Here is a 215344-nt window from a genome sequence, read left to right as displayed (position 1 = left end):
GACTGGAGTACGGCAGGGCGATCATCGAGGGCGCCGCCGAGGCCGGCGTCGAGTTCTCCTACGACACCGTCGTCCAGGACGTGCTCCAGGACGGCGACCGGGTCACGGGCGTGAAGGCCAACCGGAAGGGCGAGGGCCTCACCGTCGAGGCCGATATCACCATCGACGGGGCGGGCGCGCTGTCGATCCTCCAGGACAAGGCCGACCTCGCCGACACTACCTTCGACACGAACGTCACCTACTCGCAGTTCTGTTCCGCGTATCGGGAGATCGTCCACGTCGAGGAGGAGGTCGAGTGGAAGGACGCGCTGGTGTTCAAGCCGACCAAGCGCGCGGCGGGCTACCTCTGGTACTTCCCGCGGACCGGCACCGAGATCAATGCCGGCGTGGGCTTCCAGATGAACGAGGAGCCGATGAAACTGGTCGACGACCTCAAGCGCGACCTGGCGACCCGACCGGAGTTCGAGGGCGCCACCGTCGAGGACAAGCTCGGGGCCGCACTACCCACCCGCCGGCCCTACGACTCGGCGGTCGCGCCGGGCTTCATGGCCGTCGGCGACTCTGCTGGCCACGTCAACCCCACCACGGGTGGCGGGATCGCGGGGGCCGCGTACGCCGGCGAGTACGCGGGCGAGCAGGCGATCCGCGCGCTGGAGGCCGGCGACACGAGCGAGGCGATGCTCTGGGACTACAACGAGCGCGTGATGGACCACTACGGCGGGCGCTACGCCGCGCTCGACGTTTACAACATCATGGCGACCGCCGTCGACGTCTCGGACCTGACGAGCCTGCTTGTCGCGATGCCCGGCGAGAACCTCGCCGAGGCGCTCTACTCCGGCAGCACGGACTTCGGGCTGAAGCTCAAGCTCCAGGCCGCCGTCGGCAGCTTCGGTCACTGGGGGACGATCCTCGACTTCTACAGGACGAAGCGCGTCGCCGACGAGCTGCTCTCCCACTACGAGCGCTACCCCGACCGACCCTCGGCGCTCGCGGGCTGGCAGCGCGAGCGCGACGCGATCATGGACCGGGTCTACGAGACGACGGGCGCCGAGGCGAAGTACTGACCCACCGAACGCTGAGCAAAACCCCGCTCATGGGCCGATCGGCGTGCTCGCCGGGCGGACCTATTCGCCGGGCGTCATGCCGGCGTGTTCGTCGCTTTCATTTACCTCGCGGGCGGTCTCGCGGATCCCGTCGGGGAGCCCCGGCACCTCGACGTCGACCGTCTCACCCCCGTCGGAACCGATCGCGTCGGGCGACAGCGGGAACGTCCGCAGCTCGTGGTGGAGCGCGATGCCGGCCTTCGCGCCGTCGCCCATAGCGATCGGGGTCTGGTTGTGGCCGTGGGTGACGTCGCCGACTGCGTAGACCCCCTCGACCGAGGTGCGGCCGTGGTCGTCGACCTCGACGGCGCCGTCCTCGGCGAGCTCACAGCCGAGGGAGACGGCGAGCTCGTTGTTGTACGTCGAGCCGTACATCGCGAAGCCGCCGGTGTACTCCCGTACCGTTCCGTCCGCGAACTCGATCGCTCCGATTTCCGGTCTGGGCCCCTCGCTGTCGCGGGGATGGACCGCGACGGCCTCCTCCTCGCGGACCTCGAGCGGGTGGGCTCCGAGCTGCTTGCCGACCTCCTCGTTCCACTCGGGCTCCGCGCCGTTGAGCAGCAGCTCGACGTCGGCGGTGAAGTTGAGCAGCACCATCGCCGCGTGGGCCGCGCTCTCAGTGTGGCCGAAGACGAAGACTGGCTCGTCGATCAGCGAGTAGGCGTCACAGTGCAGGCAGTAATGGAGCCCGTGGCCGGTGTAGCGCGTCAGCTCCGGGAACGACGGCGGCGCGTCCTTGAAGCCGGTCGCGAGCACGACCCGATCGGCCAGCGCCTCGACGTCCCGCCCCCCGACGCGGAACCGCCGCCCCCCGTTCTCACCCTCGCCCCCGACGACGTCGATGTCGGCCACGGTGTCGTCGTAGCGGTCGGCGCCGTACTCCTCGAGCTGGGCGAACGCCAGCTCCGTGATCTCGCGGCCGGTCGTCTCCTCGGAGACCCCGATCAGGTTGTGGACGTGTTCGACCGCCGTGTATCGGCCCCCTTCCCGGTTGATTAGCGCCGTCTCGTGGCCGAGTCGCGTCGTGTAGAGGGCGGCCGTCAGGCCGCCCGGACCGCCGCCGACCACGACGACTTCGTACTCCGCGGGCATGGTCGTGACCACGAACGCCGGGCGGTTCAGTCGACGGCTTGCAGGAGAACCGTCAGTCGCCGTCGGCCGGGGCCCGCTTCGGCCGCTCGCTGGCCTCGCCGGCCGGGCCGCCCTCCCTGTACGTGATCCCCCAGCCGGTCAGCCCCATGACGAAGAGGATCGCCGGCGAGAGGAACCCGAGGAAGTAGTACGGTCCGTAGGAAAGCGGCGAGACCCCGAGGGTCGCGGTCATGAACGCGCCGCCGGCGTTCCACGGGATCAGCACGCTCGTGGTCGTGCCGGCGGCCTCGACGGCCCGCGAGAGGTTCCGGCTCTCGAGGTTGAACTCGTCGTAGACGCCCCGGAAGGTCATCGACGGGATGACGATGCTCATGTACTGCTGGCCCGCGAGCCCGTTCATCGCGAAGGCCGTGACCCCGGTGCTGATCGTCAGTCCCGCGACGCCGTGGATGAACTGCTCGATCCCATTGGCGAGCGCGGCCAGCACGCCGGTGCGTTCGAGCAGTCCGCCCAGCGAGAGCGCGACGGCGACGATCGAGATCGTCCAGGCCGAGCCGTCGAGGCCGTCGCTCGCGAGCAGCTCGTTCACCAGCTCCGTCCCCGTCGCGGGGTCGGTGCCCGTCTGGGCGACCGTCCACGCCTCGGCGAAGCCGGTCCCCTGGACGAGCAGCATCGTCGCGACGCCCGCGAAGACGCCGGCGACCAGCGCCGGCAGCGCGGGATAGCCCACGAGCGCGAGCCCGAAGGTGATCACGAGCGGGAGGAAGACGAGCGGGCTGATCTCGTAGCCCGCGAGCATCCCCGATTGGATCGTCTCGACCTGTCCCGCCGGGATCGATCCCGATATTCGCAGCCCGAGGTAGGCGTAGGCGACCAGCGCGATCGCCAGCGCGAGGCCGGTGCCGACGCGCATGGTGTTGACGTGCTCCATCAGGTCGGTCCCGGTGACCGCGGCCGCCAGGTTCGTGGTGTCCGAAAGCGGCGTAATCTTGTCGCCGGTGTAGGCGCCCGTCAGCACCGCGCCGGCGGTCATCGGCGCCGGCACCCCGAGCCCCTGGCCGATCCCCATGAGCGCGACGCCCAGCGTTGCGGCGGTGGTCCACGAGGATCCGATCGCGAACGCCGAGACGGTCGCGATCAGCGCCGTCGCCGGGAGGAAGACCTCTGGCGTGAGCAGCTCCAGCCCGTAGTAGATCAGCCCGGGGATCGTCCCGGAGCCGATCCAGACGGGGATGAGCATGTAGATCACGAAGAGGATCAACAGCGCCTGGATCCCCATCGTCAGCCCGGCCGAGATCCCCTCGAAGAGCTCGTCCCACGTGTAGCCGAGCCAGTACCGGCCCACCAGCCCGGTCAGCACACAGCCCCACAGCAGCGGCATGTGCGGGTCCAGCCCGAAGCCGATCGCCCCGACCGTGAGGAAGACGACCATCCCGACCACCGGGACGAGCGCCTGCCCGATCGAGGGCCGGTGCTCCTCGGGAATCTCCCCGTACGAACGCGGCGCGAAGCCCATCTCTGCCATCGCCCGGGCTATGCACTCGAGGAATATATACTCATTTGAGAATAAACGACGGTGATATTGGGGCGTGCGAACGGGGCACTGGGTGGCACGCTCTTATAAACACCGCGCCATTGCTACGCCGGCCGTTTCGTGGCTGGCAGCCGTAGGAAGAGCTGCTATGGACGCACTCATCGTCACTACCGACGGGTTCGAGGACAGCGAGCTCACCTATCCCTATTATCGCCTGCAGGAGGCGGGGATCGGCGTCGAGCTTGCCACGCCCGACGGCGAGTCGGTGACGGGCAAGATCGGCGAGGAGATGGACGCCGATCTGGCCATCAGCGAGGCCAGCGAGGACGAGTACGACCTGCTGGTCGTTCCGGGCGGCAACGCCCCCGAGGACCTCCGGATCGAGGCCGAGGAGGCCGTCACGCTCGTCGAGGAGTTCGACGAGAGCGGCAAGCCGATCGCGGCGGTCTGTCACGGCGCCCAGCTGCTGATCAGCGCGGACGTGCTGGAGGGCCGTGAGGCCACCGGCTTCTGGGCGATCCAGGTCGACATCGAGAACGCCGGCGCGACGTTCGTCGACGAGGAGTGCGTCGTCGACGAGAACCTGATCACCGCGCGCTACCCCGCCGACCTGCCCGCGTGGCTCTCGACGGTCCTCGAGCAGGTCGAGGCCCAGCCCGCCGCCGCCGACTGATCGGTTCCGGTTCCCGCGTCGTTTCCGCGCGCCTTTTTCCGCCAGCGTTTCGTGGGCACGCCGAAGGGCTAACTGCCTCGCCCCGAGAGTACGGACACATGTCACATCGAGTCGTCATCAGCGACGCGAAGGCCGACGAGTCGGACCTCGAGATCCACCGCGAGGCCCTCTCGGACGTCGACGCGGAGGTCGTCTCTCGGGAGCTCCGCGACGAGGAGGAGGTACGCGAGGCCGCACGCGAGTCCGCCGCGCTGATCGTCGACACGCGCACGCCCGTCACCGAGGGGGTCTTCGACTCCGACGAACTGCGGGTCGTCGGCCGCGCGGGGATCGGCGTCGACAACATCGCCATCGACGCCGCCGCGGATGCCGGTATCACGGTGGTGAACGCGCCGACCTACTGCCTGGACGAGGTCGCGACCCACGCGCTTTCGCTCTTGCTGGCCTGCTCGCGGAACCTCCCCGCCTACGACGAGGAAGTACGGGACGGCGGCTGGGACTGGCGGGTCGGCGAGCCGACCGTCCGCCTCCGGAACGCGACCCTGGGGCTCGCTGGCTTCGGGCGGATCCCCCGCCGGCTCGCGACGATGGTCCAGGGCTTCGGCTGCGAGATCGCGGTCCACGACCCCTACCTGCCCGACGGCGAGATCGAGTCCTACAACGCCGAGTCGGTCGGCTTCGAGGAGCTGCTCGAACGCTCCGACCTCCTCTCGATCCACCTCCCGCTGACCGACGAGACCGAGGGTACCTTCGACCGGGAGGCCTTCGAGGCGATGCTCGATCACGCCGTCCTCGCGAACACCGCCCGCGGCGGGATCGTCGACGAGGACGCGCTCGCCGAAGCCCTCGAGGACGGCGAGATCAAGGGCGCGGGGCTGGACGTCATGCGCGAGGAGCCCCCCGAGGACTCGCCGCTGCTCGGGCGCGATGACGTCCTCCTGAGCCCGCACGCGGGCTGGTACTCCGAGTCCGCACGCGAGGACCTCGCTCGCGAGGTCGCGGGCGACGTCGCGCGCGTGCTAAGCGGCGAGGAGCCAAGCAACCCGGTGACCGACGACTGGTAGCTCGGGGACCGGATCGGCGGCGATCAGATCGTTCGGAACACCCGTATGGTGTCCCGGGAGGTGGGCTCGCGGATCAGCTGGGCCAGCCCCCTGTCGGTGAACACCCGCTTCCAGTCGCGATGGTAGAGCGGGAACTCGTCGTCGACGTAGCTCACGGCGGCGTCCGTTCGTCCCCGATCGGGGCCGTTGCCCTCGTTCTCGGCGGTGATCAGGAGGTCCGAGCTGACCCGGGCGAGCTCGTCGAACACCCACTCGTCGTCCGGGTGGACGTGCTGGAGGGTCTCGACCGAGTAGACGACGTCGAACGCCCCGTCCTCGAACTCCGGGACGAGCTCCTCGAGGGCGCCGACGTGGAACGTCCCCGTTTCTGCGAGCCGCAGGTACTGTTCGGCCATCACGTCGAACGAGTCGTCGTTGATGTCGATCCCGGCGAGGTTCTCGAAGCCCTGCTCGCGCAGGTGCGCGAGGTGGCGCCCGGAGCCACAGCCCACCTCGAGGATCGCCGCCCCCTCGTCGACGTAGTGGGCGAGCACGCTGGCGAGGGTCTCGCTCACCTCGTTTGGCCCGATTCGAGCGTAGTACGCCGGCGAGAACCGCCCCGAGCGCTCGGCCCAGTCCCGGCGGACGTCGTCGGGGTCCATACCGGCTTGGAGGTGCGTGGGAACTATATACTGCGTGGAACGGCTCGGATACCGCTTCCTATTCGGGCTGGGTCGCGGCGATCTCCTCGATCGCCCGGCCCACCACGTCGATCCCGATGCCGATGCTCGCCTCGTCGACGTCGAACGTCGCGGTGTGGTGGCCGCCGGGGTGATCGGTGCCGATCCCGACGTAGGTAGCGTAGCCGCCGTTCTTCTGAACCTCTCTCATCAAATAGGTCGCGTCCTCGCTGCCGCCGAGCGAGTCGCGCTCGAGGACGCTTTCGACGCCCGGGCGGGTGCGCGCGACGCTCGAGACGACGTCGACGAGCTGCTGGTCGCTCCTCGCGCTGGGGGCCTCGCCCTTGGTCTCGACGTCGACCGTACAGCCGTGCATCTCGGCGGCACCCTGCAGCACGCGCTCGGCGCGCTCGCGCATGTACTCCATCAGCTCGGTGGTCTGGCCGCGGACCTCCCCCTCGATGTAGGCGTGCTCGGGGACGATGTTCGAGGCGGTGCCGCCGCCGACCTGCCCGGCGTTGACCCGGGTCGCTCCGTCCTTGTGCCGGGGGATCGCGTAGAGGTTCTGGATCGCGGCGGCCATCGCCTGGACGGCGTTCTCGCCGGCGTCGGGCTCGGCGCCCGCGTGGGCGGGCTCGCCCGAGAACTCCGCGTGGAGGTGCGAGACCGCGAGGAAGTCGTCGATCCCGGCGACGATCTCTCCTGTCGGGTGGTCGAGGCCGATGTGCAGCGCCAGCAGGTACTCGACGTCCGCGAGGTGTGGGCTCTTCGCCATCGCCTTCCCGCCCGCGATCATCTCCTCGCCGGGCTGGAAGAACACCTTCAGGGTGCCCTGGAAGTCGCTCTCCGTGATCGCTTCCAGAACGCCGAGGCCGATGGTCGCGTGGGCGTCGTGCCCGCAGGCGTGCATCGCGCCCTCGTTCTCGGAGCGAAAGCCCCCCGCGGCGGGCGCGTGCTCGTCGGCCCGGCTCTCCTCGCGGAGCAGCCCGTCGATGTCGACCCGCAGCCCGATCGTGGGACCCTCGCCGCGTTCCACGACGGCCACACAGCCCGTGTAGCCGCCGTCGAGCCGGTCGAGGACGTCCTCCTTCGCGCCGGCCTCGCGGGCCTGGTTGAACCACTCGACGAGCTCCGAGGAGTCGGGGACGGCCATGCGTTCGTCGGCGTCGATCGCGTCGCGCCCGACGTAGAGGTCGGTGACGCCGATGCGTTCGATCTCCTCGACGATGCGGCAGGTGGTGTAGAACTCGCGCCACGCGGGCTCGGGGTGGCGATGTAGGTCGCGTCTGATCTCGATCAGGTGGTCGACGCTCATGTCCCACCCGACGAGCGGGGGTCACTTAACCTAACTCGATCCGACCTGCCGGACCCGCTCGACCTCGACGCCGAGGTGGACGCCCGCGGGGCGTTCGCGATCCATCACCTGGCGCGCGACCGAGTCGTGGCCGACGATCTCGATGGTGCGCGTGTAGACCGTGTAGGACCACGAGCCGAAGCTGTCGCCGCCCGTCGTTCGTTTGTGCTGGGGCACCCGCAGCGTCTCGGGCGGGCTCGGGTGTGGTCCTTTCATCTCGGCGCCCTTTCGCTCGACGAACTCGGCGATCTCGTCGACGACCCGGTCGAGGACCGCCCGGTCCCCGCTCTGGAGCGTCAGTTTGGTGACGAAGGTCATGGCTGAATCTACGACTACTGTGGACGCCGGGGATCAAAAGTCGTCCGAATCGTCCCCCGTGGCTCCCGAGCCGAAATGCCGATCCGGACGGGCCGTCCGGCCGATTGAGCGGCCTCGCTCGACGTCGCCGCCGGATATCCCCACTCCGATATTCTCTTAACTGTCGGCGGGGTATAAACGGCAATGACGGTAGACGCGACAAGCGCCGGCGCGATCCTCTTCCGGGATACGCGCGGACGGCGCGAGTACCTCCTCCTCAAGAGCCGCCCGGGGGACTGGGAGTTCCCCAAGGGCGGCGTTGAGGGCGAGGAGGAGCTCCAACAGACCGCGATACGCGAAGTGAAAGAGGAGGCCGGCATCGCCGATTTCCGGCTCATCGACGGCTTCCGCGACGAGTACGACTACGTCTTCCAGGCGAACGGCAAGACGATCCACAAGACGGTCCACCTGTTCATCGCCGAGTCCTTCGAGGCCTCGGCCGAGCTCTCGACCGAGCATCGCGACCTCCAGTGGCGCGACTACGAACAGGCGATCAACACCATCACGCAGGACGGCCCCCGGGACATCCTCGAGGACGCCCACGAGTTCCTCGACGAGGAGGGCTACTGACCGGGGCTCGTCGTTCGGACTCGTCGAGCGGGCCCGGCATCGGAGTCCGGCCCCGACCAGCCCCCGGCTCGCGGGACGGACACTGAAACGTGCGGGCGCCGTAGGGTCCGTATGACACCTGCCCGGCGGGCGGTCCGATGACCGCCCGCACCGACCCCGGACCGACGTCCGCGATCACGGAACGAGCCCGCGGCTTCTGGGCGTACTACCGCCGATACACGACTACGGCGATCCACGCGGCGGCGACGGCGGCGCTGACGGCCTTCGGCCTGCTGCTGTTCATCGACCCCGCGTTCGCGTGGCTGGCGATCGCCGCCTACGTCCTCCCGCCCGTGATCCTCTACGCGACCGGGCGCGACGTCGGCGAGGATCCCGACGAGACCGAACGGCCCGAGAGCGGGGTCCGGTCCCGGAGCCCGGGGAACGGTAGCGATCGCGACGCGGACGGTTCGGATGCCGACGCCGACGGCGCTGACGCGGACCACGACGGCGTCGATCGGGACAGTGATGGGGACGATTTCGATGCGGACGGTCCGGACCGCGACCACGACGGCCCCGATCGGGACAGCGACGGCGATGGGATCGATCGAGACCACGATGGCCCGGATCGTGACCACGACGGCATCGACCGGGACGTCGACGGGACCGACTTCGATATCGACGGTCCGGATGGGGACGCCGACGCAGACCTCGACCGTGACGGGTAGTCCCGGTTCGAACGACTTAGGCCGGTCGCGGACGGAGCTCTCGTCGTATGACGCGCGAGCGGATCGACCACGAGTTCGGCTTCGAGCTCCGGGTCTGTCGGTGGGCCGAACGGAACTGGCCCCCCGAGAGCGACCCCGTTCCCGCGATCGTCTCGCGCCAACTCGGGACCCGCGGGCGGCGCTGGGACACGATCGTCCTCGAGGTCGATCCCGAAGGGCTTGCCCGCCGGGAGGCGTTCGGCCGCGAGCGTCTGGACTCGGACCTCCTCCATGTCGTCCGGAACGCGCCCGCCGAGTGGGCCTACTACCGCCACGCGCTGCCCCACCCGGGCTACCCGTGGCGCTACGTGCGCGAGTCGATCCACGAGGCCGATAGTAGGGAGATCCTCGACGTCAGGAAGCGGAGCAACCGGGTCGAGATCCGCCGCCGATTCGAGTACCCCGACTGGGTTTTGAGGATCGTCGCCATCGAGAACAAACCCGACCTCGACGCCAGCGCGGCGCGCGCGCTCGGCGATCAGCTGGAACGCGACGTCGCGCTCGGGCTCGCCGACGAGGTCTGGGTCGCGACCCGCGCGACGGGCGAGCGCGTCGAGCCCGCCCTGCTCGAGGACCTCCCCGTCGAGGTCGGGATCCTCGTCGTCTCGGGCGAGGGGGCGAGCGCCCGCTGGCACCCCCGCCGGCTCGCGCCCGACGAGCCAGGGACGCGGATCACCGAACGCCCCGCCGGAGGGGGTCACGACCGCTCGGCCGCGCGCTTCGAGTACGTCTCGCCCAACTGGAAGGCCGAAAAGCGCCTCGCGATCGCCGAGCGCGCCTACGAGCGAGGCTGGCGCTCCTACGTCGACACGATGCGTCCCGACTGCCGGCATTTCGAGGGCCGGATCGATTCGGGGGCCCTCGTGCCCCACTGCGGGGCGAAGGACCGGGAGCAGACCGCCGCCGAGTGCTCGGGTTCCTGTCCCGAGTTCGCGCCCGAGCCGCCCGCCTGGCGGACGAAGGGATGGCCGATCGAGGGCGGGCCCGGGAAGGGTATCAGAGAGCTGCTCGAACGCCGCCGGGAGCGCGCCCGGGCGCGCTCGGAGGCGGGAGCTACTCCTGGGTCTCGACGGTGACGTCCTCGCGGGGCGCGACCTTCCGGAAGGTCGGAACGGCACGGTACTCGACCTCGACCACCCCTTTGCGTTTCAGGCTCTGGAGCGCCGAGCGCACGTCGCCGACCTCGGGGTCGATGTCGAACTCCGCCCGGAGGTCCTGGAGCACCGAGACCACGCTCTGGGAGCGCTCCTCGGGACCCGCGAGCACCTCGAAGACCTGCCCCTGAAGCTCGGGCACCCGGATGACGGTGCCGTCCTCGCCCCCCTCGATCCCGGGGTCGACGTCGACGAGGTCGGCGGCGTCGGGCGTCGCGCGGATGAGGCTGTCCTCGTCGCGGTAGTAGTACTCCGAGAGCTCGTTTTCGAGGTACTGGTGGACCTCGCTGCCGCTCTCCATCCCCCACCGCTCCTGTAGTTCGGCGTTCTTGGTCGGCTGGTGCGAGACGACGTCCGCGAGGCGCTCCCTGGCCTCCTCCGAGAGGGTCATCGCCCGACGCTACGGGGAGGTGATACGTTATTTATTCGTTCTCGGCCGGCCGAACGCTTAGGACGCCGGGGATCGTCGTCCACGCCATGACGGAGAACGCCACGATCACCCGAGAGGGCGGCGTCGCCACGATCACGGTCGATCGGCCCGACAGCCTCAACGCGCTCAACACGAACACCTTGCGGGTGCTCGAGGAGCTCATCGAGGAGACCGAGGACGCCCGCGCGGTCGTCCTGACGGGCGCCGGCGAGGACGCCTTCGTCGCCGGCGCCGACATCGGCTACATGAAGGAGCTCTCGGTTTCCGAGGCCATGGAGTACGCCGAGCTCGGTCACCGGATCTGCGACCGGATCGAGACCCATTCGGCCCCGGTGATCGCCGCGATAAACGGCTACGCCTTCGGCGGGGGCTGTGAGCTCGCGCTGGCCTGCGACCTCCGGGTCGCCAGCGAGAACGCGGTGCTCGGCCAGACCGAGATCGACCTCGGGATCGTTCCCGGCTGGGGCGGGACCCAGCGCCTCTCGCGGCTGGTCGGCGACGCGGCGGCCAGGAGGATGGTCTTCCTCGGCGAGCGCCTCGACGCGGAGGCCGCCGCCGAGATCGGCCTCGTCGGCGAGGTCGTCCCCCCGGAGGAGCTCGACTCCGTCGTCGGGGAGATGGCCGCCCGGATGGCCGAGAAGCCCCGCTTCGCGCTCGCGGCCGCGAAGGAAGCGCTCAACCAGGTCCACGAGAGCCACCAGTCGGCGGGGCTGGCCTACGAAAAGCGCCTCTGGAGCGGGCTCTTTGGCACCGAGGACCAGCACGAGGGTATGGAAGCGTTCGTCGAGAACCGCGACCCCGAGTTCGAATGAGCTCGACGGTTCTCGTCACCGACGCCGACTTCCCGGACCTCGGGATCGAGCACGAGCTCGCCAGGGAGGCGGGCGTCGAGCTCGAGAGCGCGGACGCCGAATCGTCCGAGGAGGTGATCGAAGCCGCCCGCGAGGTCGGCGCCGACGCCCTGCTCGTCCAGTACGCACCGATCACCCGCGAGGTCTTCGAGGCGCTCGACCTCGCCGCGGTGGGTCGCTACGGCATCGGCGTCGACAGCGTCGACCTCGATGCGGCCTCGGATCACGGCGTCCCCGTCGTGAACGTTCCCGACTACTGCCAGGACGAGGTCGCCGAACACGCCCTCGCGCTGACCCTTTCGAGCGTGCGCGAGACCGCCCGGTTCGACGGGAGAGTGAAGAACGGCGAGTGGGATTGGACGGCCGGCAAGCCGATCAATCGCCTCCAGGGCGCGACGGTCGGCTTCGTCGGTTTCGGTTCGATCCCCGAACGCCTCGCCGAGAAGGCGTCCGGCTTCGGCTTCGAGTACCTCGCGTACGACCCCTATCGCTCGGAGGAGGAGCTCGCGGGGGCCGGCGTCGAGAAGGTCGGGTTGGAGGGGCTGCTCGCGAGGGCGAGGATCGTCTCGGTCCACGCGCCGCTGACCGAGGAGACCCGCGAGCTGCTCGACGCCGGGGCGTTCGAGACCATGCGCGAGGACGCGGTGCTCGTGAACACCGCCCGGGGCGGACTCGTCGACGTCGGGGCGCTCGCCGCGGCGATCGAGGACGACGAGATCGCGGGTGCCGGCCTCGACGTCCTACCCGAGGAGCCCCCGGAGGAGTCGCCGCTGTTCGATCTGGAGGAGGTGGTCCTGACGCCCCACGTCGCGTGGTACTCCGAGGAGTCGATCGCGGATCTACGCGAGACGGTCACCCGGGACGTCCTCTCGGTGCTGGCGGGCGGGGAGCCGACCAACCCCGTTCAGTCCTGAGCCGCGGGCCCCGAGCCCGCCCGGGGGCTCTCCCGGCCGACCGTTTCCTCGACCTGCGTGTAGACCAGGACCAGCCCGAGGACCGCGAGGGCCGCCCCGACGGCGAAGGGAACGACGAAGCCGAGCGAGACGAGAAAGCCCGCCGAGAGCGGGCCGATCGCGATCCCGAGGGTGAACGCCATCGTCAGCACCGAGAGCTTCGTCCCCGAGTCCCCGCCGGTCGCGAGGTCGCCCGCGAGCGCGAGCGCGGGGGCGAACACCATCGCGCCGGCGACCCCCTGGAGGAACCGCACCGCGAGCATGACCGCCGAGTCGAGTACGATCCCCTGGGCGAGCGTCGTGGGGACGAGCAACACCAGCCCGACGAGGATGAACGGCCGCCGCCCCCAGCGGTCGGTCGCCCGGCCGATCGGTACCTGGAGGAAGACCTGCGCGATGACGAAGGCGGCGAACTGGACCCCGAACCAGGTCGAGCCCTGGTCGAGGCGGGCGTTGACCTCGGGCTGGAGGGTCGCGAACAGCGCGATCCCCGTCGCCATGAAGAAGGAGGCGACCCCGAGGGTGAAGATCGGGTCGAGCCCGCCCTCGCCGTCGAGGACGTCGACCGAGAGGTCCCTCTCCGTGCGTTCGAGCTCCGCGGGGTCGTGGACCAGTACCGTGACCAGCAGGAAGCCCAGTGCCGCGGCCCCGGCCGCGAGATAGAAGGTCGCCTCGAACCCGCTCAGCTCGATCCCGAGGGGGCTGTAGGGCCCGGCGTTGACGAGCGCGCCGGCGGCGACCGGCCCCGAGCCGAAGCCCACCAGCCGGAAGGTGTTGTAGACGCCCATGTTGCCCCCGCGGGTGCCCGCGCCCGCCAGCTCGTTGACCAGCGCGACAGACGAGGGGATGATGAACGCGATCGAGATCCCCTGAAGGGCCCGCACCGCGACGAGCGTGACGTACGAGCCCGCGAACAGGTACAGCAGGTTCGCCGCCGTCAGTCCGCCCAGGCCCAGCAGGATATAGGACTTGCGTCGGCCCGTCCGATCCGATACGCGTCCGGCGAACGGCTGGCCGAGGCTGCTGACGAACCCTACCAGCGAGAGGACGATCCCGATGATCATCGACTCGGTCAGCCCGAAGGTCCGCCCCTCGACGACCCCGCTCGCGATGTAGAGGGGGAGGACGATGATGAGAAAGGAGTTACCGACGCCGTCGGCCATCCGGGCCATCGCGAGCGCCAGGATGCGCCGATCGGTTCCGAAGAGGGTACGGGCCACGCCGGCCGTACGGATCCGGGCGCCATCAGCCTGCTGTTCGGCGAAGCCATAAGACCTCCGCGGTTCTATCGATAACATGGCACGTGAAATCAAGATGAGCCAGCTCGAGGACACGCTCGACGAACTCTCCTACCCGATCGCGCGCGACGACGCCGCGATCGAGTTCGAGGACGTGACGGTGTTGCTCGCCGACGGCGAGGCGAACCTCGGCGAGTTGGTCTCGGAGACGGGAAGCGACTCGTTCACCAGCCGGGAGGACCTCGAGAGCGAGATCCAGAACGTCCTCCCCCGGGAGGCCGTCGGCGAACCCTACCAGTCCGAGGGCGAGGGATAGCGCGATTCGGGGCGCTTAATTGGTTCGGTACGATAGGCGAGGCATGGAATTCTGCGACGAGTGCGGCTCGATGATGATGGCCCAGGACGACGTCTGGGTCTGCAACAGCTGCGGGCACGAACAGCCCAAGGGCGACAGCGCCTCCTACACTACGACCGACGCCCAGGAGGAGAGCGAGGTCATCGAATCGGGCGCCGAGAACAGCGGGCTGCCCACCACGAGCGCGCAGTGTCCCGAGTGTGACAACGACCGCGCCTACTGGTACATGCAACAGATCCGGGCGGCCGACGAGAGCGAGACGCGGTTTTTCGTCTGCACCGAGTGCGAGCACAAGTGGCGCGAGGACGACCACTAGCTGCGCAAGGCCTTTTTACGTACCCGCGTAACCCATCCGCATGGGCCCCTTTCGCGGCGGACGGTCGTCGGCCACCGTCGAGTACGAGCCGGTGAGTGTCAAGGACCTGCTCGTCGAGATGAAGGACACCTCCGAGCTGCTGATCGACCTCTCGTACTCGGCGGTGTTGCTGAACAGCGAGAGCATCGCCGAGGAGGTCCTCCGGCTCGAGGAGCGCATGGACGTCCTCCAGCTTCGCGCGCGGATGAGCCTGCTGATGGCCGCGCGCAACCCCTCCGATGCCGAAGCGCTCGCGCCGGTCCTGGGGATCGTCAGCGGCGCCGAGAAGATCAGCGACGCGACCGGCGACATCGCGAAGGTGGTGCTCGAGGAGGTCGGGCTCCCGGGCGCGATGCGCACGGCGCTGCCCGAGGCCGTCGAGACGCTCGTGCGCGCGAGCGCGATCGAGGGTTCGGAGTACACCGGGCGCACGCTCGGCGACATCAACCTCGAGTCCGAGACGGGGGTCCGGGTCATCGCGATCCGCCGGGGCGAGGACTGGATCGTCAACCCGGGCCCGGGGACAGCGATCGAGGCCGGCGACGTGGCGCTGCTTCGCGGGCCCGACCACGGCATCGGCGAGGTCTACGAGACGCTCTCGGGCGAGGCCTACACCCCCACGGAGGTCGAGGACTCGAAGATCGAGGACCTCGACCGGGCGGTCGACTCGATCGTCCTGATGAAGAACCTGAGCGAGCTCGCGGTCGATCTGGCCTACGGCTCGATCCTCTTCGACAACGTCGAACTCGCGGAGGAGGTCCACAACCTCGAGGTCGAGGTCGACGCGCTGCGCTCGCGCTTCGAGGCCTGGACGCTGCGGGCCGCGGCCGACGCGCCCGACCCCGTCGCGCTCCGGGGCCTGCTCCACCTGGGGTTCAGCACCGAGGAGATCAGCGACGCCGCCCTCGAGATCACCGAGGGCGTCCTCCGGGAGATCGACGTCCACCCCGTCGTCGAGCTCGCGGTCCAGGAGAGCGACGAGATCATCGCCCGTGTGGCCCTCGACAGCGGGAGCCCGCTCGAGGGGACCTCCCTCGTCGGGGGCGTCCCCGAGTCCGACGTGAGCATGAACGTGCTCGCGGTCCGCCGGCCCGAGGAGGGCTGGATGCTCGTCCCGGACGCCGACACCGAACTGGAGGCCGGCGACGTCCTCATCGCGAAGGGGACGCGGACCTCGGGCGAGGCGTTCCGCGACCTCGCGACCGCCTGACACGGACGATGCGACCCCCCATTCGGGGCGACGTCGCCGTAATTATCCGCTCTAGTTAAGCTAATAGCAACTATTATCTAATCGCAAATTAAACACGCTGCAATCCCATCCGGTGACGGCGGCCCGTCACCGACCACGAACCACCATGAGCGTCTCCCAACACGACGAGCCGGCCCACCGCGTCGAGTACGAGGAAAGCGACGAGCTGTCGTTCGTCGTGGTGAGCGCCGTGGCCGCGGTGTCGTCCTCGTCGATCACCGAGATCGGGCCGATCAACGACATCGTCGACCCGGAGGCGCTCTGTGAGCTGTTCGCGACGCGGCCCGACGGGCAGGCGCGGGACGGCGGCAGGGTCTCCTTTCGTCTCGACGGCTACCCCATCGAGATCGATGCGGACAGCCGCGAGGTGCTGGTCTACGAGTGAGGGGTCTCGCCTCCCCGTTAGAACGCCACTCTAAATCGACTTGGTAAGCCATGCGGTGTAGCTATCCCCTTTCCTATCTAAATTCGATCCACTTGAGATACATGAATACACGGATGAAGAACAAGAATATATTGGCGATGAGGTGTGCGGGCTGGCAGCGGGACCGAACGGGATGACACAAGCAGTGGCGGTCCCAGTGGCGTGTGTCCCGTACGAGGAGGACGCGACTCTCGCGGTGATCGACGCGGTTTCGGCCGCTACCGACAGATCCCCGGCCGAGATCGGGCCGCTGAACGACGTGATCGACCCGGACGCGCTGAACGAGGTGTTCGGCCCGACGTGTGACGACCGTCGACGGACGGGCGGATGGGTCCGATTCCCGTTCGAGGGGTTCTCGGTCGTGGTCGACGGGGGACGCCAGGAGGTCCGTCTCTACGAGTGACCGGGGTCCCATCGGGTAGCGGCGCCGTATCCACGAACGACTACACGTTGCGCGCGAACACCAGATAGCCCGAGTGGCCCACCGGGCCCGTACTCGGACGCGTTCCCCTGGAATCGACGTCGAGCTCGCGCTGGATCGTCTCGACGGCCCGCACGTCCGAGAGGCTCTCGCGAGCCGCTTCGACGACCTCGCGGGTCGCCTCGACGAACGGCGAGTAGACCGCGAGAAACCCGCCGGGAACGAGCAGCTCGTCGGCCCGCGCGACCGCGTCGGGGGCGTCCTCGGTGTCGAGGGTGAGGACGTCGAACCCCGACAGGTCCTCGAGGTCGTCGGTCAGGTCGCCGGTCCGGACCTCGACGCGCTCGTCGACGCCCGCCAGCGCCATGTTCTCGCGGGCGACCTCGGCGAACTCCGGCTTTCGCTCGTAGGTCACGACGTCGGCGCCCAATCGTCCGAGGTGGCTCGCGAGCACGCCGGTGCCGGTGCCGGCGTCGAGCACCCGGTCGCCGGCGGCGAGGCCGGTCTCGCCGATCACGAGCCCGACGTCGCGGGGCAGCATCGGCGCGCCGGTGCGCTCGAGGTGGTTGAACAGGTCCGGTCCGCGCAGCTCGCGGACGCGGAACTCCTCGCCCAGATGGGTTTCGAGGACGTCGCCCGGCTCGGCGTCCGTGGGGATCTCGAGGACCCCCAGGTCGGTCTCCAACGTCTCGCCCGGCTCGCGGAGGTACTCGCGGTCGCCCCGGACCAGCAGGATCACTTGGGTTCCGACTCGAGCTTCTCGACCGCGTTCGCCAGGTCGCCGTCGGCCGCCTCGAGGGCCTCGCGGGCGTCCTCCTCGCTCGCGCCGGTGCGCATCGCGACGATCTCGACGTCGTCGGCGGGGATCTCCGCGTCCTCGATCGCGGCGTCCTCGCCGGCGCTCGAGCCCGCGTCGGCCTCGCGGCTCTCGGGCTCGCCGACGATCTGGTAGGTCTCCTGGCCCTGGGCCTGGATCACGGTGACCTCGGCGTCGGTGAACACCAGCTCCTCGTCGCCGGTGCGGATGACGATCTCCGTGGCGTCGATCTCCTCGGTGTCGATGCCCATCTGCTCCATCATCTGTTCCATCTTGCGCGGGTCGAGCCCGCCGCCGCCTCCTCCGAACATACCCGGTCAGTCGGGACACGGAGGGAAAAACGTGCCGAACGCCCCGTCAGTCCTCGCAGCCCTCGCGGACCTTCACGGCCATGCCGGTCGCGAAATCGAGCATCCCGTCGGCGGGCAGCTCCGCGCGCCCGACCGCCAGCAGCCCGCCGTCCTCGTGGACGACGCAGACCTCGTCGCCCGGGCGGATCTCGGGGTCCACCGTCGAAACGAACTTCGCGAAGACGTTCTTGCCCTCGCGGACGAACGGCTCGCTCTCGTCGCCGACGACCACCCGCCCCGTCGGCGCGGAAAGCGCCGCGAGCAGCCGCGTTCCGCCCTCGATGCCGAGCGTGAACCGGCCGTCGGCGCCCAGCGAGACCACCCGCCCCGTCGGGGCGTGGACCTGGCGGGGCCGGCCCGACTTCGAGCGTGCGACCCGCAGCTCCCCGTCGAACAGCGCCGTTCCGGCGCCGTGGCCGAACTGGTAGTCGGCGATCCGGCGCAGGCGGGGGCGTTCCTCGAACTCGTCCATGGCCCTGGGGTCGCAAGCGTCGCACAAGAGCTCACCGTTTCGCCTCCCGCGGCCACCCGGCCGTCGGTCGCTTTGGTGAGAATTATATAACCCTTCGGACCTACTGTCCCCCAATGGCTTCGGATCAGACCAAGAACGTCGCGGGCCTGGGCCTCCTCGTGGTGAGCGGGGCACTGTTGCTCGCTACCGGCATGCTCAACCTCCCGGTGCCGATCGCGCTCGCCGCGCTCGCCACGACCGGGCTCGCGGTCGGATCGCTGCTCGTCGGGACGACCGGCGAGGGCCCGGCGGTATAGTCACAACAGGAACGTCTCCTCGTGGTCGGTCATGTCGACGAAGGAGTCGGTCGCCTCGACCAGCTCGTCGGCCGTCGAGGGGCCGAGCGCCATCACCTCGACGCGCACGCCCTGGTGGCGTAGATGCGAACAGAGCCGCGAGAAGTCGCCGTCGCCGGTACAGAGCACGACGGTGTCGACGTGGGGCGCGAGCGTGACGGCGTCGAGGCTCATCCCGACGTCCCAGTCGGCCTTCTTCGAGCCGTCGCCGAACGTCTTGATCTCCTTGATCTTCGTCTCGAAGCCGATGTCGATCAGCGCCTCGAAGAAGCTCTCCTCCTCGGGGGAGTCCGCGCGGATCACGTAGGCGATCGCCCGGGTGAGCTCGCGACCCCGCACGGCCTCCTCGAGCAGCCCGGAGTAGTCGATGTTCCGGGAGTAGAGGCTGTGGGCGGAGTGATAGAGGTTCTGTGAGTCGACCAGCACGGCGACGCGCTGATTGGGGTGAACGACCGTCATACCCGTGCCTCTCGGCGCCGACGATAAAACGCTTCGTTCAGCGCCACCGGCTCGGCCCGAAGAGCCACGAACGCCGGGAGCCCCCCGCCTCGGCAACGCTCGCTCGGGTCGCAAGGGCTAAGTGGCGCGCCGACACGGATACGACCATGACGCGACTGGCACGATCGGCGCTCGGGTCCGACAGCGTGCCGGCCAGCGCTCTTTTCTGCGCGAAGAAACGCGCGTGAGGGTGGGCTCCCGGCGGGGGTAGCGACCCCGTCCGGGGCCCGAGCAGGAGCGGGGACCGCACGCACTACCGAACCCACGACTCACGAACGCACGAACCAATGACGGCACACGAACCCTACAGCGGCGTCCTCCCGGCGATGGTGACGCCCTTCCACGACGACGGCAGCATCGACTTCGACTCCCTCGCGGCCGACGCCCAGCGCCTCGAACGCGCGGGCGTCGACGGCCTCGTCCCGGTCGGCTCCACAGGTGAAAGCGCGACCCTGACCCACGACGAACACGTCCAGGTCGTCGAAACCGTAAGCGGCGCGGTCGAGGACGTCTCCGTGATCGCCGGCAGCGGGTCGAACAACACCGCCGAGGCCCTGGAGCTCTCCGAGCGCTCGGCGGAGGCCGGCGCCGACGGCCTGCTGCTGATCTCGCCGTATTACAACCGCCCCGAGCCCGAGGGGATGGAGCACCACTACCGTGAGATCGCAGACGCGGTCGACCTGCCCCAGGTCATCTACAACGTCCCCGGGCGCACGGGCCGGGACATCGCGGTCGAGACCGCCGTCTCGCTCGCCGATCACGAGAACGTCGTCGGCTACAAGGCCGCGAGCGGCGACCTCGGACGGATCAGCGAGGTCGTCGAGCGCACCCGCGACGCGGCGTTCAGCGTGCTCTCGGGCGACGACGGCATGACGCTTCCCACGCTGTCGGTCGGCGGGACCGGCGCGATCAGCGTCGTCGCGAACGTCGAGCCCGAGCGGACCTGCGCGATGGCCGGCGCGGCGCTGGCGGGCGACTACGAGCGCGCCCGGGCGCTGCACCACGAGCTCGGCCCGCTGATGCGGGCGCTGTTCGCGGAATCGAACCCCATCCCCGTGAAGGAGGCGATGGCGATCCGCGGTCACTGCGAGCCCCACCTGCGCTCGCCGCTCTCGCGGGCCTCCGAGGGGGTTCGCGAGGAGCTCGAGGGACTGCTCGACGAGCTCGACTCGTCGCCGGCCGTCGAGGTCGGGGTCGAGGCATGAGGGTCGCGGTGACCGGCGCGACGGGCCGGATGGGCCGGGAGGTCGTCGAGGCCGCCCGCGAGGCGGACCACGAGGTCGTCGCGGTGAGCCACAGCGCGACCGGCGAGATCGGCGGGGTCGAACTCGAGCCGGCGAGCGAGTTCGCGACGCTGCTTTCCGAACGCGAGCCCGACGCCGTCATCGACTTCACGCTGCCCGACCCGAGCGTCTCGTACGTACGCGACTGTGCGGAGGCCGGTGTTCCAGCAGTCGTCGGTACGACCGGGTTCTCGGCGGCCCAAGGGGAGGAGCTTCGCGAGGCGAGCGAGGAGACCCCGGTCCTGCAGGCGGCGAACTTCGCCCGCGGGGTCCAGGGGCTGTTGAGCGCCGTCCGCGAGGCCGTCGCCGCGTTGCCCGAGTACGACGTCGAGCTCACCGAGACCCACCACAACGGCAAGCGCGACGCCCCCAGCGGCACCGCGAACCGGGTGCTCGACGCGATCGACGAAACTCGGGGCGAATCCCCCCGCGTCCACGGCCGCGAGGGCGAGGCCCCGCGGGAGGAGGGCGAGATCGGCGTCCACGCCCGCCGCGCGGGCGACATCAGCGGGGCGCACGAGGTGCTGCTCGCGGGCAACCACGAGGAGCTCCGGCTAACCCACCGCGCGGGCAGCCGCGGCGTGTTCGCCGCGGGCGCGGTCGACGCCGCCGAGTGGCTCGCGGGGCGCTCGCCGGGATGGTACGACTTTTCCGACACCCTGCCCGATAGCCAGTCATGAGCCTCGAAACCGAGATCTCGAAGCTGTGGGAACGGTACGCCGCCGACGAGATCGACGCCGATAGCGCGACGACCGACCACCTCGACACGCTCGACGCCTTCCTCGCGGCCCTCGAGAGCGGCGAGGTCCGGTCCGCAGAGAAGCGTGCGGGCGAGTGGGAGTCGAACGAGTGGGTCAAGCGCGGCATCCTGCTCAACTTCGGGCTGCGCGAGACCCACCCGCGGAGCTACGGCGACGTCACCTACCACGACGTGCTGCCGCTTCGCGACACCGCCGACCTGGGCGAGCGGGGCACCCGAAACACACCGGATGGAACGGCGATCCGCCGGGGCGCCTACGTCGGCTCGGACTGCATCATGATGAGCCCGAGCTTCGTCAACGCCGGCGCGTACGTCGGCGACGGCACGCTGATCGACTCCTGTGACACCGTCGGCTCCTGTGCCCAGATCGGCGAGAACGTCAAGCTCGGCGCGAACACCCTCATCGGGGGCGTTCTCGAACCCGTCGAGGACGCGCCCGTGATCGTCGAGGACGGCGTCTCGCTGGGTGCGGGCTGTCGCGTCACCAGCGGGTTCGTCGTCGGCGAGGGCTCGATCGTCGGCGAGAACACGCTGCTCACCCCCCGGATCCCGGTCTACGACCTCGTCGAGGAGGAGGTGCTCTACGGCGAGCTCCCGCCCGAGCGCCGGGCCTTCACCCGCTACGTCGAGTCCTCGTTGGGCGATCACGACCTGTTCGAGGGCGGGGCGTACAAGCCCGCGGTCGTCGCGCTCGACGTCGAGGACCAGACCCTCGACGCCACCCGGCGGGAAGAGGCGCTTCGGGAATGAGCTCGGCGGTATGGCGGCTCGCCGACTGGGACGCCGGCCGATTAGCGGAGCTCGCGGATACCCATGGAACGCCGCTGTACGTCCAGGACCTCGAACGGGTCCGCGAGAACTACGCGCGGATGGCCGACGCCTTTCCCGAGAGCGAGGTCATGTACGCGGCGAAGGCCAACACAGCCGAGGCGGTGCTGACGACGCTCGTCGAGGCGGGTGCGGGTATCGAGTGTGCCTCCGCGGGCGAGGTCGAGCGCGCGCTCTCGGCGGGGGCTCCCCCCGAACGCGTGCAGTACACCGCCGTCAACCCTCCCGCTGACGACCTCGATTACGCGGTCAGGACTGCCCGCGAGCACCCCGAGCTGACGATCACCGCCGGAGCCCGGGACACGATCGACCGCCTCGCCGAGCGCGGGTTCTCGGGCCGGCTCTGCCTCCGCGTCAACCCCGGCGTCGGCGCGGGCCACCACGAGAAGGTCTCGACGGGAGCCAACGCGAAGTTCGGCGTCCCCATCGAGCGCGCGCCCGAACTGCTGGCGGAGGCTGACGAGCGCGGCTTCGACGTCGTCGGGATCCACGCCCACGCCGGCAGCGGCATCAGCGGCGAGGACCTCGCGGCCCACCGCGAGCTCGTCTCGCGGATGGGCGAGCTCGCTCGCGAAACGGCTCCCGATCTGGAGTTCGTCGATATCGGCGGCGGGTTCGGCGTGCCCTACCGCGAGGACGAGGAGCCCCTCGACCTGGCGGCGGTGGCCGACGCGACCCGCGAGGCGCTCGGCGAGGTCGACGCGACCCTCGTCGTCGAGCCCGGACGCTACCTCGTCGCGGACGCGGGCGTCCTGCTGACGCGGGTGAACACGGTCAAACCCGCCGGCGACGAGCGGGTCGTCGGGGTCGACGCCGGGATGACGCATCTCGCGCGGCCGGCGATGTACGACGCACACCACGCGATCCGATCGCTCGCCGACACGGGAGATCGCGGGATCGTCGAGGCGACCGTGACCGGCCCGATCTGCGAGAGCGGGGACGTCTTCGGGAGCTACGCGCTGCCCAACCCCGCCCGCGGCGACCTGCTGGCGATCGGCAACGCGGGGGCCTACGGGTACGAGATGGCGAGCCAGTACAACAGCCGCCCGCGGCCCGCAACGGTCGTCCTCGACGGCGAGGAGAGCGCGGTGGATCGCCGACGTGAGACGATCGAGGACGTGATGCGGCTCGACCGGGGGGCGCCATGGCTGTAGCCTTCGAGAAGTACCACGGGACGGGCAACGACTTCCTCGTCTGTGAGGCTGACGAACCGGTCGACGACTGGGGCGCGTTCGCCATCGAGCACTGCGACCGCGAGACGGGCGTCGAGGCCGGCGAGCGCCGCGGCGCCGACGGCGTACTGGTCCTCTCGATCGAGGATGGTCGAGTTCGGATGCGCCTCTATCAGCCCGACGGCGGCACCGCGGCGATGTGTGGCAACGGCGCGCGCTGTGCGGCACGGTGGGCAGCGAGGCGACTTCGTCGCCTCGATACGCGCGAGCGGCCGGAGGCCGCGAGCGGAGCGAGACGGCTCGGAGCGGACGCGTTCGCCATCGACACGCCGGCGGGCGAGCGTCGGGCCCGCGTGGACAAGGAGACGATCGAGATCGAGATGGGCGTCCCCTCCTTCGACCCCGGCGACGTCCCGCTCGCGCGAGAGGAGCCGTTGATCCGCGAGGACGTGGAGGGCTATGAAGTCACGGCGGTCAATACGGGGGTTCCTCACGCCGTCGTCTTCGTCGACGACGTTTCGACTACCGACCTCGAGACGATGGCCCCGCCCGTTCGCCACGCCGAGGTCTTCCCCGAGGGCGCGAACGTGAACCTCGCAGAGCGCACCGACGGCGGGTTCGAGGGACGGACCTTCGAGCGGGGCGTCGAGGGCGAGACCCGCTCGTGTGGTACCGGCGCGGTCGCCATCGCGGCGGTCGCCCGCAGGCTGGGACTCGTCGAGCGCGAACGGGTGTCGGTCTCGCCACCGGGAGGCGATCTCGAGGTGCGGGTGCCCGACGACGGGCCGGCCACCCTCTCGGGCCCCGTCGAGTTCGAAGGACGGGGCGAGGTGCCGACGCCGTGAGCTTCGACCCGATCGACTTTCTCGAGCGAGCAGTGGACATCCCCTCGAACGAGGGCGTCGGCGGGATGCGCGACTTTCTGTGTGAAACCCTCGCCGAGCACGGCGTCGAGCCCCGCGTCGATGAGGCCGGCAACGTGATCGCCTCGCGGGGCGAGGGTTCTCCCCACACCCTGCTGAACACCCACATCGACACCGTCTCGCCGCACGTCCCCTTCGAGCGCGACGGCGACGTGATACGCGGGCGAGGGTCCTGTGACGCGAAGGGCCCGCTCGCGGCGATGCTCGCGGCGTTTCTCGCTTGCGAGCCCGAGGGGCGGGTGACCCTCGCGGTCACGCCCGACGAGGAGACGCTTTCGAGGGGCGCGTACGCCCTCTCGCTCGGGTTCGACCGGTGTATCGTCGGCGAGCCGACAGGGTTGGATGTCTGTACCGCCGCGAAGGGCCGCTTCCAGGGCACCCTCTCCGTTCGCGGGGAGAACGCTCACGCCGCCGAGCCCGAGACGGGCCACAACGCCGTCTCCGACGCGGGGCGGGTGCTTCTCGCCCTCGAGGAGTTCGACGCCGACGCCGAGCCCCATCCCCAACTCGGGGGCCCGACGCTCACGCCGACGCTGATCGAGGGCGGGTCGGCGACCAACCAGGTGCCCGCCGACTGCCGGATCACCCTCGACCGACGGAGCGTCCCGCCCGAGACGGCGGCGGGGTTCGCCGAAGCCCTCGCCGCCCATCTCGAGGAACGGGTCCCCGACGTCGACGCCGACTTCCGCTTTACCGAGCGCGAGACGCCCTTTCTGGAGGCGTTCGAGACCGACCCCAGCGAGGCGGTCGTCGAGGCGCTGCGGGCCGCGGGCGCCGGCGAGGTCCGTCCGTTCACGGCCGCGACCGAGGCCTCGTACTTCGCGAGCGAGGCGCCCACCGTCGTCTTCGGCCCCGGCGTGCTCGCCGACGAGGCGGGTGCGGTCGCCCACGGCGATCGGGAGTACGTCCGGGTCGAGCGGGTTCGGCGGGCGGCCGAGGTCCTCGGGGACGCGCTCGCCCGGCTGCACTGACCTTCTCTTCGCTTCTTCGCGCTATCGGAGCGTCGCGACGTCCGCGGGCGGCTCGCCGAACTCCTCGGGATGACAGCAGGCCGCGAGCCGCTCGGCCGCCTCGACCAGCCGCGGGCTCCAGCGGTTGAGGTAGCTCGCGCCGTCCATGGCGTACGCCCGGCCGTTTCGGGCGGCCGACAGCTCGGCCCAGCCCTCGCGCTCGGTCAGCTCCCCGCTCCGGGTGAGGGTCACCTCGACGTCGAACCCGCAGGGCGCGGCGACGAGGACCTCGGGGTCGTACTCCCTGAGCTCGGCCCAGTCGACCTCGACGGTCCGATCGCCGGGCTCGGCCAGTCCGTACTTCCCGCCGGCGACCCCGACCAGTTCGGGCACCCAGTTGCCGGCGGCGATGGGCGGGTCGAGCCACTCGAGGATCGCCACCCGGGGGCGCTCCATCCCCTCCGTGCGCGCTTCGATTCCCGCGAGGCGCTCGCGGAGCTCGTCGTTCAGCTCCCCCGCCCGCTTTTCGCGCCCGACGGCCTCGCCGACCCGCTCGATGCAGGAGAAGAGGTCTTCCAACTGACTGGCGTGCAGCCCCACGACGTCGGGATCCGAATCGAGGTCCTCCAGCACCTCGTCGACGAGGGTCGTGTCCACCGCACAGACCCCACAGACCTCCTGGCTGAGGATCAGGTCGGGCTCGGCGTCGCGAAGGGTCTCGACGTCGAGCCGATACACCGTCCCCTCGGCGCTGACGGTCCGCACGCGGTCGTGGCGCTCGGCGCTCGACTCGCCGCGCACCCTGGAGAAATCGATCGAGGGGAGATCCGCCACTCGCGGCGGGTAGTCACAGGCGTGCGAGACGGCGACCGGGTCGACCCCGAGCGCACAGAGGATCTCCGTGCCCGAGGGCGAGGTCGAAACGACGTTCATACCTCTCGATGGCGCGGCCGGGTCTTATTACCCGAGGAAGCGCCCGGCGGGAACCCGAACGCCCCTTCTCGCCGTCAGTCCCAGAACCTCGGGATCGTCGCGTCGAACTGGTGGCCATCGCCCTGGTTGCTGTCGGAGACGAGCGTCCGCAGGTCGCCGTCCATCGAGAGCGGGCCCATGACGTTCGTGAGCAGGATGTCTCGCGTCTCGGTTCGAAGCAGCTCGTACCACTCGTCGCCGTCGACGCTCGCCAGGAGGACGGAGTCCTCGGCGGTGTCGTGCATCGGCGAGTAGCCGAAGGGCATCAGACAGAGCTCCCGGCCGTCGTCCTCTCGGACGTGCCAGCGCCGGCGGGCGTAGACCTCCATCGTGTCGTCATCGGGATCGAGCTGGATCTGGACGTGCACCCGCTCGAAGTCGCTCGCTCGGTCGGGCGTGTCCTCCGGAGACTCCCGCTCCCATCGCATGATCCCTTCGGGCGTTCCGTCCGTCCCGAGCACGACGCAGTCCTCGAAGGCGGCGACCTGCGTGACCATCGTGATCGCCCCCTGTTCGTCGATCTCCTCCCACGAATCCCCGTGGTCGTCGCTCCAGAAGAGCTGTGAGTTGCCGTGATCGCCGTGGGCGACCCAGATCCGCTCGGCATACGGGTCGTACTCGACGTCGTGGACGTGGTGGTTCGCCGCGTCCTCGGTTTCGAGCGGCACCTCGAGCACCTGCTCGAAGCTCCCGCCGCCGTCCGTCGAGAGGATCACCTCGTTCGGATGCCGGTCGTTCTCGAAATCCGACATCCCGTAACAGGAGATCACGACGACGTCCTCGTGGACGGCGTGGCCCATACTGTTGGAGACGCGGCCGTAATCGAACTGGTAGAGCAGCTCGTGGTCGTCGAGGTCGTCGGCGAGTCGGTAGACCCTCCCGCCGACGTCATCCCGCCCCCCGACCGCGACGATGACGTTCCCGCTGTCGGGGACGATCACCGTCTCGACTCGCCCTTCTTCGTCCCCGAAGGAGTAGAGGATCTCCGTCGTCTCCCACCAGTCGTCGCTGACGATCACGTCGAGGCCGTCGCGTCCGTACAGCCGCTCGTCCCGGTCGATCCACACCGGCTGCCCGTTCGCCCGCTCCTCGTGGACGTCGAGATCGTAGTGATAGAAGGGTTCCCCGTCGCCACCCTCCGGTTCGGGCTCGGATCCCTGCTCCTCTTCAGCCCCGTCGTCGGCGGGACCGCCGGACTCGCCCTCCGTACCTTCGACCCCCTCCGAACCCTCCTCGCCCGTACACCCCGCGAGCGCGACGCCCGAACAGGCTACTGCCGCCGATCGCCCGATGAACTGTCTGCGATCCATACTGTACCTTCCTACTCACGCCATACTATTCCTTTTGGAATACATTTCTAGCTTACTAATATAAATTAAGTAATTTTACTAGATAGGAAGCTAAAACGCATGCGTCGAAGCTGCTCTCGGAGGCGTGGCGTGACGGAGAACGCACCGTTCGGATCCAGTGCGTCGCTCACGCGGGTTTTTCTGCCTGTTCTATCGACCGAGGTCCTCGACCAGCTCGTCGGCCGTTCCGGTGTAGCTCGCGGGCGTCAGTGCCAGCAACTGTTCACGGGTCCGTTCGTCGACGTCGAGCTCCCGAAAGAGCGCCTTGAAATCGTCGAGGGAGGTCCGCCGCCCCCGCGTGAGCTCCTTTACCCGCTCGTAGGCGTCTGTGTGGCCCTCGCGCCTGAGGACCGTTTGCACTGCTTCGCCGATCACCTCGGGGTTCTCCTCGAGCTCCTCGCGCATGACCGCCTCGTTGGGCGTCACCTTCGAGAGCCCGGTCTCGCACTTCCCGTAGCCAATCAGACAGTGGGAGAGCGCCGCGCCGATGTTGCGCTTTACGGTCGAATCGGAGAGGTCCCGTTGCAGCCGCGAGGTGGTGACGTAGTCGGCGAGAAACGTCAGGTCGGAGTTGGCCTTCGAGAGGTTGCCCTCGCTGTTCTCGAAGTCGATCGGGTTGACTTTGTGGGGCATCGTCGAGGAGCCTGTCTCCCCCTCGACGGCGCGCTGGCCGAGATACCGGTCCGAGACGTAGAGCCACATGTCCCGGTCGAGGTCCAGCAGGACGTTGTTGGCGCCCCTGAGCGCGTCGAAGAGTTCGGCGAGGTCGTCACACGGGTTGACCTGCGTGGTGAGGGACGTGTGTTCGAGGCCGAGCCCCTCGACGAACTCCTCGGAGAAGCCCCGCCAGTCGACGTCGGGGTACGCAACGGTATGAGCGGCGTAGGTGCCCGAAGCGCCCGCGAGCTTGCCCGAAAGTCCGTCTGTGGCGCCCTCGATTCGTCCCAGCGATCTCCCTATCCGCGCGGCGTAGACGGCCATCTCCTTGCCGAAGGTCGTCGGCGTCGCGGGCTGGCCATGGGTCCGCGCGAGCATCGGCACGTCCCGGTTCTCGCGGGCGAGATCGACGAGCGAATCGCGGACCTCCCGGAGCGCGGGAACGAGCACCTCCTCGATCGCGGGTCCGACCAACAGCCGGTGTGCGAGGTTGTTCACGTCCTCGCTCGTGAGCCCGAAGTGGATCCACTGCTCCCCGACGCCGTCGGGAAGGCGCTCGCGCACGAAGTACTCGATCGCCTTCACGTCGTGGTTGGTGGCACTGTACTCGCCGTAGCCCTCCGTCTCGATGCGCTTGATCAGCCGGGCGTCCTCCGCATCGAACTCCCGGTAGCTCTCGCGGAGCGCCGCGCGTCCCCCCTCGTCGATCGAGAGCGGGGTGGCCTCGAGGTCCGCGAGCGCGATGAGGTACTCGACCTCGACGCGAACGCGGGCACGCATGAGCGCGGCCTCGCTCGCGTAGGGCGCGAGCGGCGCGGTCCGTCCCGCGTACCGGCCGTCGAGCGGCGAGACGGCGTAGAGGGGGTCCGAACGCTGGTCGTCGTCCATACGCCGGGCTACCGACGCCCGCGGCAAAACCGTGTCGGTGTCAGCCCATTACCGTGCATAGAATACCCGTTCTTGGTTCCCAGTTGTGGGTAGTATATCCACGAATACGCATACCCTCCTTCGTTGGATCGCAACGGTTTTTGAACTCGCGGTCGCCCCTTGGGACATGACACAGGTCGCAGGGCTGGCGAGCAATCGCGGCAGGAACCTCATGCGGATCGCCGACGGCGCGCCCGGCGGGGCGGAGCTCGCGGTGGTGCTGTCGAACCACGCCGACGCGCCCGTGCTGGACAAGGCCGAGGACCGCGGGATCCCCACGGCGGTCGTCGAACGGGAGGAGAGCGAGGCCCGGATCGAACACGAACGGCGGATCCTCGAGGCCCTCGAGGGCTACGACCTCGACCTGGTCTGTCTCGACGGCTACATGCGCGTACTGACCGACGAGTTCCTCGGGAGCGCGCCCCTGACGCTGAACGTCCATCCGAGCCTGCTCCCGTCGTTTCCGGGAACCGACGCCCACGAGCAGGTGCTCGAGGCGGGCGCGCGGGTCACGGGCTGCACGGTGCATATCGCCACCGAGGAGGTCGACGCCGGGCCGATCGTCACCCAGGAGCCCGTCCCGGTCTACGAGGACGACGACGCGGCGAGCCTGAAGGAGCGCGTGCTCCACGACGCGGAGTTTCGCGCGTATCCGCGGGCGGTGCGGTGGGTCGCCGAGGGGAAGGTCGAAGTGGAGGGCGACGAGGTCCGGATCGAGGGCGACGAGGACGAGGAGTTCCCAGCCCGTCGCCTCACCGGCGAGGACCGCTCGACGGCGCTTCGCTACGGCGAGAACCCCCATCAGGACGCGGCGCTCTACAGCGACGAAACCGAAGAGCGCGCGACGGTGGTCCACGCGGAACAACTGAACGAGGACGCGAAGGCGCTCTCCTACAACAACTACAACGACGCCGACGCGGCGCTCGGACTGGTCAAGGAGTTCGACGAGCCCGCCGCGGCGGTGATCAAACACACCAACCCCGCCGGATGCGCCACGGCCGACACTATCGAAAAGGCCTACGACCGCGCGCTCTCGACGGACCCGATGAGCGCCTTCGGGGGGATCGTCGCGCTGAACCGCGCGTGTGACGAGCCCACGGCGACCGCGATCGTCGACTCGTTCAAGGAGGTCGTCGTCGCGCCCGACTACACCGACGACGCGCTTTCGGTCCTCCGGGAAAAGGAGAACCTCCGGGTGCTCGATACGGGACCCTTCGGCGATCTGGAACCCCCGCTCCGGGAGAAGAAGCTCGCGGGCGGGCGGCTAGTTCAGGAGGCCGACGACCAGCACCTTGCGCGCGGGGACCTGGAGGTCGTCACCGAGCGCGAGCCGAGCGAGGAGGAGTTCGAATCGCTGCTGTTCGCCTGGCACACCATCAAGCACGTCAAGTCGAACGCGATCCTGTTCGCCGACGGTACCGAGACGGTCGGCGTCGGGATGGGGCAGGTCAGCCGGGTCGATGCCGTCCGGCTCGCGGCGATGAAGGCCGAGGAGCACGCCGAGGGGAAAGATTCGAAAGGAGCCGTGATGGCCTCGGACGCGTTCTTCCCGTTCCCGGACGGGATCACGGAGGCCGCCGAGGCCGGCATCGAGGCGGTGATCCAGCCCGGCGGGAGCGTGAACGACGAGGACGTGATCGAGGCCGCGGACGAACACGACATGGCGATGGTCTTCACCGGGAGCCGCGCGTTCCGCCACGACTGAGCCGGATCACCTGCGACGGGTCCGCCGGCACGGTCGACCCGCTATGCGGGCACTTCCTCGGGGTCGCGCTCCCAGTGGCGGTGCTGGGCGATGGCGTCGACGAACTCCTCGGCGAACGCCTCGAGATCGTCGCTCCGACAGGTGACGACCCCCGCGTCCGATACGAGCTCGCCCTCGTCGGCGATCTCGGTGTCGGGCAGGTCGACGTCCTCGAACAGCGCCGTCCCCTCGCCGAGCGCGGCAATCGGCTTGTAGTGTTTGAACGCCTCGGCGACGAAGTGCTTCGGATCGCCCTGGCCGCGCATCGTCTCGACGCTCTCCTCGCCGCCGGGGATCACGACCGCGTCGAACGAGACCGAGGCCGCCGCGACGTGGTGTTTGTCGGGCTCGACCGTCCCGCCGTCGGCGCCGGACTTCTCGCCGAGCACCTTCGAGACGACCTTGACCCGGGCGCCCTCCTCCTCGAGCGCCGACCGGAGTTTCGAGACGTGCTCGTCGTCGAACCCGTCGTCGATCAGCATCGCGATCTTGCGGGTCTCGATCGTGTCCGGGGTCCGGTTCTCCATGCTGAGGGAGGGGTCCTCCCGGTCGTGGGTCGGCATCTCGTCGCCGGGCTCCTCGGGGGGCTCGACGCCGATCCCCTCGGCGACGCGCTTTGCGAACTCGTGGTCGACGTTGTTGAACAGGTCGTAGACCATCCGCTCGCGGATCTCCATGCGCTCGACCTTCCCGAGCTCGAAGTGGGCGGCGTCGACGATGTTCTGTTTCTCCGGCTCGGACATGGAGTTCCAGAACAGCCGCGCCTGCGTGAAGTGGTCCTCGAAGCTGTCGCTTCGCTCGCGGATCTTCTTCCCGTCGATCTTCTCGGCGAAGTGCTCGTAGCCGCCCTCCTCGGCGGGCGCCTCCTGGGGGTCGTCGTCGCCGATCGAGTTGGGTTTGTACGAGACCTTCCCCTCGTTGATCTCCTGGCGCATGAAGCCGGCGCGCTGGTTGTTGTGACGCTCGGCGATCGGGCGGTTGATCGGGATCTCGTCCCAGTTGGCGCTCCCGAAGCGGTTGAGCTGGGTGTCCTGGTAGGAAAAGAGCCGACCCTGAAGCAGCGGGTCGTTCGAGAAGTCGATCCCGGGGACGACGTTCCCGGGGTGGAACGCGACCTGCTCCGTTTCGGCGAAGAAGTTGTCGGGCGTCTCGTTCAGGACCAGTTTCCCGATCGGCCGGACCGGGACCTCGGTCTCGGGGACGATCTTCGTCGGGTCGAGGACGTCGAAGTCGAACTCCTCGGCTTGCTCCTCGTCGAAGACCTGGATGCCCAGCTCCCACTCGGGGTCGTACCCTTCCTCGATGACGTCGTAGAGACCCTTGCGGTTGAAATCCGAGTCCTTGCCCCAGAGCTTCGTCGTCTCGTCCCAGACGAGCTGGTGGGTGCCGAGCTTGGGCGTCCAGTGGAACTTGACGAACACCGACTCGCCGTCCTCGTTGACCAGCCGGAAGGTGTGGACGCCGAAGCCCTGCATCATCCGGTAGGCTCGCGGCAGCGCCCGCCCCGAGAGCACCCACATGATCATGTGCGAGATCTCGGGTTTCAGCGAGGCGAAGTCCCAGAACGTGTCGTGGGCCGCCGAGGCCTGGGGCATCCCGTCGTCGGGTTCGGGCTTGATCGCGTGAACCAGGTCGGGGAACTTCATCGCGTCCTGGATGAAGAACGGAGGCATGTTGTTCCCCACGAGGTCCCAGTTGCCCTCCTCGGTGTAGAACTTCGTCGCGAACCCGCGGACGTCCCGCACGGTGTCCGAGGAGCCCCGCGAGCCGACGACCGTCGAGAACCGCGTAAATACGGGCGTCTTCTGGTCGGAATCGGTCAGCACCTTCGCCTTCGTCAGCTCCTCGAGGTCGTCGTACTCGTCGCCGAGGTCCGGATCCTCGTAGGGCTGATAGTAGCCGTGTGCGCCCGTCCCGCGGGCGTGGACGACCCGTTCGGGGATCGACTCGTGGTCGAACTGGGTCATCTTCTCCCGGAAGTGGAAGTCCTCCATGATCGTCGGACCCCGTTTGCCGGCCTTCAGGGAGCTGTCGGTGTCGCTTACCTTGACGCCGTGGTCGGTCGTCAGCTGTTCGCCCTCCGGGTTCTCGCGGACCTCGTCGAGCTGGTCGTGTTTGCTGTCCTCGTCGACCCCGTCAGCGTCGTCGCTCGTCCCCGGCTCCCCCTCCTCCGTTCGGTCCCGGGAGTCGGTCTCGTCGTCGAGCCCCTCGTCGGGTTCCGGTTCGCTCATACTTCCCCCGTTGCCCGTACGAGTCATAAGCGAACATCAATCACCTGCAGGCCACCTAAGTGTGATACGGGACCCGACCGGCGCACGAACGTTTATCGGCTCCAGCCACGACCCGACGGACATGATCAGGTCCTTCGAGGGGACGGTCCCGGAGATCGCGGAGTCGGCGTACGTCGACGAGAGCGCGGTCGTGATCGGCGATGTGGTGCTCGAAGAAGAGGCCAGCGTCTGGCCCGGTGCGGTGCTGCGGGGCGATCACGGAACCATCACCCTGCGCGAGGGTGCGAACGTCCAGGACAACGCGACCCTCCACGAGGAATGCGAACTCGGTTCTCACACCACCGTCGGCCACAACGCGATCGTCCACGCGGCCGAGACGGGCGAGCGAAGCATGGTCGGGATGGGAGCGATCGTGCTCGACGACGCGACTATCGGCGAGGAGGCGATCGTCGCGGCCAACAGCACCGTTACCGAGGGGACCGTGGTGCCCGCCCGGACCCTCGTCGCGGGCGCGCCCGCCGAGCCGGTCAAGGAGCTCGACGACGCCGGGTTCGCGGCCGCTGCCGACCGCTACGTCGAGAACGCGCGCCGGCATGGAGAGGGCTCGGAGGTACTCGAACGCGGGACGGTTCGACCCGGCGAGACGTTCGAATAGCGCCCTCCGACAGTCCTAAGCACGCCCCGTTTTTCCCTCCTACATGGAGTTTCACGACGCCGCGAACTTCCTCTTCGATCTGCGGCGCTTCCGTCCGAAGCCCGGCACGGAGTCGACGGCAGACCTCCTGGCCGCCCTCGATGACCCCCACGAGGGCCCCCGATACGTCCAGGTCGCCGGCTCCAACGGCAAGGGCAGCACGGCGAGGATGACCGAGTCGGTCCTCCGGGAGGCCGGGCTCACCGTCGGCCTCTACACCTCGCCACATTTCGACGACGTGCGCGAGCGGATCACCGTCGACGGCCGACCGATCACGAAGGCCGCCCTCACCGAGTTCGTCGAGCGGGTCAAACCCCGGATCGTCGAGCGCGCGGCCGAGGGGCAGGCCCCCACGTTCTTCGAGGTGATGACCACGATGGCGCTGTGGGAGTTCGGCCGCCGGGAGGTCGACGTCGCGATACTGGAGGTCGGGATCGGCGGGCGATACGACGCCACCAGCGTCGTCGATCCAGTCGCCAGCGCGGTCACGAGCGTCACCCTCGAACACACCGGGATCCTGGGCGACACCATCGAGGAGATCGCCCGCGACAAGGCCCACGTCGCGCCTCGCGAGGGGGCTCTGGTCACCGCCGCCGAGGGCGAGGCGCTCGCGGCCGTTCGCGAGCAGGCCAGCGACGTCCTCACGGTCGGTTCGGAGGGCGACGTGCGTGCCGAGTACGGCGGGCGGACGAACCACGTCGAGAGCGCCGTGTCGATCTCGGGGCCCGACTGGGGCGTCGAGGCGCGGCTCCCGCTTCTGGGCGAGTATCAGGCGCGGAACGCGGGCGTCGCGGCGGCGCTCGCCCGACAGGTGGCGGACGTCTCGGAAGCCGAACAGGCGACGGGCCTGCGAAACGCCCACTGGCCGGGGCGCTTCGAGGTGATGGACACGGATCCTCTCACCGTCCTCGACGGCGCGCACAACCCCGGGGCCTGCGAGGCGCTCGCGGAGACCCTCGCGGAGTTCGAGTACGACGACCTCTTCCTGGTGGTCGGCGCGATGCACGAGAAGGACCACGGCGGAATGGCCGCTGCGCTTCCCGACCCCGACCACGTCGTCTGTACCCAGCCCGATCTGGATCGCGCGGAGGACCGTGAGGTGCTCGCGCGCGTCTACGAGAACCGCGGCGTCGCGGACGTGAAAACCCGGGGGGCGGTCTCGGGGGCACTCTCGCGGGCGCTCTCGGAGGCGGGGCCCGACGACTGCGTGCTGGTGACCGGCTCGCTGTTCGCCGTCGCGGAGGCCCGCGAGCGCTGGACGCGCGCGGAGATCACCAAGCGCGTTCGGGACCTCGACGACGCCCGGGAGACCCTCGAAGGGACCCACGTCACCGGGCCGGGCGTCTGGCGGATGCGGGGGAAGGCCGTCCACCGCGTGGTCAAGACGCGCGTCCAGCGCCGCCAGGCCCAGTACCTCAAGGAGGAGATGCTCTCGCTCGGCGGGGAGTGTGCGCTCTCGGGGCTCAACGACCAGGACGACGAGAACATCGACGTCGTCCTCATGGGCACGCTCGCGCAGTTCAAACGCCTCTGTGAGAAGCTGGCGGAGCAGCCCTACGGGCTGTCGATCGTCGCCCGGGACGTCCGAGAGGCCCTCGATATCGGCGTCGAACCCGCCTCCCACGGGTATCCGTGGGAGGAACGAACGGCAGTAATGGGGATCCTCAACGTCACGCCCGATAGCTTCCACGACGGCGGGCGCTACGAGCGAGTCGAGGACGCGGTCGCCCGGGCGGAGCGAATGGCCGAAAACGGCGCCGACATCATCGACGTCGGCGGCGAGAGCACGCGACCGGGCGCGGAGGTGGTCCCCGCGGAGGAGGAGATCGACCGTATCGCCCCGGTGATCGAGCGGATCAGCGACCTCGACGCGATGATCTCCGTCGACACCCGCAAGGCTGCGGTCGCGCGGGCGGCCCTCGAAGCGGGCGCAGATATCCTGAACGACGTCTCGGGTCTCGAGGACCCCGAGATGCGGTTCGTCGCCGCCGAGTACGACGTCCCGCTGATCGTGATGCACAGCCTCGACACGCCGGTCGACCCCGATCGGGAGGTCGAGTACGACGACGTCGTCGAGGACGTGATCGCCGACCTCGCCGAACGGGTGTTGCTGGCCGAGAAGGCCGGGCTGGATCGCGAGAAGATCGTCGTCGATCCCGGGATCGGCTTCGCGAAGAGCGCCGCCGAGAGCTTCGAGGTCCTCGGGCGGACCGACGAGTTCCACGCGCTCGGCTGTCCCGTGCTGATCGGCCACTCCCACAAATCCATGTTCGGACGGGTCGGCCGCGGCTCCGGGAACCGGACGGCGGCAACTGTTGCCGGAACGACCATCGCCGCCGAGCGGGGCGCGGACGTCGTCCGGGTCCACGACGTCCCCGAGAACGTCGCCGCGGTCCGGGCGGTCGAGGCCGCCGACGGCGATCGGTAGCGGAGACGATTGCCTCTTCCAGGGGGAACCGACGTATCCGGCCGACGCCACAAGGCCCGATAGTGTGGGGGCCGTACGTCGAACCGTATGTCAGACTACGATACCGACGTGCTCGTCGACGCCGACTGGGTCGAGGACCACCTGGAGGAGTTCCAGAGCGACGACCCCGACTACCGGTTGCTCGAAGTGAACAACCCGACGGTCACGACGGACTCGGAGTACACGTCCTACGAGGAGGGCCACGCGCCCGGCGCGATCTTCTTCGACTGGGAGGAGGACTTCACTAACCAGCAGACCCGCGACATCCTCTCGAAGGACGCCTTCGAGGAGACGATGGGCGAGGCGGGCATCACCGAGGACAGTACGATAGTGTTCTACGGCGGCGGCCGGGTCCCCAACTGGTTCGCGCTCTTCGCCTACTGGCAGGCCAAATACTACGGCCACGAGGACGCGAAGGTGCTCGACGGCGGCAAGGGCTACTGGGTCGACAACGACTACCCGCTGACCGACGAGGTGCCCGAGTTCGACGCCCAGGAGTACGACGCCCGCGGTCCCTTCGAGTCGATCCGCGCGTACCGGGACGACGTCGACACCGCGATCGAGCAGGGGCTCCCGATGGTCGACGTTCGCTCGCCCGAGGAGTTCAGCGGCGAGGTCATCGCGCCCGAGGGGCTCAACGAGACGGCCCAGCGCGCGGGCCACATCCCCGGCGCGTCGAACGTTCCCATCGCGACCATCCTGAACGAGGACGGCACGTTCAAGAGTAGCGACGAGCTGCGCGAGATCTACGCCGAGGCCGGCGTCGACGGCGAGGAGTCGACCATCGCCTACTGCCGCGTCGGCGAGCGCTCCTCGATCGAGTGGTTCGCGCTGCGCGAGCTGCTGGGCTTCGAGGACGTCAGCAACTACGACGGCTCGTGGACCGAATGGGGCAGCATGATCCGCACCCCGATCGAGACCGGCGACGGCCAGTAGACGAGCGCCGCCCCGATCCTCTTCGACTTTTCGCGTTCTCGACCCGTTACTGCCCGGTGTAGCCGACGCCCGAGGTCCCCTCACCCCCGACGAACTGCAGCGTGTCGACGCCCTCGCTCACCTCGACCTCGGCGGCCAGCTCCCGGGCGTCCATGTCGACGATCGCCACCGTCCCGTCCGCGTCGGCGGTCGTGGCGAAGTAGCCCCCGCTCGCGACGCCCGCGCGGTACTCGCCCTCCGTCTCGCCCGTCTCGATCCGCTCGACTTCCTCGAAGCCCTCCAGGTCGAGCACCGAGACGTCCGGGGTCGTGGTGTTCGTCGTGAAGCCGTAGCGCCCGTCGTCGCCCTCGTGGTATCGGAGCGCGCCGGGCTCGCCCTCGAGCTCGATCGACGCGACGATCTCGCTCTCCTCGCTGGTCGCGTCGATGAAGTGGACGCCCTCCTCGTCGAGCAGGCCGAGCAGCTCCTCGTCGGGACTGAGGTACATCCCGCCCGAGAGCTCGAGGCGATCGACGACCTCGTCGGTCGCGGTGTCGATCACGTCGGTCCCGTCCGGCTCGCCGGCGCGCTGGAAGTACGCGAGCCCCGACTCGGGCGCGTAGGCCTTGTAGTGGGTGCCGCCCTCGCCCTCCAGGAGGAACTCCTCGACGCGCTCGCGTGCCTCGAGGTCGATCACGAGCCCGGCGGCGTCGTTGACGTTCATCGCGTAAGCCTTTGAGTCGAGGTCGGGATGCGAGAGGAGCTTGCCGTGGCCCTCGCTCTCCAGCCCGGCCTCGACGACGTCGACCACCTCCAGTTCCTCGGTATCGATGACGTAGAACGCGCCCTCGGCGTCAGAATGGCTCCAAACCTCCCCCTCGACGGGGTTGTAGATATGCGTCGGGTCGGGTCCGACGTCGACCTCGCTCGCCACCTTGCGGGCCTCGGTGTCGATCACGACGACCTGTGCCGCCGTCCCCTCGTTGACGAGGATCCGCGAACCGCCGCGCGTGATCCGCGGGTCGCCCCACTCGCCGCCCGCGTCGAGCTCGTCGACGACCTCGCCCGCCTCGGGGTCGATCAGCGCGGTCGTCTCGGGCGCGAACGCGTAGAGCAGCCCCTCGCTTCCGGGTTCGTCACCCTCCTCGTCCCCCTCGTCCTCGTCCTGCCCGTCGTGATCGCCGTGGTCGTCCTCGCCTTCCGCGTCGCCGTCGGTACAGCCCGCGAGCGCGACCACGAGCCCGCCGCCGGCGACCTGCACGAACCGCCTCCGCCTGATCGTGTCCATACCCGTACTTCCCACCCTGTATTAGTGTGGGTTATGGTACGGTCGTCGAAACCAATCACTGTTCGAACCGGGCCGTCTCGATCAGGACCGCGAGCGTCCCGAGCAGGCCGGTCGCGAGCGCGCCGATCCGCAGCCAGGCGGCGAAGGCCGTCCCCTCGCTCGCGTGGTCGTCGTGGGCGGGGTGGTCGGGCACGTTGAACAGCCGGAACCACTCGCTCTCGTAGCCGTCATCGACCTGGCCCGAGACCCGGACCTCCCAGCTGCCGACCGCGGGCAGGGTCTCGACCGTCGAGTAGACGCCCCCCTCGGTCTCCTCCAGATCGGTCGTGAGCGTGACGTCGGACTGGTCGTTTCGCAACAGCAGCGTCGGCTCCTCCGCGGGGACGGGCTCGCCGTCAGCGAGGAACCGCGCGTCGAGGACGATCGGTTCGTCCTCGTCGACCAACAGGGCGCTCCCGCCGTCCTCGGCGGGCAACACGGTGAGCTCGACGTTCCCGCTCTCGGCCGTCGCCTCGCTCGGCCCGTCGGCCCCGGCGACGGCGGCCGTCGGCGCGGCGGTGAGCAGCCCCGAGACCAGCACGACGGCCAGCAGGACGCCGCCCTCGATCCGCACCGCGCGGACGACGCTCCCGACGTCGGCCCGCCCGTCCTCGAGGCGGCGCAACAGGACGGCCCGCGTGAGCCCGCCGAGGCCCAGCGCCAGGACGACCAGCAGCGTCTTCGCCGAGAGGAGGGTCCCGTAGAGGGTGGTCCACAGCCCCTCGGGGTCGGGCGCGTGCCACGCCGCGAGCACGAGCCCGGTCGTCACCGCGAGCGTCACCCCCGTCAGCACCACGACCGAGAAGCGCCGGATCGCGGCGGCCGCGACCGCGCGCTCTGCCTCGGCGCGCCGCAGGACGGCCGGCAGGACGAGCCCGAGGGCGGGCAGCCCGCCGACCCAGAGCGCGGCCCCGCCGATGTGCGCGAAGTCCGTCGCCGTCCCCTGGAACCGGTCGATCAGGCTCGCCGAGTGGCTCGTCGCACTCACCGAGAGCTGGACGGCGAGTCCGCCCGCGACCGCACCGCCGAGCCAGTAGCGCCGCGCGAGGGGCCGGCGCCGAGCTACTAGGAGAACGCCGACGACCGCCCCGGCGACCACGAGCTGGGCGATCCAGAGCGCTCCCAGCGAGGTCCCGAGGAACCGCCCGACGGCGCTCGACGAAAGCGAGGGGGCGATCGACGCGCTGCGTGCGAGCCCCAGCCCGACGACGCCCGCGAGCATGGCCGCCCCCGACGCGAGCAGCACCGTCCGCGCGCGCTCCTCGGCGCGTCCGAGGGGGGCGCCGAACCGCCCCGCGAGCGGGTAGATCGCGATCCAGAGGCTGACGGGGACGCCGACGAGCCCGATCAACGAGAGCAGGACCAGCCCGTTGGCGGCCGCCTCGATCCCGGAGACGCCCTCCTCGTCGTCCTCGTGGAGCCCGATCACCTGCTCGCGGTCCGGCGGCCCGTCGCCGACCGAGAAGAGGAACGTCCCCGAGGTGGTGTGGCCGTCGTCGGCGAGCACCTCCCACTCGACGACGTAGATCCCCTCTCTCTCGCCCTCACCGGCCTCCTCGATCGGGGCGGCCACGAGCCGGGGGTCGTCGGGGTCCACATGGGCGGGGCCGCTCACGTCCTCCCCGTCGGGCCCGGTGACGCTCACTTCGGCGATCTGGACGCCGTCGCCGGAGAAGGAGAGGCCCACCTCCTCGGGAACCTCCTCGACCGCCTCGCCGTTGCCCGGCTCGCTCTCGTTCAGATAGGCGTGCGCGCCGGCGAGCGGGGCGCTTGCGAGCAGCGCACACAACACCAGCCCGATCAGTGCGACCCGGACCCACCGTGGGTCCGCCCGGCTCACGCCGACCCCCGAACGCGTCGTCGTCCCATCGTCCTTCATTACCCCTGCGTCACCCTCCCCGTTCTGGTACGGGCGTCGAAAGCTACTCCTCGAACAGGTCGTCGACAAGCCGCATGAACCGGTCGGCGAACCGATCGGGCAGCGAGTCGGTGGTCTCGGCCAGCAGTCTGGCGGTCCGGTCGGGATGCGAGACGCGAAGCGTCACCCGTTCGCGCCCGTCGCGCTCCTTGTGGACGATCCCCTGTTCGGCCAATCGGCCGAGATGCCACTCCAGCGTGCTGCGGGCGATCCCGAGCGCGTCGGCGACGTCCGCGGGCCTCGCCCCCTCGTGTTCGAGCAGGTGGACGAGCAGCTCGCGGGCGGTCTCGCGTCGGGCGAGCGCGAGCGTCCGGCGTTCCCAGGGGTCGTGGTCGGGCGGGTAGTAATGGGTTCGGCCGTAGAGCCGTTCCTCGGTCACCGCTCCGGCCTTCAGCAGCCGCCGGACGTGGTACTGGACCTGGCCGGGCGCGAACTCCGAGTCCCGGACCAGCGCGTTGAAGTGGATCCCCGGGCTGGCGCGGACGTGATCGCGGATCCGCTGCCGGGTATCGTTGCTCCTCATTGCGGTCGTCGTCGTCGCTTCGCCCTCGGTCGACATAGGTCGCGCGAAACGGCCCCGAGCGCAACGGATTTGTCGGCACCCGTCGAACGTCCGTCGAGTCTCCATGGAGCCGACCGGTATCGCGCTACAGGCGGGTCAGTGGCCCTCGGCCGAGCACACGCCGCTCCTGCTCGCCGTCATCCTGCTCGCGGCGCTCGGCACCGTCGCGCTGTTCCTGATCAGCCTCGTCGTCCTCGCCCGACGGCCGACGACCCGCTACCTGCTGGTGACGGTCGCGCTCGGCGCGCTCGTCTTCCGGACGCTCATCGGGCTGGGGACGGTCTTCGGCTACGTCCCGATGACGATCCACCACCTCGTCGAACACGGCCTCGACTTCCTGATCGCGACGCTGATCCTCTCGGCGGTCTATCTGAGCAACACGTCGGCGACCCCCGCCCCCGAGTGAGCGCGGCCGTCGCCGGCCCGCGATCCCCCTCCCGATCTACCGGCTGGCGACGAACACCGAGGACTCGGCCGTCGTCGTCGGGTCGGGGAGCCAGTCCTCGCGCTTGACGACGAACCCCAGGTCGGCAAGCCGGGTCCCGATCTCGTCGTTCTCGAACTCGACCAGCTCGTGGCCGTCGGCGAACCACGACTCCCCGTGAAGGACGACCGACTCCACGCGCACCTCCCGGCCGTCCGAGCGACGGAACTGCTCGAACAGCGCACAGCCGCTCCCAGCGGCCCCCTCTTTCTCCTCCTCTCCCGTTTCGATTCCGCTCGCGGTCCGGAGCGTCGGCGACTCCATGTCGGGGTACTCGCCCGTATCGAGGACCAGGGTCCCGTCCTCGCCCGCGCGGTCCGCGAGCGCCGCCAGTGCCGGCTCCAGCTCGTCGGCCGCGAGGCGGTTCACCGTCATGAAGGGCGCGAGCACGAGGTCGAACGCCCCGTCGACCGGCAGCTCCGGCAGCCCACCGACGTGAAACGTCGAATCCGACCGTTCGCGCGCGTGCTCGATCAGCGCCGGATACGGGTCGACGCCGACGGCCTCCACGCCCGCGGCCTCGAACCGCCGGACGTGCTCGCCGGTCCGACAGCCCACGACGAGCGCCCGGTCGGCCGCGGGGGCCCGCTCGAGGGCGAACCCCACCTCCTCCGCGTAGGGCTTCCGGGCGTACAGCGCGTCGTGAACCCCCGGATGGTCGTGGAGGTGTTGTTTCATGCACTACATATTAGACTGACAGGTAATAAACGCCTCGGCCGGGGTTCCGCGACCCGAACCCCTATGCGAATCCGGCGACAGGCCGCCACATGGCATACGAGTTCGAACGCTACCTCAACGTCCGAAGCGCCTACGGCGCCTCGTTCGGTCCCGACGGCGAGCGCCTCTCGTTCCTGATGAACACGACGGGCGTCCCGCAGGTCTGGTCGATCGACGCCCCGCGAGCGTGGCCCGAACAGCACACCTTTGACGACGAACGCGTCACCTTCGCCTCCTACTCCCCGGAACGCCCCGAACTCCTCTTCGGGATGGACGAGGGCGGCGACGAACGCCAGCAGCTCTTCCTGCTCGGCGACGATGGCACGATCGACCCGCTGACCGACGAACCGAGCGCAAAGCACAGGTTCGGCGGCTGGTCCTCGGACGGCGAGCGATTCGCCTTCGCCTCGAACCGCCGCGACGAGTCGGTCTTCGACGTCTACGTCCAGGGCCGCGACGAGCGCGGCGAGGAGGCCACGCTAGTCTTCGAGGGCGAGGGCTGGCTCACCGTCGGCGGGTGGAGCCCCGACGACGAGCGCCTGATCGTCACCGAGTCGCACTCGAGCTTCGACCAGGACGTCTACGCCCTCGAGCTCGAGACCGGCGAGCTGACCCACCTGACGCCCCACGAGGGTCCGGTCCGGTTCCAGAGCACGAGCTGGGGGCCCGACGGCGGGATCTACCTCGTGACCGACCGCGACAGCGACACGCTCTATCTCGCGCGTCTGGACCCCGAGACGGGCGAGCTCGCGGTCGTCGAAGAGGGGGGAGGGTGGAACGTCGACGGGGTCGCGGTCGACGAGGAGAGCGCTCGGGTCGTCTACTCGCGCAACGTCGACGGCTACACCGAGCTCACCGCGGGGGAGCTCTCCGGAAACGGGATCCAGGAGTTCCCCGCGCCCGACCTGCCCGAGGGGGTCGCCGGCGGCGTGAGCTTCGACTCCACGGCAGATCGCTTCGCGGTGAGCACGACCGGCGACACGCACAACACGAACGTCCACGTCGTCGAGTGCGAGACCGGCGAGGCCGAGCGCTGGACGGACGCCGCCACCGGCGGCATTCCGCGCGAGTGCTTCGCCCCCTCGGAGCTCGTGCGCTTCGAGTCGTTCGATGATCGGGAGATCCCCGCCTTCCTCTCGCTGCCCGCCGAGACGCCCGCGGAGGGGGCACCCGTCATCGTCGACATCCACGGCGGGCCCGAGAGCCAACGGCGGCCCTCCTTCAGCCCGGTCAAGCAGTACTTCCTCGATCGGGGCTACGCCTACTTCGAGCCCAACGTCCGCGGGTCATCGGGCTACGGCCGCGAGTACACCCATCTCGACGACGTCGAGAAACGCATGGACAGCGTCGCGGACATCAAGGCCGGTGTCGAGTGGCTGCACGCTCAGTCGGAAATCGATCCCGACAGGGTCGTCGCGTTCGGGGGTTCGTACGGCGGGTTCATGGTGCTCGCGAGCCTGACCGAGTACCCCGAGCTGTGGGCGGCGGGGATCGACATCGTCGGCATCGCGAACTTCGTGACGTTCCTCGAGAACACCGGCGAGTGGCGCCGCGAGCTCCGCGAGGCCGAGTACGGTTCCTTGGAGCACGACCGGGAGTTCCTCGAATCGGTCTCGCCGATCAACAACATCGACTCGATCGAGGCCCCGCTGTTCGTGCTCCACGGCGAGAACGACCCCCGCGTTCCGGTGGGGGAGGCAGAACAGATCGCGGCGGAGGCGAGCGAGCACGTCCCCGTCGAGACGCTGATCTTCCCCGACGAGGGCCACGGCTTCACCAAGCTGGAGAACCGGATCGAGGCCTACACGCGGATCGCGGAGTTCCTCGAGGAGTACGTCTAGAGCAGCTCGATCCGTCCCTCTACCTCGGGCGAGATGGTCCCTTCGGCCTCGATCGCGTCGATCACGACCGTCGAGAGCAGCGGCCCCTCGCCGGGCCCGTCGGCGAGTCCTTCGAACATCTCGTAGCCGTCGCCGCCCCCCGCGACGAAGTCGTTGGTCGCGAGCTCGTAGGTCCCGTCGGGATCGAGCGCCTCGCCGTTGACTTCGACCTCCCCGACCCGCTCGCCGGCGGGTGCGTCCGGGTCGTAGGCGAAGCTCATCCCGCTGACCTGCGGGAACCTGCCGTGGCCGGGCTCGCTCACGCCGTGTTCGAGCGCCGCGCGCAGGCTCTCGCCGTCGACATCGATCGTGACGAGTTCGTTCGGGAACGGAAGGACGTCGACCACCGTTCGGCGGGTGATGGGGCCGGGCCCGTAGACCTGATCGGAGCGAAGCCCGCCGCCGTTCATCAGCCCGACGTCCGCGCCCGTCTCCTCGCGCTTCACGTCGGCGACGTAGTTGCCGACGTTCGACTCGCCGTAGCGGATCGTCTCGCGGCGGACGTCGAGCTCGACGGTCGTCTCGCCGATCTCGACGTCGAGCTCCTCGTCGAGCTCGGCCTCGTAGCGCTCGACGACCTCGGTGACCGCGGACAGCGGCTCCACATCGGCCTCCGCGACCGTGTGCATCGTGAACTCGTAGTCGGCCACTTCGCCGTCGTTGACCGCGAGCTCGATCTCACCGACGAACTCGAACTCGTCGCCGACGAAGGAGAGGATCGCGTCGTTGATCTCCGCGGGCTCGTCGTAGACCTCCGAGTAGTGGTCACCGACCATCACGTCGATGTCGTCGACCGCGGCCGCGACCTCCTCGGCGACGGGGCTGGCCAAATGCGACAGCACGACGATCACGTCCGCGCCCGCCCTGCACATCTCGGTGGTGAGCGACTCCATCGCCTCGGCGGGATCAAGGAAGGCGACGTGCTCGCCGGGCGAGCTCACGTCGGGCGTATCCTCGGTACAGAGTCCCGTGAACCCGAGGGTGACGCCACCGGCCTCCCGGAGGACGTACCGCTCCGCGCCGTGTTCCGCGCCGAAGACGTCGCCGGTGCGCTCGTCGACGACGTTCGCGCTCACCCAGGGGAACTCGCTTCCCGCGACGCGTTCTGCGAGCACCTCGGGACCGAGGTCGAACTCGTGGTTGCCGTAGGTGTTGTAGTCGAGCCCGCTCGCGTTCAGCGCGTCGATCATGTGTTCGCCCTCGAACACCGACGAGTAGAGCGACGTGGCGATGTCGTCGCCGTTGCCGAGGACGAACGGGTTCTCGGCCGCCCTCGCGCGCTCGTCGATCAGCCCGAAGTAGCTCGCGATGTCGGCGTGGTCGTCCTCGAACAGCCCGTGGAAGTGCGTGTCATGAAACAGCGTGACCGTCTCGTGTCCCGTCCCGCTCGCTGACGCCCGCCCCATCGCTCCGAGCGCCCCGACCCCGGCAAGCCCCGTGAGGAGTTCACGCCGCCCTATCGAGTGTGCCTGTGTATCATTCACCATGTCCGCGAGTAAACTGCGTCCCCGCTGCCAAGTAAGTTTGTAATGTCGAACCCGAGGGCTACGGACGGCTCCCGACGGGTAGGGAGTGCCCGAGAATCCGGTCGCCTCAGCAGTCCTCGGGCTGGGTTCCCACTCCTTCGGGCCATCCGGTCGGCTGCGCCGCGGAGGGCTCGGCGTGCTCCCGTTTGAGCACCATTGGGGTACGCTCCAAGGAAAGTACCTTCTCGCCCGATTCGTTGTACGCCCGGAGCTCGGTCGTGACGATCCCGACGTGGTCCCGAGAGCTGCTCTCGCGTTTCTCCAGGACCTCGCTTTCCGCGAAGATCGTGTCGCCGTGGTAGACGGGCGCGTGGTGCCTGATGGAGTCGTAGCCGAGGTTCGCGGTGGCGTTCATCGAGACGTCGACGACGCTCATCCCCACCGCGAGGGCGATGACGAAGGTGCCGTCGACGAGGCGCTCGCCGAACTCCGTCTCGGCGGCGTAGGCCTCGTTGAAGTGCATCGGGTTGACGTTCATCGTGAGGTTGGTGAACCAGACGTTGTCGGTCTCGGTGACGGTACGCCCGTAGGGGTGTTTGTAGACGTCGCCGACCGCGAAGTCCTCGTAGTAGCGCCCCTCCCAGCCCGGGACGAGCCTGCGCTCGCGATCGCCGTCTCCGTCCGCTCGGTCGGTCATATCGGGCACTCGCCCGCCACCGTCATAGTCGCTCGCCCCGGCAGCGATCCGAAGGGGTTACCCCTCCCCTCGCTGTGGATAGGACCGATGGAGCTACGCGAATGGATCCGGGCGCTGAAGACGTCGGTCGCGGTCGGTCGCAAACAGCAGGTGACCGTGACGGCCGCCGGCCTGGGCTACTACGCGTTCAACTCGCTGATCCCCCTTCTCCTCCTGCTCGCGATCGGGGTCTCGATCGCCTACGACCCCGAGACCACCGCGAACGCCATCGAGTCGGCCACCGGGCTCCACGCCGCCGAGATCGAGCCGGTGATCGAGGAGGTCACCGACGACGGCGGCGGGCGCACCCGCGCAGGGCTGATCGCCGCCGGCATCTTCGCCTACAGCACCGCGACCATGTTCCAGGCGGTGAACATGGCCTTCAGCGAGGTCTACGGCACCCGGAAACGGCGATCCGGCCTCCGGAAGGTGACCGACTCGCTGCTGATCTTCGCCATCGTGATCGTCTCGCTTTCCCTGCTCGGGGGCGTCGGGGTCGCGCTCGTCCTGGTCGTCGACAGCGTCGCCGTCTCCGTCCTCAGCGTACCCCTACTGTTCGGCGCGTTCTTCCTCGCCTTCCTCCCGATGTACTACCGCTTCCCCGGCCGGTCGGTCACGCTCGGCGAGGCGATGCCCGGCGCGGCGTTCTCGGCGGTCGCCTGGACCCTCTCGGCGCTCTTTTTCCGGGTCTACGCCGCGACCTCCGACAGCGTCGCGCTCTACGGCGTCGCCGGCGCGGTTCTCCTCGTTCTCACCTGGCTCTATCTCGGCGGGCTGATCCTGCTGTTCGGCGCGATCCTCAACGCCGTTCTGGCGGGACGGGTCGACGCCGACGACGGCTGGCTCCCCACCGAGGAGGCCGAGACCGAGGCGAACGGGGAGAAGGGCAAAAGCGCGGGCTAACTCAGATCACGCCGGTGACGGTCGCGGCCTCGCGGGCCGCCCGATCGTTCATCCCGTTGCCCAGAATGGTGTAGCGATCGCGGATCTCGTGGGCGCTCGTCAGCGCGTCGAGCACCTCCTCCTCGTTGAGTCCGAGCTCGTCGGCCGTCGTCGGCGCCTCGATGCTCGCGAGCGCGTCGCGGATCGCGCTCCAGCGGCCGTTCTCGCCGCTGTGGAGGTACTCGACCATGATCGAGCCGACGCCGACCTGGTGGCCGTGGAGCGCTCTCCCGGGTGCGATCCGGTCGAGCTGGTGGCTGAAGAGGTGCTCGGCGCCCGAAGCCGGGCGCGAGGAGCCCGCGATCGACATCGCGACCCCCGAGGAGACCAGCGCCTTCGCGACGATCCACGAGGACTCCTCGAGCCCTCGCTTGATCGAGTCGGCGTTGCCCACGAGCATCTCGGCGGTCATCTCCGAGAGCGCCGCCGAGTACTCGGAGTACTCGACGTTCTGCAGGCGGTTCGCGAGCCGCCAGTCCTTCACGGCGGTGTAGTTCGAGATGATGTCCGCACAGCCCGCCGTCGTCAGCTCCCAGGGCGCGTTCGCGAGCACGGCCGTGTCGGCGATGACGGCAACCGGGGGGTCGGCCGCCACCGAGTGGCGGGTGTCGCCCTCCGGTACGGAGCCCCGACCGGAGACGATCCCGTCGTGGCTCGCTGCAGTAGGTATCGAGACGAAGCCCGAGCCGATCTCGTCGCTCGCCATCTTCGCGATGTCGATGGCCTTCCCGCCCCCGATCCCGATGAGGTAGCCCGCCTCCTCGCTCCGGGCGGCCTCGATCACCCCCTGGACGGCCTCGAAGCTCGCCTCCTCGACGACGACCACCGCCGGCTCGACCCCGCGATCCCCGAACTGGTCGATCACGCGGCCGGCGGCGATCTCCCGAGGGGTCGGGCTGGTGACGATCAGCGGGCGGCCCGTCAGGTGGAGCTCGTCGATCGCCTCGACGGCCCGATCGAGCACGCCATGGCCGATCAGTACGTTCCGCGGGAGGCGGATCCAGCTGGATTTCTCGAACATGGTTGGGGAAGACGCCCGCCCGCCAAACCGTTTGCTCTTGAAGGTCCTGCAGATTCAGGCACGGGACCGACGGTGCGGGGGCTCCGTGTTCCGACATGGACGAATCCGAGTTCTACGACCGCGTCGAGTCGCGAGCCGAGTTCGGAAGCGAGGACGAGGTGCTCTCGATCACCCACGCCACCCTCCGGACGCTCAGCGAGCGCATCAGCGAGGGCCAGGCCCGCGACATGGCCGACGGCCAGCCCCGACCGATCGCCGAGAGCCTGACCCATCACCACGGTAACCCCGCCGAGTTCTCCCGCGAGGAGTTCGCCGCGCGGATCGCCGTCGACGACGACGTCGACGCCGACCTCGAGGAGCGCGACGAGCGGATCCTGGCCGTCCTCGGCACGCTCGCGGACGCCGTCGGCGAGGAGTTCTCGGACATGCGCAACCAGCTCCCGGGCGAGTTCGAGGAGCTGTTCGTCGAGGCCGAGACCGAGCGCGAGATCGAGAACTAGAGCGTATCGAGCACGCCGAGCACCCGCTTTTCGGCATCGCGGCCGGGGTCGTGCTCGGCCCCATCGCGGTCGCTTTCCCGATGTTCCTCGACCGTACGGACCATCGCTTCCTTCACCCCCGTCGACTCCCAGCCCAGATCGGCGAGCTTCGCCGTCGAGAGGACGTGTGGGTAGTCGCGATAGAGCGGGAACCCCGTCGGGGAGAGCCCGCCCGCGGCGAGCTCGCGCTCGCCCGCTGCGACGACCTCGACCTCCGTTCCCGCGGCGTCGGCGATCGTTTCGAGGGTCTCCCTGATCGTGAGCAGCCGCCGGTCGCCGACGTTGTAGGCCTCGCCCGCGGTCCCCTTCTCGCCGATGATACGCAGCGCGCTCGCGACGTCCCCGACGTACGCGCGGTGCCAGAGGTGCTGGCCGTCGCCGGGGACGACGACCCGGTCGTGGTTCAGCACCCGGTCGATCCAGTAGTCGAGGCGCTCGGTGTAGTCGTGGGGGCCGTAGACGATGCAGGGCCGGAGCGCCATCGCCTCGACGCCCCGTTCCGCGGCCTCGAAGACCGCGCGGTCGCCCTCTGCCTTCCGCGCGCCGTACGTTTCGGCCGAGTCGTCGCTCGCCTGCTCGGGGCTGCAGGGCTCCAAGGGAGTCCCGTCCTCGCGTTTCGGGACGTGTTCCGCGCCATACGAGGAGCCGCTCGAGACGTAGACGTACCGCGAGTCGGCGAAGAGTTCGGTGGCGGTCCGGACCTCTTCGGGGTGGTAGGCCACGCAGTCGATCACGAGGTCGGGGTCGACCGAGACGGCCGCCGCCTCCAGCGCGGTCTCGTCCGTGCGGTCGCCCTCGACCCGATCGACGCCCTCCACGTCGGCGAAGGGGTTCGCGTGGGTGCCGCGGTTGAAGGTCGTGACCTCGTAGTCGTGATCGAGCAGCTCCTTGACCGCGTGGCGGCCGATGAATCGCGTCCCGCCGATGACGAGCGCCGTGTCCATGGCTACGGATCGAACGGCGAGAGGATAGTCCCGGCGGTTCCGGTCAGTCGCGGTAGTAGACGTTGCTGCCGACGACCACGCGGTCGGGCGAGCGGAACGCCCGCCGGAAGCGAACGCGGTCCGCGAGCCCGGTGAGCTTCCAGGTGAACGTCGACCACTTGCAGAGCCAGAAGCCGAAGGCGATCACCGCGAAGCCCGTGATGGTGGCTTCGGTGACGGGCTCGCCCAGCAGCGCCCAGCCGGCCGCGGTCGCGACGACGGGGCTCGCGTAGTTGACGAGGCTGGTCTCGATCGGGCCGACGCGCTCCTGGAGGTCGAAGTACGCGAGGTAGCCGATCGCGCTCGCGAACACCGCGAGGAACGCGATCGCCGCCAGCGCCTCGGGAGTCCAGCTGGCCGCCGAGAGCGACTCGCCGGGGTGCAGCGCGCTCGTGACGTGCAGGAAGACCGCGCCGGCGGCCATCATCCACGCCTGCAGCGAGACCAGCGAGAGGGTCGTGCGCATCCGTGCGGTCAACACCGCCCCGAGCGCGAAGCTCGCCGCGCTCAGCATGAGCAGCACGATCCCGTAGAGCTGGCCGCCTGCCAGCGCCTCGGGGCTCGGCTGGGCGATGATCCCGACCCCGAGCAGGCCGAAGGCAAGCCCCAGAACGCCGGTCACGCCCAGCCGCTCGTTCGGCAGGACCGCGAGCGCGAACACCGGCGTGACGATCGGCGAGATGCTCAGGACGATCGACGCGACCCCCCCGGTGACGTACTGCTGGCCGGTGAAGAGGAAGGCGAAGTGCGCCCCGATCAACAACAGCCCGCCGAGACCGATCAGTATCCAGTCGTCGATCGTGCTCGGCCGCCAGGCCAACCCCTTGATCGCGACGAACGCGAACACCAACACGGCCGCGACATCGTAGCGCAGCGCCGCGAAGAGGATCGGCGGCAGCGATTCGAGCCCGATGTTTATCGCAGGAAAGGACGCACCCCAGACCAGCGCGACGACCACGAACAACCCTACTTCTCTGAATTTAGATATATTTTCGAACTCCATTTACTGTTTCTTTGAATTGCCTCTATATCTGCCGTAGCAGTCTCGTGGACATGAATCTTGCCGAAGAAACGCTACCGTATCACACAGTGTCAGCGGATGAAAAATCGGGAACGTTACCGAAAATCGATAGGAACCTCAGTCGGCGCTGACGCCGCCGGCGGCGGTGGGGTCGGTCGACTCGGGACGGGCCGGCGGGGAGTCCCGGACGTCCTCGGCGCCCTGCTCGAGGACCTCGCTGTAGGCGTCGGGCATGACCTTCACGAACCGCCCGACGTACTCGTCCCACTCCTCGAGGATCTCGTTCGCGCGCTCGCTGTCGGTGTAGGCGGCGTGGTTCTCGACCAGTCGCCGGAGCATACGCTCGTCGCGCTCGCCGAGGTCGCGCGAGAGCGTCACCATGCCGGTGTTGGTGCGCTCCTCGAAGTTGCCGGGTTCATCGAGCACGTAGGCGACCCCGCCGCTCATCCCCGCGGCGAAGTTCTTGCCCGTCTCGCCCAGCACGGCGACGACGCCGCCGGTCATGTACTCACAACCGTGGTCGCCGACGCCCTCGACGACGGCCTTGACTCCAGAGTTCCGTACCCCGAAGCGCTCGCCGGCCTGGCCGTTGACGTAGAGCTCGCCGTCCGTCGCGCCGTAGAGCGCGACGTTGCCGACCGCGATGTTCTCCGCGGCCGCATAGCTGGCGTTCTCGGGGGTGTCGACGACGATCTTCCCGCCCGAGAGCCCCTTGCCGACGTAGTCGTTGGCGGTGCCGGTGAGATGCATCGAGATCCCCGACGCGAGGAAGGCCCCGAAGCTCTGGCCCGCGGTGCCCGAGAGGCCGACCGAGATGGTGTCGTCGGCCAGCCCCTCGCCGCCGTAGCTCTTCGAAACGCGGTTCGAGAGCATCGCGCCGACCGCCCGGTCGACGTTCGAGATGGCGGTGTCGATCGCGACGGGCTCCCGATCGGCGAGCGCGGGCTCGGCCGCGTCGATCAGCTCGTGGTCGAGCTGCTCGTCGATCTCGTGGGTCTGCTCCCTCGTCTTCGTGTACTCGTCGCCCGCGGGCTCTGCGAGCACGGTCGAGAGGTCGAGCTTGCGCGCCTTGGGCTGGCTGACGTCCTCGCGCTGTGTGAGGTGCTCGACCTTCCCGACCATCTCCTCGACGGTCTCGAAGCCCAGTTCCGCCATGATCTCCCGGAGCTCCTGGGCGATGAACGTCATGTAGTTGATCACGTGGTCGGGCTGGCCGGGGAAGCGCTCGCGCAGCTTCATCGCCTGGGTCGCGACGCCGACGGGGCAGGTGTTGTTGTGACACTGGCGGGCCATCACGCAGCCCGAGGTCACCAGCGAGGCGGTCCCGAAGATGTACTCCTCGGCGCCCAACAGCGCGGCGACTGCGACGTCCCTCCCCGTTTTCATCCCGCCGTCGGCCGAGACGCGGATCCGCGAGCGAAGCCCGGTCGCGTGGAGCATCTGGTTGGCCTCCGCGAGGCCGAGCTCCCACGGCAGGCCCGCGTGCTTGATCGAGGTCCGTGGCGAGGCGCCGGTCCCGCCCGAGTGGCCCGAGATGTGGACCACGTCGGCGTTGGCCTTCGCGACCCCCGCCGCGATGGTGCCGATGCCGGCCTCGCTGACGAGCTTGACGTTGATGTCGGCCTCCTCGTTCGCCGCTTTGAGGTCGTGGATCAGCTGTTTGAGGTCCTCGATCGAGTAGATGTCGTGCAGCGGCGGCGGGCTGATCAGCCCGACGCCCGGCGTGGCGTACCGGACGTCCGCGATCATCTCGTTGACCTTCTCGCCCGGCAGATTCCCTCCTTCACCGGGTTTGGACCCTTGGGCCATCTTGATCTGGAGCTCGTCGGCGCTCGATAGATACTCCGAGGTGACGCCGAAGCGCCCGGAGGCGACCTGCTTGACGTTACACTCCTTGTCGGTGCCGAATCGCTCCGGGGGCTCGCCGCCCTCGCCGGAGTTCGACTTCCCGCCGATGCGGTTCATCGCGATCGAGTTGTTCTCGTGAGCTTCGGGGGAGAGGCTCCCGAGGCTCATCGCCGCCGTCGAGAAGCGCGTGACGATCTCCTCGACGGGCTCGACCTCCTCGATCGGGATCGATTCCCTCCCGTTCGAATCGAACTCCAGGAGCCCTCGAAGGGTCTGGAGCTCCTCGTGCTGGTCGTTGATCAGCTCGGCGAACTCCCCGTAGCGCTCGTAGTCGCCCGCGCGGACCGCCTGCTGGAGCTTGCCGACCGTCTCGGGGTTCCACTGGTGGTGGATCCCCCCCGAGCGGTTCTCGAACTCGCCCTGGCGCTCGATGTCGGGGTCGTCGCCGAAGCCCACGGCGTGGCGCGCGAGCAGGTCCTCCTCGATCTCCTCGATGCCGATCCCCTCCGTGCGCGCCTCGGTGCCCTCGAAGTACTCCGCGACGAAGTCCGAGTCCAGTCCGACGGCCTCGAAGATCTGGGCGCCCTGGTAGCTTTCAACCGTCGAGATGCCCATCTTCGACATCACCTTCAGCAGGCCGTCCTCCAGCGCGCCGATGTAGCCCGCGACCGCCGCGGCCTCGCTCGCGCCGTCCGGGCCCGCGACGACGTCCGCGATCGTGCGGTATGCCAGGTAGGGGTTGACCGCGCCCGCGCCGTAGCCCACCAGCGTCGCGACCTGGTGTACCGTACGAGGATCGCCCGACTCGACGACGAGGCCGGCGTGGTTGCGAAGCCCGTTTCGCACGAGGTGGTGGTGAACCGCCCCCGTCGCCAGCAGGCTCGGGATCGCGACCCGGTCGGGACTCGTCGCCCGATCGGAGAGCACGAGGATCTCGGTGCCCGATTCGATCGCCTCGACCGCGTCGTCGCGCACTCTCTCGACCGCGCCCTCGAGCTCCTCGTCGGGGTCGTAGGTGACGTCGATCGTCGCGCTCGAGAGCCCGTCGCGCTCGAGGGCCTTGGCCTCCGCAGTCTGGCGGTCGGAGAGGATCGGCGAGTCGACGACGAGCTGGCGGGCGTGCGCGGGCGACTCGTCGAGCAGGTTGCGCTGGTAGCCCAGCCGGCTCTCCATCGAGGTGACCAGCTCCTCGCGGATGTAGTCGAGCGGCGGGTTGGTCACCTGCGCGAACAGCTGCTTGAAGTACGAAAAGAGCGGCCGGTTGAAATCGGAGAGCACCGACAGCGGGGTGTCGTCGCCCATCGAGCCCACGGGGTCCTTGCCCTTCTTCGCCATCGGCTCGAGCAGGTTGTCGAGCTCGTCGTGGGTGTAGCCGAAGGTGGCCTGCAGGCTCCGCAGGTCGCCGTCGAGCTCCGAGAGGCTCAGGTCGTCGGGACGGGGCAGCTCGTCGGTCGAGCCCTGGTTCACGAGGTCGTTCGAGAGCTCGTTGACGTTCACCTGGTTCTCGGCGACCCATTCCCCGTACTTCTCGTCGACGAGCCCGTCGAAGACCTCCGCGTCGGGGATGACCCGCCCCTCCTCGGGATCCGCGAGGAACAGCTGGCCGGGCTGGAGCCGGCCGCGCTCCTCGATCCGGCTCGGGTCGACGTCGACCGCGCCGGCCTCGCTGGCCATGTAGAGCGTGTTGTCGCTCGTGATGTCGTAGCGACACGGCCGGAAGCCGTTGCGGTCGAGCACCGCGCCGACCCGGTCGCCGTCCGTCGCGGCCACGAGCGCGGGGCCGTCCCACGGCTCGATCAGGTTCGCGTGGAAGTCGTACCACGCCTGGCGCTCCTCGGGGAGGTCGTTGGCCTCGTCGCGCCACGCCTCGGGGATCAGCATCCGCAGCGCGTGGGGCAGGTCGCGCCCGCCCTCCAGCAGCAGCTCGAGGGCGTTGTCCACGCTCGCGGTGTCTGACTGCTCGGGGTCGTCGATGATCGGCTTGATCGCCTCGGTCTCGAGCTCCTCGTGGGCGATGTCGGTTTCGCGGGCGCGCATCCAGTTGATGTTGCCCTGGATCGTGTTGATCTCGCCGTTGTGGATGATGTTCCTATATGGGTGGGCGAGATGCCACGCGCCCAGCGTGTTCGTCGAGAAGCGCTCGTGGACCATCACGAACGTCGACTTCACGCGCTCGTCGGTCAGATCGGGGTAGTACTGCGGTACTTGCTCGCCCTTCAGCAGGCCCTTGTAGACGACCGTCTTGCGGTCGAGCGAGCAGACGTAGAACCCCTCGCCGTCCTCGCGGGCGACGACGTCCCGGTGGGGTTCGTCCTCCTCGCTTTCTCCCTCCGCCGGCCGGCTGACGGCGTTCTCGATGGCCCGCCGACCCACGTACAGCGCGCGGTCGAATTCCTCCTCCGAGAGTCCCTCCGCCTCGACGAAACACTGCCGGACGTCGGGTTCGGCGTCGCGGGCGGTCCGTCCGATCTCGGTCGCGTCCGTCGGGACGTCGCGCCACGCGAAGACCTCCAGACCCTGGTCGGCGAGCGTCTCTACTACGAGCTCCTGGAGCGACTCGCGCGCGTCGTCGTCCTGCGGGAAGAACAGCGACCCGACCGCGTAGGTCTCGGGCAGCTCGTGGCCCAGTACCTCGGCGAAGAACTCGTCGGGCCGCTGGAGCAGTACCCCCGCCCCGTCGCCCGTCGCCTCCTCGGCGCCCGTCGTCCCCCGATGTTCGAGGTTGCTCAGCAGCTCCAGCCCGTCCGCGACGACCCCGTTGTCAGCCCCCCCATCGAGGTCCATCACGACCCCGACGCCGCAGTTCGATCGCTCGTCCGTCGGGTCCGCAAGCCCACGTTGGGTAGTCGTCCCGCTAGCGTGGTTGGTCATACGTTCCCACGGGAGTCTTCACTTAAGAACGTGTCCCTGAAGGGCTAAGGGTCTGTTAATGCCATATTATGATCCTTATGTCACTCATGAACAACCAGGATGTATTAACATCCGTACAGTGGAGCCCGAAGTAGTAGGGAGTTCCGGTATATCCTCCCGCGTCCATCATACGTTCGTCGGCATCAACGTCCGTATTCCCGATTCCTCCGTTCGGTCGCAGTACTGACGTTTCGCGGCCACGTTCCGGCGTCGGACGGCCGCGACGTGTCGGCGGGGCGTCCCAGGGCGGCTCGGAGCCCCCGTTCGACCCCGGCGTGTCCTCGCGCGCGGACGGATCGTGGGGGCGCTCGGGGCGTCGGGGCGCGGGCGCTCAGTAGGACTTCGCGAAGTAGGCCGTCTCCTCCGCACCCTCCCCACAGATCGCACATTCGCCGTCGGGATCGTCGCCCTCCATCGGAACCATCACGATCTCGGCGGCGATCTCGTCCTTGATCGCCGTCTCGCACTCCTCCTTGCCGCACCACGGCGCGCGGACGTAGCCGCCGAAGCGGCCGATCGTCCCGAGGATCTCCTCGCGGCTTTCCGCGTCCCGGACGTTCTCCTCGAGGTTCTCCTCGGCGGCCGCGTACAGCTTCGCGTAGACGGTGTCGAGGTGTTCCTGGACGCTCTCTGCGATCCCCTCGCGGTCCTCGACGCTCTTCTCGCCGTCGGGACGGTGGACGGCCGTCGCCTCGCCGTCCGCGACTTCGTTGGGGCCGATTTCGAGGCGCAGCGGGGTGCCGAGCAGCTCCCACTCGTTGAACTTGAAGCCCGGGTTGCGCTCGTCGCGGTCGTCGAACTCGACGCGAAAGCCCGCCTCCTCGAGCTCGGCGGCGATCCCCTCGCCGTACTCCAGCACTTCCTCGCGGTTCTCCTCCCCCCAGATCGGGACGATCACGACCTGTTCGGGGGCGACCGTCGGCGGGAGGACGAGCCCCTGGTCGTCCGAGTGGGTCATGATCAGCGCGCCGATCGCTCTCCATGAAAGGCCCCACGAGGTGGTGTGGGCGACGGTCTCCTCCTCGTCCTCGTCGACGAACGTGATGTCGAACGCCTCGGCGAACGACTGACCCAGGTGGTGGCTCGTCCCCCCCTGGACCGACTTGCCGTCGGGCATCAGCGCCTCCACAGTAGTAGTCGTGTCCGCGCCGGGGAACTTGTCGTGGTCGGGCTTTCTCCCGCGCATCACCGGGATCGCGAGCACGTCCTCGTAGACCTTCTCGTACTGTTCGAGGCGGGTCATCGTCTCGTCCCAGGCGTCGGCCTCGTCGCGGTGGGCGGTGTGGCCCTCCTGCCAGAGGAACTCCTTCGTGCGGAAGAACGGTTTCGTCTCGGTTGCCTCCCACCGAACCACGGAACACCACTGGTTCACTCGCAGGGGCAGGTCGCGGTGACTGCGGATCCACTGGCTCAGGAAGGGGGCGATGATCGACTCGCTGGTCGGGCGCACGGCGAGGCGCTCCTCTAACTCGTCGTGGCCGCCCTGGGTGACCCACGCGACCTCGGGGTCGAACCCCTCGACGACGTCCTTCTCGCGCTCGAGGTAGCTCTCGGGGATGAAAAGCGGGAAGTAGGCGTTCTGGACGCCCGTCTCCTTGAACCAGCCGTCCAGCCGGTCCTGGATCGCCTCCCACAGCGCGTAGCCCCGCGGGCGGGTGACGATGAACCCGCCCATGGGGGCGTAATCGGCGAGCTTCGCCTTGCGGACGACCTCGGCGTACCACTCGCCGGGGCTGTGCTCCTTGGACTCGGTGATGCCGAGCTCCTGGTCGTCGCTCATACTCCCTTCGTACCCGAGGATTCGCTTAAACCCGCGGTATTCGATCACGCCCGGGACCCCGTCCCACCCGCTCGCCCGTTCGGCGGCTCCGGTCCGGCCGGTTCCGCCGTCGGTAGCTATTCATGTACTGGATCCTACACCTGTCGTATGGTCGGAGTCGTCGGAGTGACGGGTGACGTGGAGCGGCAGGTGACCGATCCGATCGAGCCGCTCCGATGGAGCGGCGAGGAGGCCGTCGAGACGACCGCCGCCGAGGGGCTGTCGCTCCGGTCGGTCACACACGAGCCGACGGGAGAGCCCGTCCGGGTCGAGGGTGACGCGGTCTGGACGTTCGGCGACGTTCACGGCTTCGAGGACGGCGGCTACGAGAACCGCTACGCGGGCGAGTACACCGCCGCGGAGTACGTCGTCCGGCTCTACCGCTCGCACGGACTCGAATTCGCTCGGGGGATGAACGCTGCGGCGAGCGTCTTCGTCCACCAGCGCGACCGCGACCGGCTCGCGATCGTCACCGACCGTCTCGGCACCCACCCCGTCTACTACGCCGAGACGGACGCGGGGGTCGTCTTCTCGACGTCGATCCAGTCGGTGCTCGCCCACCCCGCCGTCGATCCCGAGCCCGACACCGAGGGGCTCTACTCCTATCTGGCGTTCAACTGCGTCCCCGGCGTCGGGACGCCCTTCGAAGGGGTGCGAAAGCTCCCGCCCGGATCCATCGCGACGATCGATCTCACGACCGGCGGGATCGAGGTCGAGCGCTACTGGCGCCTCGAGTACGATCCGGTCAACCGGTCCTTCTCGTACTTCGTCGATCGGTTCGTCGAGCTCCTCCAGCGCGTGTTCGAGGAACGTGCCGCCGACGACCGCCGGTACGGTCTCCTGCTGTCGGGCGGCAGCGACTCGCGGCTCCTGCTGGCGGCCGGCGAGCCCCCGGTCGCCTACCACCTCGCCGACTGGATGAGCCGCGAGGCCCGCACCGCCGAGCGCGTGGCGTTCATGGCCGACGCGGAGTTCCGACTGCTCGAGCGCCCCGACGACCACATCGAGCGGATGCTTGAGCACGTCCCGCCCCGCATGAACTTCAACGGCCGGTTCGACCAGGCCCACCTCAACGGCTTCGACGGCCGGATCCGCGAGGAGTGTGACGTCCTGGTCACCGGGCTCTACGGCGACTCGCTGTTCAAGGGCGGGATCGTCCCCGCCTTCGACCTCGATCTGGGGCCGGTCGGCTCGATCGCGACGCCGATCGAGCGGGAGGTCGACTCGCTCGCGGACTACCTCGCCACGCTGGACGGCTCGCTGCCGTCGTTCGTCGAGACCCCGCCCGACCTCGGGTCGGTGCTCCGCTCGAGTCTCGATGAACGCGACGGGTCGGTCGCGCTCGGCGGGGTCGAGTACGCATCGATCCGCGATCTGGTGCTGTTCAGTCCCTACTACCCGCTCTCGAACGACCGGGACTACCACTACTTCGGGCTGACCCAGATGGCCCCCCAGTAGGTGCCCTTTCTCGACAACCGTTTCATCGACCTCGCGTGCTCGATGCCGATCCGGTATCACCTCCGGCGTGACGTGATCAACGCCGCCCTCGACGCCCTCTCGCCGGAACTCGCGGGGATCAGGCATTCCGAGACGGGCGCCCGCCCGGCGAGCCGGTTCCCCGTCGATCAGGTCCGGAAGTACGGCTCGCTGTTCTGGCGCAAGCACGTCGACGACGAGCAGCTCCCCCGGCCGTACTACTCGCGGGGGCCCTGGCGCGACCGCGGGACGGTCCTGCGCGAACGGGGCTTCGGGCGGACGGTCCTCGAGCGAAACGACGACCTGCTCCGCGGCCTCCCCTTCCTCGACCGCGAGGCCGCCTACGACCGGTACGACGCCCACATGGCCGGCGAGGACCACACCGCGGAGCTGTACACCCTCTTCACGCTCCTCGGGACGCCGGTCTTCGAGGAGATCGCCCGCCCGTGACCGCTGCTAGCCTGGTATATAACCGTCCGGGACCCCAACGGTATCTACGGAGCAACTAACTGCACATTATGCGCCGTCCCGGCGAGGGACGGCGATGGGGGACGTCGACGTCCCATCCCCTTCGCGTGGCCGGCGCGGGGCGCATACCGGGCTCAGACGCGTTCCGCGACGAAGCAAATGACCGACGACAGCAACGCCGACCACGACGGTACCGACACGAGATCCATCGACGCCGGGAGCGACTGCCTGATCGCCGAGGTCAGGGTCCCGGCCGAGTCGTTCGTCCTCGGGTCGACGCTCGTGGAGCTCTCGGGCGTCGCGGTCGAGTTCGAGTTCATCGTCCCGACCGAGGGCGCGCCGATGCCCTTCCTCTGGGTCGACACCGACTCCACGGCGTTCGCGACGGCGGCGGCGGACGATCCCACCGTCGAAAACGCCCGCTGCATCACCAGGTTCGACGACAGCGCCCTCTATAGGATCGAGTGGGCCGAACCCGACTACGGCTTTCTGGGCTGGTTCCGCGACGGTCACGCGACGCTGCTCGAGGCCGACGGGGTGGAGGACGAGTGGCACCTCAAGCTCCGAGTCGAATCGCGCGAGGAGCTCGGGACGTTCCAGACCTACTGCGAGGAGCAGGACGTCCGGTTCGAGCTGCTCCGCCTCTACGGCCTGCGCAAGCCGAAGATGGGGCAGTTCAACGTCTCCGAGAAACAGTTCGAGGCGCTGACGACCGCCCAGGAGATGGGCTATTTCGAGATCCCGCGTGACGCGTCCCTCGACGAGCTCGCCGCGGAGCTCGGGGTGAGTCCGCGGGCGGCCTCCGAGCGACTGCGCCGGGGGCAGACGAACCTCATCCACAACTCGCTGATGATCGGGCGGGCCACCGCTCTCGGGCTGGACTGAGCGCGGCCCGGCGGCGGGCCGCGGAGGTACTTAAATAACCTCAATATATTGAGCCAGACGGTTATACCGGCTCTTCCGCTATCGAACACCGTGAGTGGGACGACGTCGGTAGTAGCTGATCGCGATACGGAACCGGACGACGAAGGACGACTCCCCGGCTCGGGGCTGCTCGATCCGGCCACGTACCGTCGCCGTCGGTACGCCGTCGACCGTCTCCGGGACCGGCCGGGGCCGATGACGCCGACCGACCTCGCCGACGAGGTCGCGGCGATGGAGAACGGGACGCCGCCCGCGGAGGTCCCGCCGCCGGAGGTCGAACGGGTCCACACGACGCTCTATCACTCGCACGTCCCCAAACTGGAGGCGGCGGGCATCGTCGAGTACCTGCAGGACGGGGAGCTGATCGAACTCGCCAACGGCGCCCACGGGGGTGAGCGGCGATGAACGCGACGTTCGGCGCGTCCGACGCGGCGGAGGAGTTCGATCGCGACCCGCCGACGGACGCGGACGGGGAGCTCGTCTGCGGGCGGGAGTGTAAGGACGGCTCTCGGTGTCTAGCGCCGGTCTCGCTGCCGTATCTGGCCTGTTACCAGCACGAGCGGTCGGCCTCCATCGTCCCCGGCGAAACGCCCGTCGCCAGCGACTGAACTACAGCCGTTCCAGCCGGTCGATCTCCTCCTCGGACCAGTCGTAGAACTGCCGGTCGGTTCCCTTGAGCGTCTCGACGCACTCGTTGTACCGGCGCCGGGCGTCGGCCACGTAGGGGTCCTCGGGGTTGTTCTCGACGAACTCCCGGAGGTCCGCGAGCGCCCGCGGCGAGTAGCTGTCGATCCGGTCCTGGCCTTCGAGCAGCTCGACCTTGCGGTCCTCCTGTCTGAGAGTGCGGATCAGCGCCCAGATCGCGACTCCCCAGAACGCGACGACGACGACCGCGATGGTCGCCCAGACCTCGCCGGTGAGCTGTAGCGGCACGGGGTCGACCATCGCCATCAGTCGTCACCCCCGGCGACGTCGGCGGTCTCCGGCGGTCGATCGCGCCCTTCGAGGTAGTGCATGACCCCGTAGCCGGCGACCGGGAACGTCACGAGCACGACCATCCCCCAGATCATCTCGGGCGTGCCGAACTCCTCGACGGCGAAGAAGCCCATGATGAACAGCATCACCGCGGGGATGACGAACTTCACGACGGGGTTCCACCAGCGCCCGATGTAGATGCCCGCGTTGTCGTTGACCGAGAGCACGCGCAGGCGCTCGGGACCGAGCTTCCAGCCGATGACGCCGATGATCGCGAGCGTCGCGAGCGGCAGCCCCCAGCTCCCGAAGACGAAGTCCGCGAAGTCGAGGAAGTCGGCCGACAGTGCGCTCGGGATCCCGAGCACCCAGATCAGCCCGCAGACCGCGAGGACGGTCTGGGTGCGCGAGAGGCGCGTCTCCTCGGAGACGGTCGTGACGCCGACCTCGGTGATGACGAGCCCCGAGGTGAACGCGGCGAGGAAGAAGCCGAGGAAGAACAGCATCCCCCAGAAGACCCCGCCGACGAGCTCGGGGAAGATCTGGACGAGCGAGACGAACGTCAGGCCCGCGCCCGCGGCGGGGTCGAGCCCGAACGCGAAGACGATCGGGAAGATCGCGAAGGCCGCGAGGATCCCGATCGAGGCCTCGCCGATCGCGGTGAACACCCCACCGCCCAACGGAACGTCGTCGTACTCCCGGAGGTAGCTTCCCACCGTGAGCGCGATCCCCCAGCCCAGCCCGGTCGAAAAGAGCGCCTGACCGAGCGCCTCGATCCACGTCGAGCTCATGAAGAGGAACTCCCACTGGATCCCGAAGGTGAAGGCGAGCCCCTCGCTCGCACCGTCGAGGGTCAGTCCGCGAATCGCGATCACCGCGAGCGAGACCACCAGCGCGGGCACCGCGACGACGACGACGCGCTCGACGCCCTGGCGGATACCCAACAGCAACACCCCCGCGATCCCCGCCATGACGATCGTGTGCATCGTCATGGTCAGGACGGGGTTCGCGAGAAAGCCGTCGAGGAACGCCTCGGCGCCGAAGCCCGCGCCGGTGAAGGTCCCGAGCAACGAGTGGATCGCGTAGTAGAGCGTCCAGCCGATCAGCGGCGCGTAGTACGACATCAGCGCGATGTTCACGAGCAGGACGACGACGCCCAGCCCGACGAGCCCGCCCCGCCCGGTCACGTCGCGAAAGGCCCCGATGACGCCCTTCCCGGTGTAGCGCCCGAGCGCGACCTCGGCCATCAGCCCCGGGACCGCGAGCACGAACAGCAACACGAGGAAGGCGATGATGAAGGCACCCCCACCGTTCTGGCCGGCGACGTACGGGAACCGCCAGATGTTCCCGACGCCGACCATGGCGCCGACCATCGCCATCAGGAAACCGAAGCGCGTCCCCCATTCGGCACGCGCAGTTTTCGCCTCGGATTCAGACATACGGTATCACTTGTCAGCCACTGCGGTGTCGATCGTCCTATATCTATCTCCTGTTTCCGCCCGTGATGAACGAAAAGAAATCGAAGGCGAGGGTGATGACCGCCGCGACGAGGACCGCGACGGTCGCGAGCAGCCAGAGGTTGTAGAGGGCGACGAGCGCCAGCGGCGCCCGCGGGTCGAGCGTCCCGATCGCCGCCGAGAGAGCGAGAACGCCGACGAGACCGGCGATCGTCAGCACGTAGAGCGTCCGCATCGGCGGCGCTACTCCCCCGACGGGTTTCAACCCCTCGCTACCGGCCCTCGATCAGCGTACCGGGAAGCCGTGAGTCGGGACCGGCCGATCGGTCGTGCCTGCCGCGACCGCTCCGGAACCGACCGCGTTCGCCTCACTTCTCCCCGCTCCCCTCGTTCTCGTTTTCGTTCCCGTCCCCTTCTTCGTCGTCCTCGCTCTCGCTGTCACCGTCGTCCTCCTCGTCTTCCGCTTCCCTCCGTTCCTCGTCGCTTCCGTCCTCTTCCCCATCGTCGCCTTCGCCTTCCTGCTCGTTCCCGCTTTCCTCGTCCTCGTCACCGTCGTCGTCTTCTCGGTCGTCCTCGTCGTCGCTGTCGCCGTCGTCCCGTTCTTCCTCGCTCTCCTCGTCATCGTCGTCTTCTTCCTCGCTCTCCTCGTCATCGTCGTCTTCTTCCTCGCCGTTCCCCTCCCCTTCGTTCTCCTGCTCCCGTTCCTCCCCGTCCTCGTCTTCATCGTCCTCGTCGCCTTCCTCCTCGATGTCTTCCTCCTCCTCGTCATCGGGACCGACCGGCTGAGGGACGAGAACGCCCGCCCTGATCAGCTCCCCCTCGCGTCCGGCGACGTCCTTCTGCTCCTCGTCGTCGTCCTCGACCAACACCGTCGCGAGGTCGTGGGAGACGCCGATGTCGCCGACGTCGCGGCTGCCGTTCCCGAACGCGCCGTCGACCTCCTCGCCGTTCTCGAACGGGTCCGGCGTCGAGGGGTCGTCGGGACAGTTGAACGTGCCCTCGTCGGTCGTGTTGTGGTGCGGGATGGCGATCATGACCTGGCTCTCCTCGAGCGGTCCCGCCTCCGCCGCCCCGAGCTCGACGGCGGGCGAGTCCGATCGGAACAGCGGCACCTCCAAGTCCTCGTGGACGCCGGGTTCGAGATACTCCGTGATGCCGATCAGCGACTCGCAGACGGGGTTTCCGAGCTCGTCGGGGACCGGGACGTCGTACTCCTCGGGGTCCTCGCCCTCGGCGAACTGGAAGCGGCTGTACTGGTGTATCGACTGATAGCCCCCCTCGTTGATCTCGAGGCGGTCGACCGTCACGGTCGGCCCGGAGCCGTCGTTCGCGACGGTCTGATCCGGGAAGCTGACGTCCGCGCTCGGGTCCCCGCCCCGGTCGTCCTCCTCGTCGGCCGCGGCGTTACCGACCCCGCCCAGCGCGGCCAGCCCCGCCATCCCGCGAATGATCGTCCGCCGCGATACGTCCGTGGTGGTCCGCTGTGTTCGATCCACACTGCAGCGAGCGCTGATCACGGAAAAGTATCTACTGGTAGATAATTCGGCCCCACGAAGGGGTTCGTCTATGACACGAGCCGGTCCGTGGTTGGATCGTTCACTCCGAGCCGGAAATCCGAGTGACAGGAACGATCCCCGTCGGCGGTTCGCATCGAAAGGGGCCGACGGAACCGATCCCCCGTCGTGTGGCCTCCAGGTGGTGCTCGCCGGACTTCGAGTACATGACGAACGAACGACCTCTCAATGGCTCGGGTCATCGTGGCTACCGGTCGCCGTCCCTCGCTCACCTCTCGTCCCGGTGACGTGAATCCGGCTCGACATCGAAGGGGCTCGCCGACTCGGTCCAGTCCCAGCCGGGCAGTCGCGTCTGGACGCCCGCGGCGAGCGCGGCGTCGAGGTCATCGCGGCCGGCGGGCTCGTCGGTGTGGTGGTGGACGTCGGCGTAGTGGAAGGTCGCCTCCGCGAGCAGCCGCAGGGGCTGGTCGCCGGCGATCATCGCCGCGAGCTCCCGGCCGAGCAGCTCGTCGACGACGAACCCGGGGTAGTCGCCCTCGACGTCGAGCTCGCGAAGGAGCGCGACGAGTGCGGCGACGTTGACCGCCCGATCCCCGTCCTCCCCCACCAGATCGATCGTCGCGTGGTACTCCTCGGGAGCGATCGGGTCGACCTCGGTGTCGAAGGCCGCCCCGAGCTCCCCTCGGACGTCGTTGACGAGCGCGACGACGGTCGAATCGCGCCCGTGGAGCCAGTCGAACTGTTCGGCGACGGCCGCCGGCGTGAGTCGCATGGCGGCCGTTGGGCCGAAGGGATTTTATAACACCGGCCTCATACCGTCGAGCAAGCGGGTTTTCCTCGGCAGTGTCCGGGGCCCAGACCGGTTTCACCACTGGTAGCTGTATCGCGTCCACTCACGATGTCTCCAACGCCACGTCCCAACGGATCGATCGTCACGAGCGACCGGATCGCTCGTCGGGATCGAGGCCCTTCCGGCGTGGCGCGCCCGCGACTCCAGTCTCACTTATGAGCACGGTAGATCAGAAACTCGACGACGCATTGGAAACGATCAAGAACGAGATCCCGGCCGACATCTCCGTCTCCGACGTGACCTACGAGGGGCCGGAGCTGGTGGTCTATACGCGCGAGCCCAAGAAGTTCGCCCAGCAGGGCGACCTCGTCCGTCGGCTCGCGAGCAAGCTCCGCAAACGCATCACGGTCCGCCCGGACCCCGACGTGCTCGCGCCGCCCGCGAAGGCGAGCGAGCAGATCGAGTCGGTCGTCCCCGACGACGCGGGGATCTCGGACCTCGACTTCCACGCCGACACCGGCGAGGTCGTCATCGAGGCCCAGAAACCCGGCATGGTGATCGGCCGCCACGGCTCGACGCTCCGGGAGATCACCAAAGAGGTCGGCTGGACGCCGGAGGTCGTTCGCACCCCGCCCATCGAGTCGCCGACCGTCTCGAACGTTCGGAGCTTCCTCAAACAGGAGCGCGACGAGCGCCGGGACATCCTCGAACGGGTCGGCCGGCAGATCCACCGCGAGCAGCTCTCCGACGAGCAGTGGGTCCGCATCACCACGCTCGGGTGCTGTCGGGAGGTCGGGCGGGCCGCGTTCATCCTCTCGACGGCCGATACCCGGATCCTGATCGACTGTGGCGACAAGCCCGGCTCCGACGACGTCCCCTATCTGCAGGTACCCGAGGCCCTCGGCTCGGGCGCGAACTCGCTCGACGCCGTGGTGCTGACCCACGCCCACCTCGACCACTCGGCGCTGATCCCCCTGCTGTTCAAATACGGCTACGACGGTCCGATCTACACCACCGAGCCCACCCGGGACCTGATGGGGCTGCTCCAGCTGGATTACCTCGACGTCGCCGCCAAGGAGGGCCGGACGCCGCCCTACGAGTCCGAGATGGTCCGCGAGGCGATCAAACACACCATTCCGATCGAGTACGGCGACGTCACCGACATCGCGCCCGACGTGAAGCTCACCTTCCACAACGCGGGTCACATCCTCGGCTCGGCGGTGAGCCACTTCCACATCGGAAACGGCCTCTACAACGTCGCGTTCTCGGGCGACATCCACTACGACGAGACGCGCCTGCTCAACGGCGCGGTCAACGACTTCCCGCGCGTCGAGACTCTCGTCCTCGAATCCACGTACGGGGGGCGAAACGACTACCAGACCGACCAGAGCGACTCGGAGCGGACGCTGATCGAGACCATCAACGAGGCCCACGACCGGGGCGGGAAGATCGTGGTTCCCGCCTTCGCGGTCGGGCGCTCCCAGGAGATCATGCTCGTCCTCGAGGAGGCGATGCGCACCGGGAAGATCCCCGAGATGCCGATCCATCTGGACGGGATGATCTGGGAGGCGACGGCGATCCACACCACCTACCCCGAGTACCTCAACGACGACGTCCGCGACCGGATCTTCCACGACGACCAGAACCCCTTCCTCGCCGACTACTTCAACCACATCGACGGCGGCGAGGACGAGCGCCAGGAGGTCGCCGACGGCGAGGAGTGTATCATCCTCTCGACGTCGGGGATGGTCACCGGCGGCCCGATCATGTCCTGGCTCGAGCACCTCGGACCCGACCCGGACAACACGATGGTGTTCGTCGGCTACCAGGCCCAGGGGACGATGGGGCGGCGCATCCAGAACGGCTGGGACGAGATCCCGATGAGCAACGGCCGCGGGCGCTCGAACCGCCTGAGCCTGAACCTCGAGGTCGAGACCGTCGACGGCTTCTCGGGCCACGCCGACCGCCAGGGGCTCGAGAACTTCGTCAAGACGATGAACCCCCGCCCCGAGAAGGTGCTCTGTGTCCACGGCGACGAACGCTCCGTTCAGGACCTCTCGTCGGCGCTGTACCACGACTACAACATGCGGACCTTCTCCCCGAAGAACCTGGAGACCTTCCGCTTCAAATGAAAGCCCTCGGCTGACCCTGGCGGGTCAGCCTCGCCCTTTGCATGTCCGCCAGGACAGCAGGACGCGGTGCGCGATCGCGCACCGCTCTTGAGGACGCCAGCCCTTCCCCGTTCGCTTCGCGGCCAGCGGCCGGGAAGCGAGGCCACCACATCCGCAACTGAGCTCTCTGTCCTGATTGACAAACGGCAGCGTAACCGTTCTCACGCTGGGGTGCGAAGCGGGTCCAATGCACCGGTTCGGCTCGCGGGAGTGGCTCGCCCTCGGAACCCTGCTCGCGGCGGTCGCCACCGCCGGCAGCCTCTACTTCAGCGAGGTCCTCGGGCTGGTTCCCTGCGAGCTGTGCTGGTACCAGCGGATCTTCATGTACCCCTTGGTACCCATACTGGGGATCGCGGCGCTCGAAGGAAACCCGAGGATCGCTCCGACCGCGATGGCGCTCGCGATCCCGGGCGCGACGGTCGCTGCCTACCACTCGGCCATCCAGCGGGTCGGCGAGGGGGCCTGCACCGTCGGCGGCGGCTGTACGACGATCCAGTACGAACTGCTCGGGCTCTCGATCCCGAACATGGCGCTCACGGCCTTCCTCCTCGTGATCGGGGCAGTGCTCGCCGCACGCTGACCTACGACTCGACTTCGGCCGGGTCGACCACGGACTCCTCCACCTCGTCGACCCCGATCCGCTCACAGAGGTCGTACATCGGGCAAGCCTCCGGACCGTCGAGGCAGGCGGGCTTTCGCGCCGAGCAGTACTCCCGACCGAACTGGATGCTCGCGGTGTGGCCGAACCCGCACTTCTCGGCGGGCACCGCCTCCTCGAGGATCTCCCTGACCCCCTCGTGGTCGGCCTTCGGCGGGGCGATCCCCAGCCGGCGGTAGATCCGGTGGACGTGGGTGTCGACCGGGAAGACGCCGCCCCGACCACCGGAAAACAGCAACACGCAGTCCGCCGTTTTGGGCCCGACGCCGTCGATCTCCAACAGACGCGAGCGTACCGCCTCGGGCTCGCCCTCGCGTACGAACGCGTCGAACTCCTCCTCGGAGCCGAACTCCTCGCGGATCTCCTCGGCGGCGGCGATCATCACCTCCGACTTCCGGTTGTAGAGCCCCGCCGAACTGATCGTTTCGGCGAGTTCGTCCTGACGGGCCTCGGCGAGCGCCTCGACTAAGTCCCCACTGGAGTACCGCTCCATCAGCGACTCGTGGGCCGGCTGGCTCGCCTTATCCGACGTGTTCTGGCTCAGGATCGTGCGCACGAGACACTCGAAGGCGTCCTGTCCGCCGTACGTCTTCTGCCAGTAGAGCTCCCCCAGCACGTCGACGACGGCCTCCGCGCGTGTCGCCGCCTCGCTCGGCTCGAACTCCGACGCGATCCCGCCACCCTCGGGGCCGCCGCTGATGTTCTCGGCCGGTTCCGACTCATCGCTCATACCCGGTTCTGGGTCCCCATCGCACAAAAACCGTCGTCTATTCGGCGGGCTCGACACGCACCGTGACCGTCAGCTCCGCACCCGCCGAAAGCGCCTCGATCAGGTCGCGGTCGAACCCCGCCGCCGCCTTCCCCGCACCGACCACGAACGTCCGCTCGTCGACGTACTCGCTCGTGCGCCCGACCATGCTGCGCTCGCTCTCGAAGGCGAGGTCGGGATGGCCCCGCCCGACGACCTCCTCCGTGTGCCCGTCGGCCTCGAAGGTGGTCGTGATCCTCGCCCCGGCGTCCCGGCAGGCCTCGACGAACGCGGGGGCGAAGTCGGCTGGCGCGCGGTCGGCCTCGACGGCGAGGATGCAGTCGCCGGCGGGCGTGAGCCAGTCGTCGGTCGTCACCTCGAAGGTGCTCGCGTGCTCGGCGCTGACGTTCTCGTGGCCTCTCGCGTGGACGACTTCCTCCATGTCCCCACTCCCTGCCCGGGGGCTTTCAGTCGAGCGGATCGTCTCCGTCCCGGTTCCACGCCTCGCTCGCGAACTTCCCGTCGGCGCGCTCGCGGGCGTCCTGGAGCTCCTCGTCGCTCCACGACCCCTCCTCGGCGCCGGCCCACTCCTTCAGAGCGCCCTCGAACGCTTCGACGGCCGCCTCGCGGTCCTCGACCCCTTGTTCGCGCAGGCTCGTCACCCGATCCGAGAACTCCTCGGGGGTCGTTTCGGGGTTCGAGAAGGTCGAGAGGTGGCGTTCGGGCAGCGACTCGAACGTGACCGAGCCGTGCTGGATGACGGCGTCCTTCCGGCGGTACTGGGCGTTCCCGCTGATCTTCTTCCCGCCCGCGACCACGTCGTGGGCCGGGTGCAGCTCCCGCAGGTAGCAGGCTGGCCGGTGGATCTCGGGCTGGGGCTCCTCGGCGAACCCCGCCTCGACGCCCAGCCGGTCGAAGGCAGCGAGGATCGGCTCACAGAGCAGCTCGTAGCTCTCCATCAGGTTCCCGGGCAGTTCGTCGGCCGGCGCGACGATCGTATAGGAGATGTCGCCGTGCAAATCGTGATAGATCCCGCCGCCGCCGGTGGGTCGCCGGGTGACCGAGATGCCCTCGCGCTCGCAGAACTCCCAATCGACGGTATGGGAATCCTGGTGGTAACCAAGCGAGAGTGTGCTCGGCTCCCATCGGTAGACCCGCACCGTCCGCGGGCCGCCCGCCGCGGCCGTCGCCGCCGCGACCTCGTCCAGCGCCATGTTCGTCGGCCCCTCCCACGCCTCCTCGCGGACGAGCCGCCACTCCCGTTCCGTGCGCTTCATGGTCGATCTATCGTCGACCGACCCAAAGCGGTTCCGCCTACGGCCCCGGTTCGAACATAATTTCTATACTAGAGTTACCTGAAAGTATATGCCCGGGTCGGGGAATGGGTCGTCCATGGATCGACGCACGTTCCTCGCGACCGCCGGGGCGACCCTCGGCATCACGTCCGGGGTCGCCACCGCCACTCCTTCCACCCGTCCTCCAGTGCGGATGTACTCGCCGGCGAGCCAGCTCGACGCCGGCGGCGCTCCGCTAACCGACGACTCGGTCGTCGCCCTCTGGGCCGAGCCCACCGCCTACAACGTCGACGTCGGCCGGAGCGAGCCCGTACGGTACGACGGACGGATCCCGCTGGTCTCGGTCGACGGGCGGGTCGCCGGGATCGGGTCGATGCTCGCCGCCGACCCCGCAAAACAGGGCGGCCACGCGACCTACGCCGACGCGAACGGCCGGGCGCTGCTCTCACTGTGGGACGCGCTCATCGACGGCGATCGGGTGCGCTGGGACGGCTCCCACGAGCAGTACTGGTCGCTCGACGCGTTCGAGCGCTTCCGGGGTCTCGCCGAGGACGAGGGCTACGGAGTCGAGCCCGCCGACGCGATCGACGGGGCGACCCTCGCCGACGCGGACGGCCTCGTGATCACGACCCCGCCGCGCGCGTTCGACCCCGTGGAGCTCGACGCGCTCGCGGCGTTCGTCGACCGGGGCGGCGCGCTGTTCCTCCACGACCAGGCGAACTTCCGCGGGCTCGACGAGACCGACAACCTGAACGCGATCGCCGAGCGCCTGGAGCTGGCCTTCCGGTTCAACGCCGACGAGGTCAACGACGACGAGGCCAACGCCGGCGCGCCCTTCGAGGTGCTCACGGCCGACTACGACCCCGAGCTGTTCGCCCGAGTCAGTCCGCGCTGACCCGACAGCCCTCCGCGGCGTACTCGACGTCCTCGATCGAGTCGATGGGGTCCTCGCCACAGACCGGGCAGTCGGGGTTCTTCCTCACCGGGACCTCCTCGAAGCTCATGTCGGCGGCGTCGTAGATCAGCAGCCGCCCCTCCAAGGGTTCGCCGAACCCCAGAACCAGCTTCATCGCCTCCGTCGCCTGGATGCAGCCAAGGGTGCCCGGGAGGACCCCCAGAACGCCCGTGGTCGCACAGTCCGCGACCGCGTCCTCGGGCGGGGCCTCCGGGAAGAGACACCGGTAGCAGGGGCCTCGCTCCTCGCCCTCTCCCGCGGGGAACGTGATCGCCTGGCCCTCGAACTTGTAGATCGCGCCGTGGGAGAAGGGCGTGTTCGAGAGGGTGCAGGCGTCGTTGACGAGGTACCGGGTCCTGAAGTTGTCCGAGCCGTCGACGACCACGTCGTAGTCGGCGATCAGCTCCTCGACGTTTCCGGGCTCGACCCGGATCTCGTGGGTCTCGACGGTGATGTCGGGGTTGAGCCGCTCGACGTACCGTTCCGCCGACTCGACTTTCGGCTCGCCGACGTCGGCGTCGCCGTGGACGATCTGGCGCTGGAGGTTCGAACGCTCGACGCTGTCGTCGTCGGCGATTCCGAGGGTTCCGATTCCGGCGGCCGCGAGATACTGGATGATCGGCGAGCCGAGTCCACCGGCACCGACGACGAGCACGCGGGAATCGAGCAGCTTCGCCTGGCCCTCGGGGCCGATCTCGTCCATGATGATGTGTCTGGAGTACCGGTCGAGCTGCGTGGGATCGAGCGAGAGGTCGGCCATACCGCTAGTCGGGTACGATCGTTAATAAGCGCGTGGCAAGAAGTACCGAACGTTAGCGGTCGCGGCTCGGGCGGGTGTGCTCCGTGCCCTTCCCCTTCGTGCCGAGCCCGCGGTTCTGCTGGCCGGCGCTCGTCAGGCCGCGCAGCGCGCGGCCCTCGTGGCTGCCGCCACAGATCCAGTTCAGGTCGTCGTCGTTCTCGATCGCGGGGTGCTCGGGGTCGACGAGGATCACTTCGAACCACTTCTGGGAGCCGTCCTGGCCCACCGAGTAGGAGTTCAGGACTCGAAGGTTGCGGAACTTGCGGGTCGCACGTTCCTCGGCGACGCGCTGGAGGTTCTTATCGCGCGTGACGCGGTTGACGCCCTGGCGCTTCGACCGGCGCCCGGCCTTGTGGCGCTGCTTTCGGGCGGTGCCCTTGCGCACGCTGACGCGTGCGAGGACGATGCCCTGCTTTGCCTTGTAGCCCAGCTCGCGCGCGCGGTCGAGGCGCGTCGGGCGCTCGATGCGCTCGATGGCGCCCTGCTCGCGCCACTCCTGTTTTCGCTGCCACTGGAGCTCGCCCAGCGCCCCCTCCTTGGGGTTCTTCCATGCCTCGCGGATGTGTGAGTAGAAGCTCTTTGCCATGGGTTATCACCACGGGCGTCGAGTGGTTCAGTCCGTTCGTGGACCACATACCGGCCCGTGTCCGCGCGAAGCGCGTCTCACGGGTGCCCGCTGGTGCCCGTTCCCCAGCGAGTTGCCGGATATACCGCCGAACGGCGTTTAAGCCCTTCGGATCACTCGACGGTCGTCTCGAGCCAGCCGGTGAGGATCTCGACGAGCACGGTCGCGAAGCCGCTCGACTCGCTCCAGAAGGCCGCCTCCCGCTCGTCGCCGTCCCCGCGCACGCTCAACAACACCGCCCGGTCGTCGACGACGGTCATCCGCGCGGCCCGCTCGTTTCGCAGGTTCTCGGGCGAGGCGTGGACCGTGATCGGCCCGTCCTCGAACAGCGCCCGGACCTCGGGACTGTCGCTGACGACCGCCACCTCGACGCCGCGCTCGATGGCCTCCGAGAGCGCCTCGCGGAGCGACGTACTCACGAGGTCCGTCGAACCCGCCCCGAAGACGACCCGGTGGTCGGCGTCCCTGATCAGGTGTTCGATCCGGTCGTCGACGTGCTCGACGCCGTTGACCGACCAGATGTCCTCGCGCTCCTCGCCGCCCGGGTCGTGCTCGCGGACCGACTCGAGGTAGTCGAACGCCTCGGTGCGTTGTTCCTCGAACCGCTCGGCGAGGAGCCCCTCGGCCTCCTCGAGGCTCACGGGCCGGTACTGCATCGGCGTCGAGTGCTGGACCTCGATCAGTCCGCGCTCGGCGAGGTTCTCGGCGGCGCCGTACACCTGCGATCGTGGTATCTCGGAGACGCGGTAGACGTCGCGCGCGGTCCCCGTCCCTAGGGTCTGTAGGGCGATGAATACTTTGGCCTCGTAGTTCGAGAGACCGAGGCTCTCCAACGCGTCGACTGCTGCCGTTTCATCCGTCGTCATGGGAGGGATCGTTTCATGTACGGAGAGGACGACGGTAGAAGGACGTTCCGGTTACTCCCGAACGGCTCGCCCCCGAAGGATCGGAGAAACGGGGGTCACGCCGACCGGGACCCGCTGGAGCCGCTCGACCCCCAGCCTCGGCTCCGCGACGAACGCACGCGGCGTCTCGCGGTCCAGCCGACAGCCCCCCGCGAGATGGCGCCAGCAGGGGGTCAGCCGCTCCTGAAACTCGGCTCGCCATCCCTCCGCGCGGACGTGCTCGAGGAAGCGACACTCCCCGCCCGGCGCGAGGACCCGTGCGATCTCGGCGACGCTCTCCTCGACACTGTCGACGCTACAGAGCACCAGCGAGACGACCACCCCGTCGAAGTGGTCGTCGGGATACGGTAGCGTTTCCGCATACCCCTCGTGGAGCTCTATTGGACAGTCGAGCGCCGCGGCGCGCTCCTCGGCCCGCGCCAGCATGTGGGGATCGGGATCGAGCGCGTGGAGGTCGATCCCCCCCCGACAGAGGTAGGGGAACATCGCGCCGGTCCCACACCCCAGATCGAGCACGCGCCCCGATATGTCCTCGACGAGCCACTCGCGATGGGGGCGAAGCCGGTGTTCGGCGATTCTCGTCAGCGGGTCGTACAGCGCCGCGAAGACCGGGTGTTCGTCGCTCACACCCCCACTTCGCCGCCCGGTGGCTTCAGTTCCTGGTCGGGATCGTCGACCGGGCTGGCCATTTCCTATCGCCACATGAGATTTATATGCCGCCTCGCGGGGCTTTTACCGCCGTCCGCCCTATCACGGGCAATGGCACGGAACGTCGCGAGCGTCATGCAGGAGCTCGACCCCGAGGACTTCCACCTGCTCTCGGGCGTCGAACACGGCATGCGTTTCAGCGAGTGGGTGAACCGCGGGAAGCTCCCGCAGTTCTCCCGGCTCACCCCCGAGGAGGTCGATTTCCGACTGGAGCGCTGTCTCGATCGGGGGCTGGTCGAACGAAAGACGATCCAGTACGAGGGGATCCGCCTGCGGATGGACGGCTACGACGCGCTCGCGCTGCGGACGTTCGCGGAGCGCGACACCATCGAGGGGTTCGGCGTCCCCCTCGGGGTCGGCAAGGAGAGCGACGTCTTCGAGGTCCAGTCCTACCGGCCGATGGCCCTGAAGTTCCACCGGGAGGGCTATACGAACTTCCGGGAGGTCCGCCGCGAGCGCGATTACACCTCCGAGAAGGAGCACCTCTCGTGGTTCTACACCGCACGAAAGGCCGCCGAACGCGAGTACGATGCCCTCGAGGCGCTCTATCCCGACGTCTCGGTCCCGCGTCCGGAGGATCAGAACCGCCACGCGCTGATCATGGAGCGGATCGACGGGGTCGAGCTCTCGCGGACGAAACTCGAGACCGAACAGGTCCGCCCGATCCTCGACATGATCCTCCGGGAGCTGACGACGGCCTACGAGATGGGCTACGTCCACGCCGACATGAGCCAGTACAACGTCTTCGTCGCCGAGGACGGGATCACGGTCTTCGACTGGCCACAGGCCGTCCCCGCCGACCACGAGAACGCCGAGGAGTTCCTCGCGCGTGACGTCCGGAACCTCTTCGGCTACTTCGAGCGCAAATACCCCGGCCAGGTTCCCGAGATCGACGAGAACGAACTCGTGGCCGCCGTTCGCGACGGTTCGTTCGAACGGCTCGCCGACCTCGAATGAACCCCATACGGCGATATATAATCCCCTTTTTGATTCCACCCACATCTCTCGCATTCGGCGCTTATCGTCCTTGTCTCGGCTCTTCCGATTGACGTACAGCGCCCCGTTCTTCTCAACGTTGTTCTTCGAGGCCTCGGAATCGAAGCCACCATCCATCAGGACGAGTTCAACCTCATCGAGCAGCTCGGTGGCGGACGAGAGGAGATCGTCCACGATCTCGCCTTTCGTCATTCTGCGCTTGACGGGGAGTGCATCGAGGACGATGGGGATGTCGAAGCCAACGACCTGAATTGCCGCCCACTTGTAGTAATACTGTGTCCGCGTGTCGTTGTCGTTCGCGTAGCCGAGACGCCACGGATCGATGTTGTTACCGTCCTCGTCGCGCTCGATCTCGCCCGTCCACGGGTGGCCCTTCGTCTCGTCGATAGCGAGCGTCATCTTCCCCACGAGTTCACCCTCACGCCGTGCCTCTGCTATCAGGTCTCTCACTACCGCTCGGTGCAGCTCTCGGATTTCTTCGACGGTTAGCTTCGATAGTTCGCGGCGGTGGGTCGAAGGGTGGTGCGCGTCCTCGATGACGCCTTTCGCTTAGTAGTTCCCGAGGGCGGACTCGGGATAGACATCGTCGCTATCCGCGCCGAGAGCGGCGTGCGCGTCGAAGAACTGGTGCTCGGGGATCTGCCAGTTGTGATGGCGTTTCAGATACCAGTGTTTGAGAACGAGCGGTCGGATGTGCTCCCACACGTCCGCCGTCTTGTTGATCGTCAGCTCCCGAACGGTCGGGTGATCTTCGTGTGGATCTTCGACTTCTACATCTTTATCCAGCCTGAATACGTCTTCAGGCGCGGGAAATTCCGTTGTTCCGGCAGTACTCGACCAGTCGCTCGGCAACAACCTTCACCGCTCCACGGTGGCGCGCGGTGAAGTTCTCTTCCCACATGTCCCGCAACTGCGTGTAGCTTGGCGGGTCACCGGGATCGCCCTTGACTGGTCCTTCGTCGAAGAAACCGAGCATCTGCGGGAGATCGCGCTCTCCAGCGAACCGATCCGCAGTTCGTTTAATTGACCACCCGTTAATCTCGCGGTAGATGTGCGCCAACATCCATGATTCGATAGGTGTGTAGTTGTGATGCCACTCGGCCCGGTCGTCCGGAATATCGCCAGAGAATTTCAACAGCGGAGCAATATGCTCGATCTGCGGCTCGGTAAAGTATGGCAATGGACCCTGAAAGAAGACTTCGACAGGACCGTCGATGTAGACAGTCTCAGAAAAATTAATATGGTCCTCATTCTTCGAATTCTCCGATCCTTCGGTACCAGACACTTGTGTACCGTTCAGCAATACACTCAAAGATAATAAGTCTGATCTTGTTATACCAATAAATTGGAATACGGAGTCCTGTTGAGATACTATCTTTCGGACATTGTATGGTGTAACTTGTTTGGATATCTAGGACCGCGCATCGGATAATACTCGTCCATATCGGTATTAAACGAAGGGATCACAAAACTGGTTGCTGGTACTACTCAGTAGCGTCCAGTTCTCTAACGTGTTCCTTCACTGTTGAGCAGGCACGTTCGAACGGTTCTCGGGACCGGATGTCGAGACCAAGCGTTTCGAAGGCCTCGACAGAGCGTATCGTTCCCCCTGCTCGCAAGAAGTCGTGGTACTCGCCCGGTGTAACGGTACCGTTAAGAAGCTGTTCTACGGTGCGTAGTGCGCCAGCTATTCCCAGAGCGTACTGGTAGAAATGGTAAGGGAGTCGTCCGTGACTGCCGACGAGCCATCCTCGCTTCGCCCACGTATCGATCTCCATCGGAGCACGGAACTCGGTCAGGAGGTCGGCATATATTTCTTCGATGCGGTCGAGCGTGAGGTCCTCCCCATCCTCGACGACCTGATACGTCTCATGCGTGAACAGCGAGTGCAGCGTTGAGCCGTATATACCCTGACACACATCGAGCAAGCGGTCACGCGCATACTGGCGGAGAGCATAGTTGTCCACATTGAGCAGGTGATATACGAGCAAGAGTTCGTGGACGTAACTCGGGACTTCCTCGATAGGGCGTGCCCCTGTCGCATACACAGGCGACTGGTCCTCTCGTAGGTACTCAGCATGCATCGCGTGGCCAAGTTCGTGGGCGAGGATTGACATCGAACGTACGTCGTCCTGATAATTCAACAGGAGGTATGACCCGGTGTCATAAGCCCACGGCCCGTACGCGAGGATATTCTGCTTGTTTTGCGTCTCATAGACATCGATACGTTGGGACGCAAAGAACTCTTCGAGCCGATTTTTGTACGACTCCCCCAGTGGTTCGACGGCGGTGAGGATGTGGTCTCGCGCATCCTCATATGACACAGACGGCTCGTTCGCGTCGGCAAGTGGAACACCCAAGTCCCACGCTTTGAGTTCGTCGAGTTCCAGGATGGCCTTTCGCCGCTCGTAGTATTGATGCAGTGGGTTAAGCGAGTCACGGATTGCGGCTGTCAGGGCATCGTGAACCTCGCCAGGGAGGTGAATGTGCAGTCCGGTTTCGGGATAGCTTGGTTTATTGAACGCCATCTCCCGCACTGAGTCGTAGTTTCGAGCGTCTGCGAGGGCCACCTGTGCTTTCACTTTATCTGCGTATGCTGTCGCAATAGTGTGTTTTACATCGGCGTGTTCTTCATGCACCGACTGGTAGGCACGGCGACGAAACGCGCGGTCTCGGTGGCGGAGATGTTTACCGAGATTGACTCCTGTTACCTCAACCTGTTCTCCTTCGGGCATTTCCACAGACTGTGGCTTGATGTCGTTGTTTGTGAGCGATGAGTAGACACGTGTTGGCGATTCGATGACTTCGGTAAAATCTGCCAGCAGGTCTTCAACTTCTGAGGACCGTGCGTGCTTTCCCATCCGAAGAAAGTCACTAAGGAGATGCTTGTACACACCCAACTTCTCTGTCCTCTCAACCGCTTGCATTATCGTCTCGCGGCCTGCGGCCTGTATTTCGCGCCGCACCATGTTGGTAATTTTTGTCACATCCTGGTCTAACCGATTTGACTTGTGGAGTCGTTCTTGATGGGCACTGTTCTCGGTGTCCTCGTTGCGCTTTAATTGGGCGTACAGTCGAAGCCGTTGCGTGCGGCGGAGTATCTCCTCGAACAACTGAAGAGCGCGTAATAACGTTTCATCATCTTCTGCGATGTGGCTCTCATATTCACGCAGATCTTCCAGTCGGTTGTGAACTGCGGTCAATTCGCTCTCCCAATCTTCGACAGATTTGAAGATGACTGAGAGGTTCCACTTGTATTGGTCGTCGATATCTGATCGTGTCGGTAGTTGACTCATGTATTGCTGATGCTTGGCGCTGAGAGCGATGAAATCAGACACACCGCTCTAATAGTTACAAAGACGATTCTCGCGGTCCCAAAGCGGGAACGCGACGACTTAGAAGAGGGTGGAAACGGTCATCCTTCAGCCTCTGCTTTCAGACAATAAGACTATTCTATATAATCCTTCCGCTGTACCGAGTGCTCGTCTCCCCTCAATGACTGGCCATTACCTCATACTACATTTGCGCGCTCTATCTTGCACAACTTTTCAGCCATCATCTGTGACTGGCAGTGTTCACACCTTTACTGAGCGTTTTCGGGCCCAGTCAAGACGATCTGAGGGATTTTTGACATCAATTGATCTTTAGTGATCCTTATCACCGTTGAACTGATTCAAGCGATAATTCACTACTTCGTTGGAATCAGCCCTTTCACTCCTCGTCCACTTCGATCAGCATCACGTTGACCCGGCGGACGTGGTCGAAGTCCTTCAGCCGGTAGACCAGCTCGCGAACGTCGGCGACGTCGCCCCGACAGAACAGCGTTTCCAGACACCAGTCGCCCTGGTGGGTGTGGCTCGTCGAGCCGATGACGTCCTGGTACTCGTGTTGGACGTCGTGGAGCGCCTCGATCACGGCGGTGTGTTCGTAGTCGAAGACGACCGCGGCGGCGACGGTCCCCTCCATTCCCTCCAGTTCCGTGTGGGACTCGACGTACTCGGCCATCGCCTCGCGGATCGCCCGCGACCGGGAGCCGAGCCCCTCGGCTTGCCACGTCCGGTCGAACTCCTCGAGGACCTCCTCCGGGACGTTCAGACTCGTTCGCATGTCGCTGTCTTCGCCGGGATGAAGGAAGCGTGTTGCCGTACTACGGCTCGGCCGTTTCGGACATAACAACCCGTTTACCCGTCCCGGTCCGACCACCGACCATGCAGGAGGTCTCGGGTCTCGTCGCCGCCGTCGTCGGGCTGGGGTCCTCCACGGCGTGTTGCCGGATCACGGCTGGCCCATCGCCGCCGCCTACGCCCTCGAACAGCGAAACCGCTGGCTCTACGGCGTCGCCGCGGGGCTGATCCTCGGGATCGGCCACCTCTTCAGCTCGATCGCGCTCGTGGGTGCGTTCTTCTGGCTCGATTCGTTCGCCGACCTCGCCGACTCGGGCTGGCTCACGACGGTCGCCGGGCTCGTCCTGATCGCGCTCGGGCTCTACGAGTACTTCGGCGGCCACGCCCACGGCGACGACGCGGGCCACGACGGCGTCGAGCACGACGCGGACCAACACCCTGACCACGAGCACGCGGACCACGGGTTCGCGGACACCGAGGGTCGTACCCTCTGGAACATCGGGCTGGTCGCGCTCGTGCTCGGGTTCGCCCACGAGGAGCCGATCCAGATCATCGCCATCTGTGCCGGGACGGCCTACTGCCTGGAGCTCATGCTCGTCTACTCGCTGGCGGTGATCGGCGCGATCCTCGCGCCGACCCTCCTGCTCATCGCGGGCTACGAGACCCACCGGGAGACCGTCGAGCGCTACGTACCCTATCTCTCGACGGTGACGGCGACCGTGTTGATACTGATGGGGCTGGCGTTCGTCGCCGGGCTCGTATAGCCCGCGGTATGAGGACCTCTCACACTGCTTGCCGTTGAAACCGATGGGTATTCCCCCCTCGCGCGCCTACCTGTCTTCCAATGAGTCGGGACTTTATTGAGGTCAAGGGGGCTGAGGAACACAACCTCAAGGACCTCGACGTGTCGATCCCCCGCGAGGAGTTCACCGTCGTCACCGGGCTGTCGGGGTCGGGTAAGTCCTCGCTGGCGTTCGAGACGATCTACGCCGAGGGCCAACGGCGCTACATCGAGTCACTCTCCGCGTACGCCCGGAACTTCCTCGGGCAGATGGACAAGCCCCAGGTCGAGTCGGTCGAGGGTCTCTCGCCGGCGATCAGCATCGACCAGAAGAACGCGGCGAACAACCCCCGCTCGACGGTCGGTACCGTCACCGAACTGCACGACTACCTCCGCCTGCTGTACGCGCGGGTCGGAACCCAGTACGACCCCGTCACGGGCGAGGAGGTCGGCGAACAGAGCGCCCAGGACATGGTGAACCAGATCCTCTCGCTGCCGGAGGGCACGCGGGCGATGATCGCCGCGCCGGTCGCGCGCGACCAGAAGGGCGCCTTCGAGGACCTCTTCGAGGAGCTCGTCTCGGAGGGGTATTCGCGGGTCGAGGTCGACGGCGAGAGCTACGACCTCACCCTCGAGAAACCCGACCTCGACAAGAACTACGACCACACGATCGACGTGATCGTCGACCGCATCGAGATCGCGCCCGACGCGCGCTCGCGGATCGCCGACAGCGTCGAGACCGCGCTGGAGGAGACAGACGGCGTCCTCAAGCTGATCGTCCCCGACCCGCCCGAGGGGATGGAGCTGGGGTCGAACACCCGCTCGACGGGCTCGCTGGCCGGCGAGGGCGACGACCGGGTCACCATCGAGTTCTCCGAGGAGCTCGGGAACCCCAACAGCGACTTCCGCTTCTCCGCGATCGAGACGCGCTCGTTCTCCTTTAACAGCCCTTACGGGGCCTGTCCCGACTGTGAGGGGCTGGGCAAGACCAAGGAGGTCGACGAGGAGCTCGTGGTTCGGGATCCGTCGAAACCGATCAAACACGTCTTCGAGCCCTGGAGCTACAACCGCTCGTACTACCGGACGCGCCTCGACGCGGTCGCCGAGCACTTCGGCGTGAGCCCGTCGACCCCCTTCGAGGAGCTCTCGAAGGACCAGCAACGGCAGTTCCTCCACGGCACCGACCGGCAGGTCACCTTCGAGCGCTCGACGCGGAACGGCACCCGTCGGAAGCAAAAACGCTTCGAGGGCGTCATCCCGAACCTCGACCGGCGCCACGTCGAGACGGACTCGGACTCGACCCGCGAGCACATCGAGGACTACATGGCCGTCACCGAGTGTCCGGCCTGCGAGGGCACCCGACTGAAGGAGCAGTCGCGCCACGTGCTCGTCGGCGACACCGCGATCACCGAGGTCAACCGCATGAGCATCGGCGACGCCCTCTCGCATTTCGAGGGGATGGAGGCCGACCTCACCGAACGGGAGCTGACCATCGCCGAGGAGATCCTCAAGGAGATCCGCGCCCGGCTCGGCTTCATGGAGGAAGTGGGGTTGGAGTACCTCACGCTGGACCGCGAGGCCTCCTCGCTGTCCGGCGGGGAGAGCCAGCGCATCCGCCTCGCGACCCAGGTCGGGAGCGGGCTGGTGGGCGTGCTCTACGTGCTCGACGAGCCGTCCATCGGGCTCCACCAGCGCGACAACGATCGCCTGCTGAACACGCTGGAGGGGCTTCGGGACCTCGGCAACACCCTGATCGTCGTCGAACACGACGAGGCGACGATGCGCCGGGCCGACACCATCGTCGACATGGGCCCCGGCCCCGGCAAGCGCGGCGGCGAGGTCGTCGCCCAGGGCGACTTCGACGAGATCTGCGCCGCGGAGGGGTCGATCACCGGCGACTACCTCTCGGGTCGGAAGGCGATCCCGGTGCCCGACGAACGCCGCGGGTTCGAGGAGACGCTGACGATCAGGGGCGCGCGCCAGCACAACCTGAAGGACCTCGACGTCGAGATCCCCGTCGGGGCGTTCACGGCGATCACGGGCGTCTCGGGCTCGGGCAAGTCCACCCTGATGTTCGAGATCCTCTACAAGGCGCTGGCCCGCGAGATGAACGACAACACCTCCGTCGACCCGGGCGACCACGACGCGGTCGAGGGGATCGAGAACGTCGAGAAGGTCCGCCTGATCGACCAGAGCCCGATCGGCCGGACCCCGCGCTCGAACCCCGCGACCTACACCGGCGTCTTCGACTACATCCGCGAGCTGTTCGCCGAGACCAGCCTCGCGAAACAGCGCGGCTACGAGAAGGGCCGCTTCTCGTTCAACGTCAAGGGCGGGCGCTGTGAGGAGTGTGGCGGGCAGGGTACCGTGAAGATCGAGATGAACTTCCTCTCGGACGTCTACGTGCCCTGTGAGGCCTGCGGCGGCTCGCGGTACAACGACGCGACGCTCGACGTCGAGTACAAGGGCGAGACGATCGCGGACGTCCTCGACATGAGCGTCGAGGAGGCTCTCGACTTCTTCGAGCACGACACCCGGCTCAAGAGCCGCCTCCAGCTGCTCTCGGACGTCGGCCTCGACTACATGCGCCTTGGCCAGCCCTCGACGACGCTGTCGGGCGGCGAGGCCCAGCGCATCAAGCTCGCCGAGGAGCTCGGGAAGCGCGACACCGGCGACACGCTCTACCTGCTCGACGAGCCGACCACGGGGCTCCATAGCGAGGACGAGCGCAAGCTGATCGACGTCCTCCAGCGCCTGGTCGACGGCGGCAACTCGGTCGTGGTCGTCGAACACGAGCTCGACCTGGTGAAGAACGCCGACCACATCGTCGACCTGGGTCCCGAGGGCGGCGAGAACGGCGGCGAGGTCGTCGCCGAGGGCACCCCCGAGGAGGTCGCCGAGATCGACGCCTCACACACGGGCCGCTACCTGCGTGACTTGCTGCCGGCGGTCGACATCGAGGGGCCACGCTCGGACGAGCGTCCCGAACCTGCAACGGCACCGATGGACGACGACTGAGTAGTGTTCGAGACTCCCAACGATTTCACGATTTAACGCCTTCCGACAAGGGATAGCCGGCGGTGGCATCCTGATCGCGCTCGGTATCGTCGTTCTCGTCGGCGTCAACGGGGTGCCGACGGACCCGGTATCGGCCATCGTACTCGCATGTTACGTTTTCGCCGCTCTCTCGTGGCTCGTCGGTAGCGTCCGCGATCGGATCTCGCTCGGCGTGACGACGACCTCGTGGAGCGACGGGATCGCCCTCGGAACGGGGGTGTTCACGCTCGGCTGGGTCGTCAACGAGCTCTCGTCCATCATCGACGGCAGCGACGATCCGGTCACCCTCTCGACCGTCGTCATGCCGCTGACCGCGCTGTTCTTCGCGTGGTTTGCGTACGAGTGCTGGGTCAATGGTCTATATCTCGACGAGAACGTCTTCGCGACCGAGTGAGCCCTCACGGATGCGGGCCCGACGCCTTGTATACGGATCGCTACCTCCGAGACCTGCTTCCAGCCGTCGATATCGAGGGATCACGGGCCCAGCGAAAACCACCGAAAGCGGTCGGCGACGACTGATCGGCGTTCGCCCCGACCTTCAGTTATCCGACGTATCCGACTGCCCACCGCGCCGCCGCCCCGACCACGAACGCGGCGACGGCAACCGCTCCGACGGAGACGATGAAAACGGCGACTAGTGCCCACAGCGGGGAGTCGCCCTGCGTATTATAGAACCACTCCCCGATCAGGCCGAGGATTCCGAAACCGATCGGCGGCGAGATGTCGAGAGCAACACTAGCGGCCAGCCCGCCGCCCAGATATCCGTTCAGTGCCGAAGCTAGCGCAACGAAGGCGACGAGGAACAGCGGCACGATTTCCCCATGATGCGTCCGTGACGAAACTGGCGAGCGCCAAGTAAATGACGGTTAGCGGGCAGAGCGCGATCGCGCCGTAGATTACGCGAATCGTTATGGTTCGGTCGGAGCCGACGAGTAGGTCAACTGTGATGGATTCGAAATCGGCCATTGCGTGTTGGGTTATGTACTGAGATTGGAGTCAGCTGACCAGCCAGCGCGCTATCGCACCGACAGCAAAGCTAGCGACGGCGATTGTCCCTACGATGACGATGAATCCGACGACCAGTGCCCACAACGGCGAGTCGCCTTGCGTATTGTAGAGCCAGTCAGCGATCCGGGCGGTGATTCCGAACGCGATCGGCGGCGAAATACCGAGAGCAACGCTTGCGACCAGCCCGCCGCCGAGATACCCGTTCATGACCGACACTAGCGCGACGAGAACGACTACGAGCCCTGCTCCTATATCGTACATGCTCCGTGGCTCATCCATACCGACGGTGACGAGTACCCAGAGTACGACGAGTACTGGACAGAGCGCGACCGCACCCAAGGTCATGCGAACTGTCACCGTCCGGTCGATGCCGATGAGTAGGTCGGTCACAATGGAAGTGGACTGAACCATAGATCAGTATTAGGGAATTAGTTCGATATCATCGTCTGTACGAATGTCCGACATCCGATATTTCCGCCCGAATTTGGTCTATCTCTCATTCCGATCCCATTTTTAATATGATTATATTTATATCTTTTTCATTAGAGTATATCATGCATTTATATACCAGTAAGTAGAAGTATCATTTGGACGGTGATCGTTTCCCGGACAATGGTGCTATTTCCGGTGGTACAAACGTTTGTATTCACGGGTATGAATTATCAAGTATACATATCTACGCGGTGAGATGATAGCATCCTCACTATCGAGGATTCAACGGGCGATCCATGATGTAGGCGTACCTCACCGATCACGATCTCTGAATGTGTCGTGGTCCCGCCGAGCGAAGCGAGGCCAGTCCCGCGAGCGCCCAATCAGAGGTACCGTGACATCCGGTGGGCGTGGCCGTAGGCGTTGACCGTGTCGAAGCCGTGGTCGCTGTAGAACTTCCCGATCCCCCGCTTCCAGGGCTCGACGGTGAGCCAGACCTGCGTGACGCCCCGTTCGCGGGCGTGGCCGAAGCCCGTCTCCATGAGTGCGTCGCCGATCCCCGCGCGCTGGTACTCCGGATGGACGAAGATCGCGAGCTCGTGTTTCCCGGTGTCGTCGGGGACGAACGCGACGTGGCCGACCGCGCGCTCCTCGCTCCCGTCGCCCTCGGCCCACGCGACCACCGACGGCCCCTCCAGCAGGGTGCCCGCGAGCCACTCGCGGACGTTCCCCTCGCCGACCGGCGGTGTCCCCTGGGCGCGCTGCTCGGGGTCGAAGTCGACGTACATCGCCACCAACGGTTCGAACGCCCCCTCGTCGTACGCGCGCAGCTCGACCTCGCGGTCCTCGCCGTCGACGATCGAGCGCGGCGGCGTCGGATAGCTGCGTTCCCCGCCGGGGAGCGCTTCGAGGGCCCGCTCGCCGAGGTCGGAGAGCGCCGTCCGGAGGCGATCGACGGTCGAGGGGTCCGCGGCGCGATCGGTCATCGTCGATCCTACGGGCTCGGGACTCAAAGCGACGGGGACCACGAGGTATTTACTCGCCGCCCCAGTAGCACCCGGTAATGTACGACTTCGTCGTGGTCGGGGCCGGCCCCGCCGGCTCGCGTTTCGCCCGCCGTGCCGCCGAGGAGGGCTACGACGTGCTCGCGCTCGAGGGGGGAACCGTGGGCGAGCCACTGGCCTGTTCGGGCCACGTCAGCACCGACCTCTGGGAGTACACGGATGAGAGCGCCCGCGAGGAGCTCCTCCAGAACGAGATCACGGGCGCGCGCTTTCACCTCGACGGTCCCGGCAGCGAGGAGTACCCGTTCTACACCGACGAGCCGATCTCGAACGTGATCGATCGGGTCGGGCTTGACAAACACCTCGCCGAGCTCGCCCGCGATGCGGGCGCGGACCTCCGGGAGAACCACACCGTCACCGAGGTCAGCGAGGACGACGAACACGTCCTGGTCTCGGCGAGCACGCCCGAGGGCAGCGCGCAGTTCCGCGCGCGGATGGTCGCCGGCTGCGACGGCCCCGTTTCTCGTACTCGCCGCGATCTGGGCATCGACGAGCCCGACGAGCTGCTCCATGGCGTGCTCGGCTTCACCGACGAGCCCGACCACGGCGACCGCGTCGACGTCCACCTCACCGTCCCCCGCTTCTTCGCGTGGCGGATCCCCCGGGGCGAGGCCGGCGTCGAGTACGGCCTCGGCGCCCCGCCCGGGCGCGAAGTACGAGGGCTGTTCGAGGAGTTCACTGAGGGGTACGGCGCCGAGGCGGGGAACGTCTGTTCGGGGATGATCCCCATCGGCCCGCCCGCCCGCGTCACCAGCGACCGGGGATTCCTGATCGGGGACGCGGCCGCCCAGACCAAGCCGTTCACCGGCGGCGGCATCCTCTACGGCATGACCGCCGCCGACCACGCCGCCGAGCGGATCGATCCCGAGGACCCCACGAGTCTCAAAGCCTACGAGAAGGCATGGCGCGACGATCTCGCACGCGAGATCGGGATGGGCGGCTGGATTCGGAGAGCGTACTCGCTTCCGGAGCCGGTCCAGAAGGCGGGGCTGGGAGCGCTCTCGGGGGAGATCGGCGTCCACATGGACCGCCCGAGCTCGCTGTTCTCGCGCGCGCAGCTGAAGGCGCTGTTCTCGCGGTCCTAGCCGTCGCCGACGGTGCCACAGGCGACCGCACCCGGGTCGACAACCTCCCCGTCCTCGATCGCGTCGGGGTCGAGAAACAGGACCGTGTCGTCGGGCATCGACCCCTCGACGCGGACCTCCCGGCCGAGGCGGTCAGCGAGGGCGTCGACGTCGTCCGCGTCCAATCCCTCGAGGGCTCTCTCGGCGTTGTCGGACGAGAGATAGAAGACGCATGCCCCCGGATCGACGTTCTCCTCGTCGAGCGCGTCGAGCAGTTCGCGCAGCGACTCGTAGCTCACGTCCTCGAGGTCGTGGATCGTCACCCGGCCGGTGTTCGATCCCGACGCCTCGGTCGAGTGCGTTCGGATCCGTTCGGCGAGCCGTTCGAAGTCGGCGTCAGGGTCCATGCCGGGGTGTCGACGCCGATCCCCTTCAGCCTACCTCCGGCATAGTGCGTCAGTCGCGTCCTTCCTCCTCCCCGTCCCAGTAATCGGTCGCGGCGTCCATCGGGAGGTATGCCTGGAGCGCCCGATCGACGTCCGGCCCGGGCGCCCGTCCGGCGAACGCGCCGATCTTCCCGGAGTCGGGGTAGACGGTGATCTCGGGTGCGCGCATCGTCGAGAGACAGAGGTAGCGAAGCGGCTCGTCGCCGTCGTTGATCACCTGACGGGCGTGCTCCTCGCCGGCGGGGAGCGCGACGTAGTCGCCCGGCCCGATAGCATCGTGACCCTCTGGCGTTCGGAGGGTCCCCTCGCCCGAGAGCACGTAGATCGCCTCCTCGTTTGCGGTGTGGTAGTGATAGGGGAACGGCCGCTTCCCGGCCGGGAGCTCGTAGAGGCTACAGCCGAGTTCCTCGCCGCCGGCAGCCGTCCCGAGGCGCTTGCGCCGGGTCAGAAACGAGGACCCGTGGGACTCCTCGTCCCACTCCACGTCGCGTTCGTTGACGATCCGGTCGTCGGACATGGGCCCGACGATGGCGGCCCGGTGTAAAACCCTTCGTACGCACCTCACTCGCCGTATGCCGGCACCCGCGCCGAGCGCCCGCTGCCCTCGACGAACGGTAGCTCCGCCACCCGGGCGTCGATCCCCTCGCCGACGGTCAGTTCCTCGTGTTCGAGCCCGAACTCCACGACCGCGAGCGCGATCGGTTCGTCGAGCGAGGGGCTCCCGATCGCGCGCGTCACCTCGCCGACGCCATCCCCGTCATCGCGGACCGCCGCGCCCGCCTCGGGGAGCGCCTCGCACCGGAGGCCGACGAGGCGCTGGCTGGGTTCCCCTCTGTTTTCGACGCGGCTGATCACCTCCTGGCCGACGAAACAGCCCTTCTCGAAGTCGACGGCGTTCCCGAGCCCGAGGACGTTCGGGATCCGGCCCTCGAGCTCGCTGTCGAACAGCGGGGTGCCGGCCTCCAGCGTCAGCGAACCCCACACCTGGGTGCCGAACGGGACTGCGCCGGTACCGTAGTTGATCAGCGTATCGAGCACCGTCTCGGCCTCATCGATGCCACAGACGATCTCGTAGCCGTCCTCGCCGGTCGGGTCGTCCGTCGCGATGACGGTCACGCCGACGTCGTGGATCGTCCCCCGGTCGAAGACCAGCTCGCCCTCCGGGACGCCGATCTTGTTCAGCACGCTCGCGACCTTCTCGGTGGCCTTCGAGCCGTGGACCCCCAGGACCGCGAGGTCGTCGGTGGCGACCTCGATCCCGACGTCCTGGATGAACACCTTCTCGCGCCACTCCTCGGCCAGGCCGGCGCCGTGGCCCGGCGGGGCGAACAGCAGCAGTCGCTCGCCGGCGTTGTAGACGTAGCAGTCGAGCTCGATCCGGCCCTGCGGGTCACAGAGCAGCGCGTAGCAGCCCTCGCCGTCCTCGTCCGGGACGCGGTTCGAGAGGACGTTGTCGACGTACTCCACCCGGTCGTCGCCGGTGACGACGAGGACGTCGTAGGCCGTCTCGATGACGCCGACGCCGTTCCTGACGGCCTTGTGGGTCCGTTCGGGTCGGCCGTAGTGGCGCGGGAGCCGGCGACCGGCACGCTCCTCGAACGTCGCGCCGTGGTTCGCGTGAAACGACTCGAGAACGCTCATCGGCACCTCCGTGTCATATCTAGGCGTCGGGTATCGCGCCGGTAAAGCGTGCCGCTTAGAACGGCAGCCTGTCGCGGACCCGGTCGACGATCGACGGCTCCGTCCCCTCGTCGGGGTCGGGAACGACCGAGTCGTCTGGCTTGATCACGGTCCGGTCGCCGTTCTTCTCGACGTCGATCAGGCCGTCGTCGCTCAGCGCCCCGAGCGCGGTCTCGAGCTCGTCAATGGTCACGTCGGCGCGGGTGCGCAGCTCGAGGACCGTCATCCCCTGGTCGGGTCGCTCGATCAGCGCGTCGAGGACGGCGGTCTCGTCGTCCGTGCGGCCCCGGTACGCCCGCGTTGCCCCCATACCCCCTCATCCGTCGGGCAGGGCTTTATACTGTGGGGCGACCCGATCCGACCCGACAAGCGGCCGTCGTCGACGGGAGCAGTACCCTTTTAGCGTTGTCACGGTAGGGTACTGCCATGAGCCTTCGCTGTTCGCTCCTCGGCCACGAGTACGGGGAAAGCGAGATCGAGCGCGACCGCGAGGAACGGGGCAACGAGGTCGTCATCAGCGTCGTCGAACTCGAGCGTTGTACGCGCTGTGGGGCGACGCGGACGATCAGCGAGAACACCGAGGTCACCCAGCTCTCGGGAGCGACCACCGAAACCACCCCCGGACCGCCACGCTCCGGGACCGAACCGGCCGCCCCCGGGGACTCGGGCCCGGGGATCGAGCCCCGATCCAACGTCGGCTCCGGGGAGGGCGAGCCGGGGATCCGGGCCCGCTCGACCGAAGACGTTCGAACCACGTCGAGTGGGAACGCTCGGGCCCCGTCGAACGGGGACGGGTGGGTCCCGTCCGGCGACGACGGTCGGACCCGGTCCGACGAGGACACCCGCCCCCGGGCGACGAACGCTCCCTCGACCGCCGACCACCAGCATGAGGCCCGCGACGGGAGCGGAGCCGGGATCGGGACCAACCCCGACCCCGCAAGCGAGGACGCGGAGGTCATGGACGACGAGGGAGGCGAGGACCGCGAGCCGGGGGCGTGGCCCGACGTGGGCGATCACGAGGAGCCCTCGGCCGGCTGGCCGAGCGTCGAGGGCGAGGACGAGGGGTTCGACGCGGAGGCCCCCGACGGCAGGACGGACCTCGAGTTCGGCGGCGGGCTCACCCCGCAGGCCAACCAGGGCGCGGAGATCATGAAGGGGGAGGACGCCGGCGACGGGGAGTCCACCTTCGTCAGCGCGGGCCCGAGCTCCGCGCCGGACCGGCCGACCGGGTCCGAAGCCACGGCGGCGCTGTACTGTCCGAACTGCGGGACCCGGGGGCTCGAGGCGCGCGACTCGCTGCGGGCGGGCGACATCTGCCCGGAGTGTCACAAGGGCTACCTCGCCGAGGGCGAGCGCTGAGACGAAACCCGTAAATCCGGCGCTGTCGAACGGGTCCCAATGCGCGAGTACAAGATGCGACGCGGCGAGCACCTCGAGGAGCGGATTCCCGACATGGAGGGGACCATCGAGGAGTACTTCGGCCCGATCACCGACACCGAGGAACACAACGGCAGCGACCTCTATGTGGTCGACGAGCCGGACAACCCGGTCTTCGAGCGGATCGTCGCCGGCACGGTCGTCTACAGCGGCAAGAAGGACAAGCTCGGCGTCCACTTCGAGGAACGCCCCGCCGAGGAGGTCATCGCCGAGGGCAACGCCGACGCCGCCGCCGACGCGGTCGACGCCAAGAACAGCTTCCTGCTCGAGGCGACGGGAAGGGACGCCAAATCCCGCCGCGAGTCGATGAAGCGCGACGTCGAGGACGACCCCGACGCGGACGTCCCCGACGCCTGATCGTTCGGATCTACCCCAGCGCGCGCTCGATCGCCGCCGCGACGCTCCGGGCCTTTCCCGCGAGCTCCTCGCTCACGAGCCCGGCAGCGACCGCCTCGCTCAGTTCCTCGCCGTCGACCCGTTCGACGGTCCCGTCTCTCCCCTTGATCACGTCGACATAGAGGTCGACGTACCGGGCGCTTTCGGGGAACAGCTCGACGGGCGTACAGACGTTGACGTACGTGCCCTTCGTTGCCCCTTCGTCGTCCCGATAGACCGTCGGATACCACCAGCGCCCCTCCTTCAGCGTGGTGATCGCGACGTCGCCCGACTCGCGGGGGGTTCCCAGCGCGTCGTAGCTCCCGCCCGCGGTCATCTCGCGGCGCAGGGTGATCGAGCCCTCGGGGTCGTACTCGATCACCTCGCCCCGGCCCAGCGTGATCACCTTCCCGGAGGGCTTGCCGTGCTCGATCGCGAGCGCGTCGCCCTCCTCGGGCCCGAACTGGCCCGCGACGGCCTCGAACGGGAACTCCTTGGGCTCGCAGAGCGCCTCCGCGAAGTCCACCGCGTCGCTCGCGCGGCTCGAGCCGGCCTTGATCCGGTGGTGGCCCGCCATCGTCGTCGTGACCGCGCGGCGCTCGGCATCGAGCGAGAACCGGCTCTCGCGGCCGAACCAGCACCACGCGGTCGCGTAGGGTTCGACAGTGTCGCCTCCCTCGAACTCCTCGGCGAGCTCCGCCGCCCGCGAGAGGCCCGCTTCGAGGTCCGCGAGGCTCGCCTCACGCGCCCGCCTGCCCAGCGAGACCCCCCACTCCTCGGGGGTCTCGACCGAGAGGAGGTCGACCAGCCCCGCCGTCTCCTCGTCGGGCGCGTCGATCCCCGACCCGCCCTCGCGCAGCGCCGCCAGCCCGCCGGGGGTTCGCGCGCGGATCGCCGTCGAGAGCCGTGGATCGTCGTCGCTCCAGGGGGCGGCGGGTTCGGCGACCTGCACCCGGAGGGAATCGCCCTCGTCGACGTAGCCGTCGGCGTCGTCGAACGGCAGGTAGCCCCTGCCCTCCGACAGCGAGACGACCGCCCCGCCGCTGCGCGTCCCCTCGACGCGACCCTCGTGGACCGAGCCGAGCGGGGTCGGGTCGTCCAACCGGAAGGTGTCCCGCCCGACCCCGAGCAGTTCGTTCGCCTCCGCGACCGCGTCCGGGTCGCCCGACAGCGAGACGCCCTGGCGGTCGCGGCTCGTCGTACAGGAGAGGTCGGCGGGGCCGTCCCCGAACTCGGGGTCGAATCGCTCGCGGATCGGGTCGGTCGCCTGGACGACCTCGTGGCCCGCCTCCGCGAACAGCCGGGTGAGCGCCGTCGTGTAGATCCCCCGGATCGCGACCCTCATAGGGCGTCGCGCGAGGCGGCGAACTTCACGCGGGAATCGACGGTCGGGCCCAGCGAGAGCTCGACGAGCTCCTCGCCGAGCACCCGCCCGCCCTCGACGGGAACGCCCCAGGTGTCGAAACGCAGATACCCCCGGATGTCGGCGCCGTGGGTGAACAGGTCACAGAACTCGACGGCGTGCTCGGGGAACTCCTCGCGGCCGTGCGCGAGGTCCATGTCGGAGTAGACGATGTCGTGCTCGTCGAAGAACGCCTCCAACTGGGCGGCGTCCTCGTCGACGAGCTCGGCGACGCGGTCGGAGGTCTCGATGATCGCGTCCTGGTCGAGCCCGGCCTCGCGAAGCGCCTGCTGGGTCCGCTGGTCGAAGTGCATGCGCGGGGCTTGGGCTTCGGGTCTGTTGAGTCTGACTAGTCGTCGATCGCCGCTCCACCCTCGGATCGGCCGTCAGCCGGGTCCAAAGGATTAGAGGGGGCGGCCCTATAGGGGTGGTATGCAGCGAGATCCGGTCGACCGCGAGTCGCGCGACTCGCGGGACCTCTACGACATCGCGACCTGGGAGAAGCGGTCGGCGGTCGATGCCTTCTCGGCGTGGCTCTATCGCGCCGGCGTCGCGGGCGCGAAGGCGTTGATCGTCCTGCTCGCCGCGCTCTTCCTGCTCGCACAGCTCGTCCTCGGGGGGCTCGGGGCGGTCGCCGACCCCTTCGTCGGGGTGCTCGTGCTCCTCTCGGTGGTGCCCGCCTTCGCCATCGCGGCCTACGTCTGGTATATCGACATCACCACCGGGGAGCCCCTGTCGCTGCTCGTCGCGACGTTCCTGCTCTCGATCCTCTTCGCGATGTTCGCCGCGGTGATCAACTCCATCGGGATGCTCCCGTTCGGCGCGATCGTCGCCGTCACCGAGGCGGTCGCCCCCGGAGCCACGGAGGTCGCGACCTTCGTCGCGCTCTCGCTCTTTTTCTTCCTCGTGGTCGGCCCCGTCGAGGAGACCGTCAAGCTGCTCGCGATACGGCTCTACGCCTACCGCGACGTCCGCTTCGACGCCGTCATCGACGGGGCGGTCTACGGCGCCGCCGCCGGGCTGGGCTTCGCGACCATCGAGAACGCGCTGTACATCACTCAAGGGCTCGAAGCCGGCGTCGCGGGCACCGAAGTGATCGGCGCGGCGGGTGACACCGCCGCCGTCCGCGCGCTCGCGGGGCCGGGTCACGTGCTCTACTCGGCGATCGCGGGCTTCTATCTGGGTCTCGCGAAGTTCAACCGCGAACACGCCGGTCCGATCGTGGTCAAGGGGTTGTTGATCGCCGCCGTCTTCCACGCGCTGTACAACACCCTCTCGGGGGTCGTCCCCGGCGCGCTCGTCGGCGCGGCGACCTGGATCACGCCCGCCGTCGCGCTGATCGGCTTCATCGTCGTCTACGACGCGATCGTCGCGTACTTCCTCTACCGGAAGCTCGCGGGCTACCGCCGGGCCTACGACGCGGCCGGGGTCAGGGGGGACGAGGGCGACCTGACGCCCGAGCTCACGGAGTTCGATCCCTGACGCTGGCCGCCCTCACGACCGCCGTGAGCGGCTTGCGGAGTCGCGACGCGGTCCGGGGATTCGAAGGAAGAGACCGGTCAGTCACTGCTCACCAGCGTATACGCACCCAGTTCGGTGAGTGCAAGCGCACCGAGGACCCCGATCCGGTCCGTCCGGCGGGGGTTCACGGCATCGCTGCCGGGCGGCGAGAGCAACGATTCGTCGAGACTCAGTAGTATTAGCGCCCCGAGCCCGATGACGACGAACCCGATCCCCCATTTCGTTTCCCGGTCCATGTATGGAATCTATTCGACTCGCTTCTTCAATGTAGTGGCCGAAAAGGGAACGTACGATCCTCTCTCGACTCAATACGGAGCGCTAACCCGCTCGACGTATTTGGCGATCACGTCCGCTTCGAGGTGAACGGGGTCGCCGACCGCCTTTCCCGACAGCGTCGTCTCCTCGTAGGTCGTCGGGATGATCGCGACCGAGAACTCCCCCTCCGAGAGGTCCGCGACGGTGAGGCTGATGCCGTCCACGGTGATGGAGCCCTTCTCGACGACGTAGTTCGTGAGGTCGTCGGGCAGCGAAAAAACGAAGCGCCAGTCCTCGCCGACCTCCTCGACCTCCCGGACCTCGCCGACGCCGTCGACGTGACCCTGGACGACGTGGCCGTCGAACCGGCCGTCGGCGGCCATCGCGCGTTCGAGGTTCACCCGCTCGTCCTCCCGGAGCTCGCCTAGGTAGGTCCGCGAGACGGTCTCGCTCGCGAGGAAGACGGAGAACCACTCCTGACTGTGCTCCTCGACGGTCAGGCAGGCGCCGTTGACGCTCACGCTCTGGCCGCCATCGAGCTCGCCCGCGAACGGGCAGGCGAGCCGCAGTCGGAGCCCGTCGTCGGTCTCGGTCCTCGCGAGGACCTCGCCGGTCGCCTCGACGATCCCGGTGAACATACCGGGCCTACCCGCTCGGTCGGCAAACGGGTTCCGGCTCGCGCCTAGTCGTCGTTCTCGCGGCGCTCCGAGAGCTGCTCCCAGATCTCGGTGCAGCCCGACCCGTCGTCGATGTCGTCGAGGTAGTCGCCGTCCTCGTCCTCGCTCTTGCCCTCGGGCTCCGGGTCGGCGTCGTCGGCCTCCGCCCCGGTGACCTCGGTCATCGTTCGGCCCCCGGGCGGTCCGTGCGGTCGGTCGGGTAACGATGCGTCGCCGTCGTGGTGTCGTTTCGGTCGGTCATGGCTGTATCGTCTCCGTCGATCGCGTCGCGTCCACGAACAGTCCGTCGCGCAGCATCGGCACCGCCCCGCAGACGTCCGGTTTCGCACAGTGTTCCACGTCGTCCCGGCTCCCCTTCCCGATCAGGAACTCGCCGGTGTCTGACCCGAGGAACAGCTCCTCGGGGTCCGCCTCGAAGCCGAGTTCGGGCGGTTCGCGGCCGAGCTCCTCGGCGAACCGGCGCTCGATCCGGGCCGCGGCGTAGTCGTCCTCGGGGGCGTACTCGCCGCGCCGGCGGGCGGGGACGACCCACACTCGCGTGTCCTCGGGGAGCCGGTCGACGGCCGCCCGCGCCAGCGCCGACTCGTTGACCGTCGAGCCCATGAACACGTGGCCCGCGCCGTCGACCCGGTTCACGCACTTGGTCCCGTTCGTCGTCTGGACCGCGACGTCGCGGCCCGCGACCTCCTCGCTTCGCTCGCGGATCGCGAGCGGCGAGTTGCCGAAGTCGAACCCCTCGACGCGCTCGCCGTGGTGCTCGCCGGCCGTGAGCGGCTCGTCGGCCGCGTTGCCGTCCGCGACCGGCCGCACCCCGCTCGCGCCACACGCGAGCAGCGTCGCGACGGTCGCGCTCGCGCGCAGCGCGTCGACGACGACGACGGCGTCCTCTGGCCCGACGGTCGACTCGACGTCGGGAAGCGGGCAGCGTTCGACCTCCATCAGTACATCTGGCTCGGGTCGTTGTACCACTTGAACTCGAGCAGGTTGTTCGAGGGGTCCTGGAGGAAGAACGTCCGGTGTTCGTCGGTCTCGCCCTCGAAGCGGATCATCGGCTCCTGGAAGAACGGCAGGTCGTGGGTCCGGGCGTTGTCCAGGATCGCCTCGAAGTCCGACTCGTCGGTGACGGTCACGCCGAAGTGGCGCGGGTACATCGTCACGTCGTCGTCGATCTCCTCCTCGCTCGTCTTGTGGCAGACGATCTGGTCGCCGTAGAAGTCCATCGTCAGCCGGTCGTCGTACTTGCGGCCCGTTTCAGCGTTCAGCCCGTCGATGTAGAACGATTCGGCTCGTTCGAGGTCGTGCGACGGGATCGCCAGGTGGAAGATGTGGTCGTTCTCAATCATCGGTTTCGATCCCCGCGAGTTCGGTCGTCGCCTCGGTTCTGTCGACCCCGGTCTCGGGGTGGAACGTCTCGACGGTGTCGCCGCGCAGCCCCCGCCTGAGCGTCTCCAGGGGGATCACGTCGTCCAGGCGGACGTTCCCGAGGTTGACCTCGGGTCCGAACCGCTCGACGAACCAGGCCTGCTGTTCCGTCTGGGGCGCCTCGAAGACGATCGAGTCGGCGCCGAGCCGCTCGGCGGTGTGCTCGATCAGGCCGGCCTTGACGTCGCCGTCGTCGCCGTAGACGCCGGTGTCGCCGCCGGCACGGCCCTCCATGATGACCTTCCAGGCGCCCGCCTCGCGCTCGCGCTCGGCGCGCCCGCCCCACTCCTCGAGCGTGAGCTCCTCGTCGGCGTCCTTCCGGCCGACCTCCGAGAGCACGGTGAACTCCTCGGAGAGCCGGTCGACGTAGCCGCATTTCTCCTCGTGTTCGAGGTCGATCACGCCGGTCGAGACCTCGACGTGCTCGACGCCGAGCTCCGAGAGCTCCTCGACCATCGCGTCGAAGCGGCCCTGGCGGATCGTCACCTCGAACAACGTCCCGCCGAAGTAGACCGGGATGTCGCGGCGCTGGTAGAGGGCGATCTTCTCCTCGAGGCGGTCGGCGACGTAGCCGGTCCCCCAGCCCAGCTTCACGATGTCGACGAACTCCTCACATACCTCGAGGCGGTCGCGTACCTCGTCAACCCCGACGCCGTCGTCGAGCGCGTGGGTGATCCCCTCCTCGCGGGGCTTCGCCGATCGGTCGGGTGTGTCGAGGAAGTCGAGCACGCGCGATCACCGTCCTCCCGGTCGGTTCCGGTGGGAGTCGTCGCCCGCCGAACGGCCCCAGGCGGCCCGTTCGCTCGATCCCGCTGTGCTCCGGTCCGTGGTGTGATCCGATCTGTGGTCTCTCATGTTCAGCCCATGACTTCAGAGCGGTCCAGGAGTCCCTACTCGGTTTTCAAAGGACGAGATAGAAGACCCCTGATATGTTTCCGTCTGAGTCGGATAAGTATATATTCGACTACGAGGTACCTATGGTGCCTTACTCTGCAAGCGGGTTTTATGATGAGTATAATTCTTCGATGCGGGCACCGGCGGGGTTTTACCGTTCGGCGCGCTACCCGGCGCATGAAGCTCCCCGGAATCCTGACCATGATCCAGATGGGGTCGGGGCTGGTCTTCGCCATCCCGCTGGGGCTGATCGGGTTCGAGTTCCTCGTCGCGGGCCGAACGGTCTTCGGGGCGACCTTCCTGTTCCTGGCCGCCGCGATGCTGTTCCTGCCGGAGTACGTCATGCGCCGTGTCGGCGGCCCCCGGGACTGGATCCGCGGGCTGTTGCCCTTTCGCCGTGGGGACTGAGGGGACGACGGACCGAGAAAGGAGTACGGCTACCGCTTCCGCGGAACGAGCGACCGGGGGTAGTCGGTGAGGTTCTCGAAGCCCTCCTCGCGGACGACCACGAGGTCCTCGATGCGAACTCCCCCCTCGTCGGGATCGTAGACGCCCGGTTCGATCGTCAGGACCGTCCCCGCTTCGAGCTCGTCGTCGGCCCGCAGCGACGGCGCCTCGTGGAGGCTCATGCCGACGCCGTGGCCGGTACTATGGATGAAGCCCGGCGAGCCGTCGGGCCGGAAGCCGTAGGCCCCGACTTCGGCGGCGGTCTCCTCGTGGACCGTGCTCGCGACCGTTCCGGCGCCCTCCGAGAGCGCCTCGAAGGCGGCGTCCTGGGCGCGCTCGGCGGCGATATAGGCCCGGCGCTCCCAGCCCCCCTCCGAATCGACGACGAACGTGCGCGAGAGGTCGCCGTAGTACCCCTCGGGACCGCGCGGCGAGAGGTCGAGCAGGACGGTCTCGCCGCGTTCGATCGGTAGGTCGCCGGTGAAATGGAGATCCGCACACGTCTCGCCCGCGCCGATCACGGTGTTGCCGGCCGGATCCACGCCCTCGCGGGCCATCGCGGCGTTCGCTTCACGCCGCAGGCGCTCGGTCGTCAGTGCCCCGCCGTCCCACGTCAGCGAATCGCCCTCGGCCCCCGCGGCGGCCAGCACGGTCTCCGCGCGGGCCATCCCGACCTGAGCGGCCTCCTGTACCGTCCGGAGTCGATCGATCTCCGCCTCGGTTTTTCGGACCCGCATCCGGGAGACGACGTCGGTCGATTCGAGCTCGCAGCCGGCGCGTTCGAGCCAGACCGCCGCGTCATGGGGGATCCCTTGAGGAACCAGAACGGTCCCTGAGACGAGCTCCGCGGCGCGCTCGCCCGCCGCCGTCGCCTCCTGTTCGGCCGCGCTCACGACGGTTCCGGAGAACTCCTGCTCGGCCTGCTCCTCGAACAGTCGGGGTGCACACAGGACCGCCTCGCCGTCGTAGACGAACGCGTAGTCGCGGTCGGGGCCCGAAAACCGGGTGAGATATCCGAGGTCGTCGTCGAAGCGGTCGCCGACGTGGACGAAGGCGTCGGCCCCCCTGGAATCGAGTTCCGTCTCGAGCGCCGAGAACTCCATCTAGTGGACTTCGGCCTCGGGGGCGTCGGCCTCCGCGATCAGCTCCTCGATGGGCTCATCGCGGGGCTCGTTGCAGAGCAGTACGTCGAGCGGCAGCGTCGGCGCGCCGTTGACGAGGTTCTCCATCATGACGAGCCGCTCGCGGGCCCGGCTCATCCCGACGTAGAACACGCGGCGTTCGTTGTCGGTGAGCATCGGCACGGGGCTGGTGGTCCGGGTGAACTCCTCCTCGAGGGGGACCTCCTCCTGCTCGATCGTCGCGGCCATCTGCTCGACGACCTTCTCGGTGAGGTCGGTCGCGACGAAGACGTGGTCGGCTTCGCGACCCTTCGCGGAGTGGATCGTCCCGATCCGAACCCGTTCGGGGTCCGCGCCCTCGTAGGTGCCCGTCGCGAAGTACGCCTTCATGCTCTTTCGCTGGAAGCTCGTGATCTTCCGGGACATGTCGGCCGCCGAGACGGGATCGGGGACGAACGGGGCGTGTTCACGGATCGTCTCGGGATCGATCGTGATCTCGCTCACGTCGTCGACGCCCGCGGCCTCCTGGCGCTCGTCGATCTCGTCGAAGAGGTCGTCGCGGTCGTTTGAGCTGAAGGCCGAGTCAGCGAGCATGTCCGCGAGCCGGCGAGCCTCGAGTCCGCTGATCGCCTCCTCGTCCTCGATCTTCTCGACCGCCGAGATGAACTGCTGGAGCCGGTCGGTCCACATCCGCTGGTCGGTGAGCACCCGGAAGGGCATCCCCTCGGAGATGTACTCGTCGATGAACTGGAACATCTGGTAGCGCGCGCGGAACAGCACCATCACCGTCTCCTCGGGGGTCTCGGCGACCGTCGCGCGGACGTTCCGGACCAGATCGAGCATCGAGGGGCTCTCGACGGCCTCGACGGTGCCGCCCTCCTTGCGGGGGTTGAGGTCCTTCTCCTGGCGTTTTTCGATGTGTCGGACCTCCCGGTTGACGACGTCGAGGATCCGGGAGGGCAGCCGGTAGGAGTTCGGCAGGACGTTGTCGTCGTCGACCTCGGCGTCGAGCAGGAGCGCGGGGTCCGCCCCCTGCCAGGCGTAAACGACCTGGTCGTCGTCGCCGGCGATCAGCACGCCCTTCATGTGGGGTTTCCACTCCTCGTAGACGCCGTACTGCAGCGTGGTGATGTCCTGGAACTCGTCGATCACCAGGTAGTCGACGTTCGGCACGAGCGAGCGCTGCTGGACGCGTTCGAGCATGTCCGCGAAGCCGATGACGCCCTCCTCGCCCTTGTACGAGCGCCAGGCGCGGATCGCCTCGGGGATGTCGACCCGATCGTCGTCGCTGGGCCACGTCGGGGTGTACTTGTTGCCCGACATCGAGTTCTCGTCGATCTCCGGCGGCAGGCGGACCTCCTCGTCGTCCCACTGGAAGGGGACGTCGTACCAGTCGGCGACCTCCCTGTGGGTGCGCTGGAGCCACTGGCTGGTGGCGATGATCTTGTTGCCGAGCGTCGTCGAGCGGGCGGTCCGGCGCCCGGCGCCGCTGTACTCGTCCTCGAACTCGAGCCCGTAGGACTCGCAGAACTCCTTTTTCTGCTTCTCGCCCACGACGTCGCCCCGCGAGAGGTCGAGCAGCTCGTAGGCCTTCGCGTGCATCGTACAGACGTTGCCCTGCAGGCTCCGCGGCGAGATGTCGAGGCGCTCGGCCAGCCGCTCGCGGATCTCGGCGGCGGCGGCGCGGGTGTACGAGACGACCAGCACGTCGTTGACGGCGACCGAGTCGTCCTCGAGGATCTCCTCGACGCGATCGAGGAGCGCCGTCGTCTTCCCGCTGCCGGGCCCACCGAACAGCCGGGTGACCTGTGTGTCAGCCATTGCACGTAGTCACGAGCCAATACCTGATAAGCCCCGTGGGTTCGGGCCGCTATCCGCCCCGCGAGGAACGGGCCTTTCGTATCTCTGCGCCGTCGCGGATCAGGTCCTCGCAGTCCGGACAGACGCGCGGTGCGTCGACGTCCGCCGGCGTGAACACCCGGACGTACGCCTCGGTCACGAACGAGCCACAGTTCTGGCACTCCGGCATTTGGTGCGTTCTCACGCAGCACGGACAATAAATCGTTCCGTTCGCGGACCCTACCGCGGCTCCCACCCACAGACCGTACAGCCCGAGGCCTCCTGGTCGTGAAGCCCCCCGCAGTCGGGACACTGCTTCTTGTTGTAGTCGGTCTCCCACCCCGCAGGTCCCGTCTCGTGTCCCCGCTGGGACAGGAACTGGTCGAACATCTCGTCTTGGTCGGGTGCGGTAGCCATACACGACCCATTATGACATGGTATCACATAACGCTTCGGGTCGGACAGGGGATTTATATCGGGCGCCCGTAGGAGGGGTATGACCGATTCTCCGCTGGAACACGTGAGCAGGGAGCCGGAAGCGGGCGACGGCCCGACACCCGCCCTCGTCCTGATCCACGGTCGCGGGACGAACGAGCGCGACCTCCTGCCGCTGGCCGAACGGCTCCCCGACGAGCTGCACGTCCTCAGCGTCCGGGCGCCCGACCGCCTGCAGGGCGGGTATACGTGGTACGAGCTCGACCTCTCGGCGGGCGGGCTCCACGCAAGCGAGCCCCACGCCGAGGAGTTCCGCCGGAGCCTCGATCTCGTCCACGAGTTCGTCGAGTGGGCGATCGGCGAGTACGCGATCGACCCCGAGCGGGTCGGGCTGCTGGGCTTCAGCCAGGGGGCGATCACGAGCCTCGCGGCGCTCTGTGAACGGCCCGAGCGCTACGCGTGGGTCGTCGCGCTGAACGGCTATCTCGCCGCCTCACACGAGGACCGAGTGGAGGCGGCGGGCGGCAAACCGGTGTTCGTCGGGGCGGGCGAGGCCGACCAGATCATCCCGGCCGAGCGAGCCCAACGGGCCGCCGAGCTGCTCTCGGAGGCCGGCGCCGACGTGACCCACGAGGTCTACCCCGTGGGCCACGGCACCCATCCCGAGGAGGTCGCCGACGTCGAGGAGTGGCTGCGCGAGCGGCTCCGCTCAGCGTAGTCCCCGTATCACGAGCACGAGCCCCATGAGGGCGCCGAAGGCGACGAGGCCGATTCCGGCGGCCCCCAGTAGCTCGGTGCTGGTGTAGTCGGGGAGGCGGTAGCCGTACTCCATGACGGCCGCCGAGACCAGAAGCGAGAGCCCCGCACCGAAGATCGTGGTCGCGAGGTCGACGCCGAACGGGCTGCCGATGTCGGGCATGAACCCATATCACCGATCCGGACGGTTAACTCCGGGGCCGGCAGTCGCGGCCGGCTTCAGAGGTCGTAGAGTTCGCCGTACTTCTCGGTCACGTACTCGAGGAAGTAGTCGGCCGTGAAGGCCTCGCCGGTGGCCTCCTCGATCAGCTCGGGGGTGGTGTACCGGCTGCCGTGGCGATGGACGGTCTCGACGAGCCAGTCGCGAAGCGGGTCGAACTCGCCCTCGCGGATCCGTCCCTCGAGGTCGTCGATCTCCTCCTCGGCGCTCGCGTACAGCTGGGCGGCCAGCACGCTGCCCAGCGAGTAGGTCGGGAAGTAGCCGAAGGAGCCGTGGCTCCAGTGGATGTCCTGCAAGCATCCCTCGGAATCGGTCTCCGGGCGGACGCCGAGATACTCCTCTATCCGGTCGTTCCAGGCCTCGGGCACCTCCTCGACCGAGAGCTCGCCCTCGATCAGCTCGCGCTCGATCTCGAACCGGAGGACGATGTGCATGTGGTAGGTCAGCTCGTCCGCCTCCACGCGAATGAGGTTGTCATCGTACACCTGATTCGCGGCCTCGTAGGCCTCCTCGACGCTCGCGTCGACCTGCGGGAACCGCTTCTCGACCCGCGGGAGGAACTGCTCCCAGAACGCCCGTGACCGACCGACATGGTTCTCCCAGAGCCGGGATTGGGACTCGTGAACCGTCAGATCGCGTGAGTCGCCAAGCGGGGTGGCGTAGTGTTCGTCGGGCAGTCCTAAGGTATAGGTGGCGTGGCCGAACTCGTGGATCGTGCTGGTCAGCCCCCCGAGGAGATCCGTCTCGTCGAAGCGGGTCGTCACGCGCGCGTCGAACTGGTTGCCCGTCGAGAACGGGTGGGGCGCGGTGTCGAGGCGGCCCCGGTCCCAGTCGTATCCGAGGGTGTCGAGCGCGTCGCGGGCCAGCTCCTCCTGGGTCTCGGGGTCGAACTCGCCCGAGAAGGCGTCGGTCGCGAGCTCCGCCTCGGAGTCCGCGACCGAATCGATCAGGGGGACGAGCTCCTCGCGCAGCCGCGCCAGCATCTCCTCGGCTTTCTCGAGCTCGATGTACGGCTCGTAGTCGGCGAACAGCACCGCGTAGGGATCCGCGTCGGGGTCGATATGGTGGGCGTACTCCTTTTTAAGCTCGATCAGCTCCCCGAGGATCGGCGCGAAGATCGAGAAGTCGTCCTCGGCTTTCGCCTCCTTCCACTCGGGCAGCGCCTCGGAGGTCGTCCGGGAGATCTCCTCGACGAGCTCGGTCGGGACGCGGGTCTTCCGCTCGTACTGGCGGCGGATCTCGCGGACGACCGCCTCCTGCTCGGCGTCGAGGTCGGCGGCGTCGAGCTCGTCGAGATACTCGCCCATCTCCTCGTCGGTGAACTCCTCGTGGATCACCGCCGAGAGGGTCGAAAGCTGCTGGGAGCGGGCCTCGATCCCGTCGTCGGGCATCTTGACCTCCTGGTCCCACTGCAGGACGCTCGCGCCCGCCCCGAGGTTCTCGATGCGCCGTACCTTCCCGAGGAACTGTTCGTAGGTGTCCGATTGGGTGGTGGACTGTGCCATACCTTCGGTTCGAAACCCGCGACCAAGAACTCGGTGGTCGCGGCGAGCGGGTCAGTTCAGGAGGCCGAGCACGCCGTCGGCGTCCCCGTTCGTCTCCTCGTCTTCGTCCTCGCTGTCGGCCGCATCGTCCTCTCCGTCGTCCGTCCCGGTCTCGTCGTCCGCGTCGTCGGTGTTCTGCTCGTTCTCCCCGTCAGGAGCGTCCTGTTCCTCGGCGCCATCGCCTTCATCGTCTTCCGCGGGTGACTCCTCGTTCGCATCGTCGTCATCCCCGGCGTCAGCGTCGCCGTCGCTCACGCCGCCGTCGTCATTTCCCGATTCGTCCTCGTCGTCCGCTCCACCGTCATCGTCAGCCCCGCTCGCCTCGTCGGTTCCGTCCTCTGCTCCGTTGGCGTCATCGCCCTCGGAGCCGTCGTCATTTCCCGAACCAGCCTCGTCCTCGTCGCTGCCGTCTTCGTCGTCAGCAGCGGCCTCGTCGTCCCCATCCCCGTCACCGAAGCCTGGGAGTATCCCGTCCTCGTCGTCCTGGCTGTCGGTCTCGTCGCCATCCTCATTTCCCGAATCGTCCTCCTCGACTGGGTCCTCGTCGTCGGTAGCGTCCTCGTCAGATTCGCCCTCGTCGTCAGCCCCGTCGGTCTCCTCTACGTCGCCATCGCCGTCCGCATCGCCAGCCTCGTCGTCGCCATCGGAGCCGTCGTCATTTCCCGAACCAGCCCCGTTGTCAGCGTCCTGGTCGCCTCCACCGGCGTCCTGTTCGTTCTCATTATCGGCGTCGGCAGCGCCATCGTCAGTCGTGTCCTGCTCGCCTTCGTCGGTGCCGTCATCTCCTGCTCCATTAGCAGGAGCGTCCTCATCGTCGTTTTCGGTCGGTTGGTCCTCGCCGGTATCGTCAACCGGCGGATCGTCGCCGTTAGTGTCCCCTGCGGGTTCGTCGTCACCGTTCGTGTCGTTGGCATCGTCCCCGTTATCGCCGTCCTCGCCGGCACCGATGTCGTCCGCATCATCTGCACCATTGTCCGCGTCATCGGCGCCGTTGTCCACTTCGTCGGGGTCAGTTGGGGCATCCTCGCCCGTGGTGCCTTCCTCTTCCTCATTCGCGTCCTCGGCGTCCGTGCCGTCGTCAGTAGTCCCATTGCCAGCGTCCGCGTCGTCGGTTTCGTCGGGTCCGTCATCGTCGGTCGGCGGGGCCGAATCGTCCGCCCCGCCGTCAGCGTCAGCATCGTCCGCGTCGTCGTCGCCGCCGAAGATCGGCTCGTCGGCACCGTCGTCCCCGGTGTCGGTGGCGCCGTCATCGTCTTCGGGCGCGTCCTGCCCGTCGTCATCCGCCGGCGGGGCGGGGTCGTCCGCCGTGTCGTTGTCGGCATCGTCAGCCGGTGTCTCGTCAGCCCCGTCAGCATCGTCGTCGGCCGCATCCTCGTCCGTGGTCTCCTCGCTGTCAGCGTCCTCGGGCGGGTCTACCCCGTCATCGTCGGCGTCCGCCTCGCTATCGTCGGCCTGTTCGGCCTCGTCGTCCGCGTCCTCGTCGCCCGCGGGCTCCTCCTCGGCCGTCTCGTCGTCGAGGCCCGGTGGGTCGCCGTCCTCGTCGCCCGGGCTGTCGGTCCCGATCGGGCCGAAGTTCAGCGACGGGAACCCGAGCGTCGCGATCAGGCCGATCGCGAACAGGGCGATCCCGGCGACCAGCAGGATCTGCTGGGGACGTTTCCAGTCGCTTTCCTCGTCGCTACCGCTGTTGCTGCTGGTGTCAGACCGTGATCTCGGCGGCCCGGGGGACTGAGAGCGGCTCACGTCACCCCCGATTGGGGGCCGAGGCGCAAAGACCTGTCCTTATCCCGTTGTCAGTATCCCTCCCGGATCAGATGATCCGCTCCGCGGCCTCCCGGTAGATCTGATAACACCGCTCCAGCACCTCGATCGAGACGCTCTCCTCTTTCGTGTGGGCCTCGCCGGGCTCGGAGGCCCCGCAGATCACGCAGGCGACCCCCGCCTCGGCGAGCCAGCCCGCGTCCGTCGCGTGGGGCTTCGCGACGAGCTCCGGGGACCCCTCTTGCGCCTCGCGGGCCGCCGCGAGCACCCCTTCGGCGAACCCCTCGTCCGAACAGCGCATCGGCGGGAGATCCTGGTCGACGGCCCACTCGACCCCCTCCAACTCGCCCACCCGTTCGAGGGGTGCGCGCTCGCCGGGGACTGTGCGCTCGTCAACGGTGACCGTACAGCGCTCGGGGATCACGTTCATCGCCGAGCCGCCCCCGATCTCGGTGACGGCGACCGATCCCGAGAGACGGTTGCCCAGCACCTCGGCCGCGGGGGCCTCGAACTCCCGGACGAGGTCGACGGCCTCACAGGCCCGGTAGATCGCGTTCTCTCCGGCCTCGGGCTCGCTCGCGTGGCTCGCGGTCCCGCGGGCGGTGATCGTGCTTCCCCGCCGGCCCTTGTGGGCGACGACGACGTCCGTGACGCCGGGCTTCGAGTAGTTCGTCGAGCCCTCGCCGACGATCGCGTAGTCGGGCACGAAGCCGTTCTCGATGGCGTAGCGCGCGCCCACGCCTCCCGACTCCTCGCCGACGAAGCTCGCGAAGACGAGCTCTCCGTCGAGATCCGAGGCATCGCGAAAGGCACACATCGCCGCGGCGACGGCCCCCTTCATGTCGGCGGTCCCGCGGCTGTAGAGCCGGCCGCCGCGCTCCTCGACCAGGTACTCGCCGTTTTTCGCCTGCTCGTCGGCCGGCGGCACCACGTCGTGGTGGCCCACGAGCGCCAGCGTCGGGCCCGTCGGGTCGCCCTTTCGCGCGAGAACGTTACCCGTTCCGTCGCGGGTCACGTCGCCGTCGGCGTGCTCGCGGAGCCACGCCTCGATGAAATCGCCCGCGCTCCCCTCGTCCTCGTGGCTCGGGATCGAGACGAGCTCCCGAGTGAGAACGGGTACGTCGCTGCTCATGGACGGGGAGACGGCGCCCGCCCCCTTAGTGGCGCGGTTAGCGGTCCATCGCGTCGTCGGCGACCTCGAGGGCGCCATCGAGCGCCGCGACCGCCTCGTCGATCTCCCCTTCGGTGATCGTCAGCGGCGGCGCGACGATGAACGTGTTGATGACGTTCGCGACGTAGGTCCCCTCGTCCATCGCGGCCGCCGAGACCTCGTCGAGCACCGTCGAGCCCATCGACATCCGGTCGTCGCGGGTGCCGAAGGGGACCCGGTCGTCGGGGTCCCGCGTCAGCTCGATCCCGCGGAACAGCCCCACCCCGCGGGTGTCGCCGACGCTCGGGTGGTCCTCCTCGAGCTCCGCGAGCCGGTCGCCGAGGTACTCGCCGACCTCGCTGGATCGCTCGATCAGCCCCTCCTCCTCGTACGTTCGGAGGGCGGCGAGCCCGGCCGCACACGAGACGGGGTGGCCCGCGTAGGTGTGGCCGTGACAGAACATGTTCTCCTCGAAGTGTTCGGCGATCTCGGGGGTGACCGTCGTCGCGCCCAGCGGCGCGTACGCCCCCGAGAGCCCCTTCGACATCGCCATGACGTCGGGCTGGACGCCGAAGACGTCCGAGCCGAACCACTCGCCGGTGCGCCCGAAGCCGGCCATGACCTCGTCACAGATCAGCAGCGCGCCGTGGTCATGGGCGATCTCCTTCAGCCGGGGCAGGTACTCCTCGGGGGGAACGATCACGCCGTTCGAGCCGATGATCGGCTCGACGAGCACGGCGGCGACGGTGTCGCCCTCGAGCATCAGCATCTCGTCGATGTACTCGAGGCTCTCCATCGGGTCGAGCGTCGAGCCGTAGTCGTACGGGTCGGGCGCCTTCACCATCCCCGGGACGCCGGGTTCGGCGACCAGCCGACGGGGGTCGCCCGTCGCGCTGATCGAGCCGTAGGTCGCGCCGTGATACGAGCGGTAGCGCGAGAGGATCTTGTCCTTGCCCGTGTACATCCGGGCGATCTTGATGGCGGCCTCGACGGCCTCGGTGCCGCTAGTCGAGAAGAAGGTCTTCGTGAGGTCGCCGGGCGTGACCTCCGCGAGCTTCTCGCCGAGCTGCGCGCGGGCCTCGGTCGCGAAGCCCGGCGCGAAGTAGGCGCCCTCCTCGGCCTGCTCGGCCATCGCCTCGCTGACGGCCTCGGCGGAGTGTCCGAGGTTCGTACACATCAACTGTCCGGAGAAGTCGATGTACTCGTTTCCGCTGGCGTCGGTGAAACGGACGCCCTCGCCGCCGGTCACCTCCGTCGGGTCGACCTCGGACTGATAGGCCCAGGTGCCGAAGACGTACTCCTCGTCCAGTCGCTCTGTCTCGGTTCGGTCGTTCGTGGGGTCGGGATCACCCATATGACTTCGTCATCGTCAGGCCGACCGAATAACCCCTTCGCAGTCGCACGCCGCCCGATCACTCCGACAGCTCGTCGACGTTCTCGCGGTACGCCCGAACGTGGTCGCGGGCCCGCCGGAGGTGGTCGCGGATCTCCTCGTCGTCGCCCGACTGCGAGGTGGCCGAGGAGCCCCCTTCCCCGTAGCCCTCCTGGAGCCGTACGAGCTCGTCGTGGATCGAATCGAGGTGCTCGGGCTTGGGCTCGTTTCCCTCCTCGTCGAGCTGGTCGAGGGCCTGCGTGAGGCTGTTCAGGGACTCGTTCAGCTCGCCGGTGTCGGCCTCGCGGGCGTGCTGGAGCTCCGTGCGCACCTGGTCGAGGTCGGGATCGCTCACGAGTGGTTCTCCTCCAGGTGCTCGACGATCTCGTCGCTGCCGTAGAGCGCCTCGCCACACTCCGTATCGACGAGGAACGGGATCTGGTCCTCGCCGCCGATCGCCTCCATTGCCCCCTTCGCCGTCTCGTTTTTCACCTCGCCCTCGGCCAGCCGCGGGTTGTGCGCGACGTACGAGAGCCCCAGCTCGCTCAGCGCCTCGCGAACGTCCGCCGAGTTCGGGCAGTCCTCCGCCTGGTAGAGTTCGAGCATCGTCGTTCCGTACGCCGCCCGTCCCCGTGAGCGTGGTGCCGTCTCCTGCGTGGCGGTACCAACCACTATCACGATGGGACCCCTCTCCGGGTGTATGAACGACGACGAAGGGGGCGAGGGGAGCGTGACCGTCGAGGCCACCGACTGGGACGCGGTCACGGCCGAGCTCGAGCGCTTCTGCGAGTCGGGGACCTACCACACCGACAGCGACGTGGCGAGCTGTACGGTCGGCGACGCGACGTTCGAGGTCTATGCGAACGGCCGGGTCGAGGGCGCGATGCCGCTGCACGAGCTCGACGGCGAGGCCGAGACGCTGACGTTCGACCACGGCGAGGGGACGATCACCGCCGAGGGCGAGGGAGTGAGCTACACGTTCCGGCGGCCCTGAGGCCAGAACCCCGATCCCAACACACCATACTTATCGACTGATGGAGGGTTCTTATGCTATCGCGCCACAACCGGGGCGTGACATCCAGAAGAACGGTCATCACGTCGATGGTTGGACTGGCATCCGTCGGTTTAGTTGGTACGGCAAGCGCCGACGAACGAGCGAACGACACTCCGTCGGCCGATGAATTGAACGCGGAGATCAGACGGACCTTCAAGGCAGGAGACACGGATAGGGTTCGGCGGCTGCTCGAAGGTCAGGAATTGGAGTACGACCTGACGACGACCACGGTAACGGAACCGGAGCCCGCGAGCGACGCGGATTTCGGCATTCAGAGCCGGTACTCCGAGAGTAACTCCGAACTCAGCACTGTCGTCACCAGCGCAACCAGGAATAACTGTGTCTGGTTTACTGTCAACATGAGCCTTGACAGTACACACAACCGGTTCAGAAACGCGCGCCATGTCGATGACGTCGTTGGGATCGGATTCAACGACGACCATTGGTCGATCATCGGCCAGCCGTATATTTCCGTTACTGATGATTACGACGTCCACTCTGCGGATTTCTACTCAGATAGTCTGAGCCAGGGCGGCCTCGCTGGCCTTGTCGATCTCAGAGAGGCGGGCCAAGGACCTTTTCCTGACCGGCTCCCTGAACAAGCCTACGTGACCTTACAGGCGCAGCTACAGAATCTCGATGACGTTCCAGGGACGCTTTGGGGTTCGTACGAGCATACATGGGCATCTACCTCCTTCGGATCAATTTCCAGTATATCTGGTGGTACGGGTCCTCTTTCCGTGGATTTGAGTGTAGCATCAACAGCCTGGGATATAGCGGATCCTGCTGACCCTAAAAGAGCCCTCTAAGAACGACTATCTATACGGAATGATCCCCCGTTCCCGCGAATTGTTTAGTATTCTCAGACCTGAGCCATTAGATGGCTGACTTCGGGCCTATCATCAGCAACATTTTACTGAGTGATTTTCGACTATTCGGCGGATCAGTATATATACTCGCTCACGAGATGTACTACGATGTATATCGGAAGGCCGACTAGGACTGCCAGAACTGGTAGAATGACGATATCGACGTCATCAGCTTCAAGCGTGAAAACTAGCGTCGCCAACATATATGCGATGATTGCGAGGAACCACTCCGATCTATCCATACACATCCGAACTACGCTGCCAATATAAATTCAACGAATAAATTCTGGATAATATACTTGGCTGCTGATTTATAACTTCTTGGCTCGTATCTGGTCTCGACCGACCACACAGACCTCTTTCGATGAAATACCCTTATCAACGGTCCGGCTGTTAGGGGAGGTATGAAGATTCTCCCGGACACCAGCGTCGTCATCGACGGGCGCGTCTCCACGCGGGTCCGCGACGGTGAGTTCGCCGGCGCGACCGTGCTCGTCCCCGAGGCGGTCGTCGGCGAGCTCGAACACCAGGCAAACGAGGGCATCGACAGCGGGTGGAACGGTCTCGAGGAGCTGAAGACGCTCGCGGAGCTCGCCGACGCCGGCGAGATCGAACTCGAATACGTGGGCCGGCGCCCCGACGCGATCGAGAAGGGGCAGGCCGCCGAGGGCGAGATCGACGCCCTCATTCGGGATCTGGCGGCCGATCACGAGGCGACGTTCGTCACCAGCGACATCGTCCAGAGCGAGGTCGCCGAGGCCAAGGGCCTGGACGTCGAGTACATCTCGCCCGAGGTCGAGGACGTCGGCACCCTCGAGATCGAGGAGTTCTTCGACGAGACGACGATGAGCGTCCACCTCAAGGCCGGGGTGGCGCCGATGGCCAAACGCGGCGACGTCGGCGAGATGAGCTTCGAACGGGTTCGCGAGGAGGTCCAGACCGAGGAGGACCTCGAGGAGATCGCCCGCGAGATCGAGAACGGCGCCAAACAGTCCTCCGATGGCTTCATCGAGCTCTCGGAGCCGGGCATGAAGATCGTCCAGTTCCGCGACTACCGGATCGCGATCGCCCGCCCACCCTTTGCGGACGGGATCGAGATCACGGCGGTCCGCCCGCTGGTCAAGACCGACCTCGACGACTACGAGTCGGCCGACGAGCTGCGCGAGCGGATGCTCGAACGCCAGCGCGGCATTCTGATCTCGGGCTCGCCCGGCGCGGGGAAGTCGACCTTCGCGCAGGCGGTCGCCGAGTTCCTCAACGACTCGGGCTACTCGGTGAAGACCATGGAGAAACCGCGCGACCTGCAGGTCGGTCCCGAGGTCACCCAGTACACGGAGCTGGGAGGCTCGATGGCCAAGACCGCCGATTCCTTACTTATGGTCCGGCCCGACTACACCATCTACGACGAGGTCAGGAAGACCGACGACTTCGAGGTGTTCGCGGACATGCGGCTGGCGGGCGTGGGCATGATCGGCGTCGTCCACGCGACCCGCGCGATCGACGCCCTCCAGCGGTTAGTTGGCAGGGTCGAGCTGGGAATGATCCCGCAGGTCGTCGACACGGTGGTGTACATCGAGGCCGGGGAGGTCCACACGGTCTACGACGTCACGACGGAGGTGAAGGTGCCCGCCGGGCTTACCGAGGAGGACCTCGCGCGGCCCGTCATCGTCATCGAGGACTTCGAGACGGGCACGCCGGCCTACGAGATCTACACGTTCAACCGCCAGGTCGTGACCGTCCCGCTCGAGGACGGCGAGGAGAGCGAGGGCGGCGTCGACCGGATCGCCCGCCAGGAGATCGAGCGCGAGATCCGCTCGATCGCCCAGGGCTACGTCGACGTCGAGCTCCGGGGCTCGAACACGGCGGTCGTCTACGTCGAGGACGACGACATCTCGAGCGTGATCGGCAAGGGCGGCGGCCGGATCACCGACGTCGAGAACAGGTTGGGGATCGACATCGACGTACGCACCCACGACGAGAACCCCAACTCCGGGGGCCCCTCGGGCGGCGGTGGTTCCTCGGGCCAGGAACGCGGCCAGATCGTCACCCCCGACATCACCTCGCGACACATCCGGCTCAACGTCGACGACGCCCAAGCGGGCCAGACGGTCGAGGTCAAGGCCGGCGAGGAGTACCTCTTCACCGCGACCGTCGGGCGCGGCGGCGACATCCAGGTCTCACGGGGTAGTGCCATCGCCGAGGAACTGGAACGGGCGATCGACAGGAGTCAACAGATCACCGTCGTCGGCGCCTGATCGACGGTAATCATCGACCGCTGCGGTTTTTTCGAGGAATTTTTCGCGCGATCGGAGCACGAGCGCTTCGCTCGATACAACCCGGTCCCTCGGGAAAGTACGACAGACACAGAAACGAGCGGGCTCGTGAACGAAGCGGCGATGGGAGCCCCGGATCGGGCGGCCGGCCCGCTCACGGGCCGGGGTGGGCCTGGGTGGGTCGTCCGGTTACTCGGCGCAGCAGGCCTCGTCGGGGCCGCCGTCGGCGACGATCGCCTGCTCGTCGAGGGTGTAGAGGTTCTGTCGGGCGTCGGCGAAGTAGATGTCCTCGTCGACGATCTCGATCTCCTGGAGGCGTTCGAGCGCGTAGCGCACCGTGCGTGCCGAGAGCATCGACTCGTTGACGATCTGCTTCTGGGTGAGCGACCCGTTGTACTCGAGCACCTTGAAGACGAGTTTCGCGCTCGGAGGAAGGTCCTCTATGGAGTCCGCGTCTGTTCCAGTCATCACTACGAATCGAAACGCGCCACGAGTATAAAGGTTGAGCATCCGTCCCACACGGTCGGTTCCGGTCCGCTGGACGGCTTTCGGACGATGGGGGATGCGTAAACGAACGGCTTTTGAGCCCCGGCAGCCGAACGTTTCGTATGGCAACCGAAGCGGTCGAACAGCGCGCGTCCCACATCCGGTCGGTGACGGTCACCGCGGCCTGCTCGCTCGCGGGGATCGGGGCGGGGGTCGCCTCCGCCGCGCTCGCGAGCGACGCGGCCGACCCCATCGCCCTCGTGGTGCTCGCCGCGCTCGTCTTCGTTCAGTTCCCCCTCCTCAAGGGAGTGGGGATCGTCGAGGAGTTCTCGATGAAGGACAAACTGTTCATCGGCTTCATGACGTTCTGTCTCTGGTTCGTCACTTGGGGCATCCTGCTCACCACCGGGGTCACGTTCTGAGATGGCCGACGACAGCATCGCCGTCGTCGACCTCGACAGGTGTCAGCCCGACCGCTGTAGCTACGAGTGTGCGAACTACTGTCCGCCCAACCGAACGGGCAAGGAGTGCATCACCCAGCGCGGCGAGGACGCGGAAGAGGGCGGGCCCGACCAGATCCGGATCTCCGAGGAGATCTGTCTCGGCGAGACCTGCGGTATCTGCGTCGAGAAGTGTCCGTTCGACGCGATCGAGATCATCAACCTGCCCCAGGAGCTCCAGGACGAGCCGGTCCACCGCTACGGGGAGAACGCCTTTTCGCTCTATGGCCTGCCGATCCCGATCGAGGGCCAGGTCACCGGGATCCTGGGTCCCAACGGGATCGGGAAGTCGACCGCGGTGAACATCCTCGCGGGCGAGCTCACCCCGAACCTCGGGCAGCACGAGGAGCCGCCGGGCTGGGACGCCGTGCTCGACGCCTACCGGGGCACCGAGCTCCAGGACTACATCCGCGAGGTCCGCGACGGCGAGGTTTCGGTCGCTCGCAAACCCCAGTACGTCGATCAGATCCCCAAGCAGTTCGACGGCAACACCCGACAGCTGCTCGAACACACCGACGAGCGGGGCGCGCTCGACGACCTCGTCGAACGGCTCTCGATCTCCCCCGTGATGGATCAGGCGATCGACGAGCTCTCGGGCGGGGAGCTTCAACGGGTGGCGATCGCGGCGTGTCTGGCCCGCGACGCCGACTTCTACTTCCTCGACGAGATCACACCCTATCTGGACATCGGCCAGCGGGTCACCGTCGCCCGCATCGTTCGGGAGCTCGCCGAGGAGGGCGATCGATCCATGCTCGTGGTCGAACACGACCTCGCGATCCTGGACCTGCTCTGTGACAACCTCCACGTCGCCTACGGTGAGCCCGGCGCCTACGGGGTCATCACCTCGCCCAAATCGGTCAGGAACGGGATCAACGAGTACCTCGCGGGCTACCTCGACAACGAGAACATGCGGATCCGCCCGGAGGCGATCGGGTTCGAACAGCACGCCCCGCGGACGGTCTCGCGAAGCGATCCCCTGATCGAGTACCCCGAGATGGAGAAGTCCTACGGCGAGGACGCGTTCTCGCTCTCGGTCGACGGCGGCACCATCCGCGAGGAGGAGGTGCTCGGGATCGTCGGGCCCAACGGGATCGGGAAGTCCACCTTCGCGAAGCTGGTCGCCGGGAAGCTCGAACCCGACGACGGGGAGTTCGAGACCGATCTGGAAGTCGCCTACAAGCCCCAGTACATCGAGATCGACCAGCCCATGCGCGTCGACGTGTTCCTCTCGTCCATTACTGATGACTTCGGCTCCTCGCACTGGAACACCGAGATCGCGAACCCCCTTCAGCTCTCCCGCATCATGGAGCAGAACCTCAACGACCTCTCGGGCGGGGAGCGCCAGCGCGTCGCCATCGCGGCCTGTCTCTCGAAGGACGCCGACCTGTTCCTGCTCGACGAGCCCTCCGCGCATCTGGACGTCGAACAGCGGGTGCTCGCGACCCGGGCGATCCGGCGATACGCCGAGACCCAGGACGCGACCGTCATGGTCGTCGACCACGACATCTACATGATGGACCTGCTCGCCGATCGCCTGCTGGTCTTCGAGGGCGAGCCCGCCCATCACGGCCACGCGAGCCAGCCCCAGGGGATGCGCGACGGGATGAACGAGTTCCTCGCGAACCTCGACATCACCTTCCGCCGCGACGAGCGCACCGGCCGCCCGCGGATCAACAAACCCGGCAGCCAGCTCGACCGCCAGCAGAAGAAACAGGGCGAGTACTACTACGCGCCCTGACGGCCTCGCCGTGCTCGTCCCGCGACCGGTACGACCCCCGTAACACCCGGCGAAGCGGGCCGAACGGCCGAACCCTTATCCGAGCGCCCCACCTCGAAGGACCGATGGGACTCTTCGAGAAGGCGGGCCGCGAGGTCGAACGGTTCAAGCGCCAGGCCGAGTCGGCGGTCGGGGAGATGACCGACGACGGCGAGAACGACGAGCCCGCCGAGGACGACGAACTCGGCGGGGACGACAGCTCCGGCGAAGGCGACGAACCCGGGACGGAACGGGCCGACCCGGACGACGACGCCGACGGCCCGGCCTGAGAGCCGACCCGGGCCGGGATTTAAGCCCACTGCGCCCGCCCTGCCGGTATGTCAGTTCTCGACGCGTTCGACTGCTCGGGGCAGGTAGCCGTCGTCACGGGCGCGAGCCGCGGGATTGGGCGGGCGATCGCGCTCGCGCTCGCCGAGGCGGGCGCGGACGTGGTGCCCGCCGCCCGTTCGGAGGACGCGCTCGAAACCGTCGTCGAGGGTATCGAGGAACGGGGCGGCGACTCGCTTCTCCAGCCCATGGACGTCACCAGCGAGGGCGAGGTCCGCGCGCTGTTCGATCGGGTCGACGAGGAGCTGGAATCGCCCGCCGTCCTCGTGAACAACGCCGGGATCAACCCCGACGACGCCCTCGGGAAACCCGAGGCGGTCGAGATGGACGGCTACGACCGGACGCTCGACGTCAACCTCCGTGGAGCCTTCCTCTGTACGAAGGTCGCGGGCGAGGGCTCGGTGGAGTCGGTCGTCAACGTCGCGAGCGTCGGCGGCGTGGTCGGCCTGCCGCGCCAGCATCCCTACGTCGCCTCGAAACACGGCCTGGTAGGGCTCACCAAGAGCGCCGCGCTCGACTGGGCGCCCGACGTGCGGGTCAACGCCGTCGCGCCGGGCTACGTCGCGACCGAGCTGACGAAGGGGGCGATGGAGAACGAGGAGCTGAAGGAGTCGCTGCTCTCGCGCACCCCGCTGGAGCGGTTCGCCGAGCCCGAGGAGATCGCCGCGCCCGTCGTCTTCCTCGCGAGCGACGCCGCCAGCTACGTCACGGGTGCGTGTCTGAGCGCCGACGGCGGCTGGTCGGCCCAGTGACGGGGGTGCTCACTCCTCGCGGAGGATGCTCTGGATCGCCTCGACGAGCTCGCCGAAGCGGTCCATCGTCAGGTCGCCGGTCGTAACGTAGACGCCCTCCTCATCGCCGATCACGCGGACGAGATGGCCGAACTCGAAGACGCGGATGGTGTACTCGTAGTCGCCGAGCTCCGACCACTCGTAGGTGCGCTGGCTGGAGAAGCCCTGGCGCTCGTTCTCGGCGAACGCTTCGGGGTCGTTGCCGCGTTCGAGGTCATCGCGCAGGTAGAGGTGGTCGTACTCCTCGGGGGTGAAGTAGGTGACGCTGCGCAGCTCGTCGCCGACGGTGGTTCGACACGCCGATACCAGCTCGTCCGCGACTTCCTCGGATACCATATTCTCGCCTTCGGGACGACGATCCATCAACCCTTTCCTCAGAGGACCGACCGCTGACAGGTCCCACAGAGGTTCTGCTCCTTGATGTCGACCTCCCGGACGGTCGGCGAGAAGTTCATCACACAGCGGTTGTTGTCGCAGTGCTCGAGCCCCATCGTGTGGCCGATCTCGTGGACGACCTCCTTTCTGACTCTATCGCCGAAGATCTCGCTCGCGCTCCTCTCGGAGAAGCCGCCGTCGCTCGAGGTCTGGAGGCGGTAGGTGGAGATGACGCTGCCGTTGCCGTCGAGGTAGGCCAGCCCGAAGACGTAGTTGCGCCGCCGGTAGAAGAGGTCCTTCGCGGTGATCGCGATGTTCTTCTCGCCGTCGCCGATCCGGGAGGCGAGCTCGATGAACTCCTCGGCGCGGTGTTGGTTGCGGTTCGCGTCGTACGCGCCGGAGGGGATCGACTGCTCGTCGTGCACCGTCACGTCACACTCGTAGACCGACCGCAGCCCCGAGGAGGCCTCCCGTTTGACCGCGGCCGGGAGCTCCCCGATCGGCACGATGTCGACATGCATGAAAAGGGGTATGGTGTAGCGTATGATAAGTATCACGGCCATGGAACCCGCCACGGTCGCCGGTCTCGCAGACGAACTCGCCGCCTACGACGAGCTCGTCGAGGTCGGGATCGGCCGGCGGACCGACGTGGCCCGCGCGCTCGCGGACCGGGGGCGCCGGGTCACCGCGACCGACGTCCATCCTCGAGAAACCCCCGACGGCGTCCTGTTCGTCCTCGACGACGTCGTCGAGCCCGATCCGGCGATCTACGACGAGGCGGGGGCGATCTACGCGCTGAACCTCCCCCCGGAGCTGCACCGCCCGACCCGCGATCTCGCCCGCCGGGTCGACGCCGACCTGCTGTTCACGACGCTGGGCGGGGACGCTCCGGAAGTGCCGGTCTCCCGGCGCGCCCTCCCGCGGGAGACGCTGTTCGTCGCGGAGCGATAGCCCCATAGCCGACGACCCCACAGGGGTCGGTATGCACGCAGACTGCGTCGTCCTCGACGTCGACGGGGTTCTCGTCGACGTCGCCGACTCCTACCGGCGGGCGATCGTCGAGTCAGTCGAGCGCGTCTATGACGCCACCATCGAGAAGGAGGGGATCCAGGCGTTCAAGGACGCCGGCGGGTTCAACAACGACTGGGAGCTGACCGACGCGGCGGCCCTGTTCGTCCTCGCGCGCCAGGAGGGCTATCCCGAGTCCGTCGAGGGGTTCACCGACCGGATCGCGGAGCGGGGTGGCGGGCTCGACGCCGCGGAGGCCGTCGTCGAGGCGGCGCTCGCGCCCGAGGTCGCCGAGCGAGTCGCCGGGCGCTGGGATCGCGAGCGCCTCCGGGAGGTCTTCCAGTGGCTCTATCTCGGCGAGGAACTGTACCGCGAGCTCGAGGGCGAACCGCCGGGGGGCGTTCCGGACGACCACGCCGGCTTCATCCACGGCGAGCCGGTCCTGCTCAACGCGAGCACGAGGGAGTGGCTCGCGGAGCGTCCGGTGGGCGTCCTGACCGGCAGGCCGGCCGCCGAGGCGGAGATCGCCCTCTCGCGGGTCGGCCTCGCCGTCCCCGACGACCACCGGTTCACGATGGACGACTGGGGGGAGGGCAAACCCCATCCCCGGGCGCTGGTGACCCTCGCCGAGCGGTTCGAGGCCGGCTCGGTCGCGTTCGTCGGCGACACGCTCGACGACGTGCGCACGGCGACGAACGCCGCGGAGGCCGACCCCGAGCGGGAGTACCACGGCATCGGCGTCCTCACCGGCGGGCTGACCGGCGAGGAGGGCAGACGGAAGTACGAGGCGGCGGGCGCGGCGGCGGTGCTCGACTCGGTCAACGACCTGCCGGTGCTGCTCGAGTGAGCGCCCCGTCAAGCGAGCGCTCCGCCCGCCTCGGTTGCCACTCTCGGAAGCTTTAGGCCGCGTCCGTCGTCAGTTCCCGTATGCGAATCGCACTCTGTGGCGGCACCGGCGACATCGGCGCGGGGCTCGCGCTGCGCTTCGCCTGCGACACCGACCACGAGCTCCTGATCGGCTCGCGCGACCCCGAGAAGGCCCGCGCGACGGTCGAGGAGTACCGTGAAACGCTCGAAGATCGGGACCTCGAGGCGTCGATCAAGGGGTTCGACAACGCGATGGCCGCCGACCGCGCCGACGTGGTGGTGCTCGCGGTCCCGCCCTATCACGTCCGCGACACCGTCGAGTCGATCGCCGACCGGCTCGATTCTTCTACTACGCTCGTCAGCCCCGCCGTCGGGATGCAGCGCGACGATGCGGGTCTCCACTACAACCGGCCCTCGGCTGGCAGCGTGACGGCGATGGTCGCCGCGAGCGCCCCCGACGAGGTCCCGATCGTCGGGGCGTTCCACAGCCTCTCGGCGGGCAAGCTCGCGGACCTCGATCGTGAACTCTCCGAGGACACGCTGCTCGTGGGCGACGACGAGGACGGGCTCGATACCGTCGAACGGCTCGCCGAGGGGATCGAGGGGCTTCGCGCCCTCCGTGCGGGCCCGATCGCGAACGCCGCGGAGGTCGAGTCGCTGACGCCGCTGCTGATCAACCTCGCGGGGAACAACGCGGACCTCCACGACGTGGGGGTCCGCTTCGAGTAAGGGTCGGTTCTCCGTTCTACGCGCCGGCGTCCTCGAGGGCGCTCTCGAGGTCGTCGCGCTGGGTCACGCCGACGAACCGCTCGACGACGCCGTCGTCGTTCTCGACGATCAGGGTCGGCAGCGAGCGGACCTGGTACTCGTTTGCGGTCTCCTGGTCCTCGTCGACGTTGACCTTCTCGACGCTGAATCGGTCCTCCCAGTCCTCCTCGAGCTCCTCGAGGATCGGGTCCTGGGTCTTGCAGGGGCCACACCAGTCGGCGTAAAAGTCTTTCAGGGTTACAGCCATCGTTCACGATAGGCTACCCACCGGAATCGGATAAGCGTTTCCTAACCGGCGCCCCTCGCCGAGCGGGAACAGCGAAAGGTTTAGGTACCGGTACGACGCCTTCGTAATTATGAGCAGCGGACAGAACAGCGGCGGGCTGATGTCGAGCGCCGGACTGGTTCGGTACTTCGACGCCGAGGACCGCAACGCGATCACGGTCGACCCGAAGGCGGTGATGGTGTTCTGTGTCCTCTTCGGCATCTTCGTCCAGATCCTGAACGCCGTCGGCGTGTAGGCGCGAGGTTTTTGGGTCGTTCGTCTCTACTCCCCTCCATGAGTCTCGTCGCCGGCGTCCTCGCCGTCCAGGGTAACGTCTCCGAACACGCACAGGCGCTCGCCCGGGCGGGCGCCGCCTACGACACCGGGATCGAGGTCCGGGAGGTCCGCTCGTCGGGCGTCGTCCCCGACTGTGACCTCCTCTGTATGCCCGGCGGGGAGTCGACGACGATCTCCCGGCTGGTCCACGGCGAGGGGATCGCTCCCGAGATCCGCGAGCACGTCGAGCGAGGAAAGCCCCTGCTCGCGACCTGTGCGGGGCTGATCGTGGCCGGTCGGGGTAGTGACGACCGGGTCGAGACCCTCGGCCTGCTCGACGCCGAGGTCGAGCGGAACGCCTTCGGCCGGCAGGTCGACAGCTTCGAGACGAATCTGGACGTCGCGGGCCTCGACGAGCCGTTCCCGGCGGTCTTCATCCGCGCGCCGGCGGTGGTCGACGCCGGATGCGAGGTGCTCGCGACGGTCGACGATCGATCCGTGGCCGTCCGCCAGGGCCCGATCGTGGGGACGGCGTTTCATCCCGAGCTCACCGACGACCCGCGGCTCCATCGCCTCGCCCTCCTCGAGTCGCCGTCGGTCACACCGTAGGTCTTTAGGCGTCCGCGCCGTCCGAGCGGGTATGGACGCCACCATCGATTCGGTGCGTGTCGCCGGCACGCCCGACGGTCCGGTCCCCGTCGTCGTCCTCGCCGCGGAGGGCGAGGAGGACGTCCTCCCCATCTTCATCGGCTTCGAGGAGGCCAACAGCATCGCCCACGGCATGGACGCCTACGACATCGGCCGCCCGCTGACCCACGACCTCCTGCTCGACGTGATGGAGGAGCTCGGTGGGCGCATCGAGCGCGTCGAGATCACCGAGGTCAGCGGCGAGGGGACCTACATCGCGGACCTCCACCTCGAGGGACCCCGCCAGTCGCTGACCGTCGACGCCCGCCCGAGCGACTCGCTGGCGTTGGCCGCCCGAACCAACGCGCCCATCGAGCTCTCGAACGAGGTGTTCGAGCAGGGCCGCCAGGCCGGCGAGCAGTTCGAGGAGCTCGCGGACATCCGTGAGGTCGGCGAGCTCATGGGGGACGAGCCGTGAACGACGGGGGCGAGCCCGCCGACGACGTCGTCGACGAGCTCTTCGCCGTCATCGAGGACCGAAAGGCGGAGCTGCCGGAGGGCTCCTACACGGCCTCGCTGTTCACCCACGAGAAGGGGGAGAACGCGGTCCTCGAGAAGCTCGGCGAGGAGACCACGGAGGTGATCCTCGCCGCGAAGGACGACGCGAACGACGAGCTGGCCGCCGAGTCGGCCGACCTGGTCTACCATCTACTAGTTCTTTTCTCGATGAAGGACATGGATCTCGAGGACCTCCGCGCGGAGCTCGAGGAACGGCGCTAACGACGCTCGAACCGGTAGCTGACGATCTCGCTCGTCCCGTCCCACTCGAAGTCGCTCCCGTGGACGGCGACCATCCGTTCGCGGTAGGACTCGAGGTCCGCAGAGCCCTCGCGCCTCGCGTCCTCGTCGGTCAGCTCGCCCAGCGTCCGCTCCTCGACGTCGACGACCGCGAACGTCTCGTCGTCGAGCTCGAAGGTGTCGCCCTCCTCGGCGTAGCGGTTCGTCGCGCCGCGGCTGAGCTGGGTCACCTCGCCCTCCTTCACCGCGCTCTTCACGTGGTCGTTCGGCAACAGCGCGTCGGGGTCGATCTCTCCCATACCTCCTTCCAGGGGCCGGCCCGCCTTAGTCGTTCAGCACCGCGCCGATCGCGCCGGCGACCGCGCTCTCGACGGCCATCACCAGCGCGATCACCGCGGCGACGGCGAAGACGCCGAAGCCCGTGAGCGCGCCGGCCGCCCCGCCGACGGGCCCGCCCGCGAGCCCGACGACCGCGATCGCGAGCCACAGCAGCAGGCCGACGACGAGCCCGCCCAGACTGCCCGCCAATAGCCCGTGCCAGAACCCGCGCGCGAGGCCGCCGCGTGCGACGTAGCCGGCGACGAACCCGCCGACCAGCCCCGCCGTGAGCTGGCCCAGCCCCGGGATCGCGAGGCCGATCGCGCCCACGAGAAACGTCACCACGAACCCGTAACCCACCGCGCGCCAGTCCGTCATACCCTTCTGTTGGATCGGGAACGATAAAAACGCGACGACGCCAAAGCACGGCCTTTTATAGCGCGCGGGCGTATCGAGCGGTATGATTTTCGAGGACCTCCCGACGACCCCGAGATCGGAGGAACTCATCGACAAGGCGTTCTCGCGGGCGGCCCGGTCGGGGCGGGCCAAAAGCGGCGCGGAGGCCCAGCAGTCGATGCTCCAGACGGCGTCGAACATCCTCTCGGACAACCTGGAGAACGTCGTCACCTCCTGGCCCGACTTCGACCTGGTCGACCCCTTTTACTACGAGCTGGCCGACGCGCTGGTCGACGTCGACGAGCTCAGACAGAGCCTCTCGGAGGTGGGGTGGGCGAGCCGCAAGACCAAGGAGATCGGCCGGGAGTACCAGAGCAAGCTCCGGGGCGACGCCGACCTCGCACGAAAACACCGCAAGCAGGCGTTCGCGCGCCTCGCAAACGTTGTCGAGGAGGTCGAGGACGACCTCCTGATGATCGGCGAGGCCCGCGACCAGCTGCGGGACCTCCCCGACATCGACCCCGACGAGCCGGCGATCGTCGTCGCGGGCTACCCCAACGTCGGCAAGTCGACGTTCGTCAACCACGTGACGAACGCCCGCCACGAGACGGCGACCTACCCCTTCACGACCAAGGGGATCGGCGTCGGTCACCTCACGCGCGACCACATCCGCTACCAGCTCGTCGACACGCCCGGGCTGCTCGATCGCCCGCCGGAGGACCGAAACGAGATCGAGTCCCAGGCCGTGAGCGCGCTGACCCATCTGGCCGACTGCGTGCTCGTCTTCGTCGACGCCAGCGCGGCCTGTGGCTACCCGCTCGAGGCCCAGCTGACGCTCCGGGATGCGGTCGAGGCGCAGTTCGACGTGCCGGTGCTCACCGTCTGTAGCAAGGCCGACCGCTCGCGGGACATCGAGGCTGACTTCTATCTGAGCGTCGAGGAAGGGGAGGGCGTCGAGGAGCTCGTCGACGGCGCGATCGAGGCCGTCGGCTACGAGCCCGAACTGCCCTTCGAAGGATAGCGCGGCGGGTTACTCCTCTTCGTCGTCCTCGTCGTCCGCTCCGACCTCGTCCTCGAGCTCCTCGGCAGCCTCGTCGACTTGCTCGTCGAGCTCCTCACCGGCGTGCTCGACCTCCTCTGCAGCCTCGTCGGCTTCCTCCTCCAGTCGACCGGTCGTCTCCTCGACGCGGTCGTCGAGCTCCTCGGCGGTCCCGACCGCGTCCTCGGCACGCTCCTCGACGGTGTCCTGGGTACGGTCCGCGACCGACTTCACTACGTTCGCCGCCGTGCTCGTGACCCCCACCGCCGTCTCGGCGAGCAGCTCCGTGCGGTCGGTCGCCTCCGCCGCGGCGTCGTCGGTCCGCTCCGCGGTCGAGTCCGCGACCTCGCGCGTCTGTTCGCCGGCCTCGCTTGCGAGCTCCTCGGCGGTCGCGTCGGGCCCGCCGGAGACCGTATCGACGGCCTCGTTCGCGAGCTCCTCGACTGACTCGGGTTGGTTGGCGACGTACGCGAGCGCCGTCGTCACCCCCAGCAGGAACACCAGCCAGAGGAAGCTCCCGCCGCTGCCGCCGCTCTCGCTTTCCGCCGTCTCCTCGCCGTCCTCCTCGCTCTCCGACCCGTCAGTCGGTGGTTCGCTGGCCTCGAGGTCCGACTCCTCGATGGCCTCCTTGACGATCTCCTTGAGCGGCTCGCGGACGAGCTCGGTGACGGTGTTCGCGATTCGCTCCTTCCGGTCGGCCGATGGGTTCTGTTGCATGGTGGGATCCCGTCGGTCCTGTTTCTTCCGAACGGTCAAAAACGGCTTTGTCGGAACAAGTGATACGAACGGCTATCGGGCCGTCTGGTACTCCTGGAACTGCACGCGGACCTCGATCTCGCGGTCGCTGCTGTCGCCGAGGCGCTCCTCGATCCCGTCGGCGACGTCCTCCGGCGGATCGCCCTCGCCCTCGTGGGTCGCCTCGACCGTCACCGTCTCGGGCCCGGTGAACGGCGAGAGGTCGCCGTACTCCATCCGGACGGCGATCGCCTCGACGTCCTCGTGTTCGGAGAGCTCGGCGTGGACGGCTTGGTGGACCGTCCGTTCGTGGCTCACTTGGCTCGCGGTCGCGGCGCCGGCGAGCACCACCACCGAGAGCAGCAGGACGACCGCGACGACGACCCGAACGGAGCGCCACGAGCCCGCCGTCAGCGCGCGGTCGGGCCGGTAGCCGAGCGCGAACAGGACGGCCGTGCCCGAGAGGTTGATCGCCACGAGGGTGATCACCAGCAGGACGAGCGTGCCGGCGGCGATCAGGGGGTCGGCCCACGCGACGGCGATCCCGGTCGCCGCGGCCGTCGGGATCAGCGCCGCGGCGATCATCACGCCGATCAGCGACATCGGGCCCTTGGTCGTGAGCCCGAAGGCCGCGGCCGCGCCCGCCGCGGTGCCGGCGATCAGCGCGAGCAGCGTCGGCGAGACCCGGACCCCGATCAGCTCGATCGAGCCGAGCGCGAGCTCGGGCTGGGCGAACAGCCCCCAGCGGACGAGCCCCGCCAGCGCGGCCGCGCCGGCGACCGCCGCCACGAGCCCCATCGCCTGTAGGCGGATGCTCGCGGCGAGCATCTCACGGTCGCCGAGCACCGCCCCCACGCTCGCGGTGAGCGCGGGCCCGACGATCGGCGCGATCACCATCGAGCCGACGACGATCGCCGGCGAGTCGCTCAACAGCCCGGCGGTGGCGATCCACGCCGCGAGCAGCATGAGCGCGAGGAACGACCAGGTGTCGTTGCTCATGTCGCTGGCCTTCGATTTGAGCTCGCGCGGCGTCAGCGGGTCGAAGTCGTCGGCATAGCGGTCCATCAGCGTCTCGGTGTTGGGCGTGTGGGCGCTCTCGACCTGGCTGATCACCGTATACGTCTCCTCGTAGCCCGCCTCGTCGAGCGAGCCCAGCACGTCGCCGACGGCGTCGGTCGGCAGGGGGAACTCGATGAGGGCCGCATCGCCGTCGGCGCTCTCGCCGCTGACGACGTAATCGACGTCCTTGCCTTGCAACACGGAGACGACCGACTCGCGGTCGTCGTCGTCGACGAGGATCCGGACAAGTCGCACGTCAGCCCCTACGAAGGGGGGCCGAAAAAGACTGCCCCCGGCAGCGGCCGCTATCGCTCCTCTATTTCGATGAATTGGACCTGAACCGATACCTCCTCGTCAGCACGCTCGTTGATCCGCTCGTGGAGTTCGTCGGCGAGCGCTCCGCGTTCGCCCTCGTCGGCTCCGTAGCCGACGGTCACCGTCACGTGGCTGATCGTCTGGGTGAAGTCGACGATGGCGCCCTGTTCGTACGCGGTCTCGTCGCCGACCTCGGACTCGACCTCGAGCAGCGTGAGGTGGTCGTACTCGGCCTGCTCGAGGGTGGTCTCGATGTCCTCGTCGATCCCCTGCTGGAGCGTCGAGGCCTGATGCGAGGAGACCGTCACGGCCCCGAGGAACGCCGACAGCACGAGGACGATCGTCGTGAACACGACGACGTTACGGAAGAGCTTGCGCTCGACCGCGTCGGTCTCGAACCACTGGCGCGGTCGGTAGCCGGTGTACCAGAGCGTCACCAGCCCCGCGAGGTTGACCGAGACGGTGTTGACCAGCACGAGCACCGTCGCGCCGATCGCCGGCAGGGCGAGCCCCCAGGCGATCGCGATCCCGGCGGCCGCGGCGGGCGGGATCAGGGCGGCGGCGATCATCACGCCGACGATCGCGACCGAGATCCCCGTCGAGAGCGCGAGCACGCCGGCGACGCCGGCCCCGAGCGCGACCGCCAACAGGAGGAGGTCGGGCGTGAAGCGCTCGCTGATCTCGTCGATCGCCGCGAGCTCGACGCCCGGGGGGACGATCTGTGCGGTCTTCAGTAGCCAGGCGAAGACCGCCGCCCCCGCGATCGCGAGCCCGAGGCCGAGCGCCTGGTACTTGACCCCCGTCCAGAACAGCTCGTCGTCGTCGGTGACGGTGCCGACGCTTGCGGCCAGGGCCGGCCCGATCAGCGGCGCGATCACCATCGATCCCACCACCACCGCCGGCGAGTCGAGCAACAGCCCGGCGGTCGCGACGACCGCGCTGATCAGCGTCATCGTCGCGTAGACCGGGAACGTCGGCGTCATGTCGCTCGCCTCGGCGTGGAGCTCCTGTCTGGAGATCCGTTCCTCGTCGGTGTCGTCGGTCGCGTACTTCTCCTCGAGGTCGTCGAACTGTCGGGAGACCACCGTGTTGGCGTCGACGACGACCGTGTAGGACTGGTCCTCGAGCCCCAGTTCCTCGAGCATGTCCAGCACCGGTTCGACGGCGTTGTCGGGCAGCGGGAAGTAGACGACGCCGGTGTACTCGCGGCCGCTGGTCTCGTCGGTCACGACGTAGTCGATCCCCTCCCCGTCGAGCGCCCCCAGAACGGCCTCGCGCTTGCCGGCCGGGATCGTGACTTGTACCAGGCGCACACCACCGGTTTACCCGGCGTGTGCAAATAACCCTCGGAAGGTCGGATGCGCCGGGCACGCGTAACCGACAGGATGACCCGTCCCCGCCGGCTACCCGAACCATGTTCGAGGGGCGACCCGACCGGGACAGCGAGATCGTCTTCGTCGGCCGGTCGAACGTCGGCAAGTCGACGCTGATGCGGGCGTTCACCGGCCACGACTTCACCACGGGACAGAAGCCCGGCGTGACCCGATCGCCCAACCACTACGACTGGGCGGGCCAGGACTTCGTCTTCACCGACCTGCCGGGCTTCGGGTTCATGGAGGGCGTCGACGAGGACGCACGGGAGACGATCAAGACCGACATCGTCCGGTATATCGAGGACCACAGCGAGGAGATCCGCGCCGGCGTGCTCGTCGTCGACGGGAAGGCCGCCGTCGACATCATCGACCGCCACGAGTCCCGTGGCGAGATCCCCCACGACGTCGAGATGTTCGGCTTCCTGCGCGAGGTAGGGATCCCCACGGTGGTCGCGGTCAACAAGATGGACAAGGTCGACGACCGCGACGAACGGCTGGACGCGCTCTGTGACCGCCTGGGCCTCCCGGGGCCCTGGCAGCAGTGGCGCGATACGATCGCGCCGATCTCGGCCAAACGCGACCAGCTCGACCCCCTGCGGGAGGCCCTCGCCGAGCACCTCCGCGAGCAGAACCGCGACGATCTTCTCGGGTTCGTCGTCTGACTTGCGACAGCAGGCTCAACCCACTTCCGGACGACGGCGTCATGAAGGCCCATGGTCATGGAGAGCTACACGCTGACGGTCGCCGAGAGCGAGACCGGCGACGGGCTCGACGTCGACGTCTACAACGAGGACGGGACGATCGACGCCTCGACCTGGGTCGGCTACGAGGATCACGGCGTCACCGCCGAGGAGGTCGACGACCCCGCCACCTACGAGTCGGAGTTCACCGCCGACGTGATGACCCTCGACCTGCAGGTCGAGCGCGACGACGGGGGGTTCCTCGTGCGGGTGCTCGGCGACCAGGAGACGCTCGCCGAGGAGCGCCTCGACGACGAGGAATGGGGCCTCGCGGGCGGTTCGTAGGGCTCAGACGACCCGGTTCTCGAAGGGCTCGTCCGCCCCGACCCGCTCGAGGTTCGTTTGAACGAGCCCGGCGATCGACTCGTAGTAGCCGCGCGTGTAGGCCGCCGCGTGGGGCGTGACGAGCACATCCTCCATCGTCCAGAGCGGCGAGCCCTCCGGCAGAGGTTCCTCGGCGAAGACGTCGAGCGCCGCGCCGCGGATCCCCTCCTCATCGAGCGCCGAGATGAGCGCCTCCTGATCGACGACGCCTCCGCGAGCGACGTTGATCAGGTGGCTCCCCTCGTCCATCGCCGCCAGCTCCGCCTCGCCGATCAGCCCCCGCGTCTCCTCGGTCAGCGGGGTCGCGAGCGCGACGAAGGTCGGCCCCGCGATCGCCTCGTGGAGATCACCGCTCGCGTAGACCCGATCGACGCCCTCGACGGGCTCGCCGCTGCGGCGGACTCCCGTGACCTCCATTCCCAGCGCGTTCGCCCGCTCGGCGATCCCGCGTCCGAGGGTGCCGAGGCCCACCACGCAGACCGACTCGCCCGCGAGGGTGAACGGCACGTCCCACGCGGGACGATCCCACTCCGTTCGCTCCTGCTGGCGGGCGTACTGGCCGAGCCGGCGCGCGAGCATGAGCATGTAGCCCGCCACCGTCTCGCCGACGCTGTCGCCGTGGATCCCGGTGCTGTTGGTGAGGACGACCCCCCGATTTTCCAGCTCGTCGAGCGGGAACCGGTCGTAGCCCGCCTGGATCGAGTGGATCCAGTCACAGTCGAGGAACTCCTCCTCGTGGGCGAACGTGACGACCCCGTCGCACTCGCGCGCGCTTTGGTCGTCGACGATCCCGACGTCCGGGCCCGTCCCGGACAGCGCGTCGCGGAGCTGCTCGGGCGGGAAGACGGCGCTCACCGAGTCGTGAATGCCGAGCCGATCGATCTGCATGGTTGGGACTCACGCACGGGGGGGTTGAAGCTTGCGAGAACGTGACGGCTCGGGTGAATCCCTCGTCACACGGGGCTCGGTTGGGGTAACCCTCGTCACTGCCGTCGCTTTTCCTACCCCGTCGAGCCGTTTGACCCTTTCCACCGCGAGCGGCGTTCGTGATCGGACGCCGCCGCTTCGATCCCGTCGGCATCCAGTACCCCCTCCTCGGTGATCACGCCGGCCACGAGTTCCGGCGGCGTGCGGTCGAACAGCGGGCAGTCGACCCCCACCCGATCGTCGTCCGTGAGGGCCCCGCGGTCGACCGATTCCAGTATCGGCGACTCCGACGGGCTGACCTTGTCGACGGCGGCCACGGCGTGGACCGGCACCCCCTCGCGGGCGGCGACGACCGCGGTCGTCCGCGTGCCGACCTTGTTGATCACGCTCCCGTCGGCGAGGACGGTGTCCGCACCCACGAGAACGTGATCGACCTCTGGCATGACGTGCGAGACGGCGGCGTCGAGGGTGACCGTCACGTCGAGCGACCCGGCGAGCTCCTCGGCCACGTCGGCCCCCTCGCGGTCCGGCCGCGACTCGAGGACCACGATCCGGTCGGGCTCGCCCGCCGACAGCGCCCCGCGGACCGTCCCCGAGCGCGAGAGCGTCAGCACGATCCCCTCGATCAGTTCCGCGGCGCGCTCGGCGGCCCGCCGGTCGGCCCCGGCCGCGCGGTCGATCCCCGCCTTCGCCGCGTCCTCGAGGGCGGCGGCACCTTTCGATCCGCCGGCCTCGAACATCGCCCGATTGACCCGGTTTCCGAGCGCCGCCATGCTCGGACGGGCCTCCAGCAGGTCGGTCGCGCGCTCGACCAGCGCCGGCGGGTCGGCCCCCTGGGCCGCCCGGTCGCGAAGCACCTCCAGCGCCCGGATCGAGAGATACGCCGAGCCATGAGTCCGATCGTCGCGGACGCTCCCGACCGACGGCGAGACCGCCCTATAGGCTTGCCAGCGGCCGGGCGGTCCGTCGTGACGGAGCGCCGTCGGGTGGACCCAGTCCGCCCTCTTCCCCACTCCGTTCGGCTCGCAGTCGAACAGGAACGGGTGGAGTCGTCGATCGTCGACCTCCACCGGGTCGCCGGCACGCACGAGGGTCGCTTCCCCGTCGGGGAGCCACTCGCGGGCGAGCTCCCGGGCCGTCCCCTCGAACCCCTCCTCTCCATTTCGTACTGGAACGTCCCACTCCCCGTCGGCCGTCCCCCGCCGGACCAGGAGCACCCGCCCGTTCGCCCGGAGAAACGGGATCACTGTCTCGGACATGGATTCACTCGCGTCCGATCCGTATTCAATACCCGCCCGCTCGGACATAATTCGGCCGTTTAACACCTAATTAACTATACATAACTGAACCGTACAGATCTATCGACGACATGACCAAGCAACACCGCAGAGCATTCCTGGCGACCGTCGGACTGGGCTCGGCCGCACTCGCAGGCTGCACGGGCTCGCTCGACTTCGGAAACGGGGACGACGACGACAACGACGACGGCGACGACACTGACAACGGCAACGACGACGGGACCGACGTCGAGGACGACTACGAGGAGGCGGACGTCACCGCCCCTGCGATCGCGTCAGGCGATCTGGTCGACGACTTCGAGGAGCTCGACTGGCACCCGATGGACGACGACCACACGACCGTCGAGGAGAGCGACGACGCACTCGTCGGCGACCACTCGATGCTCGTCGAGAGCGACGAGGAGGACCAGGCCGGCGCCTTCCGCGTCTTCCAGGACGGCCTCGACATCGAGGGCCAGCACCTCTCGTTTGCCGTGAAGGTCGACTCGCCCCTGCCCGCCCGCGTGATCCTCGAGGCCCGCGCGCCCGGCCGGTCCGACCAGCTCACTAGCGCCCGGTCGATCCCCACCGAGTTCGACGGCTGGATGCGCGTCGAGGCCGGCTGGACCGGCGAGCGCGGCGAGCCGAACCTCGGAAACATCCAGGAGCTGCGGATCTGGGTCGAGCCTCGACAGGGTGCCGAGGGCTCGATCAGCTTCCGGGTCGACGACATGCGCGCGACCGAGAGCGGCGACCAGGGCTACGTGGTCCTGACGTTCGACGACAGCGTCGAGAGCCAGTATACGACCGCGCTGCCGATGCTCGAGGAGCGCGGCTGGCCGGGCGTCGCGGCGATCATTCCCGATTCGCTGCACCGCCCCAACCGGCTCACCCTCGATCACTGTCGCGAGATGCGCGACGCCGGCTGGGACGTCTCGGCGCACCCACACACCGCGCTGCCCGACGGGTTCGACTCGAGCGAGGACCGCGTCCGCTACCTCCAGAACGCCCGTAACTACATCGCGAACCGGATCCACGAGGAGGGCGCGCGCCACTACTTCGCGCCGTACAACCGGATGGACGCCGAATCGATCGAGGACGTCCGCGAGGTCTACGAGACCTCCTTCATCTTCGGCGGCCAGCCCGGCGCTGCTCCGCCCGCTGAGGGCCACATGCTCCCGCGGGTCAACGGCCACGACGCCTCGGACCTGACCCGGCTGTTCGATCTGGCGGCCGACTACAACCAGGTCGTCGTCACGATGGTCCACGGCGTCGGCGACCTCGACGACGTCAGCGAGGAGGCCTTCGCGGAGGTGCTCGACGAGATCGAGGCCCGCGACCTCGAGGTCGTCACCGTCTCGGACCTGCTCGACGCCTGAACACCGCCCTTGCTTCGGCCCTCCCCCATCCTCGCCGGTGTCGGCGGCCTTTTCACCCGCGCACGCCGATACCGGCTATGCAGCTTCGACCCGTCTCCGGGCTCCCGGAGATCCGGCCCGGCGACGACCTTGCCTCGCTTCTCGCCGAGCGGATCGACCCCGGGCCCGACTCCGTTCTCTGTCTCGCGAGCACCGTCCTCTCGAAGGCCGAAGGGCGGTTCGCCGCCCTCGAGGAGTTCCCCGCCGGCCCGCGCGCCCGCGAGATCGCCGCCCGTCTCGAGGAGCGTACCGGCGAGGAGAAGGACCCCCGATTCGCCCAAGCCGTCCTGGAGGAGAGCACGGAGCTCCTCATGGAGTCGCCGTTCCTGCTCACCGAGACCCGCTTCGGCCATATCTGTGTGAACGCCGGGATCGACCGCTCGAACACCGGCGGCGAGGACCTCCTCCTGCTTCCCAAACACCCCTCCGAGAGCGCCGCCCGCCTCAGCGAGGCCCTCTCCGTGCCGGTGATCGTCACCGACACCTGCGGGCGCCCCTTCCGCCACGGTCAGCGTGGGGTCGCGATCGGCTGGGCGGGCATGCCCGCGAGCCGCGACTGGCGCGGCGAGCACGACCGCGACGGCCGCGAGCTCGGGGTCACGGTGGAGAACGTGATCGACGAGCTGGCGGCCGCGGCGAACCTCGTCGCCGGCGAGGGCGATGGAGGAGTGCCCGCCGTCCTCGTCGAGGGCTTCGAGTTCGGCGGGATGGCGGGCAGCGACGAACACTTCCGCGAGGTCGAGGACGACTACGTCCGCCAGGCTCTTCGGGGGTGGAGTCATGAGTGAGCGTCGCTTCGAGGGAACGAAGGGCATCGAGATCACCCCCGAGCACCCCGTCGAACGCGTCGGCGAGTTCGGCGCGCGCGCGGAGGCGGCGGGCTTCGACACGGCGTTCGCGAGCTGTCACTACAACAACCGCGACCCCTTCGCCGCCCTCTCGGAGATCGCCCGCCGGACCGACGCCATCCGACTGGGTCCGGGCGTCGCGAACCCCTATGAAACCCATCCCGTGACGCTGGCCTCGCGGGTCGCGACCCTCGATGAGTTCAGTGACGGCCGGGCGGTCTTCGGGATCGGGGCCGGCGACGCCTCGACGCTCTCGAACCTCGGCTACGAGCGCGACCGGCCGCTCCGACGCGTGCTGGAGTCGTTCAAGGTCGCCCGGGAGATGTGGGACGGCGAGCGCGTCACCCACGAGGGGACCTTCCAGGCGGTCGACGCGGGGCTGAACTACGAAGTCGGCGAGATCCCCGTCTACGTCGGCGCGCAGGGGCCACACATGATCCGCATGAGCGCGAAACACGCCGACGGCGTCCTCCTGAACGCCGCCCACCCCGACGACTTCGCGTGGGCGGCCGACCAGGTCGAGAAGGGGCTCGACGAACGGCCCGACTCCCGCGGCGAGTTCGACTTCGCGGCCTTCGCGAGCCTCAGCGTCGCCGAGGACGGCGAGGCGGCCCGCGAGGCCGCCCGTCCGCCCGTGGCGTTCATCGCCTCGGGGGCCGCCCCGCCGGTGTTGGATCGCCACGGGCTCGACCGGGAGCTGGCCGGGAGGATCGGCGAGCACATCGGTGCGGGGGAGTTCTCCGAGGCGTTCTCGCTGGTCTCGGAGGGGATGATCGACGCGCTCTGTATCGCTGGCACGCCCGAGGACGTCGAGGAGAGAATCGGGGAAATAACTGACTACACGGATAGTTTCGTCGCCGGCTCGCCGCTGGGGCCCGACATCGAGGGGGCTATCGCTCTTGCGGGGGCGGCGATCGACCGATCTGGTCGGGGAGGATAGTGTCGAGGATCCCGCCGATGGCGAGCCCGAAGAACACGAGGATCGAGCCCCCGAGGAGCAGGTTGGCGATGAGGATGAGCACCGCGGCGATCGGGTCGCCGAGCGCGACCTCCGTCGTGTAGCCGATCAGTTCGAAGACCTCGGCGATCGGATTGACCATACCGCCCGTTCGATCGGGGGGTACTTGTGTGTGCTGTTCCTCCCCACGCGTATGGACGAGGACGCGGCCGAACCGCTCCGGCCGACCTACGGCTGGTCGCCCGGCCCGGTCGCCTGCGGGCGGTGTGGCGAACCGACGAGGCGTCGCTGGCGCGAGGACGACCGGCTGGTCTGTCCCGCCTGTAAGTCCTGGTAGCTCGGCGGCCCGTCCACCCGCCGCGGGGTCGACCGTCGCCGTCGATCGGATCCGCTTTCCGACCGCCTCGATGGTGGTCCCCGACAGTGTTTAATAGGTCGATTTCGTACGTTGGACTGTAATGTCGGAAGTCTGCTCGACGTGTGGATTGCCCCAGGAACTCTGCGTCTGCGAGGACGTCGCGAAGGAGTCCCAACAGGTCAACATCCGCATCGACGAGCGCCGCTACGGGAAGGAAGTAACGATCATCGAAGGACTCGACCCCCGCGACGTCGACCTGAGCAGCCTGTCGTCGGACCTCAAGTCGAAGTTCGCCTGCGGGGGCACCGTCGAGGACGGCTCGATCGAGCTCCAAGGCAACCACAGCGGTCGCGTCGAGGACTTCCTCCGCGACAAGGGCTACTCGGTCGCCTGATCCGATCATCGTAATCCCGCCGACGCCTCAGAACGGCGCGTCGGCGTCCGCCCCGGTTTCCGATTCCTCGCTTTTCTCGAGCTCGTAGTCGCGGCTCCAGGCGTCGAGCCCGCCCGCGAGGCTCCTGACCTCGCCGTCGGTCCCCTCGTAGGACTCGATGATCCGCATCGCCTGCAGGCTCGCCTGTCCCTTCGGACAGACGGTGACGACCCGCTCCTCGCCCGCGAGCTCCTCGACCTCCCGGGGGAGCGTCTGGAACGGGACGTTCTCGCTGCCGGGGATCGACCCCCGGTCGAACTCGCCGGCCGACCGGATGTCGACGATCCGCACGTCCTCGCCCTCCTCGAGCAGCGCGTTGAGCTCCTCTGGCGTGATCTCGTCGTCGCTTATCTCTCCGTCGCTCATGGCCCGGCGGTAGTCGCCGGGCGTGGATAAATCCCTAGAGCAGCCCCTCCTCGCGGGCGAGCAACAGCCCCTCGACCGTCGCGTCGTTGGTCGGCTCCTCGCGGCCCCGTTCGAGGGCCTCCTCTACGGGAACCGACCGCACCGTGAGGAACTCGTTGTCGTCGAGTTCCTGCTCCGTGGGAGTGAGCCCCTCCGCGAAGACGATCGCGCGCTCGTGGCGCATTGCGCCGGTCGCGACCCACATCCGCTGGAGCAGGGAGACGCCGTCGGCCTCGAAGCCCGTCTCCTCGCGCAGCTCCCGGGCGCCGGCCTCGGTCGCGGACTCGCCGTCCTCGATGATGCCAGCAGGAAGCTCGAGGTGGGTCTGGCCGATCGCGGGGCGGTACTGCTCGACGAAGACGACCTCCTCGCCCGTCGAGGCGACTACGACGGCCGCGGGCGCGAGCTCGGCCCAGTAGTACTTCTTCTCCGAGCCGTCGGGCTGCTCGACCAGGTCATACCCGCCAGTGTACCAGCCGGTCTCGTACTCGGTCACGGACTCGAGGACCTCCCAGTCCGCGTCGGGATCGCTCATACCTCGTCTGTGACCTCCACCCGATAAAGCGTGCCGTCTCGCTCGACGTAGGCCGCCTCGCCGTCGACGGCCTCGTCGTTCAGCTGCTCGACGGCCCCCAGCTCGTCGTACGGCGTGTGGGTGAACCATTCTTTGACCCCGAAGCGGTCGTCCTCGTAGGGCTCGGACGCGCCGGTCTCGAGGGCCTCGCTCATGTAGGGGTAGCGCCCCTCGTCGATCTCGTCCGCGTCGACCGCGGGCCGGTCCTCGTCGATCTCGCTCGCGGTCATGACGACGGTCTCGCCGCCGCCGAGGTACTGCGGGAGCGCCCCCAGCGCGAGCAGCGCCAGTATCGAGAGGCCGATCGCCAGCAGGGTGAGCCGCTTCGCTCGTCGCACGGGTAGTATTGAGACGGCTCGCGAAAAGCGGTTTCGAACCGGCTCACTCGAACAGCGGGCGGTAGAGCTCGCCGAACGCCTGCCGGCGCAGGGTGCCCCGCGCGGCCTCGGGCTCGTTCTGGTAGGTCGCCGCGATCGCCCGCCCGTCGAAGGCGTGCCAGACGGCCCGATCGACGTTCTCGCTGCCCATCACCTCGACCTCGCCCGAGAAGCCCTCGCGCCACTCCTCGAACGCCTCGCGCGAGTCGTCCCGTACTTCGAGCAGCGAGGCGAACAGCGCGTCGCGGGCGGTCTCGATCACTTCGCCGGAGACCCGCTCGCGGTACTCCTCGCGGTCGAACCCCATCGCCTTCGCGACCTCGCGGGTCACGACCTGTGCGCTCGGGCCCACCGACTCCCAGAGCTCGCGTGCCTCCTCGGGCGATTCGGGGGCGAACCAGCCGTGGCTCTCGGTCATACTCCCCGTTCCCCGGCGGGCCTTATTCCTCCTCGGATTCGTACATCTCGCGGGTCATCGCCTCGGCCTCCGCGAGGACCTCGCTTGCCTCCCCGCCCATCGCCTGGCGGCCGCGCTGGGGCGGAACCGCGTCCTCGAAGCGCCCGGCGCCTCCACGGTTTCCGGTCGTGTCCTCGAAGACCGTCTCGAACTCCTCCTCGGTCGCGAACGCCGCGGCCCGCTCGCCGAGCTCCTCGGGGCCCATCCCCTCCCAGTCGGGGACGTGCTCGTCGAGCCACTCCTCGTGGCCCTCCCGGCCGAGCATGGCGCTGAACGCGAGGTGGTTCGCCAGATGCGTCTCGTCCTGCTGGGGGATCTCACAGACCGGACAGGCGTAGCCCATACCCCCTGTAGGGTTCGGGCTCCTAACGGCCTTACGCCTCGATCGAACGCTCCATCACGAGCGCGGTCTCGCCGTCGGCGTAGTACCGCGGGATCCGCCGCTGGATCTCGAAGCCGAACTCCCGATAGAGCGCGATCGCGGGCTCGTTGTCCTCGCGGACCTCGAGCTTGACCCGGGCGTCGCCCTCGCGGGCGAGGATCGACAGGCCCGCCGAGAGCAGCCGGCGCCCGATCCCCTCGCCCCGCCGGTCGGGCGCGACCGCGAGGTCCTTGACGTGGCCGATCACGTGCCCGTGGTTGGGAACGCTGTCGGCGACGAGGTAGCCGACGACCCGCTCGTTCCCGGTCTGGGCGACCCGGCCGCCGCCCCCCTGCTCCGAGCCCTCGACGGCGACGAGGAACGCGGGCTCGCCGAGGAAGCTCTCGAACGCCGAGAACGGCCACGGCTGGGGAAAGGAGGCCTTCTCGATGCGGTAGACGGCGAGGAGGTCGGCCTGCGTGGCCGCTCTGAGTTCGACGGCGTCCGCGTTCACGGTCGGGCTACGGACTCCGCGCTCAAAAACACTGCAGCATCGAAAGAACGGAAGTCGGTCGTGTGGCGAATCGCGGGTCGCGATCGCCGCGTTCGTGATCAGTCGTCGGCGGGGCTCGCGCCGCCGATGCCGCCCTCCTCTGCCTGCTGTTTCGTGTAGGAGAGCTTGCCGCCGGAGGTGACGATCTCGCGTTCGCGCTCGCTGGCGTCGAGGCGGGCGGTCGCCTCCCAGTCGTCGTTCACGCGGACGGTGAACTCGTTCTGGCCGGAGGCGATCCCCTCCTCGACGTCGTCGACGATCTCGATGTCGTCGCCCTGCTCGATCCGGTCGTAGGTGTCGTCGTCGATCGTGAGCGGGACGATGCCGAAGTTGAAGAGGTTCGCCTTGTGGATGCGCGCGAAGCTCTTCGCGAAGACGGCCTCGATGCCCAGATACATCGGACAGAGCGCGGCGTGCTCCCTCGAACTACCCTGGCCGTAGTTCTCGCCGGCGACGAGCACGCCGCCGTCTGCGGCCTGTGCGCGCTCGGGGAACGTGTCGTCGACCCGGCTCAGGGTAAACTCCGAGATCTTCGGGATGTTCGAGCGGTACATCAGGATGTCGCTGGAGGCGGGCACGATGTGGTCGGTCGTGATGTTGTCCTCCATCTTCAGCAGCGCCTCACCCTCGATGTGCGCGTCGAGGGGGTCCTTCAGCGGGACGTCGCCGATGTTCGGGCCCTTGATGAGCTCGTCGTCGACGGCCTCGTCGGGACTGATGAGGTCGGCCTTCGAACCGGTGTACTCGTCGGGCATCTCGAAGCCGGGGTCCTCCAGATCGTCCAGCTCGTCGGCCAGGTCGCGCGGGTCGACGATCTCGCCTTTGATCGCCGCCGCGGTGGCGACCTCGGGCGAGCAGAGGTAGACCGAGTCGTCCTCGATACCGGAGCGACCCTCGAAGTTGCGGTTGAACGTCCGCACCGAGACGGAATCGCTGCCGGGGACGTGGCCGATGCCGATGCACGGCCCACAGGTCGACTCCGAGAAGTTGACGCCGGCGGCCATCAGCTCGGCCGTCCAGCCCTCGCGGGCGAGCATCTCGCTCGCCTGCTTCGAGGCGGGCGCGACGATCATGTCGGTCTTCATGTCGATCTCGCGGCCCTCGAGCATCTTCGCGGTCGGCAGGATGTCCTCGTAGCCGCCGTTCGTACAGGAGCCGATGATGACCTGGTCGACGTCGGTGCCCGCGACCTCCCGTACGGGGACGATGTTGTCGGGCATCGACGGCTCGGCGATCAGCGGCTCGAGATCCGAGAGGTCGACCGTGATCTCGTCGTCGTACTCGGCGTCCTCGTCGGGTCCGATCTCGACGTACTCGTCGCCGCGGCCGAGGCTTTCGAGGTACTCCTCGGTGCGCTCGTCCGTCGGGAAGATCGAGGTGGTCGCGCCGAGCTCCGTGCCCATGTTCGTGATGGTCGTGCGCTCGGGGGCCGAGAGCGTCTCGACGCCCGGGCCGGTGTACTCGAGCACCTTGCCGACGCCGCCCTTCACCGAGAGCCGGCGCAGCATCTCGAGGATGACGTCCTTCGCGGTCGCCCACTCGGGCAGCTCGCCCTCGAGGCGGACGTTGACGACTTCCGGCATCTCGATGTAGTAGGGGCCCCCGCCCATCGCGACGGCGATGTCGAGCCCGCCCGCACCGATCGCGAGCTGGCCGAGCCCGCCGGGGGTCGGGGTGTGCGAGTCGCTGCCGAGCAGCGTCTTGCCGGGCGCGGCGAAGTTCTCCTTGTGGACGTTGTGGCAGATGCCGTTGCCGGGTCGCGAGAAGTGCGCGCCGAAGGTACCGGCGGCCGACCGCAGGAAGCGGTGGTCGTCGGTGTTCTTGAAGTCGAACTGGTAGGTCTGGTGGTCACAGTACTGGGCGGCGGTCTCGGTCTGGACCTCGTCCAGATCGAGCGCCTCGAACTGCAGCCAGACCATCGTCCCCGTCGTGTCCTGTGTGAGGACCTGGTCGATCTCGATGCCGATCTCCTCGCCCGTTTCGAGCTCGCCGTCGAGGAGATGGTCGTCGAGGATCTTCTCCGTTAGCGTCTGTCCCATATCATCCGTAGGTCGGCCGTCCACGGATATAAATCCCGCGTGTTTGTGTACCCGATAATCGTTGCAAACCGCCCGCGGGTGGGCAATTATTGCGCGAACCGCGGCGGTTCGTCAGGGGTTTATCGGCCCGCTGTGAACGCCCGGCATGTACCGCGACGGAGCCTTCGTCGGCGAACACGTCACGCCGACGACCGGAGCACAGATCCAGCCCAACGGGGTCGACCTCACGCTCGATGCGATCTTCGAGCCCCTCGAACCCGGCCGGATCACGCGAAACGAGACGGAGATCGGCGAGCGCCAGCGCGTCGCAAGCATGGAGCGCGACCGGAAGCTGCCCGAGTCGTACTACCTCGAACCCGGCGGTTACGTCGTGCGCTACGACGAACGCATCGAGATCCCCGAGGGCCACGTGGGCTTCGTCTACCCCCGGTCGTCGCTCATGCGAAACGGCTGTATGCTCGACACCGCGGTCTGGGATGCCGGCTACGAGGGCCGCGGCGAGGGGCTTCTGGAGGTCCACCACGACGTCGAGCTCGAACGCGGCGCGCGCATCGCCCAGCTCGTCCTGGCCGAGGCCGACCACGAGGGGAGCTACGACGGCTCCTACCAGGGCGAGAACCTCGAGACGCCGCGCGACTAATCCCGACGCAGCTTCTCCCTGTACCGGCGTATCGTCCCGTAGGGTGCGATCACGTCCCACTCGACGCCCCCTTCTTTCTCCCCGAGGAACAGCAGCTGTTCGAGGGTCCGCGCGCTCTGGGCGGACCGCGCGCCCCCGACGAAGACGACCCGCCCCTCGAGCCGGCGGGGGAAGAGTAACTGCTCCTCGGCCATCACGCGCAGCAGGGCGTTGCCGTCGACCCCGAGGCGATAGCCCCCGGCCGCGAAGTAGTCCCCGGTTCGGACCGCACGGTTCGACCCGCTGACCCAGTCCAACCCGAGAACGGGCAGGCCGTACTGCAGGGCGAGGCGGATCGAGGCGTCGACGCCGCCCCACTTCTCGCCCCCCACCGGCCCGTAGGTGAGCGAGACGCCCGGCTCGAACGGTTCGAGCAGCGCGCTCAGAAAGCCCGGCGGGTAGGTGCTGTCGGCGTCGACCGAGACGACGACCTCCCCACGGGCGAGCTCGAACCCGCGGTGGCGCGCGCGTAGGATCCCTCGCTCGACGAAGTCCACGAGGTCGACGATCGGGTGCTCCTGGGCGATCTCGACGGTCGCGTCGTCGCTGTAGGAGTCGAGCACGATCACCTCGAAGGCGTACTCGTCGGGGGCGGCCTCGATCGAGGCCGCAAGCGAGTCCAGGCAGTCGCCGATCCGTCGCTGCTCGTTCAGGCTCGGCAGCGTAACGGTGACGAGCGCGCGACTCATGGGGGCATAGTGTCCCTTCCCGGAACGGGAAGTTTATCTCTTGCGCCGGATCGCTTAGATATCCCAGCGATCTATACGTCGCATGGAGCCCGCGATCCTGCTCGGCCTGCCCGCCGCCGTCGAGTGGCTCTCGTCGCTCGCCGAGGGGCTCATCGCGACCGCCACCGGCTGGCCCGGGCTGGCGATCGTCTTCGTCTACTCGTTCGTCCTCGGCTTCGCCGTCCTCCCGCTTCCGAGCGAGTTGGTCCTGCTCGCGCCGCTCGACTTCGGTCTCGGCGAGAACGCCCGGCTGGGGCTTATCGTCCTCGTCGCCAGCGTGGGGAAGGCGCTCGGGAGCGTGATCGTCCTCTGGATCAGCGTCGCGGTCCGCGAGTCCGACCCGGTCCAGGAGGCGATCGAGAGCTCCCGGTTCGGCTTCCACGACTGGTCGCGGCGGACCTCGATCCGGATGGCCAAGCGCTACGGCTATCTGGGGATGGCGATCGTCCTCTCGGTCCCGTTCTTCCCCGACACTGCCTCGGTCTACGCCTTCTCGGTCCTCGAGGACGACTACCTGCGGTTCTCGGCGGCCGCCTTCGCGGGCAGCGTCGGCCGGCTGGTCGTCGTCGCCGTCGCCCTCGAGGGGACGATCGGCCTCTGATGGCGGGGAGTCGGGCGTGTGACTGGGTAGCACCCTGGCAGAAGGATTTAACTTGTTTTCAGACATATGGACGCTCGATACTCCGCTCGTCGACCCCTGCAGCACCCGATTCAGTATGTCTCCAGAAATCACAGTCTCCGTCGATCCTCATGTACACTCCGATGGCTCCTACGACGGCCACGAGCCCGTCGAGCTCATCCTCGAACACGCCGCGGACATCGGTCTGGACGGCGTGGTGATCACCGACCACGACGAGATCGACGAGTCGCTTCGCGCGGCCGCCCTCGCCCCCCGGTACGGGCTGATCGGCATTCCCGGCGTCGAGGTCTCGACCGCCCACGGCCACCTGCTGGCCCTCGGCGTCGAGGAGCTGCCCGACTCGGGCCAGCCCTTTCAGGAGACCGTCGAGACGGTCCGCGACATGGGCGGCGTCGCCGCGGTCCCCCACCCCTTCCAGCGCTCGCGCCACGGCGTCCACAAGCGCCGGATCGAGGACTGTGACGCCGTCGAGGTGTACAACTCGATGCTCTTCACCGGCTATCGCAACCGACGCGCCAGGACGTTCGCGCGGCGCCACGACTACCCGAAGCTCGGCGCGAGCGACGCCCACTACCTCCCGAACGTCGGACGGGCCTACACCGACATCACCATCGAGACCGACCGCGGGTTGACGCCCGCCGACGTCACCGGCGAGACCGTGGTCGACGCCCTCGCCGACGGCGCGACTCACATTCAGGGCAAGCGCACCCCGATCAGAAAGAGCACCGTCCAGTACGCGAAGGGTGCGGTCCGCAAGTCCTCCTATCTCGTCACCTCGCGGATGCCGGTCGTCCCGACCGTCCCCGCCTCGATGGACCGCTAGCCGGGCAGGATGTCGCCGAGCGAGGCCCCGATCGCCATCCCGGTCCAGATCACGCTGATCCGACAGACCGCGATCCAGGGCTCGGCCCAGTCGACCCGCCCCCACATCGTGGTCATGAGGGCGGCGACGAGAAACGAGATCGAGAGCACGCCGACCAGCCGGTGGGGAAGGATCCCCAGAAGGCGATCGCCGACCTCGACGCGCTGGATGTCGGTGTAGTAGAGCAGGCCGACGACCACGCCCACCGCGAAGACGGCGTTCGCGACGAAGAAGACCGGCAGCGGTCCCACGGTCGTCGCGGCGAAGTGTTCGGCGATGTCGTACACCCCGTCGACGGCTTCGCCGTCTGCCAGAGGCGTCTACGACGCCTCGCTGTCCTCGACGAGCAGCGGCAGGCCGACGATGACGCTCCCGACGAACGCCTCGGCCATGTCGCGGCCGGTGTAATCCTGACGCGCCGCCCGAAGACGCCCCGCGGCAGCCGATGGGCGGTTCGGCGCGTCTCGCGGACCGCCTCGCGCTCCGCCGGCGAATCGACGGTCTCCTCGAGGCTGTCGAGCTGTTCGAGGAGCACGTCGACGTCGGGCTCGTCGGGCTCGTCGGGCTCGTCCATCCGCTACAGCAGGCTGTGTACGTGGTCGTGGTACTCCTCGGGGACCGCCTCCCGAAGCCGTTCGGGGTCGGTCTCGCCGCCGACGCTCACGAGGTACACCTTCCCCGGGACCGAGCCGTAGACGCCCTGGAAGTCGTAGACGAAGCCGTAGATCCGCTCGTCGGCCGGTACCTCCTCGGCCTCCGCGAGGAACTCGACCTGCTTGCGGACGTTGTACTCGACCAGCGGGTTGATCGCGTCGTCGGTCTCGGGATCGACGGCACCCGACTCGAACGCCTCGTCGACGATCGGAACGAGCAGCTCGACCTGCTTCTCGATCCCCGGCGGCTCCTCGCCCAGCTCCCCACGGGCGGCCCCATAGGCCGCGGTCACGGCCCCACAGCCGGTGTGGCCGACGACGGCCGTCGTCCCCGTCTCGGTGTGGGCGATCGGGTAGAGCACCGAGCCGTCGACGACGAGCTCGCCGTCGTGGCGCTCGAAGACCCGGTTGCCGATGTTGCTCGGGGTGAACACCCAGCCGGGCTCCTCGGCGCTCCACATCCCCTCCTGGGAGACCCGCGAGTCCGAACAGCAGATCGAGACGAGCGCGGGCCGCTGTCCGTCGCGGACCTCGTCGAAGTGACCCTCGGGAAGCGATTCGGCGTGCGTGCGGTTCCGATCGAACAGCGACTCGAGCGATGCGTCGGGCATGCCCCTACGTCCACCGGGGCCGAAAAAGAGCTATCGCAAGCGATCGACCAGCTCCCGGAGCGTCGCCAGGTCGTACTGTCCCGGCGCGGTCGCCTCGTCGGGGTCGACCGGCGCGTAGCCGATCTTCGAGCCGTAGACCGGCGCGACCGCCCGCGAGTGGCGACCAGCCTCGCCCATCGCCATCGTCGCCACCCGCTTGCCCTCGCTTGCGAGGTCGTAGGTGATCGACAGCAGCGCGAGGGCGTCGCCCGGGTCGTCGGCGGCCACCGCGAGCTTTCCGACCCCGCCGTACTCGCTCGCCCGCTCGAGGGTCGCGCGCATCTCGTCGGCGCCGGGCGTCCCCTCGAACTCGTGGGCCGAGGCGATCACCGTAGTCCCGTGATCGTGCGCGTGGGCCGCGGCGTCGCCCGCTGCCCCCGATTCGAGGGCCTCAAGCTCGAGATCGATCGCGCCCACGCCCTCGAACTCCGCGGCGCGCGCGAGGTCCTCCAGCCGGTTCTCCTCGCGGGCCTCCCCGCCCTCCCAGTCGGCACGGTTGGTCGCGATCAGCGGGAGCTCGCCGCCGTAGGAGGCGAGCGCTGTCAGCGGGTCGTCCGAGAGGTCCATCCGGAACTCGACGCAGTCGGCGTGCTCGCGGGCGCGGGGCTCGTCGCCCAGATCGGCCGTCGAGGCGGCGAGGGTAAAGGAGTCGAACTCGAGGCGCATGGTCCGTAGAAAGGCTGCCCGTCCGTTAACCTATGCGATCGGCGAGAGGGCTGCGTTCGTGCCGACGACCCTCACGCGAGGCCGACGCTCTCCTCGGCCTCCAGCAGCTCGTGGTACCGGTTGCGGATGGTGACCTCCGAGATGTCCGCGACCTCGCTGACGGCAGCCTGCGTCGTCTTCTCGTTCGTCAGCAGCGCGGCGGCGTAGACCGCGGCCGCAGCGAGTCCCACGGGCGACTTGCCCGAGTGGACGCCCTTCTCCTTCGCGTTCCGCAGGAGCTGGCGTGCGCGGTGCTCGGCCTCGTCGGAGAGCTCAAGCCCCGAGGCGAACCGGGGGACGTAGCTCTCGGGGTCGGCGGGCTGGACCTCCAGACCCAGCTCCCGGACCACGTAGCGGTACGTGCGTGCGACCTCGCTCTTCTCGACGCGCGAGACCTCGCTGATCTCGTCGAGGCTCCGGGGAACGCCCGCCTGGCGGGCGGCGGCGTAGACGCTCGCGGTGGCGACGCCCTCGATCGAGCGGCCGGGCAGCAGGTCCTCGTTGAGCGCCCGGCGATAGATCACCGAGGCGGTCTCCCGGACGTTGTCGGGCAGGCCGAGCGCCGAGGCCATCCGGTCGATCTCGCCGAGCGCCTGCTTGAGGTTTCGCTCCTTGGAATCGCGGGTGCGGAAGCGTTCGTTCCACTTGCGGAGCCGTTGCATCTTCTGGCGCTGGCGACTGCCGAGCGAGTTGCCGTAGGCGTCCTTGTTGCGCCAGTCGATGTTCGTCGAGAGCCCCTTGTCGTGCATCGTGTTGGTGGTCGGGGCCCCCACCCGGCTCTTCTGGTCCTTCTCGCGGGAGTCGAACGCGCGCCATTCGGGCCCGCGGTCGACCGAGTCCTCGGCGACGACGAGCCCACAGTCCGCACAGACGGTCTCGCCGTGCTCGTCGTCGTTGATGAGCTGGCCGCTACACTCCGGACAGCTGTGGTCCTCGCGTTCGGTCTCCTGTTCGTTCTCGGTCTCGCGCGTTCGTTCGCGGATGTTCTCGCTCATGATTGGTGAGAGGGCAGGCGCTGGCCGGGCAGGGATACTGAAAAATCCCGGTCGTCTCGTTGAGATGTAGTAAGTCCGAAACTTACTTAGGTGTTTTGGTATCGAATTCCTCGGGGGCATAACACCGGGTCGTACGGCGGATCCGGACGTCTGTAACGAACTATTTAACTAGTCGAGGCGGAACGGAAGGGGCAACTCGGTGGGGGGCCACGTTGGGGTATGAACGTCGCCGTCGGGAGCGGGAACCCGGTCAAACGGAGCGCCGTCGAGCGGGTCTTCGAATCGGCCAGCGTCGAGGCCCGTCCGGTCGACACCGGGGTAAGCGAACAGCCGGTCGGACACGCGGAGACGATCACCGGCGCGCGGACCCGCGCCCGGCGATCGTTCGGGCCCGAGGTGGCCTACGCCGTCGGCCTCGAGGGCGGCGTCGCCGAGTTCTCCGCGTCCGTCGACGGTGCGGGATCGGGCGACGAGCGCTTCGAGGGCGCCGAGGGACTGTTCCTGATCATGTGGGCCGCCGTCACTGACGGCAGGCGCGTCGAGGTCGGCGCCGGTCCCTCCGTCCGACTGCCCGACCCGATCGCCCGCGAGGTCGCCTCGGGCGCGGAGCTGGGTCCGCTGTTGGACGACCGTCTCGGCACCGACGACCTCGCGCGCAACCAGGGTGCGATCGGCGTCTTCACCGACGGCCGGCTCACCCGGCGGGACGCCCTCGCGGGGGCGGTCGCCTGTGCGGCCGGCCCCGTCATTTCGGATTAAGCAGGTGTACCAACCGGCTCCCCCTGGGGGCGGACGCCCCTTCCGAACCGACCCGAAACCGCACGACTACGGAGGGTTAACCAGCCGTACCAAATCCGCTAAAGGCGATAGCTCCATACGTACGGGTATGAGCACGACGACGGCCCCGACCGGTCTGAACGAGACCCAGCAGCGCATCCTGCAGTATCTCCGCGAGAACGCCGGCACGCGGACGTACTTCAAGTCGCGGCTCATCGCCGAGGACCTCGGGCTGACGGCCAAGGAGGTCGGCACCAACATGAGCGCGCTCTGCTCGGGCGAGTTCGGCGTCGACGTCGAGAAATGGGGCTACTCCTCCTCGACGACCTGGATGGTCAGCGCCTGACCTACGGGTCGTACCGGATCAACTCGTCGGCTCGGTCGGCGAACTCCGCCGTCCGATCGCCGAACGAGTCGGCATAGCGGACCAGAAGCGAGATGAACGTCTCGGGTCGTTCGAGCGCGTATCCGTCCTCGCGACTGAGCAGGCCCGCCTCCTCGAGGTCCGCCGCCGTGTTGCTCACCGTCGCCGAGGAGACCCCGAGGCGTTCTGCGATCGTGCTGCCGGTCGTCGTCGGGTTCGCGAGCAGCGCGATCACCATCCCTCGGGGGGTCTCCCGGCGGAGGTAGCCGAGCGCCCGGCGCTCGAACTCCGAGAACTTCTCGGCGGGGAAGTACCGGCGGTACTCCCCGTCCATGTGGCTCTCGATCGCGCCCGCGTCGACCAGTCGTCGGAGGTGGTGTTGGGTCTCGCCGGTCCCCAGCGAGAGGTCGTCGCGGATCTTCGAGAAGTGCGCGCCGGGCGTCGAGGAGACGTAGCCCGCGATCGCCGAGCGGGCGTCGCTGTCGGAGCTCGACCCGACGAACGCCGCGAGCGGGCTCGCCGCTCCCAGCGCGGCGAAGCGCCGCAGCGTCGTGCGTTTGTCCCCGTCGACGGGCTCGCGCCCCGGCTCGGCCATATTACCGATAGTAACGCGGAGCCGAGGTAAAACAGCTTCGGCCGACCCCGGCTGGCCGGATCAGTTCGTCTCCGTTTCGGTCTCGGTTTCGGGATCCGTCCCGATCTCCTCTCGCTCCTCCCACTCCTCGTCGTCGCGGCCCTCGAACTCGTTGTCCATCCCACCGATGACCTCGTCTGCGTCCTGGATGGTGTCCATGTCCTCGCCCTCCTTGATCGCCTGGGCCTCCTGCTCCATCTCCTGGACGTCGAGGTCGGCCTCCTCGTCGATCTGTCCGAGGATCTCGTCGATGTTGTCGAGCCCGAGCATCTGTCGGGTCTCCTCGTCGAAGTCGAGGCTGTCGAGCTGGCCCTCGTCGAGTTTGGTGTCGCTGCCGGTGAGGTGCTTGCCGTAGCGGCCGACCAGCGAGGTGAGCTCCTGGGGCATGATGAACGTGCTCGACTCGCCCTGGCCGATCGATTCGAGGGTCTCCATCCCCTTCTCGATGACTGCGCGCTCGCCCATCGACTCGGCGGATTTCGCCCTCAGAACGGTCGAGACCGCGTCACCCTGTGCCTCGAGGATCTGGCTCTGTTTCTCACCCTGTGCGCGGATGATGTTCGACTGCTTGTCACCCTCTGCGGTCTCGACCGCCGAGCGCCGTTCACCCTGCGCCTCGAGGATCATCGCCCGTCGCTTGCGCTCCGCGGAGGTCTGTTGCTCCATCGCGCGCTGGACGTCCTGGCTGGGGTTCACCTCCCTGACTTCGACCGACTCCACTCGAATGCCCCACTCGTCGGTGGGCTCGTCGAGCTCGGTGCGGATCTTCGCGTTGATCTCCTCGCGCTTGCTCAGCGTGTCGTCGAGCTCCATGTCGCCCAGAACGGCTCGCAGCGTGGTCTGGGCGAGGTTCGAGACGGCCTTCTTGTAGTCGTCGACCTCCAGAAAGGCCTTCTTCGCGTCCATCACCTTGATGTAGACGACGGCGTCCGCGGTGACGGGCGAGTTGTCCCGTGTGATCGCCTCCTGACGGGGGACGTCGAGCGTCTGTGTCCGCATGTCGAAGTGGTGGGTCGCGGAGACGAACGGCGGGATGAAGTGGATGCCCGGCTCGAGGAGTTTGCGGTACTCGCCGAAGACGGTCAACGCGCGCTTCTCGGTCGCGTCGACGATCTCGACCATCTGCCAGACGGTGACGATGGCGAGAAACAGGAGTAACAACGCGACGAACGTCAGCGTGAGTGCTGCCTGCAGCGGTACCACGGGGAACATGGCTGGACGTTAGGAACTACGTACCAAAAGGGTTCCCCCGATCGGGCCGCCTACCGTTCGCGTTCGACCGATCCGTCCTCGAGCTCGGCCTCGGAGGCGTCGGTCACCCGCCCGAGATCGAGCTCGCGGTCGATCTCGTCCTCGACCGCGCCCATCGACTCGACGGTGAGGACGTTCCCGCCGCCGGGGTCGATCACGAACACCTCCTCGCCCTCCTCGATCTCCCCCTCCATCGATCGGGCGGTGTAGTAGGGGTTGAAGCCGCCGCCGGTGAGCTTGATCTGGCCGCCCGTGGGCGAGACGCGCTCGGTGACCCGCCCCGTTCGGCCCTTGAGCGAGGCCGAATCGCTCGTCCGACCCGTCCCCTTGCCGCCGTAGAGGTCGAGCTCGCGGTAGGCGAACAGCGAGACGCCCCCGACCAACAGCACCGTCGCCGCGAGCGCGACCGCGAGCGCGCCGCCGCCGATGAAGGGACCGAGCGCCAGCCCGACCAGCCCGGCGACGACGAGCGCGACCCCGAGGACGATCAGGTGGGCACCGGGAGCGAGGGCTTCGGCGATCGTGAGGAGCACCCCGATCACCAGGAGCACGAGCGGCAGCGACTCCCCGAGGATCTCTACCATACCAACAGTTAGGACGCGGCCTGATTAATGTTTCCGGATCAGATAAATCCCAGCCCGTAGGCGATCGTGCCGACCGCGATCAGCACGCCGAGCACGACGAAGAGGACGTTCTCGGGGTCGAGCGAACCCGGCTCGATCCGTCGGTCGACGCGTTGGTCCTCTCCCGCTCCCCCGATCTCGTCCCCGTCAGCGTCGTCCGGAAGCAGCCCGCCGTCCTCGGCGTCTTCGGCGTCCTCGCCGACCTCGTCGATCGAGTACTTCCACTCGTCCTCCCCGTCCTGGTCCGCCATCGTCACTCGGACCCCGTTCGTCGCGGGACGTCCGTCTCGCGGCGCTCGTCGGGGCTCGCGAGTTCGCCCTCGTAGATCACGCCCCGCTCGGCGTCGACGGTGACGACCGTCCCGTCGGGCACGCCGGTCAGGTCGGCACCGCTGACCATCGGAAGCCCGACCTCGCGGGCGACCATCGCGGGATAGCCCGTCATCCCAGAGCGCGCGTCGACGATCGCGCCGACCGCCGAGAGGTCGCCCGTGAACTCCGCGTCGAACCCCTCGGGCAGCGCGACGACCGACCCGGGCTCGATCCCCGAGAGATCGCCGTCGGCGACCGTGACCACCGGGCCGCTCGCCCGCCCGGAGACGACGCCGGTGCCCGTCTCGACGGTCTCGGCGGCGACGTGGACCTTCAGCATGTTGGTCGTACCCGCACCCTCGATCTCGGTCATCATCCCCGAGAGCACGACGACGGTGTCGCCGCTCTCGGCGACCCCCGAGTCGAGCGCGGCGCTGACGGCGTTCTCGATCACGTCGTTCGTCCCTTGGTCGGTGAAGGGGGCGTACTGGGCGTTGACGCCCCACGACAGCGCGAGCTGGCGGCGTACGTGCTCGGTGGGCGTCGAGGCGACGACCGGCACGCCCGGGCGATACTTCGCCATCTTCCGGGCGGTGTAACCCGACTCGCTCGCCGCGACGACGGCGCTGGCGTCGAGGTCCCGCGCGAGATAACGCGCCGCCCGTGCCAGCCCCTCCGTACGCGAGTCGCTCGGGCCCGGAACGCGCTGTTCGCGCAGCTCGTCGTACTCGTCGCTTCGCTCGACCTCGCGGACGATGCTGTCCATCGCGTCGACGACCCGGACGGGGTGATCGCCGATCGCCGTCTCGCCCGAGAGCATCACGGCGTCGGTGCCGTCCAGCACCGCGTTCGCGACGTCGGAGGCCTCCGCGCGGGTCGGCCGTCGGGAGTGGACCATCGAGTCGAGCATCTCGGTGGCGGTGATGACGGGCACGCCCGCGTCCCGACATTTGTGGATGATGCGCTTCTGGATCATCGGGACGTCCTCCATCGGACACTCGACGCCTAGGTCCCCGCGGGCGACCATGATGCCGTAGGAGGCGTCGATGATCTCCTCGAGGTTCTCGACGGCCCCCGCGCGCTCGATCTTCGAGACGATGGGGATCGGCTCGCCGAACTCCTCGATCGTCGCGCCGACCTCGTGGACGTCCTCGGCGTCCCGGACGAACGAGGCCGCGACGAAATCGGCGCCCTTCTCGGCGGCGAGCTGTAGGTCCCGGCGGTCCTTCTCGGTGACGACGTCGAGGTCGAGCTCGACGCCGGGGACGTTGACGCCCTTCCGGCCCGGGAGCGGGCCGCCGCTCTCGACGCGGGCCACGACGGCATCGCCCTCGACGCCCTCGACGGTCGTCTCGATCCGACCGTCGTCGAGCAGCACGGTGTCGCCGGGCTCGACACCCGTGATGGGGATCGAGAGGCCGACCTCCTCCGGGGTGGCCTCGTCGCCCTCGACGAACCGGACCGTCGAGCCCGCCTCGAGCTCGATCGGCTCCTCGAGGGGCGCGGTGCGGATCTCCGGTCCCTTCGTGTCGAGCATCGTCGCGACGGGCTTCTCGGAACCGTCGTCGACCCCTTTGACGCGCTCGATCAGCTCCGCGCGGTCCTCGAGGTTGCCGTGGCTCGCGTTGAGCCGCGCGACCGACATGCCCGCGTCCGCGAGCTCGCGGATCGTGCGCCGGTCGTCGGAGGCCGGCCCCAGCGTACAGACGATCTTCGCGTTTCTCATACAGGGGGTAGACGGCAAACCGGCAAAAAGCCCAACGGTTAGTTCGCCCGCGAGTGAGTCCTCGCCGGCCGAACGACTTTGGGGCACGATCACAAACGCCGGACCATGCCGACGTACGCCGGACTCGTCGACGTGGAGGACCGGGAGTTCCAGAACGTCCAGGAGCTGGCCTCGCTGTGGGGCGAGATCCGCACCGAGCTCGAACGCTTCGACGTGCGCATCGAGGAGTCGTACGCCGTCCTCGGCGAGTACGACTTCATCGTCGTCTTCGAGGCGCCCGATCGCGACAGCGCGGTCCAGGCCGCCCTCACGATCCAGGGCTACGGGCTCGACATGCAGACGATGGAGGCCACCGATACCGATCACTTCGCCGACCTCGTCGGGGATCGCTGACTCCACGCGAGAACCAGCACTCGATTCCCCTTACAGCAGCTCAACCGTTTCCTGAGCCTCCGCTCTCGAACTCCCCGCCCTCGAACGTCGCCCAGTTGAGGACGATGAACAGGACCAGCAGGACCCCGGCCACTACCGCGAACGCCAGCGTCCATCTGCGTTGGTCCGCCGGCGAGAGGTCGAAACGGACGGCAGCCCACGTCGTCGCGACCGTCCCGGAGAGGAACAGCGAGAGCCCGATAGCCGCGATATGGAGTCCCCCCAACGCCGATCCGGGGAGGATCAACAGCCCCAACCCGACGATCACCGCCCCGACCACCATCGTCAGGAGGGGGAAGACCCGAAACGAAGTGTCGACCTCCGAAGCCGTGGTTTCAGTCACGGGGATACCTACGCTGCAGAAGTAGAAAAACACTAAGCATGCTGACCTATCAGCATATTCTTCGTGCCGATCGGTTCGGGGGGTCCGATCGGATCGGACCCTTCTGTGATCAGACTTTCCGACGATCAATCCCTCGAAACCTCCAGCGAAGGCAGGCGTAGGCCGATCGTACTCTCCGGACAGACTATCACCAGAACAGCTAATACCGTTCCAACTGATACTGGAGGTATGAACTGGGAATCCGAGCGTGACATGGCGAAGGACGTGGAAGAGAACCACGACCTGTATGCTGCGCTAGCCGACGAGAGCGACGACGAGTAGTTCATTTAGCAGCCGTCTACGTCTAACACGTCCTCGAAGTAACTCTCCCAGACGTCATAGAGGGCATCCCGTTCGAACATGGTATCGAATCGGATCTGTGGGAGTTCCCCACGCACTTCATGGGATTCATCTCGCGCCGCTTTCGTCCTCTCACTCGACCAGTCGCCAGGATCGATCCCATTGTCGCGGAGTAGTCGCCTGAGCAGTGCGATTGCCGTTCGGTGGTTGGCATCGGGGAAGAAATGCTTTCCGACGACGGAATGCATCCAGAGCGCACACTGATCAACGACCGGTTCGTCAGTCGGGAATTCATCTAAGATTCAACGAATGTCACCATTCCGGACAGCCCATATATCATGCCGAAGACTCTGTCGGGTCTCGTGGGCTTGTATATCATAATGGGTGTCCCCGGTCAAGAACTGCGTGTTCCTGAATTTGAAGTTCTCCGCCTCCAGTGAAGATAGATCGGTGATCCGCGGGGGACAGTCACACATGATTCACCAACAGTCTTCGTCGGATACTATCACGTCACCTGACCTTCGTCCCTGGCTCGCTGTCGCCGAGCGTCGTCAGCAGGTCCGCGTCCTCGCCCGCCGCGAGCAGCATTCCGTTGCTTTCGACGCCGAACAGCTCCGCGGGCTCCAGATTGGCGAGGATCACCACCCGCGTGCCGGGCAGGCTCTCGAGGTCGTGCAGCCGCTTGATCCCGGCGACGATCTGGCGCGTCTCGACGCCGATGTCCACCTCAAGACGCGCGAGATCGTCCGCGCCCTCGATGCCCTCCGCGAGCTCGACCTCGCCGATGCGGATGTCGAGCTCCTGGAACTCCTCGAAGCCGATCCGTTCTTCACTGACCGGTTCGAGGCCCGTCGCCTCCGCGCTCTCGTCGTCTCCGTCCCCGTCGCCCTCGCTTTCCGCGCTCGCGGCGTCGACGCGTTCGGCGAGCTTCTCGTTGAGCGTCTCGACCCGGTCGTCCTCGACCTTCTCGAAGAGGGCTTCGGGCTCGCTGAACTCTTCTGGAGTGGCTTCGAGACAGTCCTTCAGTCGAGCCCCGTGAACCGACCCCTCCTCGCCGAGCTGCCCCCAGAGGCGTTCGGCGGCGTGCGGGAGGATCGGCTCGAGGAGGACCGCCGTGGCCTTCGCGAGCTGGACGCAGTCGCGGATGACCCCTGCCGCGCGCTCCTCGTCCTCGTCGACGAGCTTCCAGGGCTCGTTGCGCTGGATGTACTCGTTGCCGAAGCGCGACAGGCGGATCCCCGCCTGGACCGCCTCGCGAAGCGCGTAGTCGTTGAGCCCCTCGCGGAACTCGCCCATCGCGTCGTTGATCTCCGCGAGCACCTCCTCGCTGACGTCCGCCTCGGGGGTCCCGTCGAAGTTCCGGTGGGCAAACAGTAACGAACGGTAGACGAAGTTCCCGAAGTTACCCACCAGCTCGCCGTTGACCCGCTCCTGGAAGCGCTCCCAGGAGAAGTCGATGTCCTGCTGGAAGCCGCCGGTGGTGACGAGGTAGTATCTGAGCAAGTCGGGGTCGAACCCCTCCTCGAGGTAGTCGTCGGCCCAGATCGCCCGGTTCCGGCTCGTGGAGAAGGCCTTCCCGTCGAGGTTGACGAACCCGCTCGCCATCACCGCCCGGGGCTCGTTGTAGCCCGCTCCGCGCAGCATCGCGGGCCAGAAGACGGTGTGGTGCTGGATGATGTCTCGGCCGATGACGTGGATCAGCTCGCCCTCGCCCTCCTTCCACGGCTCGGCCCAGTCGAACTCCTCAGCGCCGACCCGTTCGGAGTACTGTTTGGTGCTCGCGACGTATTCGATGGGCGCATCGACCCAGACGTAGAGCACGAGGTCCTCCTTGCCCTCGCCCGGATAGTCGATCCCCCAGTCCATGTCGCGGGTGATACAGAGGTCCTGGAGCTCGCCCTCGACCCACTCCTTGGGCTGGTTGCGGGCGTTGCTCGTTCCCTCCAAGCGCCCGAGAAAGCCCTTCAGGTACTCCTGGAAGTCGGACAGCCGGAGAAACTCGTGCTCGCGGGCGCGGTACTCCGCGGGGTTCCCGGTGAGGGTGCTCGTGGGGTCCTCGATCTCGCCGGGCTCGAGGTGGCGCTGACAGCCCTCGTCGCACTCGTCGCCGCGGGCCTTCTCCCCGCAGTAAGGACAGGTCCCCTCGACGTATCTGTCGGGGAGGGGCTGGTCGACCTCGGGGTCCCAGGCGACCTGGATCTCCTTCTCGTAGACGTGGCCCTCGTCGATCCACTCGCGGACGAACTCCCGGGTGAGTTCGGTGTTGGTCTCGTCGTGGGTGTGGCCGTAGTTGTCGAACTCGACGCCGAACTCCGGGAACGTCGCCGCGTACTTCTCGTGGTACTCCAGCGCGAACTCCTCGGGGGAGATTCCCTGCTTCTCGGCGTTGACCGCGACGGGCGTCCCGTGCATGTCCGACCCGGAGACGAACGCGGTCTCCTGGCCGACCCGCCGCAGCGAGCGTGCGAGGGTGTCGCCGCTGACGTAGGTCCGCAGGTGGCCGATGTGCAGGTCGCCGTTGGCGTACGGCAGTCCGCAGGTGACCACCGCGGGATGGTCCGTCGGATAGTCGTCGTGGCTCATGCGTGGTTCTGGCTCGTCGCGGCTCCTAAACCCGCCGGTTTCGGTTCACAGCCTGCTCGCGAGACCACCGCCCGTCGCCCCTCACGGGACGTCCGATCCGACGGTGACCGTGTCCCGCCCACTCTGCCCGTCGTGTCACTCGCCCTCGGCGCTACAGACCAGCGTCGGCCGCTCCGCCCCGATGACGACGTCCTGGGTGACGCTGCCGAAGATCGCCTTGCCCGCCGGGCTTCGCTCGCGGCCGGCGACGCAGATGCAGTCGGCGTCGTGGCGCTCGGCCGAGTCGAGGATCGCTATCGCCGGGTCGCCGACGATCCCCTCGGTCTCGACCTCGACGCCCGCCTCCTCGAGGATCCTCCGTGCCTCGTTGATCGCCCCGAGCGACTCCACGTCGCCGTCCTCGTCGTCGAAGACGTGGATCAGGATCGCGCGGATCTCGTCGCCTCCCGGTAGCTCCGCGATCGCCTCGGCCTGTGCGACCGCCCGTTCGGCGTCCGTGTCCACCCCGACGATGATGTCGTACATGTCCGTCCATACCGACTCCACCGGTTTAGCTGCGGTGACTCCCGAGCGCCGCGAGGAACGCCTCGAGGGTCGCTCGGGTGACGTGGGACATACAGACGATCCGCAGCTCCCCCCGGCCGGTCCGCGAGATCCGCCACCCGTCGTCGCGAAGCGCCCCGAAGAGCTCCCGGGGGAGCTCGACGGCGACGATCGGGAGCTCGGGCTCGACGACCGAAAATCCGCGCGCCCCGAGCTCGCCCGCCAGCCACTCGGCGTTCGCCCGGGCGCGCTCGTAGTTCTCGTGGTAGCCCTCGGGTCACAGCGCCTCGCAGGCGGCGACCGTGCTCGCGGCGCGCACCGCCTGGACGTTCGCCTCGGTGCCGCCGCTGGCGACGTAGCCGTGGGGATCGTCGAGCCCGGCGATCTCCCCGAAATACTCGATCGCATCGCGTTCGAGGTCTGCGACCGCGGGTAGCTCGCCGGGTCGCCGGGGTTGGTCGCGAGGTATCGCTCGGCGGCCCGCCGGGCCGCGGGATGGGGCTCCGTACACATCGAGGAGAGCACCCGGTCGAACGACTGTGGCTCCCTCCCCCTGCCCGCTGCATACATCCCACGATCCCGTCCGTCGGTTAGCCACTTTCGTTCCCGGTCCACGGCCGTAAAACGGCCGATTACGGCCCCCGCGGGCCCTTGCGAGTACCTGCACCGGTACTATGCGAATCGCATCCGTGTGTCCGTTCGTGGCACTATCCGAAGACGACACCAACGGGGAGGAGCTAGAGGAAGTCAAAGAGAGCGCCGAGTCGGCGTTCGATCCGGTTTCCGAGCCGGTCGTACTCGCGGCCGTCGCGTCGGTCGCGTTCTCCTGGTATCAGTTCTACGTCCAGGAGAACAAGGTTCACGGCCTCTTCGTGGGGCTGTGGGCGCCGACGCTGCTGGGCGCCGCGGGCTACCTGAAGCAGCTTCAGATCGCCGAGAAGCTCGACGCCGGTCTCTCGTTCCGGTAACGCGCGCGTCGCACGACCGAGACCCGAAACCGGCCGACGCGGTACTTCTTATCAGCGAATCGAGTCCAACAGCAGCTTCTGCTCGACCCGCTTGGCCTCGTGCTGGACGTCCCGGACGGCGTCGATGTTCGCGCTGATCGAGCTCACGCCGGTGTTGACGAGGTGCTGGACCATCTTGGGCTTCGAGCCGGCCTGCCCGCAGATGCTGGTGTCGACGTCGTGCTCCCGACAGGTGTCGATGGTGCTCTCGATCAGCTCCAGCACTGCGGGGTGGAGCTCGTCGAACCGGTCGGCGACGTTGCCGTTGTTGCGGTCGACGGCCAGTGTGTACTGGGTGAGGTCGTTGGTGCCGAAGGAGGCGAAGTCGATGCCGGCCTCGGCCATCCCCTCGATCGAGAGCGCGCTCGCGGGCGTCTCGATCATCACGCCCCACGACCGGCGCTCGGCGTCGATCCCCGCCTCCTCCATCAGCCGGCGTGCGGCGAGCACGTCCTCGGCGTCGTTGACGAGCGGGAACATGATCTCGACGTTGTCGTAGCCCATCTCGTAGAGCCGCGAGAAGGCCCGCAGCTCGTACTCGAAGACGTCCGGACGGTCGAGGCTCCGGCGGATCCCCCGATAGCCGAGCATCGGGTTGTGCTCGTGGGGTTCGTCCTCGCCGCCCTCGAGCTGGCGGAACTCGTCGGTCGGGGCGTCGAGGGTCCGCACCCGCACCGGGCGGGGGTAGAACTCGTCGGCCACGCCCCGGATCCCGTCGACGATCTCGTCGACGTAGGCCTTCTCGCCGTTGTCGGCGACGAACTTCTGGGGGGTCTTCCCCAGCGAGAGGATCATGTGCTCGATCCGCAGCAGGCCGACGCCGTCGGCGCCGGTCGCGGCGGCCCGTTCGGCGGCTTCCGGGATGGAGACGTTGACCTTCACCTCGGTCGCGGTCATCGGCTTGACGGGCGTTTCGGGGCGGACGTCCTCGACGGGTTCGTGATCCGGCTCGTCGCTCGTCCGGCCGGCCTCGACGCTGCCGCGCTCGCCGTCGATCGTGATCTGCTGGCCGTCCTCGATGACCTTCGTGCCGTTGCTCGTCCCGACGACGGCGGGCACGCCCAGCTCCCTGGAAACGATCGCCGCGTGGGAGGTCATCCCGCCCTCGTCGGTGACGATCCCCGAGGCGCGCTTCATCGCGGGCACCATGTCGGGCGTCGTCATCTCGGTGACGATGATGTCGCCCTCCTCGACCTTGTCGAGCTGGTCGAGCTTCGTGACGATGCGGGCGGCGCCGCTAGCCCGTCCCGGGCTGGAACCCAGCCCGTGGACCAGCTCCTCGCCGTCGCCCTCCCGTTCCTCGTACTCCATCGAGCCGCCGTTGCCGTCGGCGATCCCCTCCATCAGCCCGGACTCGGACTCCTCGGCCTCGCCCTCGCTGATCGTCGTGATCGGGCGCGACTGGAGCATGAACACCTCTCCCTCCACGATCGCCCACTCGACGTCCTGGGGCGTCCCGTAGTGGTCCTCGACGCGCTCGCCCAGCGCGATCAGCTGCTCGATCTCCCCGTCCTCGAGCACGCGCTCGTCGCGCCGCTCCTCGGGGACCTCCCGCTCGACGGTCTCGCCGCTCTCCTCGTCGCGGACGCACATGACCTTCTTGGTCGCGATCGTCTCCTCCTCGATCTCGCCGCTTTCGCGGTCGACGACGTAGTTGTCCGGGGAGACCGAGCCCGCGACGACCGCCTCGCCGAGCCCCCAGGCGGCCTCGATGATGATCCGCGGGTCGCCCGTCGAGGGGTGGCTCGTGAACATCACGCCCGACTTCTCGGCGTCGACCATCCGCTGGACGACGACCGCGATGTTGACGTCCTCGCTGTCGAAGCCCTGCTGCTTGCGGTAGTAGATCGCGCGCTGGGTGAACAGCGAGGCCCAACACTCCTTGACGCGCTCTAAGAGGTCCTCCTCGGTGACGTTGAGGAACGTCTCCTGCTGGCCGGCGAAGGAGGCGTCGGGCAGGTCCTCGGCGGTCGCCGACGATCGCACCGCGACGAAGGGGTCGTCGCCGAACGACCCGTAGGAGGCGAGGATCTCCTCGCGGAGCTCCTCGGGGAAGGGGGTCTCGAGGATGAGCTCCTCGGCACGCTCCTGGGCGGTCGCGAGCGCCGCCGAGTCCTCGACGTCGACGTCGACGGCCGCGTGGATCTCGTCGGCGATCCCGGCGTCGTCGATGAACTCGCGGTACGTTCCGGCGGTGACGATGAACGCCGACGGGACCGGCAGCCCCGCCCCCGTCAGCTCGCCCAACGAGGCGCCCTTCCCGCCGACGATTTCGAGATCGTCCGACCCGATGTCCGCAAGCCAGCGTACTGCCATTTACGTCCGAACCGACACCGAGGCGAGTAAAGAAGGTTGCGACCCCATCAAACGTTTGTGGAATTAGCTATTCGTTCGCGAGTGAACCCCGTGGCCTACGCCTCGATCAGTCCGTCTTCGTCCTCGTCCTCGGCGATCGTGATCGACCCCGAGATCGCCTCGACGGCCCGCCCGCCGACCCGCACGTCCTCGCCGACCCGAACCCTGACCTCCCCGGGACAATCGAGGAAGTGGCCCTGTTCGAGGACCATCTCGTCGGGGAAGTCCTCGCCGAAGGCGTCGACCGCCCGGAGGTACGCGCCGACCGCGCCGCTCGCGGTCCCCGTCACGGGGTCCTCCGCGATCCCCAGGGGCGGCGCGAACAGCCGCCCGTGGAGGGTCGCCTCCGCCGTGAGGGTGTCGAACGTGAAGGCATACAGCCCCGCGGCGTCGACCGATTCACAGAGCTCCGCGACCGCCCCCTCGTCGGGCTCGGCGTTCCCGAGGTGTTCGAGGAAGTTCACCGGCACCACGAGAAAGGGGAGGCCAGTCGAGGCCACCGCCGGCGGCAGATCCGCGCCGACGTCCGCGAGCGCGGCGGGGTCGACCCCCAGCGCGTCGGCGACCGCCTCGTACGCGAGGTCGACGGGCTCGATCTCCGGCTCGTCCTGGGTCATCCAGACGGTCCCGTCCGAGCGGAGCTCGATCTCGAGGACGCCGACGTTCGTCTCGAGGGTGTGGGTGCCGGCCTCGATCTCGCCTCTCTCGAACAGGTGGGCGTGGCTCGCGATCGTGGCGTGGCCACAGAGGTCGACCTCCGTGGTCGGTGAGAAGTACCGGATCCGCCGGTCCGCCCGCTCCGAACCCGAGAGGAAGGCGGTCTCGCTGGCCGCGATCTCGCGGGCGATCGCTTGCCGCTGGTCGTCGTCCAGGCCGTCGGCCTCCGGTATCACGCCCGCGGCGTTGCCCGAGAGCGGCTCGTCGGTGAAGGCGTCGACGACGGCCATCGACAGCCGCCGTGTCTCCTCGCTCATACACCCGCTCGCGTCGCCACCCGAATCAGTGCTCCGGCACGCCGGTCGTCCGGGCCCTGGAGGTGCTTGGCCCACGTTTATAGGGGATCGGGCGAAAGACGGGACATGATCGAGACCGATCCAGCGATGAGTCGACGCCGGTTCCTGCAGCTCGCCGGCACGGCGGCCATCGCCTCGGTCGCCGGCTGCGGCGACGCCGACGAGGAGGAGAACGGCGACGAGGACGACGACCCCGCCGGGGAGGAGGAGGGGGCCGAGGGAACGGAGACAGAGGACCCCCTCGACGCCGACGGCGAGGGCGACGACGGGGAAGTGGACGAGGACGACGCGGGCGGTCCGGACGAGGGCGACGAAGACGAAACCGACGAGGAAGAGGGGGCGGCCGAGGACGACGACGAGGACGAGACCGACGAAGGGTAGCGGACACCCGACGCCGGAGCGATCCGAGCCCGGGCTTGCAGGCGATGGCCGAAGGATAACCCGTCTCGGGGCGCTCGGTTCGACCATGCAAGGCACGTCACCGAGCAGGCGACGCTTCGTCGCGGCGGCCGGATCGCTCGCGATCGCCGCGGTCGCCGGCTGTACCGACGACGAGGACGCTCCGCCCGAGGAGGCCGAGGAGGACGACGACGAGACGGCCGACGACGAAACCGACGACGGCGACGGTCTCGGCGACTCCAACGGCGAGACGGGGGCCGACGACGAGGACGAGCCCACCAAGGACGCCGACCAGGAGACCTACGAGCTGGCGGTGATCGTCGAGACCGAGGACGGCGAGCCTGCGGTCGGCGCCTTCGTCACCGTCACGGACGAGGACGGCGACCTCGTCGACGACGAGGCCGAACAGCCGACCGACGATCAGGGCCAGGCCCTCTTCGAGGTCGGCGACGGCGAACACACGGTCGAGATCGACGCGACCGAGGCCGAGGTCGGCGACGGCGAGTTCGAGGAGACCGTCACGATCGACGGCGACGACGAGGAGCTGATGGTCACCGTCGAGGAGGGCGACGACCCCGCCGGCGAGGGCGCCGAGGGCGATGCCGGCGACGAGGACGGCAACTCGTAACCGTACGGTTCCGGCGGGCGACCGATCGACCCGACGACGGTCCGGGTGCGCCGAACCCCACGTTCACGGCCCGATCCCGCCCGACCACGCTACTCGGTCGTACGGTAGCTCCCGTCAGGGAACCTTTTTATTTCACCGGATCTATGGAGAACATAGACGGTACGGTTCGGGCGATAGCGGGTGTCGTCAACTCCCCGGTCGGCGGGCACCCACGGCGCGTTCGGCGTGGACGGATCGCTTCGACCACCCAGGAGAGCAATCAGTGACAGATGATATCCAGTACGAAACAGCGCACAGGACGGATGGAGAGGAGCGGCGGGCGTTCCGGACCCTCGAACGCGGCCCCGGCGACGGGCCGATCCACCCCGTCGTCGTCGAGGTCGTCGGGTCGCTGCTCGACGTTTCCCCGGGCGACCTCGACCCGATGTTCGACTCGCTCGACACCGAGGCCCTCGACGCCCTCTGTCGGGCGGACCCCGACGCCCGGCTCCGGGTCGGGTTCGTCTATCACGGCTGTTCGGTGGCGATCCGGTGCGAGGGAGCGACGGTCCACGTATCGGCGTCGGCTCCCTCGAGGGGCTCGGGCCCCGATCCGAGACAGACCACTTAAACCGGGAGCGGCCGTGCAGGCAGGTAGAACATGTCCGATCTCCCCGAGGAGTTCAACTGTACGGTCACCAACTGGGAGTACATCTACGGGCTCTGTCGGACGGTAAGCACCGAGGTCAAACGATCGGAGTTCGAGCCGGACGTGATCGTCGCGCTGGCGCGCGGGGGATGGTTCGCGGGGCGCTGTATCTGTGACTTCCTCGGGCTCGACGACCTGACGAGCCTGAAGATGGAACACTACGTGGGGACGGCACAGAAGAGCGGCGAGCCGCAGATCCGTTACCCGATGCCCGAGGGCTCGGTGCAGGGAAAGGACGTCCTGGTCATCGACGACATCGCCGACACCGGCGGGTCGATCGAGCGTGCCCACGAGTACGTCAGCGAACGCGGGGCGGACGAGGTCCGCACCGCGACGCTTCAACTGCTCCAGACCAGCGAGTTCGAGCCGGACTTCATCGGCGAGCGCCTCGAGGAGTGGACCTGGGTCGTCTACCCGTGGAACTTCATCGAGGACATGATCGACCTGATCTCGGGCGTCATGGAGAAGGCCGACGAGGGGACGTTCTCGTCCGAGGACGTTCGCCACTACCTCTCCGAGTACCACGACGTCGACCGCATGGAGATGGAGATCGCCCAGCCCAACCGAATGAACGAGGTGCTCGTCGAGATGGAACGGCGCGAGGTGATCGCGCGCGACGGCGCCAACCAGTGGCGACTGACCGAGAGCTGATTCAGTCCTCCGCGGGCGCTGCGGGGCCGGTCTCGACCTCGACGTATCGTTCCTTCCACGTCCCCCGCGCCCACCACGCGAGCGCCGCGACACAGCCGACGACGTCGCCCATCACGACCGCGACCCAGATCCCCGTCTCGGCCCAGCCGGCGACGAACACCAGGTAGTAGGTCAGGGGCACGCGAACGGCCCACAGCGTGATCAGCGAGAACACCATCGCGGTCTTGGTGTTGCCCGCCCCGCGGAACGTCCCGAGGATCACCTGCAGAACGCCCAGAAAGACGAACATGAACGCCGCGATCCGCAGGTACTCGACGCCGTAGGCGATGGTCGTCGCGGCTCCGGGAGTGTCGGCGGTGAGGAAGATCCCGACGATGGGCTCGGGAAACAGGTAGGCGATTGCCGTCAGAACCGCCATCACTACCGAGACCAACCCCATCGCGAGCTTCGAGGCCCGTGCGGCCCGGTCGGGCCGGTCGGCCCCGAGGTTCTGGCCGACGACGGTATCGAGCGCCTGGGAGAGCCCCATCGCGGGGAGGAAGACGAGCGAGATCAAGCGGTTTCCGAGCCCGTAGGCGGCGACGATCTCGGGCGGGAAGGCGACGACCATCCCCGTCAGGACGACGAACGCGAGCGACGAGGACGACTGCTCGATCGCGCTCGGGGTCCCCAGTTCGACGATGTCGCGGACGTGACCGAACCGGGGGACGAGGTCGCCGGCCTCGATGTCCGGGCCGGCGTCGGTGTAGAAGAGGACGTACAGCCCGAGCCCCGTGGCGACCGCCCGAGCGGCGATGGTGGCGATCGCCGCACCCTCGATCTCCATGCGGGGGACCGGGCCGAGCCCGAAGATCAGCAGGGGGTCGAGCGCGACGTTGACCGCGACGCTGACGACCATCACGCGCATCGGCGTGCGGGTGTTGCCGTAGCCGCGCATGATCGAGACGAAGATGAAGAAGCCGAAGAGGAAGGGCAGGCCGAGGAAGTAGATCCGCATGTAGTCCGAGGCCAACGGAACGATCCGCTCTTCAGTACCGCCGCCCGCCGGGAACAGCGAGAGCAGCCAATCGGTCGAGAGGTAGCCGAGGACGGCCAGTACACAGGCCAGTAGGGTGACGAACGCCAGCGTCTGGCCCGCGATCACGTCGGCGCTCCGGCCGCTCTCGGCGCCCGTGTACTGGGCGACGAGGATCGCGCCGGCGGCGGTAAACCCCCCGCCCACCGAGATGAGGAAGAAGATGAGGGGGAAGGCGAGGCTCAGCGCGCCGACGGCGTCCTCCGAGACCGCGCCGAGAAACGCCGTGTCGGCGACGTTGTACGCGACCTGCAGCAGCTGGATGACGACCATCGGCCACGCGAGGCGGACCATCGGGCGGACCAAACCGCCCTCGGTGAGCGAGCGTTCGCGGGCCGTGGACACTACTTCGAACCGAAACCGGTCGAGCTATATGAGTTTTCTTAAAAGGACGGTCCTTGCAGCGTATCGGATCCCCTCGTGGAGCGTGAGTGAACCTCGCTTGTGCGGACACCCGGAAACATCGGTTCTCAGGCCCGTGTCTCCTCATCGACTTCCTCGAGTACGCTCGTTCCTGCCCCCTCTTTCGAGTCCCAGGACCACTCCTCGTGGAGCCGGACCCGGCCGTCGGGGAGCCGCTCGATCTCGTCGATCGAGTGGCCCGTCGCCGTCTCGCCCTCGACCGTCAGGTGCGTATAGCGGAAGTCGAGGCCCTCACCGTCGCTCAGTCCAACGAGGAAACCCTGTCTGATCTCCCCGCCCTCATAGCGCGCCTGTATCAGGTCTCCGTCCTGCTCGAACCGGAACGTCGTCGCGTCGCTCACGGTCCCGTCGGCGTCGTTCGAGGTCGCTCGAAGCACTCGGCCGTCCATGTCGATCCCGTCAGTTGCCATAGATCGCGAGAATCCAGCTGAAGGGATGGTCGTTGTGATCCAGCACGGTTTTGTAGCGCCCCCCGAGAGAACGGGGCATGATCGGCTTCATCGGCGGCAGCGGCATCTACGAGGCCCTCCCCCTCGAGAACACCCGCGAGGAGCGAATCGAAACGCCCTACGGCGACCCGAGCGCGCCCGTGACGATCGGCGAGTTCGGAGACACAGGGAGGGAAGTCGCCTTCCTGCCCCGGCATGGGTCGGACCACGGGCGCTCGCCGACGAACCTCCCCTACCGGGCGAACGTCTACGCGCTCAAGACGGTGGGCGTCACCCATATCTTCGCTTCGAACGCGGTGGGTTCGCTGAAGGAGGACCTCGAACCGGGGACGCTCGTGGTCCCCGACCAGATCGTCGACCGCACGCGCCACCGCGAGATGACCTTCTACGGCGAGGGAATCGTCGTCCACCAGCCTTTCACCTACCCCTACAGTCCGGAGCTCGTCGATCACCTGACGGGGGCCGCGGCGAAGGCGACCGACGCCGAGGTCTCGAAGGGCGGCACCTACGTCTGCATCGAGGGCCCCCAGTACTCCACCCGGGCCGAAAGCGAGTTCTACCGGAGCCAGGGGTGGGACCTCGTGGGGATGACCGCGATCCCGGAGGCCAAGCTCGCCCGCGAGGCCGAGATCGCCTACGCGACGGTCGCGGGCGTCACCGACTACGACGTCTGGAAGGAGGACAGCGAGGTCACCCTCGAGGAGGTGCTCGAGAACGCGGAGCGGAACCAGAAGGCGATCAAATCGGTCGTCGAGGAGGCGATCCGCTCCCTGCCCGAGGACCACGAGTGTGAGGCCCACAGCGCGCTCGAGGGAACCGTCAACACGCCGACCGAGGCGATCCCGGAGGAGACCCGCGAGCGGGTCGACCCGCTGGTCGGCGATTATCTCTAGAAAGCGACGCCGGCTGACGACGACAACGACGGAAAAACGGGCCGTTTCGGTGGCTATTCGCCGCGAACGTACGACAGCGCGGAGACGTACTCCTCGGGATCGACTCGACCCTCGGTCTCGGTCAGTCGTTCACGTATTTTCGTGGGTGACATACAGTATCATACTACGGCGTTACTAATAAAAGTTGTGTTGGTAGGTATCACGGAACACGTGAACACCCGTCTCTGAGAATACTCCTCTCTGAGGGTGGATTGACGTCTCGAGGACGGAGCGAAAACGGGTCGGAGAGGAGAACGACGATCAGCCGGCGGGCTTGGGCGCGTCCCCGTCCCTGGCCTCGTCGTCCGCGGCGGGGTTCCGAACCCAGAGGTCGCCGAAGAGGTCGTCTTGTTCGAGGCGGACCTGCCCGCGGTGGGCCAGAAAGAGCAGCGCGAGGAACGTCTCGACGCGCGAGCCGCCCGCCTCGCCGATCTCGGTGAACAGCACCTCGTCGCGCCCGGCGGCGTACTGCTCGTCGAGCGCGTCGTAGACCTGCGTGATGGTCTCCTCGATGTCCTCGCCGTGGGCGGTACCCGTCACATCCTCGGCGGTGGGCTCCTCCTCGGCACGGAACTCGTCGGCCGAGTGGTAGTCGAGCGTCTGAGTGCCCCGCTGGAAGCCCTTCGGGGAGCCCGAGGTGTCGTACTCCCGGGACTCCTTCCACCACGAGTCCCGCTCGGCGTCGCGGAGCTCGCGGACCAGCTCGTCGAGCGTCTCGGGCGACCCGCGGGCCTGCTTGCGATCGAGCCGGCGCTCCATCTCGCGTTCGAGGTCCGCGATCGGGTCCTCCTCGAAGGGGTCGTCCGCCGGCCCCATCCCCATCTCGGCCTCCCAGTCGTCGAACTCCTCTTCGTCCTCGTCCTCGCCCAACATCTCGTCGCTCTTCATGCGCAACAGGACGCTCGCGTAGAAGAGCGCGCGCCCCGACGTTCGGAGGTCGGCCGAATCGAGTCGCGCGAGGAACGCGTCGGTCACCTCGACGATGTCGATGTCCCAGGGCTCGATCTCGCCGTCCTCGGCGAGCTGGACGAGCAGCTCGACGGGCTCGACTTCATCGGACTCCTCGGCGGGGAGCGCGACGTCAGTCATCCGCGGTCGCGGCCTCCCCGCTTCCCGCGAGGTCGATCCCGGTGACGGTGCTGACGTTGTTCCCCTGCATCGTCACGCCGATCGCGCGCTCGGAGCGCTCGAGCATCGCCGAGCGATGGGAAACGACGATGAACTGGGCCTCCCCCGCCAGCTCGTCGACCAGCTCGCCCACGCGGTCGGCGTTCGCGGCGTCGAGGAAGGCGTCGACCTCGTCGAGCGCGTAGAACGGCGCGGGGTTGTAGCGCTGGATCGCGAAGATGAACGCCAGCGCCGTCAGGGACTTCTCGCCGCCGCTCATCGCGTCCAGCCGTTGGATCGGCTTGTCGCCGGGCTGGGCCTTCATCGTCAGCCCGCCCTCGAAGGGGTCCGCCTCGTCCTCGAGGTGGAGCTCGCCCGTCCCCGCCGACAGCCGGGAGAAGATGTCCTGGAACTGCTCGTCGATCTCCCGGTAGGCGTCCATGAACGTCTCGCGTTTCTGCTGTTCGTAGGAGTCGATCCGGTCGGTGATCCCCTCGCGTTCCTCGACGAGGACGTCCTTGCGGTCGGTGAGCTCCGAGAGCTCGCCCTCGACCCGGTCGTACTCGTCGATCGCGAGCATGTTCACCGGCTCGAGCGCCTCCATCTCCTCGGCCAGCTCCTCGATGCGCTCCTCGACGACCTCGTGGTCGGGGATCTCCTCGGGGTCGTACTCGCCGACCTCGCTCTCGAGGTCCGCGATGTCGGTCTCGAGCCCGCGCGCGCTCGCCTGTAGGCCCTCGAGGCGGCTCTCGACGGAGCCGACCTGCTCCTTCGCGTCGTCGCGTTCGTCGGTCGCCTCCCCCAGCGTGCCCCGGAGCTCGCGGCGCTCCTCCTTCTTCTCGGTGAGTTCCTCCTCGAGCTCCTCCACGGCCTCACGCTTCCCCTCGAGGCGCTCTTCCTGCTCCTCGATCCCGTCCTCGAACCCTTCAATGCGTTCCTCCTGTTTCCCGATGCGCTCCTCGGCGCTCGTCGCCTGCTCGTCGAGGTCGGAGATGGCGTTCTGTGCGTACTGCTTCTCGAGCTGGAGCTCGTTGAGCCGCGAGTCGTGCTCGTCGAGCGCGTCCTCGAGGCTGTCGATCCCCTCGTCGATCGCGTCGAGCTGGGCAGTCAGCTCGGGGATCTCCGAGTCGGCGAGCTCGGTCTCCAGCTCCTCGATATCGCTCTCGAGGCCCTCGATCTCCTCGGTCGCCTCCGTGATCTCCTCCTCGATCTCGCCCATCCGCTCGTCGACGTCCCCGCGGGCGTCCTCGAGCTCGTCGATCTCTTCGGCGAGCCGCTCGGCCTTCGCCTCGCGCTCCTCGATCGCCTCGCGCTTCTTCTCGATCGCGCTGTCGATCTCGCGGACCTGCTCCGCGGCCTCGCTCTTGCGGTCGCGGGCGCTCTCGAGGCGGTCCTCCGCGTCCCGGAGCTCCGAGCGCACCGACTCGCGGCGGTCCTGCAGGTCGGTGATCGCCTCGGCAACCCGCTCTAGTTGGCCTTTGCCCGACTTCGAGAAGGAGTAGCGCGAGCCCGACCGGCTCCCGCCGGTCATCGCGCCGCTCTTCTCGACGAGCTCGCCCTCGAGGGTCACGAGCCGGTACTTGCCCATCAGATCGCGGGCGGTCTCGATGTCCTCGACGACGAGGGTGTCGCCGAGCACGTACGAGAACACGCCCGCGTACGCGTCGTCGAAGTCGACGAGGTTGTACGCGAAGTCCACCACGCCCTCCGCGCGCGGCGGCGAGGACAGCGAGCGGTTGCGCATCTCGGTCATCGGGAGGAACGTCGCCCGTCCCGCGTTTCGCGACTTCAGGTGTTCGATACAACGCTGGCCGATCGCGTCGTCGTCGACCACGACGTTCGCGAGCCGTCCGCCTGCCGCGGTCTCACACGCGGTCGCGTACCGCGAGTCCACCCCACCCAATTGGCCGACGGTGCCGTGGACGCCGTCCATTCCGGCGTTCAGTATAGCCGAAACCGCCCGGCCATACGAGCTGTCGCCGCTCTCGCCGGCCCTGGCCTCGAGCTCCGCGTACTCCTGCTGTTTGGCCTGAAGGTCGTCCTCGATCTCGTCGAGCTTCCCCTGGAGCTCGCGCTTCTCCTCCTTGAGGTCCTCGACGACCGCGTCGATCTGCTCGCGGTTCTCCACGGCCCGCCCGCGCTCGTCCTCCAGGTCGTCGATCTCGGCCTCGATCTCCGGGATCGCCTCGAGGGTCGTCTCGCGCTCCTCTTCCTTCTCGCTTATCGCGTTCGATCGACGCCGGGCCTCGTCGAGCAGTCGGTCCTGCTCGCGCTGATGTTCGTTCCGTTCGTCGCGTGCCTCCTCGAGTTCGGCCTTCTTCTCCCGGAGGTCGGCCTTCAGCTCGTCGAACTCCGTATCGACGTTCTCGATCTCCTCCTCGATCTCCTCGCGTTCGGCCTCCTTCTCCTGGATGTCGGCCTTCACGGAGGCCTTCTCGAGTTTCGTCTCCCGGATCTCGCGGTCGAGATCGGCGATCGTCTCCTCCTTCCTGTCGATCCCGACGAACGCCTCCTGTCGGTCGCTCTCGGCCTCGCTGATGGCCTCCTCGCTGTTCTCGATCTTGTCCTCGAGCCGGCTGATCTCGCCCTTGATCCCCTCGATATCGCGTTTGATCTCCAGCTGCTCGTCCTCGCCCATCCGCTCGATCTCGGCGTTCAGGTCCTCGAGGTCCTCCTGGAGGCGGGTGACCATCCCCTGCTTCTGATCGAGCTCCCTGCGAAGCTCCTCGAGCTCCGACCGCTTCTCCTCGATCCGGCTCTCCTTCGCGTCGAGCTCCGCACGTTTCTCCTCGAGCTCGGCGGCCTTCAGGTAGCCCTGGAACTCCTCCTTCTCGTCGCGAAGCGACTGGTACTGCAGCGCCGTCTCGCGTTCGTCCTCGAGCTGGTCGAGGCGGTCCTGTTTCTCCTCGATGCGGAGCTCGGCCTCCTCGATGCGCTCCTTGACGGTCTGGAGCTCCTCGTGGGCCGACTCCTTCTTGGCGTCGAACTCCGCGACGCCCGCGATCTCGTCGATGATCTCCCGGCGCTGCCCGGCGGTCATGTTGATGATGCCCGTCACGTCGCCCTGCATGACGACGTTGTAGCCCTCGGGCGTGACGCCCGCCTGAGCGAGCAGGTCCTGGATGTCCGAGAGGTTGACCGAGCGGTCGTTCAGGTAGTAATAGGAGTAGTAGTTGTCCTCGGTCCGTTTGACCCGCCGCCGAACGGAGATGGTCTCGACGTCGCCGATGTCGTCGCTGCCGGCGGCGCTCACGACCTGCTCGCGCGCGAGCGTGCCGTCGGCGTTGTCCAGCACGACCTCGACGCTGGCCTCACGGGGGCCCTCGGCGTCGCCCTCGCCGTCGTGGCCGGGGTTGTAGATCAGGTCGGTGAGCTTCTCGGCGCGGATCCCGCGGGCCCGCGAGAGGCCCAGCGCGAACAGCACGCTGTCGATGATGTTCGACTTGCCCGAGCCGTTCGGGCCGCTGACGGTGGTGAAGTCCTCGTAGAACGGGATGCGGGTCTTCCGGCCGAAGCTCTTGAAGTTCTCTAGAACGAGCTCTCGAATGTGCATGATGGGGCGGGCGCGGGCTACGCGACGATGATGTCGTCTGCCGCGTCGTCCTTCGATTCGTCCTGCTCGTCCCTATCGGTTTCGACTCCGACCTCGCGGGGCTCGACGTCGGCCTCGGCCTCCGTCTCGTGGCGCGACTCGAGCTCGCGGATCCGCTCGTTGGCCTCGACGAGCTCCTCGGTCAGTCCCCGTACCGTGGCTTCGAGCTCCTCGACCCGCGTCTCGAGATCCTCGACTCTGTTCGACATACGTCCGTTACCTCGCCCGCCGGACATAAACCTGTGTCAGACACATCTCAGGAATACGACCACTCCTCGCCAGCCCCGCCGTACCGTCCCGGTAGCCTTTATGCGATCCGGGCCGAAGCCCGTCCAATGAGTGCGCAGGCGACCCAGGAGCGCGATCTCGCGGTCGTGATCGGGCTGGAGGTCCACGTCCAGCTCGAGACCGACACCAAGGTGTTCTGTGGCTGCTCGACCGATCTGGCCGACGCCGAGCCAAACAGCCACACCTGCCCGACCTGTCTCGGCCTCCCGGGGGCGCTGCCCGTCGTCAACGAGGCCGCAGTCGAGTCCGCGGTGAAGCTCGGGAAGGCCATCGACGCCGAGATCCCCCAGCAAACCCGCTTTCACCGGAAGAACTACTACTACCCCGACCTGCCGAAGAACTTCCAGATCACCCAGTACGACGCCCCGCTCTGTGAGGACGGCGCACTGGAGATCAGCGTCGAGGGCGAGCGTCGGGAGATCGGCATCGAGCGCGCCCACCTCGAGGAGGACCCCGGCAGCCTCCAGCACGAGGGCGGCGACATCGAGACCGCCGACCACACCCTCGTGAACTACAACCGCGCCGGGATCCCGCTGATGGAGATCGTCACCCGGCCCGACTTCCGGGGACCAAAGGAGACCCGCGCCTTCCTCGCGAAACTCGAGGAGGTGCTGGAGTACTTGGGGATCTTCGACAGCCAGCGCGACGGCTCCCTGCGAGTCGACGCCAACATCTCGCTGGTGCCCGGCGAGGAGGTGCGCGAGGACGGCTCGATCGGGGCCGAGGCGCTCGCGGAAGCCAACCGCACGGAGGTCAAGAACATCTCGAGTCACAAAGGGGCCGAGAAGGCGCTGGCCTACGAGGTGACCCGGCAACGAAACGCCGTCCGAAGGGGAAGGGAGGTCGAACAGGAGACGCGCCACTGGGACGAGTCGCGCGGGATCACCGTCTCGATGCGCTCGAAGGAGGAGGAGAAGGACTACCGCTACTTCCCCGAGTACGACCTGCCCGTGTTGCGGGTCTCGGGCTGGAAGGAGGAGATCTCGATCCCCGAGCTGCCCGCCACGCGGCGCGAGCGCTTCCGCGAGGAGTACGGGCTGGGCGGGGAGGCCGCCTCGAAGCTCACCTCCACGAAGCAGGTCGCGGACTTCTACGAGGACCTCGCGAGTGACTTCGATCCCGACCTGGCGGCGACGTGGGTCGCCGACGATCTCCTCGGAGAGCTCAACTACCGCGATATGCTCATCACGGACGTCGAGGACCGCCTCGACGAGGTCCGGCGGCTCGTCGAGCTGGTCGCCGAGGAGGAGATCACCGCGAAGAACGCCCGCGAGACCGTGTTGCGGGAGATGCTCGATTCGGGGGCCGACCCCGACGCGGTCGTCGAGGACCACGATCTGGGAAAGACCGACGCCGGCGAGGTCGAGGCCGCGGTCGAGGAGGCGATCGAGGAGAACCCCGAGGCGGTCGCGGACGTCGAGTCGGGCGACGACGGCGCGATCAACTTCCTCGTCGGGCAGGTGATGGGGAAGACGGGCGGCAGCGCCGACCCCGGCCAGGTCAACGAGCTACTTCGCGAACGCCTCGGCTGACGGGTAGGTATCGCGATCGGAGCGCCGAGGTCCCTTCAGAACAGCGCGGTCGCGACGTCGAAGAGCTGCTGTGCGTAGATCACGCAGGTCTCGCCGATCGGTTCGATGACGTCCAGTTCCGTGGTCGTGACTGCTTCTTCGTCGGCCATTGATCGATTCAACCCCCGCGGGCGCTAATAGGTTTCGGTCGTGACCGGACCATCAGGGTAAACCACTATGGCGCTCGCTCGCGAATTCCCGGTGTCATGTCAGACCAGACGTCCGACGAGCAGGACCTGTCGCGAAACGAGGTCGCGGACCACCTACAGACGCTGGCTCGGGAGCTCCGCGGGGAGGGGCCGGCGGACGTCACCGTCGGCAACAAGAGCGTCGCGCTCGACCCCGCCTCCGTGATCGAGTACGACATCACGGTCGAGGAACGATCGCCGATGCTCGGCGGCGAGCGCGAGACCGTCACGGTCACCCTCGACTGGGAGGTCGAGGAGAACGCTAACTAGCCCGGCCCGCCAGGACGACGTTGAGGACGATCCCGGCAAGTAGGACGAGCGAGCCGAAGTAGAGCCACAGCAGGAAGAGCAACGCGCCGCTGATCACGCCGAAGACGTCCGCGAGCGCCGTTATCGAGACGTAGAACTGGAACAGCGACTGGAGCAGCGTCCAGCCGACGGCCGCCAGCACCGCGCCGGGCAGCACCTCACGGGGCGTGACGTCGACGTCCGGGAAGACGAGATACAGCGGGTAGAACGCGACCAGCAGCCCGACGACGAGCAACAGCGTGTCGACGACCCCCGAGAACCTGAACTCCGGCAGGAACGTGAACAGCGCGACCGTCCCGACGGCGGCGGTGATCGCGAGCACGAGCGCCAGGAGGACGACGAGGCCGTCACGGACCCGGTCGCCGAGCGGCGTCTCGGCGGGGTCGGTGCCGTAGATCGAGGCGAACGCGATGTCGAGGCCGAGGAACATCCTGAAGGCGGCCCACACCAGCACGACCAGCCCGATCGCGGAGCTCCCGACCCAGCTCGCCGCGTCGGTCAGCGCGGTCGCGATCAGGTCCTCGCCAGCGGGGCTGAGATACAGCCGGGTCAGCCTGAGCAGGTAGTTCGCGACGGTCTCGCCGGCGAACAGCGTCGCCACGACCAACACGAGCAACAGCAGCGGCAGCAGCGAGACGAACGCGTAGAAGGCGAGGCTCCCGGCCAGAAACGGGAGGTTCTGTCGGCGCCCCTCCTCGACGACCCCGCGCCCCACCTCGAGCCACCGGTTCATCGCGCCACCCCCGTTCGCCACATCGGGGCCGCGGCGGGCGTATGGCGTCTCACTGTCCCGAGCGCTCCGATCGGCCGAGACGGTCCTCGATCCCGACTACCGCCTCGATCCTGGCCGCGACGGCCGGCGCGAGGAGGACGCCGGCGGCGACGAGCGCGAACCCGACGGTCTCCGCCACCGGGGCGAACCCGCTGGCGAGGCCCGCGGCGACCACCCCGATCGGTATCGCGACGACCACCGCACCCGCGAGGCCGACCGCGGCGGGCGAGGTCGCCCCGTCGCGAACGAGATGCCAGCCGACCAGCGCACCAGCGGTCCCCCCGAGGGTGGCCGTCGTGTACTGGTTGGGGGCGGCGATCGCCATGACGACGGCGAGGCCGAAGGCGACCGCGAACGCCCGCTCGGGGTTCCGGTCGGCGTAGCGAACCATCAGCGCGAGATAGGCGAGGCCGATGGCGATCCCGCCGAGCACGTCGCCCGGGAAGTGGACGCCGAGGACGACCCGCGAGAGCGAGATAACCGCGACGAGCCCGGCGGCGGCGAGATAGCGCGCCCGTCGGGAGCCGACCCGGCCGACGTACGCGAGCACGCCGAGGACGACGGTCGATCCCAGCGCGTGGGCGCTCGGGAAGCCGTAGTTCGCCTCGGCGGCGAGCCAGACGTTCTCGGGCGGGCGGGGGTGGACGAACAGCGCCTTCAGTCCGCTGACGAGCGCGAACGCGCCCAGCCCGACGCCGAGCGCGTAGGCGTACTCCCGGCGCCGGTCGCCGCCCAGCCAGTAGAGCACGACGGCGAGCGCGCCGAGCAGCGCGCCATCGCCGAGGTGGGTCACGGGGCCGGCCGCCTCGACCAGCGGGGCCGGCAGCAGCTCGCGGACCGATCGGATCACCCCGGTCCCGAACAGGACCTCCCGGGCGCCGTCGACTGCCGCCCCGTAGTTCATCGCTCGCTCGTATGCCGCTCGGCGGAATAAGTTCCCGGTTCCCCGACGCGAAACGTTTAGGCCCCGCCTCGGCGTACCGACGCCAACCCCCGTCATGGACCTGATCATCACCGAGAAGGACAACGCCGCCCGCCGGATCGCCGCCATCCTCAGCGGCGACTCGGCCGAGGTCGAGCGGAAGAACGGCGTGAACGTCTATCGCTGGGGCGGGACACGCTGTATCGGCCTGTCGGGCCACGTCGTCGCCGTCGACTTCCCCTCGGAGTACTCCGACTGGCGGGACGTCGAGCCCGTCGAGCTGATCGGCGCCGACGTCGAGAAGACCGCCACCCAGGAGAACATCGTCCGAACCGTTCGCCTGCTCTCGCGCGATGCGAACCGCGTGACGATCGCGACCGACTACGACCGCGAGGGCGAGCTCATCGGCAAGGAGGCCTACGAGATCGTCCGCGACGTCAACGAGGACGCCGAGATCGACCGGGTGCGCTTCTCCTCGATCACCGAGGGCGAGGTGCGAAAGGCGTTCGACGACCCCGACGAGATCGACTTCGATCTGGCCGCGGCGGGCGAGGCCCGCCAGATCATCGACCTCGTCTGGGGGGCGGCACTGACCCGCTTCCTCTCGCTTTCGGCGCGCCAGCTCGGCGACGACTTCATCTCGGTGGGCAGGGTCCAGACCCCCACGCTGAAGCTGATCGTCGATCGCGAACGCGAGATCGAGGCGTTCGACCCCGAGTCCTACTGGGAGATCTTCGCCGACGTCGCCAAAAAGGAGGAGACCTTCGACGCCCAGTACTACTATCTGGACGAGGACGGCAACGAGGCCGAGCGCGTCTGGGACGAGGAGCGCGCGGAGACGGTCTACGAGACACTGAACGAGGCCAGCGAGGCGGGCGTCGAGTCGGTCTCCCGGCGGACGCGGACCGACGCGCCGCCCGCGCCCTTCAACACCACCCAGTTCATCCGCGCGGCGAGCTCGATCGGCTACTCGGCGAAGCGCGCGATGAGCATCGCCGAGGACCTCTACACCGCGGGCTACATCACCTATCCTCGTACTGATAACACCGTTTACCCGGAGGACCTCGACCCCCGGGAGCTGCTCTCAGCGTTCACGGGCAACCGGACGTTCGGCGAGGACGCCGAAACCCTGCTCGAACGCGACGACATCAGCCCCACGGAGGGTGACGAGGAGACGACTGACCACCCGCCGATCCATCCCACCGAGGAGCTGCCGACGAAGGGCGAGCTCTCGGACGCGGAGTGGGAGGTCTACGAGCTGGTCGTCCGGCGCTTCTTCGCGACGGTCGCCGACGACGCCCGCTGGGAGCACCTCAAGGTCGTCCTCGCGGTCGGCGAGCACCGCCTGAAGGCCAACGGGAAACGCCTCGTCGAGCCGGGCTACCACGCCGTCTACCCCTACTTCAGCACCAACGAGAACTTCGTGCCCGACGTCGAGGAGGGCGAGACCCTCGCCCTCGAGGAGGTCACGATCGACGACAAGGAGACCCAGCCGCCGCGGAGATACGGGCAGTCGCGCCTGATCGAGACGATGGAGTCGATGGGGATCGGCACGAAGAGTACGAGACACAACACGATCGAGAAGCTCTACGACCGGGGCTACATCGAGAACGACCCGCCACGCCCCACCAAACTGGCGACGGCGGTCGTCGAGGCCGGCGAGGAGTACGCAGACCGCGTGGTGAGCGAGGCGATGACCGCCCAGCTCGAGGAGGACATGGCCGCGATCGCCGCCGGCGAGAAGGACTTGGACGAGGTGGCCGGCGAGTCCCGCGAGATGCTCGAGCGGGTGTTCGACGACCTGATGGAGTCCCGGGAGGAGATCGGCGACCACCTCCAGCAGTCGCTGAAGGCCGACAAGACGCTGGGGCCGTGTCCCGAATCGGGCCACGACCTGCTGGTTCGTCGATCCCGGCGGGGGTCGTATTTCGTGGGCTGTGACGGCTACCCCGACTGCGAGTACACGCTTCCACTGCCCAACACGGGCAAGCCGCTCATCCTGGACGAGACCTGCGAGGAGCACGACCTGCGCCACGTGAAGATGCTCGCGGGCCGGGGGACGTTCGTCCACGGCTGCCCACAGTGTAAGGCCGACGAGGCCGACGAGGAGGAAGACCGGGTCATCGGCGCCTGTCCCGAGTGTGGGGAGGGTGCGATCCCGCCGAGCGAGCGCGACGGCGAGAACCCCGAAGCGATCGCCGGCGACGACGACGGCCAGCCCGTCGAGGCCGACGGCGGGGAGCTCGCGATCAAGCAGCTCCGGAACGGCTCGCGGCTCGTGGGCTGTACGCGCTATCCCGACTGCGACTACTCGCTGCCACTGCCCCGGCGGGGCGAGATCGAGATCACCGACGAGCACTGCGAGGAACACGGGCTTCCCGAACTTCGCGTCCACTCGGGCGACGAGCCCTGGGAGCTGGGCTGTCCGATCTGTAACTACCGCGAGTACCAGGCCAGGGAGAGCGACTCGGGGACCGACCTCGAGTCGCTCGAGGGGCTCGGCGCGAAGACCGCCGAGAAGCTCGCCGCGGCGGGCGTCGAGAGCCTCAGCGACCTCAAGGACGCGGAGGCCGGGGCGGTCGCCGACGAGGTCGAGGGGATCAGCGCCGACCGCGTGCGCGAGTGGCAGGCGAAAGCCGGCTGAGGACCGTTCTCACTCGCCCCGCGTGTCTTCGGTATGCGGGTCGTACTCGTACTCCCGGAGCGTGTCGGGCTCGATCTCGTCGAGCGCGCGCTCGTGGGTCGCCTCGAGCACGATCGGCGGTGCGCGTCCGGCCTCGCGGGCCTCGATCCAGCGGGGCAGGCAGAGACACCAGCGGTCGCCCGCTTCCAGCCCGGGGAAGTTCATCTCGGGCTGGGGCGTCACGAGGTCGTTGCCCTGCGCTTTGCTGAACTGGAGGAACCCCTCGGTCAGCACCGCACAGACCTCGTGGCGCCCCGGGTCCCGCCGGAGGTGTCGGCAGTGGCCGTCGCGCAGGAAGCCCGTCTCGGGGTCCCCGCCACAGGGGCGCAGCTCGGTGCCGTAGACGTTGCGCTCGGTGTCCTCCTCGCTCATGTGTGTGGGTTCGGTCGAGGCGGGAAAACGGTGGCTACTCGTGACCAGCATCAGTAGGATGCGGAGTTACTTATCGGCCGACGACGGACAGCAACTCGATGGCGCGTGACGAAGCGATCGAGCATCTCACCAGCGAGGACGTGCTTACGATCCACGAGGTCATCGTCGAGTCGAACGACGCTACCGAACCCGGCGTGTCCTCGCGCGGGGACGTCGATTACGTTATCGAGTTCGTCCGCGAAGGGCACTTCGGTCGGGTTCCGGAGACGATTCACGAAAAGGCGTTTCAACTCCTCCGGCTCCTCGTCTCGAACCACCCGTTCGTCGACGGCAACAAGCGGACGGCACTGGCCTCGACGACCGTCTTCTACGCCCTCAACGGCCGTGCGTTCGAGTACGATCGTGAGGTGAAGACGATCCTCAAAGCGTTCGCGACCGATTCGGAAGCGGTCGGCCGGGAGGGGGTGCTCACATATCTTCGGACACACGTCACTCCCCTGTCCTCGGAATATCGCGATGCATACGCCGTCCTCCTAGACGACTCGATCGGTTTCCCGTCCGAGGACAACGGTTATGTCGACGAAGACGGTACGTCCAATTGAGAATGGCCACCGACGAACGCGGCGTCGATTCGGACGACCATCCCTCCCAGCAGGAGAATCGGCGCCGTCTCGTTCGGTTCCTCGCCCGGAAGGACATCGACGACCACGAGGAGCTGTACGAGGAACTCGCACGGGAATAAAAGGTCCGCGATCGTTTCGATTCCGGACATCGGCCAAGTAAGAAACCATGGGGATTCGTCCCCGATCCGTTACGGGTCCCGAACCCCACCGAAGGGGTTTTAGCGCGTCCTTTGAATTGAGTCCGTATGAGCGAAGCGTGGACCGACTGGGATCACATCGTCAAGGTCGATCCCGACAAGGAGCTCGCCCCGGGCGACAGCTTCGAGGACGTCTGTCGGACCGGGACCGACGCCCTCGAGATCGGGGGGACCCTCGACATGACCGAGGAGAAGATGCAGGCGGTCATCGACGCCTGCGCGAAGTACGACGTGGCGCTCTATCAGGAGCCCTCGAACCCCGCGGTGGTCGTCGACGACGACGCGCTTGACGGCTATCTCGTTCCGACCGTCTTCAACGCGGGCGACGTCTCGTGGGTCGTCGGCGCGCACAAGGAGTGGGTCCGCCTCGACGAGATCGACTGGGATCGCACGTTCACCGAGGCGTACATCGTGCTCAACCCCGACGCGAGCGTCGCCGAGCTCACCGAGGCCGACTGCGACCAGACGGCCGAGGACGTCGCCGCCTACGCCGAACTCGCCGAACACATGTTCGGCCAGCCGATCGTCTACATCGAGTACTCGGGCACCTTCGGCGATCCTGAGAAAGTGAAGGCCGCGAGCGAGGCGCTCGACGAGGCGACGCTGTTCTACGGCGGCGGCATTCACGACTACGAGTCGGCGAACACGATGGCCCAGCACGCCGACGTGATCGTGGTCGGGGACCTGCTGCACGAGGAGGGCTGTGAGGCCGTCGAGGAGACCGTCGAGGGCGCGACGGACGCGACGGCCCAGCGGATCTGAGCGGCGGGAACCGACGACGTTTAAGTCCCGCCCGGAGAACGGGGCCGTATGCAGGACCGAACCTACACCGCGGACGCCGAACCCGGCGACCACGCCACGGTCGCGGGCTGGGTCCACGAGATCCGCGACCTCGGCGGCATCGCCTTTCTCATCCTTCGCGATACGAGCGGGAAGATCCAGATCAAGTTCGAGAAAGAGGAGATGGACGAGGATCTCGTCGAAACGGGCCTCGATCTCGCCCGGGAGAGCGTCGTCTCCGTGACCGGCGCGGTCGAGGAGGAGCCCCGCGCACCCACCGGCGTCGAGGTCACGCCCGAGGAACTCGACGTGATCGCGGAGGCCGAGCCCGAACTACCCCTCGACCCCTCCGGGAAGGTCGACGCCGAGCTCTCGACGCGGCTCGACAACCGCACCCTCGACCTCCGAAAGGAGGAGACGAAGGCGCTCTTCGAGATCCGCGCGGAGGTCCTCCGAGCAGTCAGGGAGAGCTTCCGCGAGATCGGCTGTACGGAGATCAACACGCCGAAGATCGTCGCCACGGGGACCGAGGGCGGTACGGAACTGTTCCCGATCACCTACTTCGGCCAGGAGGCGTTCATGAACCAGTCGCCCCAGCTGTTCAAGCAGCTGATGGTCGGCTCCGGGCTCGAACGGGTCTTCGAGGTCGGCCCGATCTTCCGGGCCGAGGAGCACAACACGCCCCGGCACCTCAACGAGGCGACGATGATCGACTTCGAGAGCGCGTTCATCGACCACGAGGAGGCGATGGACGCCTGCGAGCGCACCCTGCTCGCGGCCTACGAGGGCGTCGCGGAGAACTGTGAGAAACAGCTCGAGACGCTCGGCTACGAGGAGTTCGAGGTCCCCGAGGAAGGGTTCCCGCGCCTCTCCTACGAGGAGGCCATCGAGCGGATCAACGCCACCGGCGAGCTCGACGAACAGCTCGTCTGGGGCGACGACCTGCCCACCGAGGGCGAGAAGGCGCTGGGACAGGACGTCGGCGGACACTACTTCGTGACCGACTGGCCTAGCGAGATCAAGCCGTTCTACATCCAGGACTACGACGACGAGCCCGAGCTCTCGAAGGGGTTCGACCTGATGCACCCGCGCATGGAGCTGGTCTCGGGCGGGCAGCGCGAACACCGCTACGACCACCTCGTCGAGGGGTTCGAGGCCCAGGGGCTCGACCCCGAGCAGTTCGACTACTACACGAAGATGTTCAAATACGGGATGCCGCCCCACGCGGGCTGGGCCTACGGCGTCGAGCGCCTCGTGATGACGATGCTCGACCTGGGCAACATCCGCGAGGCGGTTCTGTTCCCGAGGGACCGTCAGCGGTTGTCACCCTGACGGTCCCTCGCTGTTTCCGCGAGACAGGCAGCGCCTGTCGCCGTAGGCGACGGCGTACCTGTCGAGCGGGAGCAGGGAACGGAGCGAAGCGGAGTGACCGCGTTCCCGAGGGATCGCCAACGTCTGAGTCCATAGACGAGGACGTTGAGAGTCAGCGAGGCGAGCGAAGCGAGTCTCACAGAATCGCCAACGTCTGAGTCCATAGACGAAGATGGGGGGACAGCGAGTCTCTCGTCGTCCCCCGCGGACCGTGGGTCGGTGCGGGCGGAACGCGCTGGGCCCCCGGGTTCGTCGGGTGGGCTCCGGCTGCCGGCCGAGGTTTTATTCTCCGTTTCCCCGTAGGTGTGGACGATGACCGATACGAGCGAGCAGGTCCTCGAGGAGGCGCGACAGCACGGCGAGACGCTCACGGTCCGGGAGCTGGTCCGGATGATCGAGCGGTTCCACCGGCCCGAGGGACCGGGGATCACCCACGAGACCGTCGAGGCGTACGACGAGGCGGTCGCGGCTGACGCCGCCCTGCCGTTCGCGGAGGGGCAGATCGTCGCGTCGATCGAGGAGAACCTCTCGGACGGGGAGCGATGGCACGACACCGACGCCTACTACGCGCTGGGTGACGACCGGGTGAGCATCTTCCCGAAGGTCTGGCACGAACGGCTCGCGGACACCGACGACGTCCGGGAGTACGTCGCCGTCATCGAGGACGACACCTCCTCCGAGACCACCGAATCCAACGCCCCGCGGGGTGGCATGGGGACCGGCGTCCCCGAACAGCTGCTGCTCGACGCGATCATCGTGATCGATGGCGTCGAGCGCGAGACGGCTAAAACGCGCCTCGAGAACGACCGCCGGGACGGCGGGCTCGTTCAGGACGCGGACCAACACCCCGCTGCTCGGGTCTACCTCCCCGAAGAAACCGAGGACATGCGCGACGACTGGCTCGACTACTGAACCGCGGAGCGTCCCATCGGGCCACAGCCCGGCCTTAACGACTACATATCGCTCGGCTGACTCGGACCAAACGGCATCTAATCGGATCCATCGGATTTTTTCCCTCAGAACGGAACGTCAATTAGACGACACATATATATGTAGGTGAGGGAACAATTGGGATGCAGAACGCGAATGAATGTCCGTGATTTTACCTTCGAACACTACGGACGACTCCTCGACGCGGCCCTCGACAACGGGTACACGTTTCGGACCGTCCACGACCGAGTGACCGGCCCCGAGCCCGACGAGCCGACGATCGTCGTCCGCCATGACGTCGATCGGAAGGTCGGGACGGCCCGGTCGATGGCCCGCGAGGAGGCCCAACGGGACGTCTCGACGACCTACTACTACCGGACGTCGACGTTCAGCCCCGAGGTCGCCGCCGAGGCCGAGGCGCTGGGCCACGAGGTCGGCTACCACTACGAGGACCTGGTGAAGGCCCGCGGCGACTTCGAGGCGGCCCACGAGCGCTTCGGGCGGAACCTCGCGCGCTTTCGCGAGCACGCCGACGTCACGACGATCTGCCCCCACGGCAGCCCGCTGTCGTCCCACCACAACCTCGACATGTGGCACGGCGAGTACGGGATCGAGCGCTACGACCTGGCCGGCGAGGCGTATCTCTCGATCGAGACGAGCAGCAGCGATCCGGGGAAGCCGTCGTACGTCTCCGATACGGGCCGGAGCTGGGACACGGAGATCTCGGAGTTCGGCCGGATCGACACGACCGACGACCTGATCACGGCCCTCGAGTCCGACGGTTGCGAACAGCTCTACCTGCTCGTCCATCCGGGCCGCTGGTCGCGGAGCCGGTCCGAACAGCTCCAGCGCGTGGCCTGGGACCTGGCCGCCGAGGTCGGGAAGTCGGCCGCGAAGTCGGTCCACGCCCTCGGACGGGGTCCGGGCGACCGGATCGCCCGCGTCATGCGCGAGAGAGTATAACGCTTAACCACCGGGCCCACGAACGACTTCCCAATGAGCGACGATGAGGTAACGGTGTTCGTGCCGGGGCACGTCACCGGTTTCTTCAGTAGCCATCCCGACGACGACCCGTCGAAGGCCGGATCACGGGGGGCGGGACTGACGCTTACCGACGGCGTGACCGTCCGGCTCACGCCCGCCGGACACACACGAACGACCCTCAACGGGGCGGAGATCACCGTCGACCCGGTCGAGCGCGTCTGCGAGGCCCTTTCCGTCTCCGCGCGGATCGAGGCGACCACCGACCTCCCGCTGGGGGCGGGCTTCGGCGTCTCGGGGGCGCTGGCGCTGGGCACCGCGCTCGCGGCCAACCAGGCGTTCGACCGCCAGCTCTCCGAGAACGAGGTCATCAGCGTCGCCCACGGCGCGGAGGTCCGTTCGGGCACCGGCCTGGGCGACGTCGTCGCCCAGGCGCGCGGCGGGGTCCCGATCCGCCTCGAACCCGGCGGGCCGGCATACGGGCGCCTCGACGGCGTCCCCGCGAGCAGCCGCATCGAGTACGTCACCTTCGGCGAGCTCTCGACCGAGTCGGTGCTCTCGGGGGACACCGACCGCCTGAGCGACGCGGGCCTCGAATCGCTGTCGATGCTCCTCGAGGAGCCGACCCTGTCGACGCTGCTGTTCGCCTCGCGGCGGTTCGCCCGGGAGGCCGACCTGCTCACCGACCGGGTGCGCGAGGCCATCGAGGACGTCTCGGCGGTCGGCGGCGAGGCCTCGATGGCGATGCTCGGCCGGACGGTCTTCGCGCTCGGGTCGGGCCTCTCGGACGCGGGCTACGACCCCGCGATCTGTCACACCCACGCCGCGGGCGCGAGCATCATCGACGAGCCGACCATGGCGACGGCCCCCTCGCGGCCGCCGCGGGCGAACAACGTAGGGGATTTGTGAGTCGCCCGTAGAGAGGGGGTATGACCGAGATCCCCGAGGACCACCCGCGCCACGACTCGCTGGTGGCCCGCCATCGGATCGAGGAGGGCGTCGAGAAGGGGCTCACGAGCAAGCAGGGGCTGATCGCCCAGGGACGCGGCGAGGCCTTCGACTACCTGCTGGGCGAGCGCACGACCGAGAGCGCCGACGAGGCCGAGCGCGTCGCCGCGGCGTCCCTCCTTCGGGCGCGCCACCCCGTCCTCTCGATCAACGGCAACGTCGCGGCGCTCTGTCCCGACGAGACCATCGAGCTCGCCGAGGCGGTCGGCGCCGACCTCGAGGTCAACCTCTTCAACCGGACCGAGGAGCGCGTGCGGGCGATCGCCGACCACCTGCGCGAGCACGGCGCGAGCGAGGTCAAGGGGCTGACCGCGGACGCCCGGATCCCGGGGCTCTCACACGAGCGCGCGAAGGTCGACGCCGACGGCATTTACGACGCCGATGTGGTGCTGGTTCCCCTGGAGGACGGCGACCGCGCGGAAGCGCTCGGCGCGATGGGCAAGACCGAGATCGTGATCGACCTCAACCCCCTCTCGCGCTCGGCGCAGGTCGCGACGGTGCCGATCGTCGACGAGATCCTCCGGGCGGTGCCGAACGTCACGCGCCACGCCCGCGAGCTCCGCGAATCGGGGGCCGACCTCGAGGCGGTCATCGCGGGGTTCGACCGCGAGGCCACCCTCGAGGACGCGGAGCGGGCGATCCGGTCGGGCTAGCGGCGCCGACTCATCTTCACGGCCCGTTCGAGGGCGGGGCTGAGCTGGGCGGCGATGTCGGCGTCCTCGGGGGTGAAGGCGTCGGTCAGGTGGAGCGTGGCGAGATACGAGACGACGACGACGACCGGGAGGAGCGCCGCGACCGCGAGCACCGAGTCGAACAGGAGGACGACGCCGACGGCCCCCAATCCGGCCGGGACGGCCGCGAAGACGACCTTCCCGAGGTCCCGAGTCAGCGGGTGGACGTCGTGATACCGGTGGGCTTCCCAGACCGCCAGCAGGCCGTTGACCGTGAGCGCGCTCGCGGTCCCGATCGCCGCGCCCGTGATGCCGATCCGGGGGACCAGCAGGACGCTCACGCCGACGTTGATGATCAGCAGCACCGTCGTGTTGATGAAGACCAGCCGCGAGTAGCCCAGTCCCTGCAACAGGGTGCCGTCGGGCCCGCCACAGGAGGCGCTGATCGTACAGCCGACCGCGAGGATCACGACCGCGGCGGTCGCGACGGTGTACTGGGGGGTGAAGACGACCGAGAGGTACGCGCTCGCGCCGAAGGCGACGATCAGCGTGATCGGGAGGGTCAACCCCGCGATCCAGCGGGTCGCGGTCCGGTAGCGCGTGCGCACCGCGGCGGTGTCCTCCTTGGCCTCGGCGATCAGGGGCTTGAAGATCGGGCCGAGCGAGCTCGAGAAGATCATCAGGTTGGCCGCGAGCGCGTAGCCCACGCGGTAGATCCCGACCTCCTCGGAGCTCTCGAAGTAGCCGATGACGAAGTAGTCGATCTGGCCGAGGAAGATGTAGATGATGCCGGCGAACGCCAGCGGCACCGAGTACCACAAAAGCGGGCGCGGGGAGACCCGAGTCGTCTCGGCGGCGACGATCCGCGGGGCGTTTCGCCACAGGAAGTACGCGCCCGCGACGATGGCGACGGCGAGGCCGACGAGATACCCCCCGACGACCCCGAGCAGCCCGTAGCCCAGAAGCAGCAGGGCGGCCGTGGCGAGCAGCCTGACCGTTGGCCGGATGACGTCGCGCATGTAGACGCGGAACTTCAGGCGCTTGATCGCGCTGAAGCTCGCGAGCAGGGCGTTGTAGACGGCGAGAAACGGGATCGTGACGCTCAGGATGAGCAGCGCGATCCGCAGCGAGGGCTCCTCGAAGGCGTCGGCGAGCACCCCGGCGCTCAGGACGACCACGCCCGCGACGATCCCCGAGGAGAGCAACACGGTCCCGAAAACGACGACCATCACCCCCCTGGCCTTGTCGGGGTCGCCGTCGCTCAGATGCTGGGGGACGAAGTAGTCGATCGCCTTCGGCAGCCCGAGGTTGCCGAACGCCTGGACGAACAGGATGATCGAGGTCGAGAGGATGAACAGCCCGTAGACCGAGGGGCTGACCAGCCGGGTGATGACCGCGACGACGAGGAAGCCGAAGACCTTCCCGATGATGTTGCCGGCGAAGGTGATCGATCCCTCGCGGGCCATCGTCGCGGTCGACTCGTCGCCGCTCATCTACAGTTCCGTGCCGACCTCGAGCTCGTAGTCCTCGACCTCGGCGGCGCGCTCGCCGATATGGGGATAGGAGACCTCGAAGCCCCACTGATCGACCTCGGGGTCGATCTCGACCTGCTCGATGATCGTATCGAGGGTCTCGCCCTCGGCGTCATGGAAGGCCGCGCGGACCTCGACGTAGTTGACCTCGACGTCCTCCTCGACGTCGTCGCGGGGAGCCACGACCCCCCTGACGACGACGCTCTCCCCGTCGGTCCCCGCCTCCTCGCGGACGAGCTCGCTCTCGACGATCTCCACCCGCTCGCCCTCCTCCGGGTCCTCCGGTTCCTCCTCGTCGGGTTCCTCGGGGTCGTCGGAGTCGTCCGGGTCCTCCGGCTCCTCGGGCTCGTCCTCGTCGTCCCCGTTTCCGACACACCCGGCGAGCGTACAGGCGGCGACCGTCGAAGCCAGCAGATCCCGGCGGCGCATTGGGCGCGGTACGGGGTCGGGACGCATATACACACCGACTAATGTGCCCGCCGCCCGACGATCGACCATGACCGACGACCCGTTCCCGACGATCGACGCCGACCGGCTCGACCGGGGTGGATGGGTCCTCGCCGAGCGGACGAGCGAGACGGTGTTCGCCCTCCCCTCGTTCCGGGTCGAGGGCCATACCCGCCTCTACGAACACCCCGGTTCCGAAGCCGCCGAAGGATCCGACGGGGCGGGCGGGGTCGATGGCACGGGACCGCCGCGGCGCTTCTTCTTCGCGACCCGCCTCGACTTCGAACCCCCGCTGTCGAGGCTTGCTTCGACGAGCCTGCTTCCCGTGGTGCGTTCGAGGGCCACGCGGGCGTTCGTCGCCGACCTCGAGGACCGGGGGCTCGAGGGAGTGAAACGGAAGGGAACCCGAAGGACTCGGACCGACGCCGGCGAGCGTGTCCGGCTTACGAGACACGCCGCTCGGATCGACGTCGACGAGGGGAGCGCGGACGTCGAGGCGTGGTGTGGCGTCTGGCTCCACGAGGGGGAGTTCCGGGCCGCGGGCGGGGCCTTCCCGACCGCCGGAATCGACGGCCTTGACCCACACGGGGACCGCGAGGAGCTGTTCGCGTTGGTCCGCGGCGTCGAGTGACGACTTCCGTTCGACGTCCGCGGCGTACCACAACGACTTTGAACCACCATATGGTATCACTGAGTGGTATGAACGAGTACGACCAGTTCAGCGACGTCGGCGAGGCGGACGTGACCCGCGCGATCGGCCAGGAGTGGACCGAGGAGTTCATGGACTTCTCGGACTCGGACGTCATCATCGTCGGGGGCGGTCCCTCGGGGCTGATGGCCGCAAAGGAGCTCTCCGAACGGGGCGTGAAGACGATGGTCGTCGAGAAGAACAACTACCTCGGCGGCGGGTTCTGGCTCGGCGGCTTCCTGATGAACAAGGTCACCGTTCGCCAGCCCGCCCAGGACGTCCTCGAGGACCTCGACGTCGACTTCAAGCCCGCACAGGACTCGGATGGCCTCTACGTCGCGAACGGCCCCGAGGCCTGTTCAGGGCTGATCAAGGCCGCCTGCGACGCCGGCGCGAAGATGCAGAACATGACGGAGTTCACCGACATCGTGATCCGCGAGGACCATCGGGTGGGCGGGATCGTCATGAACTGGACGCCGGTCCACGCCCTTCCGCGGGAGATCACCTGCGTCGACCCGATCGCCGTCGAGGCGGATCTGGTGATCGACGCGACGGGCCACGACGCGATGGCGGTCTCGAAGCTCCACGAGCGGGGCGTGCTCGACGCACCGGGCATCGGCGATGCGGCCGAGAGCGCCACCGGAATGGACCAGACCGACGACGACACCTACGGCGCGCCGGGCCACGACTCGCCGGGCCACGACTCGATGTGGGTCGGCGAGAGCGAGGACGCGGTCGTCGAGCACACCGGGTTGGTCCACGAGGGGCTGATCGTCACCGGGATGGCCGCCGCCACCACCTACGGGCTCCCGCGGATGGGCCCGACCTTCGGCGCGATGTTGCTGTCGGGCAAGCGTGCCGCCCAGGCCGCCCTCGACGAGCTCGAGGTCGACGCCGACCCCGTCGAGCTGACCGACCGGCAGGCCGCCGCGGCCGCGAGCGACGACTGAGCGGCGATGGTCGAGCGCCTCACGCTGTATCGCGCGCCGACGACCGCCTGCGACGTCGCGGGGATCGCCGACTGGCTCGAGGATCGGGTCACCTGCGAGATCGAGGTCCGCGACCGATTTCTCGATCTCTACGGGGGCGAGGACCTCCCGGAACGGTTCGCCGAGGCGCGGGTGCTCGACCCCTACGACCGGGAGACTGGAAACACCATGCTCGGAACGGTCCGCTACGAGGAGCGCGCTCTGGAGGAGCCCGAGCGCGCGGGCGGCGTGCTGTATGACGGCCTCGCGGTCCAGCGCGCGCTCAACGACGCGCTGCCCGCCGAGGAGCGCGAGCTCTCGCGTCTGCACGTTCCGGTCCTGGATCGTGCGCTCGCGACGTGGGGCGACCACGACGGACGGTGGCACAAGCGGGTGAACGTCCTCGGCCAGCCCGCGCCGATCTCGGTGCCGGGCCTCTACGAAGCGCCCGCGAAACCCGAAGCATATTACAAGGAACAGCAGCGCCACGCGATGCTCTCGGGCGACACCCCGCCCCGGGAGGTGCTCGAAAACGAGGTCGAGGGAGAGTTCCTCGTCAACGAGGATCCCCGGACGACGGAGGCGCTGGCGGGCTACGCCCTGAGCGCGTATCACTACCTCGAGACGGGCGAGGCCTTCTGTGAGGATCCGGGCTGTCGGCTCTACAACGCGCATCGCCAGCCCGAGCTGATCGAGGCCCAGCTGCGCGAGCCCGAGTTCTGTGCGAGGCACGCCGAGTCCTACGAGGCGTGACGAGTACAGCGCCAGCAAACGCGGTTTAGCGTTTGCGCCGTTCTGTGCGAGGCACGCCGAGTCCTACGAGGTCTGAGACCGAGTCGACTCGGGGGGATCGGATCGCGGGAGTTATCTCGCCGGTCCGTTTCGACTCATCCAATGGGCGAGTTCTCCTCGGACATCCAGGTCAGGTTCCGCGACATCGACGCGATGGGCCACGTGAACAACGCCGTCTACGCGACCTACGTCGAGCAGGCGCGCACCGAGTACTTCAAGGAGGTCCTCGAGACGGGCCTCGATTCGGTCTCGACGGTGCTCGCGACCCTCGAGCTCTCCTACGAGCGCCCGATCCTCCTCGAGCAGTCGGTGACCGTCGAGATCGACGTCCCCGAGATTGGTCGCTCGAGCCTCCCCATGGAGTACGAGATCTTCGCGGACGGCGAGCGGGCGGCGACCGCCGAGTCGGTCCAGGTCTTCCTCGACCCCGAGACGGAGAAGCCCCACCCGATCCCCGATCGCTTTCGCGAGCGCATCGCGGCGTTCGAGGACTTAGACGACGCGGCCGGCGGTCAATCGGACTAACCCCAGCGCGCCGTCGTCGTGCACCGTGCGCTCACACCGGCGTTCGAGCGCGCCGTGTCCGGCCGCGACCCGTTCGTCGAGTACCCCGGTGGGATCGTCGAACCGGCGCTTGTGGGGCGTCGAGGCGTAGACGAACGCCCGGAAGGGGAGGTTCACCAGCGGACCGTAGGCCCGTCGGCTCCGGGCGGCGTTGAGCAGGGCGACCCGCCCGCCGGGCCCGACGAACTCACACCAGCTCTCGACCACCGCCTCGGGATCGGGGAACATCCCGACGACAAACGTGGCGACGACCGCGTCCGCTTCCCGTAGAGGGGGCTGAATCGCGTCCCCGCGTACGAGGTGGACGTTCTCCCACCCCTCCCGTTCGACGTGCTCGCGTGCCCGGTCGAGCACGCCCGCCGAGAAGTCCACGCCGATCACCGTCCCTTCGGGGCCGACTTCCTTCCTGAGGTAGGCGAGGTTCGCGCCGGTCCCACAGCCCATCTCCACTACCGTGTCTCCCAGCTCGAGCTCCAGCGCCTCCGCGGTCCGTTTCCGCAGTCCGGCGATCCCGGGGATCGATCGGGAGACGTGGTCGTAGAGCTCCGCCCACCGGGTGTAGAAGTCGGCGGCACTCATCGCAGGAGGGGTTTGATCGACTCGACCACCGCGGGGGCGTCCTCGCCGAGGACGTAGATCACGGGTTCGATCCCGAACCCGCCGGTCTGGGCGAGCACCGTCGCCTCGGGCTCCGAACCGAGCGCCTCCGTGATCGCCTCCTCGAGGTCGTCCTCGCCGTCGAACTCGACGACGGTGTGGCCCGCCTCCGAGAGCAGCGCCGACAGCGAGGGCTCGTAGCGGACGTTCAGCGCCGCGTTCGCGTCGCTGCCGTGTTCGCGGGCGGCGAGCAGGACGCTCGCGACGTGCTCGCTGACCCCGAACTCGGGGTCGCCGGGGATGGTCGCGCGGCCCTTCACGTCGAAGATCCGCCCCGGCACGCCCGCGACGTCGTCGATCGTCACGGCCTCGGGGGTCGCCTCGACGAGGTTCGAGCCGACGTTGGGGATCAGGCCCGCGAAGCCGCTCGCGTTCTCGAGGCCCCGAAGCCCCCGGCGGACCGACGAGAGCACCCGTTCGGTGGTCCGGAGGTCGCTCTCGGGGTCGTGGATCCGGAACTCGCCGTCGTACTCGGCGAGCTCGGGCATCGCCTCCTCGTGGAGCGTCGCGAGGAGGTCCCCGCGGGTCTCGAGGCGGCGGATCAGCACCTCCGCCTCGACGAGCGCCTGGACCCGGCTCATGTCGCCGGTCGACAGGCCTTCCCCGACGTGCTCGATCAGCTCCACGACGCGCTCGTCCTCAAGGAACGCCTCGCGCCGGGCGACCTCGCCGTGGGCGTACTTCGAGACGGCGCTCTGGCTGATCCCCAGCAGCTCCGCGACCTCGCTCTGGGTCAGTCCCCGATCGCGGAGGTCCTCGGCGAGCATCGACCGGAACGTGGGTAGGAACTCCTCGACGACGACCTCCTCGACGAACTTCATCGCCCCTCACCCCCGAACTCCTCCGAGTTCCTCGGCGAGACTCGCGCGTCCTCGCGGCGCTCGGACGCCCGCTGATCACCTCCGAACTCGTGATCGCCCTGGATCCGCGAGGCCTGGGGTCCGCGTTGGTCCTGGTACTTCGAGCCCCGATCGCTCCCGTAGGGCCGTTCGGCGGCGTTCTTCATCTCGGTGAAGACCAGCTGACTGATCCGCATGCCGGGGGTGAGCGCGACGGGCGCGGTCCCCAGGTTCGAGAGCTCCAGCGTGATCTGGCCGCGATACCCGGGATCGCACAGCCCCGCAGTCGCGTGGACCACGATCGCGAGCCGGCCGAGCGAGGAGCGCCCCTCGACGTTCGCGAGCAGGTCGGGCGGGATCTCGACGCGCTCCTTCGTGGTGCCGAGCACGAAGTCGCCGGGATGGAGGACGAACTCCTCGCCCTCGTCGATCACGGTCTCGGAGACGTACTCCGAGACCTCCTGCTCGCTGCCGGGATGGATGCAGGGGATGTTCGCGCGCTGGAACTCGAGGAACTCGTGGCCGAGCCTGAGGTCGACGCTCGCGGGCTGGATCTGCAGGTCGGGGTCGTCGAGGGGTTCGACCACGAGGTCGCCCTCCTCCAGTCGGCGGAGGATATCGGCGTCCGAGAGGATCATACCCCAACGGATCGGGCGATAGGGTGTAAATCTTCTCTTGGGGAGCGAGTAGCCACCGCTATAACCCCCGCGCCACCGAGTGAGGGTATGAAACAGGCGATCGTCGCCCGGACGGACATCGGCATGGGACAGGGGAAACTCGCCGCGCAGGTCGCCCACGCCTCGCTGTCGGCCTACCAGGACACCGATCCGGGGGCACGAAAGGACTGGCAGGGCGGCGGCCAGAAGAAGGTCGTCCTGAAGGCCTCCGGCGAGAGGGAGATCTTCGAGCTCGCGGATCGCGCCGAGCGCGAGGGCGTCCCCCACGCGGTGATCCGCGACGCGGGTCATACCCAACTGGAGTCGGGGACCGTAACGGCGCTGGCGGTCGGGCCCGCCGCCGACGACCGGGTGGATCGGGTGACGGGCCACCTCTCGCTGTTCTGATCCGGCTCGCCGCGACCCGCCCGCTTTACCGGCTCGCTCCCCAACTGGAACCATGAGCGAAACCACTTCCCGGGAGGAGCGGCTCACGGTCTACGCCGACTACGTCTGTCCGTTCTGCTATCTCGGCCGCCAGTCCCTCGAACAGTATCGGGAGAGCCGCGAGAACAGGGTAGAGATCGACTGGCAGCCCTTCGACCTCCGAAGCGACAAGCGGGGGCCGGACGGCGAGATCGACCACTCGGTACCCGACGGCAAGGACGAGGAGTACTTCGAACAGGCACGCGAGAACGTCCGGCGCCTACAGGAGGAGTACGGCGTCGAGATGGCCCAGGAGATCGCGACGGAGGTCGACTCGCTTCCCGCACAGGCCGCCTCGCTGTACGTCAAGGAGGCCCATCCCGACCGGTGGGAGGCGTTCGACGGGGCGATCTACGCGGCGCTCTGGAAGGAGGGGCGGGACATCGGGGACCGGGACGTCCTTTCGGAGCTCGCCGAGGAGGTCGGGCTCGATCCGGAGGCGGTGCTCGACGCGATCGACGACGAGGACCTTCGCGAACGCCTCGACGGGCGCTTCGCCGAGGCGCGCGAGCGGGGCGTGACGGGCGTGCCGACGTTCGCGTACGAGGGGTACGCCGCCCGAGGGGCGGTGCCGCCCGAACAGCTCGAACGGCTCGTCGAGGGGACGTGACTCAGAGCCCCGCGAGGAACCCGAAGCCGTAGTAGGAGGCAGCGGTCAGGACTACCGTCCAGAGGGCGATGCTCGCGGTCAGCCACGTCCCGACGGCCCGCTTTCCGGAGCCGGCCGTGAGCGCGATGAGCGCGGCGAGATGGACCCCGGTGATCAGCGGCGCGGACAGCGCCAGCCCGGCCAGCCCGTAGCGGTCCCAGACGTCCCGTGCCCGGCCCCGCGAGCGGATCCCCGGCGTCGCCTCCCGTCGCCGGCGTCTCGCCAACCAGGACCGCGTCCGGTCGTGGAAGACGAGGACCGCGTAGACCGACAGCGCGTTCCCGAGGAAGGCGAGGGCGGCGACGGCGACGGCGTTCATCCCGAGGCCGATCCCGACCGGGATCACGAGGAAGATCTCGAACCACGGGATCGCGGCGAACAGGAAGACCAGCGCGTATCTCAGCGGCCCACCCGTTTCGACGAACAGATCGGTGGCCGAACGGGCGAAAGCGGGTTCGATGGCGATCAGGGTGGTCAGTACGACCACGGCGACGGACCAGGATAGGGACCTGCCGCTCGGGATCGGCGTGGAACGCATCGTCATCGTCTCAGGCCCCGATCGTTTTAGCCCCTATCGATCGCCGGCTCGTGGTTCCGAGGGGTATTTCCACGCGCGGGACCACCCCTCTCCCATGGACGCGGCGCTCGGCGCACCCGAGAAGATGCGAGCGCGCCACGAGGAGCTGACGCCGATGATGCGCCAGTACTGCGACCTCTGTGCGCAGTACGACGGGTCGCTGGTGCTCTTTCAGGTGGGCGACTTCTACGAGACGTTCTGCGAGGCCGCCGAGCTCTCGGCCCGACTGTTGGAGATCACGCTGACCAAACGCGAGGACAGTACTGGAAAATATCCGATGGCGGGGATCCCGATCGACAGCGCCGAATCCTACATCGAGACGCTGCTCGACGCCGGGTTCCGCGTGGCGGTCGCCGACCAGGTCCAGGACCCCGAGGAGGCGAGCGGCGTGGTCGATCGCGCGGTGACGAGGATCGTCACGCCGGGCACGCTGACCGAGGACGAACTGCTCAGAAGCGAGGACAACAACTACGTCGCGGCGCTCGCCCACGGAAGCGGGGGCGGGGACGAGTACGGGCTGGCCTTCCTCGACGTTTCGACTGGCGACTTCGTCGCCACGGGCTCGGACTCAGAGGAGACGATCCGCGACGAGATCAGCCGCTTCGCCCCCGCGGAGGCGATCGTCGGCCCCGAGTTGGAGGGGTTCGACGGGTTCGACGGCGACTGTATGGTCACGCCGTACGACCCCTCGGCGTTCGACCTCGGAGAGGCCCGCGCGCTGCTCGATTCGTACTTCGGCGTTCCTGAAAAACGCCTGGCGAGCGACGCCGAGATCGGCGCCTGCGGCGCGCTGCTCTCGTATGCCGAGTACGCCCGTGGCGGGCAGGACGGCCATCTCGATTACCTCAACCACCTCACCCGCTACGAGCCCCGCGAGTACATGCTGCTGGATCGGGTCGCGCTCCGTAGTTTGGAGCTGTTCGAGCCCCGGGCGGTCGGCGGCGATAGCGAACACACCCTCCTGGGCGTGCTCGACGAGACCGCCTGCGCGCTCGGCCGGCGAAAGCTCACTGACTGGCTGCGCCGGCCCCTGCTCGACCCGGGTCGGATCGAGGCTCGCCTCGATGCCGTCGAGGAGTGGACGACGCTCGTGGGAGCCCGCGAGGAGGTTCACGCCCTCCTTTCCGACGTCTACGACATCGAGCGCCTGATCGCGCGGGTCTCGCGGGGTCGGGCGAACGCCCGGGACCTGCGCGCGCTGAAGGACACCCTCGACCGGGTCCCGGAGATCCGCGCGGCGATGGAGGGCGTCGAGAGCGACACCCTCCGTGAGCTGCGGGGGGATCTCGACGAGCTCGAGGAAGTACGGGAGCTGATCGACCGGGCGATCGGCGAGAGCCCGCCGATCGAGATCACCGAGGGCGACGTGATCGCGCCGGGCTACGACGCGGACCTCGACGAGCTGCGCGAGACCGAGCGCGAGGGCAAGGAGTGGATCGATTCGCTCGAGGCCCGCGAACGCGAGCGAACCGGGGTCGACTCGCTGAAGGTCGGGTTCAACCAGGTGCATGGCTACTACATCGAGGTCACGAACCCGAACCTCGATCGGGTACCCGAGGACTACACCCGCAGACAGACGCTGAAGAACTCCGAGCGCTTCTACACGCCCGAACTCAAGCAGCGAGAGGACGAGATCATGGCCGCCGAGGAGCGCGCCGACGACCTCGAGTACGAACTATTCGTCGAGGTACGCCAGGAGGTCGCGGACGAGTCCGAGCGGGTGCAGGCGGTCGCCGAGACGCTCGCGACCCTCGACGTCCTCGTCTCGCTCGCGGAGGTCGCCGCGAAGTACGGCTACGTCCGTCCCGAGATCGCCGAGGAACCGGGAATCGACATCGAGGGCGGCCGACACCCGGTCGTCGAGCGCGCCCAGGAGTCGTTCGTCCCCAACGGGATCGAACTGGCGCCCGACGACCGCCTCGCGGTGCTGACGGGCCCGAACATGAGCGGGAAGTCGACCTACATGCGCCAGGTCGCGCTGATCGCGATCCTCGCCCAGATCGGGAGCTTCGTGCCCGCGAGCCGGGCCCGGATCGGGATCGTCGACCGGGTGTTCACCCGCGTGGGCGCGAGCGACGACATCGCGGGCGGCCGGTCGACCTTCATGGTCGAGATGAGCGAGCTCGCGACCATCCTCAGGGGTGCCACCGAGCGATCGCTGGTCCTGCTCGACGAGGTGGGACGGGGAACGAGCACCGCCGACGGGCTGGCGATCGCGCGGGCGATCACCGAGTACGTCCATAGCGAGGTCGGCGCGCTGACGCTCTTCGCGACCCATCACCACGAGCTTACCCACCTTGCGGACGAACTCCCGGGCGCGTTCAACCTCCACTTCGCGGCCACGCAGACCGACGACGGCGTCACCTTCCGCCACGACGTCTCGCGGGGGGCCGCCACGGCGTCCTACGGGATCGAGGTCGCCCGCGCCGCGGGCGTGCCCGACAGCGTCGTCGAGCGCTCGCGGGCGCTCGTCGCGGAGGGCGCTCCGGAGAACGCGACCGACGGCGGCCGCACCGTCGACGACGACCGTGCGGGGTCGCCCCCGGCCCCTTCGAAACCGATGTCCGATCCCCTCATCGAGGAGCTGCGCGAGCTCGACGTCGCGAACATGACGCCGATCGAGGCGCTGACGACGCTGGATCGGCTGAAGCGCGAGGTCAACGAGGATTAAGGGGAGAGCGAGACGAACTCCCGTCCGTTCGTCGCGAGCAGCCGGCGGGCCCGGTCCGTCACCGAGGGCGCGACCAGGATCCCCCTGACCTCGACGCCCGCGTGGAGGTCCCGTTCGAGCGCCTCGACGTAGCGGTTCAGCTGGCCCACGGCGTCGGGGCCGACCCGCCGGCGTTTCAGCTCGAGGATCACGACCCGTCCCTCCCGGTCCTCCCCATAGACGTCGACCGCGCCAGCCGGGGTGCTCCGCTCGGTCGCGAGCGGCCGAAAGCCCGGTTCGATCAGCTCCGGTTCCTCGAGGATCCGGCGTTTCATGTCCTCCTCGGTGCCCGCCACCGAGAGGTTCGCGCCGTCGTCTCCCGTTTCGAAGACCGCCAGATGAGCGATGTCGGTGAACCGCACCACGAGCTCCTCGTCGGGGTTCTCGCGCCGGCTGTGGAGTTCGAGGGCCCCGTTCTCGAGCCGCGCCTCCTGCTCGCTGCCCGGCGGCTGCCAGTTGACTGGCTTCTGGCCCTCGTCGGTGTGGACCAGCACCGTTCCGTCGGGTTTGCACATGACGTGGCGCCGTCCCGGCCCCAGACTGCTCGCCGCGCGGCCGTCGTACTCGACGGTACACTCGCCGAACAGCGTCGCCAGCGCGCCCCGGTCGATCGCCCCCGCCAGCCGGCCGTAGGCCTCCTCGACGCTCGGCTCCGAGAGCGCGACGGTCTCCTCGGTCGCTGTCACTGCCTCCCCTACCGGCTCCGCGGGTAAAAGCCACGCTATGGGACGATCAGTTCCGTTGTATCGTCGAACCCCCGAACCCGGCTCTCGAGATAGATCCGCGCGGCCCGCTCGTCGAGCAGCCCCGCCTCGATCGCGTCGCCGAGCGAGCCCTTCATCGCGTGGGTCCACCCGCGGAGATAGGGCTCGCTCAGCCCCGCCTCCGGCCTGAGACCGATGCAGGCCCCTCCTGATGAGGTCAGGGAGTCGGCCGTCGGGATCGAGAACGGGAGGACGAAGTAGGTCGTCTCCCGGTCCTCGCGGACGACGACCGCCTCGTGGGTCCGGAAGTCGACGGACTCGAAGACCGCGCGCCGCGAGAGGGCGCTGGCGACCGGCTCGGGCTCCCGGTCGGAGGGATCGCGGTGCTCCGAGACGGCGTAGGCGCCGTTTTCGAGCCGGTCGGCGACGAGGGTTCTGCGGGCCACGCGCCCCTTGGCCCCGTCATCGCGTATAAACCTCCGTGGCTACCCGAACCGGGCGGGCGAGAGCGGCTCCAGGAGTTCTCTGTCGTTCCCGAGCAACCGGTCCGCCAGCAGGTCCGAAACCGCGGGCGCGAGCGTCACGCCCAGCCCGCTCATGCCCGTCGCGACGTGATAGCCCTCGACTCCCGTCGCACCGACCAGCGGCCGGCCGTCGGGGGTGACGGTCCGGATCCCGACCCACTCGTCGATCCCCTTCGCCCCGGCGATCGCCGGCACCGTCCCGGCGAGCTCCCCGACCTCCTCGCGGAACGAATCGGGGACCGGCAGGGCCTCGTCGGGATCGAGCCGTTCGCCCGCCTCGAAGTCGGTGGCGAACCGGCCGACGTGAAGTCCTTCGGGGTGGCTCCGACAGTAGAGCCCGCGCTCGAACAGCGTGAACGGCTCGGGATTTCTCGGACACGAAAAGGAAAGGATCGGCCCGCGGGTGTGACGAAGCGGGAACTCGAGGCCGACCAGCCGGTCGATCTCGGGTGCCCACGGGCCGGCGGCGTTGACGACCGCGTCGGCCGCGAGCTTCCCCTCGGTGGTGTCGATCCCGACCCTCTCGCCGGGATCGATCCCCACCACTTCGACGCCCGTCTCGATCCGCGCGCCGCGCTCGCGGGCGCGGGTCGAGAAGTGCTCGACGAGTTCGTCGGGCTCGAAGTAGCCTTCATCGGGCGTGTACAGCGCGCCGAGTCCCTCCTCGACCCCGAACTCCGACAGTTCCCCGGGGCCGACGTATTCGGTCTCGACGCCCAACTCGCACAGGGCGGGTGCGGCCTCGCCGAGCTGCTCGGCGAACGCCTCGCTTTCGGCGACGTAGAGCGAGCCGACCTTCGTGTGGGTGAGGTCGGGGAGGTGGGGCTCGTAGCGCTCCCACGCCAGATCGCGCAGGTGCTGGTCGTACCCCGAGGGGGCGGGCTGCTGGCGGTGGACCATCGCCATCGAGGCCGCGGTGGTCCCCCCGCCGAGCGACCCGCGTTCGAGCAGCGTCACCTCCGCGCGCCCGGCGAGCTCGGCCGCCAGCGCGGTCCCGACCACCCCGCCGCCGACGATCGCCACGTGCATACCTCCCATGCGCCGGCCGCCCCCATATACCGTTTCCCCGATCGCGACCGCCCGCTTCGAGGGGGTTATCCGGCGGCCGGGACGAGGACGGGTATGGACGACCGTCTCAGGTCCGCCCACCCCGTCGAGCGCGAGGTCGGCATGGCCTACTACGTCAGCGCTGCCGACGGGATCGGCGGGCGGATCCGCGATCGGGACGCGGACTTCCGGGTCAGCGAGATCGAGGCGTTCGAGGCCCAGCCGCTCGACGCCGACCCCGACGCCTACCCCCATCTGGTGCTCCGGGCCACCCTCCGGGGCTGGGACACAAACGACTTCGCGAGGCGGCTCTCGGACGCGATGGGGATCAGCCGCGAGCGCGTCTCGTGGGCTGGGACGAAGGACAAGCGGGCCGTGACGACCCAGCTGTTCAGCGTCGCGAAGGGTGACCCCGACGAGCTTCCCGAGATCCGAGACGTCGATATCGAGGTGCTCGGCCGAGCCGGCCGCGCGATCGAGTTCGGCGACCTGGCGGGCAATGCCTTCGAGATCCGTGTCAGGGAGGCCGATCCCGAGGGGGTCGACGCGATCACCGAGGAGCTCCGGGCGTTCGGCGGGGGTCGGGCGGGAGTTCCCAACTACTTCGGCCAGCAGCGCTTCGGGAGCAGGCGGCCGGTCACCCACGAGGTCGGGCTGGCGATCGCCCGCGGCGACTGGCGCGGGGCGGTCATGGAGTATCTCGCCAATCCCCGCGAGGCCGAGCCCGAGGACACGCAGGCGGCCAGGGGTTACGTCGGCGAGACGGAGGACTGGGCGGGCGCGCTCGAACGCTTCCCTCGGAAACTCGGCTTCGAGCGCTCGATGCTCCACCGGTTGGTCGAGGGCAGCGCGGGAAGCGAGGAGGACTTCCGGGAGGCTCTGGAGACCGTCCCGACGAACCTCCAGCGGCTGTTCGTCAACGCCGCCCAATCGTACTTGTTCAACCGGATCCTGAGCGAGCGCCTCGAGCGCGGCCTGCCGTTCGACCGCGCGGTCGCCGGCGACGTGGTCTGTTTCGCCGATTCGGAGGCTTCCGAGGGGCTCGCCCGTCCCGACACCGACAGGACCCAGCGCGTCACCGAGGAGCGCGTCGAGACGATCAACCGCCACGTCGAACGGGGGCGGGCGTTCGTCACCGCGCCGCTCGTGGGCACCGGGACGGAGCTCGGGCAGGGCGAGCCGGGCGAGATCGAACGCGACGTCCTCTCGGCGGCCGGGATCTCCCCCACCGACTTCGAGCTGCCCGGCGAGTTCGGCTCGACGGGCACCCGCAGGGCGATCCTGCTGACGACCGACCTCTCGGTCGAGCGCGACCCCCTCACCTTCGACTTCGCGCTTCCCAGCGGCTCGTACGCGACCGTCCTGCTCCGCGAGTACCTGAAGTGCGACCCCCGCGAACTGGGCTGAAACGGGGTAGCTTCATCCCCGTGGCGATCCTACGACGAGTATGACGGAGTTCTCGGTCGCCGGCGTTCGGATCAGCCGCCGCGAGGTCCTCGGCGCGATCGCCGCGGCCGTCCTGATCAACCTGATCGGGGCGCTGGGCGTCCCGTTCACCACCCCCGACAGCGCGTGGTTCCAGGCGCTCGAGAAGCCGTGGTTCTACCCGCCGGGCGCGACGTTCGGGATCGTCTGGACGCTGCTGTTCACCCTCATGGGGATCGCCGCCTACCTCGTCTACCGTCAAGGGACGGAGAACCGCGCGGTGAAGCTCGCGCTGGGCGTCTTCGCCGTCCAGATGGTCGTCAACGTCGCGTGGTCGCCGACGTTCTTTGCGGCACAGGAGCTGCTGCTCGCGCTCGGGGTCATCGTCGTCCTCTGGGTCCTGATCGTCGCGACCATCGCCGCCTTCGCGCGGGTCGACCGGCGTGCCGCGGCGCTGTTGGTGCCGTATCTCGCGTGGGTCAGCTTCGCGGCCGTCCTCAACTACTCGATCTGGGCGCTGAACTAGTCCTCGTCGCCCCCGATGCTGCCCCGATCGGACATCATCCGGGTGCCCCGGTCGAGCCAGTTGCGCCGGTAGTAGACCGCGCCGACGACGAGGTTTCGCCAGGCGTAGTCGGCGACGAGCGCGACGTAGGCCGCGACGACGCCGTACTCCAGGCGGATGCCGAAAACGTAGGAGATCCCCAGCATGAAGACCACCATCCCCGAGAGCTTCGCGAGGAACGGCGAGACGGTCTCGCTGCCGCCCCGCAGCGAGCCGGCGATCACGACGTACAGCGCGATGAAGACCGCCGCGATCCCGTAGGCCCGCGCGAAGCCGACGGCGTACTCGATGGTGGCCGGGTCGCGCGTGAAGACGAGGACGAACCACTCGGCGCCGGCCACGAGGGCGAGCCCGAGCCCGCCGACGGTCAGCGTCGCGAGGCCCGCGGCCGCCCAGCCGTCGAAGTAGGCCTTGCGGGGCTCGCCACGGCCGAGCGACTGGCCGGCGATGATGTTCGCGGCGGTGGCATACCCCCGTGCGAGCGGCGAGGCGATCTGCTGTTCCATCCGTCGACCGATGTGGTAGGCGGCGTTGACCTCGGTGCCGAACGCCAGCAGGATCGCGTTGAACGGGAACTCCGCGACGACCTCGGTGAGGCCCTCGGCGACCCGCGGGGCGCTGATGACGATGAGCTGTTTCGCGATCGTGAGGTCGGCCGGGCGCACCAGCGAGAGCTCGCCCTTCGGGCGCGCGATGACCGCCACGAGCGCCAGCGCCGCCAGCGTGTCGGAGACGGCGGTCGCGACCGCGATCCCGATCACCGAGAGCTCGGGCAGCGGGCCCAGCCCGAACGCCAGGCTCACCGTCCCGACGATGTTCAGGACGTTCGCGGCCCCGTTGACGTACATCGGGGTGCGGGTGTCGCCGGTCCCCTGGATCGAGCGCGCGCCGATCAGCGTGAGGTGGTAGGCCGGCGCGCTGATCAGCACGACCGCGAGATACAGCCCGCCGATCCGCACGACCTCGCTTTCGGCGCCGAGCACCTCGATCGCCGTATAACTAAAGAGCAGGCCGAACAGCACGAACGGCAGGCCGACGACGATCCCGATCGTGATCGCCCAGGTGACCGCCTGATCCCGGTTGGCGTCGGCGCCGCTGCCGGTGTCCTGGCTCGACAGCGCGATCGCGCCGTCGCCGACGCCCAGCCCGAGCCACAGCGGCAGGCGGGCGTAGACGTCCGCCAGGCCGACCGCGGCCACCGCCGCCGGCGAGAAGAAGCCGGCGACGACGATGTCGGTCGTCCGCATCAGCGTCCGCAGCGTCTGCTCGGCCATCACCGGCCACGACAGGCCGAAGACGCGCCGCCAGACCGACCACACCCGCGCCCGGAGCCCGCCCTCTCGCACGTCGTCGTCCACTCTCCCGAACTACCCCCGGCGCCCGTTTGAAGCTTTATTACTCGAACAGCTTCTCCGCGTCCTCGATCCCGTCGATCCGCCCGCGTTCCTCCTCGGTGAGCTCGATCTCCGCGGCCGCGAGGTTCGCCTTCAAGTGCTCCTCGCTGCTCGCCTTCGGGATCGGGACGACGCCCTCCGTCCCCGCGAGCCACGCGAGGGCGACCTGCGCCTCGCTGGCCCCGTGCTCCGCGGCGATCTCCTCTAAGACCGGGTCGTCGAACACCTCTCCCTGAGCGAGCGGCGAGTACGCGACGAGCGCGTGGCCGTCCTCGCGGGCGAAATCGAGGAGCTCCTCCTCCCAGTAGAACGGGTGGTACTCGACCTGGTGAGCGGCGATCGGCGCCTCGAGGATCCCACGAGCCTTCTCGAGCTGGGTAGTAGTGAAGTTGCTCAGGCCGACGTGCTCGATCAGCCCGTCCTCACGAAGCGAATCGAACGCAGGCAGCGTTTCCTCGGGGTCGTAGGCCTCGATCGGGCGGTGGACGTAGAGCAGCTCTACGGAGTCGAGGCCCAGTTCGCCGAGGCTCTCCTCCGTACTCCGGTGGACGTCCGCGGGCGCGAGGCTGTCGGCCCAGACCTTCGTCGCCACCGTGAGCTCCTCGCGGGGCACGTCCGCGCGGGAGATCCCCTCGCCGACCACGTCCTCGTTCTCGTAGATCTGTGCGGTGTCGAGGTGGCGATAGCCCAGCTCGATCGCCCGCGCGACCGTGTCGGGGTCCTCGATGCCCATCGTCCCGAGGCCGATCGGGGGGAGCTCCGGTTCCATACCACCCCCTCGACGTCCCATGCCGAATGGCTGTCGGAAGCGGTCGGGTTTTATTCCGCGGCGGGGTAGGGAAAGCGATGCGGTGTCGCGAGTGCCACTCGGAGCTCGACAAACCGGGCGATTACTGCCTGGTCTGTCGTTCCGCGAACACCGACGGCGTGGTCTGCGAGATCTCCCGGGACCGGGTCACGCTGACGATGCTCGACGGCGAGGAGGTGCTCGGCGAGACGACGATCACGACGGTCCCCGAGTCGGGCGACCCCGCCGAGGTCGTCGAGCGCCGGAACTTCGCGGGACGGGTGGCCGACGAGATCCAGCGAAAACGCCCCAACGAGGTCTACGCCGCCGGCGACCGGGACGTCCTTCGCGAGATCCGCGCACAACTGCACTACGACTTCTATCGCGTCTCCGACGACGACCCCGTCGAGGCCGTGCGCGGCCGGATCGGCGAGCCAGCGCTCACGGTCGTCGACACGCCCCCGAAGGAGAAGATCGGCGGGAGCCACTCGACGCTGATCGGGGGACGGGGAGGGGTGAAGGCCATCCACCACGTCGCGGGCCATCCCCACGTCAAGAAGGTGATCCCGGGGCCGATCGACGCCGGCGGCAGCGGCTCGCGCTCGGGGCTGCGCGCGAAGGCGACCCGCGCGGGCGCGAACGGCAACGTTCGCTTGCTGTTGCGGGACGGTTCGAGCGTTCAGGAGAACAGGGTGGTGACGACCGCCCCCGATCGCGAGACCGGCGAGCGGGTGCGCGCGGACTTGAACGAGCTTCTCGAGGAGGAGGGCTACGGGGTGGACTAACCGACCCGTCGCGAGCGGCGTGCGACGGTCGCGAAGGACAGGCTTATGTGCGCCCTGCGGGTAGATACTGGCACTATGGCTAAGAGAAAATCGGGCCGCGTCGGCAGCGCGGGGCGCTTCGGCGCGCGCTACGGGCGCGTCGCCCGCCGCCGGGTCGCCGACATCGAGGACGACACCGAGCACGCGACCGTCGACGGCGACGACGTCACCCGCGTCGGCACGGGCATCTGGAAGAACGAGGAGACCGGCGAGACCTTCGCCGGCGGCGCCTACCGTCCCCAGACGCCCGCCGGGCGCACCGTCTCGCGATCGATCCGCGCGGCCCTCGACGAGTCCGACGACGAATGAGCTACAAGTGCTCGCGGTGTAAACGCGACGTCGAGCTCGACGAGTACGGCGGCGTCCGCTGTCCGTACTGCGGGCACCGCGTGCTGCTCAAGGAGCGCAGCCGCGACGTCAAGGAAGTCGGCGTCGAGTGACGTCGGAGCCGCCCCACGATGCTTCTCTCCGGTTCGAGTACGACCGCGAGCGCCGCGCACGCCACGTCGAGCGCTCGGTCCGCCCCGAGCTCGCAGGGCTGGCCGACGACCGCTCGCGGACGTCGATCTCCCGGGAAGAGGCGACGCTGTCGGTGCGTATCGAGGCCGAGGACCTCGTCGCGCTGCGCGCGGCGACCAACACCTGGCTGACGCTGCTCGAGGTCGCCGAGCGGGCCGCGGAGGCCGGCACCGGCGCCGAGACGTAAAGACGGGGGTTTTTCAGTCCGGACCACCTCGGTCGGGGTATGCAGGGCAACCTACCGCCGGAAGCACAGGAGAAGCTCGAGCAGCTACAGGACCTTCAGGAGACGGCCCAGCAGGTCGCCGCCCAGAAGAACCAGGCCGAGACGACGCTCACCGACTCCCAGAACGCACTCGAAACCCTCGAGGAGGTCGACGAGGGCACCACGATGTACCGCGAGGCCGGCGAGCTCATGATCGAGACCGACCTCGATACCGCCGAGGACGAACTCGAGGAGAAGGTCGACAGCCTGGAAGTCCGCCTCGAGACGCTCAAGAAACAGGAAGAGCGCGTCCAGACGCAGTTCGAGGAGCTCCAGGGCGAGCTCCAGCAGATGCTCGGCGGTGCGGGCGGCGGCGGTCCGGCCGGCCCGGGTGCGGGCCCGAGCCCCGGTCCCGGCGGCGCGTAGATGGAACCCGCAGACGACGAGGTCGTTCGAACGGCGGCCGAGGCCGCGGAGGGGCTGATCTTCTCGCGGTATCGTCGCTCCGAGGTCGACGATCTGGACGTCGCCGTGACGTTCGAGGAGGGGGTTCTGGAGGTCGACGTCTACCTCAACGTCGACGACGAGGAGGCGGAGCAGGTCGCGGAGGACGCCGTCCTGGCCGCCGAGTCGGCCGTCGACGAGCTGTTCGCCGAGGCAGAGGAGTAAGCTACCGGTTCTCGCAGATCGCGCGGAAGTTCTCGAAGACCGCCTCGCCCTCCTCGGTGTGGGCGACCTCCGGATGCCACTGGACCCCGTAGAGCGCTCTATCGGGATCGCTCATCGACTCGATCCCGCAGACGTCGCTCCTCCCGGTCAGGGCGAACCCGTCGGGGAGCTCCTTCACTTCGTCGCCATGAGACGCCCAGACGCGGGTCTCGGGCGCGAGCGACCCTACCAGCGGGTCCTCGTCGTCGACTATCTCGACGGTGACGTCGGCGTAGCCGCCGTACTCGCCGCCCGCAACGCTGCCCCCGAGCTCGTCGGCGATCACCTGCATCCCCAGACAGATCCCCAGGACGGGAACGTCCAGGTCGAGATACTCCCCGCAGTTGCCCGTCCGATCGATGTCGGGGCCGCCCGAGATGACGAGCCCGTCGGCGTCGATCTCCTCGGGCGGGGTGTCGTTGTCGATGGTCTCGGTGTCGATGCTCATGTCCCGGAGCGCGCGCCCCTCGAGGTGAGTGAACTGGCCGTGGTTGTCGACCACGTCGATTCGCATACCGACGGTAGCCGGTGGGGGGCCAAAAGATGCGCGGAGTGGAGCTACAGCCCGAGCGAGTCGGTGATCAGCCCCGCCATGTCGGTGTTGTCACGGGCGGCGTTGACGAACTCGGCGTTGGGCCCGGAGGCGAACGTCGGCACGTCCGCGGCGGTGTGGCCGTCGGAGGTCCAGCCGACGAGCGCACGCTCGTTGAGCACCTCCTTGACGTCGTCGGGGGTGCGCTGGACGCGCGCGACGTCGTACTCGTCCATGTCGTCGATCCCGGCGTGATCGTCCATGATCCCGCGGATCTCCTCGATGGAGTCGGCCTCCTCGATCAGCGGCGCGAGCCCCTCGGTCGCGCTCGCGCCCATCGCGTCGAGCACGTCGAAGTTGACGTTGTACGGTCCGTCGCGGGCCAACGACATTCCGCCACACTCGTGGTCCGCTGTCGTGACCATCGTCGTCGGCGGGTTCGAGTCGTCCTGGACGTAGTCGAGGCAGGCACCCACGGCCTCGTCGCCCTCCAGCTGTTCGGCCGCGATCGCGGGGTCGTTCGCGTGTCCGCAGTGGTCGACCCGGCCCGACTCGACCATCAGGAAGAACCCCTCCTCGTTCTCCGAGAGGAGTTCGATCGCCTTCTCGACCATCTCCGGGAGGCCCGGCTGGCCCGTTCCGTCCTCCGGGAGGCGATCGAGGTAGTAGTTCATGTGGCTGTCGTCGTCGGTGAACAGCCCGAGCACCGGCGTCTGGTCCACACCGTCGAGCTCGTCTGCGGTCTCGACGAGCTCGTAGCCCTCCTCCTCGGCGGTCGCGAGCAGGTCCTCACCGTCCTCGCGCTCCTCGGGGTCGAAGAAGGCCTTCCCGCCGCCCAACAGGACATCGACGCCCGTCTCCTCGATGTACTGGCGGGCGATCTCGTCCTCCATCCCTCGTTCCGGAACGTGAGCGCCGAAGGCCGCCGGGGTCGCATGGGTGATCCGGGTGTTGGTCACCAGCCCGGTCGACTTCCCCGCGTCGCGGGCGGCCTCGAGGACCGTCTCGACGGGCACGAACTCGCCGTCCTCGCCGGCGACGCCACCGATCGCGCCGTTGTAGGCCTTCACGCCGCCGCTCATGCTGGTCGCCGCGGCCGCACAGTCCGTGACGCCGTCGCAGTCGGTACACGCGTGCTCGTTCTCCCCCGTGCCGATCGTCGACAGGGCCGTCGCGGCTGCCCCCGAGTCCGTGACGAGCTCGTCGGGGTCGTCCGGGAACACCGTCATCGTCCCCTGGGCCTCGTGGCGGTCCATCTGCAGGCCCGTCTTCGCGGGGTCGACGTTCAGCGGGAACGCCTCCGAGTCGGCCTGGTACGCCTTCAGATATCGCGCGCCGGTGATCTGCGTGTGTCCCATCCCGTCGGTGATGAACGTGATCGCGCTGTCGGCTTCGCCGTCGGCGGTCCCTTCGGTCGCACCCGTCACGGCCGTCGCCCCGCCGCCGAGCGCGGCCGAACCCGCGAGCGCCCCGACGCCCGCCAGGAACGACCGCCGGCTCGCCGCGAGATGGCTCTCCCTCTCCTCGGTCCGTCCGTCGCCGGTGTTCGGTTTCGACATCCATGTTCGGAGACGCCTAACTCTAAAATAAACTCTTATAATATTGATATAATGGTCAACATCCCTCCCCGTTGTAGTACGTATCGATCTGTTCCCAACAGAACTCACGGAATTAACAACAGCTCTCTAGGAGAGTCGTTCGGATGGTCTATGGGTCGTAGCGCTCGCTCGCGGTCTCGAAGCCCGTCTCGTCGAGCTCGCGGCTCCGGCGGCCCTCGGCGGCAGCCAGCGCCTCGGGGTCGGGCGAGGCGTCGTCGTCGATTCGTGCCCACGAGCCGTGGACCTTGGCGTGACACCACCGACAGAGGACGACCGTGATCTCGTGGGCGGGCTCCCCCTCCTCATCACCGTCCTTCCGTTCGGGCGGGGCTCCGTCGGCGTACGAGAGGTGGTGTTCCTCGAGCAGCGGGCGTTCGCCCGTGTGGGCCATCCGGCGCTCCTCGAGCCCGCAGCGGCGACACTCGCGGTCGGTCGCCCGCGAGCGAAAGTGCGGACAGTCGCGCCACCCACAGCCCTCCTCGCCCGCGACGCAGGCGTACCCCGCCTGCTGCCGATCGCGGGCGAACTCCGGGTCCCGATCGGGACGCTCGATCGCGAACCGGCACCGGCCGTCGTCGGCCAGGTGGTCACAGCGCCCGACGTGCTCGTAGGGGTCGTCGACGCCGACCGGGGTTCCGGTGGGTGTTCGCTCCATGCGATCGGTCCCTTCGGACGATCGAGCCAAAAGGGTTGCGTGCGGGCCACAAGGCTCATGCCGACGGTTTACCGAGTCCCTCCGTGCGCCTCGTCCATCGCGACCTCGACATCGTCATCGCGGGCGACGTCGAGGTCGCCGACTCGTTTCTCGCCCGGGCCCGCGGGCTGATGTTCCGCCGGTCGATCCCCGAGGACTACGCGCTGGTCTTCGAGTTCGGCGAGCCCGTCACCCGGTCGCTGCATATGCTCTGTGTCCCGTTCCCGATCGACGCCCTCTGGCTGGTCGACGGCGAAGTAACCCGTACCGCACACCTCGACGCCTGGACCGGCTTCGGGCGCGGGCGGGCCGACACGATCGTCGAGCTCCCGGCGGGCGCGGCCGAAGGGGTCCGCGAGGGCGATCGGGTCGTCCTCCAGGGGTGATCCGACCCGGCCGACGCGAACCACCACCTTGATATACGGTGTCCCCCTCCGTGGAAGTACAATGGAGAGCAACCCTCACCATTCGGACTCGGAGGATAGAGGAAGTCGGGGCGACCCGGCTGGATGCGAAATTCTCCCCCGAAGGTAACCCTAATCCACTTTTCGACGAGCGGTTGGAATCGATGGACTCGGTCGAGCTTCTGGATACCACGCTGCGCGACGGCGAGCAAGCGCCGGGTGTCTCGCTCTCGCCCGAGGAGAAGGCCGAGATCGCCCGCACGCTCGATGCCGCCGCGGTGCCCTACATCGAGGCCGGCAGCGCCTGCACCGGCGAGGGCGAGCGCCGCACCATCTCGCGGGTGACGGACCTCGGGCTCGACGCGACGATCACGAGCTTCGCCCGCGGCGTGCAGAGCGACGTCGACCTCGCGCTGGACTGTGGCGTCGACGGCGTCAACCTCGTGGTGCCCGCCAGCGACCGCCACATCGAGGGGAAGGTCGGCACCACCCGCGGCGACGTCCTCGAGCGCACGGTCGAGCTGGTCGACTACGCGAAGGACCACGGCCTCTGGGTCGAGGTCATCGGCGAGGACGGCTCCCGTGCGGAGCTCGACTATCTGGTCGAGCTGCTCGGAAGCGCGCTCGAGGCGGGCGCCGACCGGGTCTGTTACGCCGACACCGTCGGTCACGCGGGTCCCGACAGGGTCCACGAGGCCGTCTCCCGGCTCTCCCGGTTAGGGCCGACCAGCACCCACACCCACGACGACCTCGGGCTGGGGATGGCCAACGCGCTGGCGAGCGTCGCCGCGGGCGCGGACCTCGTCCACGCCACGGTCAACGGCGTCGGCGAGCGCGCGGGCAACGTCGCCCTCGAGGAGGTGGCGATCGCGCTGGATCACTGCTACGGGATCCGGACGGTCGACACCGTTCAGCTCTACGAGCTCGCGGGCGTGGTCTCGCGCTATACGGGCGTTCCCCTGCCCCCGAACAAGGCCGTCGTCGGCGAGAACGCCTTCGCCCACGAGAGCGGGATCCACACGGACGGCACGCTGAAGGACGAGCGGATGTACGAGCCCTATCCGCCCGAGCGGGTGGGCCGCGAGCGCCGGCTCGTGCTCGGGAAACACACCGGGCGGGCGGGCGCGCGCGCCGCACTGGAGGAACACGACGTCGAGGTCAGCGACGAGGACCTCGCGGAGATCGTCCCGCGGGTCAAGGAGCTCGCCGACCGGGGCAAGCGCGTCACGGACGCCGACCTGCTCGCGATCGCCGAGGACGTCCGCGGGCGCGAACGCGACCGCCGGGTCGAACTGCTCGACCTGACCGCGGCGAGCGGCGGCGACACCCCTACCGCGAGCGTCCGACTGCGGGTCGACGACGAGGAGCGGGTCGCGAGCGGCCTCGGCAGCGGCCCCGTCGACGCGGCCGTCTCGGCCGTGCGGGAGGCGCTGGGATCGGCCGCCGACGCACAGCTCGACTCCTATCACGTCGACGCGATCACCGGCGGGACCGACGCCGTGGTGACCGTCGAGGTCGTCATGTCGCGCGCGGATCGGACCGTGACGGTCGCGCGCAGCGACGCGGACATCACACGCGCGAGCGTGGTGGCGATGGTCGACGCGCTCGATCGGCTGCTCGTGCGCGGCCAACGGCCGGCGCCGGCCGACGACTAATCCCCGATCGGCCGGAGCACGATCTCGCCGGTGGCGTAGACGGCGATCCGGTAGCCCCCGAGCGGGAACTGCACCTTCCCGTTCTCGCGCTCGGTCCGATGGCGGACGGGCCTGAACAGCCCGTCGAGACAGTCCGGATCGATCACATCGGCGAGGACCCGCGAGGAGGGGCCCTCGACGTCGGCGGCCTCCTCGATCGCCTCGATGACGGACGTGCTGAGCTCGTGGCGCCCCTCGAAATCGTGGGTCGCCCGATAGACGCCCGGTTCGTCCTCGGCGACGACGGCGCCGTCCGCCCTCTCGTCTTCACCAGCCATCCAGTATCAGTCCTCGTCGGTTACGGCCATGTTCTGTTCGATCATTATAGCCCATGCATAAATATATTATCGCTTATCACTAACGAACGGAACCGAATGAATTTCGCTCCAAGTGCCATTAGACGACGTTGTACGCCTCTCTATTCGATCACATATGTAAATACTGTCCTATCCGAAATCGGATATCTATCGCGGCCGGAACGATGCGGGCGGGATACGGGAGGCGGGTCGACCGGGAGATCCGACCGGTGTCCGCCGGTCACCCGTCGCTACGAGCGGTAGCGGTCGGAGGATAACGCCGAGGGAGAGATTTGAACTCTCGTGTCCGTGAGGACAGCAGATTTCGAATCTGCCGCCTTGGCCGGGCTAGGCTACCTCGGCTCGTTTCCCAGTAGACGGGGTAGTATTTTAGTTGTTTCGCTTTCATTTGTGACAGTGAGTATCACACTGTGGCCGGATCGAGTAGATCAGATACGTTATACTATCCGTCCGATCGGATCCGGGGCAGGCGATCAAATTCGAGGGCTTCGAGGTCGACGTTTTCAGCCACTAACGCCGCGGCCCGGTCGTAGGGCGACTCGTTCCTGGCCGGGCTCGGCCGCTCAGCCCCCGCGTTCTCGAAGACCCGATCGAGGAACGCGTCCCTCGCGACCCGGTTCCCGAAGAGGCCGTGGAGGTAGGTCCCGAACGCGTCGGCGGTCGCAGCACCCTCGCCCTCGAACGGCCGCTCGACGGGTCCCGTGGGCCGGCTCTCGCCCATGTGGATCTCGTAGCCCGATACCGGACCGCGTGCGCCGGCGAGCGGCCCGCTCCCGACGAGTTCGCGCTCGACGCGCTCGATGCGCTTCCGGTTCGAGAAGCGCGTCTCGACGGGCAGCAGTCCGAACCCCTCGACGATGTCCTCACCGTCGGTCCCCTCGACCGCGGCGTTCGTGATCCGCTCGCCGAGCATCTGGTACCCGCCGCAGAGCCCGACGACCGGCCCCGAAAAGTCGCGGAGGCGCTCGCCGAAGTCCGCCTCGTGGAGTTCGAGCAGGTCGTCGACGGTGTTTTTGGTCCCCGGGAGCACGACCGCGTGGGCGCCCTCGAGGACCGACTCGGGCGGGCCGTAGGCGACGCCGACGCCGGGCTCGCGGGCGAGGGGCTCGAGGTCGGTGAAGTTCGAGATCCGCGTGAGCCGGGGCACCGCGATCCGAACCCCGTCGGGGTCGCCGTGGACGGCCGTCTCGCCCGCCGCAGGGAGCGAGACGCTGTCCTCCTCGGGGAGGCCGGGGTCGTCGTAGGGGAGCACTCCCAGTATCGGAACGCCGGTTCGCTCCTCGATCTCCTCGATCCCCGGCTCCAGGAGCTCGGGATCGCCCCGGAACTTCGTTATCAGCGCGCCGACCACCCGCTCGCGGCAGTCCGCGGGCATCAGCTCGAGGGTGCCATACAGGCTCGCGAAGGCCCCGCCGCGCTCGATGTCCACCAGAAGCAGGACCTCCGCGTCGGCAAAGCGGGCCGTCTCGACGTTCGCGAGGTCGCGATCCGAAAGGTTGATCTCGGCGATCGAGCCCGCGCCCTCGGCGATCACCACGTCGTACTCCGCGGCGAGGCGCGCGTGGGCCGCCCGGGCCGCCTCGCGGGCGCGCTCCCAGCCGGTCTCGTAGTACTCGCCGGCCCCGACGTTGCCGACGGCCTCGCCGTCGATCACGAGCTGGCTCTCGCCGTCGCCGCGCGGCTTGAGCAGCACGGGGTTCATATCGGTGGTCGCCCCGATGCGGGCGGCCCGCGCCTGGACGTACTGGGAGACGCCGACCTCGCCGGCCTTTGCCGAATCGTCGGCCCGCGGGACCGCGCGGGCGTTGTTCGACATGTTCTGGGCCTTATATGGCGCGACCGAAATCCCCCGATCGGCCAGGTGGCGACATAGCCCCGCGGCGACCGTGCTCTTGCCGACGTGGCTCGCGGTCCCGGCCACCAGGAGGGTTCGCGTCACGTCCGACCTCCGCTCCTATGCCTACTGGGCGTTTCGTCTCCTATTTGCCATATCGAACCCTCTAGTTAGCAATTCTTATTAAATAATAGAGTGTAGTTATTACTATGACGACGAAGGCAGCTCCACGTCCCCAGTGGGGACCGACCGATACCGACCGTGTGCTTGCCCCTGACGACCGGCTCGGGACGACGCTCCCCCGATCGAGAATGCCAGGGATGGGGGCGGGAGTCGGGCGATGAGCTACGGGTACGTCGTCGTCGGCGGCGGAATCCACGGCACCCACGTCGCCCATCGACTCGTCAGCGAGACCGATCTCGAACCTCAGGATCTCGCGATCCTCGAACCGCGCGGCGAGCTGCTTGCGTCGTTCCGCGAGAAGGCCCGCGCCTGCGGGATGGGGACGCTCCGCTCGCCGTTCGTCCACCATCTCGGGGTCGAGCCGTTCGACCTGCGGGACTTCGCGGAGGCGCGGGATCGGGAGGAGGAGCTGCGCCCGGCGCCCGACCACCCGCGCCGGCCGTCGCTCTCCCTCTTTCTCGATCACGCCCGCCACGCGATCGAGCGGAGCGGGATCGACGCGTTGGTGATCGAGGCGGCCGCAACGGGGATCGACCGAGAGGGCAATCGGCTCCGGATCGACACCGAGGAGGGGCCGATCCGTGCCGAGCGCTGCGTGCTCGCGGTCGGCCAGGGCCCACCCCGGCAGCCCGACTGGGCGCGCGGGCTTTCCGAGGACGCCCCGCTCTCGCACGTCTGGGACGAGTCGGTCCCGATCGACGAGCGCGAGCCCGCCGGCCGGGTCTGCGTCGTCGGCGGCGGGGTCACGGCCGCCCATCTCGCCGTGAACCTCGCGGAGCGGGCCCCCGTCACGCTGCTCGCGCGCCACGAACTGCGGGCGGCGGGGGTCGAGGCCGATCCCCCCTGGATCAACTGGCGCCGGATGGAGAGACGCCTGCACCCCCTCCCACCGGGCTCGGAGACCCGCCTCGAGCGCGTGCGACGCGCGCACAACACGGGCTCGATCCCCCCGTCGCTTCTCCGGGAGGTCGAGGCGGCGGGCGAGCGGGGCAAGCTCCGGGTCCGCCGCGGCGAGGTCGAGGCCGCGCACGCGGGCGGGGAGGAGGTCGTCCTCCGGCTGACGGACGGCTCGGTCGATCGCTTCCGGCGGGCGATCTGTGCGACCGGCTTCGACCGCGCCTCCGATCACCCGCTGGTCGAGAGGGTGGCGGCCTCGCTCGGCCTGGAGACCGGTGTGGACGGACTGGCGGTGCTCGACGACCGGAGTCTTGAATGGCGCACCGTCGAGGACTCCGAGGGATCGGGAGTCTTCGTGACCGGTGCGCTCGGCGCGCTCACGTTCGGCCCGCTGGCGGGGACGATCGCCGGCGCCCGCCGGGGCGCGGACCGGCTAGTCGAGGTCCACGGGCGGCGCTCCGCGGAGCCGATCCTGGCCGACTAGTACTCGGTGCCCTTCCGGGCGCGCGCTCCCTCTTCGAACTGGTGTTTCTCTTTCTTTACATGAGTCACCAGGTCCGCGCCGTCGTAGAGGTACTCCGGCTTCTCGTGGCCGCCCGTTAGAACGAGTTCGAGGTCGGTGGGTTTGTCCTCGATCAGCCCGACCAGCTCGTCGGGATCGACCAGCCCCCTGTTGGCGGCGTAGACGACCTCGTCGAGGATCAGCATGTGCATCCCCGCCTCGGGCTCGCCGTCGGGATCGAGCGGTTCCGAGAGGTCCGCGTCCCGCGCCGCCTCGATCAGCTCCGTCGCGCGTTCGAAGCCCGCGTCGGCCTCGCTCTCGTGGTCCGTGTCCTCGCTGCCGTCGGCCATTCCGTGCCAGCCGTAGTGGCCCGCGTTCTCGTAGGAGAAGCCCGGCATGGCTCGAACGGCGTTGTACTCGCCGCGGACGTCCTCGACGCTCGAGGCACCGCCCTTCATGAACTGGAGCATGTGCACACGAAACCCGTGGCCCGCGGCGCGGAATCCCATCCCCATCGCCGCGGTCGTTTTCCCCTTGCCGTCGCCCCACCAGAGCTGGACGCGTCCGAACTCCGCGGGCGCGCTCGGTTCGATCTCGCGAGCTCCGGGGGTCTTTCCCTTTCCGGGGGTGTTCTCGAGGGTCATACCCATCCGTTATCGCGGACCCACTTCTCCGGTTCGGTCCCCCACCCGATAGACCTCGGCGCGTTCGGTCGTCTCGATCCCGTACTCGGCCTCGGAAAGGGTGGGTGGATCCCCCTCGGGATACCGCGAATCGAGGCTCGCGCGCACCGCCTCCCGGACGCAGGCGCGGGCCGCGCTTCCCGCGGGCGTGGCGCTGCCGGTGAACTCGACGGGCTCGCCCGCGGGGTCACAGGCCGCGATCACGGCGTCGGTGGTCGTCCCCGGCACCCCTGCCCGGTCCACGAGGGTCGCGGCCTTCGCCTCCGCGGCCACGGCCAGGAGATTCGCGAGCGCGCCGTCCCGACAGTCCCGGGTCGTCCCGACGATCACGTTGACCGTGCCCGGGCCCGGCTCGCCCTCGGGGACGCTCCGCTTTCCGGAGGGCTCCATCGGCAGCGCCGCCGGGTTCGAGACCCCCGCGGTGACGATCGCTTCCACGGGGCCGTAGCGCGCGCCCCGGGCGTGTTCGAGCGAGACGCCGGTCAGCAGCGTCGGACCCGGCCGGTTGAACCCCGCGCGCTCGCGTCGGGCGGCGACGTAGGTCGTGAGATCGGTGCGCCCCCAGCCCTCGGGCACCGAGACGTTGTACGCCACCGGGCCCTCCGATCCCCCGCCGTCCCAGCCGGTGCTGAGCCAGCGGGTCCCCTCGCGCTCGACCCGCAGCACCCCCTCGCTGACCCGCGTCTCAAACATCGCACAGGACGTCGAGCAGCCGGTCGTTTTCCCTACGAGCTCGCACCGCGACCCTGACGTGCGAATCGAGCCCGCGGAACGAGCGGGCGTCCCTGATCGTGAGCTCCTCCTCGTGGACCCGGTCGAGCACCCGGTCGACGGAGCGCGCGCCGGTGTCGAGCAGCAGGAACGGCGCCCTGGAGGGGGTGACATCGTAGTGACCCTCCAGGCGTTCCGCCATCCGCGCGCGTTCCGTGCGGACCCGTTCGCGGGTCGCCTCGACGAACTCGCGTTGACCCATGCAGTGGGCGCCGACCTCGGCGGCGGGGGTCCCGAGGTTCCAGGCCTGTCGGCCGAGCTCGAGGCGTTCGCCGAGGTCGCCGGTCGCGACGAGAAAGCCCGCGCGCAGCCCGGGCAGGCCGAAGAGCTTGGTGAGCGAGCGGGCGACGACCGCGCCGGCCTGGCCCGCCATCGAGGGCCGGTCGGTGAATCCGAGGAACGCCTCGTCGACCAGCAGGACGGTGTCGGCCCGCCGACAGCGCGCGAGGAACTCAAGCAGGTCGTCCGCCTCATAAATCGTCCCGGTCGGGTTGTTCGGATTGCAGACGACCGCCATCGCGTGCTCTCCCGGGTCGCAGTCCAACAGCCCGTCGTGGGGGACGAACTCGACCTCGGCGCCCTGGAGTCGCACCTCGCGTGCGTACTCGCCGAAGCTCGGGTAGGGGACGAGCACCGAGTCCCCCCGATCGACGACGGTCTCGATCGCGAGCCGGATCCCCGCGAGGCCGCCGGGCGTCGGAACGACCTCCCCGGGCGGGCAGCCGACGTACTCGCCGGCGGCGTTCCGGTAGCGCGCGTAGTCGTCGGCCGGGTAGCGCTTCGACTGGGCGAGCGCCCCCTCGTAGACGCCGGCGACCCCCGGCGGCGTCCGCGGGTTGACGTTCGCGCTGAAGTCGGTGATGGACGGGTCGGAACAGCCCCCGTGTGGGACTCGATCGACCCCCCTGGTTGACTCCGGATGCATACACTACCCTGAACGCGGGGGGACTAGAAACGTTCGGACGTGACAATCGAAGCGACTTCCAGGTCACGTAACCGGTTGACGTTGACCGCGAGCCCCGTCCGCTCGCTCACCCAAACCTGATCCGAGCCCTCCCCGACCACGTTCAGACCGGTCGGCGCGACCTCGCGCCCGTCATGCTCGAAGCTCGTATCGACGCTGACGCCGAGTTCGCGCTTGCGTTCGACCGGGACACAGGCCGTCAGCGACCCCGCCTCCCACGCCCCGAGCGCAGCCCGGATATCGGCCGAGCGAAGGCAGGGAAGGTCGGCCGTGACGGTCAGAACGGGCCGACCGACGCGTTCGAGCGCGTACGAGAGGTCCGCGACGTAGCCCTCGCCGGGCGTCTCGACGATCGGGACCCGTCCCTCGAGGTGCGCCCGGGTTTCGGGGGTGTGCGGCGAGGGAGCGGCGTACACGTCCTCGACGGCCGGCGCGACGGCGGAAAGCACCCGGTCGACCATCGCCCGCCCGCCGGCCTCGACCAGCGGCTTCTCGCCCATCCCGAGGCGGGTGCCCCGGCCCCCGCACATCACGAGAGCGTCCACACGACCACCCCCGCGTGGAGCGCGACGACCCGGCCGACCTCGTTTGCGGCGCCCAGCACGTCGCCGCTCACGCCGCCCAGTCGATGGGACGCCCAGGATCGGAGGAGAGCGCCCGATAGCGCCGCGCCCGCGACGGCCGCCAGCGCCGGCAGCGAGAGGAGAGTTATGGGAAAGGCGACGAGGAGGGGCCAGACGAGGGCCCGCCGTCCCCGACCGACGAACCGCGAGCCCATCCCCTCGTGGGCCGGCTCGCCGAGACAGATCAGGAACGCCATCGAGAGCTTCGCGCCGACCTCCGCGGCGAGGACGACCGCGGCGGCCGCCGCGAGCGGCAGCGCGGCCAGCGAGAGGCCCGCGAGCGCCAGCCCCACGAGCACGACGCCGAGCGCGAGGAGCGCACCGACGCCGACCGTCGTGTCGCGCATGACCTCGCGGCGTTCCTCGGGGGTGCCGTGGACGACCGCCGCGTCGCCCAGGTCCGCGACGCCGTCGGCGTGGTTGATCCCGGTAACGAGGTATATCGAGAGGAGGAAGGCGAGCGCGATCGTCGGGGCCGGCCCCGGGAGCAGGAACGGCACCGTGAGCAGCGCGCCCACGGCGTAACCGGCGAGCGGGAACGCGGCCGGCGTCCGGCGAAAGGCCTCCCAGGCGCGCTCGTCGCGGCCGACGGGAAGCCGGGTCAGGAAGCCGAGCGCGCCCCGTAGCGCGTCTAGGACCACGCGATCACCCCCGCGAGCAGGTAGGAAAGCGCGCCGGCGAGCGCGACGATCCGTACTCCGTGGCGCGCCTCGTCGACCGTCGGCAGCTCCCCGAGGCCGTTCAGGACGTAGACCCCGGGCTTCTCCAGTCGGACGTCGAGCGCCGCCGCGAGCGTCGCCATCGGCCAGCCGGAGTTGGGCGAGGGCGGCGCGCCGGCCCACTCGCGGGCCCGGGCGAGCGCCCCCGGGTTCCGGGCGGCGAGCGCGAGCAGGACGGCGCTCGCGCGTGCGGGCACCCACATGATCAGGTCGTCGAGGCGGGCGCTCGCGGTTCCGTGCGTTTTCTCGGGGTAGCCCAGCGTCGAATCGAGGGTGTTGACCGCCTTGATCCACGCCGCCCCGCCGGCCGCGAGCGAAAGCGAGAGCGGCGCGAGCAGAGCGAAGGCGAGAAGCGGCGCGACCAGCCCGTCGGCGAGGTTCTCGGCGCTGCTCTCGACGGCGGCGCTCCTGAGCTCGCCCGCCGAGAGCGCCTCGGGGTTGCGCCCGGCGAGCGCGGGCACCGCTTCGCGCGCGCCCGCGAGGTCGCGCTCGCTCGCGGCGATCACGTCGCGAGCCACGTCCAACAGCATTCGGAGGCTGGTCGAGGCGAACAGCGCGAGGCCGGCGAGGAGGATCCCCAGGAGGGGATCGAGGCGGCCCGCGAGCGCGACGAGCCCGATCACGGCTCCGGCGGCCAGCGCGGGAAGGAGGAGGGCGACGGCCAGCCCCGCCACGCGGGGTCGGCTCCACTCGCGATCCATGGGGCCGACGAGCCGGCCGAACCACGCGACGGGGTGGGCCCGTCGCGGGGGTTCGCCCAGCGAGAGCTCGAGGCCGACCGCGAGCGCGAGCGCGGCGAGCCCGGCGCTCATCGTTCCCCGAGCAGCTCGGGCACCCCCGTCAAACTCGTCCCGTCGAGGAGGATCGCCCGGCCCCCACACGCCTCGATCCCGCCGTCGGCCTCGGGCGAGTCCCCGACGTGGGTGAGGCCCTCGACGGGGGTACCGAGTTCGACGGCGATCGCCCCGAACGCCTTCGGGTGGGGCTTTCGCCAGCCACACGCCACGCTCGAGACGACCGCGTCGAACTCGCCCGGGAGCTCCGCGCGGATCAGCGTCCGTCGGACCAGTTCCGGCACGCTACAGTTGGAGAGCAGGCCGACGGGGCCGCCCTCGCGGGCCGCCTCGATCGCCTCGCGAGCACCCTTCCGGCGCTCGACCTCGGGATCGAACGCCGCGATCACGGCCCGCCGGGCCGCGTTCTCGGGGACCGCAACCCCGCGGGAGGCGAGCGCCCGCGAGACGTGGGCGTGAAGCGGCACCTCCGCGCCCTCGGGCGCGTCGATGTAGGGGGTTCGATAGGCCTCGTCCCAGTCGGCGGGAACGTCGACGCCGCGGGCCTCGAGCTCCGCGGCGATCGCGCGGGCGGGGTCGTCGGGCTTGGGCGCGTCGACGAGCGTCCCGAAGAGGTCGAACGAGACTGCCACTACCGTGTGGTTGGCGAAAGCGGACTTCAATCGCTCGGTGAGCGGATCACGTTCGCCTCCAGGTCGCGCGGGTAGTAGGTGAGGGGCTCGATACCCTCCTCGGTGATCGCGATCGTGTCCGAGTGGCGATAGCCCTCCGTCTCGGTGTAGATCCCCGGCTCGATCGTGTAGATCTGTCCCGGCCGCATCACGGCGTCGCCCGCGTCGTAGCTCGTCGCCTCGT

At 68.3% G+C, this 215344-nt stretch carries 244 protein-coding genes, 1 tRNA gene and 1 pseudogene (2 of these 246 only partly in view); 109 read left to right on the top strand and 137 right to left on the bottom strand.

Translation table 11 applies throughout. From position 1 onward, the window contains the following. On the top strand, positions 1 to 1064 hold the 3' portion of the coding sequence (locus WOA58_RS07045) for a geranylgeranyl reductase family protein (protein WP_340603476.1). The gene continues 304 nt to the left of window position 1, outside the view; the window shows 1064 of its 1368 coding nt (coding positions 305–1368); its start codon lies off the left edge, out of view; its stop codon occupies positions 1062 to 1064. Positions 1065 to 1124: 60 nt separating this feature from the next. Here the strand turns inward: WOA58_RS07045 and WOA58_RS07040 are convergent, their stop codons facing one another. Beyond that, positions 1125 to 2195: an NAD(P)/FAD-dependent oxidoreductase gene (locus WOA58_RS07040; protein ID WP_340603475.1), complete on the bottom strand. Its 1071-nt coding sequence runs from the start codon at positions 2193 to 2195 to the stop codon at positions 1125 to 1127. A 52-nt stretch (positions 2196 to 2247) separates the two neighbouring features. Further along, on the bottom strand, positions 2248 to 3720 hold the full coding sequence (arcD, locus tag WOA58_RS07035; RefSeq protein ID WP_340603474.1) for an arginine/ornithine antiporter ArcD: 1473 nt from the start codon (positions 3718 to 3720) through the stop codon (positions 2248 to 2250). Positions 3721 to 3877: 157 nt separating this feature from the next. On the opposite strand from arcD, the gene WOA58_RS07030 reads away from it, so the two are divergent. After that, a complete protein-coding gene (locus tag WOA58_RS07030) occupies positions 3878 to 4402 on the top strand; it encodes a type 1 glutamine amidotransferase domain-containing protein (protein WP_340603473.1) in 525 nt (174 codons plus the stop codon). Positions 4403 to 4500: 98 nt separating this feature from the next. Further along, positions 4501 to 5466: a C-terminal binding protein gene (locus WOA58_RS07025; protein ID WP_340603472.1), complete on the top strand. Its 966-nt coding sequence runs from the start codon at positions 4501 to 4503 to the stop codon at positions 5464 to 5466. A gap of 23 nt (positions 5467 to 5489) precedes the next feature. On the opposite strand, the gene WOA58_RS07020 is transcribed toward WOA58_RS07025, so the two are convergent. The 3 genes from WOA58_RS07020 to WOA58_RS07010 are packed head-to-tail and all read right to left on the bottom strand — an operon-like array spanning position 5490 to position 7797. Then, a complete protein-coding gene (locus WOA58_RS07020) occupies positions 5490 to 6107 on the bottom strand; it encodes a class I SAM-dependent methyltransferase (protein WP_340603471.1) in 618 nt (205 codons plus the stop codon). A 58-nt stretch (positions 6108 to 6165) separates the two neighbouring features. After that, a complete protein-coding gene (locus WOA58_RS07015) occupies positions 6166 to 7440 on the bottom strand; it encodes an amidohydrolase (protein WP_340603470.1) in 1275 nt (424 codons plus the stop codon). Between the two features lie 30 nt (positions 7441 to 7470). Beyond that, on the bottom strand, positions 7471 to 7797 hold the full coding sequence (locus WOA58_RS07010; protein WP_340603469.1) for an uS10/mL48 family ribosomal protein: 327 nt from the start codon (positions 7795 to 7797) through the stop codon (positions 7471 to 7473). 183 nt (positions 7798 to 7980) lie between these two features. On the opposite strand from WOA58_RS07010, the gene WOA58_RS07005 reads away from it, so the two are divergent. From WOA58_RS07005 to WOA58_RS06995, 3 genes are all read left to right on the top strand, one after another. Then, entirely contained in the window at positions 7981 to 8406 is a 426-nt protein-coding gene (locus WOA58_RS07005) for a bis(5'-nucleosyl)-tetraphosphatase (RefSeq protein WP_340603468.1), read from the top strand. A 137-nt stretch (positions 8407 to 8543) separates the two neighbouring features. Further along, on the top strand, positions 8544 to 9113 hold the full coding sequence (locus tag WOA58_RS07000) for a hypothetical protein (RefSeq protein WP_340603467.1): 570 nt from the start codon (positions 8544 to 8546) through the stop codon (positions 9111 to 9113). Between the two features lie 47 nt (positions 9114 to 9160). Further along, the gene (locus WOA58_RS06995) at positions 9161 to 10228 is read left to right on the top strand and encodes a DUF5787 family protein (RefSeq protein ID WP_340603466.1); all 1068 of its coding nucleotides are present in this window, start codon (positions 9161 to 9163) and stop codon (positions 10226 to 10228) included. On the opposite strand, the gene WOA58_RS06990 is transcribed toward WOA58_RS06995, so the two are convergent. Further along, positions 10206 to 10697: a DUF5797 family protein gene (locus WOA58_RS06990; protein ID WP_340603465.1), complete on the bottom strand. Its 492-nt coding sequence runs from the start codon at positions 10695 to 10697 to the stop codon at positions 10206 to 10208. The genes WOA58_RS06995 and WOA58_RS06990 overlap by 23 nt on opposite strands. Before the next feature lie 86 nt (positions 10698 to 10783). On the opposite strand from WOA58_RS06990, the gene WOA58_RS06985 reads away from it, so the two are divergent. Further along, positions 10784 to 11548: an enoyl-CoA hydratase/isomerase family protein gene (locus tag WOA58_RS06985; RefSeq protein ID WP_340603464.1), complete on the top strand. Its 765-nt coding sequence runs from the start codon at positions 10784 to 10786 to the stop codon at positions 11546 to 11548. Then, on the top strand, positions 11545 to 12501 hold the full coding sequence (locus tag WOA58_RS06980; RefSeq protein WP_340603463.1) for a C-terminal binding protein: 957 nt from the start codon (positions 11545 to 11547) through the stop codon (positions 12499 to 12501). Before WOA58_RS06985 ends, WOA58_RS06980 begins: the two co-directional genes overlap by 4 nt. Here WOA58_RS06980 and WOA58_RS06975 read toward each other — a convergent pair. Next, complete coding sequence (locus WOA58_RS06975) at positions 12492 to 13712, bottom strand: MFS transporter (RefSeq protein ID WP_390220737.1); 1221 nt, start codon at positions 13710 to 13712, stop codon at positions 12492 to 12494. The two genes, WOA58_RS06980 and WOA58_RS06975, sit on opposite strands and share 10 nt — an antisense overlap. 124 nt (positions 13713 to 13836) lie before the next feature. Here WOA58_RS06975 and WOA58_RS06970 point away from each other — a divergent pair, with 124 nt between their 5' ends. The 5 genes from WOA58_RS06970 (at position 13837) to WOA58_RS06950 (ending at position 16564) form a co-directional block, all read left to right on the top strand. After that, positions 13837 to 14094 (top strand): DUF5789 family protein, encoded by a 258-nt coding sequence (locus WOA58_RS06970; protein WP_340603462.1) that lies wholly within the window; start codon positions 13837 to 13839, stop codon positions 14092 to 14094. A 43-nt stretch (positions 14095 to 14137) separates the two neighbouring features. After that, positions 14138 to 14449: a transcription factor S gene (locus WOA58_RS06965; protein WP_340603461.1), complete on the top strand. Its 312-nt coding sequence runs from the start codon at positions 14138 to 14140 to the stop codon at positions 14447 to 14449. Positions 14450 to 14489: 40 nt separating this feature from the next. Further along, positions 14490 to 15698, top strand: a complete 1209-nt coding sequence (locus tag WOA58_RS06960; protein ID WP_340603460.1) for a potassium channel family protein — start codon at positions 14490 to 14492, stop codon at positions 15696 to 15698. A 145-nt stretch (positions 15699 to 15843) separates the two neighbouring features. Beyond that, positions 15844 to 16122, top strand: a complete 279-nt coding sequence (locus WOA58_RS06955; protein ID WP_340603459.1) for a HalOD1 output domain-containing protein — start codon at positions 15844 to 15846, stop codon at positions 16120 to 16122. A gap of 172 nt (positions 16123 to 16294) precedes the next feature. Continuing rightward, complete coding sequence (locus WOA58_RS06950) at positions 16295 to 16564, top strand: HalOD1 output domain-containing protein (RefSeq protein ID WP_340603458.1); 270 nt, start codon at positions 16295 to 16297, stop codon at positions 16562 to 16564. Positions 16565 to 16604: 40 nt separating this feature from the next. On the opposite strand, the gene WOA58_RS06945 is transcribed toward WOA58_RS06950, so the two are convergent. Genes WOA58_RS06945 through WOA58_RS06935 form a run of 3 tightly spaced genes read right to left on the bottom strand, consistent with a single transcriptional unit; the run spans position 16605 to position 18221 of the window. Beyond that, the gene (locus WOA58_RS06945; RefSeq protein WP_340603457.1) at positions 16605 to 17321 is read right to left on the bottom strand and encodes a methyltransferase domain-containing protein; all 717 of its coding nucleotides are present in this window, start codon (positions 17319 to 17321) and stop codon (positions 16605 to 16607) included. Then, positions 17318 to 17710, bottom strand: a complete 393-nt coding sequence (locus WOA58_RS06940; RefSeq protein ID WP_340603456.1) for a nascent polypeptide-associated complex protein — start codon at positions 17708 to 17710, stop codon at positions 17318 to 17320. The genes WOA58_RS06945 and WOA58_RS06940 overlap by 4 nt, the downstream gene beginning before the upstream one ends. Before the next feature lie 46 nt (positions 17711 to 17756). Then, positions 17757 to 18221, bottom strand: coding sequence for a PUA domain-containing protein (locus tag WOA58_RS06935; RefSeq protein WP_340603455.1), 465 nt, complete (start codon positions 18219 to 18221; stop codon positions 17757 to 17759). A 113-nt stretch (positions 18222 to 18334) separates the two neighbouring features. Here WOA58_RS06935 and WOA58_RS06930 point away from each other — a divergent pair, with 113 nt between their 5' ends. After that, a complete protein-coding gene (locus WOA58_RS06930) occupies positions 18335 to 18517 on the top strand; it encodes a hypothetical protein (RefSeq protein WP_340603454.1) in 183 nt (60 codons plus the stop codon). On the opposite strand, the gene WOA58_RS06925 is transcribed toward WOA58_RS06930, so the two are convergent. After that, on the bottom strand, positions 18518 to 19015 hold the full coding sequence (locus WOA58_RS06925; protein WP_340603453.1) for a LabA-like NYN domain-containing protein: 498 nt from the start codon (positions 19013 to 19015) through the stop codon (positions 18518 to 18520). Between the two features lie 326 nt (positions 19016 to 19341). On the opposite strand from WOA58_RS06925, the gene dapA reads away from it, so the two are divergent. The 6 genes from dapA to WOA58_RS06895 are packed head-to-tail and all read left to right on the top strand — an operon-like array spanning position 19342 to position 24991. Further along, on the top strand, positions 19342 to 20259 hold the full coding sequence (gene dapA / locus WOA58_RS06920) for a 4-hydroxy-tetrahydrodipicolinate synthase (protein WP_340603452.1): 918 nt from the start codon (positions 19342 to 19344) through the stop codon (positions 20257 to 20259). Continuing rightward, positions 20256 to 21017: a 4-hydroxy-tetrahydrodipicolinate reductase gene (gene dapB / locus WOA58_RS06915; protein ID WP_340603451.1), complete on the top strand. Its 762-nt coding sequence runs from the start codon at positions 20256 to 20258 to the stop codon at positions 21015 to 21017. The genes dapA and dapB overlap by 4 nt, the downstream gene beginning before the upstream one ends. After that, complete coding sequence (locus tag WOA58_RS06910) at positions 21014 to 21847, top strand: 2,3,4,5-tetrahydropyridine-2,6-dicarboxylate N-succinyltransferase (RefSeq protein ID WP_340603450.1); 834 nt, start codon at positions 21014 to 21016, stop codon at positions 21845 to 21847. The genes dapB and WOA58_RS06910 overlap by 4 nt, the downstream gene beginning before the upstream one ends. Further along, positions 21844 to 23079: a diaminopimelate decarboxylase gene (gene lysA / locus WOA58_RS06905; protein WP_340603449.1), complete on the top strand. Its 1236-nt coding sequence runs from the start codon at positions 21844 to 21846 to the stop codon at positions 23077 to 23079. Before WOA58_RS06910 ends, lysA begins: the two co-directional genes overlap by 4 nt. Beyond that, entirely contained in the window at positions 23070 to 23942 is an 873-nt protein-coding gene (dapF, locus tag WOA58_RS06900; protein WP_340603448.1) for a diaminopimelate epimerase, read from the top strand. Before lysA ends, dapF begins: the two co-directional genes overlap by 10 nt. After that, the gene (locus WOA58_RS06895) at positions 23939 to 24991 is read left to right on the top strand and encodes a M20 family metallopeptidase (protein WP_340603447.1); all 1053 of its coding nucleotides are present in this window, start codon (positions 23939 to 23941) and stop codon (positions 24989 to 24991) included. Before dapF ends, WOA58_RS06895 begins: the two co-directional genes overlap by 4 nt. Before the next feature lie 21 nt (positions 24992 to 25012). Here WOA58_RS06895 and WOA58_RS06890 read toward each other — a convergent pair whose 3' ends face one another. From WOA58_RS06890 to purB, 3 genes are all read right to left on the bottom strand, one after another. Beyond that, positions 25013 to 25903, bottom strand: a complete 891-nt coding sequence (locus tag WOA58_RS06890) for an ABC transporter substrate-binding protein (RefSeq protein ID WP_340603446.1) — start codon at positions 25901 to 25903, stop codon at positions 25013 to 25015. 74 nt (positions 25904 to 25977) lie between these two features. After that, on the bottom strand, positions 25978 to 27252 hold the full coding sequence (locus tag WOA58_RS06885) for a beta propeller repeat protein (RefSeq protein ID WP_340603445.1): 1275 nt from the start codon (positions 27250 to 27252) through the stop codon (positions 25978 to 25980). 189 nt (positions 27253 to 27441) lie between these two features. After that, on the bottom strand, positions 27442 to 28836 hold the full coding sequence (gene purB / locus WOA58_RS06880) for an adenylosuccinate lyase (RefSeq protein ID WP_340603444.1): 1395 nt from the start codon (positions 28834 to 28836) through the stop codon (positions 27442 to 27444). Between the two features lie 166 nt (positions 28837 to 29002). Here purB and purH point away from each other — a divergent pair, with 166 nt between their 5' ends. Beyond that, on the top strand, positions 29003 to 30580 hold the full coding sequence (gene purH, locus WOA58_RS06875; protein ID WP_340603443.1) for a bifunctional phosphoribosylaminoimidazolecarboxamide formyltransferase/IMP cyclohydrolase: 1578 nt from the start codon (positions 29003 to 29005) through the stop codon (positions 30578 to 30580). Positions 30581 to 30621: 41 nt separating this feature from the next. On the opposite strand, the gene WOA58_RS06870 is transcribed toward purH, so the two are convergent. Continuing rightward, complete coding sequence (locus tag WOA58_RS06870; protein ID WP_340603442.1) at positions 30622 to 32850, bottom strand: catalase; 2229 nt, start codon at positions 32848 to 32850, stop codon at positions 30622 to 30624. A 121-nt stretch (positions 32851 to 32971) separates the two neighbouring features. Here WOA58_RS06870 and WOA58_RS06865 point away from each other — a divergent pair, with 121 nt between their 5' ends. The 3 genes from WOA58_RS06865 to WOA58_RS06855 all read left to right on the top strand — a co-directional run bounded on the left by WOA58_RS06865 (position 32972) and on the right by WOA58_RS06855 (position 36947). Beyond that, entirely contained in the window at positions 32972 to 33505 is a 534-nt protein-coding gene (locus tag WOA58_RS06865; RefSeq protein ID WP_340603441.1) for a gamma carbonic anhydrase family protein, read from the top strand. 43 nt (positions 33506 to 33548) lie between these two features. After that, positions 33549 to 35972, top strand: a complete 2424-nt coding sequence (folP, locus tag WOA58_RS06860) for a dihydropteroate synthase (protein WP_340603440.1) — start codon at positions 33549 to 33551, stop codon at positions 35970 to 35972. A gap of 87 nt (positions 35973 to 36059) precedes the next feature. After that, complete coding sequence (locus WOA58_RS06855) at positions 36060 to 36947, top strand: sulfurtransferase (protein ID WP_340603439.1); 888 nt, start codon at positions 36060 to 36062, stop codon at positions 36945 to 36947. A gap of 46 nt (positions 36948 to 36993) precedes the next feature. Here the strand turns inward: WOA58_RS06855 and WOA58_RS06850 are convergent, their stop codons facing one another. The 3 genes from WOA58_RS06850 to WOA58_RS06840 are packed head-to-tail and all read right to left on the bottom strand — an operon-like array spanning position 36994 to position 40694. Beyond that, on the bottom strand, positions 36994 to 38214 hold the full coding sequence (locus WOA58_RS06850) for a YncE family protein (RefSeq protein ID WP_340603438.1): 1221 nt from the start codon (positions 38212 to 38214) through the stop codon (positions 36994 to 36996). A gap of 55 nt (positions 38215 to 38269) precedes the next feature. Continuing rightward, complete coding sequence (locus WOA58_RS06845) at positions 38270 to 40132, bottom strand: copper resistance CopC/CopD family protein (protein ID WP_340603437.1); 1863 nt, start codon at positions 40130 to 40132, stop codon at positions 38270 to 38272. Positions 40133 to 40175: 43 nt separating this feature from the next. Next, on the bottom strand, positions 40176 to 40694 hold the full coding sequence (locus tag WOA58_RS06840) for a winged helix-turn-helix transcriptional regulator (RefSeq protein ID WP_340603436.1): 519 nt from the start codon (positions 40692 to 40694) through the stop codon (positions 40176 to 40178). Positions 40695 to 40797: 103 nt separating this feature from the next. Between WOA58_RS06840 and WOA58_RS06835 the strand changes: the two genes are divergently transcribed. Next, positions 40798 to 41139: a DUF7471 family protein gene (locus tag WOA58_RS06835; RefSeq protein WP_340603435.1), complete on the top strand. Its 342-nt coding sequence runs from the start codon at positions 40798 to 40800 to the stop codon at positions 41137 to 41139. Positions 41140 to 41175: 36 nt separating this feature from the next. Here the strand turns inward: WOA58_RS06835 and WOA58_RS06830 are convergent, their stop codons facing one another. Further along, positions 41176 to 41895, bottom strand: a complete 720-nt coding sequence (locus WOA58_RS06830; RefSeq protein ID WP_340603434.1) for a class I SAM-dependent methyltransferase — start codon at positions 41893 to 41895, stop codon at positions 41176 to 41178. Positions 41896 to 41984: 89 nt separating this feature from the next. Here WOA58_RS06830 and WOA58_RS06825 point away from each other — a divergent pair, with 89 nt between their 5' ends. Then, positions 41985 to 43775 (top strand): S9 family peptidase, encoded by a 1791-nt coding sequence (locus WOA58_RS06825; protein WP_340603433.1) that lies wholly within the window; start codon positions 41985 to 41987, stop codon positions 43773 to 43775. On the opposite strand, the gene WOA58_RS06820 is transcribed toward WOA58_RS06825, so the two are convergent. Together WOA58_RS06820 and WOA58_RS06815 are read right to left on the bottom strand one after the other, a co-directional pair. Beyond that, positions 43772 to 45301, bottom strand: a complete 1530-nt coding sequence (locus WOA58_RS06820) for a bifunctional metallophosphatase/5'-nucleotidase (RefSeq protein WP_340603432.1) — start codon at positions 45299 to 45301, stop codon at positions 43772 to 43774. The genes WOA58_RS06825 and WOA58_RS06820 overlap by 4 nt on opposite strands. A 106-nt stretch (positions 45302 to 45407) precedes the next feature. Beyond that, positions 45408 to 45977, bottom strand: coding sequence for a MaoC family dehydratase (locus WOA58_RS06815; RefSeq protein WP_340603431.1), 570 nt, complete (start codon positions 45975 to 45977; stop codon positions 45408 to 45410). An 87-nt stretch (positions 45978 to 46064) separates the two neighbouring features. Here WOA58_RS06815 and WOA58_RS06810 point away from each other — a divergent pair, with 87 nt between their 5' ends. Next, positions 46065 to 46919, top strand: coding sequence for a YihY/virulence factor BrkB family protein (locus WOA58_RS06810; RefSeq protein WP_340603430.1), 855 nt, complete (start codon positions 46065 to 46067; stop codon positions 46917 to 46919). 1 nt (position 46920) lies between these two features. Here WOA58_RS06810 and WOA58_RS06805 read toward each other — a convergent pair whose 3' ends face one another. After that, positions 46921 to 47979 (bottom strand): NAD(P)-dependent glycerol-1-phosphate dehydrogenase, encoded by a 1059-nt coding sequence (locus tag WOA58_RS06805; RefSeq protein ID WP_340603429.1) that lies wholly within the window; start codon positions 47977 to 47979, stop codon positions 46921 to 46923. A 95-nt stretch (positions 47980 to 48074) separates the two neighbouring features. Here WOA58_RS06805 and WOA58_RS06800 point away from each other — a divergent pair, with 95 nt between their 5' ends. After that, positions 48075 to 48479 (top strand): DUF2267 domain-containing protein, encoded by a 405-nt coding sequence (locus WOA58_RS06800; RefSeq protein ID WP_340603428.1) that lies wholly within the window; start codon positions 48075 to 48077, stop codon positions 48477 to 48479. Here the strand turns inward: WOA58_RS06800 and WOA58_RS06795 are convergent. From WOA58_RS06795 to proS, 4 genes are all read right to left on the bottom strand, one after another. After that, entirely contained in the window at positions 48476 to 49462 is a 987-nt protein-coding gene (locus tag WOA58_RS06795) for an NAD-dependent epimerase/dehydratase family protein (protein WP_340603427.1), read from the bottom strand. The two genes, WOA58_RS06800 and WOA58_RS06795, sit on opposite strands and share 4 nt — an antisense overlap. 43 nt (positions 49463 to 49505) lie before the next feature. Further along, positions 49506 to 50504, bottom strand: a complete 999-nt coding sequence (locus tag WOA58_RS06790; RefSeq protein ID WP_340603426.1) for a DMT family transporter — start codon at positions 50502 to 50504, stop codon at positions 49506 to 49508. A 135-nt stretch (positions 50505 to 50639) separates the two neighbouring features. Further along, entirely contained in the window at positions 50640 to 55241 is a 4602-nt protein-coding gene (gene gltB / locus WOA58_RS06785) for a glutamate synthase large subunit (RefSeq protein ID WP_340603425.1), read from the bottom strand. A gap of 370 nt (positions 55242 to 55611) precedes the next feature. Beyond that, the gene (proS, locus tag WOA58_RS06780) at positions 55612 to 57060 is read right to left on the bottom strand and encodes a proline--tRNA ligase (RefSeq protein WP_340603424.1); all 1449 of its coding nucleotides are present in this window, start codon (positions 57058 to 57060) and stop codon (positions 55612 to 55614) included. 147 nt (positions 57061 to 57207) lie between these two features. On the opposite strand from proS, the gene WOA58_RS06775 reads away from it, so the two are divergent. From WOA58_RS06775 to WOA58_RS06755, 5 genes are all read left to right on the top strand, one after another. After that, on the top strand, positions 57208 to 58557 hold the full coding sequence (locus WOA58_RS06775) for an asparagine synthetase B family protein (protein ID WP_340603423.1): 1350 nt from the start codon (positions 57208 to 57210) through the stop codon (positions 58555 to 58557). After that, positions 58558 to 59025, top strand: coding sequence for a hypothetical protein (locus WOA58_RS06770; protein WP_340603422.1), 468 nt, complete (start codon positions 58558 to 58560; stop codon positions 59023 to 59025). It abuts the gene before it with no gap. A gap of 177 nt (positions 59026 to 59202) precedes the next feature. After that, positions 59203 to 59928 carry a helix-turn-helix domain-containing protein gene (locus WOA58_RS06765; RefSeq protein ID WP_340603420.1) on the top strand — a complete coding sequence of 242 codons (726 nt, stop codon included), beginning with the start codon at positions 59203 to 59205 and terminating at the stop codon, positions 59926 to 59928. Between the two features lie 90 nt (positions 59929 to 60018). After that, positions 60019 to 60372, top strand: coding sequence for a DUF7344 domain-containing protein (locus tag WOA58_RS06760; RefSeq protein WP_340603419.1), 354 nt, complete (start codon positions 60019 to 60021; stop codon positions 60370 to 60372). Beyond that, a complete protein-coding gene (locus WOA58_RS06755) occupies positions 60369 to 60575 on the top strand; it encodes a hypothetical protein (protein ID WP_340603418.1) in 207 nt (68 codons plus the stop codon). Before WOA58_RS06760 ends, WOA58_RS06755 begins: the two co-directional genes overlap by 4 nt. Position 60576: 1 nt before the next feature. On the opposite strand, the gene WOA58_RS06750 is transcribed toward WOA58_RS06755, so the two are convergent. From WOA58_RS06750 to WOA58_RS06730, 5 genes are all read right to left on the bottom strand, one after another. Continuing rightward, a complete protein-coding gene (locus tag WOA58_RS06750) occupies positions 60577 to 60912 on the bottom strand; it encodes a hypothetical protein (RefSeq protein WP_390220735.1) in 336 nt (111 codons plus the stop codon). Between the two features lie 5 nt (positions 60913 to 60917). Then, the gene (locus WOA58_RS06745) at positions 60918 to 62378 is read right to left on the bottom strand and encodes a sodium-dependent transporter (RefSeq protein ID WP_340603416.1); all 1461 of its coding nucleotides are present in this window, start codon (positions 62376 to 62378) and stop codon (positions 60918 to 60920) included. A gap of 43 nt (positions 62379 to 62421) precedes the next feature. Beyond that, positions 62422 to 62631 carry a hypothetical protein gene (locus WOA58_RS06740; RefSeq protein WP_340603415.1) on the bottom strand — a complete coding sequence of 70 codons (210 nt, stop codon included), beginning with the start codon at positions 62629 to 62631 and terminating at the stop codon, positions 62422 to 62424. Positions 62632 to 62764: 133 nt separating this feature from the next. Beyond that, positions 62765 to 63892 carry a DUF7282 domain-containing protein gene (locus WOA58_RS06735; RefSeq protein WP_340603414.1) on the bottom strand — a complete coding sequence of 376 codons (1128 nt, stop codon included), beginning with the start codon at positions 63890 to 63892 and terminating at the stop codon, positions 62765 to 62767. Positions 63893 to 64178: 286 nt separating this feature from the next. After that, positions 64179 to 64682, bottom strand: a complete 504-nt coding sequence (locus WOA58_RS06730) for a hypothetical protein (RefSeq protein WP_340603413.1) — start codon at positions 64680 to 64682, stop codon at positions 64179 to 64181. A 233-nt stretch (positions 64683 to 64915) separates the two neighbouring features. On the opposite strand from WOA58_RS06730, the gene WOA58_RS06725 reads away from it, so the two are divergent. Beyond that, positions 64916 to 66832: a beta-CASP ribonuclease aCPSF1 gene (locus WOA58_RS06725; RefSeq protein WP_340603412.1), complete on the top strand. Its 1917-nt coding sequence runs from the start codon at positions 64916 to 64918 to the stop codon at positions 66830 to 66832. A 226-nt stretch (positions 66833 to 67058) separates the two neighbouring features. Further along, on the top strand, positions 67059 to 67451 hold the full coding sequence (locus WOA58_RS06720; RefSeq protein WP_340603411.1) for a disulfide bond formation protein B: 393 nt from the start codon (positions 67059 to 67061) through the stop codon (positions 67449 to 67451). 1 nt (position 67452) lies between these two features. On the opposite strand, the gene WOA58_RS06715 is transcribed toward WOA58_RS06720, so the two are convergent. From WOA58_RS06715 to WOA58_RS06705, 3 genes are read right to left on the bottom strand one after another with little or no spacing between them, the layout of a single operon-like run. After that, the gene (locus WOA58_RS06715) at positions 67453 to 68259 is read right to left on the bottom strand and encodes an endonuclease III domain-containing protein (RefSeq protein ID WP_340603410.1); all 807 of its coding nucleotides are present in this window, start codon (positions 68257 to 68259) and stop codon (positions 67453 to 67455) included. 37 nt (positions 68260 to 68296) lie between these two features. Next, positions 68297 to 68719 (bottom strand): DUF371 domain-containing protein, encoded by a 423-nt coding sequence (locus tag WOA58_RS06710; protein WP_340603409.1) that lies wholly within the window; start codon positions 68717 to 68719, stop codon positions 68297 to 68299. A gap of 25 nt (positions 68720 to 68744) precedes the next feature. Continuing rightward, positions 68745 to 69554, bottom strand: a complete 810-nt coding sequence (locus tag WOA58_RS06705) for a lipoate--protein ligase family protein (RefSeq protein WP_340603408.1) — start codon at positions 69552 to 69554, stop codon at positions 68745 to 68747. A gap of 115 nt (positions 69555 to 69669) precedes the next feature. Between WOA58_RS06705 and WOA58_RS06700 the strand changes: the two genes are divergently transcribed. Next, positions 69670 to 70467, top strand: a complete 798-nt coding sequence (locus WOA58_RS06700; protein ID WP_340603407.1) for a nuclease — start codon at positions 69670 to 69672, stop codon at positions 70465 to 70467. Here WOA58_RS06700 and ubaA read toward each other — a convergent pair. From ubaA to WOA58_RS06680, 4 genes are all read right to left on the bottom strand, one after another. Then, the gene (gene ubaA, locus WOA58_RS06695) at positions 70454 to 71287 is read right to left on the bottom strand and encodes an SAMP-activating enzyme E1 (protein WP_340603406.1); all 834 of its coding nucleotides are present in this window, start codon (positions 71285 to 71287) and stop codon (positions 70454 to 70456) included. The two genes, WOA58_RS06700 and ubaA, sit on opposite strands and share 14 nt — an antisense overlap. Positions 71288 to 71339: 52 nt before the next feature. Beyond that, a complete protein-coding gene (locus WOA58_RS06690) occupies positions 71340 to 71912 on the bottom strand; it encodes a 50S ribosomal protein L15e (protein ID WP_340603405.1) in 573 nt (190 codons plus the stop codon). A gap of 152 nt (positions 71913 to 72064) precedes the next feature. Further along, positions 72065 to 72817, bottom strand: a complete 753-nt coding sequence (locus WOA58_RS06685; protein WP_340603404.1) for a TrmB family transcriptional regulator — start codon at positions 72815 to 72817, stop codon at positions 72065 to 72067. 51 nt (positions 72818 to 72868) lie between these two features. Then, positions 72869 to 73483 (bottom strand): class I SAM-dependent methyltransferase, encoded by a 615-nt coding sequence (locus WOA58_RS06680; RefSeq protein ID WP_340603403.1) that lies wholly within the window; start codon positions 73481 to 73483, stop codon positions 72869 to 72871. A gap of 132 nt (positions 73484 to 73615) precedes the next feature. Between WOA58_RS06680 and WOA58_RS06675 the strand changes: the two genes are divergently transcribed. Continuing rightward, the gene (locus WOA58_RS06675; protein ID WP_340603402.1) at positions 73616 to 74521 is read left to right on the top strand and encodes a serine/threonine-protein kinase RIO2; all 906 of its coding nucleotides are present in this window, start codon (positions 73616 to 73618) and stop codon (positions 74519 to 74521) included. Between the two features lie 588 nt (positions 74522 to 75109). Here WOA58_RS06675 and WOA58_RS06670 read toward each other — a convergent pair. The 4 genes from WOA58_RS06670 to WOA58_RS06655 form a co-directional block, all read right to left on the bottom strand. Next, the gene (locus WOA58_RS06670) at positions 75110 to 75265 is read right to left on the bottom strand and encodes a hypothetical protein (protein ID WP_340603401.1); all 156 of its coding nucleotides are present in this window, start codon (positions 75263 to 75265) and stop codon (positions 75110 to 75112) included. Positions 75266 to 75359: 94 nt separating this feature from the next. Beyond that, a complete protein-coding gene (locus tag WOA58_RS06665) occupies positions 75360 to 75845 on the bottom strand; it encodes a hypothetical protein (RefSeq protein ID WP_340603400.1) in 486 nt (161 codons plus the stop codon). Between the two features lie 199 nt (positions 75846 to 76044). Beyond that, entirely contained in the window at positions 76045 to 77856 is a 1812-nt protein-coding gene (locus tag WOA58_RS06660) for a M3 family oligoendopeptidase (RefSeq protein ID WP_340603399.1), read from the bottom strand. Between the two features lie 415 nt (positions 77857 to 78271). After that, positions 78272 to 78667, bottom strand: coding sequence for a CopG family ribbon-helix-helix protein (locus tag WOA58_RS06655; RefSeq protein ID WP_340603398.1), 396 nt, complete (start codon positions 78665 to 78667; stop codon positions 78272 to 78274). Between the two features lie 157 nt (positions 78668 to 78824). Here WOA58_RS06655 and WOA58_RS06650 point away from each other — a divergent pair, with 157 nt between their 5' ends. The 3 genes from WOA58_RS06650 to WOA58_RS06640 all read left to right on the top strand — a co-directional run bounded on the left by WOA58_RS06650 (position 78825) and on the right by WOA58_RS06640 (position 82916). Next, a complete protein-coding gene (locus tag WOA58_RS06650) occupies positions 78825 to 79448 on the top strand; it encodes an ABC transporter permease (protein WP_340603397.1) in 624 nt (207 codons plus the stop codon). Between the two features lie 80 nt (positions 79449 to 79528). Continuing rightward, complete coding sequence (gene uvrA / locus WOA58_RS06645) at positions 79529 to 82483, top strand: excinuclease ABC subunit UvrA (protein WP_340603396.1); 2955 nt, start codon at positions 79529 to 79531, stop codon at positions 82481 to 82483. A gap of 112 nt (positions 82484 to 82595) precedes the next feature. Next, complete coding sequence (locus tag WOA58_RS06640; RefSeq protein ID WP_340603395.1) at positions 82596 to 82916, top strand: hypothetical protein; 321 nt, start codon at positions 82596 to 82598, stop codon at positions 82914 to 82916. Positions 82917 to 83064: 148 nt separating this feature from the next. Here the strand turns inward: WOA58_RS06640 and WOA58_RS06635 are convergent, their stop codons facing one another. The 3 genes from WOA58_RS06635 to WOA58_RS06625 form a co-directional block, all read right to left on the bottom strand. Further along, entirely contained in the window at positions 83065 to 83334 is a 270-nt protein-coding gene (locus WOA58_RS06635; protein ID WP_340603394.1) for a hypothetical protein, read from the bottom strand. 184 nt (positions 83335 to 83518) lie between these two features. Further along, positions 83519 to 83941, bottom strand: a complete 423-nt coding sequence (locus WOA58_RS06630) for a hypothetical protein (RefSeq protein WP_340603393.1) — start codon at positions 83939 to 83941, stop codon at positions 83519 to 83521. 404 nt (positions 83942 to 84345) lie between these two features. Further along, positions 84346 to 84948 carry a GNAT family N-acetyltransferase gene (locus WOA58_RS06625; protein ID WP_340603392.1) on the bottom strand — a complete coding sequence of 201 codons (603 nt, stop codon included), beginning with the start codon at positions 84946 to 84948 and terminating at the stop codon, positions 84346 to 84348. A gap of 77 nt (positions 84949 to 85025) precedes the next feature. On the opposite strand from WOA58_RS06625, the gene WOA58_RS06620 reads away from it, so the two are divergent. Beyond that, positions 85026 to 86111 carry a geranylgeranyl reductase family protein gene (locus tag WOA58_RS06620; protein ID WP_340603391.1) on the top strand — a complete coding sequence of 362 codons (1086 nt, stop codon included), beginning with the start codon at positions 85026 to 85028 and terminating at the stop codon, positions 86109 to 86111. Here the strand turns inward: WOA58_RS06620 and WOA58_RS06615 are convergent. The 4 genes from WOA58_RS06615 to WOA58_RS06600 are packed head-to-tail and all read right to left on the bottom strand — an operon-like array spanning position 86108 to position 88526. Next, positions 86108 to 86497, bottom strand: a complete 390-nt coding sequence (locus tag WOA58_RS06615) for a hypothetical protein (protein WP_340603390.1) — start codon at positions 86495 to 86497, stop codon at positions 86108 to 86110. The two genes, WOA58_RS06620 and WOA58_RS06615, sit on opposite strands and share 4 nt — an antisense overlap. A gap of 49 nt (positions 86498 to 86546) precedes the next feature. Beyond that, positions 86547 to 87053 (bottom strand): cupin domain-containing protein, encoded by a 507-nt coding sequence (locus WOA58_RS06610; protein ID WP_340603389.1) that lies wholly within the window; start codon positions 87051 to 87053, stop codon positions 86547 to 86549. A 44-nt stretch (positions 87054 to 87097) separates the two neighbouring features. After that, entirely contained in the window at positions 87098 to 88177 is a 1080-nt protein-coding gene (gene ygfZ / locus WOA58_RS06605) for a CAF17-like 4Fe-4S cluster assembly/insertion protein YgfZ (RefSeq protein ID WP_340603388.1), read from the bottom strand. Positions 88178 to 88232: 55 nt separating this feature from the next. After that, entirely contained in the window at positions 88233 to 88526 is a 294-nt protein-coding gene (locus WOA58_RS06600) for a DUF6432 family protein (RefSeq protein ID WP_340603387.1), read from the bottom strand. A 116-nt stretch (positions 88527 to 88642) separates the two neighbouring features. Between WOA58_RS06600 and WOA58_RS06595 the strand changes: the two genes are divergently transcribed. Both WOA58_RS06595 and WOA58_RS06590 read left to right on the top strand, forming a co-directional pair. Beyond that, a complete protein-coding gene (locus WOA58_RS06595) occupies positions 88643 to 89575 on the top strand; it encodes a DUF7093 family protein (RefSeq protein WP_340603386.1) in 933 nt (310 codons plus the stop codon). Between the two features lie 39 nt (positions 89576 to 89614). Further along, positions 89615 to 90010: a DUF5611 family protein gene (locus tag WOA58_RS06590; protein WP_340603385.1), complete on the top strand. Its 396-nt coding sequence runs from the start codon at positions 89615 to 89617 to the stop codon at positions 90008 to 90010. A 10-nt stretch (positions 90011 to 90020) separates the two neighbouring features. On the opposite strand, the gene WOA58_RS06585 is transcribed toward WOA58_RS06590, so the two are convergent. Further along, positions 90021 to 91373, bottom strand: coding sequence for a ribonuclease FAU-1 family protein (locus tag WOA58_RS06585; protein WP_340603384.1), 1353 nt, complete (start codon positions 91371 to 91373; stop codon positions 90021 to 90023). Continuing rightward, complete coding sequence (locus WOA58_RS06580; protein WP_340603383.1) at positions 91370 to 91744, bottom strand: DUF7532 family protein; 375 nt, start codon at positions 91742 to 91744, stop codon at positions 91370 to 91372. The genes WOA58_RS06585 and WOA58_RS06580 overlap by 4 nt, the downstream gene beginning before the upstream one ends. Before the next feature lie 118 nt (positions 91745 to 91862). Between WOA58_RS06580 and WOA58_RS06575 the strand changes: the two genes are divergently transcribed. Next, positions 91863 to 92912, top strand: coding sequence for a PrsW family intramembrane metalloprotease (locus WOA58_RS06575; protein ID WP_340603382.1), 1050 nt, complete (start codon positions 91863 to 91865; stop codon positions 92910 to 92912). A 77-nt stretch (positions 92913 to 92989) separates the two neighbouring features. On the opposite strand, the gene WOA58_RS06570 is transcribed toward WOA58_RS06575, so the two are convergent. The 6 genes from WOA58_RS06570 to WOA58_RS06545 form a co-directional block, all read right to left on the bottom strand. Next, positions 92990 to 93187 carry a hypothetical protein gene (locus WOA58_RS06570; RefSeq protein WP_340603381.1) on the bottom strand — a complete coding sequence of 66 codons (198 nt, stop codon included), beginning with the start codon at positions 93185 to 93187 and terminating at the stop codon, positions 92990 to 92992. A gap of 69 nt (positions 93188 to 93256) precedes the next feature. After that, a complete protein-coding gene (locus WOA58_RS06565) occupies positions 93257 to 93844 on the bottom strand; it encodes a riboflavin synthase (protein ID WP_340603380.1) in 588 nt (195 codons plus the stop codon). A gap of 44 nt (positions 93845 to 93888) precedes the next feature. After that, positions 93889 to 94047: a hypothetical protein gene (locus tag WOA58_RS06560; protein WP_340603379.1), complete on the bottom strand. Its 159-nt coding sequence runs from the start codon at positions 94045 to 94047 to the stop codon at positions 93889 to 93891. A gap of 73 nt (positions 94048 to 94120) precedes the next feature. Beyond that, positions 94121 to 94822 (bottom strand): 2-phosphosulfolactate phosphatase, encoded by a 702-nt coding sequence (locus tag WOA58_RS06555; RefSeq protein ID WP_340603378.1) that lies wholly within the window; start codon positions 94820 to 94822, stop codon positions 94121 to 94123. Continuing rightward, entirely contained in the window at positions 94822 to 95226 is a 405-nt protein-coding gene (locus WOA58_RS06550) for a VOC family protein (protein ID WP_340603377.1), read from the bottom strand. Before WOA58_RS06550 ends, WOA58_RS06555 begins: the two co-directional genes overlap by 1 nt. Next, positions 95219 to 96034 carry a phosphosulfolactate synthase gene (locus WOA58_RS06545; RefSeq protein WP_340603376.1) on the bottom strand — a complete coding sequence of 272 codons (816 nt, stop codon included), beginning with the start codon at positions 96032 to 96034 and terminating at the stop codon, positions 95219 to 95221. The genes WOA58_RS06550 and WOA58_RS06545 overlap by 8 nt, the downstream gene beginning before the upstream one ends. Positions 96035 to 96376: 342 nt before the next feature. On the opposite strand from WOA58_RS06545, the gene WOA58_RS06540 reads away from it, so the two are divergent. Next, positions 96377 to 96607, top strand: coding sequence for a DUF7533 family protein (locus WOA58_RS06540; RefSeq protein WP_340603375.1), 231 nt, complete (start codon positions 96377 to 96379; stop codon positions 96605 to 96607). Between the two features lie 29 nt (positions 96608 to 96636). Here WOA58_RS06540 and WOA58_RS06535 read toward each other — a convergent pair whose 3' ends face one another. From WOA58_RS06535 to WOA58_RS06520, 4 genes are read right to left on the bottom strand one after another with little or no spacing between them, the layout of a single operon-like run. Further along, on the bottom strand, positions 96637 to 97749 hold the full coding sequence (locus WOA58_RS06535; RefSeq protein WP_340603374.1) for a M24 family metallopeptidase: 1113 nt from the start codon (positions 97747 to 97749) through the stop codon (positions 96637 to 96639). Continuing rightward, positions 97750 to 99588, bottom strand: coding sequence for an ATP-dependent helicase (locus WOA58_RS06530; protein ID WP_340603373.1), 1839 nt, complete (start codon positions 99586 to 99588; stop codon positions 97750 to 97752). 49 nt (positions 99589 to 99637) lie between these two features. Beyond that, on the bottom strand, positions 99638 to 99796 hold the full coding sequence (locus WOA58_RS06525) for a DUF7563 family protein (RefSeq protein ID WP_340603372.1): 159 nt from the start codon (positions 99794 to 99796) through the stop codon (positions 99638 to 99640). A 50-nt stretch (positions 99797 to 99846) separates the two neighbouring features. Further along, positions 99847 to 100023 (bottom strand): HVO_0416 family zinc finger protein, encoded by a 177-nt coding sequence (locus tag WOA58_RS06520; RefSeq protein ID WP_340603371.1) that lies wholly within the window; start codon positions 100021 to 100023, stop codon positions 99847 to 99849. 79 nt (positions 100024 to 100102) lie between these two features. Here WOA58_RS06520 and WOA58_RS06515 point away from each other — a divergent pair, with 79 nt between their 5' ends. Next, positions 100103 to 100759: an alpha/beta hydrolase gene (locus WOA58_RS06515; RefSeq protein WP_340603370.1), complete on the top strand. Its 657-nt coding sequence runs from the start codon at positions 100103 to 100105 to the stop codon at positions 100757 to 100759. On the opposite strand, the gene WOA58_RS06510 is transcribed toward WOA58_RS06515, so the two are convergent. The 7 genes from WOA58_RS06510 to WOA58_RS06480 all read right to left on the bottom strand — a co-directional run bounded on the left by WOA58_RS06510 (position 100751) and on the right by WOA58_RS06480 (position 107450). After that, complete coding sequence (locus tag WOA58_RS06510) at positions 100751 to 100960, bottom strand: hypothetical protein (RefSeq protein WP_340603369.1); 210 nt, start codon at positions 100958 to 100960, stop codon at positions 100751 to 100753. The genes WOA58_RS06515 and WOA58_RS06510 overlap by 9 nt on opposite strands. Before the next feature lie 56 nt (positions 100961 to 101016). Beyond that, positions 101017 to 102522 (bottom strand): carboxypeptidase M32, encoded by a 1506-nt coding sequence (locus tag WOA58_RS06505; RefSeq protein ID WP_340603368.1) that lies wholly within the window; start codon positions 102520 to 102522, stop codon positions 101017 to 101019. Positions 102523 to 102573: 51 nt separating this feature from the next. Continuing rightward, positions 102574 to 104304 carry a hypothetical protein gene (locus WOA58_RS06500; protein WP_340603367.1) on the bottom strand — a complete coding sequence of 577 codons (1731 nt, stop codon included), beginning with the start codon at positions 104302 to 104304 and terminating at the stop codon, positions 102574 to 102576. Between the two features lie 67 nt (positions 104305 to 104371). Continuing rightward, positions 104372 to 105454 carry a M20 family metallopeptidase gene (locus WOA58_RS06495; RefSeq protein WP_340603366.1) on the bottom strand — a complete coding sequence of 361 codons (1083 nt, stop codon included), beginning with the start codon at positions 105452 to 105454 and terminating at the stop codon, positions 104372 to 104374. Between the two features lie 37 nt (positions 105455 to 105491). Next, positions 105492 to 106826 (bottom strand): aminotransferase family protein, encoded by a 1335-nt coding sequence (locus WOA58_RS06490; RefSeq protein WP_340603365.1) that lies wholly within the window; start codon positions 106824 to 106826, stop codon positions 105492 to 105494. Between the two features lie 58 nt (positions 106827 to 106884). Continuing rightward, positions 106885 to 107199: a DUF7553 family protein gene (locus tag WOA58_RS06485; RefSeq protein ID WP_340603364.1), complete on the bottom strand. Its 315-nt coding sequence runs from the start codon at positions 107197 to 107199 to the stop codon at positions 106885 to 106887. Next, a complete protein-coding gene (locus WOA58_RS06480; protein WP_340603363.1) occupies positions 107196 to 107450 on the bottom strand; it encodes a glutathione S-transferase N-terminal domain-containing protein in 255 nt (84 codons plus the stop codon). Before WOA58_RS06480 ends, WOA58_RS06485 begins: the two co-directional genes overlap by 4 nt. Positions 107451 to 107544: 94 nt before the next feature. Here WOA58_RS06480 and WOA58_RS06475 point away from each other — a divergent pair, with 94 nt between their 5' ends. Continuing rightward, the gene (locus tag WOA58_RS06475) at positions 107545 to 107838 is read left to right on the top strand and encodes a hypothetical protein (protein ID WP_340603362.1); all 294 of its coding nucleotides are present in this window, start codon (positions 107545 to 107547) and stop codon (positions 107836 to 107838) included. 107 nt (positions 107839 to 107945) lie between these two features. Further along, positions 107946 to 108707, top strand: coding sequence for a hypothetical protein (locus tag WOA58_RS06470; protein ID WP_340603361.1), 762 nt, complete (start codon positions 107946 to 107948; stop codon positions 108705 to 108707). Positions 108708 to 108841: 134 nt separating this feature from the next. Here WOA58_RS06470 and WOA58_RS06465 read toward each other — a convergent pair whose 3' ends face one another. Then, positions 108842 to 109009 carry a hypothetical protein gene (locus WOA58_RS06465; protein WP_340603360.1) on the bottom strand — a complete coding sequence of 56 codons (168 nt, stop codon included), beginning with the start codon at positions 109007 to 109009 and terminating at the stop codon, positions 108842 to 108844. A 162-nt stretch (positions 109010 to 109171) separates the two neighbouring features. On the opposite strand from WOA58_RS06465, the gene WOA58_RS06460 reads away from it, so the two are divergent. Beyond that, positions 109172 to 111022: a PINc/VapC family ATPase gene (locus tag WOA58_RS06460; protein WP_340603359.1), complete on the top strand. Its 1851-nt coding sequence runs from the start codon at positions 109172 to 109174 to the stop codon at positions 111020 to 111022. Positions 111023 to 111229: 207 nt separating this feature from the next. Here the strand turns inward: WOA58_RS06460 and WOA58_RS06455 are convergent, their stop codons facing one another. Further along, positions 111230 to 111508 carry a helix-turn-helix domain-containing protein gene (locus tag WOA58_RS06455; protein ID WP_340603358.1) on the bottom strand — a complete coding sequence of 93 codons (279 nt, stop codon included), beginning with the start codon at positions 111506 to 111508 and terminating at the stop codon, positions 111230 to 111232. A gap of 140 nt (positions 111509 to 111648) precedes the next feature. Here WOA58_RS06455 and WOA58_RS06450 point away from each other — a divergent pair, with 140 nt between their 5' ends. From WOA58_RS06450 to WOA58_RS06435, 4 genes are all read left to right on the top strand, one after another. Continuing rightward, positions 111649 to 111948: an EMC6-like membrane protein gene (locus tag WOA58_RS06450; RefSeq protein ID WP_340603357.1), complete on the top strand. Its 300-nt coding sequence runs from the start codon at positions 111649 to 111651 to the stop codon at positions 111946 to 111948. Position 111949: 1 nt separating this feature from the next. Next, positions 111950 to 113764 (top strand): ribosome biogenesis/translation initiation ATPase RLI, encoded by a 1815-nt coding sequence (locus WOA58_RS06445; protein WP_340603356.1) that lies wholly within the window; start codon positions 111950 to 111952, stop codon positions 113762 to 113764. Between the two features lie 104 nt (positions 113765 to 113868). Further along, entirely contained in the window at positions 113869 to 114072 is a 204-nt protein-coding gene (locus tag WOA58_RS06440) for a hypothetical protein (protein ID WP_340603355.1), read from the top strand. Positions 114073 to 114120: 48 nt separating this feature from the next. Then, complete coding sequence (locus WOA58_RS06435; RefSeq protein WP_340603354.1) at positions 114121 to 114882, top strand: SDR family NAD(P)-dependent oxidoreductase; 762 nt, start codon at positions 114121 to 114123, stop codon at positions 114880 to 114882. A gap of 9 nt (positions 114883 to 114891) precedes the next feature. On the opposite strand, the gene WOA58_RS06430 is transcribed toward WOA58_RS06435, so the two are convergent. Continuing rightward, complete coding sequence (locus WOA58_RS06430; protein ID WP_340603353.1) at positions 114892 to 115257, bottom strand: DUF7522 family protein; 366 nt, start codon at positions 115255 to 115257, stop codon at positions 114892 to 114894. 38 nt (positions 115258 to 115295) lie between these two features. Beyond that, positions 115296 to 115817 (bottom strand): archaemetzincin family Zn-dependent metalloprotease, encoded by a 522-nt coding sequence (locus WOA58_RS06425; RefSeq protein ID WP_340603351.1) that lies wholly within the window; start codon positions 115815 to 115817, stop codon positions 115296 to 115298. Positions 115818 to 115857: 40 nt separating this feature from the next. Here WOA58_RS06425 and WOA58_RS06420 point away from each other — a divergent pair, with 40 nt between their 5' ends. From WOA58_RS06420 to npdG, 3 genes are all read left to right on the top strand, one after another. Further along, entirely contained in the window at positions 115858 to 116247 is a 390-nt protein-coding gene (locus WOA58_RS06420) for a UPF0146 family protein (protein ID WP_340603350.1), read from the top strand. Between the two features lie 31 nt (positions 116248 to 116278). Next, on the top strand, positions 116279 to 117151 hold the full coding sequence (locus WOA58_RS06415; RefSeq protein ID WP_340603349.1) for a TIGR01548 family HAD-type hydrolase: 873 nt from the start codon (positions 116279 to 116281) through the stop codon (positions 117149 to 117151). 80 nt (positions 117152 to 117231) lie between these two features. Next, positions 117232 to 117900 (top strand): NADPH-dependent F420 reductase, encoded by a 669-nt coding sequence (gene npdG, locus WOA58_RS06410; protein WP_340603348.1) that lies wholly within the window; start codon positions 117232 to 117234, stop codon positions 117898 to 117900. A gap of 16 nt (positions 117901 to 117916) precedes the next feature. Here the strand turns inward: npdG and WOA58_RS06405 are convergent, their stop codons facing one another. Continuing rightward, a complete protein-coding gene (locus tag WOA58_RS06405; protein ID WP_340603347.1) occupies positions 117917 to 118186 on the bottom strand; it encodes a thioredoxin family protein in 270 nt (89 codons plus the stop codon). 109 nt (positions 118187 to 118295) lie between these two features. Here WOA58_RS06405 and WOA58_RS06400 point away from each other — a divergent pair, with 109 nt between their 5' ends. The 4 genes from WOA58_RS06400 to hisE are packed head-to-tail and all read left to right on the top strand — an operon-like array spanning position 118296 to position 119887. Beyond that, complete coding sequence (locus WOA58_RS06400; RefSeq protein WP_340603346.1) at positions 118296 to 118460, top strand: preprotein translocase subunit Sec61beta; 165 nt, start codon at positions 118296 to 118298, stop codon at positions 118458 to 118460. 38 nt (positions 118461 to 118498) lie between these two features. Next, entirely contained in the window at positions 118499 to 119089 is a 591-nt protein-coding gene (gene pdxT / locus WOA58_RS06395) for a pyridoxal 5'-phosphate synthase glutaminase subunit PdxT (protein ID WP_340603345.1), read from the top strand. Between the two features lie 31 nt (positions 119090 to 119120). Continuing rightward, positions 119121 to 119585: a bifunctional nuclease family protein gene (locus WOA58_RS06390; protein WP_340603344.1), complete on the top strand. Its 465-nt coding sequence runs from the start codon at positions 119121 to 119123 to the stop codon at positions 119583 to 119585. Further along, positions 119582 to 119887: a phosphoribosyl-ATP diphosphatase gene (gene hisE / locus WOA58_RS06385; protein WP_340603343.1), complete on the top strand. Its 306-nt coding sequence runs from the start codon at positions 119582 to 119584 to the stop codon at positions 119885 to 119887. The genes WOA58_RS06390 and hisE overlap by 4 nt, the downstream gene beginning before the upstream one ends. On the opposite strand, the gene WOA58_RS06380 is transcribed toward hisE, so the two are convergent. After that, on the bottom strand, positions 119884 to 120204 hold the full coding sequence (locus tag WOA58_RS06380) for an ASCH domain-containing protein (protein ID WP_340603342.1): 321 nt from the start codon (positions 120202 to 120204) through the stop codon (positions 119884 to 119886). The two genes, hisE and WOA58_RS06380, sit on opposite strands and share 4 nt — an antisense overlap. 25 nt (positions 120205 to 120229) lie before the next feature. Next, entirely contained in the window at positions 120230 to 120601 is a 372-nt protein-coding gene (locus WOA58_RS06375; RefSeq protein WP_340603341.1) for a DUF5518 domain-containing protein, read from the bottom strand. 82 nt (positions 120602 to 120683) lie between these two features. Here WOA58_RS06375 and WOA58_RS06370 point away from each other — a divergent pair, with 82 nt between their 5' ends. Then, entirely contained in the window at positions 120684 to 121640 is a 957-nt protein-coding gene (locus WOA58_RS06370; protein WP_340603340.1) for an NOG1 family protein, read from the top strand. Between the two features lie 9 nt (positions 121641 to 121649). Here the strand turns inward: WOA58_RS06370 and WOA58_RS06365 are convergent, their stop codons facing one another. The 3 genes from WOA58_RS06365 to WOA58_RS06355 form a co-directional block, all read right to left on the bottom strand. Continuing rightward, positions 121650 to 122375, bottom strand: a complete 726-nt coding sequence (locus WOA58_RS06365) for a hypothetical protein (RefSeq protein WP_340603339.1) — start codon at positions 122373 to 122375, stop codon at positions 121650 to 121652. A 72-nt stretch (positions 122376 to 122447) separates the two neighbouring features. Beyond that, positions 122448 to 123707: a DUF389 domain-containing protein gene (locus tag WOA58_RS06360; RefSeq protein WP_340603338.1), complete on the bottom strand. Its 1260-nt coding sequence runs from the start codon at positions 123705 to 123707 to the stop codon at positions 122448 to 122450. A gap of 50 nt (positions 123708 to 123757) precedes the next feature. Continuing rightward, on the bottom strand, positions 123758 to 125080 hold the full coding sequence (locus tag WOA58_RS06355) for a TIGR00341 family protein (RefSeq protein ID WP_340603337.1): 1323 nt from the start codon (positions 125078 to 125080) through the stop codon (positions 123758 to 123760). Positions 125081 to 125181: 101 nt separating this feature from the next. On the opposite strand from WOA58_RS06355, the gene engB reads away from it, so the two are divergent. Both engB and WOA58_RS06345 read left to right on the top strand, forming a co-directional pair. Next, positions 125182 to 125802, top strand: a complete 621-nt coding sequence (engB, locus tag WOA58_RS06350) for a GTP-binding protein EngB (protein ID WP_340603336.1) — start codon at positions 125182 to 125184, stop codon at positions 125800 to 125802. A gap of 51 nt (positions 125803 to 125853) precedes the next feature. Further along, positions 125854 to 126165 carry a hypothetical protein gene (locus WOA58_RS06345; RefSeq protein ID WP_340603335.1) on the top strand — a complete coding sequence of 104 codons (312 nt, stop codon included), beginning with the start codon at positions 125854 to 125856 and terminating at the stop codon, positions 126163 to 126165. A gap of 3 nt (positions 126166 to 126168) precedes the next feature. Here WOA58_RS06345 and ddh read toward each other — a convergent pair whose 3' ends face one another. Next, positions 126169 to 127092: a D-2-hydroxyacid dehydrogenase gene (gene ddh / locus WOA58_RS06340; RefSeq protein WP_340603334.1), complete on the bottom strand. Its 924-nt coding sequence runs from the start codon at positions 127090 to 127092 to the stop codon at positions 126169 to 126171. Positions 127093 to 127205: 113 nt separating this feature from the next. Then, complete coding sequence (locus WOA58_RS06335; protein WP_340603333.1) at positions 127206 to 128390, bottom strand: initiation factor 2B-like protein; 1185 nt, start codon at positions 128388 to 128390, stop codon at positions 127206 to 127208. 110 nt (positions 128391 to 128500) lie between these two features. Here WOA58_RS06335 and WOA58_RS06330 point away from each other — a divergent pair, with 110 nt between their 5' ends. The 3 genes from WOA58_RS06330 (at position 128501) to WOA58_RS06320 (ending at position 131614) form a co-directional block, all read left to right on the top strand. Continuing rightward, on the top strand, positions 128501 to 129787 hold the full coding sequence (locus tag WOA58_RS06330) for a polysaccharide deacetylase family protein (protein ID WP_340603332.1): 1287 nt from the start codon (positions 128501 to 128503) through the stop codon (positions 129785 to 129787). Positions 129788 to 129864: 77 nt separating this feature from the next. Beyond that, the gene (locus WOA58_RS06325) at positions 129865 to 130614 is read left to right on the top strand and encodes a coenzyme F420-0:L-glutamate ligase (RefSeq protein ID WP_340603331.1); all 750 of its coding nucleotides are present in this window, start codon (positions 129865 to 129867) and stop codon (positions 130612 to 130614) included. Beyond that, a complete protein-coding gene (locus tag WOA58_RS06320; RefSeq protein WP_340603330.1) occupies positions 130607 to 131614 on the top strand; it encodes a 5,10-methylenetetrahydromethanopterin reductase in 1008 nt (335 codons plus the stop codon). Before WOA58_RS06325 ends, WOA58_RS06320 begins: the two co-directional genes overlap by 8 nt. On the opposite strand, the gene WOA58_RS06315 is transcribed toward WOA58_RS06320, so the two are convergent. Further along, positions 131565 to 131774, bottom strand: a complete 210-nt coding sequence (locus tag WOA58_RS06315) for a hypothetical protein (protein ID WP_340603329.1) — start codon at positions 131772 to 131774, stop codon at positions 131565 to 131567. The two genes, WOA58_RS06320 and WOA58_RS06315, sit on opposite strands and share 50 nt — an antisense overlap. A gap of 51 nt (positions 131775 to 131825) precedes the next feature. Between WOA58_RS06315 and WOA58_RS06310 the strand changes: the two genes are divergently transcribed. Together WOA58_RS06310 and yciH are read left to right on the top strand one after the other, a co-directional pair. Further along, the gene (locus WOA58_RS06310) at positions 131826 to 131969 is read left to right on the top strand and encodes a DUF7573 domain-containing protein (RefSeq protein ID WP_340603328.1); all 144 of its coding nucleotides are present in this window, start codon (positions 131826 to 131828) and stop codon (positions 131967 to 131969) included. Between the two features lie 121 nt (positions 131970 to 132090). Further along, positions 132091 to 132384, top strand: coding sequence for a stress response translation initiation inhibitor YciH (gene yciH / locus WOA58_RS06305; RefSeq protein WP_008415996.1), 294 nt, complete (start codon positions 132091 to 132093; stop codon positions 132382 to 132384). Between the two features lie 27 nt (positions 132385 to 132411). Here yciH and WOA58_RS06300 read toward each other — a convergent pair whose 3' ends face one another. The 7 genes from WOA58_RS06300 to WOA58_RS06270 all read right to left on the bottom strand — a co-directional run bounded on the left by WOA58_RS06300 (position 132412) and on the right by WOA58_RS06270 (position 137189). Then, positions 132412 to 132789: a rhodanese-like domain-containing protein gene (locus tag WOA58_RS06300; RefSeq protein ID WP_340603327.1), complete on the bottom strand. Its 378-nt coding sequence runs from the start codon at positions 132787 to 132789 to the stop codon at positions 132412 to 132414. Between the two features lie 34 nt (positions 132790 to 132823). Beyond that, entirely contained in the window at positions 132824 to 133363 is a 540-nt protein-coding gene (locus tag WOA58_RS06295; RefSeq protein ID WP_340603326.1) for an NUDIX hydrolase, read from the bottom strand. Beyond that, complete coding sequence (locus WOA58_RS06290) at positions 133360 to 133740, bottom strand: hypothetical protein (protein ID WP_340603325.1); 381 nt, start codon at positions 133738 to 133740, stop codon at positions 133360 to 133362. The genes WOA58_RS06295 and WOA58_RS06290 overlap by 4 nt, the downstream gene beginning before the upstream one ends. A 43-nt stretch (positions 133741 to 133783) precedes the next feature. Further along, positions 133784 to 134197, bottom strand: coding sequence for a DUF5809 family protein (locus WOA58_RS06285; RefSeq protein ID WP_340603324.1), 414 nt, complete (start codon positions 134195 to 134197; stop codon positions 133784 to 133786). 22 nt (positions 134198 to 134219) lie between these two features. Next, positions 134220 to 134579 (bottom strand): DUF5810 domain-containing protein, encoded by a 360-nt coding sequence (locus WOA58_RS06280; protein ID WP_340603323.1) that lies wholly within the window; start codon positions 134577 to 134579, stop codon positions 134220 to 134222. 31 nt (positions 134580 to 134610) lie between these two features. Beyond that, a complete protein-coding gene (locus WOA58_RS06275) occupies positions 134611 to 135111 on the bottom strand; it encodes a GNAT family N-acetyltransferase (RefSeq protein ID WP_340603322.1) in 501 nt (166 codons plus the stop codon). A 98-nt stretch (positions 135112 to 135209) separates the two neighbouring features. Continuing rightward, complete coding sequence (locus WOA58_RS06270; protein WP_340603321.1) at positions 135210 to 137189, bottom strand: aconitate hydratase; 1980 nt, start codon at positions 137187 to 137189, stop codon at positions 135210 to 135212. Positions 137190 to 137334: 145 nt separating this feature from the next. On the opposite strand from WOA58_RS06270, the gene WOA58_RS06265 reads away from it, so the two are divergent. After that, positions 137335 to 137829 (top strand): deoxyuridine 5'-triphosphate nucleotidohydrolase, encoded by a 495-nt coding sequence (locus WOA58_RS06265; RefSeq protein WP_340603320.1) that lies wholly within the window; start codon positions 137335 to 137337, stop codon positions 137827 to 137829. On the opposite strand, the gene WOA58_RS06260 is transcribed toward WOA58_RS06265, so the two are convergent. Then, entirely contained in the window at positions 137826 to 138557 is a 732-nt protein-coding gene (locus tag WOA58_RS06260; RefSeq protein WP_340603319.1) for a glycosyltransferase family 2 protein, read from the bottom strand. The two genes, WOA58_RS06265 and WOA58_RS06260, sit on opposite strands and share 4 nt — an antisense overlap. Before the next feature lie 82 nt (positions 138558 to 138639). On the opposite strand from WOA58_RS06260, the gene WOA58_RS06255 reads away from it, so the two are divergent. Both WOA58_RS06255 and WOA58_RS06250 read left to right on the top strand, forming a co-directional pair. Continuing rightward, a complete protein-coding gene (locus tag WOA58_RS06255; protein ID WP_340603318.1) occupies positions 138640 to 139197 on the top strand; it encodes a hypothetical protein in 558 nt (185 codons plus the stop codon). Between the two features lie 115 nt (positions 139198 to 139312). Beyond that, complete coding sequence (locus tag WOA58_RS06250) at positions 139313 to 140059, top strand: PHP domain-containing protein (protein WP_340603317.1); 747 nt, start codon at positions 139313 to 139315, stop codon at positions 140057 to 140059. Here WOA58_RS06250 and WOA58_RS06245 read toward each other — a convergent pair. The 4 genes from WOA58_RS06245 to WOA58_RS06230 all read right to left on the bottom strand — a co-directional run bounded on the left by WOA58_RS06245 (position 140056) and on the right by WOA58_RS06230 (position 143101). Further along, positions 140056 to 140385 (bottom strand): hypothetical protein, encoded by a 330-nt coding sequence (locus WOA58_RS06245; RefSeq protein WP_340603316.1) that lies wholly within the window; start codon positions 140383 to 140385, stop codon positions 140056 to 140058. The two genes, WOA58_RS06250 and WOA58_RS06245, sit on opposite strands and share 4 nt — an antisense overlap. Before the next feature lie 290 nt (positions 140386 to 140675). After that, complete coding sequence (locus tag WOA58_RS06240) at positions 140676 to 141362, bottom strand: carbonic anhydrase (RefSeq protein WP_340603315.1); 687 nt, start codon at positions 141360 to 141362, stop codon at positions 140676 to 140678. A 30-nt stretch (positions 141363 to 141392) separates the two neighbouring features. Next, positions 141393 to 142067: a type I 3-dehydroquinate dehydratase gene (locus WOA58_RS06235; protein WP_340603314.1), complete on the bottom strand. Its 675-nt coding sequence runs from the start codon at positions 142065 to 142067 to the stop codon at positions 141393 to 141395. Between the two features lie 71 nt (positions 142068 to 142138). Beyond that, complete coding sequence (locus tag WOA58_RS06230) at positions 142139 to 143101, bottom strand: transcription initiation factor IIB (protein WP_340603313.1); 963 nt, start codon at positions 143099 to 143101, stop codon at positions 142139 to 142141. Positions 143102 to 143320: 219 nt separating this feature from the next. Here WOA58_RS06230 and WOA58_RS06225 point away from each other — a divergent pair, with 219 nt between their 5' ends. After that, on the top strand, positions 143321 to 143860 hold the full coding sequence (locus tag WOA58_RS06225; RefSeq protein ID WP_340603312.1) for an inosine/xanthosine triphosphatase: 540 nt from the start codon (positions 143321 to 143323) through the stop codon (positions 143858 to 143860). Positions 143861 to 143987: 127 nt separating this feature from the next. After that, entirely contained in the window at positions 143988 to 144224 is a 237-nt protein-coding gene (locus WOA58_RS06220; RefSeq protein ID WP_340603311.1) for a DUF7123 family protein, read from the top strand. A 1-nt stretch (position 144225) separates the two neighbouring features. Here the strand turns inward: WOA58_RS06220 and WOA58_RS06215 are convergent, their stop codons facing one another. From WOA58_RS06215 to pyk, 5 genes are read right to left on the bottom strand one after another with little or no spacing between them, the layout of a single operon-like run. Beyond that, a complete protein-coding gene (locus WOA58_RS06215; RefSeq protein WP_340603310.1) occupies positions 144226 to 144837 on the bottom strand; it encodes a winged helix-turn-helix transcriptional regulator in 612 nt (203 codons plus the stop codon). A gap of 60 nt (positions 144838 to 144897) precedes the next feature. Then, positions 144898 to 146088 carry an SPFH domain-containing protein gene (locus WOA58_RS06210; RefSeq protein WP_340603309.1) on the bottom strand — a complete coding sequence of 397 codons (1191 nt, stop codon included), beginning with the start codon at positions 146086 to 146088 and terminating at the stop codon, positions 144898 to 144900. A 50-nt stretch (positions 146089 to 146138) separates the two neighbouring features. Continuing rightward, positions 146139 to 146711: an NfeD family protein gene (locus tag WOA58_RS06205; protein ID WP_340603308.1), complete on the bottom strand. Its 573-nt coding sequence runs from the start codon at positions 146709 to 146711 to the stop codon at positions 146139 to 146141. 38 nt (positions 146712 to 146749) lie between these two features. Further along, positions 146750 to 147001 carry a DUF7312 domain-containing protein gene (locus WOA58_RS06200; RefSeq protein ID WP_340603307.1) on the bottom strand — a complete coding sequence of 84 codons (252 nt, stop codon included), beginning with the start codon at positions 146999 to 147001 and terminating at the stop codon, positions 146750 to 146752. A gap of 2 nt (positions 147002 to 147003) precedes the next feature. Continuing rightward, positions 147004 to 148788 (bottom strand): pyruvate kinase, encoded by a 1785-nt coding sequence (pyk, locus tag WOA58_RS06195; RefSeq protein ID WP_340603306.1) that lies wholly within the window; start codon positions 148786 to 148788, stop codon positions 147004 to 147006. Positions 148789 to 148893: 105 nt separating this feature from the next. Here pyk and WOA58_RS06190 point away from each other — a divergent pair, with 105 nt between their 5' ends. Further along, positions 148894 to 149181 (top strand): GYD domain-containing protein, encoded by a 288-nt coding sequence (locus tag WOA58_RS06190; RefSeq protein ID WP_340603305.1) that lies wholly within the window; start codon positions 148894 to 148896, stop codon positions 149179 to 149181. Positions 149182 to 149221: 40 nt separating this feature from the next. On the opposite strand, the gene WOA58_RS06185 is transcribed toward WOA58_RS06190, so the two are convergent. The 4 genes and pseudogenes from WOA58_RS06185 to WOA58_RS06170 form a co-directional block, all read right to left on the bottom strand. After that, positions 149222 to 149563 carry a hypothetical protein gene (locus WOA58_RS06185; protein WP_340603304.1) on the bottom strand — a complete coding sequence of 114 codons (342 nt, stop codon included), beginning with the start codon at positions 149561 to 149563 and terminating at the stop codon, positions 149222 to 149224. An 849-nt stretch (positions 149564 to 150412) separates the two neighbouring features. Continuing rightward, positions 150413 to 152485, bottom strand: a complete 2073-nt coding sequence (gene metG, locus WOA58_RS06180) for a methionine--tRNA ligase (RefSeq protein WP_340603303.1) — start codon at positions 152483 to 152485, stop codon at positions 150413 to 150415. Positions 152486 to 152620: 135 nt separating this feature from the next. Then, the gene (locus tag WOA58_RS06175) at positions 152621 to 153010 is read right to left on the bottom strand and encodes a universal stress protein (protein ID WP_340603302.1); all 390 of its coding nucleotides are present in this window, start codon (positions 153008 to 153010) and stop codon (positions 152621 to 152623) included. A gap of 25 nt (positions 153011 to 153035) precedes the next feature. Continuing rightward, positions 153036 to 153598: pseudogene (locus WOA58_RS06170) on the bottom strand (hypothetical protein). Positions 153599 to 153729: 131 nt separating this feature from the next. Here WOA58_RS06170 and WOA58_RS06165 point away from each other — a divergent pair. Further along, on the top strand, positions 153730 to 153996 hold the full coding sequence (locus WOA58_RS06165; RefSeq protein WP_340603301.1) for a hypothetical protein: 267 nt from the start codon (positions 153730 to 153732) through the stop codon (positions 153994 to 153996). A 51-nt stretch (positions 153997 to 154047) separates the two neighbouring features. Here the strand turns inward: WOA58_RS06165 and ppsA are convergent, their stop codons facing one another. Together ppsA and WOA58_RS06155 are read right to left on the bottom strand one after the other, a co-directional pair. Beyond that, the gene (ppsA, locus tag WOA58_RS06160) at positions 154048 to 156351 is read right to left on the bottom strand and encodes a pyruvate, water dikinase (RefSeq protein ID WP_340603300.1); all 2304 of its coding nucleotides are present in this window, start codon (positions 156349 to 156351) and stop codon (positions 154048 to 154050) included. 95 nt (positions 156352 to 156446) lie between these two features. Beyond that, entirely contained in the window at positions 156447 to 157364 is a 918-nt protein-coding gene (locus tag WOA58_RS06155) for a PhzF family phenazine biosynthesis protein (RefSeq protein WP_340603299.1), read from the bottom strand. A 105-nt stretch (positions 157365 to 157469) separates the two neighbouring features. Here WOA58_RS06155 and WOA58_RS06150 point away from each other — a divergent pair, with 105 nt between their 5' ends. The 4 genes from WOA58_RS06150 to WOA58_RS06135 all read left to right on the top strand — a co-directional run bounded on the left by WOA58_RS06150 (position 157470) and on the right by WOA58_RS06135 (position 159769). Next, positions 157470 to 157784, top strand: coding sequence for a twin-arginine translocation signal domain-containing protein (locus tag WOA58_RS06150; protein WP_340603298.1), 315 nt, complete (start codon positions 157470 to 157472; stop codon positions 157782 to 157784). Between the two features lie 85 nt (positions 157785 to 157869). Then, the gene (locus WOA58_RS06145) at positions 157870 to 158430 is read left to right on the top strand and encodes a hypothetical protein (protein ID WP_340603297.1); all 561 of its coding nucleotides are present in this window, start codon (positions 157870 to 157872) and stop codon (positions 158428 to 158430) included. Between the two features lie 262 nt (positions 158431 to 158692). Continuing rightward, positions 158693 to 159040, top strand: coding sequence for a HalOD1 output domain-containing protein (locus tag WOA58_RS06140; RefSeq protein ID WP_340603296.1), 348 nt, complete (start codon positions 158693 to 158695; stop codon positions 159038 to 159040). A 30-nt stretch (positions 159041 to 159070) separates the two neighbouring features. Then, entirely contained in the window at positions 159071 to 159769 is a 699-nt protein-coding gene (locus tag WOA58_RS06135) for a phosphoribosyltransferase (RefSeq protein ID WP_340603294.1), read from the top strand. 1 nt (position 159770) lies between these two features. Here WOA58_RS06135 and WOA58_RS06130 read toward each other — a convergent pair whose 3' ends face one another. Both WOA58_RS06130 and WOA58_RS06125 read right to left on the bottom strand, forming a co-directional pair. Then, positions 159771 to 161138 carry an MATE family efflux transporter gene (locus WOA58_RS06130; protein ID WP_390220733.1) on the bottom strand — a complete coding sequence of 456 codons (1368 nt, stop codon included), beginning with the start codon at positions 161136 to 161138 and terminating at the stop codon, positions 159771 to 159773. A gap of 176 nt (positions 161139 to 161314) precedes the next feature. Continuing rightward, positions 161315 to 161677: a hypothetical protein gene (locus WOA58_RS06125; protein ID WP_340603292.1), complete on the bottom strand. Its 363-nt coding sequence runs from the start codon at positions 161675 to 161677 to the stop codon at positions 161315 to 161317. Positions 161678 to 161754: 77 nt separating this feature from the next. Here WOA58_RS06125 and mtnP point away from each other — a divergent pair, with 77 nt between their 5' ends. Further along, on the top strand, positions 161755 to 162609 hold the full coding sequence (mtnP, locus tag WOA58_RS06120) for an S-methyl-5'-thioadenosine phosphorylase (protein WP_340603291.1): 855 nt from the start codon (positions 161755 to 161757) through the stop codon (positions 162607 to 162609). 300 nt (positions 162610 to 162909) lie between these two features. Here the strand turns inward: mtnP and WOA58_RS06115 are convergent, their stop codons facing one another. The 3 genes from WOA58_RS06115 to WOA58_RS06105 are packed head-to-tail and all read right to left on the bottom strand — an operon-like array spanning position 162910 to position 167556. Beyond that, on the bottom strand, positions 162910 to 163737 hold the full coding sequence (locus tag WOA58_RS06115) for a ScpA family protein (protein WP_340603290.1): 828 nt from the start codon (positions 163735 to 163737) through the stop codon (positions 162910 to 162912). After that, positions 163730 to 167308 (bottom strand): chromosome segregation protein SMC, encoded by a 3579-nt coding sequence (gene smc, locus WOA58_RS06110; protein WP_340603289.1) that lies wholly within the window; start codon positions 167306 to 167308, stop codon positions 163730 to 163732. The genes WOA58_RS06115 and smc overlap by 8 nt, the downstream gene beginning before the upstream one ends. A gap of 17 nt (positions 167309 to 167325) precedes the next feature. After that, on the bottom strand, positions 167326 to 167556 hold the full coding sequence (locus WOA58_RS06105) for a DUF7518 family protein (protein WP_340603288.1): 231 nt from the start codon (positions 167554 to 167556) through the stop codon (positions 167326 to 167328). Between the two features lie 126 nt (positions 167557 to 167682). Here WOA58_RS06105 and gatB point away from each other — a divergent pair, with 126 nt between their 5' ends. Beyond that, entirely contained in the window at positions 167683 to 169167 is a 1485-nt protein-coding gene (gene gatB / locus WOA58_RS06100; RefSeq protein ID WP_340603287.1) for an Asp-tRNA(Asn)/Glu-tRNA(Gln) amidotransferase subunit GatB, read from the top strand. Between the two features lie 245 nt (positions 169168 to 169412). Further along, entirely contained in the window at positions 169413 to 169664 is a 252-nt protein-coding gene (locus WOA58_RS06095; protein ID WP_340603286.1) for an amphi-Trp domain-containing protein, read from the top strand. On the opposite strand, the gene WOA58_RS06090 is transcribed toward WOA58_RS06095, so the two are convergent. Next, entirely contained in the window at positions 169657 to 170436 is a 780-nt protein-coding gene (locus tag WOA58_RS06090; protein WP_340603285.1) for a YihY/virulence factor BrkB family protein, read from the bottom strand. The two genes, WOA58_RS06095 and WOA58_RS06090, sit on opposite strands and share 8 nt — an antisense overlap. Before the next feature lie 49 nt (positions 170437 to 170485). Further along, entirely contained in the window at positions 170486 to 171379 is an 894-nt protein-coding gene (locus WOA58_RS06085) for a phosphatase PAP2 family protein (protein WP_340603284.1), read from the bottom strand. Positions 171380 to 171473: 94 nt separating this feature from the next. Here WOA58_RS06085 and WOA58_RS06080 point away from each other — a divergent pair, with 94 nt between their 5' ends. After that, the gene (locus WOA58_RS06080) at positions 171474 to 174041 is read left to right on the top strand and encodes a DNA topoisomerase I (RefSeq protein ID WP_340603283.1); all 2568 of its coding nucleotides are present in this window, start codon (positions 171474 to 171476) and stop codon (positions 174039 to 174041) included. A 9-nt stretch (positions 174042 to 174050) separates the two neighbouring features. Here WOA58_RS06080 and WOA58_RS06075 read toward each other — a convergent pair whose 3' ends face one another. Continuing rightward, entirely contained in the window at positions 174051 to 174452 is a 402-nt protein-coding gene (locus WOA58_RS06075) for a DUF2237 family protein (protein ID WP_340603282.1), read from the bottom strand. Positions 174453 to 174550: 98 nt separating this feature from the next. Between WOA58_RS06075 and WOA58_RS06070 the strand changes: the two genes are divergently transcribed. The 8 genes from WOA58_RS06070 to WOA58_RS06035 all read left to right on the top strand — a co-directional run bounded on the left by WOA58_RS06070 (position 174551) and on the right by WOA58_RS06035 (position 180995). Further along, positions 174551 to 175054 carry a type II toxin-antitoxin system death-on-curing family toxin gene (locus WOA58_RS06070; protein WP_340603281.1) on the top strand — a complete coding sequence of 168 codons (504 nt, stop codon included), beginning with the start codon at positions 174551 to 174553 and terminating at the stop codon, positions 175052 to 175054. A 2-nt stretch (positions 175055 to 175056) separates the two neighbouring features. After that, entirely contained in the window at positions 175057 to 175194 is a 138-nt protein-coding gene (locus tag WOA58_RS06065; RefSeq protein WP_340603280.1) for a hypothetical protein, read from the top strand. Positions 175195 to 175320: 126 nt separating this feature from the next. Continuing rightward, on the top strand, positions 175321 to 176034 hold the full coding sequence (locus WOA58_RS06060) for a phosphoglycerol geranylgeranyltransferase (protein ID WP_340603279.1): 714 nt from the start codon (positions 175321 to 175323) through the stop codon (positions 176032 to 176034). A gap of 48 nt (positions 176035 to 176082) precedes the next feature. Next, a complete protein-coding gene (gene aspS / locus WOA58_RS06055) occupies positions 176083 to 177384 on the top strand; it encodes an aspartate--tRNA(Asn) ligase (protein ID WP_340603278.1) in 1302 nt (433 codons plus the stop codon). A gap of 351 nt (positions 177385 to 177735) precedes the next feature. Beyond that, on the top strand, positions 177736 to 178335 hold the full coding sequence (locus tag WOA58_RS06050; RefSeq protein WP_340603277.1) for a hypothetical protein: 600 nt from the start codon (positions 177736 to 177738) through the stop codon (positions 178333 to 178335). A 174-nt stretch (positions 178336 to 178509) separates the two neighbouring features. Further along, positions 178510 to 179316, top strand: coding sequence for a hypothetical protein (locus tag WOA58_RS06045; protein WP_340603276.1), 807 nt, complete (start codon positions 178510 to 178512; stop codon positions 179314 to 179316). A 33-nt stretch (positions 179317 to 179349) separates the two neighbouring features. Further along, positions 179350 to 180243, top strand: coding sequence for a pantoate kinase (locus WOA58_RS06040; protein WP_340603275.1), 894 nt, complete (start codon positions 179350 to 179352; stop codon positions 180241 to 180243). A 20-nt stretch (positions 180244 to 180263) separates the two neighbouring features. Continuing rightward, the gene (locus WOA58_RS06035) at positions 180264 to 180995 is read left to right on the top strand and encodes a 4-phosphopantoate--beta-alanine ligase (RefSeq protein WP_340603274.1); all 732 of its coding nucleotides are present in this window, start codon (positions 180264 to 180266) and stop codon (positions 180993 to 180995) included. Here WOA58_RS06035 and WOA58_RS06030 read toward each other — a convergent pair. Both WOA58_RS06030 and WOA58_RS06025 read right to left on the bottom strand, forming a co-directional pair. Continuing rightward, entirely contained in the window at positions 180992 to 182506 is a 1515-nt protein-coding gene (locus tag WOA58_RS06030; RefSeq protein ID WP_340603273.1) for a flippase, read from the bottom strand. The two genes, WOA58_RS06035 and WOA58_RS06030, sit on opposite strands and share 4 nt — an antisense overlap. Further along, positions 182507 to 182974: an FxLYD domain-containing protein gene (locus tag WOA58_RS06025; protein WP_340603272.1), complete on the bottom strand. Its 468-nt coding sequence runs from the start codon at positions 182972 to 182974 to the stop codon at positions 182507 to 182509. A 67-nt stretch (positions 182975 to 183041) separates the two neighbouring features. Here WOA58_RS06025 and WOA58_RS06020 point away from each other — a divergent pair, with 67 nt between their 5' ends. From WOA58_RS06020 to WOA58_RS06005, 4 genes are all read left to right on the top strand, one after another. After that, complete coding sequence (locus WOA58_RS06020; RefSeq protein WP_340603271.1) at positions 183042 to 183623, top strand: hypothetical protein; 582 nt, start codon at positions 183042 to 183044, stop codon at positions 183621 to 183623. Between the two features lie 68 nt (positions 183624 to 183691). Further along, positions 183692 to 184630, top strand: a complete 939-nt coding sequence (locus tag WOA58_RS06015) for a sulfide-dependent adenosine diphosphate thiazole synthase (protein WP_340603270.1) — start codon at positions 183692 to 183694, stop codon at positions 184628 to 184630. A 6-nt stretch (positions 184631 to 184636) separates the two neighbouring features. Further along, positions 184637 to 185401, top strand: coding sequence for a DUF7001 family protein (locus WOA58_RS06010; protein ID WP_340603269.1), 765 nt, complete (start codon positions 184637 to 184639; stop codon positions 185399 to 185401). A gap of 141 nt (positions 185402 to 185542) precedes the next feature. Then, complete coding sequence (locus tag WOA58_RS06005; protein WP_340603268.1) at positions 185543 to 185965, top strand: acyl-CoA thioesterase; 423 nt, start codon at positions 185543 to 185545, stop codon at positions 185963 to 185965. Here WOA58_RS06005 and WOA58_RS06000 read toward each other — a convergent pair. From WOA58_RS06000 to dcd, 3 genes are read right to left on the bottom strand one after another with little or no spacing between them, the layout of a single operon-like run. Further along, positions 185933 to 186583, bottom strand: coding sequence for a class I SAM-dependent methyltransferase (locus WOA58_RS06000; RefSeq protein WP_340603267.1), 651 nt, complete (start codon positions 186581 to 186583; stop codon positions 185933 to 185935). The two genes, WOA58_RS06005 and WOA58_RS06000, sit on opposite strands and share 33 nt — an antisense overlap. Further along, positions 186580 to 187482, bottom strand: a complete 903-nt coding sequence (locus tag WOA58_RS05995) for a thiamine-phosphate synthase family protein (RefSeq protein WP_340603266.1) — start codon at positions 187480 to 187482, stop codon at positions 186580 to 186582. Before WOA58_RS05995 ends, WOA58_RS06000 begins: the two co-directional genes overlap by 4 nt. Further along, the gene (gene dcd / locus WOA58_RS05990; protein WP_340603265.1) at positions 187479 to 188138 is read right to left on the bottom strand and encodes a dCTP deaminase; all 660 of its coding nucleotides are present in this window, start codon (positions 188136 to 188138) and stop codon (positions 187479 to 187481) included. The genes WOA58_RS05995 and dcd overlap by 4 nt, the downstream gene beginning before the upstream one ends. Before the next feature lie 87 nt (positions 188139 to 188225). Here dcd and pth2 point away from each other — a divergent pair, with 87 nt between their 5' ends. Both pth2 and WOA58_RS05980 read left to right on the top strand, forming a co-directional pair. Beyond that, positions 188226 to 188564 carry a peptidyl-tRNA hydrolase Pth2 gene (gene pth2 / locus WOA58_RS05985; protein WP_340603264.1) on the top strand — a complete coding sequence of 113 codons (339 nt, stop codon included), beginning with the start codon at positions 188226 to 188228 and terminating at the stop codon, positions 188562 to 188564. A 52-nt stretch (positions 188565 to 188616) separates the two neighbouring features. Then, positions 188617 to 189252, top strand: a complete 636-nt coding sequence (locus tag WOA58_RS05980) for a DsbA family oxidoreductase (protein ID WP_340603263.1) — start codon at positions 188617 to 188619, stop codon at positions 189250 to 189252. Position 189253: 1 nt separating this feature from the next. Here WOA58_RS05980 and WOA58_RS05975 read toward each other — a convergent pair whose 3' ends face one another. After that, the gene (locus WOA58_RS05975; protein WP_340603262.1) at positions 189254 to 189778 is read right to left on the bottom strand and encodes a small multi-drug export protein; all 525 of its coding nucleotides are present in this window, start codon (positions 189776 to 189778) and stop codon (positions 189254 to 189256) included. A gap of 145 nt (positions 189779 to 189923) precedes the next feature. On the opposite strand from WOA58_RS05975, the gene mutS reads away from it, so the two are divergent. Continuing rightward, positions 189924 to 192539: a DNA mismatch repair protein MutS gene (gene mutS / locus WOA58_RS05970; RefSeq protein ID WP_340603261.1), complete on the top strand. Its 2616-nt coding sequence runs from the start codon at positions 189924 to 189926 to the stop codon at positions 192537 to 192539. On the opposite strand, the gene nucS is transcribed toward mutS, so the two are convergent. The 3 genes from nucS to WOA58_RS05955 are packed head-to-tail and all read right to left on the bottom strand — an operon-like array spanning position 192536 to position 194835. Beyond that, on the bottom strand, positions 192536 to 193264 hold the full coding sequence (gene nucS, locus WOA58_RS05965; protein ID WP_340603260.1) for an endonuclease NucS: 729 nt from the start codon (positions 193262 to 193264) through the stop codon (positions 192536 to 192538). The two genes, mutS and nucS, sit on opposite strands and share 4 nt — an antisense overlap. A 35-nt stretch (positions 193265 to 193299) precedes the next feature. Further along, positions 193300 to 193728, bottom strand: coding sequence for a DUF6735 family protein (locus WOA58_RS05960; RefSeq protein WP_340603258.1), 429 nt, complete (start codon positions 193726 to 193728; stop codon positions 193300 to 193302). Positions 193729 to 193767: 39 nt separating this feature from the next. Beyond that, on the bottom strand, positions 193768 to 194835 hold the full coding sequence (locus WOA58_RS05955) for an NAD(P)/FAD-dependent oxidoreductase (protein ID WP_340603257.1): 1068 nt from the start codon (positions 194833 to 194835) through the stop codon (positions 193768 to 193770). A 93-nt stretch (positions 194836 to 194928) separates the two neighbouring features. On the opposite strand from WOA58_RS05955, the gene truD reads away from it, so the two are divergent. Next, a complete protein-coding gene (truD, locus tag WOA58_RS05950; protein WP_340603256.1) occupies positions 194929 to 196260 on the top strand; it encodes a tRNA pseudouridine(13) synthase TruD in 1332 nt (443 codons plus the stop codon). A 40-nt stretch (positions 196261 to 196300) separates the two neighbouring features. After that, positions 196301 to 196804, top strand: a complete 504-nt coding sequence (locus WOA58_RS05945) for a TspO/MBR family protein (protein ID WP_340603255.1) — start codon at positions 196301 to 196303, stop codon at positions 196802 to 196804. Here the strand turns inward: WOA58_RS05945 and WOA58_RS05940 are convergent. Both WOA58_RS05940 and WOA58_RS05935 read right to left on the bottom strand, forming a co-directional pair. Then, positions 196801 to 198117 (bottom strand): MATE family efflux transporter, encoded by a 1317-nt coding sequence (locus tag WOA58_RS05940; protein ID WP_390220731.1) that lies wholly within the window; start codon positions 198115 to 198117, stop codon positions 196801 to 196803. The two genes, WOA58_RS05945 and WOA58_RS05940, sit on opposite strands and share 4 nt — an antisense overlap. Positions 198118 to 198238: 121 nt before the next feature. Then, entirely contained in the window at positions 198239 to 199006 is a 768-nt protein-coding gene (locus WOA58_RS05935) for an aldo/keto reductase (RefSeq protein ID WP_340603253.1), read from the bottom strand. Between the two features lie 77 nt (positions 199007 to 199083). Here WOA58_RS05935 and WOA58_RS05930 point away from each other — a divergent pair, with 77 nt between their 5' ends. From WOA58_RS05930 to WOA58_RS05905, 6 genes are all read left to right on the top strand, one after another. Continuing rightward, positions 199084 to 199809, top strand: coding sequence for a DUF2103 domain-containing protein (locus WOA58_RS05930; RefSeq protein ID WP_340603252.1), 726 nt, complete (start codon positions 199084 to 199086; stop codon positions 199807 to 199809). A gap of 75 nt (positions 199810 to 199884) precedes the next feature. Then, on the top strand, positions 199885 to 200157 hold the full coding sequence (locus WOA58_RS05925; RefSeq protein ID WP_340603251.1) for an eL43 family ribosomal protein: 273 nt from the start codon (positions 199885 to 199887) through the stop codon (positions 200155 to 200157). Then, complete coding sequence (locus WOA58_RS05920; RefSeq protein ID WP_122089672.1) at positions 200154 to 200288, top strand: DNA-directed RNA polymerase subunit P; 135 nt, start codon at positions 200154 to 200156, stop codon at positions 200286 to 200288. Before WOA58_RS05925 ends, WOA58_RS05920 begins: the two co-directional genes overlap by 4 nt. After that, positions 200285 to 200554, top strand: a complete 270-nt coding sequence (locus tag WOA58_RS05915; protein WP_340603250.1) for a KEOPS complex subunit Pcc1 — start codon at positions 200285 to 200287, stop codon at positions 200552 to 200554. The genes WOA58_RS05920 and WOA58_RS05915 overlap by 4 nt, the downstream gene beginning before the upstream one ends. Before the next feature lie 39 nt (positions 200555 to 200593). After that, positions 200594 to 200998 carry a prefoldin subunit beta gene (locus WOA58_RS05910; protein WP_340603249.1) on the top strand — a complete coding sequence of 135 codons (405 nt, stop codon included), beginning with the start codon at positions 200594 to 200596 and terminating at the stop codon, positions 200996 to 200998. Next, positions 200999 to 201241 carry a DUF3194 domain-containing protein gene (locus WOA58_RS05905; protein WP_340603248.1) on the top strand — a complete coding sequence of 81 codons (243 nt, stop codon included), beginning with the start codon at positions 200999 to 201001 and terminating at the stop codon, positions 201239 to 201241. A 1-nt stretch (position 201242) separates the two neighbouring features. On the opposite strand, the gene WOA58_RS05900 is transcribed toward WOA58_RS05905, so the two are convergent. The 3 genes from WOA58_RS05900 to WOA58_RS05890 form a co-directional block, all read right to left on the bottom strand. Beyond that, positions 201243 to 201794 carry a GMP synthase subunit A gene (locus WOA58_RS05900; RefSeq protein ID WP_340603247.1) on the bottom strand — a complete coding sequence of 184 codons (552 nt, stop codon included), beginning with the start codon at positions 201792 to 201794 and terminating at the stop codon, positions 201243 to 201245. A 44-nt stretch (positions 201795 to 201838) separates the two neighbouring features. Next, complete coding sequence (locus tag WOA58_RS05895; protein WP_340603246.1) at positions 201839 to 203371, bottom strand: alkaline phosphatase; 1533 nt, start codon at positions 203369 to 203371, stop codon at positions 201839 to 201841. 148 nt (positions 203372 to 203519) lie between these two features. Beyond that, positions 203520 to 204065, bottom strand: a complete 546-nt coding sequence (locus WOA58_RS05890; protein WP_340603245.1) for a DUF7097 family protein — start codon at positions 204063 to 204065, stop codon at positions 203520 to 203522. An 83-nt stretch (positions 204066 to 204148) separates the two neighbouring features. Between WOA58_RS05890 and WOA58_RS05885 the strand changes: the two genes are divergently transcribed. Next, positions 204149 to 204490, top strand: a complete 342-nt coding sequence (locus tag WOA58_RS05885) for a DUF192 domain-containing protein (RefSeq protein WP_340603244.1) — start codon at positions 204149 to 204151, stop codon at positions 204488 to 204490. Positions 204491 to 204672: 182 nt separating this feature from the next. Next, a complete protein-coding gene (locus WOA58_RS05880) occupies positions 204673 to 206163 on the top strand; it encodes a (R)-citramalate synthase (protein ID WP_340603243.1) in 1491 nt (496 codons plus the stop codon). Here WOA58_RS05880 and WOA58_RS05875 read toward each other — a convergent pair. From WOA58_RS05875 to WOA58_RS05865, 3 genes are all read right to left on the bottom strand, one after another. Continuing rightward, on the bottom strand, positions 206160 to 206480 hold the full coding sequence (locus WOA58_RS05875) for a HalOD1 output domain-containing protein (protein WP_340603242.1): 321 nt from the start codon (positions 206478 to 206480) through the stop codon (positions 206160 to 206162). The genes WOA58_RS05880 and WOA58_RS05875 overlap by 4 nt on opposite strands. A 296-nt stretch (positions 206481 to 206776) precedes the next feature. Beyond that, positions 206777 to 206861, bottom strand: a tRNA-Ser gene (locus tag WOA58_RS05870). A gap of 100 nt (positions 206862 to 206961) precedes the next feature. Further along, positions 206962 to 208458, bottom strand: coding sequence for a cobyric acid synthase (locus WOA58_RS05865; protein ID WP_340603241.1), 1497 nt, complete (start codon positions 208456 to 208458; stop codon positions 206962 to 206964). Between the two features lie 235 nt (positions 208459 to 208693). On the opposite strand from WOA58_RS05865, the gene WOA58_RS05860 reads away from it, so the two are divergent. After that, positions 208694 to 209917, top strand: a complete 1224-nt coding sequence (locus tag WOA58_RS05860; RefSeq protein ID WP_340603240.1) for an FAD/NAD(P)-binding protein — start codon at positions 208694 to 208696, stop codon at positions 209915 to 209917. On the opposite strand, the gene WOA58_RS05855 is transcribed toward WOA58_RS05860, so the two are convergent. The 8 genes in view from WOA58_RS05855 to WOA58_RS05820 are tightly spaced (at most 26 nt apart) and all read right to left on the bottom strand, a layout consistent with a single transcriptional unit that may run on beyond the window. Continuing rightward, complete coding sequence (locus WOA58_RS05855) at positions 209914 to 210585, bottom strand: cob(I)yrinic acid a,c-diamide adenosyltransferase (protein WP_340603239.1); 672 nt, start codon at positions 210583 to 210585, stop codon at positions 209914 to 209916. The genes WOA58_RS05860 and WOA58_RS05855 overlap by 4 nt on opposite strands. A 3-nt stretch (positions 210586 to 210588) precedes the next feature. Continuing rightward, positions 210589 to 211311, bottom strand: coding sequence for an adenosylcobinamide amidohydrolase (locus WOA58_RS05850; RefSeq protein ID WP_340603238.1), 723 nt, complete (start codon positions 211309 to 211311; stop codon positions 210589 to 210591). After that, positions 211304 to 212314, bottom strand: a complete 1011-nt coding sequence (locus WOA58_RS05845; RefSeq protein WP_340603237.1) for a threonine-phosphate decarboxylase — start codon at positions 212312 to 212314, stop codon at positions 211304 to 211306. Before WOA58_RS05845 ends, WOA58_RS05850 begins: the two co-directional genes overlap by 8 nt. 23 nt (positions 212315 to 212337) lie before the next feature. After that, positions 212338 to 212883, bottom strand: coding sequence for an NTP transferase domain-containing protein (locus WOA58_RS05840; protein ID WP_340603746.1), 546 nt, complete (start codon positions 212881 to 212883; stop codon positions 212338 to 212340). Next, complete coding sequence (gene cobS / locus WOA58_RS05835; protein WP_340603236.1) at positions 212883 to 213617, bottom strand: adenosylcobinamide-GDP ribazoletransferase; 735 nt, start codon at positions 213615 to 213617, stop codon at positions 212883 to 212885. The genes WOA58_RS05840 and cobS overlap by 1 nt, the downstream gene beginning before the upstream one ends. After that, entirely contained in the window at positions 213608 to 214507 is a 900-nt protein-coding gene (gene cbiB, locus WOA58_RS05830; RefSeq protein ID WP_340603235.1) for an adenosylcobinamide-phosphate synthase CbiB, read from the bottom strand. The genes cobS and cbiB overlap by 10 nt, the downstream gene beginning before the upstream one ends. Further along, on the bottom strand, positions 214504 to 215121 hold the full coding sequence (locus WOA58_RS05825; RefSeq protein ID WP_340603234.1) for an HAD family hydrolase: 618 nt from the start codon (positions 215119 to 215121) through the stop codon (positions 214504 to 214506). Before WOA58_RS05825 ends, cbiB begins: the two co-directional genes overlap by 4 nt. Before the next feature lie 26 nt (positions 215122 to 215147). Further along, positions 215148 to 215344 carry the 3' portion of a M24 family metallopeptidase gene (locus tag WOA58_RS05820; RefSeq protein WP_340603233.1) on the bottom strand. Its footprint extends 1015 nt past the window's final position, so the window shows 197 of its 1212 coding nt (coding positions 1016–1212); its start codon lies beyond the right edge, outside the window — the gene reads right to left on this strand; the stop codon is at positions 215148 to 215150.

Origin of the sequence: Halalkalicoccus tibetensis, from assembly GCF_037996645.1 — an archaeon.
GTDB classification, from domain to species: domain Archaea; phylum Halobacteriota; class Halobacteria; order Halobacteriales; family Halalkalicoccaceae; genus Halalkalicoccus; species Halalkalicoccus tibetensis.
Note: the sequence above shows the minus strand (reverse complement) of the source record. Positions and strands in the feature narration are given on the sequence as shown.

Excerpts from the sequence above, each read along its gene's own strand:
- WOA58_RS06380 (WP_340603342.1), bottom strand. The coding sequence starts at position 120,204 with ATGGGAGAGATCGACCCCGACGCGCTGTTGCCGAACGACCACGTGAAG.
- cbiB (WP_340603235.1), bottom strand. The coding sequence starts at position 214,507 with ATGAGCGCCGGGCTCGCCGCGCTCGCGCTCGCGGTCGGCCTCGAGCTC.
- WOA58_RS06850 (WP_340603438.1), bottom strand. The coding sequence starts at position 38,214 with ATGGACACGATCAGGCGGAGGCGGTTCGTGCAGGTCGCCGGCGGCGGG.
- yciH (WP_008415996.1), top strand. The coding sequence starts at position 132,091 with ATGTCGGAAGTCTGCTCGACGTGTGGATTGCCCCAGGAACTCTGCGTC.
- WOA58_RS06590 (WP_340603385.1), top strand. The coding sequence starts at position 89,615 with ATGCGCGAGTACAAGATGCGACGCGGCGAGCACCTCGAGGAGCGGATT.
- WOA58_RS06725 (WP_340603412.1), top strand. The coding sequence starts at position 64,916 with ATGAGCACGGTAGATCAGAAACTCGACGACGCATTGGAAACGATCAAG.
- WOA58_RS05895 (WP_340603246.1), bottom strand. The coding sequence starts at position 203,371 with ATGTCGAAACCGAACACCGGCGACGGACGGACCGAGGAGAGGGAGAGC.
- WOA58_RS06405 (WP_340603347.1), bottom strand. The coding sequence starts at position 118,186 with ATGGCTGTAACCCTGAAAGACTTTTACGCCGACTGGTGTGGCCCCTGC.
- WOA58_RS06910 (WP_340603450.1), top strand. The coding sequence starts at position 21,014 with ATGAGCCTCGAAACCGAGATCTCGAAGCTGTGGGAACGGTACGCCGCC.
- metG (WP_340603303.1), bottom strand. The coding sequence starts at position 152,485 with ATGAGCCACGACGACTATCCGACGGACCATCCCGCGGTGGTCACCTGC.
- WOA58_RS05910 (WP_340603249.1), top strand. The coding sequence starts at position 200,594 with ATGCAGGGCAACCTACCGCCGGAAGCACAGGAGAAGCTCGAGCAGCTA.
- truD (WP_340603256.1), top strand. The coding sequence starts at position 194,929 with ATGGACGACCGTCTCAGGTCCGCCCACCCCGTCGAGCGCGAGGTCGGC.
- WOA58_RS06950 (WP_340603458.1), top strand. The coding sequence starts at position 16,295 with ATGACACAAGCAGTGGCGGTCCCAGTGGCGTGTGTCCCGTACGAGGAG.
- WOA58_RS06700 (WP_340603407.1), top strand. The coding sequence starts at position 69,670 with ATGGATCGACGCACGTTCCTCGCGACCGCCGGGGCGACCCTCGGCATC.
- WOA58_RS06505 (WP_340603368.1), bottom strand. The coding sequence starts at position 102,522 with ATGGCACAGTCCACCACCCAATCGGACACCTACGAACAGTTCCTCGGG.
- WOA58_RS06775 (WP_340603423.1), top strand. The coding sequence starts at position 57,208 with ATGGTCGGAGTCGTCGGAGTGACGGGTGACGTGGAGCGGCAGGTGACC.
- WOA58_RS06035 (WP_340603274.1), top strand. The coding sequence starts at position 180,264 with ATGACCGAGATCCCCGAGGACCACCCGCGCCACGACTCGCTGGTGGCC.
- WOA58_RS06660 (WP_340603399.1), bottom strand. The coding sequence starts at position 77,856 with ATGAGTCAACTACCGACACGATCAGATATCGACGACCAATACAAGTGG.
- WOA58_RS06810 (WP_340603430.1), top strand. The coding sequence starts at position 46,065 with ATGGAGCTACGCGAATGGATCCGGGCGCTGAAGACGTCGGTCGCGGTC.
- WOA58_RS06020 (WP_340603271.1), top strand. The coding sequence starts at position 183,042 with ATGACCGACGACCCGTTCCCGACGATCGACGCCGACCGGCTCGACCGG.
- WOA58_RS06995 (WP_340603466.1), top strand. The coding sequence starts at position 9,161 with ATGACGCGCGAGCGGATCGACCACGAGTTCGGCTTCGAGCTCCGGGTC.
- WOA58_RS05905 (WP_340603248.1), top strand. The coding sequence starts at position 200,999 with ATGGAACCCGCAGACGACGAGGTCGTTCGAACGGCGGCCGAGGCCGCG.
- WOA58_RS06890 (WP_340603446.1), bottom strand. The coding sequence starts at position 25,903 with ATGAACGTCGTTTCGACCTCGCCCTCGGGCACGGAGATCCTCTGTGCG.
- WOA58_RS06940 (WP_340603456.1), bottom strand. The coding sequence starts at position 17,710 with ATGTTCGGAGGAGGCGGCGGCGGGCTCGACCCGCGCAAGATGGAACAG.
- WOA58_RS06210 (WP_340603309.1), bottom strand. The coding sequence starts at position 146,088 with ATGTTCCCCGTGGTACCGCTGCAGGCAGCACTCACGCTGACGTTCGTC.
- WOA58_RS06390 (WP_340603344.1), top strand. The coding sequence starts at position 119,121 with ATGGACGCCACCATCGATTCGGTGCGTGTCGCCGGCACGCCCGACGGT.
- WOA58_RS06145 (WP_340603297.1), top strand. The coding sequence starts at position 157,870 with ATGCAAGGCACGTCACCGAGCAGGCGACGCTTCGTCGCGGCGGCCGGA.
- WOA58_RS06480 (WP_340603363.1), bottom strand. The coding sequence starts at position 107,450 with ATGCTCGAACTCTACCAGGCGGAGGACTGCCCGAACTCGGCGGACGTT.
- lysA (WP_340603449.1), top strand. The coding sequence starts at position 21,844 with ATGAGCTCGGCGGTATGGCGGCTCGCCGACTGGGACGCCGGCCGATTA.
- WOA58_RS06440 (WP_340603355.1), top strand. The coding sequence starts at position 113,869 with ATGGGACTCTTCGAGAAGGCGGGCCGCGAGGTCGAACGGTTCAAGCGC.
- WOA58_RS06855 (WP_340603439.1), top strand. The coding sequence starts at position 36,060 with ATGTCAGACTACGATACCGACGTGCTCGTCGACGCCGACTGGGTCGAG.
- WOA58_RS06515 (WP_340603370.1), top strand. The coding sequence starts at position 100,103 with ATGACCGATTCTCCGCTGGAACACGTGAGCAGGGAGCCGGAAGCGGGC.
- ygfZ (WP_340603388.1), bottom strand. The coding sequence starts at position 88,177 with ATGAGCGTTCTCGAGTCGTTTCACGCGAACCACGGCGCGACGTTCGAG.
- WOA58_RS06715 (WP_340603410.1), bottom strand. The coding sequence starts at position 68,259 with ATGAGCGATGAGTCGGAACCGGCCGAGAACATCAGCGGCGGCCCCGAG.
- WOA58_RS05900 (WP_340603247.1), bottom strand. The coding sequence starts at position 201,794 with ATGCGAATCGACGTGGTCGACAACCACGGCCAGTTCACTCACCTCGAG.
- WOA58_RS06930 (WP_340603454.1), top strand. The coding sequence starts at position 18,335 with ATGGCTTCGGATCAGACCAAGAACGTCGCGGGCCTGGGCCTCCTCGTG.
- WOA58_RS06295 (WP_340603326.1), bottom strand. The coding sequence starts at position 133,363 with ATGAGCGATCCCGACGCGGACTGGGAGGTCCTCGAGTCCGTGACCGAG.
- WOA58_RS06475 (WP_340603362.1), top strand. The coding sequence starts at position 107,545 with ATGAACGACGACGAAGGGGGCGAGGGGAGCGTGACCGTCGAGGCCACC.
- WOA58_RS06040 (WP_340603275.1), top strand. The coding sequence starts at position 179,350 with ATGAGCGACGATGAGGTAACGGTGTTCGTGCCGGGGCACGTCACCGGT.
- WOA58_RS06685 (WP_340603404.1), bottom strand. The coding sequence starts at position 72,817 with ATGACGACGGATGAAACGGCAGCAGTCGACGCGTTGGAGAGCCTCGGT.
- WOA58_RS05955 (WP_340603257.1), bottom strand. The coding sequence starts at position 194,835 with ATGCACGTGGCGATCGTCGGCGGCGGGGTGGTCGGGACCGCGCTGGCG.
- WOA58_RS06115 (WP_340603290.1), bottom strand. The coding sequence starts at position 163,737 with ATGACTGACGTCGCGCTCCCCGCCGAGGAGTCCGATGAAGTCGAGCCC.
- WOA58_RS07000 (WP_340603467.1), top strand. The coding sequence starts at position 8,544 with ATGACCGCCCGCACCGACCCCGGACCGACGTCCGCGATCACGGAACGA.
- WOA58_RS05940 (WP_390220731.1), bottom strand. The coding sequence starts at position 198,117 with ATGGCCGAGCAGACGCTGCGGACGCTGATGCGGACGACCGACATCGTC.
- WOA58_RS06060 (WP_340603279.1), top strand. The coding sequence starts at position 175,321 with ATGAGCGAAGCGTGGACCGACTGGGATCACATCGTCAAGGTCGATCCC.
- WOA58_RS06225 (WP_340603312.1), top strand. The coding sequence starts at position 143,321 with ATGAACGTCGCCGTCGGGAGCGGGAACCCGGTCAAACGGAGCGCCGTC.
- WOA58_RS05845 (WP_340603237.1), bottom strand. The coding sequence starts at position 212,314 with ATGCATCCGGAGTCAACCAGGGGGGTCGATCGAGTCCCACACGGGGGC.
- WOA58_RS05890 (WP_340603245.1), bottom strand. The coding sequence starts at position 204,065 with ATGGAGCGAACACCCACCGGAACCCCGGTCGGCGTCGACGACCCCTAC.
- WOA58_RS06830 (WP_340603434.1), bottom strand. The coding sequence starts at position 41,895 with ATGAAACAACACCTCCACGACCATCCGGGGGTTCACGACGCGCTGTAC.
- WOA58_RS06215 (WP_340603310.1), bottom strand. The coding sequence starts at position 144,837 with ATGGCCGAGCCGGGGCGCGAGCCCGTCGACGGGGACAAACGCACGACG.
- WOA58_RS06815 (WP_340603431.1), bottom strand. The coding sequence starts at position 45,977 with ATGACCGACCGAGCGGACGGAGACGGCGATCGCGAGCGCAGGCTCGTC.
- WOA58_RS06820 (WP_340603432.1), bottom strand. The coding sequence starts at position 45,301 with ATGGTGAATGATACACAGGCACACTCGATAGGGCGGCGTGAACTCCTC.
- WOA58_RS06325 (WP_340603331.1), top strand. The coding sequence starts at position 129,865 with ATGCAGCTTCGACCCGTCTCCGGGCTCCCGGAGATCCGGCCCGGCGAC.
- folP (WP_340603440.1), top strand. The coding sequence starts at position 33,549 with ATGGAGTTTCACGACGCCGCGAACTTCCTCTTCGATCTGCGGCGCTTC.
- gatB (WP_340603287.1), top strand. The coding sequence starts at position 167,683 with ATGAGTGCGCAGGCGACCCAGGAGCGCGATCTCGCGGTCGTGATCGGG.
- purH (WP_340603443.1), top strand. The coding sequence starts at position 29,003 with ATGACACAGGTCGCAGGGCTGGCGAGCAATCGCGGCAGGAACCTCATG.
- WOA58_RS05945 (WP_340603255.1), top strand. The coding sequence starts at position 196,301 with ATGACGGAGTTCTCGGTCGCCGGCGTTCGGATCAGCCGCCGCGAGGTC.
- WOA58_RS06080 (WP_340603283.1), top strand. The coding sequence starts at position 171,474 with ATGGACCTGATCATCACCGAGAAGGACAACGCCGCCCGCCGGATCGCC.
- WOA58_RS06530 (WP_340603373.1), bottom strand. The coding sequence starts at position 99,588 with ATGGCTGACACACAGGTCACCCGGCTGTTCGGTGGGCCCGGCAGCGGG.
- WOA58_RS06985 (WP_340603464.1), top strand. The coding sequence starts at position 10,784 with ATGACGGAGAACGCCACGATCACCCGAGAGGGCGGCGTCGCCACGATC.
- WOA58_RS06420 (WP_340603350.1), top strand. The coding sequence starts at position 115,858 with ATGGAACCCGCCACGGTCGCCGGTCTCGCAGACGAACTCGCCGCCTAC.
- WOA58_RS06095 (WP_340603286.1), top strand. The coding sequence starts at position 169,413 with ATGTCAGACCAGACGTCCGACGAGCAGGACCTGTCGCGAAACGAGGTC.
- WOA58_RS06425 (WP_340603351.1), bottom strand. The coding sequence starts at position 115,817 with ATGCATGTCGACATCGTGCCGATCGGGGAGCTCCCGGCCGCGGTCAAA.
- WOA58_RS06175 (WP_340603302.1), bottom strand. The coding sequence starts at position 153,010 with ATGTACGACATCATCGTCGGGGTGGACACGGACGCCGAACGGGCGGTC.
- WOA58_RS06570 (WP_340603381.1), bottom strand. The coding sequence starts at position 93,187 with ATGGACCGGGAAACGAAATGGGGGATCGGGTTCGTCGTCATCGGGCTC.
- WOA58_RS06745 (WP_340603416.1), bottom strand. The coding sequence starts at position 62,378 with ATGTCTGAATCCGAGGCGAAAACTGCGCGTGCCGAATGGGGGACGCGC.
- WOA58_RS06710 (WP_340603409.1), bottom strand. The coding sequence starts at position 68,719 with ATGGAGGAAGTCGTCCACGCGAGAGGCCACGAGAACGTCAGCGCCGAG.
- WOA58_RS06015 (WP_340603270.1), top strand. The coding sequence starts at position 183,692 with ATGAACGAGTACGACCAGTTCAGCGACGTCGGCGAGGCGGACGTGACC.
- WOA58_RS06935 (WP_340603455.1), bottom strand. The coding sequence starts at position 18,221 with ATGGACGAGTTCGAGGAACGCCCCCGCCTGCGCCGGATCGCCGACTAC.
- WOA58_RS06575 (WP_340603382.1), top strand. The coding sequence starts at position 91,863 with ATGCAGCGAGATCCGGTCGACCGCGAGTCGCGCGACTCGCGGGACCTC.
- WOA58_RS06320 (WP_340603330.1), top strand. The coding sequence starts at position 130,607 with ATGAGTGAGCGTCGCTTCGAGGGAACGAAGGGCATCGAGATCACCCCC.
- WOA58_RS06045 (WP_340603276.1), top strand. The coding sequence starts at position 178,510 with ATGAATGTCCGTGATTTTACCTTCGAACACTACGGACGACTCCTCGAC.
- WOA58_RS06310 (WP_340603328.1), top strand. The coding sequence starts at position 131,826 with ATGGACGAGGACGCGGCCGAACCGCTCCGGCCGACCTACGGCTGGTCG.
- WOA58_RS05875 (WP_340603242.1), bottom strand. The coding sequence starts at position 206,480 with ATGGCTGGTGAAGACGAGAGGGCGGACGGCGCCGTCGTCGCCGAGGAC.
- WOA58_RS06200 (WP_340603307.1), bottom strand. The coding sequence starts at position 147,001 with ATGGCGGACCAGGACGGGGAGGACGAGTGGAAGTACTCGATCGACGAG.
- WOA58_RS06525 (WP_340603372.1), bottom strand. The coding sequence starts at position 99,796 with ATGCCGGAGTGCCAGAACTGTGGCTCGTTCGTGACCGAGGCGTACGTC.
- WOA58_RS06155 (WP_340603299.1), bottom strand. The coding sequence starts at position 157,364 with ATGAGCGAGGAGACACGGCGGCTGTCGATGGCCGTCGTCGACGCCTTC.
- gltB (WP_340603425.1), bottom strand. The coding sequence starts at position 55,241 with ATGACCAACCACGCTAGCGGGACGACTACCCAACGTGGGCTTGCGGAC.
- WOA58_RS06255 (WP_340603318.1), top strand. The coding sequence starts at position 138,640 with ATGGAGCCCGCGATCCTGCTCGGCCTGCCCGCCGCCGTCGAGTGGCTC.
- WOA58_RS06540 (WP_340603375.1), top strand. The coding sequence starts at position 96,377 with ATGAAGCTCCCCGGAATCCTGACCATGATCCAGATGGGGTCGGGGCTG.
- WOA58_RS06025 (WP_340603272.1), bottom strand. The coding sequence starts at position 182,974 with ATGCGCCGCCGGGATCTGCTGGCTTCGACGGTCGCCGCCTGTACGCTC.
- WOA58_RS05935 (WP_340603253.1), bottom strand. The coding sequence starts at position 199,006 with ATGGAACCGGAGCTCCCCCCGATCGGCCTCGGGACGATGGGCATCGAG.
- WOA58_RS06845 (WP_340603437.1), bottom strand. The coding sequence starts at position 40,132 with ATGAAGGACGATGGGACGACGACGCGTTCGGGGGTCGGCGTGAGCCGG.
- WOA58_RS06010 (WP_340603269.1), top strand. The coding sequence starts at position 184,637 with ATGGTCGAGCGCCTCACGCTGTATCGCGCGCCGACGACCGCCTGCGAC.
- WOA58_RS06330 (WP_340603332.1), top strand. The coding sequence starts at position 128,501 with ATGACCAAGCAACACCGCAGAGCATTCCTGGCGACCGTCGGACTGGGC.
- WOA58_RS06345 (WP_340603335.1), top strand. The coding sequence starts at position 125,854 with ATGGTCATGGAGAGCTACACGCTGACGGTCGCCGAGAGCGAGACCGGC.
- WOA58_RS05860 (WP_340603240.1), top strand. The coding sequence starts at position 208,694 with ATGAGCTACGGGTACGTCGTCGTCGGCGGCGGAATCCACGGCACCCAC.
- proS (WP_340603424.1), bottom strand. The coding sequence starts at position 57,060 with ATGAGCGACGACCAGGAGCTCGGCATCACCGAGTCCAAGGAGCACAGC.
- WOA58_RS06580 (WP_340603383.1), bottom strand. The coding sequence starts at position 91,744 with ATGCACTTCGACCAGCGGACCCAGCAGGCGCTTCGCGAGGCCGGGCTC.
- WOA58_RS06965 (WP_340603461.1), top strand. The coding sequence starts at position 14,138 with ATGGAATTCTGCGACGAGTGCGGCTCGATGATGATGGCCCAGGACGAC.
- WOA58_RS06465 (WP_340603360.1), bottom strand. The coding sequence starts at position 109,009 with ATGGATAGATCGGAGTGGTTCCTCGCAATCATCGCATATATGTTGGCG.
- WOA58_RS06205 (WP_340603308.1), bottom strand. The coding sequence starts at position 146,711 with ATGGTAGAGATCCTCGGGGAGTCGCTGCCGCTCGTGCTCCTGGTGATC.
- WOA58_RS06130 (WP_390220733.1), bottom strand. The coding sequence starts at position 161,138 with ATGGTCCGCCTCGCGTGGCCGATGGTCGTCATCCAGCTGCTGCAGGTC.
- WOA58_RS06800 (WP_340603428.1), top strand. The coding sequence starts at position 48,075 with ATGGACGAATCCGAGTTCTACGACCGCGTCGAGTCGCGAGCCGAGTTC.
- WOA58_RS06510 (WP_340603369.1), bottom strand. The coding sequence starts at position 100,960 with ATGCCCGACATCGGCAGCCCGTTCGGCGTCGACCTCGCGACCACGATC.
- WOA58_RS07025 (WP_340603472.1), top strand. The coding sequence starts at position 4,501 with ATGTCACATCGAGTCGTCATCAGCGACGCGAAGGCCGACGAGTCGGAC.
- WOA58_RS06865 (WP_340603441.1), top strand. The coding sequence starts at position 32,972 with ATGATCAGGTCCTTCGAGGGGACGGTCCCGGAGATCGCGGAGTCGGCG.
- WOA58_RS06265 (WP_340603320.1), top strand. The coding sequence starts at position 137,335 with ATGTACCGCGACGGAGCCTTCGTCGGCGAACACGTCACGCCGACGACC.
- WOA58_RS05880 (WP_340603243.1), top strand. The coding sequence starts at position 204,673 with ATGGACTCGGTCGAGCTTCTGGATACCACGCTGCGCGACGGCGAGCAA.
- WOA58_RS06220 (WP_340603311.1), top strand. The coding sequence starts at position 143,988 with ATGAGCACGACGACGGCCCCGACCGGTCTGAACGAGACCCAGCAGCGC.
- WOA58_RS06365 (WP_340603339.1), bottom strand. The coding sequence starts at position 122,375 with ATGCAACAGAACCCATCGGCCGACCGGAAGGAGCGAATCGCGAACACC.
- mutS (WP_340603261.1), top strand. The coding sequence starts at position 189,924 with ATGGACGCGGCGCTCGGCGCACCCGAGAAGATGCGAGCGCGCCACGAG.
- WOA58_RS06975 (WP_390220737.1), bottom strand. The coding sequence starts at position 13,712 with ATGGCCCGGATGGCCGACGGCGTCGGTAACTCCTTTCTCATCATCGTC.
- WOA58_RS06285 (WP_340603324.1), bottom strand. The coding sequence starts at position 134,197 with ATGACCGAGAGCCACGGCTGGTTCGCCCCCGAATCGCCCGAGGAGGCA.
- WOA58_RS06085 (WP_340603284.1), bottom strand. The coding sequence starts at position 171,379 with ATGAACTACGGGGCGGCAGTCGACGGCGCCCGGGAGGTCCTGTTCGGG.
- WOA58_RS06825 (WP_340603433.1), top strand. The coding sequence starts at position 41,985 with ATGGCATACGAGTTCGAACGCTACCTCAACGTCCGAAGCGCCTACGGC.
- WOA58_RS06105 (WP_340603288.1), bottom strand. The coding sequence starts at position 167,556 with ATGTCGAACAGAGTCGAGGATCTCGAGACGCGGGTCGAGGAGCTCGAA.
- WOA58_RS06655 (WP_340603398.1), bottom strand. The coding sequence starts at position 78,667 with ATGCGAACGAGTCTGAACGTCCCGGAGGAGGTCCTCGAGGAGTTCGAC.
- WOA58_RS06250 (WP_340603317.1), top strand. The coding sequence starts at position 139,313 with ATGTCTCCAGAAATCACAGTCTCCGTCGATCCTCATGTACACTCCGAT.
- WOA58_RS06790 (WP_340603426.1), bottom strand. The coding sequence starts at position 50,504 with ATGGAGTTCGAAAATATATCTAAATTCAGAGAAGTAGGGTTGTTCGTG.
- WOA58_RS06560 (WP_340603379.1), bottom strand. The coding sequence starts at position 94,047 with ATGACCGAGGTCACCGGGGCGGAGGCCGACGACGCCGACCCGGAGCCC.
- dapF (WP_340603448.1), top strand. The coding sequence starts at position 23,070 with ATGGCTGTAGCCTTCGAGAAGTACCACGGGACGGGCAACGACTTCCTC.
- WOA58_RS06720 (WP_340603411.1), top strand. The coding sequence starts at position 67,059 with ATGCACCGGTTCGGCTCGCGGGAGTGGCTCGCCCTCGGAACCCTGCTC.
- WOA58_RS06610 (WP_340603389.1), bottom strand. The coding sequence starts at position 87,053 with ATGTCCGACGACCGGATCGTCAACGAACGCGACGTGGAGTGGGACGAG.
- dapB (WP_340603451.1), top strand. The coding sequence starts at position 20,256 with ATGAGGGTCGCGGTGACCGGCGCGACGGGCCGGATGGGCCGGGAGGTC.
- WOA58_RS06490 (WP_340603365.1), bottom strand. The coding sequence starts at position 106,826 with ATGGGTGATCCCGACCCCACGAACGACCGAACCGAGACAGAGCGACTG.
- WOA58_RS06190 (WP_340603305.1), top strand. The coding sequence starts at position 148,894 with ATGCCGACGTACGCCGGACTCGTCGACGTGGAGGACCGGGAGTTCCAG.
- ubaA (WP_340603406.1), bottom strand. The coding sequence starts at position 71,287 with ATGGCCGACCTCTCGCTCGATCCCACGCAGCTCGACCGGTACTCCAGA.
- WOA58_RS06600 (WP_340603387.1), bottom strand. The coding sequence starts at position 88,526 with ATGGGGGCAACGCGGGCGTACCGGGGCCGCACGGACGACGAGACCGCC.
- WOA58_RS06565 (WP_340603380.1), bottom strand. The coding sequence starts at position 93,844 with ATGTTCACCGGGATCGTCGAGGCGACCGGCGAGGTCCTCGCGAGGACC.
- WOA58_RS07030 (WP_340603473.1), top strand. The coding sequence starts at position 3,878 with ATGGACGCACTCATCGTCACTACCGACGGGTTCGAGGACAGCGAGCTC.
- WOA58_RS06835 (WP_340603435.1), top strand. The coding sequence starts at position 40,798 with ATGGAGCCGACCGGTATCGCGCTACAGGCGGGTCAGTGGCCCTCGGCC.
- WOA58_RS06555 (WP_340603378.1), bottom strand. The coding sequence starts at position 94,822 with ATGGAGGTCGAACGCTGCCCGCTTCCCGACGTCGAGTCGACCGTCGGG.
- WOA58_RS06270 (WP_340603321.1), bottom strand. The coding sequence starts at position 137,189 with ATGGGACAGACGCTAACGGAGAAGATCCTCGACGACCATCTCCTCGAC.
- WOA58_RS06065 (WP_340603280.1), top strand. The coding sequence starts at position 175,057 with ATGGCCACCGACGAACGCGGCGTCGATTCGGACGACCATCCCTCCCAG.
- WOA58_RS06370 (WP_340603340.1), top strand. The coding sequence starts at position 120,684 with ATGATTTTCGAGGACCTCCCGACGACCCCGAGATCGGAGGAACTCATC.
- WOA58_RS07005 (WP_340603468.1), top strand. The coding sequence starts at position 7,981 with ATGACGGTAGACGCGACAAGCGCCGGCGCGATCCTCTTCCGGGATACG.
- ppsA (WP_340603300.1), bottom strand. The coding sequence starts at position 156,351 with ATGGCAGTACGCTGGCTTGCGGACATCGGGTCGGACGATCTCGAAATC.
- WOA58_RS06970 (WP_340603462.1), top strand. The coding sequence starts at position 13,837 with ATGGCACGTGAAATCAAGATGAGCCAGCTCGAGGACACGCTCGACGAA.
- WOA58_RS06675 (WP_340603402.1), top strand. The coding sequence starts at position 73,616 with ATGGCACGGAACGTCGCGAGCGTCATGCAGGAGCTCGACCCCGAGGAC.
- WOA58_RS06750 (WP_390220735.1), bottom strand. The coding sequence starts at position 60,912 with ATGGTCGACCCCGTGCCGCTACAGCTCACCGGCGAGGTCTGGGCGACC.
- uvrA (WP_340603396.1), top strand. The coding sequence starts at position 79,529 with ATGAGTCGGGACTTTATTGAGGTCAAGGGGGCTGAGGAACACAACCTC.
- WOA58_RS06520 (WP_340603371.1), bottom strand. The coding sequence starts at position 100,023 with ATGGCTACCGCACCCGACCAAGACGAGATGTTCGACCAGTTCCTGTCC.
- WOA58_RS06030 (WP_340603273.1), bottom strand. The coding sequence starts at position 182,506 with ATGAGCGGCGACGAGTCGACCGCGACGATGGCCCGCGAGGGATCGATC.
- WOA58_RS06840 (WP_340603436.1), bottom strand. The coding sequence starts at position 40,694 with ATGAGGAGCAACGATACCCGGCAGCGGATCCGCGATCACGTCCGCGCC.
- WOA58_RS06005 (WP_340603268.1), top strand. The coding sequence starts at position 185,543 with ATGGGCGAGTTCTCCTCGGACATCCAGGTCAGGTTCCGCGACATCGAC.
- WOA58_RS06075 (WP_340603282.1), bottom strand. The coding sequence starts at position 174,452 with ATGAGCGAGGAGGACACCGAGCGCAACGTCTACGGCACCGAGCTGCGC.
- pth2 (WP_340603264.1), top strand. The coding sequence starts at position 188,226 with ATGAAACAGGCGATCGTCGCCCGGACGGACATCGGCATGGGACAGGGG.
- mtnP (WP_340603291.1), top strand. The coding sequence starts at position 161,755 with ATGATCGGCTTCATCGGCGGCAGCGGCATCTACGAGGCCCTCCCCCTC.
- WOA58_RS06125 (WP_340603292.1), bottom strand. The coding sequence starts at position 161,677 with ATGGCAACTGACGGGATCGACATGGACGGCCGAGTGCTTCGAGCGACC.
- WOA58_RS06135 (WP_340603294.1), top strand. The coding sequence starts at position 159,071 with ATGTCCGATCTCCCCGAGGAGTTCAACTGTACGGTCACCAACTGGGAG.
- WOA58_RS06730 (WP_340603413.1), bottom strand. The coding sequence starts at position 64,682 with ATGCGACTCACGCCGGCGGCCGTCGCCGAACAGTTCGACTGGCTCCAC.
- aspS (WP_340603278.1), top strand. The coding sequence starts at position 176,083 with ATGCAGGACCGAACCTACACCGCGGACGCCGAACCCGGCGACCACGCC.
- WOA58_RS06625 (WP_340603392.1), bottom strand. The coding sequence starts at position 84,948 with ATGACCGATCGCGCCGCGGACCCCTCGACCGTCGATCGCCTCCGGACG.
- WOA58_RS05930 (WP_340603252.1), top strand. The coding sequence starts at position 199,084 with ATGCGGTGTCGCGAGTGCCACTCGGAGCTCGACAAACCGGGCGATTAC.
- engB (WP_340603336.1), top strand. The coding sequence starts at position 125,182 with ATGTTCGAGGGGCGACCCGACCGGGACAGCGAGATCGTCTTCGTCGGC.
- WOA58_RS05855 (WP_340603239.1), bottom strand. The coding sequence starts at position 210,585 with ATGGGTATGACCCTCGAGAACACCCCCGGAAAGGGAAAGACCCCCGGA.
- WOA58_RS06795 (WP_340603427.1), bottom strand. The coding sequence starts at position 49,462 with ATGGACACGGCGCTCGTCATCGGCGGGACGCGATTCATCGGCCGCCAC.
- WOA58_RS06595 (WP_340603386.1), top strand. The coding sequence starts at position 88,643 with ATGAGCCTTCGCTGTTCGCTCCTCGGCCACGAGTACGGGGAAAGCGAG.
- WOA58_RS06450 (WP_340603357.1), top strand. The coding sequence starts at position 111,649 with ATGGCAACCGAAGCGGTCGAACAGCGCGCGTCCCACATCCGGTCGGTG.
- WOA58_RS06460 (WP_340603359.1), top strand. The coding sequence starts at position 109,172 with ATGAAGATTCTCCCGGACACCAGCGTCGTCATCGACGGGCGCGTCTCC.
- WOA58_RS06070 (WP_340603281.1), top strand. The coding sequence starts at position 174,551 with ATGGCGCGTGACGAAGCGATCGAGCATCTCACCAGCGAGGACGTGCTT.
- WOA58_RS05995 (WP_340603266.1), bottom strand. The coding sequence starts at position 187,482 with ATGAAGTTCGTCGAGGAGGTCGTCGTCGAGGAGTTCCTACCCACGTTC.
- WOA58_RS05850 (WP_340603238.1), bottom strand. The coding sequence starts at position 211,311 with ATGTTTGAGACGCGGGTCAGCGAGGGGGTGCTGCGGGTCGAGCGCGAG.
- WOA58_RS06630 (WP_340603393.1), bottom strand. The coding sequence starts at position 83,941 with ATGGTTCAGTCCACTTCCATTGTGACCGACCTACTCATCGGCATCGAC.
- WOA58_RS06455 (WP_340603358.1), bottom strand. The coding sequence starts at position 111,508 with ATGACTGGAACAGACGCGGACTCCATAGAGGACCTTCCTCCGAGCGCG.
- WOA58_RS06435 (WP_340603354.1), top strand. The coding sequence starts at position 114,121 with ATGTCAGTTCTCGACGCGTTCGACTGCTCGGGGCAGGTAGCCGTCGTC.
- WOA58_RS07015 (WP_340603470.1), bottom strand. The coding sequence starts at position 7,440 with ATGAGCGTCGACCACCTGATCGAGATCAGACGCGACCTACATCGCCAC.
- WOA58_RS05840 (WP_340603746.1), bottom strand. The coding sequence starts at position 212,883 with ATGTGCGGGGGCCGGGGCACCCGCCTCGGGATGGGCGAGAAGCCGCTG.
- WOA58_RS06315 (WP_340603329.1), bottom strand. The coding sequence starts at position 131,774 with ATGGTCAATCCGATCGCCGAGGTCTTCGAACTGATCGGCTACACGACG.
- WOA58_RS06375 (WP_340603341.1), bottom strand. The coding sequence starts at position 120,601 with ATGACGGACTGGCGCGCGGTGGGTTACGGGTTCGTGGTGACGTTTCTC.
- purB (WP_340603444.1), bottom strand. The coding sequence starts at position 28,836 with ATGGACGACGACCAGCGTTCGGACCCCCTCTACGCCGTCTCGCCGCTC.
- WOA58_RS06415 (WP_340603349.1), top strand. The coding sequence starts at position 116,279 with ATGCACGCAGACTGCGTCGTCCTCGACGTCGACGGGGTTCTCGTCGAC.
- WOA58_RS06470 (WP_340603361.1), top strand. The coding sequence starts at position 107,946 with ATGGTTGGACTGGCATCCGTCGGTTTAGTTGGTACGGCAAGCGCCGAC.
- WOA58_RS06765 (WP_340603420.1), top strand. The coding sequence starts at position 59,203 with ATGACCGACGACAGCAACGCCGACCACGACGGTACCGACACGAGATCC.
- WOA58_RS06620 (WP_340603391.1), top strand. The coding sequence starts at position 85,026 with ATGTACGACTTCGTCGTGGTCGGGGCCGGCCCCGCCGGCTCGCGTTTC.
- arcD (WP_340603474.1), bottom strand. The coding sequence starts at position 3,720 with ATGGCAGAGATGGGCTTCGCGCCGCGTTCGTACGGGGAGATTCCCGAG.
- WOA58_RS06535 (WP_340603374.1), bottom strand. The coding sequence starts at position 97,749 with ATGGAGTTCTCGGCGCTCGAGACGGAACTCGATTCCAGGGGGGCCGAC.
- dcd (WP_340603265.1), bottom strand. The coding sequence starts at position 188,138 with ATGATCCTCTCGGACGCCGATATCCTCCGCCGACTGGAGGAGGGCGAC.
- WOA58_RS06690 (WP_340603405.1), bottom strand. The coding sequence starts at position 71,912 with ATGGCAAAGAGCTTCTACTCACACATCCGCGAGGCATGGAAGAACCCC.
- WOA58_RS06430 (WP_340603353.1), bottom strand. The coding sequence starts at position 115,257 with ATGGTATCCGAGGAAGTCGCGGACGAGCTGGTATCGGCGTGTCGAACC.
- WOA58_RS06400 (WP_340603346.1), top strand. The coding sequence starts at position 118,296 with ATGAGCAGCGGACAGAACAGCGGCGGGCTGATGTCGAGCGCCGGACTG.
- WOA58_RS07020 (WP_340603471.1), bottom strand. The coding sequence starts at position 6,107 with ATGGACCCCGACGACGTCCGCCGGGACTGGGCCGAGCGCTCGGGGCGG.
- WOA58_RS06235 (WP_340603314.1), bottom strand. The coding sequence starts at position 142,067 with ATGCGCCTCGAGTTCGACTCCTTTACCCTCGCCGCCTCGACGGCCGAT.
- WOA58_RS06300 (WP_340603327.1), bottom strand. The coding sequence starts at position 132,789 with ATGAGCGACGGAGAGATAAGCGACGACGAGATCACGCCAGAGGAGCTC.
- WOA58_RS06090 (WP_340603285.1), bottom strand. The coding sequence starts at position 170,436 with ATGAACCGGTGGCTCGAGGTGGGGCGCGGGGTCGTCGAGGAGGGGCGC.
- WOA58_RS06805 (WP_340603429.1), bottom strand. The coding sequence starts at position 47,979 with ATGTTCGAGAAATCCAGCTGGATCCGCCTCCCGCGGAACGTACTGATC.
- WOA58_RS06335 (WP_340603333.1), bottom strand. The coding sequence starts at position 128,390 with ATGTCCGAGACAGTGATCCCGTTTCTCCGGGCGAACGGGCGGGTGCTC.
- WOA58_RS06990 (WP_340603465.1), bottom strand. The coding sequence starts at position 10,697 with ATGACCCTCTCGGAGGAGGCCAGGGAGCGCCTCGCGGACGTCGTCTCG.
- WOA58_RS06445 (WP_340603356.1), top strand. The coding sequence starts at position 111,950 with ATGGCCGACGACAGCATCGCCGTCGTCGACCTCGACAGGTGTCAGCCC.
- WOA58_RS06885 (WP_340603445.1), bottom strand. The coding sequence starts at position 27,252 with ATGGATCGCAGACAGTTCATCGGGCGATCGGCGGCAGTAGCCTGTTCG.
- dapA (WP_340603452.1), top strand. The coding sequence starts at position 19,342 with ATGACGGCACACGAACCCTACAGCGGCGTCCTCCCGGCGATGGTGACG.
- WOA58_RS06925 (WP_340603453.1), bottom strand. The coding sequence starts at position 19,015 with ATGACGGTCGTTCACCCCAATCAGCGCGTCGCCGTGCTGGTCGACTCA.
- pdxT (WP_340603345.1), top strand. The coding sequence starts at position 118,499 with ATGAGTCTCGTCGCCGGCGTCCTCGCCGTCCAGGGTAACGTCTCCGAA.
- WOA58_RS06240 (WP_340603315.1), bottom strand. The coding sequence starts at position 141,362 with ATGCCCGACGCATCGCTCGAGTCGCTGTTCGATCGGAACCGCACGCAC.
- WOA58_RS06585 (WP_340603384.1), bottom strand. The coding sequence starts at position 91,373 with ATGAGGGTCGCGATCCGGGGGATCTACACGACGGCGCTCACCCGGCTG.
- WOA58_RS05925 (WP_340603251.1), top strand. The coding sequence starts at position 199,885 with ATGGCTAAGAGAAAATCGGGCCGCGTCGGCAGCGCGGGGCGCTTCGGC.
- WOA58_RS06960 (WP_340603460.1), top strand. The coding sequence starts at position 14,490 with ATGGGCCCCTTTCGCGGCGGACGGTCGTCGGCCACCGTCGAGTACGAG.
- WOA58_RS06955 (WP_340603459.1), top strand. The coding sequence starts at position 15,844 with ATGAGCGTCTCCCAACACGACGAGCCGGCCCACCGCGTCGAGTACGAG.
- WOA58_RS06755 (WP_340603418.1), top strand. The coding sequence starts at position 60,369 with ATGAACGCGACGTTCGGCGCGTCCGACGCGGCGGAGGAGTTCGATCGC.
- WOA58_RS06705 (WP_340603408.1), bottom strand. The coding sequence starts at position 69,554 with ATGAAGCGCACGGAACGGGAGTGGCGGCTCGTCCGCGAGGAGGCGTGG.
- WOA58_RS06000 (WP_340603267.1), bottom strand. The coding sequence starts at position 186,583 with ATGAGTGCCGCCGACTTCTACACCCGGTGGGCGGAGCTCTACGACCAC.
- WOA58_RS06615 (WP_340603390.1), bottom strand. The coding sequence starts at position 86,497 with ATGGACCCTGACGCCGACTTCGAACGGCTCGCCGAACGGATCCGAACG.
- WOA58_RS06230 (WP_340603313.1), bottom strand. The coding sequence starts at position 143,101 with ATGAGCGAGAACATCCGCGAACGAACGCGCGAGACCGAGAACGAACAG.
- WOA58_RS07010 (WP_340603469.1), bottom strand. The coding sequence starts at position 7,797 with ATGACCTTCGTCACCAAACTGACGCTCCAGAGCGGGGACCGGGCGGTC.
- WOA58_RS05980 (WP_340603263.1), top strand. The coding sequence starts at position 188,617 with ATGAGCGAAACCACTTCCCGGGAGGAGCGGCTCACGGTCTACGCCGAC.
- WOA58_RS07040 (WP_340603475.1), bottom strand. The coding sequence starts at position 2,195 with ATGCCCGCGGAGTACGAAGTCGTCGTGGTCGGCGGCGGTCCGGGCGGC.
- WOA58_RS06740 (WP_340603415.1), bottom strand. The coding sequence starts at position 62,631 with ATGCGGACGCTCTACGTGCTGACGATCGCCGGTCTCGTCGGCGTTCTC.
- npdG (WP_340603348.1), top strand. The coding sequence starts at position 117,232 with ATGCGAATCGCACTCTGTGGCGGCACCGGCGACATCGGCGCGGGGCTC.
- WOA58_RS06150 (WP_340603298.1), top strand. The coding sequence starts at position 157,470 with ATGATCGAGACCGATCCAGCGATGAGTCGACGCCGGTTCCTGCAGCTC.
- smc (WP_340603289.1), bottom strand. The coding sequence starts at position 167,308 with ATGCACATTCGAGAGCTCGTTCTAGAGAACTTCAAGAGCTTCGGCCGG.
- WOA58_RS06260 (WP_340603319.1), bottom strand. The coding sequence starts at position 138,557 with ATGAGTCGCGCGCTCGTCACCGTTACGCTGCCGAGCCTGAACGAGCAG.
- WOA58_RS05920 (WP_122089672.1), top strand. The coding sequence starts at position 200,154 with ATGAGCTACAAGTGCTCGCGGTGTAAACGCGACGTCGAGCTCGACGAG.
- WOA58_RS06050 (WP_340603277.1), top strand. The coding sequence starts at position 177,736 with ATGACCGATACGAGCGAGCAGGTCCTCGAGGAGGCGCGACAGCACGGC.
- WOA58_RS06495 (WP_340603366.1), bottom strand. The coding sequence starts at position 105,454 with ATGAGCAGCGACGTACCCGTTCTCACTCGGGAGCTCGTCTCGATCCCG.
- WOA58_RS06280 (WP_340603323.1), bottom strand. The coding sequence starts at position 134,579 with ATGGGCTACGCCTGTCCGGTCTGTGAGATCCCCCAGCAGGACGAGACG.
- ddh (WP_340603334.1), bottom strand. The coding sequence starts at position 127,092 with ATGCAGATCGATCGGCTCGGCATTCACGACTCGGTGAGCGCCGTCTTC.
- WOA58_RS06980 (WP_340603463.1), top strand. The coding sequence starts at position 11,545 with ATGAGCTCGACGGTTCTCGTCACCGACGCCGACTTCCCGGACCTCGGG.
- WOA58_RS06550 (WP_340603377.1), bottom strand. The coding sequence starts at position 95,226 with ATGATTGAGAACGACCACATCTTCCACCTGGCGATCCCGTCGCACGAC.
- pyk (WP_340603306.1), bottom strand. The coding sequence starts at position 148,788 with ATGAGAAACGCGAAGATCGTCTGTACGCTGGGGCCGGCCTCCGACGAC.
- WOA58_RS06870 (WP_340603442.1), bottom strand. The coding sequence starts at position 32,850 with ATGAGCGAACCGGAACCCGACGAGGGGCTCGACGACGAGACCGACTCC.